We start from the raw sequence: 230,686 nt of genomic DNA, 5'->3' as shown, positions 1-230,686 counted from the left end.
AATGCTGCTCCTTTAACGTCTTACGTTGATTGATAAGTGAACGAAATCTTGAATTTAAGATCCAGGTAGAGGCAATTTTACTGTTATTAATTAAAAAGTCAGTTATTCCATTTTTAATGGGAAGAGGAAGTGGAAATGGTAAATAAAAATGTTCTAAACATTAACCCAGACATTGTTTGTTTTATTATCTCCAGGGCGAGGGAGTTTCACGCAAAAGAAGAGGTTACCTTTAGCGAAAACACACCAGATTCTTCTTATGAATACGATTGGGCACAGGTTTTAGCGGATCATGCCGATGATCTTTGCTATATCGAAGTAAAAAAAGAAATTGAAACACTTGATCCTGATCAGAAAGTCGATCTTCTCGCGTTAATGTATGTAGGAAGGGGGGATTTCGAAGCCAATGAATGGAGCGCTGCTTACCAAGAAGCTAAAGAAAACATAGCTGACAATTTGACTGATTACTTATTTGCTAAACCGTTAATTGCTTATTATTTAGAAAAAGGTCTTGAAGCATTGGGGTATTCGTGCGAGGAATAATTTGCCTAAGAGCCAATTACCTCTTTTACCATCAATGACTATGCGCGTGAGCCTAAGAAAAATATCGATGGGCGCGTTGCCGTAATGGAAACTTATATCCGCTTAGTCCTATCAATTACCTGTAATGAACCTTTCCAATTTCCTATAATAGTTGTATAATATTCGGTTAATTTAATTGTAGGAGTGTGGTATGTCGCTTTCTATTGTGCAACAAGCACTGACTTTTGATGATGTGTTGTTAGTCCCTGCCCACTCGACTGTTTTACCAAAAGAAGTTTCCCTAAAAACTTATCTTACTAGCGAAATTGAATTAAACATCCCTTTGATATCTGCTGCGATGGATACTGTAACAGAAGCCCGTTTGGCAATTGCAATGGCTCAGGACGGTGGAATAGGGATTATTCATAAAAATATGAGTGTCCCAGCCCAAGCTGAAGAAGTACGCAAAGTAAAGAAATTTGAAAGTGGAATGGTGAAGGATCCAATATCAGTGACACCTGATATGAGTGTACGAGAATTATTAGGTGTAATGACTAAGCATAATTTCTCGGGTGTTCCTGTCGTGGATGGCGACCTTTTAGTAGGTATAGTAACCAGTCGAGACATTCGTTTCGAAACCAATTTGTCACTACCTGTTTCTGCGGTGATGACACCTAAAGAACGCTTGGTAACAGTAAAAGAAGGGGCGAGCCGTGAAGAGATTTGCAGTCTTCTCCATAAACACCGTATCGAAAAATTACTTGTCGTTAATAATGCATTTAATCTTCGTGGGTTAATCACGGTAAAAGACATTCAAAAAGCAAAAGAAAACCCATTTGCTTGTAAAGACAGTGCCGAGCAATTGCGTGTTGGAGCAGCAGTTGGCGTGGGAGAAGGCACCGACGAACGTGTGATTGCTTTAGTTGAGGCTGGAGTCGATGTACTAGTCGTCGATACTGCACATGGTCATTCACAAGGGGTACTAAATCGCGTCAGGTGGATAAAAGAGCGATTTCCTGATGTTCAAGTTATCGGCGGTAATATTGCTACAGCAGCAGCGGCTTTAGACTTAGTTGAAGCCGGAGCCGATGCCGTAAAAGTAGGTATCGGTCCTGGATCAATTTGTACAACTCGAATTGTTACAGGAGTTGGCGTCCCTCAACTCACAGCGATTGCCAACGTTGCGCAGGGTGTCAAAGGACGTGTGCCCATCATTGCTGACGGAGGAATACGTTTTTCCGGTGATGTTTGCAAGGCTTTGGCTGCAGGTGCTGATACAGTGATGCTAGGTGGTATGTTTGCCGGAACTGAAGAATCTCCAGGTGAAATCGAACTTTACCAAGGCCGTACATATAAGAGTTATCGAGGAATGGGTTCGATTGGCGCCATGTCTCAAGCCCAGGGTTCAAGTGACCGCTATTTCCAAGACGCAAGTCAAGGTACAGAAAAATTAGTCCCAGAGGGGATCGAGGGAAGAGTTCCTTATAAGGGTCCCGTTCAGACGATTATCCATCAGATGATGGGTGGCCTTCGATCTTGTATGGGCTATACCGGATGCAATACTATTGCAGAACTTCATGAAAAGGCACAATTTGTTCAAGTAACTAATGCTGGAATGCGTGAATCTCATGTACATGATGTAAGTATTACTAAACAAGCGCCTAATTATCAGGTTGATAATTAAGATGAGAGATATCGCCCAAAAACCTATTATTATCCTCGACTTCGGTTCTCAATACTCCCAACTGATTGCAAGACGCGTGCGTGAGATGGGTGTATACTGTGAAATACACCCATATGACATTGAAGCAAGTAGTTTAAAAGCACTTTCTCCTTGTGGTGTTATCTTATCAGGTGGTCCCTCAACGGTAACAGAAGATAGTAATCCTCGTGCACCCGAGTGGTTATTTGAATCCGGATTGCCTTTGCTAGGTATCTGCTATGGGATGCAGACAATGGCCGCTCAATTGGGTGGAGAAGTACAAGCTTCTAATCTACGTGAATATGGGTATGCTGAGTTAAGATTACATGGCCATAGCCAGTTACTGGATAACATCGAAGATAGGACAACCCCTGAAGGCCAAGCGTTACTAGATGTATGGATGAGCCATGGTGACAAAGTAACTCTTCTTCCCCCAGGTTTTAAAATCATTTGTGAAACGCGTAATGCGCCGATAGCAGGTATGGCTAATGAAGAGCGCCATTGGTATGGTCTTCAGTTTCATCCTGAAGTAACGCATACCCTACAGGGATTACGCATCTTGGAGCGCTTTGTTGTTGATATTTGTAAGGCTGAAACAAGCTGGACTCCTGATAACATTATTGAACAGGCAATTAGAAGTATTCGTGAGCAGGTTGGTAATGAACAAGTGCTCTTGGGTCTTTCTGGCGGTGTTGATTCTTCTGTGGTTGCTGCCTTACTTCATCGGGCAATTGGCGATCAATTAATCTGTGTTTTTGTCGACACCGGATTATTGCGCTTGAACGAGGCTGAGCAAGTGTTGGCTATGTTTGGTCAACATATGGGAATGCGCATCATTGCAGTTGACGCCGAAGAGAAATTTTTTAAGGCATTGGCAGGGGTGGATTGCCCAGAAACCAAGCGGAAAATAATTGGCAGAACTTTTATAGAAGTGTTTGATGAAGAAGCGCACCGCATTCCAAATGTAAAATGGCTAGCCCAAGGGACAATTTATCCTGATGTCATTGAGTCCGCCGCTACAAAAACAAAAGGGGCTTCGGCAGTCATTAAATCGCATCATAATGTAGGCGGTTTGCCTGATGAGTTAAATTTAAAATTATTAGAGCCAATTCGCGAGTTATTTAAAGATGAAGTACGGAAAATCGGCTTAGAGCTCGGATTACCCTATGCTATGGTGTATCGTCATCCTTTCCCTGGCCCTGGGCTGGGTGTTCGAATTCTTGGACAAATTAATAAGGAATATGCTGATATATTACGCCAAGCGGATGCAATTTTTATTGATGAGTTACATAAAGCAGATCTATATCATAAGGTAAGCCAGGCTTTTGCTGTGTTTTTGCCCGTAAAAAGTGTCGGGGTCATGGGGGATGGAAGGCGCTATGATTATGTCATTTGCCTTCGTGCAGTAGAAACAATTGACTTTATGACCGCGCATTGGGCTCAGCTGCCTTGGGATTTTCTATCTCAGGTATCTAACCGGATCATCAATGAGGTCGCCGGGGTATCACGCGTTACCTACGATATCTCAGGTAAGCCACCGGCAACGATTGAGTGGGAATGAGTAGACCCATCATTCGTGCATATGGGGTGACTTCTACAAATGAGTGATATTTTTTGGATGGCACAGGCTTATGGGCTGGCATTAAAGGCTAAGGAACAAGGGGAGGTCCCGGTCGGTGCTGTCCTTGTTTCAGATGGAAACAGTCTGATAGGAAGCGGATGGAATCAAGTCGTACAAACCAATGATCCTTGTGCACACGCAGAATTATTAGCTATCCGTACTGCAGCAGCAAAACTCAATAATTATCGCCTATTAAACACCACACTTTATGTAACATTAGAACCTTGTTCGATGTGTGCTGGCGCTTTAGTACACGCCCGTATCGCACGTTTAGTGTTCGCCACACGTGATTTTAAGGCTGGAGCTGCGGGTTCTGTGCATAATTTGCTACGTGGTTATCCTTTCAATCATCAGGTCTATATCGATGAAGGAATTATGCAACATGAATGTGCAGAGTTATTGACGGATTTTTTTAAAAATCGGCGATAAGAACGATAAGATCAATTTAATTCCAATCCAATCGAGTTAACTCAGCAATTAAAGCTTGCTTCAGCGCGTCCTTTTCTTTTTTGTTTAAAGATTGTCCATTAAATGTCGAAATAAAAAACATATCTTCTGCGCGTTCCCCTGCTGTTGCAATCTTTGCATTGTGCAAATGAATACCCTGACTTAAAAATACATGGCTAATGCTTGCTAGTAAACCTGGTCGGTCAGGGGTAACTAAAAATAAACGACTGGAATGCTCTTGGGTATCTTCAAAAGTAATTTGTGGCTTTAATTTGAAATGGGCTTGTGTACGTGATAACCGACGACGTGTAATCGCAGGTAATTGAGTGGTGTTAGCAAGTTGTTCTTCGAGAGCCTTTTGTATATCCGCAGTACGTTGTTTATCAAAAAATGCCTGATGTTGTTCGTCAAGAATAATGTAAGTATCAAGATCATAATTGTTATCACATGTTAAGATAGCAGCTTCTTGAATGGTTGCATAATGATTACTAAGAACGGTTGTAGTGATTATAAATCGTTCATCACGATGGGGCATATAAATGAAAACTTCTGTCCCTCCTTCACTGTGGTGAGGCATGATCATCACGAGCGGGTATTTTTTGCAATGAATAATTGCCTTGGTATGCCTGGCGATGACTTCTGCTGGTTGATGAAGAAAATATTTTTCTTTAAACGTTTTCCATAAACGTTGAATAGTTGAAGGAGGAATCCCTTCGCTTATAAGTATAATTAAGGCTTGTTGTTGTCGGGAGTTAATTAAAGCGGTTTCATCGAGTGAAAGTTTTTCCTGTTGCATGAGTTGAATCGCTGCACGGTACAATTCTTTTAATAAAGAATCTTTCCAGGCATTCCATAGGGTAGGGTTAGTAGCGCAGATATCTGCAACGGTAAGCAAATATAAATAGTCAAGGTAATCAGCGTGTGGTAGCTGACTACAGAAATGCTGTACTGTTTTAGGATCGTAAATATCTTGTCGTTGCGCGGTTTGTGACATGAGCAAATGATTGCGTACCAACCAAATTAATAAATCAGTTTCTTCTTCATTAAGCCTATGTCGAAGAGAAAATTGTTTCGCTTCGTCGGCGCCCAATTCTGAATGATCTCCGCCGCGTCCTTTCGCTATATCATGAAAGAGTGCTGCCAAATATAAAATCGCGCGATTTTTGATTTGAGATATCAATTTAGCTGCTAAAGGAAATTGTTGGGCATACTCCTTTTTTAAAAAGCGAGCAAGATTGCGGATGACAAATAAAGTATGTTGATCGACTGTATAAACGTGAAATAAATCATATTGCATTTGTCCTGTCACAGCTGCAAAGCAGTCAAGATAGCGCCCCAGTACACCGTAACGGTTCATATGATGGAGAGCTTCGTAAGGATCTTCGGTTTTAAAAAGAGAAAGAAAAATTTGCGTGGCGAATCGGGAGGTGCGAAAACGATTGCCGATTAAATAGAGATGTTGGCGAATCAAGCGAATGGTGCTGGCACGGACGCCTTCAATGCTTGGCATTTTGGCAATCCAGAGGAAAATTTCAAGTAAAGCTTGGGGCTTATAAGCAAAAACCCTGTTGTTTTTCACCTCGATGTAATTGTTTGATAACTGGAAATAACGATTAAGAGGAGTTATGCGTTGCTTTTGGTGATGAACGATCGCCTCAGCAAACCATTGTAGAAGCATTTCATTCAATTCTCTGCTTCGCTTAATCACTTTAAAATAAGTTTTCATGAATTGCTCAATAGCAAGTGATTGTGCATTGTCTGCGAAACCGAAGAGGGCTGCTAATTTAATCTGATAATCAAAGAGCAAACGTTCTTCCTGTTTCTGGGCAAGCAGATGCAAAGCAAAACGAACACGCCAAAGAAAATGCTGGCAAGCAATGAGTTCTTCGTATTCTTTATCAGTAATAAAACCACAATTAATCCCGTCAGCTAATTTTTTTATGCCAAAATGGCGTTTACCAATGGATAATAATATTTGCAAATCCCGCAATCCGCCAGGGCCATTTTTGACATTAGGTTCCAAATTATAGGCGGTTTCACCATATTTAGCGTACCGCTGTAACTGTTCTTGGCGCTTAGCAAAAAAATAGTCGTGGCTAGGCCACATATGAAGAGGGTGAGTTTGATAAATTAACTCTTCCATTAAAGCATTGCATCCACAAATTAAGTGGGTGTCTAAGATGCTGGAGATGACACTGAGATCGCTAGCTGCCAACTCAGCACAAGCGCTTACTGTGGTAATCTGATGACTTACTTCTAAGCCAACATCCCAGCAATCTTGAATAAAAGCTTGAGCATGTTGCAATTGAGATTTTGAAATGTCTTCCGGATGCAATAGTAACAAATCGATGTCTGAGTTAAGCTGGAGCTCGCGGCGTCCATAACTACCGAGCGCTAATAAGCAGAATTTATTACCTTGGTGCAGATGATTTTCATGAAATAACTGAAGTAGGACTTCATCAATAAAATGGACAAGTTTATGAGTGAGGGTACTGATATTGGCTTTTTGTTTAAATTCTTCACACAGCTCATCCTTGAACTGATTGATTGATAATTTGAGGTGAATAAGGTTATCGTTCTTCATTACGTAAAGTGAGTATTTCTACCCCATCGTCTGTGACTAAAAGAGTATGCTCCCATTGTGCTGACAAACTATGATCTTTAGTAACGACTGTCCATTTATCGGGAAGTAGTCGAGTGTGATGTTTACCCGCGTTTACCATGGGCTCGATCGTAAAAGTCATACCTGGACGTAAAATTTCTCCTGTGCCAGGAACACCATAATGAAGCACCTGAGGATCCTCATGGAAAATTCGACCAATTCCATGGCCACAATATTCACGAACTACCGAACAGCGATTTTTTTCTGCATAAGTTTGAATCGCATATCCAATATCGCCTAAGCGGACACCGGGTTTGACCATCTCGATTCCAATAAATAGACATTTATGAGCGACGTCAACGACATGCTTAGCTTTAATGGAGGGCTCGCCAATAAAAAACATTTTACTTGTGTCACCATGATAACCGTCTTTAATGACAGTCACGTCAATATTGATAATATCCCCCTCTCTCAGTGCCTTTTTCCCGGGAATACCGTGACAAACCACATGATTTATTGAGGTGCATATTGATTTGGGAAAACCATTGTAATTCAGAGGGGCAGGGATAGCCTGCTGTACATTGACAATATAGTCATGACAGATCGTGTTTAATTCATCAGTTGTAACTCCCTCACGTACATAAGGGCCTATCATTTCTAGCACTTCACCTGCCAATTGGCCGGCAACGCGCATTTTTTCAATTTCTTCAGAGGTTTTAATTGTTACTGCCATTAGTTTGCAATCCCAAAATAAATATTTGCCTGTGAGATTATGCGATAAAAATTAACGCCTGTCTCGAATTTGTTCGGATTTGAACCTATTAATTGTGGCAAAAAGCATTGGATTAATAATAATAGAAATTATAGCACCAACAAGAATTAGATCTTTTGCTTGCTCGGATAGCATCCCTAGCTTATAGCCTAGCTGGGCAAGGATAAAAGAAAATTCTCCAATCTGAGCAAGACTTACTGATATTATCAGCACCGTATGTAGAGGATAATTGAAAAACTTAACAATAAAAAAAGCAATGAATGCTTTCCCAAGAACAATAATGGAAACGGTCATTAAGACAAGAAGCGGTTGGGAAACCAAAATTTCAGGTCGTAATAACATACCCACAGAAATGAAAAACAACACTGCAAAAGCATCTCGCAAAGGGAGTGTCTCTTCGGCTGCGCGACGGCTTAATTTTGATTCACTTAAAAACATCCCTGCAAAAAAGGCGCCTAAAGCTAGAGATACACCAAATAGATTTGCGGCCGTAAAAGCAACAACAAGAGCAATGGCTAAAACAGCTAAACGAAATAATTCATTTGACCCCTTTTTAGCGACACTGGCAAGAATCCGCGGAAGGTAGCGGCGGCCAAAAATGAGCATAAGAGTAAAGAAGGTAACCGCTTTAATGACGGTGAGTCCGACAAGAAGAAGAGGTTTTGAAATAAATTGTTCTGATCCACTAATTTGAGTATCTGTTATCATTGCAAGAGACGGAAGAAAAATAAGAATAATAATGATGGCTAAATCTTCAACAATGAGCCAGCCAACTGCTATTCGACCATTAATGGTTTTGAGGAAATTCCATTCTTCTAAGGAGCGTACTAACACTACTGTACTCGCAACGGATAGTGCTAACCCAAAGATTAATCCAGTGTTTAAAGGCCATCCAATGAAAGAAGAAAAACCAATCCCTAATAAGGTAGCGATAATCATTTGTACAAGTGCTCCCGGAATTGCAATTCTTTTAACAGACTGTAAATCAGATAAGGAAAAATGAAGACCAACACCAAACATCAATAGAATGACCCCAATTTCAGCTAACTCCGTAGTTAAAGCATGATCTGCGATGTAACCAGGGGTTGATGGACCAATGATTACCCCTGCGATAATGTAACCAACAATAGGAGAAATGCGTAATCGATGAGCGAGATACCCAAAGATAAAAGCGAAACCAAAGCCTGCAACTAAGAGGGTGATAAGTGGAGTATAATGCGTCATATTCCCCCAAGGTTCTTGTTCACAACTATCCCCAGTTGGAGTTATTAAACACAGCATCGTGGATTATAGACAGAAAATTAAGTTTTTGCTTTGAGGGAAGGTACATGCTTACTTACGCGCAGCCATTGAAAATTTAGCTGTTTGTCCCGTATTAAGGGCTAATTCGTTGATGATTTTGACCTTTTGTGGTATAAATAGCCCGCTTTTTAAAATACACACACGCTTCGTCACATACGACAGGGTCCCACAAGGGTGCCGTATGGGAAGTGTGGAGGCCTAACCCTGGAGAAATATATGAACGTTAGTATGCGTGAACTGCTTGAAGCGGGTGCTCATTTTGGTCACAGAACCCGTTTTTGGAACCCAAAAATGTCTGAATATATTTTTGGTTCAAGAAATAAAATTCATATCATTAACTTAGAAAAAACACTGCCCATGTTAAATGACGCAGTAAACTACGTTGGACGTTTGGCAGCTAATAAAGCAAAAATCCTATTTGTCGGTACTAAAAGAGCTGCGCAAGATAGTGTTCGTGAACATGCAAAGCGCTGTGGCATGCCTTATGTTGATCACCGTTGGCTAGGCGGTATGTTGACTAACTACAAAACCGTTCGTCAATCAATCTTCCGTTTGAAAGAGTTGAAAGAAATGCGCGAAAAGGGTGCATTTAATTCAATGATTAAAAAAGAAGCCTTAATGCTCACTCGAGAATTGGAAAAACTAGAGCGTGGATTAGGGGGTATAGAAGATATGGGTGGATTACCTGATGCTCTATTCGTTGTTGATGTTGGTTTTGAACATATTGCTGTTGAAGAAGCCCGTCGATTAAAAATTCCCGTTATTGGTATCGTTGATACAAATAACAACCCGGATAATATTGATTACGTTATTCCAGGTAATGATGATTCAATGCGCGCAGTAGATATCTACGTCCGTTGTATCGCTGATGCTATACTAGATGCTAAGCGTGGAAATACTGTTGGTGGTGTTGCTTCTGATGCTGAGTTTGTAGAAATTGCTGCTGAGAAAGAATCAGAAAAGACAGGTGAATAATTTTTAAGGGGTAGGCATCAAGAGTACTCTTGTATAACTAACAAAAAGTTATGCAAGGGGTGCTGTTGCAAATAGATAGCGCACCTACCCCTTTTGCTATGCGGAGGATTTTATATGTCAATTAGTGCTTCATTAGTGATGCAACTTCGGGAGCGTACTGGCGCTGGTATGATGGAATGTAAGAAATTCTTAATTGCTACTAACGGTGATATCGAGTTAGCAATTTCTGAGATGCGTAAAGCAGGGCAAGCAAAAGCAGATAAAAAAGCGGATCGAGTTGCTGCCGAGGGTGTGGTTGTCATCGCGCGTTCCGCAGATGGCCGCACTGCTGTTATGCTCGAAATCAATAGTGAAACCGATTTCGTTGCCCGCGACGAAAGCTTCACTGCTTTTGCAAGCCAAGCTGTCGAAACAGCGTTACAAAATTCAATAGAAGACATTAATGCGCTAGCCAATGCAAAAATTGCTGGAACAAATTCAACCGTGGAGCAAGCTAGACAAGAGTTGATTGCTAAGATCGGAGAAAACATTAAATTACGTCGCTTAGTCCGTATGAGTTGCGATGGTGTTATCGGTTATTATTTACATAGCTCTCGAATTGGTGTGATGGTCGCTCTAAAAAATGGCGATGAGTTACTAGCTAAAGACATTGCTATGCACATTGCTGCGAGCCGCCCAATGGTTGTTAATCGTGAACAAGTCCCTTCTGATGCAATCGAAAACGAACGTGATATTTTCACTGCGCAAGCTCGCGAAAGTGGAAAGCCACAGGACATCATCGACAAAATGATCGAAGGCCGCATTAATAAATTTCTCGATGAGGTCAGTTTGATAGGACAACCTTATGTGAAGGATCCTAATAAAAAAGTTGGCCAATTATTGAAAGAAAAAAATGCTGAAGTACTTTCTTTCATCCGCTATGAAGTGGGTGAAGGTATTGAGAAAAAAGAAGATAATTTCGTTGAAGAAGTAATGGCTCAGGTTCGTGATCAATGATGGACGATAATCATCCAAAATTAAAATACAAACGCATTTTATTAAAGTGCAGCGGTGAAGCGTTGATGGGGAAGTCACAGTTTGGGATAGACCCATCAGTCCTCGATCGCATTGCCAACGATATCGCTGAACTTATCCACATGGGGGTCGAGGTTGGCGTAGTAATTGGTGGTGGCAATTTATTTCGTGGAAAAGCTTTATCTGAGGCAGGTCTAGGTCGCGTAACTGGGGACCATATGGGAATGCTGGCTACGGTTATGAACGCGCTGGCTTTGCGGGATGCTTTAGAACGTATTGATTTACCTGCTCGTATCATGTCTGCCATTCCTATACTTGGTATTGTTGATCCTTATCATAGACGTAAGGCGATTACTCATTTACGTAACGGTCATGTAGTCATTTTTGCCGCAGGTACAGGTAATCCTTTCTTCACTACTGATACAGCCGCTTGTTTAAGAGCCATTGAAGTAGGGGCTGATGTTGTCTTGAAAGCAACAAAGGTTGATGGAATATATTCGGATGATCCGCTTAAGAATTTTAATGCAATTCGCTACGACTATTTAACATATAAACAAGTATTACAAGAAGGATTACAAGTAATGGATGCTACGGCTATTTGTTTATGTCAGGATCATGGCATGCCTTTACAAGTATTTGACCTTGCTGAGCCCAATGCCCTAAAGAAAATTGTTCTAGGTGAACAGGTGGGAACCATAGTAGGAGCAAACCATGATCAATGATATTAAGCAAGATACTGAAAAGCGGATGAAAAAGGCTGTTGAAGCTTTCCGTAATGACTTAGGTAAAGTTCGCACCGGACGGGCCAATGTAGGTCTTTTGGATCATGTAGTAGTTGATTATTACGGAAACCCCACGCCGATTAATCAAATTGCTAATATTACCAGCAGTGATTCACGGACTTTATTAGTAACTCCTTGGGAAAAATCAATGGTTGCAGCCATTGAAAAAGCAATTCTAACGTCTGATCTGGGTTTAAACCCAGCCACAGCGGGTAATGCAATTCGGGTTCCAATGCCCCCTCTCACCGAAGAGCGCAGAAAAGAGCTCATAAAAGTAGTTCGAGGTGAGGGTGAGCATGCACGAGTCGCAATTCGTAATATTCGTCGTGATGCAAATAACCATTTAAAAGAATTGGTTAAAGATAAATCCATTTCTGAAGATGATGAACGCCGGGCAGCTGAGGTTATCCAGAAAATAACCGACAAATACATCGCTGATGTTGATGTCGCATTACAAGAGAAAGAAAAGGATTTAATGGAAATTTAGTGGGAATTTACTTCTACGCTCTCCACTATGCAGCATCAGGTTCATGTATCGGACATGGTACAAGCAGTCTAATTTGAGGTCATATTGTGAGAAAACATGGCTAAAATGCGCTATATAGCTTTCTATAAGTGGATTTTTAGCCCATGTTTTCTCGCAAGATGTGCCAAATATGGGCGAGGATGATCCTTGTTGGTTCGTTTCCGATACCAGAGCTAACCGAAAGACTGGTCTTTCAACTATTTAATCTTCGCTACACATCCCCATTTGCTATCCCACGTTATTTTTTTGCACGTTTTATTCTTCTTAAGCCGATTCAAGAGGGTATCCATAGAATCGCTATTTTGTGCAAGGACGATCATATTAGGCGAGTCTAAAACAGGTAATACGATGGTTGAGCGTTGAAATGATTTTTGGATAAGTTGGAAAATTGGCCATTGTTCATGGCGATTTGCTAAATTCACGGCAAGGATGCCGCCAGGTTTTAGTAACCGTTTACAGTGTAAGAAAAATTCGTCATTATTACAGCTCGTGGGGAAAGCGTTCGCGTCAAATAGGTCCACTAAAAGGTGCTGAAATTGAGTTTGGCATTCGCGTATGAATAAATTTGCTTCTTGATGAATAATAGAAAGATTTTCTAATTGATTAATCATAAAAAATCGGGAGGCGACATCAATCACCTCGTCATCACGCTCAACAATCACGAGCTTGTCTTTACCTAAAAGGGGGGATAAGGCATGTGCTGCTCCACCGCCACCAAGTCCTAGCATACAACAACTCTCTGGCTGTAATGTCACTGCAAAGATCAGTGATTTAATATAACTTAACCCTGGCTTTTGCGGGCAATAGCGATTGATGAGTGTTTGTATCGCCCTGCTATCAAATTGCAACCAGCGAAAAATCGGATTTTGGAAAACACGAATACCTGATGTCGATTGGTAAATGCAATGACCTGCAAAAGTTTTCCACATAGATTATCCATTAATTTCACGTTGAAATGGATATATCGAACCTAGTGAAAATAGTTGGCTAAGCTCGTCTAAGGCTGAAAAACATTCATCGATAAATTGTGGATCAGCCAAATCATTCGGGTGCAACTGATTACGGTAATGACGCATAACCCAATCTTCTAAATTATCCAAAAGAGGCTCGGTGACAAGAACTTCTTGATGCATGGCGCTAAGCTCATCTTGAGTTAAAGGAACTCTCAAACGCAGACATGCAGGCCCGCCGCCATTGCGCATGCTTTGTTTTAGGTCGAGATAATATACCTGAGAGATTGGATTAGACGGATCTGCAATTACTTCTTCAATGAAAAGTTTAACAGAAGGGTGATTTTCACATTCTCCCGGTGCGATTAAACACATTGTTGGCTTATTAACCGGAAGCGTAATAAGCTGAGAGTTAAAAAGATAACTATTTACCGCATCAAAAACGCTGATACGCTGACTGCCTACTTCAATGATTTGTACGAGAAAGTCTGCTTTGTGTTGAATTTCACTTAAAACATCTGCCTGATTAACAAAAGCTTCTTCATGAATAAATAAGACTGATTCGTTAGCCACAGCGATAACATCATTATGGAAGACACCCTGATCAATTACCTTTGGATTTTGCCGAACAAAAATTACTTTATTTGGATTAAGTAAATGAGAGCGAGCAATAGCTTGGGAGGCTTCTAAAGTCTGGCGAGCAGGATATTTATGGAGGGCATCTGCTTGTTGGATCTTAAGCGCTTCCTTGCCATAAACAAACAAGTTAATCCCTGCCGAATTGTGAGAAGCGCATAAACGACTGTGGTTTGCAGCACCTTCGTCACTGGTAGTAAAACTACATGGTAATACCTGATGGTGCATAAAGAACCGCTTATCACTAAATATTTTTCTCAATATTTCATGTGTAAAAGCTGCTTCTTGATGGCGATGTAAATTGGAAATAAGGTTGGCCGCAGTAAAATGAACTCGATTGTCAGCAGTATCAAGACTCGAAGAAACAGTCGCTGCATTGGCTGTCCACATTGCCGAAGCAGAATAGCTAGCGCTCAGAAGAGCTGGGGCTAGATGATATGCTTTTTTAATTTGTTGCGCTGGTGTACCAGTAAACCCTAGCTGATGAAGTAAATGTAAATTAGGCCTTTGGTGAGGGGGTAATAAAGCTTGCTTTAAACCGAGTTGATGCAGCAAGCGCATCTTTGCAATACCCTGCAATGCGGCAGCTTGCGGATTTGAACTGCTAAGCGCGTTAGTGGTTGAGGCGATATTACCCACCGATAAACCCGCATAATTGTGATTAGGGCCTACTAACCCATCTACATTCAATTCATAGACCTGCTGCACCTGCATCGTTATTCCAAGTTAATGCCAGGCAATAATTGTCCTGGCGTTGTTAAAAGAGGCTGCTCTAAGCTTGCAATCGGATAAGCGCAATAATCTGCTGCAAAATAAGCGCTTGGCCGATGATTGCCACTACAGCCAACACCACCAAAAGGAAGACTGCTAACCGCTCCTGTTGTCGGTCTATTCCAATTAATCAACCCGGAACGAATATGCTTATAAAAATGTTGATAATGTTTAGAATTGTCTGACAACAACCCCGCAGCTAACCCATAGCGCGTTTGATTAGCTAAAGCAATGGCTTCATCAAAATCATTATAGCGATAGATCTGCACTAATGGTGCAAAAATCTCATCATCAGGAATATTCGATGCTCTTGTCATGTCAATAATCCCGGGAGAAAGTAACCCTGTATCTTCCGTTAATAAAGTCATGGTTAGCAGTGCATGGCCACCGCCATCTATCAACGCTTCCTGGGCTTTTAAATGGGCTTGAGCATAGTCATTAGTAATGACAGGTCCCATAAAAGGCTCGGGTTTATCATTAAATTTGCCTATGCGAAGGGAATAGCAGCTTTTAATGAATTGCTTTAAAAAGCGCTCTCCTGCTGAATTATTAGGGACAAAAAGACGTCTGGCGCAGGTGCAGCGCTGTCCAGCAGTAATCATTGATGAAAGTATGCTCATATAAACAGCAGCTTGGATATTTTTAACTTCATCAATAATGAGCGGATTATTTCCTCCCATTTCAAGTGCTAAAATCACTTCAGGTTTGTCGCTAAAATGTTGATGGATTTTTTTTCCAGTCTTATAGCTGCCTGTGAAATAAACCGCTTGCACATCTGAAGAGAGAAGCGTTTTACCGCAGTCACCGTCCCCTTGCACACAATTAAGAACACCATTAGGTAGCCCGCTTTCATGCCAGCATTGCACCACGAATTGCGCAACGGCAGGGGCAAATTCACTGGGTTTATAGACAACGGTATTACCAGCCAAAAGAGCTGGAACAATGTGGCCATTACTTAGGTGGGCAGGAAAATTAAAAGCACCAAGTACAGCTGCAACACCATGCGGCTTATAACGCAAACAGGCATTCGCTTCAGGTAGACTGAATTCTTTTTCTGCATTGCGCTCATGGTATGCTTGAATAGATAGATTGACTTTGCTTACAACTGCACTTACTTCTGTTTGAGCCTCCCATAGAGGTTTGCCCGTTTCTAAGGCGATTAAAAAAGCAATCTCTTGGCGTTTTGTTTCAATCTCTTTGGCGAAAGACTGTAAATAATGTGTCCGTGTCTGCAAATCAAGTGAAGACCAGTAAGGTAGGGCTAAATGAGCTGCTTCACAAGCTAAAGCTATTTCTTCCTGGGTGGCTTTGTGTCCTCTCCAAATAATGGAGCCATCAGCAGGATTTTTAGAAATAAAATTTTCACCTTGGCCATTTATCCACTGTCCGTTGATGTAATGATCAGCTGTTTTACTCATCTGTGGATTGTGTTTCATATTGTTTACTCACAGTGGTTGATTGTCGAGTTGCAGTGGAGCCATCCGCAGGCAATCACCTGGTTTAACTTCTAAAAGCTGAGCGGTTTTCTTACTGATAATACAAGAGCTATGTAGTTCATTTATAATCACTTGACTGACTGTGGCACGAAAATCCAATTTAGTGTTAGAGAGAAGAAACCGTTTAGCACTCACTTCATCGCTGAGATTTTTAATCGTCATAATACGGCTTGTGGAGATTGTCTTTATTTGCGTACGAGGTGCCTCTAAGGTAGGTCCAGCATCAAATATATCAATGTAGTTGTTATAGCGAAAACCTTCATGAAGTAAAATACTCATCGCAGGGGCCGTCGATTGGTGCGGCTTGCCAATGACTGCTTGGGCTGTTGGTGCTAATAACTTAACATAGAGTGAGCCTCTGGGCATTAAGTCAGCAATGAATTGTTTATTGGTCGAAAGGGTTAAACGATCGGCTTCTGGAAAAGGCATATGGAAAAAATGGCGGCCTATATTGTCCCAAAAAGGGGAATGACCTGCATCATCAGATATACCGCGCATTTCCGCAATAACTGTAGGAGCAAATCGGGTTGGAAAGTGTGCCATAAATAAAAATCGGGCACGGGAAAGAAGTAAGCCGTTATGGCTGTGTCTGAAAGAAGGCTCTAAAAAAAGTGTGCAAATTTCACTCGATCCTTGGTAATCATTGACTAGATTTAAAATTTCGTAGTCACTACGGATATTTAATGATCGACAAATGCGAGTTCGTTTCGATAATTTATAAGAATAGAATGGGGCATCATGACCTATCGCCGATTCGATTGCAGAGGTTCCTACCACTCTTGCGGATTCTGGCTCTTCCAAAACAAATAAGTAATATTCATTGCTAGGGGAGTTTGCTGCTTTGTGAAAAGATTGACAAGACCAGTCAAGACGATTGTGCAGAAGGCCTTTGTCCTTCGGTAGCGTGGTCATTCCAATACCGCAATGCTCCGCTAATTGATAAATAGCATCTAAATCAGAAGTGCGAGCGCTGCGAAAAAGCATCATGCTTTAAGCTCCTCAAGCCCGCCATCTGCTAAATCCGTAAGCAATAATGTGCTTAACGCTGCGCGTTCTGTCATACTGTCAAGTAAAATAAATTCGTCCATGCTGTGAATATTTCCTCCGCGAACTCCCAGTGTATCAATGACTGGTAAACCATGCTGGGCGAGATTATTTCCATCACAACAACCACCACTATCCTGCCAATCAATTGATAAACCAAGCTCCCGCCCTGCCTTTTGGAGTCGTGCAAATAAACGTTCTGTAGCAGTACAAATCCGTTTAACAGGCCGACCAAATTGACAATGAAGTGTTAGCGAGTAACCTTCCCGTTTCATTTTATTGATAATCTCATCAAGCTGTTGCCTGACCCAGAATTCATCTTCAGGCTTGGTGATGCGAATATCTAATTTTGCAACGGCTTTATCTGGCACCACATTAAGTGCTCCTCCGCCAGCAATTTTGCCGATGTTAATCGTAACCCCATTCTTGCGTTCATTAAGCGCATTAATGGCTGTAATTGCTTCTGCTAAATAGCAGATTGCATTGCGACCTTCGGCAAAGGCACGGCCAACATGAGCAGGCCTCCCTGTAGCAATGAGGGTGGCTTTACCACTGCCTCGACGATTTTTGGCGAATGTTCCATTTGCAGTCATTGCAGGCTCATAGACTAAAGCAGCTTGATATTGGCTGGCTAATTCATCTAAAAGGGCCCTTGATGCTGGAGAGCCAATTTCTTCGTCTGAATTAATCAACACATCCCAGCCAAGATTTTTTTTCGTATGGATTTCTTCAAAACTGATAAGGGCGTGAAGAATCACCAGCAAACCACCCTTCATATCTGCTACTCCAGGTCCATTGAGCTGATTTTCATTGATATAAGTCAGCGTTTGGAAAGGGTGGTTTGCTCCGTAGACTGTATCCATGTGTCCGCTTAGCAGAATTCGACGTTTTAGTTCAGGGCGCTTGCGAATAAGAAGAGTATCGCCGCATTTTTGTATCGTGCTTTCACCATCCATATCCATAATGGTTATTGAAGGAAGTTTTAAAGTTTCGATTTTGTCGCCAAGGGGAGAAAATAAGGTCTGTAAACTTTGACACATCAGAGATAATCCTTGCAAATTATCAGTACCTGAATTGATTTCACACAGATGATGTAGCTGTGTAACCATGGTTTGTTTACGGTTGTTTAAAGAGAGAAGAACTTCCTTTGTCATCAGATTTATCACTTTAATTTACAAGGCAAAAGATGACATTAGCGGAAAATAGGAGGGTGCGCAATATTGCACTGTATTATCGCGCTGAGCGAACCCATTTTTGTTTATGTAATCGAAATTGTATCCATATGAAAAAGTCTCGTCATAAAGCAGACAGTCATATAAGCAGGACATTAAGCAAATTATCCGTTATTATTCTCCACTTTAGATAGCTTTATCCGGGAGAAGCTGTGCATCATCTCATTGAGAATACCCACTCAGAATGGCATCCCATATTGACGAATGCTTTACAACGAGTGGATAGTGATTACTTGCAGTTGTTACTACACAGTTCTGATTGGCTGCCAGGGGCTTCTTTATTATTTTCAGCGTTTAGCCTTCCATTAAGTCAAACAAAATACATTTTGTTCGGTGAGTCCCCTTATCCACGACCAGAATCAGCAAATGGTTACGCATTTTGGGATAGTGCTGTCCATGGTTTGTGGAGCAATACTGGATTTAGCAAAGAAGTGAATCGAGCTACTTCTTTACGAAATTGGCTAAAAATGTTGCTAATTTCTCGTGGTGATCTTATTAATGATTGCTCGCAAAGCGCAATCGCTGTGCTGGACAAGTCAAATTATTGTCGAACTGCTGAGGAGTTTTTTACCAATTTGATTGGAAAGGGATTTTTACTCCTGAATGCTTCGCTTGTCTACGAAGAAGGGAAAGTATCCTTCCATGCACGTCAATGGCGACCTTTTATGCATAGTCTGCTTATGCAGCTAGTTGAGAAAAAGGAGTCACTACAACTCATTCTGTTTGGCAAAATAGCGGAACAAATTCCTGAATCTCATTTTTTTTCTTGCTTAATTGCCGAGCATCCATACAATTTAAGTTTTATCACCAACCAAAAAGTGTTGGAATTTTTCAAACCATTAGATTTGCTTAATTGCCATGGATAAATCGACTATTGATCCCCAAGAAGTTGCCAAATTTGCTCAACATGCCGCGCATTGGTGGGATAAAGAGGGTCCCTTTAAAACTTTGCATGATATTAATCCCGCGCGACTTGAATTTATTGGAAGCCACTTTGACCTTGCGCAACATTCAGTTCTTGATGTAGGTTGCGGCGGGGGTATTTTATGTGAAGGAATGGCAGCCAAGAAAGCCCGGGTTACAGGCTTGGATGTGGAAGCTGAGGCTCTTCAAGCTGCAAAGGCACACGCAATAACAAGTGGATTAGCAATAAATTATGTCTGCTCTCCCGTGGAGGATTATGATGATGGCGTTTTCGATGCTGTTACCTGTATGGAAATGTTAGAACATGTCAGCGATCCGCAACTAGTCATTAATCATTGTGCCCGCTTATTGAAACCTGGAGGCTATCTTTTTTTATCCACGATTAATAGAACTCTGAAAGCCTATGCCACTGTCGTTATTGCAGCAGAATATGTGCTGGGATTACTTCCTAGACAAACCCATGATTTCGGAAAATTTATTAAACCCAGTGAATTATTAGCTATGACGAGAAAAGCCGGACTTGAATTCCGTAGTTTAACGGGGATGGCCTACAATCCCTTGAGCCGCACAGCTATACTCCAGGAATCTGTCGATGTAAATTATTTGATTTCTTGTTTCAAGCCAGAGTAATTACGATTACGAAAGACCTGAGTTAGCAGACGAATGGGGCATAATAGGTTTTATTCATTGGACATACATAAAAAAGCAGCTCAACAATTGTTCTTTTATCATTTCAAAATAAATTTATAAATAGGCAACTTCAGGGACGCTGCCTAATTGCTCTAAACATCTTTAACCATAAAGATTTTTCCTGGTAGGAGGCATTTGATTTAATCCTCAACCCTTTTTTTCGCCATACCGTTGCTGATAGCGTTGATGGGCATATTTCGCTTGTTCCTCAGTGACAATGTCAACTTCGTTGCCAAACAGATCTACACGGGCTGTATTTGCTTTTTGACAATTTAGATAGGCAGGCGATGAACTATAGTAGCTTAAAGCTTCCCGCAGTGCCTTTTTGCTGAAAGGCGGGGTATCCAACCGTTCATAAAAATCAATAATTTCATCAAATATGCCAATTTGTAGGGGTCTTACCTGACTGGCTTTTTTAAAAAAGGCGTTAGGAAAATGTTCCACTAACCAATCAATAATCTGCAGCTTGTCCTTTTTAGCGGTTTCACTCTGCTGAGTCATGCTTTTATACTCCGAAGCAATGGAATGCTGATTAAACTACCACAATTAATGCGTTTATCAAGGGTACTCGTAGATAAGTGTTTTAAAATTTACACCTGAAGCAAAATAAATGCTCATCCTGAGCGTAGCAAATAACCTTCGAATCTTGGCTCATTAATTTACCCTCATGCCTAATTCTTGTGTAAACCAGAATTTTAATTTAGCAATTTAACTTTTTTTTGCCTTAATGTCTTACTGTAGGCCAAGAAATTTCTCAATTTAAAGCGAGAAAATGATGTGAATAACCTGTGTACTATTCTGTTTGATTTGCTAACTTATTGAATTTTATAGATTAAATATTTTAATAAGAAAAGATCATTCCGTCTTGATACTGACATACTGTCTTGCAAAGCAACAACCTTGTTGCTAAATTTGAAACATGGCTTCAACGGACTTGGAGCCCTAACAAAGGGATTTGTAATCATAGGGAAATGATAGTCAGGGACGACGTCAGAACAGGATGTTCTGACGGAAGACTGCAAAAGCCAGGGTAGATCCCTGGCTTTACCTTTTATACAGTGGCAAATCCTGAATGGCTTAAATAGTAACGGTCAGGATAATAAGCAAAGACGACTGAGCCACCTTTTATTGTATTGATTACAGGTTTAGCTAAAGTTTGAGCAATAGAGGGACATCCCCAGCTACGGCCAGCACGACCTGCTTTTCGAATGAAATCGGGTTCTACATACCATGCGCCATGGATCACAACACGTCTGCTGTAGGCGTTGTCATTAAACCCACGTTCTAAACCTTGTAAGTTGAGTGAATAGCCTTTAGAGCCAATATAAGTATCACGGGTTACAAAAGTACCAAGACTTGTTGCCTTGCTGGAAGGTGCATTGGAGAAATGAGTAGGAACATCCATTCCAGAGTTTCTACCGTGAGCCACATAAGTATTATACAAGAGTCGTTCTCTACCAAGGTCAAAAACCCACATGCGCTGTTTATTAGAAGGTAAAGAATAATCAATGACAGTAAGAACCGGTTTTTTTACCGCACCCTTATCCGCTGCTTTTTTATAGGCAGTTAGTGCTAGCTTAAGAACTTTCTTGTTAAGCTGTGGCGCTTTTTGGCTTAAGTGTTGCACGTGTGTGTTAATGTCAAAGTTTCTCGCGGAAGGTAATGTATTATGTGTGAGCCCTGTAGAAAAAAAAGCCGCAGAGATTATGCTTAATAATGTACTCATAGCACTCCTTTTTTCTTGTTAAACGTAGGAAATAACGTCACAAACGATTGGTGATTATATTTACAAGTAAGGCAAATGTAAAATTACAAGAGGAATGATTGCTCACTGGGACAAAATATTATCCAAATTCAGGAGCTTATAAAATTGATATACCTTTATATTAGGGTAAATATTACACAAAAAGTCTGTAAAAAAATCTATCTTGTTTAATTCCCATCGATTTAACAGTATTAAAAAAATGCAATATTATCACAAATAGATCTGTTTTGGCTATCTTTTGACCAAATATTTTGCGATAATAGAGGCGCTTTAATCCTTTTAAGCAGCTAAAATTAGTTCTAATGCATTTCAATTCGAGATGTTCTGAATTATTATCCCTTGATATTTTTTGACCTGTTGGACTGGAGATTACTATGCTCGAGCGATACTCAGCACAATTGCCTCAAGATGCACGCGCACTGATAAATAATGCTTACCGCATTGATGAATTGACAATAGTAACTGAGCTTATAAAACAGGCTGAATTGGATAATGAGCAACTCATTGCTATTCGCAATAAAGCGACAGCCCTAGTGGAGCAAGTTCGATCTGAACGAAAAAAAAGCACAGGTATTGATTCCTTTTTAACAGAGTATTCTTTATCAAGTGATGAGGGTATCGCTTTAATGTGTTTGGCAGAGGCGTTGCTGCGTGTTCCAGATAATCCGACAATCGATAGCTTGATCAAAGATAAGCTGACGGCAGCGGATTGGAAAGCACATCGTGGTCAGAGTGACTCGTTTTTTGTTAATGCCACGACTTGGGCGTTGATGCTTACTGGAAAGGTGCTTACTCCTGAAAAAGCAGATTCAATGTTATCAAAAGCGTTATTTAAACTGCTTAATCGAAGCGGTGAATCTGTGGTGCGTAAAGCAGTGGATAAAGCAATGCGTATTATGAGTAAGCAATTCGTAACAGGGCGGACCATTGAAGAGGCGTTAGTGCGTGCTAAGAAAAAGGAAGCCATAGGCTATCGCTATTCTTATGACATGCTTGGCGAGGCTGCACTTACAACAATAGACGCTAAGCGCTATTTTAATGCTTATAAAGAAGCGATTGAAAAAATAGGGGCAAGTGTTGATAAGGATAGTAATGTTTATCAACGCCCAGGTATCTCAATTAAACTTTCTGCTTTGCATCCGCGCTATCAAGAAACACAAAAGGCAAGGGTAATGGAGGAGCTGCCGCCAAAATTACTTGAACTTGCCCAATTAGCTAAAAAATTTGATATAGCCCTAACCATCGATGCAGAAGAGTCTGAGCGATTGGACTTATCTCTTGATGTCATTGAGCGAGTATTCACTGATGACAGTTTACATGGCTGGCATGGCTTTGGAATGGCAGTACAGTCCTATCAAAAACGCGCGTTTTATTTATTGGATTGGGTTGCTGCACTGGCTAGAAGTAAGCAACGGCGAATGATGGTGCGTTTGATTAAAGGTGCTTATTGGGATAGCGAAATTAAAAAAACGCAAATGCTAGGACTTTCTGAATACCCTGTATTTACACGAAAAGTGTTCACCGATGTTTCATTTCAAGCTTGTGCTAAAAAACTGTTGACGATGACCGATGCAGTTTACCCTCAGTTTGCTACTCATAATGCCTACTCGGTCGCGATGATCCTCAATATCGTGGGCGATTATCGCGATTTTGAGTTTCAATGTTTACATGGTATGGGTAATGAGCTCTATGAACAAATTGTTCCCGCAAATCGTTTAGGCATCCCTTGCCGAATTTATGCACCAGTTGGATCGCATGAAGATTTATTACCTTACCTAGTTCGTCGTTTATTAGAAAACGGGGCTAACTCCTCTTTTGTAAACCGAATCGTTGATGAAAAGGCGCCAATAAGTACTTTGGTTGAGGATCCTGTTAGCAAAGCGACGCATTTGTTAGGTAAAATTAATCAAAATATTCCTTTGCCTGCATCCATCTTTATTCCAGGAAGAAAAAATTCAAGCGGATTTGATTTTTCTGATAGAAAAGCCGTGGCCAAATTGCAGCAAAGTTACACAGAAATGGATCTATCGCATTGGCTTGCTAAACCACTTTTAGCAGGTGGAAAGCAAGGTGGTGAAGTTGATCGTTCGGTGGTATCGCCACAAAAACCAGAACGTCCAATTGGCCGTGTTAGCGATTCAACTCGGCTGGATGTGGATTGGGCTTTATCCCAAGCTGAGCAAGCATTTCCTAAATGGAGTAGCAGGCCAGTTAATGAACGAATAGCGTGTATAGAGCGTTTTGCTAATCTTTTAGAAGAGAATATGCCCGAATTGCTTGCCATGGCTTGTCTTGAGGCTGGCAAAACATGGAATGATGGGGTCGCTGAAATTCGCGAGGCTGTCGATTTCTGCCGTTATTACGCGATGATGGCAGAAAAACTCATGGCCAAACCCATGAAGCTTCATGGGTACACCGGTGAATTAAATGAGCTTAGCCTACACGGACGAGGGGTGATTGCCTGTATAAGCCCTTGGAATTTTCCTTTGGCTATCTTTACAGGACAAGTTGTAGCAGCCCTAGTGACTGGTAACTGCGTGGTTGCTAAACCTGCTGAACAGACGCCTTTGATTGCTTGTTTCGCTGTGCAATTAATGCACAAAGCGGGCATACCGACTGACGTTGTACAATTGCTGCCCGGAAGTGGGGAAACAGTAGGCGCTGCTTTAGTTGCTGATTTGCGTGTGAAGGGAGTTCTATTCACAGGTTCAACACAGACAGCGGCGCTAATCAATAAAACGCTCGCAACGCGGGGTGGTGAAATTATTCCTTTAATCGCTGAGACGGGTGGGCAAAATGCAATGATTGTAGATTCATCTGCTTTGCTTGAGCAAGTTACCGTCGATGCCATCACTTCGGCATTTGGCAGTGCTGGCCAACGGTGCTCAGCTTTACGTGTTTTGTATGTACAGGAAGAAGTTTATCCTCGTATGGTTCACTTACTGAAAGGGGCAATGGCTGAGTTGCAGGTAGGGGATCCTCGTTGGCTATCTACTGATATCGGACCGGTGATTGATAATGATGCATTAGCTGGATTAAAAGCTCATGTTGCGGCGATGCGTCAAAAGTACGAAATCATTTATCAATGTGAGCTTCCGGAGGATTGTGAGTCGGGTTATTTCATGCCACCTACTGCAATCGCTATTGATAACATGTCGGCATTAGCTAAAGAAGTATTCGGACCTGTTCTGCACGTGATCAGCTATAAACGAAAACACCTTGATGAGGTGATTAAGCAGATCAATAACACAGGTTACGGTTTGACGCTGGGTATCCATAGCCGCATTAATCAAACCGTTCAATACATCAAAGAACATGTACATGCCGGTAACTGCTATGTTAATCGTAATATGATTGGTGCGGTCGTGGGTTTACAGCCTTTCGGTGGAGAAGGATTATCAGGTACTGGGCCGAAAGCAGGAGGACCCTATTACTTGCTCCGTCTATGCCATGAGCGGACTTATACAGTTGATACCACTGCGGCAGGTGGAAATGCGAGTCTAATGTCACTGCCTGAAGGATACTGACCGATTTCTGAGATGCCATAACGGGATGGGATTGGGTCGAGTCCAGGTGACTCGACCCACAAATTAATTGTCTATAATAAAAGAATTAATTAATATTTTCAGGAATCCCAACTTCTTAGCATGTTGCGATTAACGAACCGTTTGTTTATACAAGCCTTAGAGCTTTTCTTTAGGAATAAACTATATATTTTCCTACCATTCATTTGTTCGCTATTAAGTTTATTGGGAATAATCTTGATCAGCTATGATGTTCATTGGATCAATGTATCTAATGAATCAGATATTTACACTATAACTCCTCAATATTATTGGTACTTACAAATTGCCATTTTCCTCATTCTCCTGCTGATTATTATTGGCATTAATACGTTGAGCAGTGCAGTGCTTGTTTATATGGCAAGTTTTAATTTAAAAGGAAACACAATTTCCTTGAAAGAAGCATTGCAGCAGTGTTGGTTGCAGCGAAATGCTTTATTATCCTGGGGAATTTTTTTTGTTTGTGCTGGGTTTATTTTATCCTTAATCTCACGTATCGGAAAAGCGGATAGATTCATTTTATCGGCCGCCAGTGCCGGATGGCATGTTCTGGTCTATTTAATAATGCCCTATATTATTCTTGAAAAATTATCACCCAGTGCCGCTTTCGAAAAATCAACTCAGTCATTTGTAAAAACCGCAGTTTTTCAGGTGAATGTTTTATTCTTGTTGGGCTTATATCTCGCCCCTCTAACGATTCCTCTCTATTTAGCCCAAAAAGTAATGCCTTTAGGTTATCAGGAGATCTTCCACGATATTTTATTCTACGGTTTTATTTTTCTAGGGTTGGTGTGGTTAATTTGGGGAAACGCGGTTAATTCGATATTGAAAACAGCCTATTATTTAAAAATAAACGGCCAAAATGACTTATTATTTTTAAAGGATGAAGATGTAGAAAAAATCATTCAACAATAATAAGTCTGAAATCTTGTTCTAAACGCTGTGAGTTATATTCGAAAATCACAAGCACATTTACATATCTTCCCAATAGAGCCTATTATTATAATAATCAAACTGCGTTAACGATTAGCGAGTTGTGTTAATAGGCGTGTAAACGAATAAAGGTCAGATAAAATGAAATCATTTTTTTTGAACTCCTTGGCGTATTTAATCAACATATTAAGAATCTTTATTCTTATTTTTGTTTTCTTGTTACTTATCGCATTTGTTTCGCAGTTTGTTGAAGATATAGCACAGTACCCAACGTTGTTAAAAGTAAATAGAATGGAGCATCTACTGAGTGGGCCATTGATTGACCAAATCAAGATGGCTATGCCACATCGATATCAGGGTACCGATTACAGTAGAATTGTGCTTATTATTCTGATGCTTATTGTAAGCCATTTTTGTGTTATGGCCCGTTCTAGACTGAAAGGATTTGCTCACCGAATTCATGAGAAAGAAACATATCATAAGTGGCGCGATCAGGTGAAGACTGTTGTATCAAAAGAAAAAATGCATGAAATTGATAGTAAATTTGAAGCTCTCAGCACAAGCAAAGCAAGTGATAGGAAAAAAATTCTTAAGGAATTCGCTACATTAAAGAGCAAATTAGATAGCATGGGGCAACAGCTTGCATTTCTTGCGATTGATGTCGTTGACTCAACTGGGATGAAGCGAGACGAGGATAAATATATTGCCGCTTATGATTTCGACTGTTATAACCAACTTGCTCATACTGCCTTGAAAGAAAACGGTGTCGTGAAATATGCCATGACACCTGACGGGATTATGAGTTGTTTTCGTACGGTGGATGATGCTGTTCGGGCAGCACAGACGTTATTGGATAGGCTAAAAATCTTTAATGCAACTGAAAAGAAAATAAAGCGAGATTTTCAGATTCGCTGTGGTATTAATGCTGGTTTCGTCTATTTTGATGAAGAGATGCCTCTTGAGCAAGTCAGTGATCGGGTGATTGATATCGCTGGTCATATGCAAAAATACGCTAAACCCAACTCTATTAATATCGCTGCTTCAGCTATAGAACCATTAAAAAACCGCGGTGGTTTTAGTGAGACGAATGACGTGATTGATGAACAAAAAGTATTTGAATGGATTCCAAGTAAGTAAACGTAGACAAGAGAGAGGAATTGAAGTTATTGTTTTAAGAGAGAATAGCGATAAGGATTGTTATGATGAAAAAAAAGGATAGAATAATTAATGCAGCCATATCTGCATTCCTTGCAATGGTAGCAGCCCAAGTTGTTGCAGCTGATAACAATAGTCAAGATCAGGCGTCCCAGAATACAGAAAAATGCTATGGGGTTGTTAAAGCTGGGATGAATGATTGTGCAACAGCAACTTCTTCTTGTGCCGGTTCTTCCACTAAAGATAATCAAGCTGACGCTTTTGTTTTTGTTCCTAAAGGACTATGCGAAAAACTCGTAGGCGGCAGTTTAACGGCAGGAACAGAAAAAAAATCATAAAATTATCTAACCTTACATGGAGTACTTTATGATTAGGAACCTCACGCGCTTATTTCTGGCAGCATTATTCATTTTACCTGTATCTTGTCTGCATGCTGAACCAGAAACATTAACTCTTGATCCGCAACATAGCTATGTTTTATGGCGAATTGAACACTTAGGTTTCTCTACTCAAGCGGGCAAGTGGTATGTCAATGGCACACTGACTCTTGACAAGGAGAACCCGCAAAATAGTAAAGTAAATGTTACTATTAATCTGGCTGATATTATAACTGGGATACCGAACCTTGATAAACATTTGAAAGGTCCTCTTTTCTTTGATGTCGCAAAATATCCGACGGCTACCTTTGTATCAAAGAAAATAGAGGTGCTCAGTAATAATACAGCCAAAGTTCAGGGTATGTTGACGCTACATGGGGTCACTAAGGCTGTTTCATTAGATGTAACGCTAAATAAAGTGGGCAAAAACCCAATTACCGACAAAAATACAGCCGGTTTTACTGCCTCTACTACGATTAAGCGATCTAACTTTGGCATTAAGACCTTACTTCCACAAGTTGGCGACGAAGTTAAAATTGATATTGGTGCTGAAGCATATAAACCATAAAGGCTTTATTTTGGAAACATGGAGGGGTTTGCATGAAAATTTATGCCAGTAAGGGAGTTTTGTATGTGTTATTGCTATTGGTGCCGATCTTTGGTAGGGCTGCTTCGCCTGCGTGGCAAATCGATCCAAGTCAAAGTACTCTCTCTTTTACTGCAACACAAAATGGGGCACCTGTAACAGGGAAATTTAAGACATTTACAGGTGAAATCGCAGTCGATCCAGCTAATTATCAAACAAGCAATGTCCATATCGTTATTGATATTAATTCAATTAGTACAGATTATAGCGATGTAAGAGATATTTTGTTCACACCAGATTGGTTCAATGTAAAAATGTTTCCTAAAGCCGAGTTTAAATCAACTAGTTTTAATAAAATTGGAAACAATACTTACCAAGCAAACGGTAACCTTACAATTCGTGATAAAACTGTGCCTGTTACGCTTACTTTTACTACAGAACAACCGTCACCGGATACTGGAGTTGTAATGGGAAGCACTGTCTTAAAGCGAAGCGCTTTTGGGGTCGGGCAAGGTGAGTGGGCAGATACTGATCAAGTCAAAGATGATGTTAAGGTTGATTTTAAAGTTGTTGCCAAAAAGAAACCATAAAAATCTGTTTAAAAACAAAAATCTTACTCCAACCTTTCTCTATTCTATAGTTCCGAGAGAGTAGTGTGTGAAATACATTTTAAGAATGCCTACAAACCATGAAACGTCAGAATGGAGTCCTATGCTTCTTTTACAATTTGCAGAATCGAAATTCATTGCCTATGCTTTAAACTCAAGGGAAAAATTCAGAATAACTCAAATAGGGGAGAATAATATGGATAGATCAAGCCTATTTAGGATTATCATAGCTGTTATGTTTTGCTGTTTGGTAGTCGTTGGGTTTGCTCATACAAAGGATGTTTTTGCACAAGCGGCTGTGGCTGATAAATTCGGTAGCATTAATCAACACCATTTGATGCATTAATATTGTTTCGCCACTTAATAGTTGGGGTGACTGAAGTTAACTCAACCACTTCAAAATAATGTGAATTGCATGAGTAAGAGCCTAGGCCCTTACTCAACTTGCGAAGTACTGTTCCTAGCATGCATATCGCCTACCAAGAGATTCTATATGTTTTTTATTTATTGCAATGTACTTAGTTGCTCAAATCTTGATTCATGATCAAAATCTTTAGCTTTTGTTTTATGATAAATGGCTGCACCAATTAAGAGCAGGGCAGCAAACGCAATGATACCCGCAGCTAATGGAGATAAGAAACCTATGCCTACGCTGAGCAGTCCACCAACTACCCCTACGATTAGCTCGGATTTTGCAATTCTATCATAATATCTTTTACGCTCAGGAGCATTGAACAAAGTGGGTTGTTGCTTGTTACTAGAAAAATATGACGTCACATTACTCCATACGTCTCTAACTGCTGGTTTTACTTCTTCCCTAATCGTTCGTACTAATGGCCGGGCTTCTTGTTTTAAATGGTGTAATGTTTCTTGCATTGAAGACCGGAGTCTTGATTTAAATTGCTCAGATTGTTCTAGTTGACGACGTATAAGAACCTCATGCGCATGAGCAAACTGCATGAGCGTGCGTGGATCATTTTCCTCGTCAATTTGATCTTCAAATTGATAATAAAGGGAAATTCCGTCGCCAATTTCCTGATAGGATATGCGCTCTAAAGGTAAACTGGCATCTTCAATGGCAACATAGTTTAAGCGGTATTCAGTGGATTCAAATGGGATTTGCTCTAATTGTTCCTTTAGCGCTTGGCTAGTACCTAAGGTATCCTTTATAAAAATCTTTATAGTACGCATCTCTGTTCCTCGAAATACTTTAATTAAAAACTTATCATAGCGCCGATATGGGGCTAAGATAGCACAATATGGACAGGGTTCTAGAATCTAATTAGAGCTCATTAGGTTTTTTTACGACGTCTAGCAGCTCTAGTATTAGCGCTGCAATTATAATGGTCTTGTTCTAAAAAGCAAACATTTTGAATTAATGAGAATCATTGAATACATTAGAGATTACGACTCTTGCTGATTGCTTCCATGAAGATCAAACGCTTCTGAATCAATGTCATGTTCACGATCAAATACCTCTTCGTGCTTTTTCGCCAAAAACCAAGGGAGAACAACAAAAAGGACTAGTCCGCCTACTAGGAAAGCCTCAAAAAAGAAGAGGTTACCTACAGGAATTTGTGTTGGGGGCACAAAACCAATCAGCATGGCAGTGAGACAACATAAGATACCTATGCCTGCAACCAACCACATCATTTTATTTCCTCCAGGTACGGTGTAGCTGCGATGTTTGTTTGGCTGGCTATAACGCAATTTTATTGCAGCAGAAAACATGAAAACATACACTAATAAAGCCATTTGTGCACTTAGGTCGCTGAGGAGCCAGTAGGCTGCGTTGATGGAATCCAATAAAATAAAAACCGAACTGAGCAAAGTGAATATAATTCCTTGTGCAATTAAAATAGCAACTGGGGCGCCGTGGCGATTTACTTTAGCTAAACGTTCCGGCAATGAACCGTCACGCGCTGCAACCAACAAGCCTTTGGTAGGTCCAATAATCCATGCTGATACCCCGCTTACTCCGCCAAGAATAATCAGGATCGCAATAATTTTAGTCAACCAAGGTATCTGATAGTTATTAAAAAATACGGCATAAGCATCAATCAATCCAGAAACAACACTTAATTCCTTATTAGGAACGACAATGACAATTGCAAGTGAGCCTAATACAAGGGTGGCAAAAATAAGGATAGTGGAATATAGAATGGCTCTTGGATAATCTCTTTGAGGGTTTTTAACTTCCTCAGCATGCACAGCAGACATTTCCATGCCAAGCAATCCAAATAAAACCGCGGCAAAAAGCGATAAATTACCAATCGAACTAAAGTCAGGAATCCAGGCTGAAGGCATATCCGCAGGAAGCGGCTTCCCTTGAAAAAGCCAAAGCGCACCTAAAATGCTCACGAGGACCATTGGTAAAATAGTACCAAAAGTTGCGCCAATGATGCTGACAATACTGGATACTTTCATGCCAAAACAGTTTAGCAAAGTAAAAATCCAGAACAAACCTAGCACAGTAATCAGTAAATAGAATTTATTATTAGCCAGCTGCGGGGCGAAAAGGTAAGACAAAGTGGCTGCAATAAAGGCTAGAATCGTGGGATACCAAACGACATTATAAATCCATTGTAACCAAATAGTGATAAAACCAGCACGCCGCCCAAAAGCTTCACGAACCCAAACATAAAGCCCTCCTGTGTTGGGATAAGCTGTTGCTAATTCGGCTGCTACAAGAGCAACAGGAATAAAAAAAGTAACAGCAGCGATCAAATAATAGGAAACTAATGGTAAACCGAGCTTTGCACTGATGGGTAAGGTGCGCAGGCTATCAACTGCAATGACGTTGATCATGACTAAGGAAAAGACAGACAAGACTTTTTTAGACGGGTGCATGCAAAGTCCTTAATAGAGAATTGTTTACCAATTCTAAAAAAAATAATGATAGATACGCGCAAGCCATGCAGCTACATTGATAAATTGACAAGCGGCAAAATTTAACAGTTTACCTACGTAAAATCAATCTGATTAATGACGTTAATCCGTTTTACCTAAGTAGGTAAATCGTTATGACAAAGTCAAGCAGCCTAAGCTACTTGACTGGATAAAATAAAGAAAAACGTCTTAATCTGAAGCTATAATGGCCATTAAGCATTGTACTCTAAAGCAAATTACGAAGGACGTACTGTAAAATGCCACCGTGACGATAATACTCTAATTCATTTGCTGTATCGATCCGGCAAATGACTTGTACCTTGTCTTCAATACCACTTTGGCGAGTAATTGTTAGTTCAAGTTTTGCACCTGGTTTCAAAGAGTCATCCACGGCAATACTAATCCGCTCGCTACCTTCGAGATTCAACGTTTTGCGTGTTGTACCATCTTGAAATTGCAATGGCAGTATACCCATGCCAATAAGATTGGAGCGATGGATACGCTCAAAACTTTCAGCAATTACAGCCTTAACTCCCAAAAGGTTGGTTCCTTTAGCAGCCCAATCGCGTGAAGAACCTGTTCCGTATTCTTTACCGGCAATCACCACCAATTGCTGATTATCTTTTTGATAGAGCATAGACGCATCATAGATTGACATTACTTTGTCAGTGGGTATGTGACGAGTGACTCCCCCCTCAATATCCGGCGTCATTTCATTGCGAATGCGAATATTAGCAAAGGTTCCTCGCATCATTACCTCATGATTGCCGCGACGCGAACCGTAGGAGTTAAAGTCAGCTTCTGTGACTCCCTTAGATTTTAGGTATAAACCTGCTGGAGAATTGGCTTTAATAGAACCAGCCGGTGAAATATGGTCGGTTGTGATTGAATCACCCAAAAGTGCCAAGATGTAAGCGCGGGTGACTGGCTTGATGGATTCAGGCTTTTTTGGCAGATTTTCAAAATAAGGCGGGTGCTGTATATAAGTTGAATTTTCATTCCAGTTATAGGTTGAGCTGCTGCTAGTTTTTATTCCTTGCCAATGGCTATCGCCACGGAAAACTTCGGCGTACTCTTTGCGGAACATTGCGCCATTGACCTTAGCTACTTCGCTGGCAATTTCAGTATTGCTTGGCCAAATGTCTTTTAGGTAAACCGCTTTACCATCTGCGCCAGTCCCAATAGGGTCTTTTGCTAGGTCAACCCGAACAGTGCCTGCTAAAGCAAAAGCCACAACTAATGGAGGAGAAGCTAGCCAGTTTGCTCGTACTTGAGGATGAACCCTTCCTTCGAAATTTCGGTTGCCCGAAAGCACAGAACACACCACAAGATCATTATCATTAACGGTGTGCGAAACGGGATCAGGTAGCGGTCCTGAGTTACCAATGCATGTTGTACAACCATAGCCTACTAAGTTAAACCCAAGTTGATCAAGATAGGTTTGTAACCCTGCATGTTTTAAATAATCCGTGACCACTTTAGATCCTGGAGCCAATGAGGACTTAACCCAGGGTTTGCGCTTTAGTCCTTTTTCTACAGCTTTTTTTGCAACCAGGCCAGCTGCCATCAATACGCTTGGATTTGACGTGTTAGTGCAACTGGTAATTGCAGCAATCACAACATCACCATGATGCATTTCATAGGATTGATCTTTAACAGGAAAGGCTTTATCCATTTCGCTTTGTTTGCCAGCGCCTTCCATAAACGCAGTGAACTCTTGAGAAAGAGAAGGCAAATTAACTTTGTCTTGAGGACGCTTAGGTCCAGCAAGAGAAGGCTCCACAGTCGATAAATCGAGACTTAACGTATCTGTAAATATAGGATCTTCAGAATCTTTGTCATACCATAAACCTTGTGCCTTGGCATAGGCTTCGACCAACGCGATGGTATGAGGATCACGGCCAGTTAATTCCATGTAATGAAGAGTTTCCTTATCGACAGGGAAAAACCCGCAAGTTGCACCGTATTCAGGTGCCATGTTGGAAATGGTTGCGCGATCGGCAAGAGGCAAATCAGCTAGACCTGGGCCATAGAATTCAACAAATTTACCAACAACCCCTTTTTTACGAAGCATTTGTGTGACGGTTAATACCAAATCTGTTGCCGTAATGCCTTCTCTCATTTTGCCGGTCAATTTAAAGCCAATCACTTCAGGGATTAACATGGAAATCGGTTGTCCTAGCATTGCTGCCTCTGCTTCAATTCCACCCACTCCCCAGCCTAGTACGCCTAGGCCATTAATCATCGTCGTGTGTGAATCAGTACCAACAAGAGTGTCAGGGTAAGCATACCAGGTTCCGTTTTCTTTGCTTGACCAGACCGCCTTGCCTAAATACTCTAAATTAACTTGGTGGCAAATTCCTGTGCCTGGGGGTACAACCTGGAAGTTGGCAAATGCTTTTTGACCCCAACGCAAAAATTCATAGCGCTCAATGTTACGCTTCAATTCAATTTCAGTGTTCACTTGAAGCGCATCAGGGCTCGCAAATTTATCGACCATAACAGAGTGGTCAATGACTAAGTCCACAGGCGAAAGTGGGGAAATTTTTTCGGGATTCCCGCCCATTTTTCCAAGTGCTGCACGCATGGCCGCTAAATCAACTACTGCCGGGACTCCTGTAAAATCTTGCATCAATACCCGTGCTGGACGATAGGCAATTTCATGCTGGGATGTTTTGGTATGAATCCAATCTGCAAGGGCTTTGATGTCTTCAGTAGTTACTGTGTTACCGTCTTCGAAACGTAATAAGTTTTCAAAAAGAACTTTAAGGGAATAGGGCAAGCGATTAATGCCTTGAAAATGCTTCTTCTCTGCTTCCTTGAGGCTAAAATAATGATAGGTCTTATCTTCTACTTGTAATTGGCATTCAGTTGAGAGACTGTTTTGGCCCACTTTCATATACCGACTCCATTGAGTTCAAAACAATTATAATAGCTTAAATGAAGTAAGTTTTCATGGGCCAAAAGAAAGCTTCAATAAATTTTTTTAATATAGGGTAGTTATCCTCTACTGTTCAAATCCTTGCACTTTATGGTGGTGCTCTCCGTCTTCGCTCATTTCATCATTTGCAGGATGTGTCGGAGCATGAGTAGCGACAGCTACAGCAGTATTAAATAACTCCTCTTCTTTTTTGTAAACGAGAGCCTCATTGGGGCGAGTTATACCGAAAGTATAGTAACTGCTCGGTGCTAGAAATGAGATGGATACGCCCAGCGTAATTAAAGCAAGAGGTAAATTGACTGGAATAAGCATAAGGCTTAATACTAATAGTCCAAGGCCTGAATAGAGGAAAGCACGTGATGCGTTATCTGCAAAGGTATAGGAAAGGTCACGAGTCTCACCCACATAGCAGTACAGGCCAGAATTGTGATATCGGCTGAGTGGATCTTCAATTTCTGATGGATTTTCAAAATAATCCTTTAGTGTTTTTGCGAAGGCATAGAAACTATTGATATAGGGTTGCTGATCGCTTTGCTTCATAAATTGACCAATCTGGTTCCGGAACGCAATCTCTCTCTCATCAACTAGGCGGATAAGTGTTTGAACTTGCTTTTCGTCATAGCCTCGATCTTTTGAGTTAATTAATTTCTTTGCTTGCTCCAGTGTTTGTTCTGCTTCCAAGAAACTTTTTTTAGGTAAAAATCTATAGAAAAATCTAGCCATAGTTTGACTCCACATTTTGAAGGATTGGCCAAGACTAACATGGTCAAACTCTACCCAAAAGAATAGGTACTTTGTTTTTACATCTAAGAAATAATTATTAACAAAATATTAAGTTTTAGTGTTTATAAATAAATCGGCTTAGTGCAGGGCAAAAAATAAAATTACCTTGGGTTTATCAGGTGTTGTTGCATAAATACCTCACTTTTCCCCTCTCTCTCACACGAAGTGTGGGAGAGAAGGTAATCAAGTATAGACAGAGAGAAAGTTGTTTTTTCATCAGTTTTATTTTTTTGTCCTGCGCAGAGATAAATTGGTATAATTTTTGCTATTTTTTCTAAATGTCTTAAAAGGAGTTTTGGCGGATGATGGATATAATACAACTCTTGCTCCCGCAACCTATCGCCAGCGAAGAAATGAGTGTGGAAGAGCGAAGGGAATATGGCGAGGAGGGTGGTGCTGTATTTTTAGCTATTATGGATAGCATTTGTGCGGATGAGGTCATGCTTTCTGGGGAACCACGTCCTGATGTAATACAAGAGAATCTAGCCATTGCTACTCCCTTACAAGGCCAAGAGGAGGTATGTTTAATCCCCGATATTAAACAGAATGATGGTGAAATTGATGTAGAAAAAAACACAAATTTACCCTCAGATGAAGCTAATGATCAAACATCTGTTCAAAACTTGCCACAGTTAGCTTGGTTTGATTGTGAATCCTTTCAGCCCCCTTTAAAACAAGAAAATATAAAACTTATCCATACCGATGAAAAAATATTTGATTCGGCCTCACTAATTCTGATCGAGCATGAAGGTATTTTTCTATCTGAAAAAATTGAAGAAAACACGACAGAAATTGAAGAAAACACGACTAAAATTAACGAATCTGATGGGCAGCAAACTGAAAAATTTAATCCACCACTGATACCTTGGTCTATCCAACTTCCTCAAAAAATGATGTCAGACGTTATCTGGTTAGATCATGTTGGTGATTTGTTTGTAGGCGAAACTACAGAATTGAATAAATACTTTAATGCTGAAAAACAAACAAACTCGACAACAGGGCAGGGCGGTTTAACAAAAAACCTTAATCCGGATATTTATGAACGGATAAAAGCCGCTGAGCCTCAGACGATTCCGACTGACGATATAAATTTTATAGCCATAATGAGTCAACCTTTATTGACTAGATCAGATGAAAATAACGATGAATTTCCAGAGCCTGGAGAATTAAACCTAAAGAATGACCATGCGCCCATGGAGGTGAGTCCAACGAGTAATAATACCGCAACAATACATATAGTTCAAAAAACACCCACAACTGACCACTCTACTAGGATGCCAAATACAATGGAGTTAACACAGAATTTAGCTCATCCCGATTGGGGTGATCATTTTAATCAGCAAATTCTTTGGCTTGGTCAACAAAAAATTAAAGCCGCAATCATTAAAATTAATCCCCAAGAGCTAGGGCCTCTTGAAGTAAGTGTGAATGTAAAGAAAGATGATGCTACGGTTAACATCACCCTCCAGCGAGCTCAAATACACGAGGTTATTGAAAATGCGATACCTCGGTTGCGAGAGATGATGGCAGAGCAAGGGTTAAATTTAATTCAAGTCAATATTGAATCAAATCAACAGCGACAGAACTCCCAGCAGTGGCACAATACTTTATTGGAAAATATAGATACGAATGAGGTGGAGGCAAGTGAGGAACCAATCAAGATCATCGAGTCTAGAAATCTGGTCGATTATTTTGCCTGATTTTTTCATAAATGTTCTAGTCCCAATGTTCGGGTAAAAGTAGTATGCGATACCTAACCCCAGTGTTAATAACAACCCATTTTACAACGCAATACAGTCCCGTATTGATTAACAATACAGCGTCTCATGCATTGAGGGCCATACCAATATGATGGGCCGGGAGATCCATACCACCATCCGGGTTTAACTCGATACACACGAAAATAAGCTAATTGGATGTGCTTTGTTGTATTAAGTACAGGAGACTGAATCTGGCTAGCATGCGCACTTGGGGTAGAAATGAGGAGCCCAAGGAGTGAGGCAAAAATGAGTGGAATAAAAATTAAGTGAATTGGTTTTTCTAAGTTATTATCCATGGAATTATCCTTTTTCATCACTATGAAAGAATTATAGACATAAATTTTAATGGGGAAGTTTAGCGATGCTTCATTTTGCAGAAATTAGTTTAAACGAATTTTTAACCCACTATTGGCAAAAAAAGCCCTTCGTTATCCGACAGGCTTTACCGGGCTTTATCAATGCATTGACTCCTGATGAATTGGCAGGCTTATCAATGGAAGATGAGATCGAGAGTAGGATTGTCTTTGAAACACCTGACAATGCACCTTATTGGCATTTAAAACGTGGCCCTTTTTCAGAAAAGGATTTTGCGCAGCTACCCTCAACCCACTGGACTTTGCTTGTGCAAGGTGTGGACCGCTTTATACCGCAGGTCAATGCAATGCTTGAGTATTTTAATTTTATTCCCCAATGGCGTATCGATGATGTGATGATTAGTTATGCTGTGAATCAAGGCAGTGTTGGACCGCATTATGATAATTATGATGTTTTTTTATATCAGGCAAAAGGGCGGCGCAAATGGTCTCTTACCACTAAAAATTGCAACGCGAGTAATTACCTAGCTGAAGTTGAATTGCGCATTATGAAGCAATTTGAAATTGAAGAAGAATATATTCTTGAAGAAGGGGATATGCTTTATCTTCCACCTCATGTGGGTCATTATGGTGTAGCGGTTTCGAAAGATTGCATGACTTATTCCTTTGGTTACCGCAGTTATCAAGGCCAGGAACTATGGGACAGTTTTGCTGAATATTTAGCAGAAAAGGGCGGATCTACTCCTTTATACCAGGATCCACTTTGGGCTGATATTCGTGGTGCTTCAGAATTGCCGAAACAAGCCTGGTTAAATGCAAAAAAATTGATGCTACAAATGTTGGATAACGAAGATGACCTTAGATCCTGGTTTGGTTGCTTTGTTACTCGTTTGGATCAGCAAGCAGAAGCAATGTTGCCATTTCCCCTTAATAAGAAAACTACTCATTTAGATAATTTCATTAACGAATTAAACAACAGGGAGGGACTCATCCGTAACCCTCTTTGTCGTTTTGCGTATCAAGAACAGAATAATGAACCATATATCCATTTATTTATTAATGGGATCCATTGGGAATCAGACAAGGCAGCCAATGATTTGGTTAGATTGGTTGCAAATTCACGTGTACTCACAATTGGAATGCTCGCTCCTTTTATTAACGAGAAGCAAAATCAAATGTTCATATTTAAACTATGGCGCATGCAATGGCTAGAGTTTATTGATTAGGCGCTTTGACTATTCCTCAGTGCAATTTAATTACTTGTTTTACAATAGAAATATATCGCCTAACTGGTATAGATATTGCAAACAATAAGTAACCAATCAACATTGTGATGAGGGATTTTCGATGTTAAAAAAATACCTTTTAAGTCTGACTTTATTAGGATTTAGCTTGATCAATTCCTCTTTTGCGTTTGAAAAAGAAGTTGCAATCACTATCGATGACCTACCCTATGTGGGTTTTGCAAATAATGACTCTGCTAAATTAAAACGAGAAGAGGTTAGAATCTGGAAAATTATGCAGGCGCTTATCGATAATAATGTGCCTGCCACGGGTTTTGTGATTGCTGGAAACATAGAAAATGGCCAATGGGAGCTTTTAGAACAATTGCAGCAAGCGGGTATAGTGATAGGTAACCACACCTATGATCATGCCAATTTAAATGCGATGAGTAGTGATAAATACATCGCTAATGTTGAAAAAGCAGATAAAATTCTCGCACCCCTCATGTCATCGCCAAAATATTTCCGGTATCCCTTTTTGGCTGAGGGTAGAGGTGAGAAAAAGCAGCGAATTCAAGATTTTCTCGCTGCGAATAATTATGTGATTGCACCCGTTACGATTGATAGCAAAGATTTTGTTTTTAATGCCAGACTATACGCCATGTCATCCAAAGTGCGAGCACGAAATTTAAATCGAATTAAGCAAGAGTATTTGGCTTATCTCGCAAGTCAAATTCAGAAAGCGGACAGGATTGCTAAACATAAAAATCGGCCTGTGAAACAAATTTTGCTGATTCACTCCAATTTGCTCAATAGTTACTGTATGGAAGATATTATTGCTATGTTTAAGAAAAATGGTTACCGCTTTATCAGCTTGTCAGAAGCGTTACAACAACCCTTCTCTTCAGAAAGTATTTCGGCAGAGAACAATCCCCTTGACAGTTCAAATCAAAATCTAGGCGTATCAAAAGTAGAGACGATAGATGATTCGCCCCTAAATTCAGATTTTTTATCACCGGAAGAAAGTCAATTAGATCAATGGATGTTTTAATAAGCTAAGATTACAATGTAATAAAAATAATCCTTTTATTATTTCATTATGCTAAACGAGTTTTCTACAAAAGGCAGTTTGAAAATTTTACAAGTCACCGACACTCACCTTTTTGCAAACCATTCCACTTTATTTGGTGCTCAACCTAATAAAAATTTCGATGAAGTGATGAATTTTATTGTTAAAAAAGAACTTCAAGATACGGATTTTATTTTATTAACAGGCGATTTATCACAAGATGAAAGCCCGGAGACTTATCAACATTTATTGGAGTCATTTATAGGCTGCAAAAAACCTGTTTTTTGGCTTCCAGGCAATCATGATAATGAAAAAATAATGAGCGAAGTTTTTAGTCAACATTTCCTTTTTAATCGCATAAAATTTCTTGAATTAAAGCATTGGAATTTGTTGTTTATAAACTCTAAGCTGGAAGGATCTGAAAATGGGTACATCAGCTTCAGCGATTTAAACGATGTCGAACGGAATATTAAAGAAAGTGAAAAAAATGTTGCTTTAATTATGCACCATCATCCTATACCTGTGAATACGCCACTAATTGATCAATATATTTTGAACAATCGTGACGATTTATGGAGAATAATTTCCGATTCTAAAGTGAAATTGATTATTACCGGCCATGTACACGGGGATTATAGTCTCTTTCATCATGGCGTCAAAATTGAATGCTCACCGGCTTCTGCCTTCCAACTTAAAAAAGGTGTAGCCACCCTTCAAATTGAAAATTCAAAGGGTTATAAAATTCATTATCTTGATGGCGATCAACACCGTTCAAAGGCTGTGATATGGAAGTAAAAAATTACCTATTTTTAACAGATTCTAGTAGAGACCGGGCGTAGTGCACGGTATAAAGTTGAAAACCGTCAGTCGGGTTATCACCAGCGCATCCATGGTTGAAATTAGGGCCTGTTGCCAATTGATTTCACGGCTGTAAATTAGGCTAAACAGCTAGGATAAGCTAGGTAATTTTTTTTGTAATTTGGTAATTGTATGGTTGGGCAGCAACAACCAATAGTGTCCTGGGTTTTTCATATGGCCAGCGATAAAAGTTGCTTTTTCACCTGCTCCCCAATAAACATCACCACGCACTAATCCTTTGATTGCACCACCGGTATCTTGGGCGATCATTAAGCGTTGGAATGCTTTCTCTTGGTCTGGGTTTAGATCAGGTCTTGTTGTATTTAACCAGAGCGGGGCTCCTAAAGGGATCCATTTTTTATCGATTGCTAAGGAATAACCTGGTGTTAAAGCAACGCCCTGAGAGCCTAATGCAGCTTCGTCTTTTAAGTAATGAAAAAACACAAAGGACTTATTCTGATTTAAGACCTTGTGCATCTGTTCAGGATTTTGTTCCAGGTAGCGCTTAATATGCTGCATGGAAGCATTATCTTTCGTCATCACACCTTGATCAATGAGGACGCGGGCAATAGAAGTATACGGTGCGCCATTTTCTCCAGCATACCCCAGATGTACTTGTGAGCCGTCATCGAGCTGAACGGTCCCTGAACCTTGAATTTCCAAGAAAAGCCGATCAATATGGCTATTTACCCAAAGGAGCACAGGGGCTTTTTCGGTAATAGCGCCGTTATTGATTTGAGCGCGAGTGTAGTAGGGGAGAATTTGATTACCTGCTATTCGGCCTACGATTCGACGATTTTTAAATGAGGGATCAAATAAGCCTAAATTGATTGTGACAAGATTTGAAGGTAACCCGTAAATAGGAACGTTGTATTCTTTCGATTTCGTGCGGCTACCGTGTAATAAAGCCATGTAGTAACCAGTAAATAGACCACGCACTGGTTGATTATTGTTAAATTCAACTGGAGTGAACCATTGCTGAAAAAATTCTCTTGCAGCGGTTTCTGAAATGGGGTTTATCGCAAGGGCGGCGCGACAGGCAGGCTGCCAATCCTTTGCTTTTAGGGTGATGTGTTCACTACCAACCAATTGCTCTGGATCTTGCTTTAAAAAAGCTTTGCAAGAGATTTGAAATGCGAGCAGTGATTTCTTTACCTTGGCCGTTCTCCAGCCCGGTAATTGCTCAAATGATTTCTGCTTTAATACGATTTCTTTGGGTTTTTCGGGCTTTTGCGGCCAATACCACCACGAAAAGAAGCCTAGTAGTAAGAGCAGAGTAATTCCTGTTAGTAAAATCAATTTTCTTTTCATAACTGGGCAAATTTTACACGAATTGAGATTGTGTGCAACTCTTTTTTTTAATCTTTAGATGTAACTGATTGCTTTCTAAGGAAAAAGTATTTAATTTTAATTTTAGGTAACGTGCAAATAGTAGCTGTCCGGTTTAAAAATCAAAACGCTGTCCTCGAACAACAAAGCCTTTGAAACCATCCTTTTTTGCATTCGGCAGCAGCCCGCAATTATAATCATACAGCCATATTTTTTTTCTAATTTTAGCGTCAAGCATTTTTAATTCGTTGTAATGGGCATGCTGGCCGCTTAATTTCGCTGCGGTTTCACAATCGTGAAAAATAACGTCCGCTTTGTCATAAAAAGGCTGTAAGACATCAGGAGTGAAACGGGTGTCCATCGAAATGAAAATTTTTTTGGAATTTCCGGTGATAAATAACCCATAGCTCGGCAAGATTTCACCATTAGAGATAGAATGGATAGTTTTTACCAATTTGAAATGATAGTTTTCCCAAACGAAGCCATCATGAATGGGTTCAACCTCAAAATAGGCAGATAAGGTTGCTTGTTCGGATTCTATTGAGGACATCCCCCCGCGTAATGCGTTATTCCATAATATATCGATTAAATCAGGGCTAATGTAGAGAGTAATTTTTTTTCCATCAATGAATCGTTTGGAAAACCCTAGCCATTCAAGTCCTCCAATATGATCGCTATGAAGGTGGCTAACATACACAGCATCAACGTCGCTATAAGTATATCCTTGGGCATACAGTGAATGTCTGGCGTCACTTCCGCAATCAAGAAGCAGTTTACTACCCGATTCACTTTCAATCAGCATATTCGATTGAAATCTGTTTTCACCTACACTAAAAGCAGATGACACACCAAGAAATAATAGTTTCATCGAACTATCCTTCAAGCCGTTTGGTCTAATATTCCTCTTTAATTAAGGTATTTTCAAGTTATAGATATAATATAGACCTTATGCACATCAAATAGAATATTGTGGATCCTGTATAAATAATATACTAAAGCATCAAGAGAAGCTAAGATGAATTGGACAATTTGCATAAAATTTATAACACAATGGGTTTTTTTTTGAAATTTTTGTGAATTTCGATGATTGGTTTAAGTGGAGGTATCAGCCTCGACATGATTTAGCCACGTGATTATCTTTTCATGTTGTTCATGGTCAAGTAAGGCCGGGGCATGGCCTGCATCTTCAATCTCTAAAACATCAACTTGCCCATGGGTTCGTTTCATCTTTTTTATGTGTTCAGGAAGGAGTAGTTTTGAATGTCGCCCTCGAATGACCAGCACAGGGCATTTAACATTGTGCCAAAATTCCCAAAGATCAATGTCAAATAGTATCCCTTCAAGTGCTTTATGAGGATGATAAAAAAATTCTTTGACAGCCTGCCATTTTATTCTGAAGTCATGAATACTCGGATCGTACTTACTAATAAAAACACCAGGAGCGCGCTCCATAACACTATTCTCAGTGAATTGATCCCATTGTTCCTCAGTGAGGTTGCCGAATTCAGCATAGATCTTCTTATAATGTTCTTTTGCTTCTTCTTTGCTTGAAAATTCAGGGTCTTTACCCACATATTTTGCCAGTTGCCACAGCGCATGAATTGGAATTTGGGGACTGACGTCATTGAGAATGAGGCGGCGGATAGGAGTATTAGGTAGGGCAGCCATCATAATTCCTATCAGACCACCCATCGAAGTACCAATCCAATCAATCTGTGTTGCACCTGTTCTGCTAATGAGAACATTCATGTCTAAAATATAACGATCAAAATTGTAATTCTGGGGATTTTTAAGCCAACTACTGTCTCCACGGCCAACGACATCAGGGCAAAAAACGTGGTATCCTTGCATGCTTAAATAATTTGCAAGAGCATCAAAATCATGGGCATTTCGCGTTAAGCCATGGACACAAACTACAGCGGAAGCAACTGAGTTTGAATCACCCCATTCTATGTAAGACACTTTATGATAGCCTTCCTTGGTGGCACAAAGTACATAATCTTGCTTCATCTTTTTCCTACTGAGCAAACTAATCTGGATTCCAATATAATAGTCTATATTTTTAAGGGCTGTTGTAGGCGGCTAACCCATAATAGCGAAATGACCCACTTGTGAGAGTGGGCGCTATGTACTGGGGCAGTGATCTTTGTATTAGCGTATTAAACCATAAAGAATAGCGGAAATTGCAATGATACCCATAAGGGTAATAAAAGCATTCGCCAGCGGTTGACGGTATTTTTTCATTACTGGAACTTTCAAGATTGCGTACATGGGCATCAAAAATAGGATGAGCGCAATAATAGGGCCCCCCAGAGTTTCGATCATAGCTAAGATATTCGGATTGATGGTTGCTACTGCCCAGCAGCTGATGATCATAAATCCTTCGATTAATGAATAAAGTCTCAGGCTGCCAGCTTTTTTACCACGACTGCGAAGTGTTTTAACTATTAAGCCATGTAGACCCTCGCTAGCTCCTAAATAATGCCCGAGAAAAGATTTAGAAATGGCGATGAAAGCGATAATTGGGGCAATATACGCGATAGTTGGCGTATGAAAATGGTTTGCCAAGTAGGATAAAATCGAAATATTTTGCTTTTTTGCTAGGGCGAGATCTTGAGGAGATAGGCTAAGAACACAGCTGAAGACGAAAAACATAACCGTAACGACCATCATAATGTGACTGTATTTTAAAATCCATGAGCTTTTTTCGTCTGCTTTATCTCGATAGGCTTGTTTTTGATTCACCGCAAAAGAAGAGATAATCGGCGAGTGGTTGAACGAAAAAACCATAACCGGGATAATTAACCACAAGGTCATTAAAAAGCCATTCCCGCCTGAGGCTTGGCTAAAATTGCTTTGTTGGAAAATCGCATCATTCCAATGCGGAATTAAGTATATCGATAAAATCATGAGGATACTAACGAAGGGATAAACCAATAAACTCATTGATTTCACAATAATGTCTTGCCCGAAACGCACTATTGCCATTAACGCCATAATCAAGATTATAGCTAGCAGCGCCCGTGGAGGTGCTTCCATACCGAGTTGATTAACAATAAAACTTTCGGTTGTATTCGTTATAGCAACACTATACATGAGCAATATGGGGTAAATTGCAAAGAAATAAAGGACTGTTAATATTTTACCTGCAACACTGCCAAAGTGTTCTTCAACAACCTCTGTAATATCGTTGTTTTCAGAGGAACCTGAGAGCACGAATCGACATAATGCCTGATGGGAGAAATAAGTCATTGGGAAGGCAAGGATGGCCATGATGATTAGTGGCCAAATGCCGTGTAAACCAGCATTGATGGGTAGAAACAGCGTGCCTGCGCCAATCGCGGTTCCATAGAGACTTAGCATCCAAACTGTATCTTGTTTGCGCCAGTTTTTTGTAGAAGGTTCAATTACTTCTGAGCCTAATACCGAAATTCCTTCTTGAGACATAAACACATCTCCATCTAAGCAATAAAAATTGGTTTGACCTGCCTGAAGACATAATTTCCATACTATGGCTTTTTTTTAAGCAAAATCGTCAATCATCTTATCCAATGTCACTTAACAAATCAAGCGGTCATTTTGTCCTAGTAATGAACAGATTTGCTAAATAAGCTGAAGACTCTCATCTAAAACATCTTCATAGCCATTGTAATACTCATACCTCTGCAATAGGTAGTTAGCACGTTTCATGAAGCTGCTATCCGAATTAAATTTAATTCTTGAATCATTAATATAGTGATTTATAACACTAATAATGTCATCAACTGTCAGGTGCGGATCATCACAAAGCTGAACAATTTCTCTTCCTTTAGCCATATGGTTTCTGCCAAAGAAAGCAATAAAACCTGTTGTATAGGTCTTATATATTTTTTGAATCTCTTGTTTCGTTAATAAACTATCAGTGCAGAAGCGATGATAATTTTTTGTTGAGCTATTCTCAATGGAAAAAGACGTCGTAATTTGCGTCGTCCAGTGAAGATTATCTTCATTATTAAGTGTGATGATTGGTCTGCCTGGTTTATCACGAAACACGTAATTAGAGTTGGGCTCACCATCAGTAAGGCAATGAAAATTAACGTCAAACGTTTCAGATAAAATGTTTAAATCGGCAAACCTCCCCCAATAATAGTCTTGGGTAATTCGTTTTAGTCCTGCTAAAATGACAGATCCTTCTTCATTCAACCTTCGCTCATTGGGAGATTGACGAAAACTTTCACCATAAACATCCTTAAGAAATGCAATAGTGATGGCCTTCTCGATTAATTCATGGGTTATCTGATTTTTTGATGCATGATTATATATATTTTTAGCAAGGTTTTGTGCTAGATTTCGAACTGCGTGAGAATCGGCTAGTTCGTTATAATCTGGATCACAACTTCTGCGGAACAAAAATGCCCTGACTAGCTCTCTAAATTTGATGTAGACAGCGTTTTGTTGGATATAATAATCAAGTGGATCTTTCTTTTTTTCCTCTTGCAGTAAATTTAATTGGCTGGTATGTACAATTTTTCTTAATGATGACTGCAAGGTTTTTAACAGAATAACGTTCTGATCTTTATAGTTAAAGCTGAGGATTTGCTTTAAATAAGGTCTAATAGAAGGATCGTAAGCACACCACGTTTCAAAAGTATGAGTTACATTTCGCTTACTTTCGTGCTTGATAATATCAATGAGAGCAATGGAGTAAGCATAAAAAGCACAATTTCCATCACTTAGATTATCAACCGATAAAAACATGACTGCATCAGACTGGTTAGATGATTAATTATTCCATAATTAGCTTAAGGAAAAATTAACTGTTAAATTATATTTGGTACTCAAGGTTTTTGATCATGGAGCAAGTAAATTTAGTCCCTACTATCAAATTGTTAGGTGAAGATCCTTCTGTTAGTGAATGTACTATACTTCATTTGCAAGTACTTTCTGAGGAGAAAAAAGCATGTCGCGCTCAACTGTCCGAACGAGCCCAAAAAATACCAGTGATATCGATATGAATCAATTCTATGTTGATGTTATCGATTGCATGCCAAATTTAGTTTATTTATTAGATAAAAATTGCTGTCTTGTAGGATGTAATAGAAACTTCCGTAGTTTACTCGGCACTACTCAAACTGAAGAAATAATAGGTTCACATCCCTATAAGAAACTTGTTTCTCTTGCTGATTGGTCAGAAGAACGAAGTGAGATACTCAAAAAGGATGATATTAATGTATTGCTATCTGGAGAACCTGTGTATGAGGCTACAGAAGCACCTGTTGTCAATAAAAATGGGGATATCGTCTATTACCTTTCTACAAGAATCCCTTTACATAATAAAGATAAAAAAGTCATTGGATTGGTGTGCATCTTAATCGATATCACGGAAACGAAAAAACTTAAAGAGCAACTTGCAAAAATTAAGAAAGAGTTACAGGCTTACAATCGAAAACAAGTTCCTGAAGAGCCGTCTGCTATTTCAGACGATTTAGACGATCTAATTGAAAAAAAACCACCAAAGGTATTGATGGTAGAAGATAATTCAATTGCCCAAAGGGCAACTCAAGCTTTATTAATGCAACTTGATTGCCATGTGGATGTTGCTGAATCAGGCGATAAGGCGGCGATGTTATTTGAACCAGGCAAGTATGATCTTGTGTTCATGGATATTGGTTTAGAAGATACTTCTGGTTATGTCGTTTCAAAAAGGATCAGACAGCTTGAGCGAGGTACAGAATACCATGTGCCTATTATTGCGCTTACAGGTTATCAGGCCGACATTGTTAAATACGATTGCGATGATTACAGTATGGAAGGTGCTCTTACAAAGCCGCTGACTACTGAGCAAGCTAAACAAATTATACAGCATTACATTTATCATATAGATGTACCAGTTCGTGGGCTAAAAAGTATTAAGGGGCAGGTGGAGTAAGGCGGCAATCTTGGAGCAGAGCGGAGTAGTAGTAAGTGTGCCAAGTAAACCTAATTGAAAATTGATGGGTATTATGGTACTACAATCGCTTGTTATACAGGCAGCTGAGGACATATCTTAAAGAGTCGCAAAGAAGCCCGTATTTTTTTTTTCAATTCACTCAGCCTATTGGGTTGCTTAAGAGGGTAGTTATGATTTTGATGGGTGAGGCAATTTTTCAACACCTTAAGGAGCTAAGTTTTGTCCAAGTTCCATTCCCTATTGACCCCTTTGTGCTAAGAAATGCGATTGATTCCTTTTTGAAGTTTTTGGAAGAGCCTGATGAAATCAAAAAACAGATCGATTTTACTATAGCACCTAAACATCGTAGAGGAGATGTTGGGTTTAAGCACCGCGATCCAGCGGATCATGTTTACAATGATTCTAAAGAATTTTTCCATTTTCATCCTGCATTATTTAAAAAATATGAGCAGTTCCTCAGTGAGAATCCAGTAGTTTCAGATTTTGTGACTAAAGCCAAGCCGATTTGGGATTTGGCTTATGAAACCGTCTATGGAATTCTAAAAATTTTTGAAAAACAATTTACTGGAATAGTTGATAAGGTTTTTGCTACTGAAAATGTGCATCTTTTATTACGTTTTTTAAAATATGATTGGCAGGAGTCTGGAAAGTATCTTGCCAAACCACATTTTGATGCAGGATCGTTTACTTTAGCCATTGCAGAAAGTTGCCCTGGATTGAGAATCGGCTCATCACCTGATGATTTAAAAATTGTAGAGCACAAAGAGGGCCATGCTATTTTTATGCTTTCCTCAAATTATAAGCAAGTTATTCCCAGTGACGAATTTTCGCCCGGTTGGCACGACGTGATACAACTTGATGAAACACTCATTGGCAAGCCGTTTGCCAGATGGGCCATCGTTGCTTTCATTGAAGCACATGGGGTAAAAGCTTTACCAAGAACAGAAACCCACAAATGGTATGTAGGATCGGCATGATTCCACCTGCAAAAAAAATCCGCCAGAACAAATTTTCCCGATTATTATCGCTGGATGTTTTTCGCGGTCTAACGATTGCGCTAATGATTTTAGTCAACAGTCCTGGGAATCAAACGGCTTATACATGGCTTGAGCATTCTGCTTGGAATGGATGTACCATAGCGGATTTGGTTTTTCCTTTTTTCATCTTTATTGTTGGCGTCTCATCTGTATTTAGCTTGTCAAAGGCAAGAGAAGTTAATCATATGCCCTTACCGCAGCTGCTTATCAAGATTATAAAGCGTAGTCTCATCATTTTTTTAATTGGGCTTCTTCTAAATGCTTTTCCAAATCATTTTGAAATGTCGACGTTACGGTTTTATGGGGTACTGCAGCGTATTGCAATCTGTTATTTTGTTGCTTCTATTTTATTCCTAACAACAAAAATTGAAATACAAGTATTGATTATTGGAATTCTATTAATTGGTTACTGGTTGATCCTAATTTTAGCTAATGTACCTGGATTTGGTGTTGGCAATCTGACTTTAGAAGGTAATTTCGCAGCGTATGTGGATCGAGTTATTTTCTCTTCGGCCCATCTCTATGGCAAATTTTACGATCCAGAAGGGCTTCTAAGTACCATTCCTGCTATTGCTACAGCCCTTTTGGGAAATATATCGGGAGCTTGGCTGCTTTCAAAATATGATCATTGGCAAAAGCTTAAAGGCTTAATTACGTTTGGTATCATGGCGTTAATTGTAGGATGGCTGTGGAGTATCTGGTTTCCCATTAATAAAATACTATGGTCAAGCTCCTATGTGTTGTGGACAGGAGGCTGGGCTCTCATTGTGTTAGCGTTTTGCTATTGGTTAATCGAAATTCAAAAGTGGAAATCGTGGTCTAAGCCCTTTGAAATTTTTGGTGCGAATGCCTTGGCAGTTTATTTTTTGCATGTTTTCTTCTTAAAATTACAGATAGTAATAATGATACATTGTGCAAATGGTGTATCTGAAAATTTAAAATTATTCGTGACTAATAGGCTTTTTGGTTGGGCATCGCCAGAAAATGCTTCCTTATTTTATGCGCTAAGCTACACACTCTTTTGGTTGTTGATTCTCTCTATCCTTTACCGTAAGAAGATCTTTATTAAGATATAAGAGCCCCATTTGAGGATTTTGTAGTGCTTAGAGCAGCAACGCCTCATTCATAAAATATTGCACTATAATTAGGTTGTGCTACCAACCTTTTTCGTTTGAGTCATAGGGGCAACAGGAGGCAATTATGGGCTTGAGAAGAGAATATGAAGAAGATCCTCATTCTTTTTCTGAGTATTATGAAGAAGACGAAGAGAATCCTGAGGAACTAAGTCATAAAAGGCAAGTTCGAAAATTACTGGAGGAAAAACTTGAACGTAAACGATTGAAAGAAGAATTCGATGAATTAGATGGAGAATTTGATTGGGATGAACTCGATCGTTAAGTTCAGATAGCGCCTTAGTCCCCTCGCTTAATTTTTATTTTGTAACCGATAATTTGCTGCAAGGAGAGTATTTTGCAGCAAGGTAGCAATAGTCATTGGGCCAACCCCGCCTGGTACTGGCGTTATCCACGAAACAATTTCTTTAGCTCGTTCAAAGTCTATATCGCCCCGAAGTTGTCCATTTGGCAAGCGATGCATCCCAACATCAATAATAATTTGTTTCTCGTTTAACCAATTCACGTCAATGACGTCCTGAATCCCGGTAGCAATGACGATGATGTCGGCAATCTGGACATATTTCTCCAGATCCGTAGTAAACCGATGACAAACGCTGACAGTGGATGCAGCTAGTAGAAATTCCATAGCCATAGGCCGGCCAACAATATTCGAAGCACCGATTACTAATGTATTAACCCCCACAAGTGGAATTTGATAATAAGACAGCAAGTGAATAATCCCATAGGGAGTACAGGGTCTTAGGAGTGGGTTCCGCTGTACCAGCCGCCCTATGTTATAAGGGTGAAATCCATCCACATCTTTTGTTGGATTGATGCATTCGATCACCTTATTGGGGTCTATCACATCAGGTAGAGGTAATTGAACTAAAATACCATCGATGTCTTCTGCATGGTTTAATTGGCTAATTAATTCAAGCAGTTCTTTTTCAGAAGTATTTTCTGGCAAGTCGTAAGCATGAGAATTGAAACCCACTTCAAGACAAGCTTTGCGTTTGTTGGCTACATAGATATTAGACGCTGGATCATCTCCTACTAAAATCACTGCTAAACCAGGAGCCTTATGACCTTTCGATATTCTTTCCGCAACAGCGAGCTTGACCCCTTCTTTCAGGTAAGTTGCTGCTTTTCTGCCATCTAAGAGTAATGCTGTCATTTTACACATAAAGAGAAATTCTAAGTGCAAATTATGGAATAGTGCGGTTCGTTATGCAATGAAATTTACACGGATCTTTCTCAGTAATCAGAATCTCCATGATTGACAACCCACTGCATTTGAAAGTTTATCTTCAATCGAGCGCCTACTTACTGTTGTTTGAAATTGCCTTGGAAATACGCTATAGCCTAGACAAAAAGATTCTAGTGTTATACATTGGCCATTTTCCAGCTGGAAATGCGAAAATGCGTATTGCCTTAGGGGTTGAATACGATGGTAGCCAGTATCATGGCTGGCAAGCGCAGACTGGCCTGCATACAGTTCAGCAAGTATTAGAGCAGGCTTTAATGAAAGTAGCGGATTGTGAAATCAGCATCGTTTGCGCCGGTCGAACTGATACAGGTGTTCATGCAACAAACCAAATTATTCATTTTGATTGTGAAAAAGAGCGAACCATCCGCTCTTGGATTCATGGTGCTAATTCGTTTTTGCCAAAAGACGTCTGTGTGAAATGGGGACGGGAAATGCCCGATCATTTTCACGCGCGTTATTCGGCTTTGTCCCGGCGCTATAGGTACATTATCTATAATTCCCCCATTCGGCCAGCACTTTTGCGAAGTAGTGTGACCTGGCAATATCGTCAGCTTGACCATCGGTCAATGCAAGAAGCCAGTCAATTCTTATTAGGGGAAAACGATTATACTTCTTTTCGCTCTGTGGAGTGTCAATCGAATACACCAATGAGGAATGTACATCAGCTGAGGGTGACCCGGACGGGTGATCTCATTATGATTGATATCACCGCTAATGCTTTTTTACATCACATGGTGAGGAATATTGCTGGTGTTCTAATGGCTGTTGGTTCTGGAAAAAAACCTGCTGATTGGGTGAAAGATGTTTTACATGCTAAGGATAGGCGATTGGGCGCGGAAACAGCGCCGCCTTATGGTTTATACTTAGTAGGAGTGACGTATCCTGACGAATTTGGTGTAATACAAGCTAATCCAGGGCCTCTATTTCTGTGGGAGCGCTAATTGAATAATGCTCGAGTGCGAATAAAAATGTGCGGCATGACCCGCGAAGAAGACATCGCCCATGCTGCGGAGTTAGGGGTTGATGCAATTGGTTTAATTTTCTATCCCAAAAGCCCTCGTTGTGTTTCGATTACCCAGGCAAAAAAAATTCTGCGCAATGTACCTTTGTTTGTTGATGTTGTTGCCGTTTTGGTTAATCCTTCTTCACTGCTGGTGGACGAAATTCTCAATGAGCTACCCATTGTTTGGTTGCAATTCCATGGTGAAGAATCGCCTGAATTTTGTGGCCAATTTAAAAAACCCTACATAAAAGCAATGCAAGTTAGCACTGCTGCATCGATTTATAAATACTGTTCAGACTATCACCAAGCTTCGGCTATCCTTTTAGATACCCCGTCAGAGAGCAGTTATGGGGGCACAGGTAAAACTTTTGATTGGGGGCTCATTCCGAGTAACTTGGATAAACCCTTTATCTTATCCGGAGGTTTGGATGCAACCAATGTCAATTTAGCTGTAAATAAAAGTCTACCTTACGCTGTAGATGTATGCAGTGGTATTGAATCATCTTATGGGATTAAAGATCACGAAAAAATGAAACAGTTTGTAAGTGCGTTACGGGGGAAAAATGAGTGAGAAAGAGCTTCCTGATGAGCATGGGCATTTTGGACCTTACGGAGGGATATTTGTAGCAGATACGCTAATGTATGCTTTAGAAGAGCTAAAGAAAGCTTATCAGCATTATCGATTCGATCCAGAATTTTTAGCTGAATTTAACAAGGAACTGTCGGATTATGTTGGTCGGCCATCGCCACTATACCACGCTGAGCACCTTTCTGCCAAAATTGGAGGGGCACAAATTTTTTTAAAGCGGGAAGACCTTAATCATACTGGTGCACACAAAATCAATAATACCGTTGGGCAAGCCTTACTTGCAAAGCGAATGGGAAAGGTGAGGGTTATTGCGGAGACAGGAGCAGGACAGCACGGCGTTGCCACAGCAACAGTTGCCGCAAAATATGGTTTAGAATGTGTCGTTTACATGGGATCTGAGGATATTAAGCGCCAAGCTTCTAATGTTTACCGGATGAAACTCTTAGGTGCTGAGGTTGTTCCTGTTACTGCAGGTTCTAAGACATTAAAAGATGCTCTAAATGAAGCAATGCGCGATTGGGTCGCTAACATTGACAATACGTTTTATATTATAGGCACGGTAGCAGGCCCTCACCCTTATCCTCAAATGGTTAGGGATTTCCAATCGGTCATTGGCCGTGAGTCAAGAGCGCAGATTTTGGAAAAAACAGGGCAGCTTCCTGATGCTCTAGTGGCTTGCGTAGGCGGTGGATCGAATGCCATTGGATTGTTTTATCCTTTTTTAAAAGACAAGTCAGTTGCCATTTATGGTGTGGAAGCCGCCGGTAAGGGGATTGAATCAGGTCAGCATTCTGCTTCTTTGATCGCTGGAAAGCCAGGAATTTTACATGGAAACCGTACCTATTTGCTCTGTGATTCATACGGCCAAATCAAGGATACTCACTCTATTTCTGCAGGACTTGATTACCCTGGGGTAGGACCTGAGCACGCTTATCTCAAAGATACGGGTAGGGTAAAATACGTGCCTATCAATGATGAAGAAGCACTGCATGCGTTTCGTACATTAACACGAGTCGAGGGTATAATTCCTGCGTTAGAATCCAGCCATGCCATTGCTTACGCAATGAAACTCGCTAAAACCATGAAGACATCGCAACGAATCATTGTTAACTTATCCGGTCGTGGTGATAAAGATATGCATACCATTGCGAGTATCGATAACTTATCCGTGTAATTTGAAAGGGTACTCTATGAATCGAATTGATAAAACTTTAGCTCAATTGCAGGCTAAAGGTAAAAAGATGCTAAGCCCCTATATTACAGCTGGCGATCCACATCCAGAAATGACTGTCTCATTGATGCATGAGCTTGTGAAAGCAGGAGCAGATATTCTTGAGATAGGTATTCCTTTTTCGGATCCAATGGCTGAAGGTGTTGTTATTCAAGCGGCTATGGAACGGGCATTAGCCTATAATGTGACTTGTGAAAATGTATTCATGATGGTCAAAAAATTTCGTGAACGAGACCAAGAAACCCCTATCATATTAATGGGTTATTTAAACCCCGTAGAGCAGTATGGTTATGAAGCTTTCGCTAAGCGTGCTAAACAAGTTGGGGTTGATGGAACAATATTGGTTGATTTGCCTCCTGAAGAAAGTGATGCAATTACTCCTATTTGGCAGACTTATGATTTATACAGTATCTATTTATGTTCACCTACGACGTCTGACGAACGAATGGCTTTGATTAACCAGCATGGAGGTGGTTATCTCTATTTCGTATCATTAAAGGGTGTGACGGGTTCAAGTGATTTTAATTTAAATAAGGTTAAAGAATTGTATTGCCATCGAAAATCGCAAACGAAATTACCTTTGATGGTCGGTTTTGGGATAAAAACACCGGAAATGGCAGCTGAAGTAGCTCAGTTTGCCGATGGTGTCATTGTCGGTGCAGCTATAATTAGCCGTATTTTTGAAGCGTATAAGGCTTCAGCGAATGCAGTTGCTGCGGGCGCGTCTCTCCTACACGATATGCGGTTGGCGATGGATAAGTAACGGAAAAAATTATGATAGAAAGCAGTGAAAAGACGAGTGAAAAAAGAACGAATTTTATACGCCAATTAGTTGCAGAAGAATTAGCAAGTGGCAAACACAAAGAGGTTATTACACGATTTCCACCTGAACCTAATGGTTATTTACATGTTGGGCACGCTAAATCAATTTGTTTGAATTTTGGTATAGCTGAAGAGTTTGGTGGCCGTTGCTATTTACGGTTTGACGACACGAACCCGATCAAAGAAGAAGAGGAATATGTCAATGCCATCATTGAGGATGTCCGATGGTTAGGTTTTGAATGGTGTGCGATGACCCATTCTTCGGATTATTATCAAGAGCTCTACGACTATGCTGTTGATTTAATTAAGCAGGGTAAAGCCTATGTTGATAGTTTAAGCATGGAAGAAATTCGTGCTTATAGAGGGACATTGCAAGAGCCGGGGCGTGAAAGTCCTTATCGCAACCGTTCTGTTGAGGAAAATCTTGATTTATTTGCTCGGATGAAAGCAGGTGAATTTGCTGATGGAGCCCATGTATTGCGTGCGCGTATTGACATGCAATCCGGTAATGTGAACATGCGTGATCCAGTCCTTTACCGTATTCGCCATGCTCATCATCAGCGTACTGGTGATGCTTGGTGTATTTATCCGATGTATGATTACGCACATCCACTTTCTGATGCACTCGAGAAAATAACGCATTCCCTTTGCACTTTGGAATTTCAGGACCATCGCCCATTATATGATTGGTTTATTGACAATTTAGTGGTTCCGGCAAAACCAATTCAAACTGAATTTGCTCGCCTTAACTTATCTCATACCGTCACTTCTAAGCGGAAATTAAGACAGCTTGTTGAAGAAAAAATTGTTGAGGGTTGGGATGATCCTCGATTACCGACTTTACGGGGTATGCGCAAAAGAGGGTATCCGCCAGCTGCCATTAGGCAATTCTGTGAAATTATAGGTATCTCACGCAGCGATTCAATCATTGATATGTCAGTACTTGAGGAGTGTGTTCGTGCTGAGTTAAATAAAACCGCAAAACGAGCAATGTGCGTTCTTGATCCTTTAAAAGTTGTCATTGAAAACTACCCGCAAGATAAGGTGGAAAATTTAACTGCACAGTTCCATCCCCAGGATCCCGCTGCTGGTCATCGCACCATCCCGTTTTGCCGAGAAATTTACATCGATCAAAGCGATTTTATGGAGAATCCACCCAAAAATTATTTTCGCTTATCTCCTGGAACCGAGGTACGTTTAAGGTATGGTTACGTAATCCGTTGTAACGAGGTTATTCATGATGCACAAGGGAAAATAATTGAGCTTCGCTGCACTTATGATCAAGATACTTTAGGCAAAAACCCACCTGACCGAAAAGTTAAAGGGGTTATTCATTGGGTTTCTTGTGAACATGCTTTTCCTGTCAAAATCTATCAATACGATCGTCTGTTTAATGATGCTAATCCTGCTCGTGAAAAAGATTTTCTTCAGTTTTTAAATCCAGATTCATTGGAAGTTCGACAAGGATTTTGTGAGCCTTCGCTTTTAACCCAACCTTTGCATGAGGTGTTTCAATTTGAACGTCTTGGCTATTATGCGGTTAATCAAGTTGATGGTGGTGGGGTGAAGGCTTTTCACCGTGTAGTCGATCTTAAAGATACCTGGGGCAAAATCAGTTAAGGGGCAGGCATGTTAAATCTTTATAATTCATTAACACGAACAAAAGAGCTGTTTAAGCCACTCAAACCAGGTAAAATTGGCATGTATGTTTGTGGCATAACCGTATATGACCGCTGCCATTTAGGGCATGCCCGCTCCATGGTTTGTTTTGATGTTATTGTGCGCTTTCTGCGTTCCCAAGGGTATGAAGTGACTTACGTTCGTAACATCACGGATATAGATGACAAAATTATTGTTCGAGCTAACGAGCGCGGTGTGAGCATTGATGAATTGACGGCTCAGTACATTAACGCTATGCATGACGATGCCCGAGCATTAAATATTTTGCCTCCTAATATAGAGCCGAGAGCAACTAATCATATTGATTCAATCATTCAATTAATTAAACAATTAATTGACAAGGGCTATGCTTATGTTAGTGATAATGGGGATGTGTGTTACCAGGTTGAACAATTTGCTGATTACGGTAAGCTCTCACATAAAGATGTCGATGGTTTAATCGCGGGAGCGCGTATTGATGTGGTAAAAGAGAAACGTTCCCCGCTTGATTTCGTTTTGTGGAAAAAAGCTAAACCAGGGGAGCCGTGTTGGCCTTCATTATGGGGGGATGGGCGACCAGGTTGGCATATTGAATGTTCGGCGATGGCAATGCATGAGCTTGGTGAGCAATTCGATATTCATGGAGGTGGTTTGGATTTACAGTTTCCCCATCATGAAAATGAGATAGCTCAAAGTGAGGCAGCAAGTGGCCGAACTTTTGCAAATTATTGGCTGCATGTAGGTATGTTGCAGGTCAATAATGAAAAAATGGCGAAATCACTTGGTAACTTTTACACGATTGAAGATGTATTGAAGCAGCATCATCCTGAAGTCGTGCGCTATTTTTTGTTGAGCAGCCATTATCGAAGCCCTTTGAATTATTCGGAAGAAAACTTGCAAAATGCAAACAAAGCATTAACTCGTCTTTACCAATCAATAAAAGACTTCAATAATATTGAAGAAAATGGCGAATTAGCTGCGGATTGGATTGAGCAATTCAATGAGGCAATGAATGACGATTTTAATACCCCTGTTGCTTTATCTATTTTGTTTCAATTAAGCCATGAAGTTAATAAGACTAATTCGCTTTTGTTGGCTTCAACGCTAAAGCATGCGGCATCTATTTTGGGTTTACTAGTGACTCCCCCCGAAGAATTCCTTCAAGCAGGTCTTGAGGATGATGAAAAGACTCAAGTTGAAAATCTAATCCAGGAACGGCTGCACGCTAGAGCAAACCGTGACTGGACGCGAGCTGATGAGATTAGAAATAAGTTGTTAAAGCAGGGAATTGAGTTAGAAGATAGTCCAACAGGAACAACTTGGAGAAGACGTAAAGAATAAACTACCCCGAGAAGAGCCTCACAAGCCTAGACGGTGAAGCTCTTCTTATCAAGATGGGATGCAGGAGGAGTTACGTTGGGTTGAAACTGAGCGGTAACAGTGGGGGGTAAATTGTTTGAAGGGAAGAAACGATGCCTGTCATTGGTAGTGCATACTCCCTCACCAATGCTTGTTCTTAAACGGCCTTGATTACTGCCAAATTGCTGACATAAGCGGTTTAAATCATCATCAGAGGATATTTTTGTCTGCCTGACTTGCCCTGAACTTAATAATTTAATTTGCATGCATAAATTCTGAAAAACGGTGTCTGATTGTTGGTCTAAATAATCCCGAAATCGCGGGAAGTTTAAAATGGATTTTAGTAGTCCAGTGTGAACAGCTCGATCAGAAACTTTAGCAAGTTCAAAAACGGCAACAATACGTGATTGACTCTTAACAAAATCAAAAATCACCGGGGTATTCAATAAGCTGACCAAATCCGTATTACGATTGACAATAAAAATGAGCTGACTAATAGTGAATCCAGCTTGAAGAAGGCAAGTGAGTGGGGTTGTTAAGAACATAGTTGCTGGTGAGGAAGGTTGTTCATACATGCCTAATATGGGGCATATCAATTGTTATAGAGCCTGTAATTTTTTATACCCACCCTCATGGCTTAAGACAGAAATGATTTGATCTAGGGTAAACCCTGCCTCAACTAGGCAAGAGAGTGGCGTTGCATGACCAGTCGTGTTTGGTTCAGGGTTATATAGCCGAAGTAATGCTCTTAGATTTCTATAACCATTATCATCGTTTAAAATAGAAATAATACCGGAAGGAGTAAATCCTGTCTGAATCAATACCAAAAAAGGAATTGTACAAGAGCTACTTGCATCCCACATGGGTTGTAATAATTCCTGTAAGGCTTTGAGACTTTTAGAACCGCGATAATGGGTTAATACAGAGACGATTTGGTCGTGAGAGAATCTAGCGCTGATAAGGTTAGAAAGTGGGGTGATAAGATTACCCGCATGATCACGCAAGGGTTGTTGCCTTTCATCTAAATAAGGCAATAGTAAATCGAGTAGGATGTCGATGTTTGCGATTTCATTTTCGTAGTTTAGTATGGATGTTAATTGCCCTGGAGTAAAGCCAGCTTGGATAAGTACGGATAAAGATGTAAGTGGGTTACCCGTGTTATCCAGCATAGGTTGATGGCTTTGCTGATCAAGGATGGGCTCTAATAAGTATTGTAAGAGCTGGCTTTTTTCGAAAGAAAAATTTACAGATAGGGATGAGGTTTGTTCTCGTGTAAATCCAAGGCTTAAAAGTTGATTGGTTAACATAGAGAGGTCAATTATAAAAGAAAAAGCCGATAATTATACAAATATACTTAACTAATTCAAAATGTTGTTTACGTCCTCGTCAAGCGCAGGCGCCATCACCGTTAAACAATTAAGTGCTGGGAGTAGGTGTATTGTAATAGCTCCATTGGCAACGTAAAAAAAGTTCGACTTCATAGGAAAACCTTATTTATATGAACTAGGATTTTGAAAGGAATAAATAATATAAAATGAATCAATAGGGCTCTCGTCCATTTAAATCCAATAATTCGAGTAATAAAGCATGGCGGGCAAAAAATTTAAAGAGGGGGTAAGTTCTGTGGAAATTTGTTTTTTTTGCTGTGAAATGGCTTGAGCCAAGTAAATATTAGCAGTTTTCAGTTCTCCTCTCTGTTTTGCCGCTTCAGCTTGAATTTCAAGCTTTGCGATTTGACAAGTTTGCTTAATATAAGGATCCGTTAATCCATTTGTGTACCGGATCAAAGTGTCAAGTCGATTCAATTGTGATTTTATTGGTTTTGCTTGATGAATAGCCAGAAAACTGGCTGCATGTAAGGCACCACATTCGGAATAGGCAGTCCAGTAGAGGTCAGCATTAGGTTTAGCAATTGGTAAAATTTCAATCATAGGCATCTTCCAATTTTTACTAATAAGAACTTGCCTTGCCCACATGCGGTAATACCATTCCTTATATTCTAATCCAGGATCATTTTCAGAGATTTTCGCCATTTGCTTAACTAGGTGACTTGCCACTCGGTAACGTTTTTTTTTCAGGTAACCTTCATGCAACCATTCCAATGAGTGATATTTGTTCTCTGCATCGCATGCGTAGATTGGGTATTTATGTAAAGTTTTGCATAAGTTATCGGATGCGGTTATTGAAGCTTGGTTGGCTAAAATATAATCATCCCAGAGCTTTAACCGACGATAAATATGGGCAGCCATATGGGTAACATGAGAAGATGAGTTCATCAGGTTCAATGCAATTTTAGCTGCCGGGAGTCCTTTTTGAGCAATTATAAGGTTAGGATTATCGTGATAATGTAAATAATAATGAATAACACCTGGATGATTAGGGTATTTTTTAAATAGATGTTCAGTGAGTTTTCTTCCTTCTTCGATGTATTTTTCACTTTCCTTGTGTTTTGGGAAATCGGAAGCTATGCCAAGCAATGATAATGCATAAAACGAAGCCACATCAGCATCGCTAGGGAATTGCTGGTGTAGGCGTTTCATTTCGAGCATATATGCGCGGTCTCTCTGATATAAGCTAGCATTGCTAAACAATCGCTGTGCTGCTCTTAAATAACCTTGTTCCTTTGGTGTGATTGGATATTGTGTTTTATGAGCAGCATACCGTTTCAGGGTATTTTGTGCGGAAGTTAAATTTTCTGAATTCCAAATAGGATGCTTATAAGCTAGTGCCTCCCCCCAATAACTCATTGCAAAATCAGGATCCAGCTGTTGTGCTTGCTTAAATTGACTTATAGCAAGATCGTACATAAACGCGTGCAAAAAAGCGGTGCCCAGCAAAAAATGTTCTTTTGCTGCAGGATTTTTGCTTGTGACCGAAAAATTAACCTTTCCTAAGGTGATCGATTGCCTTAGATGTTTAATATTTTTGTTTTCGTCGAAATTGTTTGCGTAGGTAGGGGTGATTAAAAGGGTAATTATTAATAAACAGAAGCGCATTCTTATCCTTTCTATTGTGAATCAGGTTGCATGAATGTTTATGAAAAAGACCAAATTATATACAATAAAGCGCACATAACCAATATTTGATTTCATTATGAATAAAATTTTTTGAGTAACTCCATGATTTAAAAAAAGTATTACAAGTTGAGCATAATTTATGCATATATTTGGTTGTAAAAATCAGAAATTGGACTAAGGTTAAATTAATAAGGCAAGTAATCCAGAAAGGAGCCAATAAATGGACCCTCTCGGCGAATTAGAAGACTCTCTGGCATACATGTTTGAGTTGCAAGCAAAAAATACTGGTGGTTACATCGACCCTTTGGCAAATAAATTAAGAAGGGCTCTGGACGTTTATTCGGAAGATCGCTCTTCAACCTCATTAAAAGCTTTGATCGTTGCTATTAGAAATGCATTTCCAATCATAGAAAAATACTCCGTTGATTCTTATAAAGTTAGGCAAAAAATAGAAGGCATCGCAGCAATGCAAGGGGAGTCGATAAATTGGAACTCGTCGAAACAGCCCAATCGTTATCCGTTCTTCCTTCCATCCGCAACAGTAAAAGACACAAAATCCGATTTCATCCCCTGGCTCTCTTCTCGAATTGGTAAAGATTTCAATAGCCTCGATGGTGAAAACCAAGTTCAAGTTCTTCTTAATCTAAAATCAGAAAAAGAATTCACTATGAAATTAAGATTGCATTTATATGCTAATCCTAATTTTCTTGCTGATTTGGCAATGAAATCACCCCAAGCTTTTTTTAAATTAATGGGAAGTAGTCTTGGTTTTCAATTGGAAAAATATCAAATTGCCAAAGCAATTAATCACCATGGGCAAACAATGATTGATGACTCATTGGAACCTGTGGAGCAAGCCATGCAATTGGTAAATTCGCTCAATGAAAAATTATCCTCTTTGCATTCAATTGAAAGATTACTTGAAGATCCTAAAGCTAAGGCAGTCTTGGATAAGTCAGATTTATTTCAACTTTATCAGAGCGATGAATGCAGGGATCGGCAGGGTTTTGGAACTCCTGCCGTTTAATGCTTAGATTTGGTTTGAAGGCATATGCCAATATTGACTGTTATTAGCCTCCCGTGCCCTATCTATAAATGGATGCAAGCATTCAGCAAATTTATTTTCTGGGTATTTTCTCATATAGCGTTGGGCAATTTCAAAACGAGTTGTATCACAGGAGGCTCCATTTAATGCCCTGATCGCGTAAGTACTTTCATCGCTTGAAAAAAGGCCATTTAATCCTAAGAGTCCAGATAATCCACAGCATCTTGACGATTTATAACGATTATATTCATCGATAGCAAGCTTCACTTGCTCCAGGGTTAAAACCGGTTTGCATACCTCATTATTATAAATTGAATCTCGAATATCCTTTGTGCGCTTGGTTGGCGTCGTCTGAGTGTATTTATGATCGGGCTGTTCGTTTATTTTCCTAGGGCCTTGAATAGTGTAATTAGGATAATAATCCAGGCGAATATTATTAAGAGCCCGCATTTCCTCATCCCGTGGTGCTTGCTCAGAGAGTAGTTCATAAAATACTTCGGCTAATCGCTGTGCTTGTTTCTTAGCATCGAAAAAAAATAATTTTATTCGGAGATTGTAACCCGTTTTGCTTTGTTGCCCGTGTTCGTCGTTTTTAACAAATAGACCATCCGCAACCATGTTAGTAACGATATCGGGAACAAATATTTGCTGTGCTGGATTTAATGACAAGTAAAATTGTCGTGCTGTACTTTCAAAGCCAAGTGCGAGTTTAGTAGGAACTTTTCGAAGGAATTGTGGCGTTTCAATTGCTTGGCCTGGTGCTAGAACATAGATTTTAGCGTGTTGAGGAAGATTGATTAGACCTTTGTCACCAAGATAAGTGACGATTACGTCTTTATTCCTTTTTTTTTCGATATCGACCCATTGTTTTATCGTAGATCGAAGGTTAGCAGGTATGTTTTTCTGTGCAATGGGAATATAAAGATAGTAAGGCATGAGATATCTTTTGATAAAAGAGATTAAATAAAGGCCTCAAAGTATAAAAAAAATAAGCACAAATGTAAATATTTTGCGCTTATTGGTTTTATTAGGATCGGCTTGTGTGACGCTATTTCGCTAAAGTAGCGTTAATTACTCATTCGGTAGACGACTTGTTCGGTATCTCTTGATTCGGCGCTAATTCGCCTAGCTGCTTGTTCAAAAGCAAAAATGCATTCTTTTTTCACTTTTACATAGTCATCCGCAGGAAGATTTTTAGATAAAGCATCGAATAATAAATTGACAGTTTCCTCTATGGAACAACCATGAATATTGATAAGTGAACCATGTGAACGGAATTGATGCATTAATAAATAGAGAGAATCTTCGCTTTCAATGTATGCACCATCAATAAACGGTGTTAGTAGATCTTTATAACGGACTGATAATCTCTCTATGGCTAGATGAAATTTGTTTTCCCATGTGAAATTTAGAGGAAGTTCGTTTGGTTTAACTAAGCGGTCTTGATAAATTTCAGCAGATTTAATTAATAATTGAACAGCTAGACGAATCGCGGGGTTTATATTCTTTGCTCTAAATTCCTCACTGTTCTCTAGTAATTTTTTTGCAGCGATTAACATAATTTGCCCCAATTTCTCAAGGGTAAGCGATTTTTTATCTTTTGCAGCAATCTCTTCATCTCTATTGAAATCAAGGATACTAAAATAGGCGCTCTCCCAGATAGATAAAATTCGCATGCATTCCTTACTGTCCCGTGCGGGATTAAGTGGAGTTGTCCAAAATGTAAACGAAGAGATTGGGCTCGCAATAGAGCTGGCCATTGGTGGCTTTGTTATCGCAGCATCTGGGATTCTTGAAGGGGTTGGCTCAGAAAAAATAGAATATAGATTGCCACCAGCTGAGGGACTTTGGGTTTGTTCAACAATAGACATTGGAGCAGTAAAAATAGGAAGCGGGGTATCAAGTGGCGCAATAGACGGAGCCTGTAACGAATCGACTTCTAGCGAACTGATTGCCTCCACATCGGGAAAATTATGAACTGATCTTCCGCTAGAAATTTCTCTCTCTTGCTGAGTCTCTTCTCCAAATCGTTTATCTAAAGTTTGGAAGAGGGTTGTTATACTTTGGGCTGCTTCTCTTTCCCTTTGCGACACTTGTCGAACTGAAGGCGTGGTTTGTATTTGTTGATCGAGATCCAAACTAAAGGATTCACTTGGTAATTGAATTGATCTGTCTCCACTGGATAGCGATCGAGGTAATGATTTTTCATCAAGATCCAAGGGTTGTTTAACTTCCGACTGTTCTAATACCCTTCTTCTCTTTTTCGGAAAACTGCTTTTCTCTGATGAGCCAGTCTCTTTAGTAGAAGATTTTCTCGCCCCCTTTTTCTTCGAGAGACGAGATACTTCGCCAGATAACCTCTCGATTTCTTCAAGATCGAAATTAACCGCATCTACAAGTGCATCAGCTTGGAATAGCGCCCTATATTGTGGGTATCGATACTGTTCTTGTAATTGAAATTTAAATGCTTCGAATATTTTTTTTAAGCTTTGAAGCGAGTGTAAAGTCGCTTCTCGGCTAGAGGTTTGTTGTTTGAGATAAAATAATTTTATCTGTGCAATTTGAAATTTAATTTTATGCTTATAAAACTCAGAGCGAGTAAAATCATCACCCAGTTGTGCTGTTAGGTGATGTGGAGGAATTTTTCTAATATGGTGGCTAATTAATCTATAGCAGTCATTAGCTTGTTGCATGTAATTTAAAACCGAGTCCTGATCGAGGTCTTTCCTTTTTTTATACGCGTAACTAATGAAACTGTCTGCGACTATAAAAAGGGTCCGAGCATAATCAGATAGAGTATAATCAGGTGCCCGGCTAAGATCTTTGCTTAACTGTGTTCTATCAATTTGTTCAAATAAAGTAATGTTATTCTCTAAAAAGCTTAAATCATTATTTTCTGAGTATTTTTTGTAATTTTTTTGTAGTGTGGACTGTATTTTTGCTAATGTGGTCATAAAAATCCCAAATGAATATTGAATTACCCGATGAAAAATAAATATTTTTTATAATTCTGAATTAAAATGATTAAATTTTTGCCCATTATGCCTTCTTTATATTTTTGAATAAAGTGAATTTTGGAATAGCCAGTATGTTTTATTAAAACACGAAAAGGTTTGTCATAGTGCAAACGAGGTTGACTCTTCAAAATCTAACCACAGTCGTAAACCTACTAACGGTAGCTAGTGCTGGCTTGTCACTCGAAGAATTTCAGCAAGTGAAGTATCCCCTGCCAGTACACGTTTAAATCCATCTTGACGTATAGTAGGGTGGGTAGGGCGGAGATAATTATCTATAGTCTGCAAGCTCTCATTTCGATGGATCATACCCCTTAATGTTTCATCAATTGGTATCAACTCATAAATACCTGTACGGCCTCGATAACCTAAATGGTTACACTGGTCGCAACCTCTAGGTTCTCTCACATTGCTAGTATCTTCCTCCGTACTGATCCCCATTAATTCACGTTCATCTTCGCGTAATTCGTGTGGTGTTTTGCAGTGAACACAGAGTTTTCTTACTAGGCGCTGGGCAATTAAACCAACAATGCTTGAGGACAGTAAAAAGGATTCGACTCCCATATCATGAAGACGGGTCAAAGCACCCAAAGCACTGTTAGTGTGCAAAGTAGATAGTACCAAATGGCCAGTAAGGCTAGCCTGGACAGCAATTTCAGCTGTTTCTAAATCGCGAATTTCACCTATCATCACCACATCCGGATCTTGGCGCAAAATAGCACGAAGGCCTTTAGCAAATGTCATCTGTACTTTAGTATTCACTTGCGTTTGACCAATTCCAGGTAAATCGTATTCAATAGGATCTTCAATGGTTAAGATATTTCGGGTTACTTGATTAAGCTCGGTAAGCATTGCATATAATGATGTCGTTTTGCCTGATCCTGTAGGTCCTGTGACTAAAATAATACCATGAGGTTGGGCAATCATTTTACGTATGGCTTTCAACGTGGTTTTAGGCATGCCTAAAAGGCTCAAATCCAGCTGAGCGGCTTGTTTATCCAAAATTCTTAGAACAATACGTTCGCCATGATTAGAAGGGAGAGTTGAGACGCGCACATCGATATTATGACCACCAATACGCAGTGCAATGCGTCCATCTTGTGGAATTCTTTTTTCAGCGATATCCAATTTTGCCATGACTTTTACGCGCGAGATAACTAAAGGTGCAATGGCTCGTTGAATTTCTAAAACTTCATGCAATACCCCATCAATGCGATTACGTACTAGGACGCGGTTTTCATAGGTTTCAATATGGATATCTGAGGCTTTTTGCTTAATGGCTTGAGTAAATAATGCATTAAGCAGGCGAATAATAGGGGCATCATCCTGGTTATCTAATAGATCCTCGCTCATGGGCAATTGATCGGCAAGAAGGGAAAGATCCATATCTTCTTCCATGCCTTCTGCTGCATCAAGGATAGAAGACTGAGACTGATAAAGTTGGGCTAGGTGTTGTTGAAATTCAGTCTCATTTACTTCTTTAAAATTTAACTTATCCTGTAGTAAGCGTTTGACCTCTGCCAAAATGGACAGAGAAGGGTTAGGGAGATGGTAAACAGCAAGCCCTTCAGTATCAGGCACAGCGATAACCCCTTGATTTTTAGCAAAGGAATAAGGAAGACGCTTTAATTTATCTTGGTTTTCCATACTCGTTTATTTTGTCATTGATATCGATGGTTTTTGTTTAATAACATGACGCTTAATAACATGGCGACTAAAAGGCTTTGGTAATTTAGCTTGGCTTAATGGCGGCAAAATCATGTCTTTATTTTCGCTGTTGTAGGGTTGTTCCCGAAGCCACTTCAGCTCATATTGGCGAATATCATTGTATTTACCGTTGGTAATTTCTATAGCATCACGTTCGCTTCTTAATATTATAGGACGTATAAAGACCATTAGTACACGTTTCTCATGATTATTGATATTGTGTTGAAAGACACGACCCATGCCTGGAATATCACCTAAGATTGGAATTTTATTATTGTCGTTGCCAAGACTATTTTGAATCAGTCCACCAAGCACTACAATATCCCCACTTTCTATATGAACTGAGGTAACAATACTGCTAATATCAAATGTTGGGTTTGTACTGTTCGGTGTTGAAGCGGGATCAATCGTATCATTACCCTGATCAATTTGCAGTTGAATCCCTCTCCCTCGAGTAATCTGTGGCCTTACATACAAGTGAAGGGCGACATTGACGCGATCAAAGGTGACATAGGGGCTTGCGGTGGTTGTTCCTCCAGCATTATTAGGATAAGTTGTTGAAGCTACAGAGACTTGTTTACCAATAAGAATTTTTGCTTGCCTGTTATCAAGCACAACCACAGAGGGAGTGGATAAAATATTTGCCTTGTGTTGTTGTGCCAATGCAAAAATTTCTGCTTGAAAATCATCAATTGTTGTTTTTCCATTGATGATTGCAAAACCTGGCCTAAAATCACTTGCTTTCCCTGTTTGCTGATTTGAACCCCATTCTATTCCCAAACTTTTGACATCGGTTTCATTCACTTCTGCCACCAGCGCTTCAATGAGTAATTGCGCTGGGCGGATATCCAATTGGTTAATGACTGATCTTAAGATGCGAATCAGGCTTGCTGGAGCATTAATGATGATGGAATTGGTATTAGGTTCAGCAATAATTTGCACCGTCGGTTTTGTAGAGCCCTCATTCTGCGTATTTGCACCGCTGGTGTTGGGAGCTGCAGCCGATGCATTTGCACTTGGAGGGGATGTTTGAGAGGATCCGGTTGGCGAGACATTGTTATAGTTGCCGCCACTCCCCGAAGAAACTAGGCTGGATGCAGGATTAGTGCTATCCAATTCAGGCCGGGTTATTGTGCCGATGGTCGTTCCTACATTGCCACTAAAATTGGCTTGTGCAATTCCTGCTAGAATGGGAACTAAATCTTCAGCACGTAAATAATTCAAATAAACGACTTGCGTATTGCTGTCATAGCCATGTAAATTTTCCCGATCAAGACGGTTAATTAACAAGCGCAATTTGAGGCGTTCTGTTCGACTTCCACTTAATATGATGGCATTACTCCGATCATCAACAGCGATCATCGTTTGAACATGACTTGCGCCAACTCCTGGCTGGGCTTTCATTAAATCTTTTAATGTGTTTGCAACATCCATTGCTAATGCATGTTTCAGATGTACCATATCAATTCCATTTACAGAAGGTGTATCCACTTGTTTGATAATTCTTACAAGCTGCTTGATATTGCTGGCGCGACCAGACAAGATAAGCATATTGGATGGGCCGTAAGCTGAAACGCTACTCCACTGTGGCATCAATGGGCGTAGTACAGGAACGAGTTGCTCGGAAGGTACGTAGTGAACGGGAACAACGGCAACCATCATTTCATCACCTTGTGGCGGACTTCCCATCTGTAAAGGGACAGGAGAAATTGTTTTCGCATCGATATTAGGAACAATCTTAATCACATCACCACTAGGTACAGCAGCGTAGCCAGAGACTTGCAGCATGGATAAAAAAACTTGGTAGAGCTCTTTGTCCGACATCGGTGTGCTTGAGGTAATTGAAATCTTCCCTTGGACACGAGGGTCAATGACAAAATTCTTGCCGGTGATTCTGGAAACTTCGCCAATAACTGCTCGTATGTCTGCACCTTTCAGGTTCCATAGTTTTTTTTCTTTATCTTGTGGTTTTTCTTTTAAGACCGTTTCTTTCACTTCCGCTTTTTGAGTTTCTGGCTGAACAGGTGATTTGGCTTGGATGCTTGCTGAAGTTTCATTTTTAGGCATTGATTTTGGTGAAGTGGCCGTATTTTGGGCCTCTAAGGCCAATTTCTTTTGTAAATCGATAGCGGTCTTATAGTTATCCATTGGACCGATACTTACAAAGTAATTGTCTTGATTAGCAGGATGATCGATTGTTATTGGTTGTTTGATAGATGAGGATAGCTTAAATTTCAATTGTAAGGCGTTATTCTCATGAGGAAAAGCACCAACATAGAGCATGTAAGCCGGTTTGCCATCCACCATAACTCGTTTAAGGGTTACATCAGTGGCATAATTATTTGTTAGAAAAAATAATATTAGTAGAAAAAACGCAACTTTTCGCATTAAACAACCATTAATTATTCACCCAAATTAAGACATACCGCATCACATAGGCCTTTATTCTCAAGATTGGTATAGTTCTTATTCGGAACTTCCATGGATACAACATCATAACTAAATTTCTAAAGATACCCTAGCGTTTTAAGTAAATCTGTGGTGGAAAAAAATATTTTGCAAGTGACGAGTTGATAAAGAGCAGCGAAATAGTCCCAATTAATCCTAAGATTTGAGTTCAAAAAGGTCATAATCACCCAGATAATGTTTTCTTAATGTGCATAATGTATGATTAATAATCATAAGAGAGTAAAAGCAAACATTCGACTATGCCAGATAAAACAATCAGTTTTTTCTTTTTAGGGACTGCATGCCATCGGAGTGCTTATCAAGACGTTCTGACGAATTTTTATGATGCTGCTTCGAAACACACAGTCTCTCGATTATTCGATGGGGTTGGCTCTTCTCCTGTTAGTTTATCAGATGTTGCAGAATCCCACCCTACACCAGGACGGTATGTATATGATCCTGAAAACGACAAAAAAATTCCTTTGAATGAAAAAATAACAAAAGGCATTAACGACCTTATGCAACGCTTACAAGGCCAACTGGCCGGCGAGGGAATGGACGAATTGCTATTTGAAGCAATTCTCTTTTTAGAAAAGCAGATAAGGGATAATGGTGGTGAGATGCCTGACACCATTAATTTGCACGGTTATAGCCGAGGGGCGGATGCCTGTATGCGGTTAGCTAACTTACTTGACAGTATGTATCCCGACGTTAAAGTAAATATGTTTCTAATTGACCATGTCCCGGGTCCAGGCCGTGCTGATGATCCAAGCTCCTATACCATTCCTCGAAATGTGAGGAAGTTTGAATCAGTACTCATGTTACATGAGTACACTCCTGGTTTCATGCCGCAGGATAAAAATAGATATGTGATAACTAATCCCGAAGAGACCAAAGTATCGATAAAAGTCTATCCAGGCTGGCATGGTAAGGCAATGTATCTTACCCCAGATGAAAAAACTAACCACGTTCCAAGGCTCCTGCATGACGATTTCTTTCGCTTTAGCAAAGAAACTGGAAGTTTACCTAAAAATGCTAAAATTCCCAATTATAAAATAATGCACACATGGACTAATTATGATGAAAGCCCAGCACATATTTTAGAGCCCCAAGAACGGTTTAAAGAATATGAAGGAATGCTGGAGAATTGGAATTCTTATTCTGCCGGGAATTGGTCACTACTAAATACAAGAAACATTTTAATGGATCTTAGACAATATACCCAGAACAAAGACCTTTTTGTGAACCAGGAACATGGCGAACTGTTCATGAAAGGTTATCCAGCATTATACGATTGGTTTTTTGATGGTAACGATAATAAAGAAATTACTGAGCTTAAGGTAAAAGGAGAACTTGAGGAGCTATCGAAAGAGTTCCCTTTTTTCTATAAGAGATTATGTAAGGTTTGTGGAATCCACGGCGACAAACTACCAGCCCCTGGCAGAGCAGCACCGTATTTTCATCCTCCGCTGGGAAATCCATTAGTTGGAAATAACGACTATTACAGTTTCTTGCAGCACTCTGTGCTATCCATTATTAATTACACATTTCATCATAAGAATGAAAACTGCCTAGAAACCAGAATAGCTACTAAAGTTTTGCGAAATGGTTTAGAAAAAGCTAAAGCTAATCGATCTCCAGCGGAATCGACAAAAATTATAGAAAATACAATCTTGTACGCCAGTAAATATTTAAGTGAATCTAAGCCAGAAAGCTACATGGCACAACAGCTAAAAAAATTAGCTTCCGGAGTTTTCTTTTTTGAAGATGTTGATAGACTTCTTCAATTGCATTGCCAAAAAAATAGAGAGCTTCACTACACCCAAAAGCATTACCTTCAGGAGATTCGTAAAAAGCTTGATGCAATTAATTCCGATCCTAATTTTAGTCATTTACAAAAGTTGAGAGAGGCGAAAGCCATTACCAAGAAGGTAGTTAAGGATATGCGCCAAATGGAACAAGATGAATCAGTCATCGTCCATAAAGAGATGTCATTAGGATTGTTTTTTTATTCTGATAAAACGCTAACTACAGCAGATTTAGTTTTAGCGATCAATAAATTAAATGCCCCAGGATTTGGTGAGCTTAGTATTGCTCAGAGGATGGCCAGACGTTTTCATGCTTATAATGAACGCAATATATTATGGGAGCGTGTAGAAAAGATCTTATCTGCAGTTATGCCTATCAAATTGCCTCCATTTGTTTCTCCAATAAAACGAGAATTGTCAATTAACTTACTTAATAAACTGAACCAACTGGAGGAAGAAGGGAATGGTGATGATGTAAGCAAGTTATCTGAAATTATCGCTGAGGGAGAAAGAAGCATTCAGAAACATTACTCTGAAACGAGAAAGTTGGCTAAGGGTGATTTCGATAAAATTCTTGAAAAATGCCGTGGCTATGTTTGGTCAGAAGTAACAATAGGTCCGGTATTAAATGCTTTGAGGTAGTCTAATTTGGTCTTATATATGAGAATTGATGGTGGCTACGGGTGGACTCGAACCACCGACCTCAGCATTATGAGTGCCGCGCTCTAACCGGCTGAGCTACGTAGCCACAAGAGGTGGTGATTTTGGCGTTTAATCGCATCTGTGTCAATACTAATAGACTAATTATTTTTTATCTAACGTAATGATTATTTCGAGGAATATTTCTTAATAGTCGAAGCAATTGTTAGGGCGTATAGATCGTGGCTTCGCAGGCTTTAAAAGGGTAGGGTGTAATGAAATAAAAACCCGTGATGCGCTACGAGAGATATGGTTTAAATTCAATAGGGGCAAGTGCCCCTATTGAAATCTAACTTTAAACGATTAATAAGTACAGAGCTCCAGGACCTCGTAGCACTTGTACTAGCAATTGCTGCTTTTGTTGCAATGCAATGGATTGTAAGTCTTTCACATTAACCGTTGGTTGTTTATTAGCTGAGATAATAATGTCGCCTGGTCGTAATCCTGCTCGCCAGCCAGCACTATTTTCTGAAGCACCAACAACTTGAATCCCTGTTATGTGACCATGAAGTGGTGAATCTTGCTCAAAATTCTTAAGGGCAAGTCCATAGAGGAAAGGGTTGCTCGCTTGAAGTTTTTGTTCATGCTTCTTAATGTCAGTAACAAAAGCTTTCAGTACAATTTCCTTGTTATCGCGCTGCAGGGTAATTTTCGCCTCACTGCCAACACGTAAAAGACCGATCGTAGTTTTGACCTGTGTTGCTTCAGTTATTTTGGTGTCATTAATTTGTGTAATGATATCCCCTGGTCGTAGCCCTGCCTTTTCTGCAGGTGAGTCTTGGTTAACCTGAGAGACCAGAGCTCCTTTGAGATCTTCTGAATAACCCATCGCTTGTGCTAACTCTGGGGTAAGGTGTTGTACAAAAATACCCATTAGGCCACGATGGATTGACCCAAATTTAATTAATTGCTGAGCAACATCTTTTGCCATATTAATAGGGATTGCAAAACCAATGCCGATATTGCCACCATAAGGAGAAATAATTGCAGTATTAATACCAATTAACTCACCTGCGGCATTAACTAAAGCACCACCAGAGTTTCCTGGGTTAATTGCGGCATCCGTTTGAATGAAATTTTCTACCCCTTCAATATTTAAATCACTGCGCTTAGTGGCACTGATAATCCCAAAAGTTGCAGTTTGGCTATTGCCGAAACTATTAAGTCCAAAAGGATTTCCAATTGCGACAACAAAATCACCTACTTCGGCTTTATCTGAATCCCCAATGGGGAGGCTTTTGAGATTTTTTGCATCAATCTTTAGGACAGCTATATCTGTTTCACTGTCGCCGCCAATAAGTTTGGCTTTTAATCGTCGGCCATCGTGAAGCGTCACGGTAATGAGAGTGGCGTTACGAATCACATGATCATTGGTAATGATGATGCCGTTTTGTGGATCGACAATTACTCCTGAGCCAATACTTTGGAATTTTCTGGGTTTCTCAGGGACGTATTGAGGCGATTGTTGTGGTGACTGTTGTGGAGATTGATCTTGAGCATCTGCTTCTTCATCATCGGAGTTACCAGTGGTTACAGGTAATATCCCTTGCACTGCAACGTTGACAATTGCTGGCATCGCATTTTTAAGAACTGGGGCAAGCGTCGGTGTAAGTGCTGCATTCTCCATTGGTACTGCTGAAGCTGCGAGAGGCAGCATGCACAGTATTATGATTTTAATTAAGGTCTGAATTTTAAAAGCCATATCATTTATCCTGATTGATTTCACTTAAGCCAAATGAGAGTTGCCATTCTACCTGTTTGTGCCTCTCGGCGGTAGGAATAGAAGTCTTTTTTTTGCTCAAAAGTGCAAATTTTTGATTGAAATACAGCTAAAACGCCCAAAGAGTTAAGTACCCTCTCTGCTAACTGCGGCAAATTAGCAAGCCATTTTTCTCCATTACGCTGAAATGCATTGGATGCAAATGAATAGCGACTTTGATATGCCTCCAGTACATCTCCGCCAACTTCATAACAAGATTGACAAATCGCAGGACCAATCCATGCCATGAGTTGCTTAGGAGAACTATGCATTTTTTGCAGCGTATTCTCAATTACGCCGTTGACTAAACCGCGCCAGCCTGAGTGTATGGCAGCGATTTCTGAACCCTGTTGATTACACAACAGAATGGGCAAGCAATCAGCAGTCATGATTGCTAGTGTGAAGCCTGTGGAGCGAGTAATGGCAGCATCTGCGGTTCGATTTGACTCTTCTTCCACAACAACACAAAGATTAGAGTGGATTTGTTCTAACCACTCAGGTTCTTTAGGGAGCTTTAGAGAGGCAGTGAGTTTTTTACGGTTGGCATAGACATCTGCCTCATTATCTCCGACGTGAAGGCCTAGATTGTTCGAGTCGTAGGGAGGTTGACTAGATCCAGATGTTCGCATGGTCGTTAAGGCACTGACATTAGAAGGTGCAGGCCAATTAGCATATAAATTAGGCAAAATGTTCATCCAATGCATTTATCAGTTGTTGAAAATCATCCGGCAAATCGGCAGTGAATGTCAATGCCTCTTCAGTTTCCGGATGGATGAATGATAATTGGCAAGCGTGCAAGGCCTGCCGGTGAAATTGGTTAAATAATTTTCTTAATTCCTCAGTAGAATGCGATGGGAAACGCATTCTTCCCCCATACAGCGGATCACCAACGACCGGATGATTAATATAAGCCATATGAACTCGTATTTGGTGCGTGCGGCCGGTCATCAGTTCAACATCAAGTAAAGTAAAATCCTGATAGTGTTTGCGAATGGAATATAAAGTAATTGCTTCTCTTCCCTCGCCACATACAGCCATTTTTAAACGATTTCGAGGATGCCTACCATAAAAGGTATGGATTTCCCCCCCTGAAATAAGATGTCCTTGGACAAGGGTTAAATAATTGCGTTTTATCTCTCGCGCTTGCATTTGACGAATTAGATGGGTGTGTGCAACTAGAGTTTTGGCAACGATCAATAACCCTGTTGTATCTTTATCCAGTCTGTGAACGATTCCTGCTCTAGGCAAATGCTGTAAAGCGGGACAATGATGCAAGAGTGCATTAACTAAGGTGTGCTCACGATTACCCGCACCTGGATGCACGACAATACCCGCTGCTTTATTAACAACTAAAATCTCTTTATCTTCATAAACGATATGTAAGGGGATATCTTCAGGAAGGTATGAATCTTTCGATTCAAACTCAGTAAAATCGACGGCCATTTCAATTTGTTCGCCACCGATAACTTTGTCCTTAGGTTTGGCTTGGGAGTGATTTAAAGTAATGAAACCTTCCTTAAGCCACGTGCTCAACTGTGAACGGGAATAATCCGGCAGCAATTGCGCAAGTACAACATCAAGCCGTTGGCCATGGTACTCGCGCGGAATAATCATTTGTTTAGAAATAGTATCAATCATATCAAGCGGGTGTTAACCTGTCCTCCGTTAATCTCCCTCTTAGAGAGTTAGGCAATGATTCATTGATGTGAACGTCGACGAATTGGCCTATGAGGTGATTAGGGCCATCAAAATTAACAACACGATTACATTCAGTTCGACCTGATAATTGTAGCGGATCTTTCTTAGAGCTGCCTGTTACAAGAATCCGTTGAGTGCTGCCGACCATCGATTGACTGTAGCGCGATGCTTGTAAAAGCAGCCTATTCTGGAGAATTTGTAACCTGTGTTTTTTAATTTCCATCGGCGTTTCATCAGGTAAATTGGCAGCAGGAGTGCCTGGACGAGGGCTATAGATGAAACTAAATGAAGTATCAAATCCAATTTCATGCACCAAATCCATTGTATCTTGGAAGTCTTGGTCGGTTTCACCGGGAAATCCGACAATAATATCAGTTGATAGGCGAATATCAGGGCGCACTTTGCGCAATTTACGAATTTTTGATTTAAATTCCATTGCGGTATAACCTCGCTTCATCATCGCCAGGATTTTGTCTGATCCACTTTGCACTGGTAGATGTAGATGGTTTGCAAGTTTAGGAACTTCAGCAAACGCGTTAATAAGATTATCAGAGAAGGCAAGCGGATGTGAGGTAGTAAAGCGAATTCGTCCTATGGTGTCAATCGCAGCAAGATAGTGAATTAGCAAGGCTAAATCGGCAATTTCGCCATTATCCATGACCCCTCGATAGTCATTAACGTTTTGTCCCAGAAGGTTAATTTCTCGTACACCCTGCGCTGCCAATTGATAGCATTCCGCTAAGACATCATCAAAAGGCCGGCTGATTTCTTCACCACGAGTGTAAGGAACAACACAATAACTGCAGTATTTGCTACAACCTTCCATAATAGATACAAAAGCAACAGGCCCTTCAGCGCGTGGGGCAGGCAAATGATCAAATTTTTCTATTTCGGGGAAGCTAATATCCACTACCGGTTTTTTAGTGGCTAAGCGTTCATCGATTAACGCGGGTAACCGGTGAAGGGTTTGGGGACCGAAAACAAGATCAACAAAAGGTGCGCGCTTAATAATGTCTGCACCTTCCTGGCTAGCAACACACCCTCCTACCCCGATAACGACATTCGGATTCGCTTTCTTAAATTCGCGCCATTGACCTAGCTGTGAAAACACCTTTTCTTGCGCTTTCTCACGAATTGAGCAGGTGTTTAAAAGAATCACGTCAGCTTCTTCGACGTTATCTGTTTTTTCTAAGCCGTGCGATTGAAGCAACACTTCAGCCATTTTTGACGAATCATATTCATTCATCTGGCAGCCATTGGTTTTGATAAAAAGTTTTTTCGCCATAATTTTATCTACTTAAAAAATCAATTATTGTTATCTTGAACGCTTTGACAGTGTGTTTCTCTGATGCGAGGCAAAATTAATAAGGAAATAAAAATTCCAAGAGGAAGCAGAGCGAGTGCGATATAATAAGCTTCCAAGGGATATATCCGTACCTTATCAACAATTTCACCTTGCCACATGGTATCTAAAATAAAGCCAATAATTGGTTGGGCAAGCGCAATACCAACCATATTCATCATATTCATAAAGCTTAATCCTGTCGCAACATAACGTTTGCTGCACAATTCTTTAGCAACTGCGAAAGCAGGGAGAAAAGCTGAAGAGAATATGCCAAAGAAGAAGAGCAAGGCTTGCATAATCCAACTATGCTTGATTGGAGCGTAAATAAATAACAGGCTTGTGAGTAGGGCGCCAATGGCTGCAATATACATTGGCGGTTTTCTAAGGCCGATACGATTAGAAAAGACTCCCCACAAAGGACTACCAATCGCCCAACCAACAAATACTAACGAAATGTAGTTTGCTGCTGTTGGTTTAGCAAGGTGCATTTTAAACATCAAAAAAGGGACTCCCCACAAACCACAAAAAACAGGGGTCGCCATGTACATCAATCCACCATAAACGGCAACTAGCCAGAGTTGTTTATTTTTGATTAAAGTAAGCAGGCTACTTAACAGAGGCTCCTCTTCGATATGGTGGGTAGAGTGGGTGTTAGTGGGAGCATCTTTAGCAATGAGCAAGATGAGAAAGGCAAGAAATAGACCGATTATTCCCATAATTATCATACTTTGTCGCCAGCCTACACTATCAACTAATACGGCTAAAGGCCCTTCACCCCCAATGGCGCCTAACATTCCAATAGTAACCATCATTCCGGTTAAGAGTGCAAAACGTTGCGCAGGAAACCAGTTTGCAGCCAGTTTCATTGATCCCACAGCAGCAAAAGCCGAACCAAAGCCAATCATTAAGCGGGCAATGCAGGCCATGAAAAAGCTATTGGTAAGGCCGAATGCGATCGTGCTCACGGCACAAATTGCTGTTGCAAGAGTTAGCAAACGGTGCGGACCAAAACGGTCCATTAATACACCGCCAGGTAATTGCATTGCAGCATAGGAGTAAAAGTAAATGCCCGATAAAATACCTAATGTCCGGCTTGTGACAGTAAAATCTCGCATAAGTTCTGTGCTCATCACCGAAGGGGAAACTTGGAGCAAACATTCATAAAAATAGAAAAGGCAACCCAACCCCCAGACTATCCATGGAACAATCATTTGAGTAGTGGATTGAGTTTCTACCGAAGGTTGCTCGCTGCTGTAAGTCATTGACTTTAATGCTCCCTATCTATTGATCAGACTGTTATAAAATGAATAGGCAAAATTGAAATTTTAACAGGGTGACTACTATTTGTCTATTCTGTGGTCAAAGAGATGCAGTTCTCTATAGTAAGCAAATATTAACAGGGGTTGTTCCAACATTAATAGCAGCCAGTCTAAGGCTTATTTAGTTAGCCAATAAGCATTGTAACCTAATAAAAACTGCTCGAATTGAAAAGGACTTTACGCCATCTCGATGTTTCGTATTGATTAGGCAGTTTCGGGTTAGGTCTAAGGTTGCCCTGGTTATTTATCGATTGCCCATTAGAGCAAGAAAATAATGAAAATCATTTTAATTTCATGGCTATGGGTTAACCTTCCATAAGCTGTAACAATTCTGTCTATATAGATAAACAAGCACCTTTCAAAATTTTTAAGTAAGAATATACGCTATTAAAAACAAGGAGGAAATAAGAGAGGGTGATTGTTTCTAAAAATTTCTCTGGCGGTCGGATAGCATACAGCGACTTGGGTGGTTCACGACGGTCGAAGTGGTTAGGAACTAGACGATTTTGTATTAAAGGCTTACAAATTATTATTGGGCTACACTTATTGATGCCAACTGTGTAAATTAACAAAAACACTTTAATACTTAACAATTGAGTGTATCATATTTCTCAGTATAAATAATTACACCCAAAGTTTGTTCGACTTTGACGCCTGGAAGCAAAATTGATTTCCTTGTATTGGGGAGGCGATATGATTGTTGAGATTTTATCTAGAATACAATTTGCTTTTAGTATTGGATTTCATATTCTTTTTCCTACTTTGAACCTCGGATTAGCTGTTTTTTTAGTCATTATGGAAGCTGCATGGCTAAAAACGCAAAATCCCGCTTACCTAGCAATTTGTAAATTTTGGACCAAAATTTTCGCACTTACTTTTGGAATGGGAGTGGTTTCAGGGATCGTGCTAGCTTATCAGATTGGCACTAATTTTGGCCCGTTTATAGCTCAGTTTGGAAATGTACTTGGGGCTCTATTCGCCTATGAAACATTAACGGCCTTCTTTCTCGAGGCAGGATTTTTGGGTGTTATGCTTTTTGGGTGGAAACGTGTACCGCCTAGTCTGCATTTTACTGCCACGCTTCTCGTAACAATTGGAACAACAGTCTCCGCTTTTTGGATTATGGCTGCTAACTCTTGGATGCAAACGCCTTATGGCTATGAAATTGTGAACGGGAAATATGTCGTTGCTAATTGGTGGGATGCGGTGATAAATCCTTCCTTTATTCCCCGTTTTCTGCACATGATGATGGCATCGTATACTACGACTTGCTTTGTTGTAGCTGGTGTTGCTTGTTATTTTTTACTTACTAAAAAACATCAAGTTGTTGCTAAAAAATGTTTATCGTTTGCAATGTGGGCTGCTTTAATTGTCGTACCTCTGCAGATTTTTCTTGGGGATGTTGTAGGGCTTGTTGTTCATGAGTATCAACCCCTTAAAACAGCTGCAATGGAGGCAAATTGGACCACACAAAAAGGTGCGCCTTTGGTGCTTTTAGGATGGCCTTCTCAAGAACAACAAAAAAATGAATTTGCGATCACTATTCCAAAGTTCGCCAGTTTAATCAATACCCATAAATGGGATGGTGAATTACTTGGTTTAAATGCTGTCAATAAAGAAGACCAGCCTATAGTTGCACCTGTTTTCTTCACCTTTAGAATAATGGTTGGAATTGGGTTGTTAATGTTGGCTACCGCTTTGTTTGCTTTATTACTGCGTATCAGGAAAACCCTTTATTCCTCAAATGTGTTCCACAAATGGTGCTTATTTATTGTTCCCTTGGGGTTTATAGCAAGTATTTGCGGATGGCTAACAGCTGAAATCGGGCGACAGCCTTGGGTTGTGTACAACCTCTTGAAAACAAAGGATTCAGTCTCCGCAATTGGCATGGAAGAGGTGATTATTTCATTTGTGTTGCTTATTTTGGCTTACGGTGTAGTGTTTAGCTTTTATCTTTACTATCTTTTTAAGACCATTCGTCTCGGCCCTCTAGCGCTCGATAGTCACGATATCGAACACCATTCCTTCCAATACATGACTGATCAGGGAGAACACTAATGCTGCCTTTCATATTTGCTTGTTTGATAGCGTTTATTGTGATCATGTATGTAATTTTAGACGGATTTGATTTAGGTATTGGTATTTTATTTCCTTTTACAGGCAGTGAACGAGAGCGCGATCGGATGATGAACTCTGTCGCACCGGTATGGGATGGTAATGAAACTTGGTTGGTTTTTGGTGGAGCGATGCTCTATGGTGCTTTCCCCATGGTTTACGGCTTATTACTGCCTATACTCTATATGCCTCTTATGCTTATGTTGATAGCACTTATTTTTCGGGGTGTTAGCTTTGAATTTAGGTTTAAAGCGGAAACCTCAAAGACACTTTGGAATTGGTTATTTTCCATAAGTTCAGTTGCTGCAACTTTTTTTCAGGGAGTTGTTTTGGGTTGTTTTGTCAAAGGGTTTGCGATTGATAAAGCTTCCCTCACCATTAATGAAACAAATTGGCTAACACCATTCAGTTTCCTTACAGGTTTAGCATTGGTTTGTGGTTATGGCTTGCTTGGTGCTACCTGGATGATCTTTAAATCGGAGGGCCGGCTACAACGTAAAATGGTTCATCATGCCAAAGGTTTGCTTGTTTTGGTTAGTTTATTTCTAGTTTTTGTAAGTATTTGGACCCCTTTGCACAGCCAAGTGATTTTTAATCGTTGGTACAGTTTCCCTAATGTCTTACTCCTCTCTCCTTTACCCATTATTACCGCCATCATGGTAGTTTTAACCTGGAAAAGTTTAGCTAAGGGAGACGAGCTGAAACCTTTTATTTTCAGTATTGTGATTTTCTTATGTTCTTACGCAGGGATTGCTATTAGCGTATATCCTTATCTGATTCCACATCAAGTTACACTTTGGGAAGCTGCTGCGCCCAACTCTACTTTAATCTTTATATTGATTGGAGTAGCAATCATGTTACCTATATTACTTGCTTATACCTCTTATGCTTATTACGTCTTTCGGGGAAAGACAGGGGAGGGTTACCACTAATCTTCACGCATTGATGGTCAATACACACTCGGCTCTGATGACAGACCCTAGTTTAATGAAGGTATTTTGTGGTATATAGCGTTTTTAAAATACGATTTCTTTTTCTTTTTTATTGGTAGGATATTAAGCTTATGCAAACCGGAGCGGTTTTCTATACAATTTTCTTAATCTTTGCGGGGGCAGCTATATTTTCCACTCTGGTACTCTTCACCAAACAATCCCTGTTGGTTGCCTATATTCTTTTAGGTGCTGCCCTGGGTCCCTGGGGGTTACAGCTTGTTTCTGATCTTACTGTGGTACAACAAGTAGGTGATATTGGCATTGTATTCTTGTTGTTTTTACTTGGCTTGCATCTGCAGCCGCAAAATTTAGTACACATGTTAAGGAAAGTCACTTGGATTGCAGTCGTAAGCTCTGTGTTATTTGCAATTATTGCCTACTTAATTGGGCGTTGGTTTGGATTAAATGTGACTGAGTCCTGGATTTTAGGGGCTGCGATGATGTTTTCCAGCACTATTATTGGACTTAAACTGTTGCCAACCACTATTTTACATCACCAACATACGGGTGAAGTAATGATAAGCGTGCTCCTGATGCAGGACGTTATCGCAATCATAGTCCTCATTTTGATTAATGGTGCTCAGCAAAGTAATGGCTTTTCATGGAATGATCTTATTTTAGTTGGCATTGCTCTTCCTGCCCTAACTCTGTTTGCTTTCGCAGTTGAGCGCTACATATTGGTAAAATTACTTGCCCGTTTTGATAGGACACAAGAATATGTGTTCCTGCTTTCCATCGGCTGGTGTTTAGGAATGTCCTTTTTAGCTCAAAAAGTTGGCCTATCCGAGGATATAGGCGCTTTCGTAGCGGGTGTTGCTTTGGCTGCTAGTCCCATTTCTCTTTATATTGCCGAAAGTCTAAAGCCGTTGCGTGATTTTTTCTTAGTGATGTTTTTCTTTTCAATTGGCGCAACTTTTAATTTTGGTTTTGCTGCTCAAGTCGTTATCCCTGCCTGCATATTGTCCTTTTTAATGTTGCTTGCGAAACCACTATTATTTAGATTTCTACTTGTTAGAGCGGGAGAAAAAAAACCAGTTGCCAAAGAAGTCGGTGTTCGTTTAGGCCAAGCCAGCGAATTTTCCCTTTTAGTGGCAAGCATTGCTGTAAGTACTAAATTGATTTCTGAGGTCGCATCCAATTTGATACAAGCGACAACCATTTTGACTTTTATCGTTTCATCTTATCTAGTTGTGTTAAAGTATCCGACACCAATTGCCTTATCTGACAAAATGCGGAAGGATTAGAAATGAAACTGCTTGTTATTATTCTTAGCTTGTTGAGCGAACGGTATTTGGTCCATGCGGTTTCGCATATGCGATTTAATTGGTTTTCTGCTTACTTCAATGCTATTTTCAAGCGCCTTCCTCAAACTAAAAACCCTTTAAATCAAGTAATTACCTTACTGATTATTGTATTACCTATATTGATAGCATGTGCTTTACTTTTTTTTATCTTTAATCGCATCCTCTTCGGTTTCCTCGGTTTTTTGTTAAGTTTGGTAATTTTCTATTATTCCCTCGGCCCGGAGAATCCTTTTTATCCTGTAAGAGAAGATACCGATTCTGAAAATAGTGAGTTTGTAGTAGGTCATTATTTTGCAAAGGTTAATGGTCAATTGTTCGCGGTAGTCTTTTGGTATATAGTCTTCGGTGCACTAGGTGCTCTTGCTTATCGATTAATCTCTTTGTGCCGTACACAAGATATAACTGCCCAATTAGCCACGCGCTTAACTGATCTACTTGATTGGATTCCCGCAAGGATTACTGTGTTTCTTTATCTACTAGTTGGAAATTTTCAAAGGGGTATCCATTTTTTCAGTCAAAATTTCCTATCATCCCCGAAAAACAACGATTCATTTTTGCGTGAAGGTGGATTACTTGCTGCACGCGCTGCAGAAACCGAGCCTGTACAGCTGCCATATGCTGAAAGTCTGGTGGAGCATGCAATGATTGTTTATTTAGTTTTCCTTGCGCTTTTTACTCTAGGTGCGTGGTTATAATACGATACTATCCCGGGCTTGCGGCTTATCCGGGATGTTTCCGTTTTTGCTCCCGATGCCCCTAGAAACAACAACGAATGTTGATTATAGTAGACGATGGTAAACCGCCCTTATTTTTATGAGCACAACCATGATAAATTTCATTGCTCGCAGTATAATATGCCTTAGTTGCTTGTTTTTTGTGACAGCTTGCATTCATCGAATGCCAAATACACCCTGTACAACTACATGCGAAAGTAGATATCAAACTTGCATTAAGGTTTGTCGGAATGATTGCCCACAATGCTCAGCGGCAGCAGCTCAAATAAGGGATAAAAATTATAATCACTATATTCATGAGCAGTACATAAAAGGAAGAATGATTGCGCTTCAGTTGAATTCCTTCCGCGATCCACTACAATGCCGCAAAGTAACTTGTAGTTGTCGAGAAGATTATCAAGTTTGCACGCAATCATGCGGTGGCGGTGATGGTGGCTCAATAAAGAAATATTTGCAGCATGCACCACTTTGTAGTTAAGAGTTGTCTTTTCGAAATGAATTTAAAAGCAAACTCACCAGAATGTTTAGAGGAACAGATTAATGACATATGAAAATAGTAACGATATTGATCCAGTAGAAACTCGTGAATGGCTGGATGCTCTGCAGTCTGTTTTAATCAGCGATGGGAATGAACGTGCAGCTTTTCTAATTCAAGAACTCATTAATAAAGCAAATACTGAGGGTGTTCAGCTCAAAAGCGCTATAAATACTCCTTATCGGAATACCATCAAACCCCATGAAGAAAAGCAATTGCCTCCTGATGAAGGGATAGGAAGACGAATCAATGCATTACTTCGCTGGAATGCAGTAGCAATGGTTTTGCGGGCCGGAAAATATGCTCCTGAGCTCGGTGGGCATATCGCAACTTACGCATCGTCTTTGACCCTTTACGAAGTAGGGTTTAATCATTTTTTCAAAGGTCCTAATGGTCCCCATGGCGGCGATTTAATTTACATTCAAGGCCATTCCGCACCTGGCATTTACGCACGAGCTTTCCTTGAAGGCCGTCTGTCTGAGCAACAATTAGATAAATTTAGACAAGAGGTTGAAGTGGATGGGTTATCTTCTTATCCACATCCTTGGTTGATGGGTGATTTTTGGCAATTCCCTACCGTATCAATGGGTTTAGGTCCGCTTCAGGCTATCTATCAAGCCCGTTTTCTAAAATACCTCGAAAACCGTGGTTTAATTCAATCTGAAGGGCGCAAGGTGTGGGCATTTCTTGGGGATGGTGAAATGGATGAACCCGAATCAGTAGGCGCTTTATCCATTGCTGCGCGTGAAAAATTAGATAATTTGATTTTTGTAGTGAATTGTAATCTACAAAGGCTCGATGGTCCTGTACGTGGTAACGGCAAAATCATTCAAGAATTAGAGGGATTATTCCGAGGTGCAGGCTGGAATGTGATAAAAGTGATCTGGGGTGGACGTTGGGATTCTCTATTTGCACGCGACCAAAATGGTTTGATGCAAAAACGCATGGAAGAGTGTGTTGATGGTGATTATCAAGCTTATAAAGCCAATGATGGCGCTTATGTGCGTGAACATTTCTTTGGCCAATACCCTGAGTTGAAGAAAATGGTTGAAAACATGTCAGATGAAGAAATTTGGCGTTTAAACCGTGGTGGCCATGACCCTCAAAAAGTCTATGCTGCTTATGCCCAAGCCGTTGAACATAAAGGTAGGCCAACAGTTATACTTGCAAAAACGATTAAAGGTTATGGCATGGGAGCTGCGGGTGAAGGGCAAAATATCACTCATCAGCAAAAGAAAATGACAATTGAGCAATTGCGTGCTTTCCGAGATAGATTCAGCATTCCAATAAGTGATGCTCAAATTACTGATATCCCTTTCTACCGCCCAGATGAAGACAGTCCTGAGATCCGTTATCTTCATAAACAGCGTGAAGGGTTAGGCGGTTATCTACCAACCCGTAATACTGAATTTGCTCCGCTAAAAGTACCTGATTTATCCGCTTTTTCTGCAATCACTCAAAGTACTGGCGATCGCGAAATTTCCACCACGATGGCTTTCGTTCGCATTCTTTCAGTGTTGCTTAAAGATAAAGAGATTGGCTCCAGAATAGTGCCAATTGTTCCTGACGAATGTCGTACTTTTGGTATGGAGGGTTTATTCCGCCAGATTGGCATTTATTCTCCAGTTGGGCAGCTTTATACTCCCGTAGATCATGAACAAGTGATGTACTATCGTGAAGCAAAAGATGGGCAAATTCTTGAAGAAGGAATTAACGAAGCAGGAGCCTTTTGTTCTTGGATGGCCGCTGCTACTTCTTACAGCTCCAATAAACTGGTAATGATTCCTTTCTACATTTATTACTCGATGTTCGGATTCCAGCGCATTGGTGATTTAGCCTGGGCTGCGGGTGATATGCAAGCACGTGGATTTTTACTGGGTGGAACAGCAGGCCGAACTACTTTGGCAGGGGAAGGCTTACAGCATCAGGACGGACATAGTCACCTCATGGCTTCAACAATCCCTAATTGTAAATCGTACGATCCGGCCTATGCCTATGAGCTTGCGGTCATTATTCAAGATGGGCTTCACCGGATGTATGAAAAACAAGAAAACATGTTTTATTACATAACAGTAATGAATGAAAACTATACTCATCCTGACATGCCAAAAGGTGTCGAAGAAGGCATTATCAAAGGGATGTACCTTCTCCAAGAAAATAAAAAGAAATCGAAGAAACATGTTCAGCTTTTAGGTAGCGGAACTATATTGCGTGAAGTTATCGCTGCTGCAAAATTGCTCCAAGAAGATTATGGTGTGACTGCTGATATATGGAGTGTTACAAGTTTTACAGAATTGAGACGCGATGGTTTAGCTGTCGAGCGTTACAACCGCATGCATCCTGATAGCAAGCCACGCCAAGCTTATGTGTCCAAGTTACTTGATGATCGCCAAGATCCAATAATCGCAGCAACTGATTACATGCGATTGTATGCAGATCAAATTAGGCCTTTTGTTTCAGCACCGTTTACTGCTTTGGGTACAGATGGCTACGGACGCAGTGACACACGTAAGCAATTGCGCCATTTCTTCGAGGTGGATGCTAAATTCATCGCTCTAGCCGCTATAGAAGCACTAGTGCGACAAGGTGAGATGCCTAAATCAAAGCTCATCGACGCGATGAAGCGATATAACATCGACAGTGAGAAACAGGATCCAGCGACTCACTAATTAACTAAACGCTGCAAGCAAGTCTTGCAGCTCACCTGTTTGCTGAGGATAAATATGGCTGATGAGATTGAAATTAAAATTCCCGATATTGGTGGTGCAACTGACGTTGATGTCATTGAAATCATGGTAAGGCCGGGAGATGAAATAAAAAAAGACACTGCATTAATAACACTTGAATCAGATAAAGCAAGCATGGAGATTCCTTCACCACAAGCCGGTAAAGTAAGTCGTGTAAAGGTTAAAGTAGGGGACAAAGTTTCTGAAGGTGATGTTATTCTTACTTTAACTGTGGGTGGTCAAGGTGAGTCTCGAGAGCCTGTTGTTGCTGATTCAACTGAAAAGGAAACTGAGCAAAAGGTTGAAACACCTACCAAGGTTGAAAAGGTTAATATAGCCTCGCAAGATCTTGAGATTCGCGTACCTGATATTGGTGATGCCAAAGATGTTGACGTCATCGATGTGATGATCAGCGTTGGGCAAAGAGTTGAAAAAGATCAATCCCTTATTACCCTGGAAGGTGATAAAGCGACAATGGATATTCCTTCCCCAACTGCAGGCGTAGTCGAACAGGTCTCAGTTAAAGTCGGCGACAAAGTTTCGCAAGGCAGCCTTATTTTAATTTTAAACTCTGAAGAATCCGTTGAAGTTGAGTCTACTAAGCCAACTCAAGCAGGGGCTAAACCGAAAGAAGCAGAAAAAGAAGGGCAGCAAGAAAAAGCTACAGCTCGCCCTACCGAATCATTTGAGAGAACTACTAATGTTAGTGTTTCTGCTGGACCTGCAGTTCGTCGATTAGCGCGTGAATTTGGTGTGGATTTATCGGAAGTAAAAGGTACCGGACGTAAAGCCAGAATCACTAAAGAAGATGTTCAGCTTTATGTAAAAAACAAATTGAGCGAAAAACAAATGGGTGGTTTTTCGGTACCGAGCGCTCCCGTTGTTGATTTTAGCAAATTTGGTGAAATTGAGGTTAAACCATTAAATAAAATCAAGCGGCTAACTGGGGTGAATGTCCATCGCTCTTGGATAACAATTCCCCATGTTACTCAATTTGATGAAGCTGATATCACTGATTTAGAAGCGTTTAGAAAATCTGAGGCTGAAAACGCCAAACAAGCTGGTTATAAACTAACGATCCTTGCATTTGTAACGAAGGTTGTGGCAAAGGCCTTAGCTGTATATCCACAATTTAATGCTTCTTTAGATGCTGCGGGTGAAAATCTGATCTATAAACACTATTATCACATTGGTATAGCAGTTGAAACACCGAACGGTCTGGTTGTTCCTGTTATCAAGAATGTTGATCAATTATCAGTGAGTGAGATAGCAGTTGAGATGGCTCGATTAAGTGCAAAAGCTCGAGATAAAGGATTGATGCCGGCTGACATGAATGGCGGATGCTTTACGATATCAAGCTTGGGTGGAATTGGAGGCACAGCATTCACCCCGATTGTTAATAGCCCAGAAGTTGCCATACTGGGGCTTTCTCGTTCGAGCATAAAGCCTGTTTATGAAAAAGGTGAATTTAAGCCCCGTCTGATGTTACCGTTATCGCTTTCTTATGATCATCGAGTTATCGATGGAGCAGAGGCTGCTCGGTTTACGCGATTTATTAGTGAAGCGCTTAGCGATATACGACGGGTATTATTGTAAAGAGGATGAAATGACTGATTTAAATATAAAAACTCAAGTGGTTGTATTAGGTAGCGGTCCTGGTGGATATTCTGCTGCATTTCGTGCCGCAGATTTAGGTATGAAAGTCGTTTTAGTTGAGCGCTATGATACCTTGGGAGGGGTTTGCCTAAACGTGGGTTGTATTCCATCCAAGGCCTTGTTACACATCGCGAAAGTGATTGATGAAGCCCATGAAATGACAGAGCAAGGGGTCAGTTTTGGAAAACCCAAACTGGATAGTAAAAAAATTGTTGCCTGGAAAAATTCAGTGGTTAATAAACTGACAGGTGGTTTGAAGCTGCTTGCTAAACAACGAAAAGTAGAGGTTGTTACAGGTGTTGCCAAACTCTCAGGCACTCATCAGGTGACAATTCAAGGAAAAGACGGAAAAACGACTATTGATTTCGAAAACGCAATCATTGCGGTAGGCAGTGAATCAATTAATCTCCCCTTTATTCCCGAAGATCCACGCATTTTCAGTTCAACGGGTGCTTTAGAGTTAGCCGATATCAAAGGTAATTTGCTTGTTTTGGGTGGCGGAATCATAGGACTAGAGATGGCGACTGTTTACTCAGCCATGGGGGTTGAAGTGACTGTTGTTGAATTTATGGATCAATTGATTCCTGGAGCCGATACTGATTTAGTTAATGTTTTACAGAAGAGGATGGCGAAAAAAGGCGTCAAATTCTTGTTGAAGACAAAAGTAACCGCAATGGAAGCAAAAAAGGATGCCATCTACGTTTCTATGGAAGGTCAACATGCTACTGATAAGCCATTGAGCTTCCAGCAGGTGCTTGTCGCTGTTGGTAGAAAACCAAATGGTGGGACAATTGATGCAGATAAAGCCGGTATTAATGTGGATGAGCGTGGCTTTATTAAAGTAGATAAACAAATGCGGACTAACGTACCTCATATCTATGCAATTGGTGACGTAGCAAGTCAGCCCATGCTTGCACATAAAGCAATACCTGAAGGAAGGCTTGCAGCAGAAGTGATAGCGGGCAAAAAACATTATTTCGAACCTAAGTGTATTCCCAGCGTTGCTTATACTGATCCTGAAATTGCTTGGACAGGAGTTACAGAAAAAGAAGCAAAGGAGAAGGGAATTGAGTTTGAAAAAGCGGTTTTCCCATGGATAGCAAGTGGCCGGGCGCTAAGTGTTGGACGCGAAGAAGGCATGACTAAGCTATTATTTGATCCAAAATCTAAGCGTATTCTTGGAGCAGGAATTGTAGGCGTAAATGCTGGAGACTTGATTACTGAAGCATCTTTGGCTATTGAAATGGAATGTGATGTGGAAGACATTGCATTAACTGTTCACCCACATCCAACGCTTTCTGAACCAATCGGTTTGGCTGCAGAAATCTTTGAGGGTACGATCACAGACCTTTATATGCCAAAGAAGAAAAAGGAATAATTTTTTATTTGTGCGCTAATCTCTTAATAAAGACTAGCGCACAAGTTGTGCTCAACTGATATTTTGTTTGCTTTATCAATTGAAAAGTATGAAGGCTTTTTGTATGTCAAACATAATGTGTGACAAAATTGGAAGTTACTAGTTTACTGGTGCTAGGTTAAGCTGAGTCTTTAGTATTAAACAGGAGTCTTTTGAGCTTGATTTAGATAGAACAGTTTTGTGCATAGATGAGATTAATATGATGCCTAAAATACGCCCAATGCAGCAGAGTGATATTGAAAGTGTCTATAAAATTGAAAAATCATCACATCTTGCTCCATGGGGAGAAGATATCTTAAGTGATTGCGTATTGGTGGGCTATGATTGCCGTGTAATAGAGTTGCCTATAAATAACACCGAACAAATTGTTGGATATATTATATGCCGATATAGTTTTAATATTTGTCATATCCTTAATTTATGTATTTCTACCCCTTATCAAGGAAAAGGTTACGGACGATTGCTTCTAAAGTCGGTGCTCGATTCTCTCAAGGCTAATTCTGCAATAAGTTCAGTTGTACTAGAAGTTCGCCCTAGTAATACTGCCGCTATCGCATTATATGAAAAATTTGGTTTTCTACAAGATTCAATAAAAAAAGGCTATTATAACGATAGTCATGGGCTAGAAGATGCTATTTTATTGAAAAAATTATTGTAGAATTTTCAAACCACATCCAGGACCATTAATGAGTTGGTAAGTGCTGATTAGCACAATGGCTAATTTGTCCAAATTTTGCATTGTTCAGCAACCACTTTAGGATAGGAATTATGCTGCTTTAACAATTGCCTGAGCAAAACGACGTCATTGTTCTTATTACTTATCTCTTGGGCAATCTCCGAAATATAATCCATTGAATTTAATTGATTTGCATACGGTTCAATTTTTTTGATTGTCTCTAAAATTTCATCTTTAATTAGACGTCGTGTTGAAGCAAAGGGGTCAATGATCTGCCCATCAAAGCCATAGCGGCTTGCTTGAAAGCGATTATAGTTATAAACATAGTATAATTCACGTTCAATTTTATCTGGTTTTTCTTCTATTAAATGCAGAGATAAGGCTTGGAGGTAGGCGGCGATAGCTACTGCTTTTCTTAAAGTTAGCGGAGTATCACATACCCTTATTTCTACTGTTCCAAACTCCGGTTTAGGACGAATATCCCAATAAAAATCTTTCATTGATTCAACGATTCCTAGGCCTTTTAATTTATAAAAATAAGTCGAAAATTCTTTCCAGTTTGTTAGATACGGCATGACGCCACTTAATGGAAATGCATTAAAAACAGTTGAGCGGGATGAATAGAAGCCTGTGTCTATTCCCTGATAAAACGGAGACGAAGCACAGATAGCAATGAAATGAGGTACATAACGAGCTAGGGCATGGGTTAGATAAATTGCATCTTCACGATGGGCGCAACCGATGTGGATATGTTCACCAAAGACTGTTGAACGCTTGGATAAGTAGCGGTAATGCCGCGATAAATTTTTATAACGCTTAGTAGGAAATATCTTTTGCAATGACCATCGATGAAAAGGGTGGGTTCCACCACCGCAAAAAAGGACGTTCACACGACTAGCAAGATTTAATAGCTCAGCTTGTAGGATATATAACTCTTCCAGTAAATCATTCACTGAATGATGAATAGAAGAATTAATTTCAATCATTGATTGTGTTATTTCGGGTTTTATTTGTTTTTGGTAGGGGTGCTCCCTGATACTTCTGATAAGATCTTTTGATCTTGAGGCAAGAGCATAACTATGGGAGTCAATGATTTGTAGTTCCAATTCTATCCCCAGCGATACTGCGGATGAACGCCTAAACGCTAAGGTTCTCATAGTGAATGTCCGTGCCAATGTTCTTAGATGCCTAATCTAAGATTAGTTCATTTTTGCTAAAAACTCTTGGAGATGAGGTTTATCAGCCTCCGATTGTAAGTAATTACGTAAATTTTGAATGGATAGCTGGTAACCCTCTTGGTTTAGTAGTCCCCGCATAAGTTCAAAACGTAAGTAAACACAGTAAGTATTTAAAACATCAGTCTCACAATAGTTGCGGATACTTTTAAGATTACCTGAGCAAAATTGTTCCCAAACTTTTGCACCGCTCATACCCATTTTTCCAGGGAAGCCTAACATCGATGCTATTTCATCTAAAGGTGCAAAAGCTTTATTTTGATAGGCAGCTAAAATGTCCATGAGATCAAGATGGCGATAGTGGAAGCGATTTAAGTAGTTATTCCAGCGGAATGATTGGTGGTTATCGCCCGTTTCCCAATAAGTGGGGGCAGAGACACCGTGGAGAAGGGCTCGATAATGAAGGACAGGTAAATCAAAGCCACAGCCATTCCAGCTGACTAAAGTAGGTGCGTATTTATCAATACCAGAAAAAAATCGCTGAATAAGATCCTTTTCATCAGAATATTCATCCCCTAAAGACCATACTTTAAGATTGGGACCTTGGCTTAGCACCAAAGAAATAGCAACAATTTTTTGCAAATAGTGAGGTAAAAAATCATTCCCTGTTTTTACCCGTCTTAAAGCGAAAAGGGCATTTGCTGTTTCTTCGTCAGATAAACTATGAAGATCATATAAATTTCGCCCAGCTTCCACGTCAGGGATGGTTTCGATGTCAAAGACTAAAATACTCATTTTATAAGCCGGGCTTTTATTATCTTTAGGGAAATTATCATAGACAAACTCGTTTGTGAATTGGTTATATCAGTCAAGGTGGGGCAAAACCACCCACAAAATGGTTAAATTTAAGTCAAATCATAAAAAATAATGGCTATAAAAATAATTATCTACAAAAATATTTAATTTTGTTAGCTTTTTTGTTACTAATACGTCACTTCTTTTAAAGATGAATAACAATAAAAATGAATTTTAAGACGTTTTTGCTTATTGTATTTTCTTTTTTACTTACTTCCTGTGTGAGTAAGCCTCCATCGGATGTGAATAATATTTGCAGGATTTTTCACCAATACCCTCAATGGTATCGTGATGCCAAAGATGTTGAGCGACGATGGCGAATATCAATTCCGGTGCAAATGGCCATTATTCATCAGGAATCAAAATTTGATGGCCGGGCAAGACCCCCGCACACTAAACTTTTATGGGTTATTCCTTTTAAAAGGCCATCTACTGCTTATGGGTATACCCAGGCACTTCGAACGACTTGGCGTCAGTATAAAAAAGCCGAAGGCGGCGGAGGGATGTTTGCATCGCGCGACGTGTTTTCTGACGCAGTCGATTTCATCGGTTGGTATGCTAATCAAGCTAATCGCATTGCTCATATTCCAAGAAATGATCCGTACCGCTTGTATTTGGCATATCATGAAGGGATAGGAGGGTATCAGCGTAAAACATATTTAAAAAAACCCTGGCTAATTCAAGTTGCACGTAAGGTAAAAGCGCGATCTCAAATTTATCAGGCGCAATTAAATCAATGTAGAAGATAAAAGCCAATTAGGCTGTGGTGAGAACAAATATTTTTGCTTACCGAGGTTCAGAATGCGGTATAATAGTGTGTAAGGATTTTGAAAGATACTATAAACGGTAGAGAAGGATTAATTTAAGTAGGAGTTTATTGATGCGATTGATATTATTAGGTGGTCCTGGTGCAGGGAAAGGAACTCAGGCGCTTAAATTAATTGACTATTTTAATATACCGCAAATTTCTACAGGCGATATGCTTCGTTCTGCAATAGCAGCTGGGACTGAACTCGGTAAAAGTGCCAAAAAAATAATGGATGCGGGACAATTGGTTTCTGATGAAATTATTATTGCGTTGGTTAAAGAGCGCTTACAGCGACCTGATTGTCAAAGAGGTTTTCTATTTGATGGTTTTCCTCGCACTATTCCTCAAGCAGATGCGTTAAAAGAGGCTCATATCAAACTTGATCACGTAATTGAAATTGCAGTTCCAGATGAAGAAATTATAAGTCGTATTAGTGGGCGGAGAGTCCATGTTGCTTCTGGGCGTGTCTACCACCTTAAATTCAATCCACCTAAAAAAGATGGGGTGGACGATCTTACGGATGAACCACTAATACAACGCGATGATGACAAAGAAGAGACAATCAAACGCCGCTTAGACGTATATCATCAGCAAACAGAACCACTCGTTAATTACTACAAACATTGGGAACAAGAAGACAAAAATGCACCACGGTTTCATCGTGTAAACGGCATAGGTAGTGTTGACGCGATTTTTGATCGGATCTTGTCCTGCCTATCAACTTCAAGGAGCACTCATGTCGACTTACACTCTTGAATTTGGTCAATTTGATGAATTGCTCAAAAAGGACGAAATTGTTTTTATTGATTTTTGGGCAGAATGGTGTGCGCCGTGCAAACAATTTGGGATAGTCTATGAACGTGTTGCTGAGCAAAATCCTACAATAAAATTTGCTAAGGTGAACATTGAGAAAGAAGTAGAGTTTGCTGATCAACTGCAAATTCGTTCTATACCTCACTTGATGATTTTTAAGCAAGGCATCCTCATCTATTCAGAATCGGGTGCCATGCCAGAATCCATGTTGAAAGACTTAGTGCGACAAGCAATCGAAGTGGATGTAAGCGAGATACGTGCAGAAATAGATAAAAAGAACAAATAATCCATCTTATAAATACTCTGCCAAAAGCTGCTTCTCTTCCGAATTAAAATCCAAACCAAGCTTGGTGCGGCGCCAGAGGATATCATCGCAATTTTTAGCCCATTCTTCACGACATAAAAAATCGACTTCAATTTGATACAGTCCGTGATTAAAGTCTTGCCCTAAATCAGACATTTTGCTGCATCCTTCTAGAAGTAACTCAGTTCGGGTTCCATAACTTGCTAAATATCGTTCCTTGAGTGATTCATCGAGCCAAAAATATTTTTCACGCGCATGATGCACATATTCTTTATAAGACCAGTTATTTAGTGTTGAGCCTGGTAGAGGTTTAAATGCCGATTTCGAATCATTTAAATTAGGAAAAACAGAGTGAAGTTGGTTTACAGCATCTAAAGAGGCTTGTCTATAAGTCGTAATTTTACCTCCGTAAATAGTGACCACTGGAGCAGGGAATTCAGTGTAGCCGCAAATATAGTCACGGCTTAAGGAACTCAGTTTTTCACTATCTGAGGCAATAAGGGGACGCACTCCGCTCCACGTATTAATGATGTCATTTTTCACTAGGTGGCAATTGAAATAGCTATTCACAATTTTACATAAATAGTCAATTTCTTCGCTGGAAATAGTAACATCATCTAAAGAACCATTGAATGCAACATCAGTTGTACCGATCATTGTGTAACCGTGATAGGGGACAATGAAGACAATTCGTTGATCATCATTTTGTAACAGATAAGCATGATTGCCTTCATAGAGCTTATGTACAACTATGTGACTTCCTTTTACCAATGACATCTTTAGTTGATTAGGAATGTGAAGAATTTCGTTAATTGACTCAACCCAAGGACCTGCTGCGTTAATCACTGATTTCGCTTTAATGACTTGTTGCTGGCTTTTTTTAGGTTGGATAGCGAGATGCCAAAGTTTATTTGATACTCTTGCTTCTTTTAATTGGGTGTCTCTTAAAATGAGAGCCCCTTCATCCTTTGCTTGCAAAGCGTTGGCAATCGTTAAACGGGCGTCATCAGTTGCACAATCGTAAAATAAAAAGCCTTTATTGTATGAATCGATTAACGGGGAAAAATATGCCGCTTGTGTTATGCGACGAATCAATTTAGCGTGCGGAAGTTCGTTTTTGCGACTTAAATTATCATAAAAAAACAACCCTGTCCTTAATAACCAAGTTGGCCGCATATTACGTTGATAGGGTAAAACAAAAGAAAGCGGGGTAACAAGATGGGGAGCTAAGCTTAGGAGGAGTTGTCTTTCATTTAGCGCTTTTTTTACTAATGCGAAATCGTAATATTCTAAGTAACGTAATCCTCCATGAATGAGCTTGCTGCTTGAAGATGACGTTTTAGAGGCAAGATCATCTTTCTCAAGAAGAACGACGGAAAGCCCCCGTAGAGCAGCATCTGCTGCAGCACCGCAGCCATTGATACCTCCTCCGATAATTGCTACATCGAAAACTTGATCCATGTTCTTGTCTCCGCAAAAAGCGTATAAAATGGAATATCGGCTGCCTGTATAAATTATTAATGGCAGAGCTTCACCCCAAAACATATGGGTTTTAGGGGCAATCTCAACATTGTTAACCTAATTATAATAGGGAAATCGAACACAATGACATACCTTCTTGCTATTGATCAGGGAACAAGCAGTACGCGTGCTATGTTATATACTTCAACGGGAAAATTAGTGTTATCCAGGCAATATCCTCTTACCCAATATTACCCAAAACCAGGATGGGTCGAGCATGATCCTGAGGAAATCTGGAAAAAAACTTTACAGGCAATGAAGGATGTTCTTGAGCAAATCGATAAAAATAAAGTTTTAGCGTGTGGCATAACTAATCAACGGGAAACAACACTCATTTGGGATAAGCAAACTGGTCAATGCCTAGCCCCTGCTATTGTTTGGCAGGATAGACGTACTCATGATTTTTGCGAATCGCTCTCGGATGAAGCGGAAGGCATACAAAAGAAAACGGGTTTATTGCCCGATCCTTATTTTTCAGGGAGCAAATTGCATTGGTTATTAAAAAACATACCAGGTGCAAAAGAGCTTGCAGTCAAAAATCGACTTGCATTTGGCACAGTTGATTCTTTTTTAATCTGGCGATTAACCAAAAATAATGCTCACCTAACGGATATCACGAATGCTTCACGGACTTTATTATTTAATATTGTTGAGCAGGAATGGGACGAAGAGTTGTTAAAACTTTTTGCGGTACCCGATGCAATTTTACCTCGTGTTTATGCCTGTGATGCTGATTTCGGTTTAATTGATAATAAATATTTTGGAGTGAGCATCCCTATTACAGGAGTTGCTGGTGATCAGCAGGCCGCACTTATCGGACAACGGTGTCTAAGTGTCGGCATGATCAAAGCGACTTTTGGTACAGGGGGGTTTTTATTAATGAACACAGGCTGCGAACCAATCCTATCAAACCATAAGTTGCTAACTACAATCGCTTACCGCATGAAAGGGCAGACACATTATGGTTTAGAGGGTAGTCTATATCAAGCTGGAACTACAGTAAAATGGTTACGTGATGAGTTAAAACTGATTAAATCCGCATCAGACACCGAGGTTTTAGCTAAAAGTTTATCAGGAAATGACGGAGTTTATTTAGTACCCTCTTTTACTGGTTTGGGTGCGCCACATTGGATCACAACTCCTGGAGCGATGATTGTTGGCTTAGCGCGCACCAGTAATCGGGCCCATTTTGCTCGTGCAGCTTTGGAGAGTGTGTGTTACCAAACACGAGAAATCATTACCTGCATGCGAGAGAGTAGTGAAATGGACTTATTACTCTTACGGGTCGATGGGGGTATGGCAGCAAACTCATGGTTTTTGCAATTCTTATCCTCACAATGCAAATTAGCCGTACAAAAGCCACAAGATATTGAAACAACAGCACAAGGTGCAGCTTTAATTGCTGCTATTGGTTGTGGCCTCATTGGATCTTTAGATACTTTACAAGAGTCATGGATTTATGAGCAGGAATTTATTCCAGAAACGAATGAACAAGTTGAAGAGGATTTTTCGGGATGGAAGAGGGCCTTACGGATGGTGAAAGCGGGATAATGTTTATTCAATGCTCATATTATAAGGGTTTAAGTTCCTGCGAATTTGCATTTTGGAGTAAAGATGAATTTAGTTGAAGTAGATACATGAAAAATACAGGTGATAGTAGACAATGTAACCGATAGCCTTTCGAGTGTGCCCGCTAATGTGATCATGGAATGAATTATCTCGAACAACATGGGATGGATGAGTTATCAGGAGAATGTCTTTGTTGCGGAGCACATGGACTTTCTCTTCTATTAACCGCAACAAATGGAACGATGAAACATTCGATTCTGTTTGATGCGGGACCTGAAGGTGAAGTTCTGATGATGCACGATTGTTATTGGATAACATGTTCTATTTGAGTGGGAAATTCCTCGAGTAACTTGTTATGGAAAGGGATTTCCAGAACACGTTAAGCAACTCCCCAATCAAGAGTGGATTCCAGATCCTTTGATTATGGATGAACGTTTTCTTGCAGTGCACGTGCGTAACAAGGTTTGGTGGTTTTTTCTGCTTGTTCTCATGCCGGCATAATTAATGTCTTACATGAGGCTAAAAATTTATTTTCAAATACCTCTCTATGCAGTAATGGGCAGCTTTCATTTATCTGGCCGTTCGGTTGAAAAGATCTTTTACGATACCGTGCATGACATGCAGCAATTTGATCTTAAAATGATAATCCCTGACCATTGTACTGGCTGGCGAGCAGTGAATGCTTTAGGGAATACCTTTGGGGATAATATCGTAGTCCCATCTGCTGTCGGGCGTTTGTATCAGTTTAAATTATCGATTTTTGTGGTTCCCGCGGATAACCGCGGGAGGTTAATGAGAAGTTTTATGATACTTCAGGGATTTTACGAAGCTTATTGATTACAAAAATTATTGGACATCTCTTTGCTTCTCTCCAGTATAAAGCTGACGAGGCCTGCCGATTTTAGACTTTCCGGCGACCATCTCCATCCAATGAGACATCCATCCTACAGTTCTAGCTAAGGCAAAGATGACAGTGTACATATTCGTAGGGATGCCAATCGCGCTTAGCGTAATCCCAGAATAAAAATCGACATTAGGATAAAGTTTTTTCTCAACGAAATATTCATCCTCTAATGCAATTCGCTCAAGTTCCATTGCCAATTTAAATAAGGGAGCATCATGGGCGCCAACTGCTGTTAAGACATCATGGCAGGTTTTACGCATCACTTTTGCACGTGGATCATAGCTCTTATAAACCCGATGTCCAAAGCCCATTAAACGGAAAGGATCATCCTTATCCTTCGCACGCTTGATGTAGTGATTAATGTGTTTAACGTCGCCGATTTCTTTAAGCATATTCAAGCATGCTTCATTAGCACCGCCATGAGCAGGTCCCCATAATGCGCCAATACCTGCTGAGATGCACGCAAAAGGATTGGCACCAGTAGAACCGGCCAAACGAACAGTGGAGGTTGAAGCATTTTGTTCGTGATCAGCATGCAAAGTAAAAATAGTATCCATTGCGTTGACAATTACTGGATTTGGCGTCGTTTCTTCGGATGGCACACCAAACATCATATGCAGAAAATTTTCTGCATATGACATTTTATTTTGTGGATACATGTAGGGTTGCCCAATCGAATACTTATAACTCATTGCAGCAAGTGTAGGCATTTTGGCAATTAAGCGGATTGCCGAAATATAGCGATCTTGCTGATTACTTAAATCCATTGTCTCATGATAAAAAGCAGACAAAGCACCGACAATACCAACCATAATAGCCATAGGATGGGCATCACGGCGAAAGCCATTTAAGAAATTGTACATCTGCTGATGCACCATTGTATGGTTATTAATTAAGTTAACGAAGTCTTTCTTCTCTTTTTCACTAGGCAACTCGCCGTTAAGGAGAAGGTAGCTGACATCAAGAAAATCTTTTTTTTCGGCTAATTGCTCAATTGGATAACCTCTGTAAAGCAGTATGCCCTTATCCCCATCAATGAAAGTGATTTTAGATTCGCAAGACGCAGTGGAGACGAAACCCGGATCAAAAGTGAACATTCCTGCTTCACCCAACTTATTAATGTCGATAACATCGTTACCAAGTGTTGGGCTATAAATGGGGAGTTCTATTGGATCATGGCCGTCTATATTCAGTCGTGCAATTTTTTTTGTCATCGCGTCTCCTCTAATCATGAGCTTGACAGCTACTTTGCTTGCATTCAATGGGCAGAACTATATAAAAATGCCCTCTCGCAGTCAATTTATCTCTACGCCAGAAATCTTTGGTTAACTTTAGATAATTATGATCCAGTTTACTGACTTTTGATAGGAATCAGAAAAATAAAATTAGCGAACAAATAAATGGAGTGCGGATAAAACTAAATGAGGTAGGGATTTTGTAGTTCGGAGGTCAGAGAGGCTATCAATCTGATTCAATTAAATTGGCCGTTGTGGTATAATTTAAGATTGATTTTAATTATAAACATTGAATGAGGACGCCTCCCCACTATGGTTTATTTAGCCAAAGAAGTCATACCCGTTAATATCGAAGACGAACTAAAACAATCTTATTTAGATTATGCGATGAGCGTGATTGTTGGTCGTGCCTTACCCGATGTGCGCGATGGTTTAAAGCCGGTACACCGACGCGTTCTTTTTGCGATGAGTGAATTGGGTAATGATTGGAATAAACCTTATAAAAAATCTGCCCGGGTAGTGGGGGATGTCATCGGTAAATATCATCCACATGGTGATACGGCGGTCTACGATACAATTGTAAGGATGGCACAGCCGTTTTCGATGCGTTACATGTTAGTGGACGGCCAGGGTAACTTTGGTTCTGTTGATGGCGATCTTGCCGCGGCCATGCGTTATACCGAAATCAGAATGTCTAAGGTGGCTCACGCTTTACTTGCTGATTTGGATAAAGAAACGGTGGATTTTAGTCCAAACTATGATGAGACCGAGTTTGCTCCGGTTGTCCTGCCTTCCCGTATTCCCAATCTGCTAGTCAACGGCTCTTCAGGCATTGCAGTAGGAATGGCAACGAATATTCCGCCGCATAACATGACTGAAGTGATTGATGCTTGTATCGCATTAGTCGCTAATCCAGAGTTGTCTGTCGATGAGTTGATGGCATATGTACCTGGCCCTGATTTCCCAACAGCAGCCATTATTAACGGAAAAGCAGGAATAGTACAGGCTTATCGTACAGGCCGCGGTCGCATTTTAGTTCGTGCAAGAACAGAGATTGAAACAGATAGTCAATCAGGGCGTCAAGCCATCATTATCACTGAACTCCCTTATCAAGTTAACAAGGCTCGATTGGTAGAAAAAATTGCCGAGCTTGTGCGCGAAAAACGTATTGAAGGTATTTCTGGGTTGCGTGATGAATCAGATAAGCAAGGGATGCGTGTTGTGATCGAGCTTAAACGAGGGGAAGTTGCCGAGGTTATTCTTAATAACCTTTATGCTCATACCCAGATGCAAAATGTATTTGGCATCAATATGGTTGCCTTAGTCGATGGACAGCCCCGTACGCTTAACTTGAAAGAGGTTCTTGATTATTTTATTAAGCATCGGCGTGAAGTTGTTACCCGACGCACTATTTTTGAATTAAAGAAAGCACGTAACCGTGCTCACTTATTGGAAGGGCTTGGAGTTGCTCTTGCTAATATTGATGAGATGATTGACCTCATTAAAAAATCACCCACGCCTCAAGATGCTAAAGAAGCTCTCTTAGCGCGCTTATGGCAGCCCGGACTAGTCAGAAACATGCTGAAAAATGCAGGAAGCGATGCTTGTCGTCCCGATGATTTGTCGAGCGAATATGGACTAACTGACGCAGGCTACCGACTATCGCCAGATCAAGCACAAGCTATTCTTGAGTTGAGGCTTCATCGCTTAACCGCACTTGAGCAGGATAAAATCATTTCAGAATTCGAGGAATTGTTAGGGATTATTAAAGAATTGCTTGAGATACTTGCGTCGCCAGAGCGATTGATGCAGGTTATTCGAGATGAAATGCTTGAGGTTAGAGCTCAGTTCGGCGATTCGCGCCGCACGGAGATTATTGCTTCACAGGAAGATTTAACTATCGAAGATTTAATTACCGAAGAAGATGTTGTTGTTACCTTATCGCATCAAGGTTACGTCAAATACCAGCCTCTTTCAGCGTATCAAGCCCAGCGGCGTGGGGGTAAGGGCAAATCGGCAACTAATGTAAAAGATGAAGATTTTGTTGAACGATTAATTATCGCAAACACGCACGATACGTTGCTGTGTTTTTCCAATTTTGGCAAATTATACTGGCTTAAAGCTTACCAACTTCCATTGGCAAGCCGAATTTCACGAGGTAAACCAATCGTTAATATTCTTCCCCTTGCAGAAAATGAAGCTATCAATGCGATGTTACCTGTCCGAGAATATCAAGAAGGCTTTTTTGTCTTCATGGCAACAAAACACGGTACAGTCAAAAAAGTGCCACTTGAAGCGTTTAGTCGTCCGCGCTCTAGTGGAATAATTGCCATCGATCTCGATGAGGATGACCGATTAGTTGGTGTGGACATCACCGACGGAACAAAAGACATCATGCTGTTCACTGATGCTGGTAAAGTAATCCGTTTTGATGAGAGCCTTGTTCGGCCAATGGGAAGGACCGCAAGGGGAGTACGAGGCATTCGCTTAGGTGAAGATCAATCAGTAATTTCGCTTGTAGTCGCCAAGCCCCAAGGCACTATTTTAACCGCAACCGAAAATGGTTATGGTAAGCGCACTAATATAGAAGAGTACAGAGTATCAGGACGTGGTGGTCAAGGGGTTATTTCTATCCAAGTCAATGAGCGTAATGGAAAAGTGGTTCGTGCGCTCCAAGTTGATGATAATGATGAAGCAATGCTTATTACCGACAGAGGTACTTTAGTCCGTTTCAAAGTTGATGAAATATCCATTATTGGCCGCAATACCCAAGGTGTCCGCCTTATTAATGTAAATCAAGGCGAATACGTTGTAGGAATGCAACGCATAGAAGAGATTAGCGGGTCTCATGATGAAAATGATGATGAGATAGAAATAGAAGAAGACAACGATGAGTAGAGGTTATAATTTTGGCGCAGGCCCAGCAATGTTGCCTGAGTCAATTTTAAAAGAAGTGCAAGAAGAGTTATTGGATTGGCACAATCTCGGTATGTCAGTGATGGAAATCGGTCATCGAACTCCGGAGTTCACTGCTTTGATGGAGCAAACTGAGCATGAGTTGAGGGCTCTATTGATGATCCCTGACAGCTATCACGTGCTTTTTTTAAGTGGTGCTGCTCGTACCCAGTTTGGTATGATTCCGTTGAATTTTCTTGCACCGACCGAACAGGCCGGGTATCTCGTCACTGGACTTTGGTCTTACATGGCCTATCAAGAAGCTTGTCGATTAAGGCAGGCTTATTGTGTTGCAACTGGGGAAAAAAACGGATTTATAAGTATTCCTGCATTAGATGAGTGGCAATTGAGAGAAGATACAAGATACTTATACTTCACACCCAACGAAACGGTTAACGGAGTACGGTTCAGGGAAATACCAAAAATTCATGATACTCCGCTCGTTGCAGATATGACATCTTGTTTATTAAGCGAACCAATCAATGTTGAAGATTATGGTTTAATTTTTGCGGGCGCACAAAAAAACATTGCTATCGCCGGTCTAACCATCATTATTGTCAGCGATGAATTCCTAGGCACAATCAAAAATACCGAACTTCCAACCATGCTCGATTACCGTACTTTTAGTTCTACGAAGTCAGCTTATGCAACCCCCCCAACTTTTAACTGTTATTTAGCCCATAAAATGTTTCAATGGATAAAAAAACAAGGAGGAGTCGAGGCGCTTTATAGAGTGAATTGCCAAAAAGCATCAAAACTATATGACTACATTGATTCGTCGCATTTTTATAAATGCACAATTGCCAAAGAAGCGCGCTCCTTAGTGAATGTTTGCTTTACGCTTAAAGATCCGAAACTCGAAAATACATTCATTGAGAGCGCTAAATCGCGAGGTTTATTGGCATTAAAAGGCCATCGTTCAGTGGGTGGGTTGCGTGCAAGCCTATACAATGCAATGCCTATAGAAGGGGTTGATCGTTTAATCGAGTTCATGGATGATTTTACTAAGGAATATAAATAATGCTCAATTTTGTAAGCAGTCCGGTAAAGGCCATTCGCGGTGAGATAACGGTTCCCGGAGATAAATCAATATCGCATAGGGCGATTATTTTGGGCTCGATTGCAAAAGGCACGACAACTATAAGCGGTTTTCTGGAAGGTGAAGATTGTCTCGCAACACTAAGGGCTTTTACGGCTATGGGTGTGAAGATTGAAAGACAAGCAAATCAACGTGTCGTGATTCATGGAGTCGGCAAACATGGTTTGAATGAGCCTAAAGAGGTGATCGATTGTGGTAATTCTGGTACCAGTATGCGGCTACTCGCGGGACTCCTTGCAGCTCAACCGTTCGACAGTGAGCTGAATGGCGATGCAAGTCTACAGAAGCGGCCGATGGAACGAGTGAGCCGTCCTCTGATGCAAATGGGCGCTGAAATCACAACCACAGAAGGCCGTCCTCCTCTGCATATTCGTGGCGGCCACGTTCTGCATGGCATTACTTATGAAATGCCAGAAGCAAGTGCACAAGTTAAATCCTGCTTATTGCTTGCTGGAATGTATGCCCAGGGAGAAACTAGGGTTATAGAGCCCGGATTTACTCGTGATCATACCGAAAGAATGCTAACAACATTCTCTTACCCGATTCAAAAGGCGGAGAATACGATTATTATTAACTCCGAAAGCGAATGTTTGGGTACTGATATTACTGTTCCTGGGGATATATCATCAGCTGCTTTTTTTATTGTAGCTGCAACGCTGATACCAGGATCAGAACTATTGATTAGAAATGTAGGTATTAATCCTACACGAACAGGCATAATTCAAATTTTAACCCGCATGGGAGCAAATATTACCCTTCGCAACAAACGCCTCTGTGGAGAAGAATTGGTTGCTGATCTTGTCGTTAAATCCGCAACCCTTGAGGGGATCGATATACCAACTGCCCTTGTTCCATTGGCTATTGACGAATTTCCAGTCATTTTCATTGCGGCGGCATGTGCAAAAGGACAAACTCTTTTACATGGTGCGAAAGAATTACGCTGCAAGGAGAGTGATCGTATTGGTGCAATGGTTGCTGGATTGCAGCAATTAGGCATTGAATCCCAAGCATTTGAAGATGGGTTATATATTAATGGTGGGAAATTGAATGGTGGCGAGGTAAATAGCTATCACGATCATCGCATTGCTATGGCTTTTGCTATAGCAGGTGCTGTAGCTAAGAGTCCAGTTACTATAAAAGATTGTGTTAATGTCGCAACTTCATTTCCAACATTTGTTGATACAGCCAATAAGATTAAATTGGCGATAAAGGAAATAAACAATGAAGTCTGATAGAAATGTTCCTGTGATCACAATTGATGGTCCAAGCGGAACTGGAAAGGGAACGATCTGTCATATGCTTGCAAATCATTTAGATTGGCATGTGCTTGATAGTGGAAGTTTGTATCGTGTTCTTGCCTTTGCAGCAAGAAATAAAGGAATTGATTTTAAGGATACTCCTGCTATGGTGGAGCTTGCCCATGGTTTGAATTTACGTTTTGATACAAATCCACATCATAAAAGTCAGGTTATTCTTGATAATAAAGATGTCTTTGATAATTTAAGAACAGAGCAATGTGGGCAAGATGCATCTAAAATAGCTGTTGTTCCTGAAATAAGGGAAGCATTGCTTGCACGTCAACGTGCTTTTGCGAAACCGCCTGGACTGGTAACAGATGGTCGAGATATGGGCACTGTGATTTTTCCTGATGCTGTGCTTAAGGTTTATTTATACGCTACACCTGAAGAAAGAGCATCAAGACGATATTTTCAGTTGAAAGAAAAGGGAATTGATGTTAGCCTCGCCGAAGTTGTTGATGAATTGGCTAAACGTGACGCAAGAGATACTGAGCGATTACATGCGCCTTTAAAACCTGCAGAGGATGCGGTTTTGATTGATACAACTGGATTATCTATTGTACAGGTGTTCGATCATGTATTAAAATTAGTGGATGAACACTTGTTTCGTAGTTAAGAAGGATTGGACATCACTTCCCTAGAACAAGCTTCAGCATTAATGTGAAAATATGCCATAAGCGTATTTAAAGCAATTAGTGCATTGAGGCTATTTTGTTATAGTGGGAATGAATCGATCTTCTTAGAGCCATACCTTCATAAGGTGGGTGTTTATTGGGGGGGAAAATAAGTTGGATCTTGTTTTTCCATAATTTTACTAAAGAGTTTATTAATATGTCTGAAAGTTTCAAAGAATTATTTGAGCAAAGTATCGCTGGCGCGCAGTTCTATCCAGGTGCAATTATCACGGCAAAGGTGATTGGGATAGATGAGGATTATGTTACCCTGAATGCTGGCCTAAAGTCCGAAGGTATCGTCGCTGTTGAGGAGTTCCAGGACAAAAATGGCGAACTAGAAGTGCATGTGGGTGACACAGTCGAGGTTGCTCTCGATTCTGTAGAAGATGGCTATGGCGAAACATTGCTATCCAGGGAAAAAGCTAAGCGTCAAGAAGCATGGCGTAAATTGTCTAAATGTCACGAAAATAATGAGACAGTAACCGGCTTAATTTCTGGTAAAGTCAAAGGCGGCTTCACAGTGGAAATCGGCTCTATCCGCGCATTCTTGCCTGGTTCTTTAGTGGACGTCAGGCCAGTGCGTGATCCATCTTACCTAGAAGGTAAAGAGCTTGAATTTAAAGTTATTAAAATGGATTTGAAACGAAACAACATCGTTGTTTCCCGCCGTGCAGTAGTCGAAGAAGAGAGCAGTGCCGATCGACAAGCTTTACTTGAGTCCTTACATGATGGCCAAGTGCTTCACGGTATTGTTAAAAACCTTACCGACTATGGTGCATTTATTGATTTAGGCGGTATTGACGGTTTGCTCCATATTACTGATATTTCTTGGAAACGAGTTAAACACCCAAGTGAAGTACTGACTGTTGGTCAAGATGTTAAGGTTAAAGTACTAAGCTTTGATAGCGAACGCAATCGTGTTTCTTTAGGCATGAAACAACTCGGCAATGATCCTTGGGTAGATTTAGTCGAGCGTTATCCGGTTGGTAAAAAACTACAAGGTAAGGTTACCAATATTACTGATTATGGTTGCTTTGTTGAAATTGAGGAAGGTGTAGAAGGCCTAGTTCACATGTCTGAAATGGATTGGACCAACAAAAACGTGCATCCAAGCAAGGTCGTATCAATGGGGGATGTCGTTGATGTGATGGTTCTTGAAATTGATGAAGAACGTCGCCGTATTTCCCTTGGAATGAAACAATGCGTAGGTAATCCTTGGCATCAATTCGCTCAAACACACAGCAAAGGTCAAAAAGTACATGGAAAAATCCGCTCTATCACTGATTTCGGAATTTTCATTGGCCTAGATGGTGATATTGATGGTTTGGTTCACTTGTCAGATATTTCTTGGAATGTTCCTGGTGAAGAAGCTGTTAAGCAATTTAAGAAAGGTCAAGAGTTGGAAGCAGTTATTCTCGCCATTGACCCAGAGCGTGAGCGTATTTCTTTAGGCTTGAAGCAACTCGAAGGAGACGCATTTACAAGCTATGTTGAAGAGCATGCAAAAGGTTCTGTAGTTAAAGGTAAAGTGACTGCAGTTGATGCCAAGACAGTGACTGTTGAACTAGCCTCTGATGTCATTGGCACAATTCGTGCGGGCGAACTCTCTGAGGATCGCGTTGATGATGCTTCAACTCTCTTTAAAGAAGGTGATGAGGTTGAGGCGAAAATTATCAATGTGGATAAGAAAAATCGCACCATATCCCTTTCTATTAAAGCAAAAGATGCTCAAGACCAAGCTGAGGCGATTAAAAAATATTCGCGCAGTGGTGAAGTCGCTTCCACAACCTTGGGTGATCTATTGAAAGAAAAAATGGCAAGTAAAGAAGGTGAGTAACCACTTCAGCCAAGATGAAAAGCGTAGGAAACTACGCTTTTTTTTTCGTTTCAATTATTCCTGAACTTATGCTTTCAGAGGTGAAATAATGCGCCTATTTATGATGTTAATTTATTTAATTCTAATCGTACTGGGTGTAAGCTTTGCTGCCTTGAATGCTTCTTCGGTGCAAGTTAATTTTTATTTTAAGACAGTTAGCATGCCTGTGTCTGTATTAATGATCATAATGCTTGGTGTCGGACTATTATTAGGCTTTTTGTTTTTTCTATATCGTTATTGGCGGCTCAAAGTCGATTATTTAAAAATTAGAAACCAATTGCGAATGACTGAAAAAGAAATTAAAAACTTAAGGTCGATACCTCTTAAGGATCAACATTAACATAATTGACCTATATGGATTGAAAATTTATTATCTGTCTGTTTGATATTCGAAGCGAACGCTTTAGGCTTCTTGTAGTCAGTAAGCTTAGAGGTAGGAGTTGCAACTCGGATTCTAAAGATTGAATCCTAGGCTACAGTTGCTTCACATGCCTTGTCTAGGTATGCGAATCCTCACTGAGTGAAGATCTTGGTATTTATGGGATCCTTATGGACTGAGGAGACAAAAGTATGGTTTCGATAGCCCTGTGGTGAGATTTCGGTGCAAGGCTTTGCGTTTCCACTGTCTGTAAGATCCAGGCGTAGACAGGAATCAAAAGAAATATTAAAGATGGAGAGCTTTAATGATCGATTTATGGCCATTACTGTTACCTGCTGCCGCTTGGTCTGGTTGGTGGGTAGCAAGCCGTAACTATTTAGATAAACAGAAGAAATTTGATAATCGTTTATCTCGTGAATATGTTGTTGGCCTAAATTATCTTCTAAACGAACAACCTGACAAGGCAGTTGACGTATTTATAAAGTTGTTAGAAGTCGATAGCGATACTGTTGAAACTCATCTTGCGCTAGGGTCTTTATTCCGCCGTCGTGGGGAAGTAGACCGAGCTATAAGGATTCACCAAAATTTGATTGCTAGGCCCCAGTTAAGTCTGAGGGAACGAAAGGAAGCTTTAATGGCTCTGGGTCAAGACTACATGAGCGCAGGTGTATTTGATAGGGCTGAGCGTATCTTTTTAGAGGTAGTTGAACTTGGCGGCAGTAGTGAAACTTGCAGTCTGCAAGGTTTGCTTGCAATTTATCAACAAGAAAAAGCTTGGGAAAAAGCGTTAGAGGTATTGAAAAAGTTAGAACTATCAGCTGGGCAGAGCATGCATACTCAAGCAGCACACTATTATTGTGAAATTGCCAGTCATGCTTTAAAAAATAATGCTCTCGATAAAGCGCAAAATGCGACTAAGCAGGCGTTGCAGATTGATAAAATGTCAGTACGTGCTAGCCTTATGCAGGCGACACTTGATATGCAACATGGGCGATACAAGCAAGCCATCCGCTCATTAAAACGCGTACCACAACAAGATCCTGAATTTCTTAGCGAAATTATTGAACCCTTGGTGAAGTGTTATCGAGAGCTCGATGAGATGCAGGAATGTGTTGAGTACTTACAGCAAACTTTGGTTGAACATCCGAGGGCATCAACCATTTTTGTGATCGCCGAATTTTTACGACGCGAAAAAAGCATGGATCTAGCAATTGATTTTGTATCAGAAAAATTGAGTACCCATCCATCAATTAGAGGATTAAATCGTCTTATTTTTTGGCATCTTGAAACGGCTCATGGCAAAGTGAAAGATAAATTACAGATGTTGTATGACATTACTAGCAAGTTTCTGGATAATAAACCGATTTATCGATGCGGGCACTGTGGTTTTGGAGGTAAACATTTGCATTGGCATTGCCCAAGTTGTAAACAGTGGGGTAGAATGAAGCCTGTTCATGGATTGGAAGGGGACTAGATTGCGGCTGTTAAGTTAAACGAAGTGCCATTCTCGCGAAGGCAGGAATCTACCGGGCTCGACTAAGAGATTGATCTAAACCTTCATAGACGATGATTTTATGCATAGATGAGCTTAACTTAGTAGCAGTGGGGAATTAGGTTACTGGTAGAATCAAACTATTACTACGGCTTTAGGCCTTTATTCGTTATGTTGAGAAAATTATGCAATTTATTGATCTTAAAAAACAATATAAGTTAATTGAACAAGATATTTTACGCAGCATTCAAACAGTATTAGAACATGGCCAATATATTATGGGGCCTGAAATAAGCAAACTTGAACAACAACTTGCTGAATTCTTAGGTGTAAAGCATGTGATTGTGAATTCAAGTGGGACTGACGCATTATTAATGGCTCTTTTAGCGCTAGATATCCAACCTGGTGATGAGGTTATTACAAGTCCTTTTAGTTTTTTTGCCTCAGCTGAGGTGATTGCGCTGTGTCAAGCTAAGCCTGTCTTTGTCGACATTGATCCTGTTACGTATAATATTGATCCTGCAAAAATTGAGGCTAAAATCTCTGCCAGGACAAAAGCCATCATGCCAGTAAGCCTTTATGGCCAATGTGCGGATATGGAGCCTATCAATCGTATTGCCCAAAAATATGGTTTACCGGTTATAGAAGATGCAGCTCAAAGTTTTGGTGCTACCTATCATGGTGTTTATTCAGGTGCGCTGTCCACAATTGGTTGTACTAGCTTTTTCCCCTCGAAACCCTTAGGTGGATATGGAGATTCTGGAGCCTGTTTTACAAATGATGATGTTCTGGCAGAAAAATTGTTCGAAATCCGCAATCATGGACAAAATGTGCGCTATTGCCATAGCCGTATAGGAATTAATGGTCGTATGGATACAATTCAAGCAGCCATTTTGCTTGAGAAACTAAAATTGTTTCCTGATGAAATTGTTATGCGTCAAAGAGTTGCGCAGCGATACGAGGAGTTACTCTCTCCCTTCGTAAAGACACCAACGATCATGCCAGGCAACGTCAGTGTTTATGCGCAGTACACCATTGAAGTTCCAAACCGCGATAATTTTCAAAAAAATATGCAAGTGTTAGGTATTCCCACTGCAATTCATTATCCTGTGGCGATGCACCAACAGCAAGCACTTAAGTATATCGGTTATCAAATTGGTGATTTCCCTTGCGCAGAAAAAGCGAGTAAGCATGTAGTGAGCCTACCCATGCACCCATATATGACTTTGGAAGATCAACAAACGGTAGCGAATGCTGTACAAAAATCGCTTTCTAACGAGTTGGTGGAGGCTTAAGTTGAGTTTAAAGCTTATTGTAGCGCTTGATTTTGATAATCAAAATGATGCGTTCGCTTTAGTTGATAAATTAAATCCGGATCAATGTGCGTTAAAAATTGGTAATGAAATGTTCACTTTGTTTGGCACCGATTTTGTTCGCAATTTGATAAAGAAAGGTTTTAAGATTTTCCTTGATTTAAAATTTCATGATATTCCCAATACTGTAGCGCAAGCTTGTAAAGCTTGCGCTGAGCTAGAAGTATGGATGATTAATGTTCATGCTTCGGGTGGTTTGAGGATGATGCAAGCCGCAAAAAATGCAATCGAACCTTATGGCGCTAGTCGACCATTATTAATCGCTGTAACCGTTTTAACCAGTTTTGGAGCGGAGGATTTACCGGAAATCGGATTAAGCTCCTCTGTTGAGGCGCAAGTAGATAGGCTGGCAAAATTAGCCCATGATGCAGAATTGGATGGTGTTGTTTGTTCTGCTTATGAAGTCCCCATGATAAAAAAATCCTATGGCTATTCTTTTCTTACGGTTACACCAGGGATTAGGCTTCCGGGTGATGAAGTGAACGATCAAACACGAGTGATGACGCCTGTTAAAGCTTTAGAATTAGGTAGTGATTTTTTAGTAGTTGGGCGCTCTATCACCGCAGCGCCTAATCCAGAAAAAATTGTGCAAGACTTACTATTGAATTTGCACTAAATGAGCCTCGGACAATGAAAGGGAATTATCTACAGTCCCAATCAAATGGGCCAGAAGAGTTAGCTCGATATTACCTGCAGACCATGGGGATTGAGACCTGGGTAATGCGCAAACCTAGCCCATCTTGTGAAAATCATCTTAGAATACTAGCTCAAGAAGTTGCTGGTTGCAGTCGTTGCCCTCTGCATAAAACCCGTACGCAAACGGTCTTCTCTCGCGGCAATCCAAAAGCAAAGCTAATGATCATTGGGGAAGCCCCTGGATTTTATGAAGATCAACAAGGTTTGCCCTTTGTAGGTAAAGCAGGCAACTTATTAAATCAAATGCTACAAAGTGTCGGGATGAATGAAAATGATGTTTACATTGCGAATGTTTTGAAGTGTAGACCACCGAATAATCGTGATCCTGCTATCGAAGAAATTGAACAATGCAGTTCTTACCTTGCCCAACAGATCGATTATATATCGCCTACACTAATTCTTGCGTTAGGACGATTTGCGGGGCAGTTCTTGTTAAAAAAACAACTACCTTTAAATAAGCTCCGAAAGGCGCTTCATCGGTATAATGGCATTCCTTTCATGGTAAGCTATCATCCAGCTTACTTATTACGCAATCCAATCGACAAAAGAAAGGCTTTTGAGGATTTAACAAAGCTCAAACAAATTTTAATGGAAGAAAATGTTTAAAAATAATGGGTTAACCCTTATTGAAATGCTAGTGAGTTTGATGATAATCAGTCTATCATTTGCTCTATGTTTGCCCTTAGGCTTTTCAGTATTTGAGAATAATAAATTACAAGTTCTTGAACGCGAAATAAGCACTGCTGTTCGTTACACGAGAAATATGGCACTGCTGCACCACATACCCCTTATTCTCACACCTTTGCCAAATTCAGTGGATTGGTCTGAGGGAATGATACTGTTTGTCGATAATAAGAACCATCATTACACCGAACAAGACAAAATTATTCACCAATGGGCTTGGCTAAAAAAAGGAATTAAGGTTAGTTGGGAAGGTTTTTATTCTAAAAAATACTTATTATTTGCTTCAGAATTAAACCATTCAGCAAGTAGCGGCCACTTTACTCTACAAAACAGTGAGGGGGAAATAGTAAAATTAGTTATTAATCGTTTGGGGCGAATTGTTAACCAGAATTAATCATAGGAAATGTTAACATGTTAAAACTTTTTGCAGTTTTATTGGGTGGCCGAGCAGAAGGGTGCAATACTGAATTGCATGATGTTGTGTTTGTCGTTGGAGCCTCGCTAGAAGAAACTTACCCAAAACTGGTAAATAAATGGTTTGGTGTTCATAAAAGGCTGCATATTGATGCGGTGATTGAACTCAAATACATAGATGGTCACGAAATACTCATTGATAAGAAAAGCCCTAGTTCCTCAAAGATAAATAAAACGCTTTTCTTTGTGAATTTTGGAGGTTATAAACCAAATTATTTTGGCGAATTGCATGAAGTTAAATTTTATGTCGAATCGACTAAAACTGCGGCTCTTGCTAGGGCAAAGCAAGATCTAGGGTTATCCTTACTTGAATCTCATTGTGATGACAATATTCCAATTGATGATATCATGGAGGTTGAGGTTTCGGATAACTATTTTGTTTATTTGCAACCTAGCGAAACTCCTTCCGAAATTAAGATTACTCCAGGTTATTTCCGGTTGGATACTCCGGAGATTATTGAAAAAGCAAGAAATAAAGGCATGACTGTATAATTAGCCATTCTTCATCTAGTATTTAATTATAGGTATTAGGTAAAACCTATTTATGGATGGATCCTATTTAGGAATTGGCTATGAAAGCAATTTATTATGCCAAATTTGCGTGCGCAATGTCTCTTGCTATTGTCTCGCTTGCTTACGACTATAGTGATAATGATGTTGCTAGTTGGGCGCAGCAAACCCTAATGGCAACACTTTCAGCTAGTTATCTTGAGAAGCCTTCTGATATTGAGGCTTTACGTATAAATTATACTCAGGCCGCGTGGGATCCTATGGTTAATTTTTTTCATGAAAAACTGAATTTAATTTATTCCGAACACCTTACATTGCACCCAATGCCATTAACTAGCCCAGTAATAGTAGCCTCTGGCAACTTTGCTGGTTTTCAAGGTTGGAGAGTAGAACAAGCTTTCAATGTTCCTGAGTTCCGGATCAATATCCAGTTTTCCCTTTTGATTCTCAATGCAAAAGCGGATAAGGAGCCTCCGTTTGTTATTCAAAGCCTTAGTATGCGGGTAGAACATTACTAAGTTGACTAAATTATAATTGGCCGAAATAGGTATTGTATAAATTTAAAAATGTTGAATCTTTTTCCATTTGTTGTAATTGTTGATTGATGCGTTGGATTAAAGGCGCATTTGCAGGTAATGCAATCATTGCCAAACCTTCTCCTAATGTATTGGCGGGATCTAAAGCCACTAACTCCCCGTTACTATTACGTGCCCAATATGACGCAGCTGATTTATGGATGTAAGCACCTGCAATATCGCCACCATTTAAAGAAGTGATTAAATCTTCTATATCATCAAACTGTATAATCTCAAATAATCCGTTAAAATTAGTGATTAAATAATTATAAAATGTATCAGCATTATCTTCTTTCCCTCGAATCACCCCTACCTTTTTCCCCTTTAAATCTTGAATGGATTTGATATTGCCGTTTGAAACTAAGAATTGCCCTTTGCTAACCAAGTAAGGTAGGCTATAGGTATACTTTGAAGATTCATTTGATGAAATAGAAATAAGACCGATAGCTATGTCAATTTTCCCGTTATCTAACGCAGGATATAATTGATTCGAGTCCATTGGCACGAGGATGCACGTCTCGTGTAACCGCTGACAAATTTTTTGGATCAGGTCGTTGTCAAATCCGCCGCCGCCAGAATTTGCGAAAGGAGGGTAGAAAAGAAGGGTACCCACTCGGATGTTGGCATAAAGTGGGGAGGCATTAAAGAAAATACATAAAAGCAAGATTAACAAGCGAAGAATAAGCTTCATTTCTAGTAGGCCTTTACTATAATTCCTTGTAATTAATTGTAGACATTGATTTGATAATTAGTCTAAACAAAGAATGTTATAAGATTGTTTCTAATTAGTACTTTTGCAAAGACAGATGTATACTAATCCAGCTTAAATCAGTTTTTTTATTTTAAATTATGTCTATTGATATTGCGCATTTATTGCAAGCCCACCATAACCCGCCTGACAATCTATTACCTTGGCTGACTCATCAGGCATCATTAACTGATAAACTGCAGGCTTTGAGCGGGGATGCTGAACTCGTGGTGCTTAAGCAATATTGGACAGCCCCGAATTGGTGGGATAAACATACCTTGGGAATATCCGAAAAACCGATTTTGCACAGGGAAATACTAATGTCTTCTCATCAAATACCTTGTTGGTATGCTCGCACTATTGTTCCTGAGCACACCTACCAAGCAAGTCATCGTTTTTTTAACCGGTTAACCCAAGAGTCTTTAGGTGTAATCATTTTTAATGAACCCAGAATTAAACGTGTCCAGTTGGTAAACTACCAAATTACTTCGCAATGCATAGAGTATCATTGGCTTAACCCTTTTTTAGTGCTAAAGAAGGAAGAGCAATTTTGGGCAAGATTATCTATTTTTAATACTGATGTCATGTTTAATTTCTATCTAATAGAAATTCTACTTCCAGGGCTTATGAGGGTAAGTGCGTGAATTGGGTTGGTTTTCTTAAGTTAATGCGGCTTCATAAACCGGTAGGTATTTTACTTTTATGGTGGCCAACAGCTTGGGCTTTATGGATTGCCTATGAGGGTAAGCCGGCTCCTTTCGTTACTCTTCTTTTTTTTCTTGGAACAATTTTAATGCGTTCGGCTGGATGTGTAATAAATGATATAGCCGATCGTCATGTTGATGCACATGTAAAACGCACTCAGTCACGCCCTTTGGTTTCAGGAGAGATAGGATTGATTGAAGCACTTATCTTGCTTGTTTTTCTTTTATTTTGTGCATTTCTAGTGCTCATCCAACTTCCTAAAGTGTGTTTTTATTATGCTCTTGCAGCAGTTTTTGTAACTATTTTATATCCATTTTGTAAGCGATTCATTCAAGGACCTCAATTTGTTTTAGGGGTCGCTTTTTCAATGGGGATTCCCATGGTTTTCGCGGTTGTAGATGTACCTAATAGTGCCATGCTGTATTTATTGTCGATTAATTTTTTATGGATAATCGCGTATGATACCCAATATGCCATGGTCGATCGTGATGATGATTTGCGCATAGGAGTTAAATCCACGGCAATTTTATTCGCTCATTATGACAAAATAATCATCGGTATTTTCCAATTCTTACTTCATATTCTTTGGTTGGGGCTTGCATTTCAACTTGATTTTTCATTCTTTTTTTATAGTTGCTGGGCTATTGGAGCCGGTATTTTAATATACCAGCAAAAATTAATTGCTAAACGGCAGAGAGAAGAATGCTTCCATGCTTTCCTTTCAAATAACTGGTATGGTCTCATTATGTGGCTGGGGGTACTACTAGCAACTCGATCCTGAAGGAAATGAGGTGATTTCATGAGATTAATAATTCGTCCAATAAGCTGCTAGCTCCAATGCGAAACCAGGATTGATCGAGTTCTCGTCCCAGCATTTGTTTGGCTAATGTCATATAAGTAAATGCTTGCTCTGGTTTTTTTAATCCACCAGAGATTTTTAATCCGCAGTTTGTTTTACTCTCCTTTATCGCTTGAAGGATAGCAAATGCCGCTGAAATTGTTGCCCCTTGAGCAATTTTGCCTGTGGAAGTTTTTAGAAAATCACAACCTGCGCCAATCACTTCCTTGCTGAGCCGGTAAATACACTCCAAAGAGGGTAATGCACCTGTTTCTAGAATAACTTTAAAAGTAATACCTGCATGTTTACAGCGTGCGTAGGCTTGTTGGCATTGGGACAAAGCAAATTCCTTTTCACCCTCTAAATAAATTTGGTGAGGGAACACATAATCAATTTCATCCACTAACTTAGCTGATAAAAGGGCATCGATAGAAGCAAGAACCTGTTGGGTTGGTTGATCACCTTCAGGAAAATTAATGACAGTAGCTAACTTGACGCCTGACGAGGGTGTCATTTTTGTTAAATGTTGTGGATAGACACAAATCGCTGCAACATGATAGAGACGCGCTTTTTGATCGAGGGCTGATAGAGCATAGTCACTTGCTGCCTCGTCAAGCAAGGTGAGATCAATGAGCGGGATCACCTCTTTGTTTATAGGTGAGCACAATTTTAATGCTTCTTTTAGCTCAGCGAAAACCGACAAATATTCTTCTTCGAGGCTCATGTTAAGCTCGCAATAAATTGTTTAAGCAATTGGCCTAGTTTTTCAGCAGCATTTGCAGCCATTTGCACCACTGCCTCGTGACTATGGCTAGTAGCCGATAGTCCAGTCGCATAATTAGTAATGATTGCAATCACGGCTACTTTCATACCGCAATGATTTGCAACTAAAACCTCAGGAACGGTCGACATGCCAACAGCATCAGCACCTAGAATGCGAAATGCACGTATTTCTGCTGCCGTTTCATAATTTGGTCCTAGCACTGCGATATAAACACCCTGATGTAGCTTAATTTTCTCATTTTGGGCAATTTTCAATAATTTATCCCTTATTTGCAGATCATAAGCATTATCCAGAGGGATAAAACGTGGGCCAAACTCATCGTCATTTGGACCAACTAAAGGATTACCAGGTTGAAGATTAATATGATCAGTGATTAACATTAGTTCACCAGGACCTACCTCCTCACGAAGAGACCCGGAAGCATTTGTGGCAAAAAAATAATCGCAACCCAATAAGCGTAAGCAGCGCACATAAGTTTTCACTGTTTCATGGTTGGCTCCTTCATAACTGTGCGCTCGGCCTTGTAAACAGGCAACGCCAACACCGTGGATATAGCCTATAACCAATTTTCCACCATGCCCAACTACCGTCGTCTTTGGAAAACCAGGCAGTTCATCATAGCTAATGCATACAGCATCCTCTAACTGCTCAGCAAAACTTCCTAATCCTGAGCCCAGCACAATCCCTAGAGTTGGTTTAAAATTTGGCAATAATTGATTGATCTTTTCTGCTGCTAACTGCGCAGCGCATTTATTCATTTTTGTCATCTCTATTCCAGGTTAAGGCTTAAAATTAAAGGCGAGGGGTAATAGTTCAGTAATTGTCATTGATTTTATGACGCTCTGATGGTTACAAAGATAAATCATTGTCTCATTAGTTGAGAATTCAGCAATTCGTTGGCGACATGCACCACACGGTGAGCATATATTGTCTGCCCCATTTAATAAAACTAAACTTTTTATTTTTTGTTTGTTAGCAGTAATCATTTGACAAATGGCAGCGGCTTCGGCGCAAATGGTTAAACCATAAGATGCGTTTTCAACATTAACACCAGTATAAAATTGATTATCATCGGTGCATAAACAAGCCGCTACTTGATAATGAGAATAGGGGGCATAGGCATTAGGTAATACGTCTCTTGCTTTGCGAATCATCGTCTCAATTCTGTCGGCCATACATTACTCCAAAATTGGTTCCAAACTATACTAAATTATATGCTTGAGTTACAAGTCATAGATTGACTATTGTATAGAATAGCAATTATTGAGTTGGGTGTTGGGCACAGTGTTGCAGGTTCTTTGCCGTCAAGCCTTGAATCAAATCTATTTATGTACGTAGGGATTGTGACTTTGGATTCGTAGGGTACGCTTTTACCTACAACTCGGGCTGCTCCGTTGTCCGAGTTGCAAAGCGAAGGGGCACAGCTAAATAGCTGCCAGGGTTTCAGTATATCTAAGCTCTGGATGTAGTGCAGCCTCGGTACCACATTCCAAGCCTTGCCTTGGAGCAAAATGGACTGGGCTTAAGTTACTTCGATAAGGTGAATGTGTAGCACTTTGAGCCTTTTTTTCTTCTTTTGCTTTTCTAAGCTGCTCAGCTTTTAAAAATTTTTCATAGCGGACTCTTAATTTTCCTGTGTTTTCGGCAAGTGTTTTAGCTTGCTCAATTTCTTCACCACTTTTGACCGGAGTTCTGATTAATTGAGGTACAACGGCTGGAGAAGAGTAGTCGCTTTCTCGATCGCAAAAGGTCACCACTTTTGATGCATTAGTTTCTCCGTTGAGTCCATAGCTTAACAACCTTAAGAAAAATTGTAAGATTGGAAAGTACCAACTGCTCTTATGTTGAAATAAGAACGACTCAACTTTGGCTTCTCTGTTTATTTTCCGTAAAAGATCTTGTGCCGAGGTGTTCAGCGTCTCCATTTCCAGTAATTCGCAGCTTCGCATTACTAACCCATATTTCTGCTGCTGGCCAAAGTGATTGATTAAATTAATTTCTGGACTGAATTTTTTCTTGGTTTTTTCAGGAAATTTACTTGTGTAAAACTTTGCCATATGGTCGAGTAAATCTTCGCTTAAATAATTGGGATTTTCGGTGACAAGCTCCTCAAGTGCTGTGAAAATACAATTACTGAGATCCCGTTGAGGAAATTTAGCCATGACTTGCGAAATATGTTTCAAGTAAGCGGGTTTTGTTTTAATCATTGGGTGGCTAACATAATCTTTTATCAGTTTAACAAGAGCTCCTTGCTTCCCTGAATAATTGATTAAGTAAGCGCTGATCAAAGGCATTTGTGTCATTGAGTCATTGACTTCCCAAGCTTGGTTGCTTAGTTCTTTCCAATCAATGATCGCGTGATGTTCTTTTAGTTGATCAAGAGCCCGTTTGTTTTCGATATGCTGATTATCAAACCAACCAATTATTATTGAATAAATGTCATTGATTTTTTCCTTAAGCTCTTTCGGTAGGTAATCTTTCGCTGCAATTGCATTGAGTAAAGAGCGGTCTAATGTTTGGGTGGCAATCGTCGGATCTAAACGATCATTTTGATAAAATAAGCTAGTTAGTCCGAAATTAGCACAGCGAAACACTAATTCAGAAAGAAGTTCTTTTCCCACACCAAGATTCTTATCAGCGTTAGCGTGTTGATGAAAATGTCGCTTGACAAAAATGGTCATTTGTTCGAGCTCATTTTGAGACCATGCCATTTTGGAGGAAAAACGAAGTTCCTGAGGATGAAAAAGTTGTTCGCGCTGTTTTGCAAAAATAAGAATCAGCAGTCGATGTTGAGCAGTTTGTGTCAAATTGCCCTGCTTATTCAATTCGTTGATAGCGGGTAAACAATGGTGCTTAAAAAAACAGGATGTAAGTAGGGTGCTAAGTTCTGAATCGATGTCTTGAATATTTGTTAAACTTGTTGCATTCAAGAAATATTGCCAAATGACTGATGCGCATGCTTGACAGCTGATTAATTTAGTTAATATAGAATCATATTCTTGCTCAGCTAAAGTTTTTTGCACAAAAGTATATTCACCAAGATGAGCTAACGCCCTGATTAATAAATCAGGTTGGCTAGTCTTGTGTGCATAGAGTCCAAATAATTGAAATCCTTGGCTAAACCAAGGGTGCTCTTTATGATTAATTAAATAATGGGCCAATAATAAACTTGTATCATGTCGTGCAAAAAAATCAAAAACTAATTTTTGCTTCCTTTGGTCAGTCAATAGCTCATGACGCTGAATTGGATCCGCAAGAATAAGTTCAAAAAATTGCTCAGCATTTTCTTGTAACTTAATATGAGCTAATAATGTAAAAAATGAATCGGGATGACTACTTTGTGCTAGCCTGTGTAAGCTTTCTTTTGGAACTGCTCTCGAAGTACTTATCAGTTGTCTTTGAATCTGCTCCGTTATCCAGGCATGCTTATTGGGGTTTGCTTTCTCATATAAATCATCGACAGCATTTTCAGTGAGAACGTCGCTCATTAATAAATACAGTGTTTCCGGCGACTCTTCTAATTGCTCTGTAGGTACGGTAGCTAATAGCAAAGCTGAAGTTTGTTTTTGAAATAAATTCTCGTGCTGAATTTGCCCTGTTGTCGTAAGTGTGCCGATTACCCGTCGTTGGCTATCAAAAAAACGTGTTCCTGCAATAATGCCTTGTTGTCCGAGTAAAGGGTGCGGTGGAACCCCCAAGGTCATGGCGTAATTTGCTTCATTAATAAAGCCAATTTTCTGACGTTTCTCATTGTAAAGAAAAACTTGTTGCTTGCGGGCCAACTCTGTTTGTTCAAAATTTTTATGAGGTAAATACGTTTTTAACCACGTCACAAGTTTGCTTTTATCTTGTTCAAGATCACCTTTATTTTGAGAAACGTTACTCACAATATAATCCGCAATTTTAAATAACAAATCTGACCGCACTCCTGCTATACGGTTGTTATAATGGGTAGATAATACCTCTAATGCTGCTTTCGCTATTTCCGGGCAAGATTCTTGTAATTCATGACAATTGTCTTCAAGTTGATTAAATAGTGCACGAATGCAATCGTCAGCACGAAACTCTAAGATGTTTTGTAATCTCTTTAGGTGGTGATCCTTTCTTATCGGGTCAGCTAAAATTTCATTTCGAAGTTTTTCCATACTTGCTTTATCGTCGTCAGAAAATTTCATTTTTCCTTTTAGAAATTGACTAAGTCTATCGTATTCATCTTGTTTTAAGATCATTGAGTAATACCGATAACGATCGCTAAGTGTTTGTAGTATTTTGGCAGCGGTATCAGTTGAACATGAGGTTAAGGCGGCCACAAAACGAGGATTGACAAGTAATCTTTGGATCCAAATTGCATTCAAGGTATAATCGGTTAAGCATTTACCAGACTCAGCAAGAATTTCTTTCGCTATTGCGACGAGTTTGTCATCCCCAAGTACCCCTAAATCCTGTTGGCCTAAACGTTCTTTTATTAAATTTAAAGAGTTCTCGTTAGATTGCGAGTAAATGCATAAATTATTCAGTAAGCTCCGACACGCCTCATCGGATAACCTATTTTCTTGATTTCCGGCTGTTTTATCTTCGCCGTTTAAACCCAATAGGCACTGCTCAAGAATTAATTCCAGCATTTCGGATGGCATTTGACTGACTGTCTCTGCTACTATTGATGATTTCGTGTGTTTAAATAAACTATGAAGTTTTAAAATGAAAAGACGATGCTCCAATGATCTCGGTGTAGCGGTTAGCATTGGGATGTGAGATGAAATCAGCGCGATGATTGCCTTTGGGCCAGGGTTTGCTATATTTGCTTCAAGCATTTCATCAAATGAAGCAGCACGTGCGTAAGCTTCTTTAGCTTGAAGTTTCCCTCCTGCCATGTTTTCCAGATAAATGCCTGCTTTAAGCGCTTTAAATGAGATTGCTCGATTTGCATAGGAATCAATGGCAGTCAAATTATGGTGTATCCAATTTGAAACGTCAGAGATTTTTAAAGGAGCATCAATTTTTAATAGCTCTAATTGGATATTGTTTCTTTTTGCAGTGATCACGTAATGAATTACAGCCTTGAATTCATGCAATTGTGCTAAAGAGCAAAGCTCAGCTGTTTTTTGCAAAACGGCCTCATCATTGTTATAAAGGCTGAGCAACAAACTGTCCAAGGTAGCTGGTGGTGAAATTAATGCTATCTGCAGATCGAGCAGAACTGTCATCACCTCGTTTCTCAAGGAAAGTAAATAGTCAATTTGTTTATCAACTTCAAGCCAGTCATGTGGTTGAGTTGTTCCTGTTAGTTGACTCATGTTCTGATATAATGTTTCGCTGGAAATTTCAGATCCACAGCTAAAAATCCAATCAAAAAGTTGTGGTAAAAGCTGGTTGCAATGAGGATTCCGTAAAATACCTGCAAGAACATGTTGGCTTATGCGATTTAAAAGCAGGTTAGTTTCTTCAATGGTGCTTAGATTTAAGTTAGAGCTGGATTCGCTTTGTTTAATTTTGATAGCTCTATGATAGTCAGCAATCCGTTGCTCTAAATCATCGAAACCTTGGCATAATGAACTAATTTTACTACTTAACGATGTTAATTCTTCTGAGCTAATAAAGCGGTTTAATTCGGCAGGCAGTGAGTGAAAATCTGATTTAAGGCCGGATTTGTTTTCACTAAACTGAGTTTGTATTTGTCCCAAGATAAGGTTTAATTTTGATAAAGAATTCTCAAGTCTGGAATCCCATGATGAATTCTTTTGATCAAGATGGATTTCAAATAGATAGGACGAAATTTCATTAAGGCAATTGGCTAAATTGGTTATTGACTCATGCAGGGAGAGGTATTTATCTTCAGTTAACGAACTACAAAATTGCAAGGCTCTAGCATGAAACTTGTCAATTTGTACAATTAGTGGAGCCAAATCAAGACGTTTGCTTTTACTTTCCAATCGGTAAAACCATAAAGTTAAAGCCTCATTTCCTGGTTCAAATGCACCGACTAAAAGTAAAGAAGCAGCAGTAACTTTAGGAAGGAGATTTTTTTGTATGGTCCGAATCATTGAACTGGCATTCTCTGGTGAAGCCACAGCGAGTACTTCGGATAAAGCCCGATGATGTTCAGGTTGTAAAAGTAATTCTGAACTGCAAGCGTATTCACTCATTAACTCAGATAATAAACTATTCGGTAACAGATCTGTTGTATTAACGGCATTTAAGACTAGTCTACTTAGACTCGATTTTAAATTAGGAGCCGTTTTGCCAATGATTTGACGGATAAACGCTTTAAGACGTGGGGTTGTTGCTAGGTTTAAAATGTACTGAAAATTAAGAGAATGCGGTAAGCCAAAAGGGTCTTGATCTATCAATTGGAGTTCATGCTTTAACTGCATAAACAAAGGGTCCAAAGCCATTTGCGCAGGAGGCGTATTGTTGAGTAGTTCTTCGAGAGTGAGTGCTATAAGTATTGGGCAAATTCGCTGATTAGTGAATTGAACCAAAGATCTCCGACTAATGGTAGCAAACTCTTTCAGTGTTTCTACAGGAAAATCAGATAAATTGGCTTTTTGCAAATGAATATTTGCAATACTCTCGAGTACAGTTGGATCATGCGGGACTAATTGTCTAATCAATTGGTAATTTTGTTGATAGTCAATTCTTCTTAAGTTTTTGTAAACTCCAGGGTAAATCAAAGCACGTGATAAAACTAAACTGAGCTGAGTCTTTTCTTGATGAGAAAGGGTAAGTGATGAAAGGAGTACAATACGCTCTTTAGTCGGTAAAGAGAAAAGTAAGATAATCAGATGAAGTTGAATTGCGTTTTGCTGAAGGGGAGTGCTGCTTTGGAGGGTTTGCAAGTTGTTTTTTATGTAAATTTTAATTGCATTTTCTAATGTTGAGTCATTCTTGATATGCTCTGAATTAGTCTGCCTTTTTTGGATCAAAAATAATCGGGCTATTTCGGTAAGAAAATAAATATAGCTATCATTAAATTGGCTACAATAGGCTTGCAGAGAGGCTGGTTTTCCCTCTCTTAGCATGTTTTCTAGTCCCTCATAGGTATTTATTGGTTGGGGGGCTTGATTAAGTGCATCAGCAAAGGCGTACACCGTGGTGAGTTTTAAATTTAAAGTGAGTGATTTTAAAGTATCTAAGTGATTATTGTCTAAAGCCTCATCAACAGCAGTGCGTCCTTCACTGTCCTTTAAATTGGTTGGAAGACCGTATTTGAGGAAAAGTTCTACAAGGGTTGTGTGTCCTTGGGATGCAGCATGATGTAAAAGGGTTTTATTTCCCATCCAGCGAGATTGAAGAATGCTTTGATCAGCTTTTATGTAGGCTTCTATCTTTTCAACAGGCAGCTCCGACAATTTTGTCTTGGTAAGATTTAAAAGAGGTAGCGCGCGAAAAAGATCAGTGATCGCTTTAAACCCTTTTGCTTGAGCCAGATCTTGCAAGGAAGTGGTCGCGGAATCATTGAGTTGGCCTGGTTGTTCAAGGTAGCAGGCGACAACCTCGACTCTTTTTTCGGCTACTGCCGTGTGCATTATCGACATGGGCTGTAGTAGGGACACTTCAGTTAATAACGGTCGCAGCTGCTCATTTGTATACAACATCCCTATCAGAAAAGTATCGACACCGGACTGATCATTACGAACAAAAGCAGATTCGATAGGAGTTCTGTTATATTCGTCTCTTTTTGATAACATGTATTTTATGTCGACGTCGCTGAGATTATTTCCTAAGATTTTTAAGAATTCTGAAACAATCGTTTTTGACTGTGAATTGAAGATGATGTGGAGTAAGTTAGTACTTTTGCTATAGTTGAGAAAATTTTGACTTGATCCTTGGATTAATTTGAGCAAATCATTCCGTTCATAACCGTCAAGTAATTTTAACAAAGCAAGTGCTAATTCATCGGATGGTTTTTGTTTAAATAATGCGATAAACCCGTCAGGAAGTAATAGAGGGAGGAGTCTTTTTTTATCTATTTTAGATAGCGCTTCAATAAGGGAAATGACAGACTGCTGATCGGTTGAATTAGTCAACTTTAAAAAATTAATGATGTTAGGTGTCGTAGAATTGGGGCTGCAAAATAATAAATTGATGATTTCATCTTCTCGAAGAGTTCTCAAATTTTCTGTAATTTTTCGTCTTGAACTATCAGGAGCACAATTCAGTAAGGTATACAATAATGATTCATCCCCAGCTTTAGTTTCATGGGAAAGCAAGCGTACAAATTCAGTATTTTGAACCTTCAATAATAATTCGGTTAACTTCTCGCATAATCCTGTTGGTGCATATTTGTACACAAGAGCAATGATATGATTTTCTTCTAAATCCTGTTGGGTTGGAATTGTGTTACGGTCGTTAGTGAAATGATTGGTAAATAATTCGGAGGGATTATCTTTATCCTCAACAAGATGGTCTAGAAGTAGGTGCTTAATTTTATGATTAGCTAATTGTTGAACTTTAATTTTCAATCCTTCGGTTAACATTCCCATCGCTTCTTTCCTTTTAAAAATCCTAAGTAGAATTAGCTAAATTTATCCATCGGCTGGCCTATTTTAACCAATTGTATGATAAGGGCAAATTAATCTTAATCGAATAAGCGAAGTGTGTGCTCAGTGGGCGATGTAGGTTCTGGTTTCCTGTGTTTTTTGGAATGTTCAGGAGTTAAAATTGGCGATGGGTAGTTATTAAGCTCAATTCTCTGCAGCCCAGGTTGATTCTCTGAATTTTGACCTAATTCATTGGACAAAAATAGTTTATAGCTGGCATTGACTGAATCCATTTGATAATCAAAAAAAGTATATTCTGCCCAATATTTGAAGGCAACTGTGCCTAAACAAATACTAAATAAAGAGGCTAACAAAATGGTTGCGATGGTGGCAATAGGATAAAAAGCAATAATCGTGGTTGCTACAGCTGTGATTATTGCCATTGAGGTTATTAGCGATGCGTAAATTAAATAAATATGTTGGCGTTCGTTCGAATAATCTTCTTCGTCCGGCGGATTTTGCTTTTTATGATATTCACTAATTAACCAAAAAACGTTACTGATGACAAAAAGCCAGCTTGCAGGAACCGCGATGATAGGAAAAACAAAAGTGATAATACTGCAAATTACTGCTAGGGTGCCAAGAGCTGCAGCTATTCTATGCTGATTCTTAAATTGAGCAAAACCATACCATTCTCTCCTTAAACGGGGATGATCAGGGTAAAGGTGGCTAGCTGCTAACCAAAGCACATAAGCGATAAGATAGAAGAATAATGAAGAAATTTTAGCAAAAGCAGAGATGACAAAAGGTGCAAACCGAAGTTGAGAGATGGCGAAACCGAAAAAGAAAAAAGTACTACTGGCTTTATCGAGATTTTTTGCGTAGTTAGGCACATCAAATTACCTAATGTTATTGGGTGAGTAATGGTAATTAGATTTTGTGAAGAAGTTCAAGTAGTTATTATAAATTGGATAGCATTAAGTATATTGTTGATTAACCAAAATTGGCAAACTAATCCTGACCAATAATCCACCATTTTGACGATTCAATGCGTGAATTTCTCCATGATGTAATTTAATGGCTTGTTGAGCTATGGATAAGCCAAGACCATAGCCACCGGTTTTCTTCTCTCTTGAGGTATCAACACGGTAGAACGGGCTGAAAATTTTGGTTAACTGATCGTCCGGAACACCCGGTCCATTATCTTTGATGTCAATGTAAATTTCGGTATTCGATTCTGCAGAATGTAAAGTGACATCTATATGTGGATCAGGCGCAGAATAACGCAACGCATTACGGATGATATTTTCTATAGCCCGATGAATTAAACGTTCATCAAGAAACAATTCGCTGTTTTGTGATTGACGCAATACGACGACCGGTTTTCCTTTACTTACTTCGAAATTAGCATCTGCAATGATGTGTTTAAGTAAATCGGGTAAATTAACCAGAGTTTTATTAAGCGGTACTAATAACTTATCAAGTCTAGCGAACTCGAGTATTTCCCCAATTAAAGTATTTAAGCGTAAACACTCCATTTCCATACGAGAAAACTCCGCTTCAGCAGCGTGATTGACCTTGTTTCTTCCTAACTCAATCGCGATTTGTAGTCGAGCTAATGGAGAGCGTAGTTCATGTGAGATGTCTTGCAGAAGTCGTTCTCTGGAATTCATTATTCCTTCAAGTTGTTCTGCCATGCGATCAAATTCGCCACTCAACTCAGCAATTTCGTCATGCCGATGGCCTTTAAAATGTCCAACCCGGGTATTTAATTTACCTGTAGCTATTGATTTGGCAGCTAATCGTAATGAGCGAAGTGGTTTTGTAAGATAAATTGACAAGAAATAACAAATAAGTCCACTGATAATAATTGCGATAAGTAAGCGTATTGTCAGACCAGCCCAAGGAATTTCAACAAAATGAGCTAGAGGTTTTTCACTAACGGCCACAAGGCGATAAGCTCTACCTGAAGTCGAAAGAATTTCGTGGCTTACGATAATATCACCAAATTTTAATAAGCCATCGTCTAATTCTTCTAAGTTTGCTGCAATTTGTTTTACAACGTCTGGTGGTTTAGGGTCACCTATAATTTCGCCAGTGCTGGTGAGTAAATATAAATTCATCTGGCGAGAGTCACCCATTTGAGAGAGCCATTTTTCTAAGGCTTCATGACGTCCTGATTCAAAAGTTGCGACAGCAGCGGTAGCATAACTATCCATGAAAACGCGCTCACGAGCAGGGATTGATGACTTTTGCGCGATCTCACTTGTTACCCAAGCTGTGGTAATAATAATGAGAATGGTGGCCAGCCAGAAGGAGAGGAAAATTTTCCAATACAAACTACGCATTAAACATGTACCCAAAGCCTCGAACAGTTTTTATTATAGGTTCGCCTTCCTCATTATCACCTAGTTTATTTCTTAAAATAGAAATATGCACATCAATGCTGCGATCATAGGCAGTATATTTTCTGCCTAATGCGTATTCTGTTAATTCTTCCTTAGAAAAAGCTTGGCCGGGTGACTTGATAAGCATTTCAAGAATATTAAATTCAGCATTGGTTAGCTCTAAAACTTCACCATGTTGGGTAGCGATTCGTTTAGAACAATCCACAAGAATTCCTTGATGTTCAATAATAGGGCGCTGAGCTGGTATTTTTTGTGTGCGGCGGAGAATTGCACGCAGCCTTGCTACCAACTCACGTGGATTGCATGGTTTAGGTAAATAATCATCAGCACCAATTTCAAGACCAACAATACGGTCAATGTCGTCGCCACGAGCTGTTAACATAAGCACAGGCGTTTCCAAATGCTCACGAATTGCTTTTAAGACTTCAAAACCATTTAACTTAGGGAGCATGACATCAAGAATAATTGCATCAAAGGGTTGATTGAGTGCCTTTTTGACGGCATTTTCACCATCATGCACACAAACAACCTCAAAACCTTCAGGTTCCAGATATTGGACCAAAAGATCGGTTAGTTCGGTATCGTCATCTACAATTAAGATGTGGTTGCTCATTACTTCACTTTCCTCAATTTTATTCGCTATTGTTGGCGCTTATCGTAGCAAGCCAGAAGCTTAATTCTGCGCGCATCCGCGTTAATCACTTTAAATTCGAATTGGTCAATTGTAATCACTTCACCACGTTTAGGTAAGTAACCAAAGTTGGTCATCACAATACCACCAATCGTGTCATAGTTCTCATCACTGAAATGAGCATGCAATTGCTCATTAAACTCTTCAATAGGTGTATGCGCTTTAACGATATAATAATTGTCACTATGAGCCTTAATATAAGCTTCTTCGTCAATATCGAATTCATCTTCAATGTCACCAACTATTTGCTCAATGATATCTTCAATAGTAACAAATCCGCTCACTGTACCGTATTCATCGACAACGATGGCCATATGATTACGGTTATTGCGAAATTCACTTAGTAATAAATCTAACCGCTTGCTTTCGGGAACAAATGTAGCTTGGCGAATAATATCTTGTAAATCAAATTCAGGATTTTGCTCTGCTTGAAAGCGTAGCAAATCTTTTGCATGTAAAATGCCAATAACTTCTTCTCCATGCGTACTAATTACAGGGAAACGAGAGTGCCCCGTTCTAGTTACAAGCTCAATAACTTCTTTAAGTTCGGCATCTTGGGAAATGGAAATCATTTGCTTCTTAGGAAGCATAATATCTCTGACTCGCATTTGAGTGAATTGAATGACACCTTCGATCATCCCCAAAGTTTCTGAGTCTATTAATGAGCGACTGTGTGCGTCGCGCAATAACCCTATTAATTCCTCTTTATTCTGGGGCTCAACTTGTAAAAATTGTCTCAAACGCGTAAGTAATGAACCGCTTTCTTCCTCTTTACTCAATGTTGTCACCCTCAATTTGGTAAGGATTAGCAAAACCTAGATGGGCAAGTAGCTTTATCTCAAGTGCTTGCATGATTTCAGCATCACTATCCTTAATATGATCATAGCCTAATAAATGTAAAACCCCATGAATAACAATATGGGCCCAATGTTCATTAACCGGTTTACCCAGTTCCTGACTCTCGCGTTGCAAAACTGATGGGCATATAATCACATCGCCCAGTAAAGGGAAATCAAGCTCGATGTCATCAGGGATAGCACTGGGAAAAGCAAGCACATTGGTTGTTTTATTCTGTTGCCTATAAGTATGGTTTAAGTGGGTCATTTCTTCTTCATCGACTAAACGCAAAGTCAATTCTGCTGTTTCTTTATGTTCGGCTAAGGTAAGTTCTGCCCATTGAATGAGTAATTCATCTGCGACTGGAATAGAATGCGCACAGGCATGCTGTAAATCAATATGATAATTCATTATTCTTATCCTTATTCTTTATCCTTTTTGGCTTCGTCATAACAATCAATAATTTGAGAAACCAGAGGATGCCTTACGACTTCACGGCTTGTAAATGTATGGATGCTAATCTCACTGATGTTAGAGAGTAGGCGAATGGCGTGGGCTAATCCTGAATCGGTTCCTTTAGGTAAATCTGTTTGCGTCATATCACCTGTAATTACTGTTTTAGAGCCAAAACCCATACGTGTTAAAAACATTTTCATCTGGGTGATAGTGGTATTTTGGGCTTCATCGAGAATGATAAAGGCTTCATTTAAGGTTCTACCGCGCATAAACGCTAAAGGTAAGACTTCGATAACATCAGTTTGGATAAGTTTTTGGGTTTCTTTAAAGCCAATCATTTCATATAAAGCATCATAAATGGGACGCAAATAAGGCAGAACCTTTTCAACGAGGTCTCCAGGTAAAAAGCCTAATTTTTCTCCCGCTTCAACTGCGGGGCGAACAAAGACAAGTCGTTGGACTTCGCCTTTCTCAAAACATTCAATTGCCTTAGAAACTGCAAGATAAGTCTTACCAGTACCGGCGGGACCAACGGCAAAGACAATATCATGCTCATTAATGCTTGTTAGATAGTCAGCTTGTTTTTTATTACGAGGCAAAATGGTTTTTCGAGACAGTTTGATGGGTGACATGGTGATTTGAGAATCCTCATCTTGTTCAAATAATAATGAATTAATTAATTCAACCTGAATCGGCTTATCAGCGAATTGATGAAGTTGTTTAATGATTTGCTTTGCTTTGTTGAGGCGAATATTTGAATTACCAAATAAACTAATTTCTTCATGGCCAATCTTGATAGTTATATTAAAAAAACTCTCTAAAAATCTGATATTTTCATGAAAAGCACCACATAGATTTGCTAGTTGATGCGAACTCAGGTTAGGAAAAGCAATTTTTTCGTTATGCAGTGTACTGCTCAAAGCGATATTAAAAAAATAAGTTCTCTATGAGTGAAGGATAGTTCAAAAACTAGTTTTTTAGCAAGTATTGCGTTTATTGCAGGCAATTCGATTAACATCTTGGTATAAAGTTTATGCCTATTGTATTTGAATTACTGGCTTAAATTTAGCTTAGATGAAATGGTTCTAATTAATTGGTGTAATTGGATTTATTAATCCTTAATCGGTTGATTACAAAATCAATTTAATTGAGTGAGGAGGAAATTCTTGAAGCATCTTCCGCCTCGTTAAAATCTTGTGGGGATGTTTCATTTGAGAGCATTAATTGAATGATTGGAGCTAATACAGCTTGTACGTTTGTTTCTCGACAAGGTTTTTCGATTTCGGGGAGTCTTCTTCCATATACTTCATCAAAACGCTGTAACATATCTGGATCATTCGACCATAAAACAACCCTTGCTTTTATCCCTTTTTCTTTTAAGCTCTCAGCGATATCAGGTCCATCAATAGCAAAGCTTTGTAAGGTGTGAGGAAGAGAACGCAATCGGCCATCAAGAATAACTAAATCATACGCACTTGATGGAGCAAGTAGAAAATTAACAGCTTCTATACCATGGGTAAATGTTGTTACTTTACAAGGAAATAGCTTTTCCAAAATTTGTTTCATCTTATTTCGGTTGATAACATTATCCTCAACCAAAACGATATGAAGCTTCGTAGACATGGGAAATGCTCGAAAAACCACCCTTATACTTAATTATAGCAAGAAGGAATTGAGGCAAGCTGTGTTATTGAGGATAAATTATAAAAAATAAATATTTGATTCTGCCCTTACTTTTTTTAAAGATAAGACTATGGAGAGTTAACAAGAATAAGTGATATCATTCAATTAATTATGAGAAAGGGACATAATCAATGTTATCTTGGTATATTCAAAAAATTTTAGATTCTAGATTTCTCATTTTACTTCTTCTGCTTTGCTCCCAAGTATCTTATTCCTATCAAACTCAGGCCTTAACTCTAACCGGCTCAAATCTGACCATTAATGATATTGTAAAGATTGCAAGGCAAGGCTGGATGGTTAGAATTGACGAAGCTGCTGCAAGAAGAGTTGAAAATTCACATCAATTATTGCTTTTGGCAACAGAAAAAAATTTACCTGTATACGGCTTAAATCGTGGTGTTGGTTTAAACAAAGATAAGACGATATTTCATGGGAGTATTCTTACATCTGAGGCAAGAAAATTGTCTGAGCAATTTAACTTAAAAAACCTTCATGCAACAAGTGCCTCTGTCGGCCCTATCGCGCCAATTGATTCTGTTCGAGCTGCTATGTTAATAAGGTTAAATACCCTTTTGTTGGGACATGCAGGCGTTCAGCCAGCTGTCGTTGATATGTTTGTTGATTTTCTAAACAAAGGCATTACTCCCATGTTTCCTTCTGGGGGAACGATAGGGGAAGGGGATATTACACTTCTTGCTCAAATAGGGCTTGCGATGATTGGAGAAGGGGAAGTCTTTTATCAAAATAGAAAAATGCCGGCAAGTGAGGCATTAAAATTGGCTGGTTTACAACCCTTAAATCTATACGCAAAAGACGCGCTTGCACTATTTAGTTCAAACGCCTATGCAGCAGGAATCGGAGCATTAACTGTTTTTGATTTAAAAAAATTGCTGGACAAATATGATTTACTCACTGCATTAAGCTTAGAAGGGTTAAATGGAAACATTGCTCCCTTTATGGAGCCAGTTCAGAAACTTCGCCCTTATTCTGGGCAACAAAAGTCGGCAAAAAATGTTCTTAAAAATTTGGCTGGCTCCTATCTCTTCTCACTTTCGCAATCTAGGGCGCTCCAGGATCCATTGAGTTTTCGCACAGAAAGCCAGGTAAATGGTGCTGCCCGCGATGTTTTGGAGGTATTAGAAAAAAATCTCAATTTACAAATCAATTCTTCCGACGATAATCCAGCGGTTATCCTGGATATCATTCCCGATAGCAATGCGTCTCCACAAGAAAAAATTTACTATATTAGCGGTAATCAGTTGACTGGAGCAGTAATCCCTACTGCAAATTTCGATCCGATTCCTTGGGTGCTAAATTTTGAAGAATTGAATATTGCTTTAAGTCATCTTTCTGCCAGCTCTACCCAAAGAACAATTAAATTAAGTTCCCCGCGGTTTACTCATCTGTCCCGCTTTCTCTCGCCTAATAACACCACTATTGCCTTTGGAGCAATTCAAAAACCACTTATTTACTTGAATGATAGTATTCAAGAACTTGGGAAGTCGATTCAAGCAGTAAATTATCCAGTAGCTGGCGAAATAGAAGATGTGGCTACAAATTCATTACTCGCTATTGAAAAAACGAAGCAAATTATCAACAATCTTTACGGGGTCATGGGTATCGAATTAATGCATGCAAGCCAGGCAGTAGACCTACGAAAAATTACCGATCCTCAATTAAAATTAGGTGTGGGCACCTCAAAATTATTCTTAGACTTCCGAAAGCAGGTACCTTTTTTAAACGAAGATCGGACTTTAACCCCTGACATTGAAAAAGCGTCTAAGTTTATTCATAATTACGAACCGTTAACACCCACTCATGCGACTATTGTTAGTTAGAAGTGTTGATTTGATTTTAGATTTATTTAAAAGATAAGTGACTTTTATCCTGCAACATAGTAAGTTACCTGGTCTTATTTTCTTTTTGGGGTTATTCTAATTTGATATACTTAATTAAATATTAGTTAATCTCTAACATAATTCATACCCTGCCCGCTTATGATTGATTTACACTGCCATAGCAATTTTTCTGATGGAATACTCTCTCCTAAAGCGTTAGTGTCAAAAGCGCTGGAAGCTAACATTACGACTTTGGCATTAACCGATCACGATACCATAGATGGAGTAAAGGTCATTCAACAAGCCGCATCAGGGTACCCCATTAAAATAATAAACGGGATAGAATTTAGCACGCGCTGGAAAAAATATGATATCCATATTCTAGGTCTAAATTTTGATGTCGATAATGAGCATATTCAAGCGTTAATCAAGCAACAGAATGGATGCCGAATAGCTCGGGCACAGCAGATTGCTGAAAGAATGCGGGCATGTGGAATTGAGGATGCATACGATAAGGCATGTGCGATTGCAGGTCATAATCGAATTGCCCGTCCTCATTTTGCTCAGATTTTTGTCGAAGAGGGATTGGTGAGGGATTTACAGACAGCATTTGACCGATTTTTAGCAAGAGGAAAGCCTGCTTTTGTTCCGACACCTTGGATTTCTATTCCCGAAGCAGTAGAAGGCATCCTAAAAGCAAAAGGAAGTGCTGTTATTGCCCACCCCTTAAAATATTCTCTCACCCGTACAAAACTGCGGGAATTAATTGGTGAGTTTAAAGAAGCAGGCGGTATAGGAATGGAAGTTGTTTCAGGCGATATGACGCTTGCGCAAGTGCAGGAAATAGCTGAACTTTGTTTACGCTATCAGTTGTATGCTTCCACTGGCTCAGATTACCATGGTGAGACTTTGTCGCGTATTTCACTTGGAAGACAGAGGCAATTACCGTTAAACTGTAGGCCAATTTGGCACCAATGGATTATGTAACAGGGGACACTAATGAGCCAATTTTTTGCAATTCATCCAGATAACCCGCAAGCACGATTATTGAGGCAGGCAGCAGCGATTATTGAAGAGGGTGGATTAATAGTGTACCCCACTGACTCCGGATATGCATTGGGTTGCAAATTGGGAAATAAAGCGGCTTTAGAAAGGATTAGGCGTCTGCGTCAATTGGATAAAAATCATAATATGACCCTAGTGTGTCGAGATTTATCACAACTAGGTACTTATGCGAAAGTTTCAAATGCTATCTTTCGTTTGTTAAAAGCGTTTACCCCAGGATCGTATACCTTTATTTTAAACGCAACACATGAAGTTCCAAGATTAATGTTACATCCAAAACGTAGGACTTTGGGCTTGCGCGTCCCGGAAAATAACATTACCTTGTCTTTGCTTGAATGCCTCGAGGCCCCTCTAATGAGTACAACACTCATTTTACCTGGAGCTTCTGCACCACTGAGTGAGCCTGAGGCAATTAGGGATTTATTGGGGAATCAAATTGATTTAATCATTGATGGTGGAAATTGTGGTCATCAACCAACGACAGTGGTTGATTTGACAGGTGATTACCCTGTCATTTTGCGTGAAGGAAAAGGGGATCCAGAACCATTCAGGTAATAATGTACAGGTTCTAGTACCCGATATTACTAGTTGATTAATGTTACAAACAAAGTGAAGGATTTAGATGTCAGCTTTATTCAGTGCTAATAAACGAGTTGTATCAGGAATGCGCGCCAGCGGCCGTCTCCATTTAGGACATTACCATGGTGTTTTAAAAAATTGGCTTAAACTACAACATCAATACGATTGTTATTTTTTTGTAGCAGATTGGCATGGTTTGACAACCCGCTATGATGAGCCTGGCTTTATTGAGTCTATTTTATGGGATATGGTAGTTGATTGGCTTGCTTGTGGCTTAAATCCCAGTTTGTCGAAAATTTTTATTCAATCATGGGTGCCGGAGCATGCTGAATTGCATCTTTTATTATCCATGATCACACCATTAGGGTGGCTTGAGCGGGTTCCTAGTTTTAAGGATCAACAAGAGAAATTACACGATAAAGATCTATCAACTTATGGTTTTTTAGGCTATCCGTTGCTTCAAAGCGCCGATGTGCTCTTGTATAAGGCAGATTATGTGCCTGTTGGCGAAGATCAGGTCGCACATATCGAGTTAACTCGCGAAATAGCTAGACGTTTTAACTTTATCTATGGTCGAGAACCAAATTTTGAGTCGCTTGCGTTGGAAGCTATCAAAAAGATGGGAAAGAAAAATGGTTCTCTTTATACTCAGTTGCGTAAAGCGTTTCAACAAGAAGGCTGCCTGGAGTCATTAAATACGGCTAAGGCTTTGCTTGCTAATCAAAGCAATTTGTCAATTGGTGATAAAGAGCGCTTATTAGGATATTTGGATGGTTCAGGGAAAATTATATTACCCGAACCACACCCAATGCTTACCGAAACATCAAAAATGCCGGGTACGGACGGGCAAAAGATGTCGAAATCCTACAATAATACAATTCAATTGCGAGAAGAACCTGAACAGGTCGAAAGGAAAATTTTAACTATGCCCACTGATCCTGCACGTGTTAAACGTACAGATCCGGGAGAACCTGACATGTGTCCAGTTTGGCAGTTGCATAAAGTTTATTCGCCAGACGATGTAAAAGAGTGGGTACAGACTGGTTGCCGTACAGCTGGTATTGGTTGTATAGACTGCAAAAGACCGATTATTGAGGCAATTAATCATGAATTACAACCGATTCAAGCCGCTGCAAAGGAATATGAAGCTGATCTTGCTTCGGTAAAGCGTATCATTGCAGAGGGTTCGGAGGCTGCCAGAGAGGAAGCGAATAAAAATCTTAATACAGTTCGTGAAGTAATGGGTTTGGATTACTAATGAATGTTGATGTATTAACACCAACGATCCCTGTATTAGCAATTGTCGATGGCAAACCAGTAACCGAAGTACCGCCTGATTTATTTATTCCTCCAGATGCATTGGAAATCTTATTGGAGTCATTTTCTGGGCCATTGGACTTATTGTTATACCTTATCCGCCGCCAGAACATCGATATCCTAGATATTCCAATTGCCCATATCACTCAGCAATACATGCAATACATCCACATGATGGAAGAGCGTCGTATGGAGTTGGCTGCCGATTATTTAGTGATGGCGGCTATGCTTGCAGAAATAAAGTCGCGCTTATTATTGCCAGTTAATCCTAGCCAGACAGAGGAAGCGGAAGAAGATCCTCGTTTGGAGTTAGTGAGGAAATTACAAGTTTATGAGCAGTTTAAAAACGCAGCTCTAGAACTTGATAATTTACCACGCTGCGACCGGGACGTATTCCGATTTTCTTTGCCCTGTGAAAATATGGAAAGGACAGTGATGCATCCTGATGTCGAGATAGATAGTTTAGTTGAAGCAATGCGCGAATTAATTAAGCGACAAAGTCATTTGGTAAACCACCAAATTTCTCGGGAACCTTTGTCTGTAAGGGAGCGTATGTCTTTGGTACTCGATCGATTAAATCGTGATAAGACGGTGATTTTTACCCAATTGTTTAATCGAGTGGAAGGAAGAATGGGGCTTGCAGTAACGTTATTAGCAATATTGGAGCTTGCTAGACAATCACTGCTAGTCATTATCCAAGCTAATCCATACACTGCTATTCACGTACAGGTTGTGAATTATGAATGAAAGTGAACTTAAACCAATCCTAGAAGCTTTACTAATGAATTCAAACCAGCCTTTATCCTTAGAAGAGATGCAAGGGGTGTTTGATGAATGGCAACGGCCCAGCCGAGATCAACTCCTTGCAGCCTTAAATCAGTTAGCAAAGGAGTATGAAACCAGAGCAATTGAACTAAAATGCTTGGCAAGCGGTTATTGTTTGCAGACCAAAATAGAATACAGCGTATGGATTAGCCGATTATATGCTGAAAAACCAGCCAAATATTCTCGAGCGCTGTTGGAGACATTGGCTATTGTTGCTTATCGCCAGCCTGTTACTCGTGCCGATATTGAAGATATACGTGGTGTTGCGGTAAGCAGTTCAATTTTGAAAACCCTTTTGGAACGAGAATGGATTCGAGTTGCGGGACATCGAGATGTTCCTGGAAAACCAGCAGTTTATGTGACGACTAAGATTTTTCTTGATTATTTCAATTTATCAAGCCTGAGTGATTTACCTGCTTTGGATACTATCACCGATCCATTGGCTACAGTGGCCAAGCAACCTATTGAAGAGTGTGTAGAATAATGAATAGTGAACGATTACAGAAAATATTAAGCCAAGCAGGACTAGGTTCAAGAAGAGAGATGGAGCGATGGATAGAGCAAGGTGCAGTTCAAGTTAATGGCACAATTGCAAAATTAGGCGATTGCGCTGGAGCTAATGATAAAATCAGTGTACATGGACGTTTGATAGTTAATCCTCTTAAAAAACAGAATAAAATTCGAATTCTAATTTATCATAAACCTGTTGGAGAAATCTCTAGTCGTTACGATCCCAAACACAACAGAACAGTTTTTGACAAATTGCCGCCTTTAAAGCACGGACGATGGGTGCAAGTAGGACGCTTAGATATTAACACTTCAGGATTGTTGATTTTTACCAATGATGGAGAGTTAGCTAATCGCTTAATGCATCCTAAATTTGGTTTGGAAAGAGAATATGCAGTGCGAGTCCATGGGCAAGTAAGCACCGATACGATTAATGCAATGCTGAAGGGTGTAGAGTTAGAAGATGGTTTTGCACAGTTTAAGCGTATTGAATTTAGGGGCGGTGAAGGGACTAACGCTTGGTATCATGTCACGCTTGCAGAGGGGCGAAATCGTGAAGTGCGCCGGTTATGGCAATCTCAAGGCGTTGAGGTGAGTCGTCTTATTCGTATTCGGTATGGACAAATAACTTTGCCACGTTTCTTAGCTAGGGGAAACTGGAAGGAGTTATCGAGTAAGGATGTAGAACAATTTTTAGCATCTTTAAATAAAAATTAGAACCATTTTAGTCTGAGCGCAACTCATTTATACTTTAGCGAATAATTTTAGTGGTAAAAAAGAATGTGGTATGAAAAATTAATTGAAGCATTTATTAGTAAAATTAATGTTAACGATCAAGAAAATGCAAAAAAATTCCTTGATTTTTTGTTTGCCCAATTAAAAGAAATAGTATTTGAATCAAACGCAGATACTCATTTTCAAATAGAGATGATGCTTGGTGTTATTTCTAATCTTTTCTTGAAATTGAATAATGCTCCTGAGGGAACTATTACTTTAAATTACTTCGCAAAATTTATAATTGGACTTGTGGTGATTTATGCAAAACATGGAAATGAAAATGCTGATTTTTGGAGCGTTCATTTTATCCCGTTTCTTATCAAATCAAAAAAATTAGGATTAACTGAATTAAGTGAACTAATCACGTCATATGAACAAGCCTTGGTAGCTGGAAAAAGAGTATTCGTTTTTGCAAAGAATTCCAAGCGGTTACCTTTCAGGGCGCAAGCACAAACTCTAACGATCAACGCTGTTGAAAAATGGGTATTATCCGAGTTGAAATATGAGATTAGTATTAATATTCCAAGGGAAATGATTTCTGCTTTTAAAACAATGCATTCTGGTTTACTTAGTGATTTTTTAGGAGAATCTTCATTTCTTTTAGGTAGAAGTGTTGAGTTCGATGCGTTTATAGATTCCTTGTACAAAGAAATCTATGAACCATTTGGGGGGCTAGCTCAATTATCTGAGGCTGAACAGCAATTTTTTTCCAATTTGCAGGCGCTCATTAATCTAGTTCATGAATTTGAGCCTACAAATGAGAAAATACAACATCTAATTTTTAGATTACAAATAGCTAGTTATGCTTACATGCTTCATAGGGACAGTTCTTCTTATTCCCGTTTTGCAAACTCCTGTCTCAATGAAATTAGGAAGATGACTGTTGCATGTGGAGAAAACTACCCTAACTTAAAATTAACTCTAGAAAGATTATACTACTTTCTTAAAGCAGTAGGATTACTTTATATTCAATTTGAAACTGATGATGCTTTGTTTGTGGAAGAAATTGCAGTTGTTGTTCAATTAGAGGGGCTTAAAAAGGATTTAACATTTATTGGAGAAATGAGTTATAAAACAGCAGAACGAGTACTATTGGCTATTGTTGATGCAGCTGCCGGTTATATGCAAAATAGAAACACTGCAAATTTAAAACTTTTAAGAAAATCCTGTGCTGAAATTATTGAGCAAGGGCGTTCTGTACTAGAGAAGGAGCCTCAAGGGAAGTTATTTTTAGCAAGAGTAGAATTTGTACTTCTTTCCTTGGAACTTATCAATCAACTTTCTAATAAAAAGCAAGAAGCAAGCGATAGCAATAACCGCTCTCAGACATACGGTGAACGAGAATATAAATTTCATTCCCGATTTGAAACCTTTTCCAATTTAGTAAAACAATTTTTTGATAAGGCTTCTATAGACGATCGCTTTACCTTATATGCACGTATAGCAGAAATTATTGAATCGGTGATCAGCACAGCAACACTGGTATATTTTCAAAATCGAACTGATGATAATTACCAGGTATTAAAATGGCTGTCAGCTAATTTAGAGTCAGATTATGGCTTAATGCTTTTTAAATTAGCGCCAAAACTGAGCGCCTTAGATTCATCCCTTCCCTATGAGGAGCTACACAAGTCTTTGATAAAACTTAATCTTGCTCTAGTTAAATTGGAAGAATCACGGATGGATTATTATCGGAAGGGAGGCAAACATACCTCGTTCCCATTTGTCCAAATACCTGAGCAAGAATCTACTTCTCGTGACCGATCGTTTTCATTTTAGAATCATTGATTGGTCCTGATGATGCACTTAATTCCCTTTTAGAAGTTAATGAAATGGAATTACCTTGCTTGGTCGATTTTGTTCCCCTAGAGAATAGCGCGTACAATTCCTCCATCAGCACGTAATGCTGCACCATTCGTAGCTGAGGACAACGGACTGCATAGGTACGTAACTAAAGCAGCTATTTCTTCAGGTGCTGCAAAGCGTTTCAATAAAGAGGTTGGTCGAACCGATGTAAATATTTCTTGTTCAACTTGTTTGGCAGTTTTGTTTTGTTCCTTTGCAAGATTTTCAATGAAAGTAATGACACCCTCAGTTTTTGTAGGCCCCGGAAGTACGCAATTGACAGTGATATTTGTTCCCGCTGTTGTTTCAGCAATTCCGCGGGCGAGTGCCACTTGAGCCGTTTTTGTCACACCGTAGTGAATCATTTCAGTCGGAATCTGCACGCCTGACTCGCTGGAAATAAATACAATTCGCCCCCAATCATTTTTCAGCATGGAAGGAAGATAATGTCTGCTAAGACGTATCCCGCTCATGACGTTACTATTGAATAAGCGTAGCCAATCGTCATCACTGATATCGTTAAATTGCTTTACTTCATAAATACCAAAATTGTTAACCAGGATATCAACAGAAGGAATATTGTTAATCAGTTTCGAACTATCTTGGGGGACACTTAAGTCAGCAGGGGCAGCAATTAGTTTTGCTGAGGGAAAAAATGACTTAATTTGCTCAATTGCTTCCATTACCCGTTTTGTGGTACGACCATTAATAGCTACAGTTGCTCCTTCTTCTGCAAGCATTTTAGCAATAGCAAAACCAATACCTGCAGTCGAGCCTGTCACTAAAGCTGTTTTATTGCGTAATTTAAAGTCCATAACCCTATCCCTTGTTATTAAAATGTAATCCTAAATAGTTTAGTTGCAAAGCGAGATATTTAAAAAACCAATGATAGACGTAAACCCTATGATTTTAAAAATTATCAATAATAATTTGCTTTGTTGTTCCAATATTCTACTCTTTGTATTAAGGGAATTATTTGGAGGGTAAGCATGCGACTACTAATTATCGCTGCTTGTCTTTTTATTAATTCAGCATTTGCTGATGTGATCATCGGGTTTACCGCGTACGATAACGGTGATTACACAACGGCCTATCCACATTTGGCTCAAGCTGCAAGAGAAGGCAATAGTGAGGCAATGTATTTACTTGGGCGCATGTATCAATATGGTTATGGCGTAAATAAAGATGAGGTCAAAGCAGGTGAATGGTATAGGAAATCTGCTGAACAAAATAATGCGCTGGCTCAATTAAGTTTAGGTTATCTTTACGATAATGGATTAGGCGTAAAGCGAGATTTAAAGGAGGCATTTTCGTGGTATATGAAAGCGGCTTTACAAGGAAATTCAATTGCCCAACGGAATATTGGTTTGATGTATGCAGTTGGTGACGGTGTGGAAGCAAGTGATGCAAAAGCTTTCGAATGGTTTAAAAAATCGGCTGAGCAGGGTTATGCCAGAGCTCAAGTTAATCTTGCCTACTTATATATGATGGGCACAGGCACGAAAAAAGATGTCGATAAGGCGCTTTATTGGTATCAAAAAGCAGCCGATCAGGGTGATCCGAAGGCTCAATATAGCCTTGGGCTTTTATACACCGGAAAATATGGTATTCCCCCGGATCAGGGTTCAGCTACTTACTGGTTTTCAAGCGCTGCTAATCAAGGGCATAAAAACGCACAAGCTTATTTAGCCTATCAATACCTTAATGGCTTAGGTGTTAAAGCTGACCCCAAAAAAGCAGCCTATTGGTACCAAGCCTCGGCAGAGCAGGGTAACACTGAAGCACAAGCACAATTCGGACAGCTCTTACTGACAGGCAATGGGGTAGATAAAGATTATGAGCAAGCCGCGTATTGGTTTGGTAAATCAGCTGAGAAAGGTAATTCAATGGCTCAAGGGAAATTGGGCTATCTATACATGGCGGGTCTTGGTGTATCCAAAGATCTTCCTAAAGCCTACGCTTGGTTAAAAATAGCAGCGGCAAATAAAAACCAGCAAGCTGCAAAAGAGCTTGCTGAATTAGAGCCGACTCTGTCGTCTGAAGATAGAGTGCGAGGTGATTTGTTATTCAAAGAATTAAGTGCTAAACAGCCCACCACCGAGCCCGATGAAGAAGATGATGAATAAGCAAAAATAAATCCCAATGGAATGAGGGGCTTAGATTATCCAAATGCATTAAAACTCTCGCTAATGATACTGACATTGAATCGACCCTTCTTGTCTTTGCTGCGTTTAAGGAGGGAGTACACCGTAAGATTTAAGTCCCCCGCCGAAACTTGCGCAATACTCATGAAATATTGGCTTGTAATAGTGATTTGTTCCTCGCGGATGTTGAGTTTTTGTAAGAGGGGATTAATCTGTCTTAAATTGGTAATTCCCTTTTTCCCTCGAATCGAAATTAATTCATTGGCTTGAGCTGGCGTTAAGCCATACCCTAAAGACATTAGAACGGGGTGTGAGGCTGTATTGATGTTAACCGGGGTGATTTCTGGAAGTGCTGTAATTAAATTTAACAAACTACTGTAAAGTTTTGCATTGACTCCTTTCAACAACCGGAATTCAGAGACACTTCTCATGAATTGATGTGCCGGATAATGAGCAGGTTTCTGTTTCAAATAAAAAAGGTCTATTTCATTATCTTGGCCTGGTTGATAAGGTGCAAGCCAATTATTCAAAATTAAACGTAATTCCTCGCGTTGTTGCTGATTTAATTTGGTTGCGTTTTTTAAAAAGTTAAGAAAAGGAAGCTGATTTTTTTGCTCGGAAACATTGTTTAAATTAAATCGGGATTGCAGATCATATAAACTTCCCTTGATTAAAATATCAGGATAGATGGATTTCAATTTCGCTGGAAAAATAAGAAGTTTACCAAATGGACCGCTAACAGTGAACTGATTTTGGGAGTTGGCTAGTTCACTCATTGCCCAAAAAGAGACCGCTTGTGATGCAAGATAGAGTTTATCACTTTCAATAGTGAGTCGTGTGCGGTAAATATCTAGCTGTAAACGGGTGCTCATGGCAGTTGCAGCAATGGCAACTAAAGTCATTATAAATAGTGCAGAAATTAGCGCACTGCCATTTCTGCGTTTTGGATGAAGTCGGTTATTTTTCCGCATACAGACCCTCAGGAATAATGAAGAGACGACTTAGGTTGCCCCAATTCCTTAAAGTTAAGTCCAAACGAATAGCTTTGGGTAATGGTTCAGCCCGCTGATTTTGTTGCAACGCATTAGCTTGCCACTCAGATAGAACTTGTAAATTTGCGTTTAAATAGGCGAATCGACAATGTGTTAGATTATCCATTAATACTTTATCTTGGTAACCTTTTCTGTCGACAGGATCAAGGCTTATCCAGCTTCGTCGGACAAACTGGTTGTTACGGCAAAAATAAGCAATGCGCTGAAGGACACTGCGCTTTTCTTCGCTATTTGGATTAACAATTCCGCTGCGTGATAATTCAAGATATTGTGGTTCGCCCACAAAAGCTGGATAAAGGTGCATATCGCTACCGCTATGTATGTCGCGATGTATGACCTGTTCGGTATCGCGTTCGATGAGTGTAAGGGCAAGTTGAAGTGCATTTAATTGCTCGGCCTGCTCATTGACGCGAGCCCTTGTATTAAATGCATAATACAAGGCAGAAGAGGTCATTGCCGCAAGGATAGCGAACACTGCAAGGGCAATTAAAATTTCAATGAGAGTAAAGCCTCTATTCCTCATGGTTTATACCAAAATGCAATGAGCGGATCGCGAAATGGACCGGCCTGATTTCTGCTGACCGTAATCGTGATTTGTTGAACGGATTTTATTGGTGTTGGGTTCGTTTTGGCTCGCCAATACCAGCGCTGGCCCAACATTGAAGTCACTTGGGTAATTTCTTGGTTGCCGGGTTGCAATAACCCTAATTGGATCATCGATACACCTTGCATAGCGGCCCAGTGGCTAATTGTTTTTTCCTTAATGCGTTGAGTATGGGAAACATTCTGAGCTGTTGCTTTCAACAGAGCGGTCAGCGCGATGGCGATGACTGATAAGGCAAGCAAAACCTCGATTAGAGTAAATCCATTTTGGCTTTGTTGGTTAATTGGGAGCATCATAACTGTTTTGGTTGTTGAATGATAATTTGACCATTGTTTTTGCCAAATAAGGTAATAATGTTGTGGTTTTTGGGCGTGCCGAAATCAACAGCGAATTCGTTCATATCCCCTGATGGCGTGATTATGATGTCAGGGTTTTTTAGTTTGTTTTTGGCGCTCCCTTGTTTAAGTGTTACGATAATATTGTTTGGGAAGCTGCGCCAGTGAAAAAAGTTGTTTGTGGGTATTAACTCCCAAGTCCTTCCAAAACGATAAGTACCATAACCGTCTTTGGATATATTAATTCCTAGTGTATTCGTTTCGAGTACGGCTTGCTGTTGCACCAGCTTAACATAAGATGAAAATTGTTCTGCTGTTACGACAGCACGTCGATTGGCTCCGAAGTCACCAAATGCAAGCATGGCAAAACCTAGGGTGATGCTAATAATAACCACCACCACTAAAATTTCAATTAGCGTAAATCCGCGCTCAGCGGGCATCCCAATTGCCTATCTGAGCAGTGATTCCAGTCCCGCCAGGTTGACCAGATGCCCCGTAAGTAAATACATCCACATCACTGTGCTCACCTGGGTTAAGGTATAAATAGTCACGTCCCCAAGGATCTTTCGGTAGGGATTTAAGGTATTGCTTCCAATCGCGCGGAGTAGGATTTGATGTAGGTTTTTCAACCAATGCAATCAATCCTTGATCAGTTGTGGGGTACATGCCGTTATCGAGCTTATATAAATCGAGGGCATTTTGAATGGCTAAAATATCTTGTTTTGCCTTTACCACTCTCGCTTCATCGGGACGGTTGATGATTTTGGGAACGACGATTGACGCAAGAATACCTAATATCACTACGACAACCATAATTTCGATTAAAGAAAAACCGCTTTGTTTGCTCATTCAAAACTCCGGACGGGAAATAATTTAAACTGATTCGACCCAGGGCGGATTATCCCTAAGTAGAATATACTGGTGTTATGTTAAAATTTGTCGCTAAATTATACCCTAAAACTGCCGATACTAGGATTGATTTACAAAAAATTACAAAAAAATGGAGAACAAAATAATGAAGCGACTTAAGTTTGTCCTCTTAACATTTCTTTTCATTTCTTTTTTTAGTTTAGTTTCTACCGCCAGTTTCTCAGGGGCAGACTTAGTTCAAAACCAAAATGTGTCCAATGTTTTAGTCGGTGATTCGATAACAGCTGCTTGGCCTTGGCAAAATTTGCTCGCAAAAAAAGATATCGTGAATCGTGGAGTAAGTGGTGATACCTCAGCACTTATTTTACAAAGGATGGATGGTATACTTTCAGTAAGACCTAAAAAGGCCTTTTTAATGTTTGGCATTAACGATTTCGGCAGAGGAGCTGATACCGAACAAGTTTTTAACAATTATAAAAAAATCATCGAAATATTACAAAATGCAAAAATTAAAGTGATTGTTTCTTCAACAATTAAATGCAGTACAAATCAATTTTACCTACAACCTCAGGTAATTAATAAAAAAGTTGATGCCTTAAATGTAAAATTGAAGGATTTTTGCCAAAAAAATGGAATAACATTTGTCGATATCAATGAAAGATTATCTGACCCTAATGGTGGATTAAATGAGAAATATACGGTCGATGGAGTACATTTAAATTATGCTGCTTATCAAGAGTGGGCAAAATTACTGTCTCCTCTGATTAATTCAAATTAATTGAAAATTGTTAGGGATTATTTCGGGTTAGGTAGTTTTTCTTTAATAAACTCAAGTGCATTAGCGAGAATACTTCACCCAACTAACTGTTCCATTGAAAAAATGGGTAATAAAGTAGCTAGTACGATAAATAAAACCACGGCTCCCATAAATAAGATAATGAGAGGTTCAAGAAGGGTTAATGCGGTATCGATAAGCCGTTTCACTTCGTTATCAAGATGGGATGCTGCTTTTTCCATCATCGCAGCAATTTGCCCGCTTTTTTCACCACTGGCAATTAAATGAGTCGCCATTGGACTTAAGAAACCTGTTTCTTTCAACGACTGGCTGATTGAGCCGCCTTCTCGTACACGGATCGTAGCGAGATCAAACGCATTTCGCATCACTAAGTTGGTGATTAGGCTTGCTGAAACGCGCATGGTTTCAAGGACGTTTACTCCTGCAGCAAATAAAATTCCGAAAGTATGTATATAGCGGGCAACATTAACAGACCTTACCAAATAAGATGATACGGGAAGCTTCAACAAGATCTTATGCCAAGCCGTGTGTATTTTGATATTGGAGAGACTCTTTTTAAAACTTACAAGAAGGATAATAATTCCTAAGAGAGCGATCAAACCGTAGGATTTAATCCATTGGCTAAGATTGATCAGCACCTTGGTCATGTTAGGCAATTCCTGTCCGCTACTGCTAAAAACTTCTATAATCTTGGGTACAACAAAAGCTAAGAGGAAACTGATGATTCCGGTTGAAACAATGACCATCAATAATGGATAAATGAGTGCTTGCTGTACTTTTTGACGGGTTTGTTGTTGGTTTTCAGTGTAGTCAGCAAGTTTCTCCAAAACCATATCCAAGCGCCCTGTTTGCTCACCTGCACCCACAGTTGCACGATAAAGTTCCGGAAATGCATTAGGAAATTCGCCCATTGCTTGTGCTAAGCCGTAACCTTCCAAAACTTTTGAGCGAACACCGATGATAAGTCCACGTACCTTATCTTTCTCTGTTTGTTCGCTGACACCGCGGAGAGATTCTTCCACAGGGATGCCAGCGGCTAACAATGTGGCTAACTGCCGCGTTAGTAGTGAGAGATCTTGTGCAGATATTTTGTCTTTACTGCGTGATTGTTGCTGCTTAGCTAAAGCACGAATTTGGGTGGGAACAAGGCCTTGTTCACGTAAGAATTGTCGTGCCTGACGTTCGGAGTCAGCCTCGATAACGCCTTTCTTGGTTGAGCCTGATTTATTTAGCGCTTGATAATGGTAGGCGCCCATAAGAATTACTTTCAGTTTTAATGGGAATTAGTTTAATCTATAGGGCTAAATAAGTCACTTAGGCCAGCTTAATTAGTGGGTAATCTTGGAGAGTATTATGAGCAACACAGCAGCATTACACGAGAGAATAAAAAAAGAGGATATTAAATTTATCGATCTTCGCTTTACGGATACAAAAGGGAAAGAACAACATATAACCATCCCGGTATCTGCATTAGATGATGATATGATCGAAAATGGGAAAATGTTCGACGGCTCATCAATTAAAGGCTGGCAAAAAATACATAAATCTGATTTAGCTCTCATTCCCGATTTAGACACTGTAAACGTTGATCCCTTCTACCAAGATAATACCCTGATTATTCGCTGTAATGTTGTTGATCCTCAGACTATGCTGGGTTACGACCGTGATCCTCGCTCCATTGCCCATCGTGCAGAAGCTTATATGAAATCAACCGGTATAGCTGATCAAGCTTTATTTGGTCCTGAGCCAGAGTTTTTCATTTTTGACGATGTGCGCTCAGAAATTGGAATGCGCCGTGCTTTTTATGAACTGGATTCCGCTGAAGGACATTGGAATTTAGGGAAGGTTATGGAAGGTGGAAATATTGGCCATAGGCCAAGTATAAAGGGAGGTTATTTCCCGGTTCCTCCTGTTGATTCATCGCAGGATATACGCTCGGCAATATGCCTTACTTTGGAAGAAATGGGTATGGTTGTTGAGGCGCATCATCACGAGGTTGCGACAGCAAATCAGTGCGAAGTTGCTACCCGGTTTAATACACTCACTAAAAAGGCGGATGAATTGCAGATTTTAAAATACGTCGTCCATAATGTCGCTCACAACTATGGTAAGACTGCGACGTTTATGCCTAAGCCTTTGGTAGGGGATAACGGTAACGGTATGCATTGCCATCAATCGCTAATAAAGGATGGTGTTAATTTATTTACCGGTGATCAGTATGCGGGTTTATCTGAAACAGCACTTTACTATATAGGCGGTATTATCAGACATGCTCGTGCATTAAATGCATTCACCAATCCTGCCACTAATAGTTATAAACGCTTAGTACCTGGTTTTGAAGCCCCCGTGTTATTGGCTTACTCAGCACGTAATCGTTCCGCCGCAATTCGGATTCCTCATACGAGCAATCCGAAAGGGCGTCGAATTGAAGTTCGGTTCCCTGATCCGATGGCAAACCCTTATCTTGCTTTTTCAGCCATGATGATGGCGGGACTTGATGGCATTCAAAAGAAAATTCATCCAGGTCAACCTATGGATAAAGATTTATACGATTTGCCCCCTGAAGAGCTAGTTGATGTGCCTACTGTTTGTAACTCCTTGGAACAAGCGATGCAGCATTTGAAAGAAGATCATGAATTTTTGCTACAAGGCGATGTGTTCAGTAAAGATTTTCTGCAAAGTTATATTGAATTAAAAGAAGAAGAGATTCAAATGTTAAGAACTCTTCCACATCCGTTTGAGTTTGAATTGTATTACAGCCTTTAATTTTATTCCTACTTTATTTGTACCACCTGCGCTCCCCAGCGTAGGTGGCTAATTACACTCCAATTCTGTATCCGTATTAAAATTCGTGAATAAATAAGATTGTTCCACAGCAACCTAATGGTTCAAAGCTAGTAAGTAGTCATTTTTGTCTTAATGTTTCCTTCATGTAATACATTTATAATTTACTCAATATGATCGCAAATTATCCGTTATGGTAATAGAGTATGAGTAGAACTGTTGCCGAATTATTACAAATCCAATTTAATTTTCCGTTATCGTCCAAACCTATTCGGAAAATTGCCCTGCGTGGCGGAGGAGCTAAGGGTGTTGTATATCCTGGGGCAATTGAAGCATTACACGAAGAGGGGATTTTGGATAACGTAGACACCATCGGTGGTTCCTCTGCTGGTGCTTTAACTGCGGCTATGATTGCTATTGGCATGACTCCAGAGGAAATTAAATTAGAAGTTAACAAAACCGATTTTAATCAATACAAAGATTACCATATTAGTGGTTTATTTGCTAAAAGAGGGCTTTGTAAGGGGGAAGCTCTCTTAAACGACATACAAAGAGTTATAAAAACCTACTTACCAGATAAAATTAAATCAGCAGAATCCGTTTTAGCGCTTGGAATTATGAATGTGTTGACAAAGATTGAGAAAGATCTTGAAACGCGCATCAAAACGATAGAGGATTCTACCCCCTTATGGGAAATGTTACTTGATGGAAATGAGGATTGTTCTAAGAAAAAAGAGGAAACGGATAAAGAAAGAGAACTTATCAGGGGAGTTCTGGAGCAATTACAACGTCTAAGAGAGACTCCTTATCCAGATAATTTTACTAAATTTAAAGAAATTTCAAAGTATTTTTTTGATAACTATAAATTTTTTAAACGATACGCGCGTTCGGATTTTTTTTTCATAAGAAAACTTCTTATTCAATATGAGAATATCGAAGAAATAGATATCAACTCGGTCAGATTTATTGATCTATTTTCCTTAAACGAAGTGTTGGGCAATGAAGTCAAGCACCTAGTTATTACCGGAACAAATATTGATACAGGAAAATTAGAATTATTCTCATACGAGACTACTCCTAATATGCCAATCAGCGTTGCTGCAAGAATCTCTGCTTCGTATCCTATCGTTTTTCAGGCAGTAGAATATAACGGCCATAGATATATAGATGGTGGGGTATTGGACAATTTACCTGTAAGACAATTAGCAAAGCAAAAAAAAGATATTCCTCTATTAAAAAGAGAACAGGAGAGAATTGCTGAGACAATCGCTTTTGAGCTTAATCCACAAAAGACAGATCAAGGAATTTTGGCCACAGTAACCGGGTTTTTTACCACTATAAAAAATTTCGTGAAGTACTTAGCATGTGCCAAAATTGATGTGGCTACGAGTAATGAGGAATTAAAACAAGCTCTCATGGATGATATTTCAAGGAATCGTATTGATCTTCCTGTTGATATATCCACTTTGGATTTTAAGTTAGATCCAAATAAAAAGAAATTGTTACAAGATCAGGCAAAAAGTACAACGAAACAGCGTATCAAAGAAATCTTAGATGAAAGAAAGGAAAAATCGATAAATTGTGATTTCTTAAGGTATTTGCTAGAAGCATCTTTTGATGATATTGAAAAAAACTTTCCTCCATTTATTGACTCACTCTCTGACGAAGGTGAGCGAGAGAAAGTTAAAGCACTCAAATATTGGGTAGGAAACTTCCGAAAACAAGAAGAATATTTATTGAGCACTTTAGTGACCGGGATTAAAGGTGTAAATGCCGCAATAGTGCATGAGTTGACAAGTACTCAAAGACAGTTCCATATTGACGAATTTGTGATTGCTCTTGATCAACTTATTCTACAGAAAACTTACCTTGATAGTGAATTAGTTACTTTTAACGAGTCGCATAAAGCTTTCCTTTATCAAAAAGTAAAAGATATCTTTAGCTCAGAACTTGAAGAGCTTGTCGATCACATTCTCCAGAACCCATCACTAAAGCAAGAGATTATTGAAAGACTTCGACAAAGTCCTGCTCAAAAAGAGCATGCCCAATTCTTCGATCGCCTACACTTTGATCTCATTAAAAAGAGGGCAATACAAACTCTTGTACAAGCCAAAGCAAAACCATTTCAATTTGCAAGTAATGTGGAGCTAATTCAGAAAACAATTGTAAACTTAAGATTAGCTTCAACAGAAGAAGAAGTTAAATCTGCCTTAGAGGAAGTAAGGGATAATTACCAAAGCCGTAATGTGATTTCCCTAGTACAAGGACCTAATACCCGATTTAAAGGACTTTCTCATACTACAACCTCAGGCTTGATGGATGAATACATTAAGCAAATTGAAGATTTAAAAGAGTATCCATTATCTCAGGAGGTTAGTAACTCTGCGGAACCTAAAGCTTTGTCATGAGCTAACGCAAAGTGCAACAAAATGCAGGAGTGTGTGTTTAAATAGTAATGTAATTCAATAAAGTGAATGAAGGTTTTGATATGTCTACTTCGTATACCACAATTTTTCGTAATCAACTCAATGCGATTCGAAAGCCGAATCAATCGCATCAACAGGTACTTGATCCGGTAAGTTTAGAAGACAAAATTTTAGGAAACACAGAGCTTGTTACCGATCCTAACGATACACCAAGCGAAATCAGAAGAAGTCTGGAATTTGATGGCCCAATTGATACAGAAATCGAAGCAAAAGTGAAAGGCAGGAAACACGAAGAGGAAGTTCAAGAGAATGAAACCTCACCAGGTTTTCGCCCATAAGTTATTCGAGAGTGTTCATCTAACTGTGTCACCTCATTGATTATCTAAGTCTCAGGTTCATACGGTCTTCAAAATAAATATGAAGCTGAGACGCGATAAGCGCCCAATTGTGCATGGGCTGACTCCATTTTTCCAGTACTTTTTGGCAGGCACAATAAATAAGCTTTATCAGTGCGTTTTCACTAGTGAAAGCGCCTTTGTTTTTGGTGTACTTGCGAATTTGGCGATGGAACCCCTCTACGATGTTCGTGGTGTAAATGATACGTCTTAGCTCTTCGGGGTATTTGAAGTATTGAGACAAAGCCTCCCAGTTATTATTCCATGACTTCATAACTGCTGGGTATTTCTTGCCCCATTTCTCCTCTAGTTCAAGCAAATGATGCTCAGCTAAATCTTTGCTAGAGGCCTTATACACAAGCTTTAAATCAGCCATGAATGCCTTTTGGTCTTTACTAACAACATACTTCAGGGAGTTTCGTATTTGGTGAACTACACATAGTTGGATTTCTGTTTTAGGAAAGACTTCAGCAATAGCTTCGGGAAAACCCTTAAGTCCATCGATACTCGCAATAAGAATATCTTCTACCCCTCGTGCTTTAAGGTCATTTAAGACACCAAGCCAAAACCGCGCGCCTTCAGTTTCTGACAAATAAAGCCCTAAAATATCTTTCTTGCCCTCAGGAGTAACGGCAAGGACCGTGTAAAATGCCTTACTTGTGACTTTGCCCTCAACACGTACTTTAAAATGCATCGCGTCTAAAAAGGCAATAGGATATATAGACTCTAAAGACCTATTGCGCCATTCGGTAATCATAGGCAACAATTTATCCGTGATGAGGCTTATTTTAGCTGAGGATACGTCTAGACCATACATTTCAGCCAGGTGCTCACTAATGGCTTCATAGCTCATACCTAGGGCATATAAGGCCAGCACTTTATTATCTAATGACTCATTCAATACTGTTTGGCGCTTCTTAACAATTTCAGGCTCAAAAAGTCCTTCTCTGTCCCGTGGAGTGTCTAATTCAAAAATACCAGTTGTAGATTTCATTAACTTGGATGTTTTGCCATTGCGACGATTGGTTAGGCCTGAATCATGACAATCAGAAATGTGAGCCTCCATTTCACCTTCTAAGGCTGCTTCAAGAAGCTCTTTGATCAGAGGAGTTAAGATACCGTCTTTACCAGTAAGGGACTGGCCAGACTTTAATTGCGTTAAGGCTTCAGACTTAAAATCATTGAAATCAAAATTGGATAAATCTATCTTTTTATTCTTACTCATGGGCACCTCTTTTAAGTGTTGAAATTATAACAAGTTAAAAGAGATGACACAGTTATTTAAACACTACCAGTTATTCTGCTCACCCCCTAATAAGTTATTGAGCCTATTGCTACACTTTATATGCAAGATTGATTTGCAGATTAACGAATAAATCGGTACTTTATAACTCAAGATTCCTCTGTATTATTGGCTAGTGCCGGAGAATTTATGAAGTTAAGATCCCATAATCTATTAACATGGGTGCCTCATTTATTTCTGTTTTATAAAGAAAAAGTTTTTCGCAAGCTAATGCCAATCATGGTTATACTAACGATCTATGCCATATTGATTGCCTATTTTTTTCAGCACGCCACACGCTATAATCTCGGCCAATTTCATTTAATTTTTAGCTTTATTCTCACAATCATCATTGGTTTTAGAGTGAACACTAGTTATTCGCGCTGGTGGGAAGGTCGAATTCTCTGGGGCTCAATCGTCAATAACTGCCGAAATTTAGCTTTAAAATTTGAGATATTTACGGGTCTTCATGTTCATCCGAATTTTTATCAATTATTAAAAAAATTACCTATTATCGTTAAAGCTAATTTACGTAAGGAAATTAAGGAAGTTGAAATGGAATTACAATTATTGGGTATTGAGGATACTAGCTCTCAACATCCTGTACTATTAGTGATTCAGCGGATGTATTTTATCCTCAATCAACTGCGCGGCGAAGAAAAGCTTCGATTTGAGCAATACTTAGCTTTAGATACCCACTTAGCCAATTTGATTGATATGGTAGGTGGCTGTGAACGAATTGCAAACACCCACGTGCCGCCGGCATTTGCTTTTTTTGTTAAACAAGCCTTGCTCTTTTATGCCTTAATGTTTCCATTTGGTTGGGTAGATACTTTTGGCTTTTTAATCATCCCGATGATGGTGATGATTGTTTATATTTTGTTGGGTTTAGAAATCCTATCGGAAGAATTGGAGGAACCGTTCGGTAAAGACGATAACGATTTACCCCTTAATATTATTTCTAAAAACATAAGCCGCAATATTGAACAAATCGCGTTAACTGGACGCGAGTTTTTCAAGTCAGATATTCAAGGTAACAACCCTTGAAATTTTCAAGTTCCACCCGCATATACATCCTGTATTTATTAAAGTAAGGAACCTAGTTGATGCAAGCGTCAGTCTAGGCCACAAGCTGGTTTTATTTAATGATAATTTTGAGTATGGGAGATTTATAAATGGCGGCAAAGCAGCAAACTATGGGATTTCAAACTGAAGTGAAACAAATGCTTCATCTTGTTGTTCATTCGCTCTACTCGAACAAAGAAATCTTTTTAAGGGAGCTTATTTCGAACGCTTCTGACGCTTTGGATAAACTTCGATTTTTAGCTCTTGCTGATGCCTCTTTGTATGAGAACGATCCCGATCTTCGCATTACTGTGGAATTTAATGAAAAATTAAAAACTATCACGATTAAAGATAATGGTATTGGCTTAAGCTGGGACGAAGCGGTCGAAAACTTAGGTACTATTGCCAAATCAGGCACTAAAGAATTCTTAAGTCACTTAACAGGTGAAACTGCAAAAGATTCCCATTTGATTGGTCAATTTGGTGTTGGTTTCTATTCTTCATTTATTGTCGCAGACAAAGTGACGCTAAAAAGCCGCCGTGCAGGCTTAAAACCAGAGGAAGGAATCATTTGGGAGTCTAAAGGCGAGGGTGAATTTAGTATTGGACAAGAAAAGAGAACTGATCGTGGTACAGAAGTTATTTTACATCTCAAAAATGACTATGACGAATTTTTAAGTGATTGGCGTCTACGTCAAATTATTACTAAATATTCTGATCATATTTGCTGGCCGATTGTGATGAAAAAAATGGACAGTGAGAAAACGGATGATTATGAAACAGTAAATAAAGCCACTGCACTATGGACTCTATCAAAATCAGATATTTCAGATGAGGAATATAAAGAGTTGTATAAACATATTTCTCATGATTACCAAGATCCTCTTATCTGGTCACATAACCATGTGGAAGGTAAGCAAGATTATATCAGTTTACTTTACATTCCCACTCATGCCCCTTTTGATTTGTGGCAGCAGGAAACGAAACACGGTTTAAAGTTATATGTTAAACGAGTGTTTATCATGGATGACGCTGCGCAATTTTTACCCCGCTATTTGCGTTTTGTAAAAGGGATTGTGGATGCCAATGATTTGCCTTTAAATATTTCTAGGGAAATTCTGCAAGAGAATAAACTTGTTGATTCAATTAAATCGGCTTGTACTAAACGTGTTTTATCCATGTTAGATAAATTAAGCACTCAAGATCCAGAGGCTTATCAACGATTCTGGGAAGAATTTGGTTTAGTGCTTAAAGAAGGGCCGATTGAGGATTTTACCAATAAGGAAACTATCGCTAAGTTGTTACGCTTCGCAACCACAATAAGTGACTCTGAAAAGCAAACAGTGAAACTCATGGACTATGTAGCGCGTATGAAAGAAGGCCAAGACAAGATCTACTACATCACTGCTTCTAGCTATAATGCAGCTAAAAATAGCCCTCATCTCGAAATTTATAGAAAAAAAGGTATCGAGGTCCTACTGCTTAGTGACCGCGTCGACGAGTGGTTAGTGGGTTATTTGGGCGAGTTCGAAGGTAAAAAATTACAGTCCATAACGAAAGGTAAATTTGATTTAGAGATCGAAGAAAATGAAAAGATAAAAGAAGAAGAGAAAAATCTAGAACCCATGTTGAAACAGATTAAAGAAATCTTGGGTGATAAAGTAAAAGAAGTGCAATTTACTCATCGATTAACGACATCTCCTGCTTGTGTAGTCGCTGATGAAGGGGATATGGGTATGGAGATGCAGCGTATCTTACAAGCAGCCGGTCAAAAAATACCGCCCAGTAAACCAATTCTTGAGCTTAATCCAGATCACACATTAATTAAACGTCTGCATGATATCAGCGATGAGAGCCTTTTTGGTGAATGGGTTACAATGTTATTTGAACAAGCTGTCCTTGCTGAGGGCGGTCAATTAGATAATCCGGCTGATTTTGTCAATCGGATAAATAAATTACTTCTTGAAGCCTAAAGCTACGTTTCAAGAGTTAGAGAGGATGGCGGCTTGTAGCTGCCTGCCTCCCTTCCTACTCTATATCAGGAAAGGGCCATATTATTACCTCTGAAAGCATGGCAAAAACCACTGGAAAAAGAGAGTTATTAAATTTTTTTGCAATTAAACAATAGCTCAGGTTCCTATGTTGGATTTAACACAAAAGTTATATTGAAGCATAGATTGCAAAAAAAAAGGCTATGATGTGCGACTTAGATACCTATATAAGTAGCTCTTTGCCATCTGAAAGATGAGCCAAATATGGCTTTTTTGCATGGGAACTAATCTATTTAATTAATTTATAAATAAGAAAGGCCCACATAATGGGCCTTTTAAAGTCTTATAAATACACTCAGTACTTTATCCTGCTAGATTGTATTAGCTGGTTTAGGAAGTAAAGAGGATCATTTATAAAGAGGGTTTATTCGTCGGTTAAACGAAAATATTTCGTACCGAAATAGCGTTGTAATTTTTTCCTGATTGTACCGCGGCTGATTCCAAGCAGTTTAGCTGCTTGTAGCTGATTGCCCCGTTTCTTTTCCATAACGGCTTGCAAAAGTGGCGGCTCAACTTCAGAAAGAATCATGTCATAGAGATCATCGATGGCTTTGCCTTTATTTTCAGCAAGAAATCGTGTTACCAAACCATAAACTAAATCTTGAAGACCTTGATCTTGTTTTGTAGTTTGAGTAGCTATTTGTGTTTCAATGACATTCATCATAACTTCCTTATTTTAGTTAAATCATTCTATCCCAATACTTTCATTTGAGAATGAAAGCAAAATTAATTGTACATGAAGGTTAATTGATAATCTACTATTCTTAAGGAATTCTTAAGGAATTCTTAAGTCAAGAAGAATCTTTCTCTGCGCGGGGCTTTTTATCAGCGAGTTTCAATTCGGAATTGACCAATTCCGCAATGGTACAATCGGCCTGGCCTGTAGATAGCGATAATTTAAGTTGTCTAAGGCGCCTTTGCATGCGTTCACTCATTTCTTGATCGGTCAACAGCTCAAACAAAGAACGGGTTAATTCTGTGACATTACAATCATACTGTAACAACTCTGGCACTATCATTTCATTTTGTAAGAGATTACATAAACCCAAATACTTTACTTTAATGACTTTCATTGCTGCAATAAAGCTAAGTAATGAACCCTTATAAATAATGCACATGGGTTTTTCAAGGAGGGCGCACTCAAGAGAGGCGGTTCCAGAAGCAACAACAGCACAGTCACTGCAGGCCACAACCTCGCTTGCATGACCAAGTGTAAATGAGATTCCGATTTTCGATTTAGAAAAATAGTTCTTAACGATAGAAGGTTCGAGGGTACCCGCGATTGGAATAACAAAGTGTAGATCCGATAGTTTTTCGTTTAGTTTTTCGGCCGCTGCTAACAATATTGGCATATGCCTTTCAATCTCGTTGCGCCTGCTTCCTGGTAACATCGCAATTAAACGTTTGTCTGTAGGAAGCTCAAATTTAGTTCTTGCACTTGCTGCATCATCGCATGTTGGTATTTTTTCAACAAGAGGGTGGCCTACAAACGATACGGGAATATTTGCTCTTTGATAAATTGCTTTTTCAAATGGAAGGATAACCGCCATCCGATCGACATAGGCGCGAATGAGTTCAATACGGTTTGCTTTCCAAGCCCAAATTTGCGGGCTTATATAATATAAGATACGAATGCCAAGTTCTTTTGCAAATTTTACAAGCCGTAAATTGAAGCCAGGGAAATCAACTAAGATGAGCAGATCAGGTTTGTTATTGCTTAGGTGAATTTTGATGGCATTAAATGCTTTTTTGATGATAAGCAAATTACGGAGTACTTCAGTGAGGCCGGTTGTGCCATATCTCGCTAAATCGCTAATGAGATGAACACCGGCTTCTTGCATATGTCGTCCACCAATACCGCTGATTTCAAGCGATTTGTGTACAGTTTTTAATTGATGTACAAGGGAAGCAGCGTGGATATCACCTGATTCTTCTCCAGCAATAATCACAAGCCGTTTAGTCTCGGGCATAATTTAAAGTCAAATGGTTATCAATTAATGCCGAAATTTTTGCTGCTGTGGCCAATGCGTCTCTTCCTTCCTCTCCGGTAACTAGGGGTATTGTATCCTTCTCTATGCAATCTAAGAAGGCCTTTATCTCTTCGAGTAATGCGTCACCTTTATCAAATACAGACTGATGCCTGGTAATTTCAGGTATACCTGGAAACATTTCGCCTTCCCCTTTTTGAAATACAGCGAATTGTTTATTTTGATAATCAATCGAAATATATGAATTAGGCTGAAAAATTCGTGTTTTGCGCTCTGTTTTGAAGCTAACACGACTGGCCGTTACATTCGCAACACAATGATTTGCAAAGGTAATTCTGGCATTGGCAATATCAATTGATTTGGATAGAACAGGTGCACCTTGTGCATCAATATTAACAATTGGGTAATTAACAATTGCTTGGATCAGATCAATGTCATGAATCATCAAGTCGAGAACTACATTAACATCAGTGCCTCTTGGGTTAAAAGGGGCTAATCGGTGTGATTCAATAAATAATGGCTGTTCGAGGTATTCATCGAGTGCTAAGCGAGCGGCATTAAACCGTTCTAAATGACCCACCTGTAATTTCACTCGATGCTGTTTGGCCAGAGCAATCAGCTCGTTTGCCTGTTCGACAGTTTCTGTAATGGGTTTCTCAATAAGAACATGGATGCCTTGGGTTAAACATTCTTTAGCGATTTCGTAGTGCCTATTCGTCGTAGAGACAATGCTAACGGCATCAATTTTGCCAAACAAGTCTTTATAATCGATATAAGCAGGAACATTAAGCTCACGTGATACAGTTTCACAAGCATCTGGATTAATGTCACAAATTGCTACTAAGTTAGCATTAGGTAGCATTTTATATTTTTGAGCATGAAAGCGCCCTAAGTAACCGACGCCAATTACGGCACAATTTAATATACTCATAATACAACGATGATAATAATTTGTGCGCATGATCTCATTTTCTTAATGATAAATCAATTTTAAATGGTTATGATTAGCTGTTTGTTGATTTTCAGGAGATAAGCAATGGCGGGGTGTATTGCCGGAGTTGATGAAGTAGGGCGAGGGCCTTTAGCAGGTCCACTTATCACCGCAGCAGTAATTCTTAATAAGCCAATTGAAGGTGTGATGGATTCAAAAAAGTTAACTGCTGCCAAACGGAAAAAATTAGTTGATAAGATTAAAAATGAAGCACTCTGTTTTTCTTACGGCAGAGCCGAGGTGGAAGAAATCGATCGATTAAATATTCATCATGCTACTCTCCTAGCGATGAAGAGGGCAATCGAGGCCTTAACTATTCAACCGGATGAAGTGATTGTCGATGGTATGTTCATTCCAACAATAGCCATCCCATGCAAGGCAATTATCAATGGTGATAATATTGAAAATGCAATTAGTGCTGCCTCAATTCTAGCAAAAGTCCTTCGCGATGAGGAAATGGAAGCAATGGATTTAATTTATCCAGGTTACGGTTTTGCGCTACATAAAGGTTATGCAACTGCCATGCATCGTGCTGCATTAAAAGAAAAGGGGCCTTGTGCCATTCATCGTAAGAATTTTTCATCCGTAGCTGCAGTTTTGCATTCTGTAGAATTGATATGAGTTATTTTGGGCTTTGAGGCCCAAAATAACTGTATCTTTCCAGTGAAAGGGAGCAGTGCAAATATGGCATAACTAAATTGAATTTGGAGAGAATCGTTTAACTTCAAAAGTCAGTAATTTAAAGTAGTCATATGACATATAGAATTCACCATAGTTACCAGCCCAAGCTCCCCAAGAGTTGCGTAGTATCAACAAGCCCTTGTGTTTTTTTCCCTTGTTATCGAAAGCTACAGCATTATCATCATAGCCTGTAATTATCATTTCATGCGCTGATTTCACATTTTTTATACCGTCAATGATTTCTTGGGTTAATACCCAAGTGTCTTTGTCAATCCAAGTCTTGTATTTACCTACCGCGCCAACTGTTCCTAAATCCGTACGTGGCAACCTTACTGCAAAAACTAATCTATCTCCTGAATTAAGGGCTTGTTTGACTTCATTTAATGTTTTACTAGAATCAAGTCGATAATAGCTATTTGACCAATTCGCCAAATGACCAAAAATCAATTCACTCATTGAAGCGAATTTATCTGGTTCTATATATGATTTTGGGGTTTTACCATTAAGAGGGTATTCCTTCAAAACACCACAGCCAAATTTTCGCTGCTTTTCCTTATTAATAATCCCATATTGGCTAATTTGGCTGATTACAGAACTTGCGTTGCTCCCATCCCAGCCACTTGAACTGTAGCCATGGTTTTCTAAATAATTACCTAATTGTAAGTGACAAAGCTGGCTAACATAGTCGCCTTTACCAATTAATGCATCCAATGCGCCTGTTACAGCAAAAGTAACGCATGTTCCATGACGACCTTGATCAAGTACCGGAACTTTGTTCATACCGAGTTGAATGGCATTAGGTAGAGTCGATTCTTGAGAAGAGGAATCTAATGAAAATTGATTTCTGTGTAGAGATGCTTCTCTGGCTCTCATTTCAAGCAATGCTTTTTCTTCATCAGAAAGTTCTATTCGTAATAATTGAATTTCCTTTTCATTTTCTTTGGATTGTACAGCTTTGTTCGTTGATAACTTGATAATGTGTTTTATTGAGCCTGTGATTGTAACTTCTTCTGAATAGCCGTTCGAAATAGCCAATAGGGTTATAATAAGGGCTCTAATCGTAATTAATTTTAATTCCATAGATTGTGGTGCCAGAAATCGAAGTGGCAAATTATTATTCATAAAGAAAATAATGTCAACACTTTGAATTATGATTTAATAATTGTTCTTAAGCCACATGAAGGAAACCTATTATGTTAGCGGCCATAGGATAAATTATTAAATAAAATGCGGTGTGAGCTAATTGACATCAAAACACCAAAGCCGGTGAGAAAAGTCACCATTGCGGTTCCACCATAGCTGACTAGAGGCAAAGGAATACCAACGACAGGCAAAATACCCATCACCATACCTATATTGACGAAAGCAGAAAGAAAGAAAGTCATTGCCAAACTTGCAGCTAGGAGACGAGTAAAACTGGTTTGCGCATGCCTTGCTATATGAAGACCACGAAGTGAAATCAAAATCACTAATGCAATAAGAATACAGCTGCCGACGAAACCAAACTCTTCCCCGCTCACTGCAAAAATAAAGTCAGTTGCATGCTCCGGTAAAAAATTAAGATGAGATTGACTTCCTTCAAGCCAGCCCTTTCCAAAAACACCACCGGAACCAATCGCAATTTTGGATTGAATAATATGATAACCCGATCCAAGAGGATCTTGTTCTGGATTAAGTAAAGTATAAATTCGCTGTTTTTGATAATCGTGCATCACGTGCCAAACTAAGGGGATGCTTGCACCGATAGCCATACCCATAAATAATAAAATACGCATTCTTATTCCGGCCAAAAAAATAACGCATAAGCCAGAGGCAATCACCATAATAGCAGTACCTAAATCAGGTTGTTTAGCAATTAAAATACCCGGGATAAAAATCATTAACGCGGCAACCAATAGCGATTTGATTCTGATAGGGAAGGGTTGGCGATCAAAATACCAAGCGGCCATCATAGGAATGGCTAATTTCATGATTTCTGAGGGTTGAAATCGAAATAGTCCTAAATCTAACCAACGCTGCGCTCCTTTACCAATCTTACCTATAAGCATCACCGCAATTAGCAAGGCTAAACCTATCCCATAAATCCATGGTGTCCATGCTTTATATTTGTGAGGAGGAATTGCAGCAAAAACCATCATGATACTTAAAGCAAACACTAATCTAACTGATTGCCGAAATACCATGCTTAAATTTTGATTTGAAGCACTGAATAGAATTAGCATCCCCATAGCAATCAAGGCTAAAAGTAAACACAACAAAGGAAAATCAACATGGATTGATTTTGCAGTTAGTCTATAAACTGGTCGATTGTGACGTGTTTTCATGACTTAGTTTCACTTTTCTTCAGTTCAAAATAAGCATCCATGACCTTTCGTGCCACATTAGATGCTGCTAGATCATTTTCTACCATTACTGCCACTGCAATTTCTGGTTTTTCTACAGGAGCAAAGGCAATAATGAGCGAATGGTCTCTTAAGTATTCAGGAATATCCTCGTATTTGGCTTTACGGACTTTTTCATATTGCTTACCGCCAAATACTTGGGCTGTGCCAGTTTTGGCTGCAACCGAGTAGGGCGCATTTCGACCAAAACGATAACCTGTCCCTTCATTATTAGTAATCACAGACTGCATGGCTTCTGCGATGATTGTCCAATAATTTTCATCTTTAAGTTTTATGGGATACTCTTCAAGGACTTTATATTCATGGATCTCTCCCTTATCACTTTGAATGGATTTATGCAGGAGATGAGGTCTAAAACGTCTACCTTTCTGACTTAGTGAGGCTGTTGCATTGGCTAGCTGGAGTGGGGACACAAGCGTAAAGCCTTGCCCGATTGAGGTTATAACCGTATCACCAGGGTACCAAGATTGGCCTTTAGCTTGTCTTTTCCAATGTTTATTAGGGACAAGTCCAGGGGCCTCTTCGTGCAAATCGACATGAGTTAATTGACCAAATCCAAATTGAATTAACATATCCTCGATTGCTGTAATACCCATTTTGTGACCCAAGTGATAAAAATAAGTGTCACAAGAGACAGTGATCGCTCGTTTTAAATTAATAAAACCATGTCCCGTTTTTTTCCAATCTCGGTAGGGGTGGCTAACGCCTGGCAGCCTAAACCAACCGGGATCATGAATGCTGTAGGTGGTATCGACAACACCTTTCTCTAGACCAGCTAACCCCATAAAGGGCTTGATTGTTGACGCTGGGGGGTATAAACCTCGAACTGCTCGATTATAAAGCGGCCGATCGCGTGCAGTAGCTAATTTCTTATAATCATCAGCACTAATTCCATTGACAAATAGGTTTGGATCAAAACTGGGCGCGCTAACCATTGCCAAAATATCCCCGCCTTGGGTGCTCAACGCAACAACTGCCCCACGTTTATCTTTCATGGCTTGGTACGCGACTTGTTGCAATCGTGTATCAATAGTCAGATAAAGTTTTTCCCCCGATATTGGGTTTTGCTTGTTGAGAACTCTGATAGTTCGACCACTCACATCGGTTTCGATCAATTGATAACCGACTTCACCATGTAAGATATTCTCATAAAATTTTTCAATTCCTGATTTTCCAATAAAATTGGTTGCCTGATAATTGGTTGGATCGACCTGACGCAACTCCTGCACATTGATCCGGCCCACATAACCAAGGATATGTGCCATCATTTCACCAAAAGGATAATAGCGCATTAACCTCGCTTTGATACTAACCCCTGGAAAACGATACTGGTTACTTGCAAAAACAGCGACTTCTTCTTGACTTAATTTAAGTTTGAAAGGGATAGGAACAAACGAACGATTCTGTTTGCGAGCATGATTAAAGTTATCGATATCTTCATCGGTAATCGATGGAAGGAGAATCCGTAACTGTTCCAAGGTTTTCGGTATATCTTTAACGCGTTCAGGAATAATTTCTAGAACATAGACAGGAATATTTTCTGCAAGAACAACCCCATTTTTATCAAGAATAATACCTCGAGGCGGAGCAATTGGAATAACACTCATTTGATTTTTTAAAGAAAGTGTTTCATAGCGCTTAAATTCGGATATTTGCAAATAGGTTAGGCGTAAAATCAGTGTTAATGATAAGATAATTATCAATAAGACTAGTAAATTTAATCGAGAGGTATGCAATCGCAATTCTGCCCGATCATTTTTTACTGAATTGTTAAATCGCATTTTCTGCAAATAAGATAAAAGTACACATCTTAGCTTAAAACTTCACTTGTGATAAGGGTGCTTATGTATAATCGACCAGGCTCTGTAAAGTGTTTCTAAGAGAATGATACGAACCAGTGGATGGGGTAAGGTCAATTTCGATAACGACCATCTCTCATCTGCTCTTCCTAGTACTGATGGAAGCAAACCTTCTGGCCCACCAATAAGAAAACATAGATGGCTACTGATTTGCTGTAGTTGCTCTAATTTCGAGGCCAGCTTTTCGCTACTAAATGATTCTCCACTAATATCCAGGGCAATCACACGTGCATTTGGAGGTATTGTATGGGTTATTAAGGCAGCTTCTTTTTCTAAAATCCGTGTTAAATCACTGGCTTTTCCTCGCTTTGCAAGTGGAATTTCAATTAAATTGAAATTTACAAATTCTTGTAAACGTTTAGTAAACTCAGAAACTGCGCTATTTACCCAGGTAGGCATTTTATTGCCACAAGCAATTAGCGTAATTTTAAGCATAATTAGTCATTAGATGGGTTAGTTTGCCATAGTCCTTCTAAATTATAAAAGGCACGGCTTTCTGGCTGCATAATATGTAAAACAAAATCTCCAAAATCAATCAAAACCCATTCACCATTTTCAAGACCGGATTGACTTAACGGTGAAAGTCCTGCTGCTTCCATCCGTTCAATGACAAATTCTGCAACTGCTTTAACGTGACGGGATGAACGGCCGCTACAAATAATCATATAATCTGTAACCGAAGTTTGCTGTTTTACGTCAATCACAGTGATGTCAATCGCTTGTATATCATCTAACGCTTGTTGTAATTGGTTTAAAATTGATTGTTGCTCAGTCATAAATTCGAAAATCTTATTCAAAAGCGTCGAATAATAGCAGTAAAAATAGAACTCTCAAAGAATTATAAAATAGCCAATAGATAAACTATTTTCGCAGATACCTTTAATTGGTTCGATCTTTCATGTTTTTGCAAAGACGTTTTTTTACTCATTACACCCGCCGAACTCAAAATAGGTTGCTGTTTATGCCTTGATATAAGGATCTTCAACTCATTTGCTAATGATCTCTTTAAGGTCTTTTTGGGATAAAACTGGACAATATGGAGTAATATGATAGGATCTTTCGCTTTTTTATTTTCAATAGGATTTTCAGTGAAATTTACTTTATGTCGAAAGACTATTAATTCTCAGAACTTTGATGAGCAACTTGAACTTTTTATACTCGATCCTAATCCGGGTACTATTGATGTTGACGATATGGATACGGATATTGAAAGTCAAAGGCGCTGTCTTATGGCATTTCGTAAAATTGCAAATGAACGTAAGTATGAAACCTCGCTTTCCATTGAATTAAGTTCACCTCTTAAATTTTTAGAGACTATTCTTAAAGAGATTGAGGGGCGTGCTTGTATTAGGCAACTGAACCTTGAAGGCACGCCTGATATGTTGAATCTTGCTGTAATAAGTAAGGCTTTAACCCAACCCTATTGTCCTATTGAAGCACTGAGTTTTGTTATAGGGCCTCATGAACATTTTCTACCTTTAGCTCAGGCTTTACAATTGAATAGAACGATTTCAAATCTAAAAATTAACTATAGTATGTCGTTTTACGGATTGAAGATGTTAGAGCCGATTTTTCAAGCATTAACGTGTATTCCATTGACTGGAGCTGAAAATCCTGCCAACTCTTCAGTGCAAACCCTCCATTTAGTGGGATTTGATATACCTAAGACAGAGGCCGAAGCTTTAAATAGGATGCTTGAGAAAAATCAATCGATTACAAAGCTAAGTTTTACCGACTCAGATTTTAGTGATTTTTTTAGATTACAGGCAGGTTTGGTTAACAACAAGCGATTGTCAGTCCTTTCATTAAAACGCTGCATGGTCTCCTCTGGTGACCTTGTAAAAATTGTTTCTTACTTACCACCTCATTTAGAAGTCCTTAATCTTTCTAATCTAAGGGGATTTGTTAGTGAAAAAGATCTTATCAAAGATCTCATTAACCTTATCAAAGAATGTAAAAAGAGGAAGTTATCTTTTACATATCATTTTTAATGGTAATAATTTGTGGAATGAGTTTGGATGCCGAGAAGAGCTAAAAGAGTTATTACTCTCTTCAGGGGATGAATTTAATGTTTCCCTCGAGTGTGATGACCTCAAAGAGATCCTGGTGTACAAGCAAAATCAATACGCCACTTTCTTCGAAGTATTAGCTAAGGCGTATGATGCTGGGGATAGTCAAATCCAACCGCCAACACCAATAAGCGGAAATGTGTTTAATTAAATTTTTATGGTTCAAAGGTAATTGACAGTAGCTGTTTCTACTTTGTCCTTTATGCCGAGAAATTGAATCAGAGGATTACACGTCTAAATTTGCTGTGTACTACACTTTAGAAGGGTATTTGTTAATACAACGGAGATTTCCATGGAAACAGTTTTGGGGTGTACTATTGAATTACACGACAATCCTGTGAAAAAAAGAATTGCTTTGGTTTTGCAAGGTGGGGGAGCATTAGGGGCTTTTCAAGCGGGGGTTTATGAAGGACTAGAAAAGGCAAATTATATTCCCAATTGGATAACAGGAACTTCAATTGGAGCAATCAATGCAGCGATTATTGCAGGAAATGAGCCTCAAAATCGCTTACCTCGGTTGAAGCAATTTTGGCATGCAGTAATTCACGATGAAATATTTGATTTCGGGCTTGACCTCCCTGATTCTATTCGGAAATTTGTCACGAACTGGCAGTTTCATCAAGTAGCGATGTCTGGAATCTCCGTTTTTTTCAAACCAAGGTTTTTTACGATGTATGACATGTTTTATGGTCCTTGGAATAGTTTCTATGACACCGAACCTTTGCAAAATTTTCTTAAGGATCTAATCGATTTTGATTATTTGGCCAAAGGTGAAATACGTCTAAGTTTAGGGGCGACGAATATTAATACAGGAAAAATCCGTTATTTTGATTCTAAACTAGAAAGAATTGAACCAAAGCATATTATGGCAAGCGGTGCATTACCCCCCGCATTTCCTCCAATTGAAATTGATGGCGAATATTATTGGGATGGAGGTGTATATTCGAACACACCGCTTTCTGTGGTTCTAGACGATTTGCCTCGAACGAATACCCTTTGTTTTATGGTGGATTTATGGAGTGCTAAAGGTGAGCTCCCTAACTGCATTGACGACGTAAAAAAAAGGAATCTTGAAATCATTTACAGCAGTCGTTCAGATGAGCAAAAGCTAATCTATGAAGATAAGCACAATCTAAGACGAGCAATTAAAGCACTGTATGAGCAACTACCTGAAGAAAAGCAATTATTACCCGAAAATCTCGATTTAGTCTCTTTAGGGTGTTCTACCGATTTTGATATCGTTCAGCTTGAATACCAACAAAAACCCTGGGAATCATCAACGAAGGACGCTGATTTTTCTGCTTATTCCATTCATGAGCGGTGGAATCAAGGCCTAGAACAATCCACAAGAGTATTAAAAAGTAAAAAATTCCTCAAGCCACATCCGCCGCATGTGGGCGTTGTTATTTATCGTGCGCTCGAGGAATGATTGTGCAAATGGGATAGATAGAAAGGTCGGTTAATTGATTAATTCTCCTCTTTCTTTTCTTGCAAATTAGCTAAATATTTGTCGAGTGGAGTAAAAGAAACAAAGAAAGAGAGCAAAGCTGCACCTATACCGGTAACCAGTGACTCTTTCCAGGATGTACCGCCATGACTTATAAAATCAGCAATTGTAGTTCCAATAAAAGCAATAGCTGCTACTCCGTAGCGGGAAGTTTGGAACTTAACTAAATCTCCATACGAGGCCAATAAACTAATTACCCCTGTACCTAGTCCTGTACAAATTGCAATTTCCCAATGATGCCAGGAGATTACGTATAAATTTCCCTTAGTCATAGCAAGAAGGCAAGCCGTGGTAGATTGAGTTATATGGCGAATAACGATTGTAGAGCGCACTTTTATGTCTGAAAGAAATTTTGACATATTCTCCATCCTTGAGCGTTAGTTTGCTAACAGTATAGTCAAGATTGAGAGGAGCAGGATGGTTCATTTGATCCAACCTGCTTCACCAAGACAGTCATTAGCTTTAATTGCACTTAATTAAATGATTCGTTGCTGCAACAGTATGGCGTGATAAGAGGGCTTTTATCACTCTGAACAAAATAAAACAGATTAGCGTTGCAATAAACAAAATATTTAAAAGGGTAGAAAATGTTTGCGCATAATGGGCCTTAAGTTCAAGGATTGATAACGCTTCTCCCTTCACAGAGGTAAGTGAGGCGAGTTTCCCTGATAAGAACCCTCCTATACCTAATGAAACGAAAAAGATACCCATCATAGTGCTTACTTTTTTACGGCTGGCAAGTACTGTTATCGCTGATAAGCCGACAGGGGATAATAGCAATTCGGCAACAGAAATGAGCAAATAAGCAGGGATGAAAAATAAAGGTGATAACAAAGTTGCTCCAGTAGAGTTAGAGCAAACAACGGAAATTAAGGCGTAGGCCGCAGTCATGAAAAGCATCGCTAACAAAAATTTCTTTCCGGTACGGATACCGCTTTGTACTAAAGTAAGCTGAGCTTTACTACGTGAAAGTAGGTAACCAAAAACAATCATTCCGACACTTTGGATGCTCACATAATAAGGCGGGGGGAAAGAAATGCCAAATAATTTAGGTTCTACGACACGTGAAATGAATAAGGTTAAAGACATAAACATCTGGAAATAAAAAGCCCAGAACATCACAGAAATAATACACAATAATCCAATGACGGCTGTTTGCCTAGCTTGATTAGAAGATTCACGCTTAATCGAATAAAACAAGTAGATTAATGACAAGAGGACGACAGCGCCGAAAGCGGCATCGGCAAAAATAGGGAAATTCAGGATAGAAAAGGAGATTAACCATAATACGGATATCATGCCTACTGCCTTGATGAATTTCTCTAAGCGTAATTCATGAGGATGATAGTCAGCAATTTTGTAACGATAGGCTCCAAAAGCAAATACGGCGAAGGAAATCACCATACCAAAAGCAGCGCTAACAAAAGAAATTGACCAACCAAAATTATCTTTTAGCATGCTTGGTAAAGTTGTGCCTAAAATGATACCAGTGGTGATACCCATATAGAAAATAGTAAAACCGCTTTCGCGTTTCGAGGAGCCGACATCGTATTCGTTGCCTAAAAGTGACGAAATATTTGGCTTTAACAACCCAGTACCTACAGCGACACCACCTAATGCAGCAATCAATATAGCCTTAGAAGAAAGGAATGTAAGGACTAAGTAGCTGAAAAATAGGAAGACTGCTCCTGCTAGTATGGCTCTTTTCTGACCAATTAAGTGATCAGCAATCCAACCTCCAATAACAGGTGAAAGATAGGTTAATGCGGTAAAGGATCCGACTAGGGCATAAACTTGATCATCAGGCCACTTAAAGTGGAGTGCAAGGTAGAGGGCAAGTAAAGATTGAACAACATAAAATCCATATCTTTCCCACATTTCAGTGGCAAAAAAAACCCGTAATGACGGTGGGTGTGAGGCCAATTTGTCTAATTCGTTTTGCACAGTAATTTCTTAAATAGCACCTGGGTTTACATAGTTTATCATATTGTTTTTATGTTTAACATACTGTTGGGTATTAAAGCAGGCAATTATGTCTTTCGCGTGTATAAATCATTAGTGTATGATAACTGTCTCAGATCCAGGATGGAGAAAGGATGATAATTGTAAATTCAAATCACCGTCAAATCAAAGCGAATTGTGGCACTAAGCTGGAAGCTAAAAATTGGCTTACTGAAGCAGCCTTACGTATGCTCTGTAATAACTTAGACCCAGAAGTTGCAGAAAATCCTGACGCTTTGATTGTCTATGGTGGACTCGGCCGAGCAGCTCGCAATTGGCAATCCTTCGATAAAATCGTGGAAGTGCTTAAAAAGCTCAATAGCGATCAAACGTTACTTATCCAATCAGGAAAACCAGTTGGCGTGTTTAATACTCATGAAGATGCGCCACGGGTGTTGATCGCAAATTCTAATTTGGTGCCTCACTGGGCCAATTGGGAACATTTCAATGAGCTCGATAAAAAAGGTTTAATGATGTATGGTCAAATGACTGCCGGAAGCTGGGTTTATATTGGTTCTCAAGGAATCATCCAAGGTACTTACGAGACTTTTTCGGCTTGTGCCAGAAAGCATTTTAATGGAGATTTGTCTGGACGATGGGTGCTTACAGCAGGACTTGGGGGCATGGGTGGTGCACAGCCCCTTGCAGCAACAATGGCTGGTGCGAGCATACTTGCTGTTGAATGCGATCCCAGCCATATAGAGAAGCGTTTAAAGACCCGTTATCTTGATAAATCCACGGATAACCTTGAACAAGCATTATCATGGATCCAAGAATCCTTAAAGGAAAAATCGCCCTTATCAGTCGGGCTTCTAGGCAATGCTGCAGATATTTATCCTGAGTTATTGCGACGCAATATCCTACCTTCTTTAGTTACCGATCAAACAAGTGCCCATGACCCGCTGAATGGCTATCTACCTAAAGGATGGTCTTTAGAAAAAGCCGAAAATTTGAGAAAAACAGCGCCGGAAGAAGTCATTGTTGCTGCAAAAAAATCCATTGCCGAGCAAGTCAGGGCAATGCTTGCATTCCAGCAAAAAGGCATTCCTGTTTTTGATTACGGCAATAACATTCGACAAATGGCTTTTGATGGTGGAGTTAAGGAGGCATTTACCATTCCGGGATTTGTCTCAGAATATATACGGCCTCTATTTTGTGAAGGAATCGGACCATTTCGTTGGGTAGCTCTGTCAGGTGATCCCCAGGATATTTATGCCACAGACCAGCGAGTTAAGGAATTGATGCCATATGATAACCATTTGCACCAGTGGCTTGATATGGCACGTGAAAAAATTACCTTTCAAGGTCTACCTGCAAGGATCTGTTGGGTGGGTTTAAAAGATAGATCTCGTTTAGCTTTGGCGTTTAATGAAATGGTCAAATCAGGTGAAGTCAAAGCCCCCATTGTTATCGGCAGGGATCACCTCGACTCTGGCTCCGTGGCAAGTCCAAACCGCGAAACAGAAGGTATGTTAGATGGCAGTGATGCTGTGTCAGATTGGCCTTTGTTAAATGCATTATTGAATTGCGCAAGTGGGGCGACTTGGGTCAGTATTCATCATGGTGGTGGAGTTGGAATGGGTTTTTCTCAACATGCAGGAATAGTCATTGTAGCTGATGGCACCGATACAGCTGCAGCACGGCTTAGCCGAGTTCTTCATAATGATCCTGCAACAGGTGTAATGAGGCACGCAGATGCTGGTTATGAGTTGGCCAAACAATGCGCCAGAGAAAACAATTTATGGTTGCCCATGGAAGAAATTGGGGAGCCTGCACCATGAGAGAGTCATTTACATTACTACCTGGGCAGTTGAATTTGCAAACGCTCAAAACAATACTCAAAGAGAATAAATGTTGTGTATTAGATGAGAGTGCCATACCGGTGATTGAAGCTTCTTGCAGTATCGTCCGTCAGGTGATTGCGGATAAAAGAACGGTTTATGGGATTAATACAGGATTTGGCTCGCTTGCAAACTTAAGGATTTCCGATGATCATTTAAAACAATTGCAACGTAATATTGTGCTTTCGCATGCTTGCGGAGCGGGGGAACTTCTTTCGGATGAAATTGTTGCCCTGACATTGTTGCTGAAAATTAATAGCCTAGCACAAGGCTATTCCGGTGTGAGAAAAGAGTTAATTGATGCGCTAATCGTGCTTTTTAACAAACGGATTTATCCTTGTATACCTGCTAAAGGCTCAGTTGGTGCTTCTGGTGATCTAGTGCCTTTAGCCCATCTTTCACTGCCTCTGCTGGGAGAGGGTGAAGTCCGTTATGATGGGAAAATACTAAGTGCTGAAGAGGGATTAAAAATTGCTGGGCTAAAGCCTTTAGAATTAGCACCCAAAGAAGGGCTAGCATTGTTAAATGGATTGCAACCTTCAGCAGCAATTTGTATGAGCGCTTTTTTTTATGCTGAACTCTTGTTTGATGCTGCTGTTTTAGCAGGGAGCTTATCGGTTGATGCTGCTTGTGGAAGCGATATTCCTTTTGATGATCGTATTCATCTAGCGCGTGGTTATCAGGCTCAACGGGATGTTGCGGCCATGTATCGCGAATTACTCGCGGATAGCCCCATTCGTGAATCTCATCGCCATTGCGATCGAGTGCAAGATCCATATTCTTTGAGATGCCAACCGCAAATTATGGGCGCTGTGCTACATCAAATGCGGTTTGTGGGGGAAACCCTTCAAGTTGAGGCAAATTCTATTTCAGATAATCCTTTAGTATTTATTGATCAGGAAGATATTCTTTCTGGCGGCAATTTCCATGGTGAAATGATTGCAATGGCCGCTGATAACCTTGCTTTAGCTTTGGCTGAGTTAGGTGCTAATTCAGAGCGGCGGATTGCATTGCTAATCGATAAGCATTTCAGTAGGTTACCTCCATTTTTAGTAAATGAGGGTGGTTTAAATTCTGGGTTTATGATTCCCCATGTTACGGCGGCAAGCTGTGCGAGTGATAATAAGGCGCTTGCCCATCCCCATAGTGTCGATAGCCTTCCCACTTCAGCAAATCAAGAAGACCACGTATCGATGGCCACAAATGCTGCAAAACGTCTGCATGCTATGGTGGATAATACTGCAACCATAATTGCTATTGAAATGCTAGCTGCTTGCCAGGGTTTAGAGTTTCATAAACCACTGGCTACCTCGCCAAAGCTAGAAGTCGTTTATGCAAAAGTCAGGACATTTGTTGATCCTTATACAACTGATCGGTATTTCGCTCCTGACATAGCGATAATCAAACAAAAAATTCTTGAAGGTGATTTTGCATTAACCTAAATCGAGGGGGAAGAGTGACTAAAGTTTTATTCATCACAGGAGCAAGTAGGGGCATCGGTAGAGCCATAGCGCTTAAGTTTGCACATGAAAAAGCATGTATCACAATAGCTGCTAAGACCGACATGCCTCATCCAAGTCTTGAAGGAACTATACATACTGTTGCTCGAGAAATAGAGGAACTTGGCGGCCAAGCATTGCCATTAGTTGTTGATGTGCGTGATGAAGGGCAGATCCATCATGCCGTTGAAAAAACGATTGAACGATTCGGCCAATTGGATATTTTGGTAAACAATGCTAGCGCCATCAGTTTAACAGATACTTTATCTACACCAATGAAGCGTTATGATCTTATGCAAGCGGTTAACGTCCGTGCAACATTTGCTTGTTCACAAGCGGCAATTCCCCATCTTAAAAATTCAAAGAACCCTCATATACTTACTTTGTCCCCACCATTATCAATAGATCCAACATGGTTTGCTCCGCATCTTGCTTATACAATCAGCAAATATGGAATGAGCATGTGCACTTTAGGGTTGGCCGCAGAACTTAAGCAATATGGGATTGCTGCAAACTCCCTATGGCCTAGAACAACCATCGCAACAGATGCTATTCGAGTTCACTTTCCCGATGCCATTTACAAAGCTAGCCGGAAGCCAGAAATTGTTGCAGATGCTGCGCATTGGATATTATCTCAACCCTCTAAAATGACGAGTGGGAATTTTTTTATTGATGAAGAAGTGTTAAGGAAAGCTGGTGTTACTGATTTTTCCGTGTATGCTATCGATCCAACCATAAAGCCTTATGATGATTTATTTTTATGAGTGTTGAAATTTACACTGACGGAGCTTGCAAAGGCAATCCTGGTCCAGGCGGGTGGGGAGCGTTGCTTCGCTATAATGGCCATGAAAAAACGCTTTATGGTAGTGAAGCTCAAACAACTAATAATCGCATGGAGTTGACTGCTGCGATAAAAGCGTTGTCTGCATTAAAACGCCCTTGTGTTGTTAATTTGTTTACCGACTCACAATATTTGCGTCTAGGAATGACTGAATGGCTAGCACAGTGGAAAAAAAAAGGTTGGCGTAATTCTAAAAAAGAACCTGTAAAAAACGCTGATTTATGGCAGCAGCTTGATGAATTAGCGTCCAAACACACCATTATTTGGCACTGGATAAAAGGGCATGCAGGGCACCCTGAAAACGAGCAGGCAGATGCTTTAGCAAATCGTGCTATTGAAGAGCTTTTAGGTTCGTCATAATGCGATACTGATTAAAAACAATCATAATTAACACAAAGGGTCAACCATTGACATCTACCACGATATTAAGCCAATATCCAGTCTGGTAGCTTCAGGGCGATTTTTTAAAAATATCTCCCCTTTATAATATAAATTTTCCTTTATTTTTTTAATGATGAGACAAATCGTTTTAGACACAGAAACAACTGGTATTGGCCCGGAATTAGGTCATCGAATTATTGAAATTGGTTGCGTGGAATTAGTTGATAGAAGGCTTACGAATAACCATTTTCATGTATATCTTAATCCTCAACGTCTAGTTGACGAAGGGGCTTTCCGTGTCCATGGGATCAGCACTGAGTTTTTGCAAGATAAGCCTCTATTCAAAGAGATTGCTAATGAGCTGATTGAGTTCATTGATGGGGCCGAGTTAATCATTCACAATGCCCCTTTTGATATCGGCTTCTTGGATGCTGAATTAAAGCTTATAAACGCCAGTTTCGAAATCAGAACCCGCTGTTCTGTTATTGATACTTTAGTACTAGCTAAAGAAAAACACCCTGGGCAACGAAATAACCTAGATGCGCTCTGCAAACGCTATGAAATTGACAATTCAAATCGCACGCTACATGGCGCATTGCTTGATGCAGAGATTTTAGCTTCTGTTTATTTAGCAATGACTGGCGGGCAAGCCGATCTATTTGATGATGCAGCTGAGCTCATTACCCAATCCGAAATTATCATTCATCAACCTACAGAGCAATTAGTCAGCGGCTCACCTATTCTTGAAGCTAACCCAGAGGAATTGCGACGTCATGAGGAATTTATTCAGTTTTTAACAAAAAAATCTGGGAATAACCTTTGGGAGTCTGAATAAAAATTTGAAATGTACAATTTTTGTCCTATAGTTAGATTCAGGAATAGTTCAACTTCAGGATAAAATCATGGAACGGATAAGACCTCGTAAGTTGTTGTATTTTGCTGTTGGATTTAGCTTTTTTTTCTCCATTTCAGAACATACCGCTTTTGCTGCGTCCTCTGATTTTAGCTCACCTAAGATGGTTCTTGCATCGAATACTTTCATTTTCAATCCGCGCACCTTGACTTGGAAAGCAGTGAAAGACGGCAAGGTTATTCGATCTGGAAAAGCAATTGGCGGTAGCAAATACTGTCGCGATATTGGTCGTTCTTGCAGAACACCCACAGGAACTTATTCTATTCTCAGCAAAGGCGGTCCAGGATGCCGTTCTAGTCGTTATCCTGTTGGGAAAGGCGGCGCAAAAATGCCTTACTGCATGTTTTTCACTACGAATTATGCAGTTCATGGGTCTTATGAAATGCCAAACTACAATGCAAGTCACGGTTGTATCCGCGTCTACCCTGACGCAGCACGTTGGTTAAATCATAATTTCTTGAATATTGGCTCTACTGTGATTGTAAAACCTTATTGATAGTTCGCTCCCATTGTCTTGTTTGGGCAATGGGAGATAAACAGGCTTTATGCCTCTTCGCCATCGATAAATTCATCGTCATCGCCCATGCTAAAGGATGAACCACAACCACATGTGGTTTTTGCATTGGGATTGCGGATAACAAATTGCGCACCCTGAAGATTTTCCACGTAGTCGATCTCTGCTTCGCTAAGGTACTGATAGCTCATTGAGTCCACTAATAATTTGACAGATGATTTCCCATCTGAACAGGCTTGTTCAATGACGGTATCGTCCTCTTGGATTTTCTCATCAAAGGTAAATCCATATTGAAAACCAGAACAGCCACCGCCAGTGACAAAAACACGGAGATTCAAATTGGGATTTTCTTCTTCTGCGATCAATGAAGCAACTTTATCAGCTGCACTCACAGAAAAAAAGATGCTGGACGAGGATGGCGACGCATTAATTGCACTCATAAAAACTCCGAGTTGAATCGTAGTAAAGGGATATATATTGTTATTGTATAACATTAAAGTAGAGGCGCCAAATAGGTGCCCTGCATCAACTATCGAATAATATGTTCTATTATAGCACCGCCTAAACACTGATTTTTATCGTAGAAAACAATGTATTGTCCAGGAGTAACTGCTCGTTGCAAATTAGAGAACATCACACAGTGTTGATTTTGATTTTCAGGCGAAACGATACAAGCTTGTTCGGGTTGTCGATATCGTGTTTTAGCATAGCAAGTGAGGGGTAAGATATCTTTGTAATCTGCCAACCAATGTATAGGCCCACAAAGAAGACCTTGGGAATAAAGCATGGGATGGCTATTGCCCTGAGCAACAATTAATGTATTAGTTTTTAGATCTTTATCCACGACATACCAAGGTGCTTCACTTGAATCCTGTCTTCCTCCGATTCCAAGGCCTTGGCGTTGTCCCAAAGTATAGTACATCAACCCATCATGACGACCTAAATACTCGCCCTCGCTGCTTTTAATATCCCCTGGTTTAGCTAAAATAAACTCCTTTAAAAACGTTTTAAACCGCTTTTCACCAATAAAACAAATACCCGTGGAGTCTTTCTTATCGTGGGTAACTAAACCTAGTTTTTTTGCAAATTCCCTTACTTGTGCTTTGGGATATTCACCAATGGGAAACAATGTTTTTTTTAGTGCGGCTGGATCAACCGCATGTAAAAAGTAAGTTTGATCTTTGTCTCTGTCTTTGGCTTTAAATAATTCTCCACCCTGTACCTTTGCATAATGTCCTGTAGCAATATAATCGGCACCCAAACTTAAGGCATGGTTTAAAAAGGCATTGAATTTAATTTCTTTATTACAGAGAACATCAGGGTTAGGTGTGCGTCCTTGTTCATATTCAGTAAGAAAATGAGCAAATACGCGATCCCAGTATTCCTTTGAGAAATTCACAGTATGTAAAGGAATACCTAATTGCAGGCAAACGGCTTGGGCATCAGCTAAATCGAGAGCAGCTGCACAATAACCTTCGGTGTCATCCTGTTCCCAATTCTTCATAAACAGGCCTTCAACATGATATCCTTCTTCACGAAGAAGCCAGGCAGCTACCGATGAATCGACGCCTCCAGACATACCAACAATAACTTTAGCTTTCATAAAATAGCATTGTGTATAAAAAAGGGTCTATTTTACGTTATAATATATGAATTTGAAATCGATATTAAAAGTAATTTTATGCTAATTAATTTAAAAAACTATGCAATAAAAGAGGGGACTCATACGGTAGTAGTTGAGTTGAGTGATAGATTACCCGCCCGAATTCAAACGCGTTGTTCCGTCAACTGTCAATTTGACGTCAAAGCTTGCGATGATTATTATCTGCTGACGCTTAATGTGGATGGTGTGCTAAACTTAACCTGTCAACGCTGTTTAGATGAATTTTCCCATCATTATCATAATCAAACTGAATTAGCTATTTGCCGCACTGATGAAATGGCTGAAAAAATGATGGAAAAATATGAGAGTATAGTCGCCAAAAACAATCATGTTGATCTTGCAGAATTAATCACTGATGAATTACATCTTTATGCACCTGAATTTCATCTCTCAACTAATGAATGCAATAGTGCAGCATCTAAATTCATCACATTAGAGCAAGAATAATATAGAAATTATTGCGTAACACTTGGATTACCGACAAAAAATCGGTAATATTCCGCCCCAGCAAATGCAAATTGTGTAGGAGTAATACAATGGCTGTACAACAGAATAAGAAATCACGCTCCAAGCGTGATATGCGTCGTTCACACGATGCCTTAACCAAACCAACTTTATCAGTTGATCCAACTACTGGAGAAACTCACCGTCGTCATCATATTACCGAAGATGGTTATTACCGTGGTCGAAAAGTCCTAGACACTGATAACGTTTACGAAGAACAAGAGTAATTGGCTTGAAAAATATCACCATTGCTATAGATGCGATGGGCGGGGATCATGGCTTAAAAATTGTGATTCCTGCTTGTGTACGTGCCGCTCGACACAACCCTGATTTAAAGTTGTTGTTGGTTGGTGATCAAAATCAGGTAAATGCCCATCTGAAAAAACTTGGGGTAGCCCAAAATAATCAATTTTCCGTCGTGCACGCTTCGGAAGTTGTTGCTATGGATGAGTTACCGTCTCATGCGATGCGGAATAAGAAAGATTCCTCCATGCGGGTGGCTATCAACTTAGTCAAAGAAGGGCGCGCTCAGGCTTGTGTAAGTGCTGGCAATACGGGTGCGCTTATGGCGACAGCTCGTTTCGTTTTAAAAACGTTGCCGGGAATTGATCGGCCTGCGATCATTGCTGAATTACCAACTGCACGCGGAAGAACACGCGTCATCGATTTAGGCGCTAATGTTGACTCTTGTGCCGAGCATCTTTTTCAATTTGCTGTGATGGGCTCTGCCCTAATTCAAGCAGTGGATAAAAAACCAAAACCTAAAATTGGCCTGCTTAATATCGGCGTTGAAGAAATCAAGGGTAATGACCAAGTTAAACGCACAGCACATATGCTTGCTGAATGCAGTTTGATGAATTATGTGGGTTATGTTGAAGGGGATCATTTCTACTCCGGAGACGTGGATCTTGTTGTATGTGATGGTTTCGTAGGCAATGTTGCTCTAAAAGCAAGCGAAGGCTTGGCTAAATTAATGCTTTCCCTGCTTAAAGAATCGTTTTCACGAAATTTTCTTACCAAGTTTGCTGGCCTTCTTGCCTTACCTGCCTTAGGGCACCTAAAGAAACGTATGGACCCAGCCCGTTACAACGGCGCAAGCCTTTTAGGACTTAACGGCATTGTGGTTAAAAGTCATGGTGGTGCAGGTGAACTTGCTTTTCAATACGCGATTGAAGAGGCAATGCTAGAAGTCAAAAATAATGTGGTCGACTTGGTACGAGAACAAATAACCGATTTTATCAATCAAGGTTTGTTACTATGAAAAATGCCGTTATTAATGGAACTGGTAGTTACTTACCTGAACGTATTGTTACCAATAAGGATTTAGAGTCAAGCCTGGATACTAGTCACGAGTGGATTTTATCGCGAACAGGCATTAGTAGTAGACGTATAGCTTCGGAGCATGAAACGACTTCGTACATGGCTTGCCAAGCTGCAGCAAGAGCGATCGAAGCTTCAGACATTGTTGCAGATGATCTTGATTTAATTTTGGTCGCTACTTGTACCCCGAATCACATGTTCCCAAGCATGGCATGCCATGTGCAAAAATCGCTTAATATAACCAAACCTATACCAGCCTTTGATATCAGCGCAGCGTGCAGTGGTTTTGTATATACGATGGATGTAGCTAGGCAATACATCAATACCGGTAGTGCGAAACATGTCTTGGTTATTGGTAGTGAAAGTATGTCGCGGGCGCTAGACTGGACTGACCGATCTACTTGCGTATTATTTGGTGATGGGGCTGGCGCAGTTGTGCTAAGTGCGAGTGATAAGCCTGGTATTCTGGCCAGTACGCTGCATGCCATGCATGATCAGGAAGGTTATTTAACTTACCCTAATTATACTAATTTGGATCAAAGAGCATTTATCGGCATGAGAGGCAATGAGGTTTTCAAACTTGCAGTCAACATCATGGGGGATGTTGTCGATGAAATTCTTCAGTCTTGTCACTTGCAAAAATCAGATATTAATTGGCTCATTCCACACCAAGCTAATCTTCGCATCATTCAGGCAATAGCGAAAAAATTAAATCTGCCCATGTCACAAGTAATTGTGACAATAGAGCATCAAGGAAATACTTCCGCAGCATCAATACCGTTAGCTTTAGATTATTCTATACGCGAAAACCGAATTAAACGAGGCGATTTATTACTGATGGAATCTTTTGGTGCCGGAATGACTTGGGGCGCGATGGTTATACGATACTAGATGGGATTCAATTCACTAGCTAGCAGAAATGCATTGATGTTCTACCGGCGCAGCAAAGTACAACACGGACGCTGAGAAATAGAGAAAATCAAGTCGCATTTCAGGAAGATAATGGAACTGTCCTCATTCTAGTTCGTTGTTAGTTGGAGCTTAATATAATATGTTCAAATTAGCTTATGTATTCCCAGGCCAAGGTTCTCAGCATGTAGGTATGCTGTCTGAGTTGGCTGAACGATATTCCTTTATTACTGACTGCTTTAAACAAGTTTCTGATGAGCTTGGCTATGATTTATGGCAATTAGTACAACAAGGGCCTGAATCACAGTTGAATCAAACAGAATACACTCAAGTGGCTATGCTCACTGCGGACGTAGCAGTTTTTACACTTTTACAAAAACAAGGTGTAGCGCGCGCCCACATGATGGCGGGGCATAGTTTGGGTGAGTACGCAGCTTTAGTTTGCGCCAATGCAATAAGTTTGGCGGATGCTGCACAATTGGTTGCAAAACGCGGCCAACTCATGCAAAGCACTGTTCCTTTAGGTCAAGGAGCTATGGCTGCAATCGTTGGCTTAACTGATGAGCAAGTTCAATCAGTCTGTGCTCAAGCAAGTACATCTGAATCCCAAGTTACCCCGGCAAATTACAATGCTCTAGGGCAGGTGGTTATTGCTGGACATAGTTCAGCAGTAGAGCGAGCAGTTAGGCTTGCTGAAGAGATGGAAGCGCGCTTAGCTAAGATCATACCTGTCAGCGTCCCTTGTCATTGTCCATTATTAGTTGAAGCAGCTGCCGCTTTTGAAGAGTATCTTGCTAAAGCAAATTTTACGACTCCGGAAGGAGCTGTTATTTCAAATGTGGATCTAAGCATTTACCGCTCAGTTGACCAAATACGTTCTCTTCTTAAAGAACAACTTTATCGACCCGTACGCTGGGTTGAAACGATTCAATTAATGAAAAAGAACGACATCGACCATGTTGTTGAGTGTGGTCCTGGAAAAGTATTAAGTGGTTTAATCAAGCGTATTGAACGTGGTTTGCTAACCATGAGTGTTAATGACAATGCCAGCCTAGAGCAAGCATTAGACCAATTCAATATTAAAGAAACATCTTATTAAGGATTGCTGATGACAAATTTACAAGGTAAAACAGCATTAGTTACTGGTGCAAGCAGAGGAATTGGTAAAGCAGTCGCACTAACTCTTGCAAAGAAGGGCGCTTTTGTTATTGGAACTGCCACATCCTCACAAGGTGCCGAGGCAATTTCAACTATGTTTGCCGAAGAAAAAATTAATGGAGAAGGTGTTGTATTGGATGTAACAAGCAAAGAGGGTGTGGAAAATTTGATGACCCAGCTTTCTGACCAGGATAAACTCCCCTCTATCTTAGTTAATAATGCCGGCATTACCTGTGATAATCTATTATTGAGAATGGATGATGAGGAGTGGTATAAGGTTATTGAAACAAACTTAAATGCTATATTCAGGTTATCCAAAGCTTGTCTTAAGCCGATGTTTCGTGCACGTTGGGGACGAATCATCAGCATTGGTTCAGTAGTAGGTTCCAGTGGTAATTCTGGTCAAACGAACTACACAGCAGCTAAAGCGGGTGTAGTAGGTTTTACAAAATCTCTTGCTCAAGAAATAGGCAGTCGTGGTATTACTGTAAATGTTGTTGCGCCTGGTTTTATCGACACTGATATGACTCTTGCACTTCCTGATGTAGTAAAAGAAGAGATGCTAAAACGCATCCCAATGAAAAAATTAGGACGCCCTGAAGATATTGCTGAAGCAGTGGCTTTTTTAGCTTCTGATAGTGCAAATTATATAACCGGTGAGACCATTCATGTGAATGGCGGCATGTATATGGATTGAAATTGCTTGCGTTCTTTGAATAATTGAATAAACTAGCCTGCATAAAAATTTTTTTAATCTAAGAGGAAATACAAGTTATGAGTACAGTTGAAGAACGAGTTCGTAAAATTGTTTCAGAACAATTGGGCGTCAATGAGAATGAATTGAGAAACGATGCATCCTTCGTTGATGACTTAGGTGCAGACTCACTGGATACTGTTGAATTGGTAATGGCTTTAGAAGAAGAGTTCGAAACAGAAATTCCTGATGAAAAAGCTGAGAAAATTACTACTATTCAAGAAGCAATTGATTATATTGAATCAAACCTTAACAAAGAAGAAGCTTAATCCTTCTTCAAGGAGCTCTCGTTGACTAAGCGGCGTGTTGTAGTAACCGGCATGGGGATGGTTACCCCAGTCGGTTTAAATGTTGAACAAACCTGGCAAAATATTTTAGCTGGGAAAAGTGGTGTCGGCATGGTTGAAGATTTCGATACAACTGAATACCCAACTAAGATTTGGGCGAAAGTTAAGAACTTCAACGTAGAAGACTACGTGCCGCTTAAAGAGGCTCGAAAAATGGATCCATTCACCCAATACGGTATGGCTGCTGCTGATGAAGCAATAGCTGATTCCGGATTGGTTATCGATGATCGCCTGTCATGTCGTGCAGGAGTAGCTGTAGGTGCAGGAATTGGCGGGATCCTAACAATTACTAATAATCAAGATAAATTGATAAGTGGCGGTCCAAGAAAGGTGTCACCTTTTTTTATTCCTGCTGGAATCATCAACATGGTTGCAGGACAAATATCAATTAAGCATCGTCTTAAAGGGCCCAATATTTCTGTCGTAACTGCATGTACAACAGGTACTCATAATATAGGCTTAGCTGGACGTATGATTGCTTACGGCGATGCTGATGTGATGATCTGTGGCGGTGCTGAGATGACTTCCACACCACTGTGCTTAGCTGGTTTTTCTGCGGTACGCTCTTTATCTAAACGAAACGAGGCGCCAGAGAAAGCATCACGCCCTTGGGATAAAGATCGCGATGGCTTCGTGATGGGAGAAGGCGCAGGAATATTGGTACTTGAAGAATATGAACACGCAAAAGCTCGGGGAGCAACAATTTACGCAGAACTAGTCGGTTTTGGCATGTCAGGTGATGCATACCATATCACTGCTCCCGATGAAGACGCAGACGGGGCGTCTCGATCAATGGCTGCTGCAATTGAAGATGCTGGTATCACTCCTACTCAAGTTGATTATATCAATGCTCATGGCACTTCAACCTATCTAAATGATAAGAATGAAACAATGGCCATCAAGCGTGTGTTCAAAGACCATGCTTATGAATTAGCTGTGAGCTCTACTAAATCGATGACAGGACACTTGCTTGGCGCTGCAGGTGCAGTCGAAGCAATTTTTAGTGTTTTAGCGATCAAAGATCAAATCGCTCCACCGACTATTAATTTAGATAATCCCGATGAAGGTTGCGACTTAAACTATGTTCCCCATCACCTACAAAAACGCCGAATTGATTATGTTTTAAGCAATTCTCTTGGGTTTGGAGGAACTAATGGAAGCTTGCTATTTAAGCGAGTTTAGATGGAAGGACGCCGTTTTAAGTCAGCTTTGTTCTTCTGTCTGGCAATGGGACTAATTGTATTATCGGCAATTGGTTATAAATTCTATTCTATCTTCCTAAAGCCAATGATCGATAAAACAAGTGCTCCCATCACGATCATTGTTGATCGGAATACTTCGGCATCTGATTTTGTGCGGATGCTTGAATCCAAACAACTTGTAAGCTCTCACCGATTATTTCTTTCATTGATCCGTTTTAAAGGGCTTGCACATCGCTTAAAAGCTGGAATTTATCAAATCACACCCGGCGAATCAGCGCTTCATTTCCTTTATAAAGTTGAGGCTGGGGAAGTTCTAGTGGAGTCCTTTCGCATTATTGAAGGGACTAACTTAAATCAAGTGAGCATAAATCTACAAAATGCACCTTATCTCGAATACAAGCCCAGTGATTGGTTACCCATAATAGGCACTCATTCAAGTGCTGAAGGATTATTGCTGGCAGATACCTATAACTATAATGCAGGTAGTGAAGCTAAATTTTTATTGAGGCTTGCAAACCAAAAACTGCAGCAATATTTAAGCGAGAGCTGGCAAAATAGAAGCCCCAACTTGCCCTATCAGACTCCATACGAATTGCTCATCGCCGCTTCAATATTAGAAAAAGAAGCCTCCATACCTGCTGAGAAAAAAATCATTTCAGGTGTGATCGTAAATCGAATTAAAAAGAACATGCCTCTGCAAATGGATCCTACTGTTATCTATGCGCTGGGTAAAAATTATACTGGTAAATTAACTCATGAGGATATGAGTGTAAATTCACCCTATAATACCTATCTTCACCGCGGCCTACCCCCAACGCCTATTGCAATGGTTGGCAAAGAAGCAATTGATGCAGCAGCCCATCCTTTAGTGACCAATTATCTCTATTATGTGGCAAAGGGCGATGGATCTCACTATTTTTCAGAGACTTACGAAGAGCAAAAAAAGGCCATTGAGCAATATCAAAAATAAGGGGGGCACTATGACACAGCGAGGACGGTTTATTGTGGTCGAAGGGCTCGAAGGAGCGGGAAAATCCACAGCCATAGATGCAATTAAACAATATTTGCACAATTTGGTGCCTGATCTGGTGATAACACGCGAGCCAGGCGGAACTAGGATAGGTGAAGTAATTCGTCATCTTATTAAAGAGAAAATTGATGAAGAAACACTTGATCCGAGAAGTGAATTATTATTGCTTTATGCAGCCAGGGTTCAACTCGTTGAACAAATTATTCTTCCAGCATTAAATAATGGAAGCTGGGTATTAGCTGATCGATTTGAACTATCTACTTTTGCTTACCAAGGTGGGGGTAGGGGAATCGATCAAGATATGATTCGCAAACTATCTGCCTTTTGTTTGCAAGGATTTAAGCCTGATCTTGTTTTTTATTTAGATATTGATCCTGAACAAGGATTGAGCAGAGTAAAAACCCGTGGTACATTTGACCGGATTGAACAAGAATCATTGGAATTTTTCACCCAAATTCGTAATACATATGTGCAGATGATCAAAACGATGGATAATGTCATTTTGATTGATGCTGGTCAGCCGATAGAAATCGTACAAAAATTGATACAAACACAGCTTAAATCTTTAATTTTAAATCATGCAATCAATAAAAGCATCTGAATTGTCCAGTTCATTGTGGGAGCGTTTTCAATCAATCAGTGCCAAGCAACGCATACCACATGCATTACTTTTAGTGGGCATGCAATCTAAAACAATCATTGAGTTTGCATACAAGATAGCTGCAGCGCTCCTTTGCTTTAATGAACAGAAACCCTGTGGATTTTGTAAATCTTGTCGCTTGCTGCAAATAAAAGAACATCCAGATCTATGCTTTCTCGAGCCGGATAAAGCTGGAGGAAACATTAAGATCGATCAGATTCGCGACTTGCATGATCTTGCCTTTACTTCTGCGCAATTAGCAGGAAAGCGAGTGATAATCATTAGTCCTGCAGAAAAAATGAACATTGCGGCAGCAAATGCATTACTGAAATTACTTGAAGAACCACCTGAAGCAGTAAATTTTATTTTGATTGCTGAACAAATAAGTACGTTGCCAGCCACAATAATTAGTCGTTGTCAACAATGGCGATTTTCCTCCACCGAATATATAAAAGCGGATTATTTAACAACAGGTGAAGAATATAGTGCTGAAACAGAAAGAGGGATTCTATTTAGCCAGCTCCCAACAATCATTGCTGATTTGAATAACTTGATGATAAATAAACTGTCTGTTTGTACTCTGGCTGAGAAGTGGCTAGCTCACGATTTTAGCAGTTTAATGTGGTTGATTTATTTGATACATGCTCAACTCATTGATTACAAATTTAATGGTAATCGAAGCCAAAGAAGTTGGACGCAAGGGCTCAATGAATTAGCACAACACTTTAAAATAACTCATTTATTTAAGCAACTTGATCAAGTAAATGAAATCAGGAAGAAAATACACCAAAATATCGCTTTCAATCAAAATTTAATGCTGGAAAGTTTATTATTAGCTTATAAAAATATTGATCATTACAGAATATATTAACGGTTCATCCTTTTTCAAATACTTCATCTCAAGACCTAACGAATACGCTACATGACTATGGTTTATTCAGGATAAAATTAAGAGATATATTTTTCTCCCCAATTAACGATTCCTAGAATCGCGGAGTCCGCTCCCCCTTACAAGTTGCGGGAGGAGGAATCAGAAGAGGGTCGTTATTTTATCTACTGTCAGATTTGAGCTATCAAAGCTTATGCCCTGTCATTACATAATCACTTAATAATCCGCTAATAAATTAAGAGTAGACTATATAGTATACATATTATCTTTTAATCACCCATTATGTTCAAAGATATTCATCAATACCTATTAGAGACGAAAGCACAATTAACTAAAGAACATGCCAATACCTCTCTTCAAACATTAAAAGATGCGGCTTCGCAGGCCTATAAGGACTTTGAAAAATTGGCTAAGGATTTTAATAAAGGAGTCTATAGCAATCCGGAATTGATTAAACTCCAAATTAACTATCTACTCTTGCAAGAATTATACTGTAGAAAACTGTTACCAAATGACGAACACAACGTAAAAGAATGGTTTAAATTGGAGAATGCTTACCAAAAACTTGAACATATGCTTCGCGAAGGAAGACATCAAACCTTAAGGATTGAGCAGGGAAAAACAGACCCGAAGAAAATAAGTTCTGAAATGTCTGCTTTAGACTCATATATACAGCAGAAAGGCCTACAAGGTAATGTAAGCGAGACAGAATTTTACGCTAATGCGGGCAGCACAGAAAGAGAGTTTTTAGAGGTAATGCTTGAAGTTAAAAAACAGCATATTCAAGTTTCCTTGGACGAATCTGAGTTTTCCAACCAATATTACACTGATAGAAGCAATAATCTAGAAACTCAACTAAGAGGCAAGCTTAAAACACTAAATGAAGAAATTGACGGCTTACAAGCGCTAAAGGAAGAAAAGAAGAGGCAAACACCATTAAGCATCTTGGAAAAATGGGGGCTTGAAGATCATTATAAACAAGCTAACCCTTTCAAACTATTAGTTTTGTGGTTTAATAATAAGTTTTTATCCTCAGAGCCAATCCAAAGTTTGGCTTTAGCGCATGATAAAGCTAATTCCGACTTGGATTTGAGTTTATCCATGACGTCAAACAGGATTTCTAATTTAGAAACTGAATTAGGGCAGCTCCGAAAAGTTTATGGTCAATCCAACGGACAAATTACCCTTGCTGAAAATAGACATAAGACTGCATTAAAATTAATTACGCCAGAGCATGAAGAAAATGTACAACAGTTGGAAAGCGATATTTCCCAGCGAATGCAATAAATTTAACCAGATGTTAGAAGATCAACAAACTTTCCATGGGCTTTTTGATTTCTTGGATTCTATTGCTATGCTAAAATCAAGCTAAGTTACAAACCTACTACCCAAATCATGCTCGTCGATTCACATTGCCATCTTAATTTTATTGATTTAACTGATTTTGCTAATGACATTGGCAATGTTCTTACGCGTGCTAGCGAAAGTGGAGTTGAACATTTTTTGTGCGTTTGCGTTGAGCTCGATGATTTTCCTACACTTTGTCAATTGGCCGATAATTATCCAAATATAAGTATTTCAGTAGGCTTACACCCAAACACAGAGGTAACTGTTGAACCCACAAAGTCTACGCTCGTAAATTTAGCAAAGCATCCGGCTTGCATTGCAATAGGTGAGACAGGGCTCGATTACTATCGTACAGAAGTTGGCGACGCCCAAGAGCATCAGCGTCAACGTTTCCGTACCCATATCCAAACAGCGCTTATGGTTGCAAAGCCTTTGATTATTCACACCCGGCAAGCTGCAGAAGATACCTTAAAACTTATGGAAGAGGAAAAAGCCAAAGAGATAGGTGGAGTGATGCATTGCTTTGCAGAAGATTGGAGTGTGGCTAAGCGCGCACTCGATATGAACTTCTACATTTCTCTGTCAGGTATTGTTTCATTCAAAAATGCAACTGCTTTACATGAAGTGGCAAAAAAAATTCCCAGCGATAGATTATTAATCGAAACTGACTCCCCGTATTTGGCTCCTGTACCTTTTCGTGGCAAACAAAACCACCCAGCACTTGTTAAATATGTCGCAATTGCCTTGAGTGAGCTTCGTCAGGTCAGTTATGAAGAAATTGCACGACAAACAACTGAAAATTTTTATCGTTGCTTTAAGCTTACCCAAGCTAAGGTTCGAGTTGGGTAAACACAGCTCAACAACTAATTAATCCAATCTAGTTTTCAATAATAAATAAGCTAAAAAACCAGCATATTAAAGAACAAGTAAATAAACTTAGGGCTAGAAAATGGGGCCGATAAACAATTAATCCCGCAAGAACCCCTGCCACGATAGCGGCAACGGACATCCTTACTGTATTGATTATTGCTGTGGCAGTCGCTGCTTCTTGATGATAATTCGATAAAGCTAGGGAAAAAGTAGGCGGATTAGTAATGCTTATCCCTAAACAAATGATCAACACTGGAGCCAAGGTTATTAAACTTAAACCAAAGATATGGAAAAGAATCAGCATCATGAAAGCGCCCAGAATCATCAACAGACTGCCCGCATGTATATTCCACGGCAGGGATTTTTTTTCTCTTAATTTAATTCCTATGTAGTTACCCGGTATTAACATTGAACCATTAATGCCGAAGGATATCGAAAAAATGAAAGGCGAGTAATTCAAATTATCAATAATTAAGTAGGCAGCACTAACAATCACAATCATTACGCAGGAATAAGACGCTGTAATGATAAAAATGCCGATCCATAATCGTCGATGGCTTAAAATTTTTTTATAGCTGGCGAGTGAGGTACGGAAAAGAAAACTTCCCTCTGAGCATTGCCAATGGGGAGATTCCCTTAAAGTATATTTTGCACTTATAAGAAGGAAGACAGCAAGAATTGCCATTAATATAAAAGTTGCTTGCCAACCGTATTGAGTAAAGATAACTGATCCGATAAGAGGTGCAAAAATAGGTGAAACGGAAACAATCATTGAAATATGAGAGATGACTCTTGCACGCTCCGTACTGTCATCCTGATCGCGTGAAGAAGAAAAAGCAACGACATTTGCACAACAAACTGCAAAACCTTGAAATATTCTTGCAATAATTAACATTTCAATATTTCTGGAAAAAATACAGCCAATTGTAGAAAAAAGGAAAATAAATAAGCTCAATTTTAATGTGCGACGCCGTCCAAAATGATCGATTAATGGCCCCCATATTAACTGAGAGAGTCCAAAAACGAGAAAAAATAGACTTAAAGTTAACTGACCTAAAGCCTGACTTGTATTAAAATACACCGTTATGGCAGGTAAAGCCGGTTGATATAAATCAAAGGTAATTAAAGAAAACGTAGATAAAATCCCTAAATACCAAAATGGGGTTGAATTGGGCATGGATACTCTATTTCGTTACGATACGTACTAATTGTTTCTTGAGCTATGTTGTGCCTATAGTTTAAGCAGTTCACAAGATAGTTCAAGTGCAAATGAATGAGATACCGTCATCTTAAACAAAAAGAAAAATAGGCCAAAATGAACCTAACAAATAAGAAACTATTTATCGGATTAATGTCGGGTACCAGTATGGATGGCATTGATGCTGCTCTTGTCGATCTTTCCTCGAATTCATATATTGCGGGAATTACCCGTCCCTATAGCGTAGAAGCAAAGCAATACCTGAATGCTGTTCTAAACGGAGAGGAAACCTCATTAAAAGCATATAGTCAGCTTAATACCTTGTTAGGAAGAGAATTTGCTAATGCCGCTATTGAATTATTGAATAAAGTACAAGTGCCACGGAATGCGATACAAGCCATTGGAAGTCATGGACAAACGCTTTGTCATGATGCTACTGCAAAAATCCCCTATACAGTGCAATTAGGTTGCCCCCATACGATTGCGGAATTAACTGGAATAACTGTTATTGCTGATTTTAGAACCCGTGATTTAGTGGTTGGAGGGCAAGGTGCTCCATTTGCCCCAATTTATCATCAAGCGTTATTTAAAGGATTTAATTTTCCTCTCGCCATAGTAAATGTTGGCGGCATTGCCAATGTCACTTATCTTGCCGATGAAGACACGGTAAGGGGTTATGATTTAGGGCCTGGTAACTGTTTAATGGATATCTGGATAAAAAGAAATCTTGGCCAAGAGTATGATGAAAATGGTGTTTGGGCATCGACAGGGAAAATAATCGAACCCTTATTAGAAAAAATGCTAGCGGATCCATATTTTCAGCGAGAACAACCCAAAAGTATCGGTAAAGAATATTTTTCTTTAGCATGGCTCGAGAGTCATTTAGACCCTCATTATTCGATAAACGATGTGCAAGCAACCTTATTAATGTTGACAGCTACCGCGATAGCGCAGGGCATAAAAATGGAAGCAAAAGCACCTTGTCAGCTGTTAATTTGTGGTGGTGGGGCACATAATTCAGCTTTGCTTGCTGCCTTGGGCCATTTACTTCCAGAACTGAAAATACACAGCACGGATTCAATTCACATCAATCCTGATTTTATCGAGGCCACGATGTGTGCTTGGCTTGCAGAAAAAACCTTAAATAGAATTCCACTAGATTTAAGTCAGATTACTGGAGCAAAGCGAAGTACAATATTAGGCGCAATCTATCCTGGGGGCATTGACAAATCAAATTAGCTTAGGGTGTAATGATATCTTTCAACAAGTTAAGATATTGCCTTGGACACACAAAACACAACCACTCAAATGCCTAGTAAATTTAGCGCTTATGTTGTTTTTTTATTATCCGCTACTTTTTATTTGTATGAGTTTGTATTGCAAGTAGCCCCCAGCGTCATGGCTGACTCAATGATGAAAACCTTTCAAGTAAGTGCAGCTGGATTTGGCATTATATCGGCATTTTATTTTTATGCTTATGCACCAATGCAGCTCCCTGCAGGGTTGCTTTTTGATCGCTATGGCCCACGTAAATTAATGACTTGTGCTTTAATTTTATGTGCAATTGGCTCATTTTTCTTTGCATCGACAAATAGTTTATTTACAGCAGCTTTAGGTCGTTTGCTTATTGGTATTGCATCAGCTTTTTCGTTTATTGGCGTTTTAGTATTGGTATCACGCTGGTTTCCACCGCATCAATTTGCTTTTCTTGCTGGTGTTGCGCAACTCATGAGTTCGGTGGGAGCCATGTTTGGAGAAATGCCGTTAGCTGCATTAATAGAGGTAGTGGGGTGGCGTTATGCGAGTTTTATTCTTGCTGTTATTGGCTTGTGTTTAGCAGCGCTTATTTGGTTTGTCATACGAGATTATCCACATCAACCGACGCAATCTGCGCCACAGCGTCACTTTAAAGAAGAATGGCGGCGTCTTCTAAGTGTTTGTCACCGCTCATACACGTGGATAATAGGGGCATATGCTTTTACGATTTGGACTCCGATAGCTGTTTTTGCAGCATTATGGGGAGTTCCTTACTTACAGCAAAAATATCAAGTAAGCGTTCTTGTGGCATCGGGACTCTGTTCCATGATCTGGTTGGGTATCGGAGTTGGAAGCCCCTTACTTGGCTGGGTTAGTGACCGATTTTACAGCCGCCGCTTAGCTTTAAGCATCAGCTCAATTTTTGGATTAGGGGCAACGCTAATTTTACTGTATATGCCCAATGTTTCTATTAATTGGATGTATCTGGTGTTATTTATGTTTGGCTTCGGTGCTGGAGGCCAAACAGTCAGTTTTGCTGTAGTCAAGGATAATAATCCAGCTGAGCTGGTAGGAACGGCCTCAGGTTTTAATAACCTTTCAGTATTAGTGGGAGGTGCTATATTCCAGCCACTCGTAGGTATTTTTCTTAAACACAGTTCTGGATGGAGTATGGTCAACGATGTGCCAGTTTACACAGTTCAAAGCTATAATTACGCACTTTTTGTATTACCTTGTTGTTATTTTATTAGTCTAATTATCGCTATGTTTATTCTTAAAGAATCTCACCCAGGAAGCAACGAGGCTTCAAACAAAAAATGGAATCCAATTAGATTTAAAAGCAGTTTAGTCTAGGAGATAAATTAATTTAACCTAAGATAGGTGAATAATTGCAATGATGCTTTTTTTCGGAAAAACTGTTTCGGCACATCTTGAAAGAAAATTGGGTAAAAAAAACATTGTTTGCAGCGCTTACTATTCGTTTTCCCTTTTTTCTCAAGCTTGTGCCTAACCTCTGTTTGTTCGATCTTCATTTAAGATAGGAGATTACTACTAATTGAAAAAGTTATGAGCGAAGTACTCTATCTCACAGTCAAATCATATGCAAAGGGATTTTTATGAGCCATGCGACTAAAAAAATCAAACATCAGACATCTCTATATTTGGTTGGAAGCATCGTCTTTTTTATCTTATTTATCTTTTTAGCTATTATTGTTAAGTGGAATGGTTCAAATCTCTATTTAAATGTGTATTTGCATCAAGTCATTGGGAATAAATTTCATACCCTTCTCTTAAGTTATATTGCCATTATAATTTCTCTTTTTGGTGATAAGTTTGTTATTATTCCAACGATTATAATAACGAGCTTTTTTTTGTTTTTTAAACAACAAAAACGGTTGGCAGTACATTTATTTTCACTCATTGTTTTGGCTGCCGTTTTAGCATATTCTTTAAAAAATACTTTGGTGGTACCTCGTCCTGGAATGTTTGCCTATGACCCGAATAAATTTGCTTTTCCTAGCTTTCATATGGTCTTATTTTCTTCATATTTAATTTTTTTATCCACTCTTGTCCCTAAAATGAAATGCTTTAACTGGCTAAAAATAGTCATCATCGCTGTACTCCTTGTCTTGGAGTCTTTGTCACGTCTTTTACTTGGTGTACATTGGTTAACGGATGTTATAGGTGGTATTTTACTCGGTACAGCATGTGGTTTAATAGGGGCCTATAGTTTTTATCTTAAACCCACGCCAGGTCTAAACCTTCGCTTACTGTTTAAAACACTGAGTTTAGTTTTTTGTTTCATTAGTATTTTTTATTCATCATTTTTTTGGACTGCACTAATGCACAAGTATCACATTCACACTCTACGATAAAAAAACAAAAAAATCACTTATTAGCAGAGAGCAGACAATAAAATGAAAATTCCGATATGGAAGCTTTAAAAGATAGAAAAATCTTTGTGTATGAGGCAAAGTCTAAGCACAATTTGCATGGTGGTAAACAAAAAAACTTTCTAACTATCCTTTCCAAAATTCAGACTAGGTAGCAATTTATGTCAGTGGTTTGCTTGCAGTGCTTGGGCCACTGCCATTATATTCTCGATATTCAGCCTTATTTTTTTAGAACTTAGTCGATCTTTAATTTCAGTCCAAATGGCTTCAGAGCGAATTGACTCTAAAAAATCATGTCCAAGCCAAGTGAGATGAATTAAATGAAAATTATGTGGTGAACCCCCAGGAGTTTTATGAATTTTACCACGTAGCAGTCCTGCTTCTTCTAATATTTCTAAATGATAAGAAACTTCATTATGCTCATTGAGCGGAAAACTGTCTAAAGTTAATAAAGCATTTGGTTCTAGGGCTTCTACTTTTAAAAGAATATCCCTGATCATATCCCAATTACGTTTCATAAAAACTCTAACTCATATTGTGTTTAATACATAGTAGTATAAATGAAAAAGAATGCTTTTATCTTTTAATCCACTTCGTAATCGGCTTATTCTCACACGAGCTTCGAAAAAAAAATTGATGTTTCTTTTTCGGCGGCGTAATTTTTAAACCGCAGTACAATTTTATTAATGAAGTAAAATTTTGCAACTAGAGTAGGCTATGTTTAGTGAAATACTTAAAAATGAATATTATCGAGCGATGTTGGATAAAAACTTAGAGTATGACGGAATATTTTATGTAGGCGTAAAGACAACCGGTGTTTTTTGCCGATCAATTTGTCCAGCAAGAAAGCCTAAATTTGAAAATTGTGAATTTTTTGAGACAGCACAACAAGCCCTTCTTGCTTCGTTTAGACCCTGCAAGCGCTGCCAACCGCTTTCTCATCCAAGCCAAGTTTCACAACTAGTTAAACAACTCGTAGAAGCAATTGAAAAAAACCCAGAGAAACGCTGGAAAAATGAAGATTTCCAGCAATTTTCAGCACATGCAGCTACTGCGCGGCGTCAATTTAAAAAAAGATTTGGAATGACTTTTGTGGAATATGCACGAGCAAGACGAATAGGTTTAGCAATGAATAAAATTAGAAATGGTATGTCAGTGATTGAAGCACAGATTGAAACGGGATATGGCTCAGGAAGCGGTTTTAGAGATGCATTTAGTCAGATTATGGGCGTTGCTCCTGCCAAATCGGGTAACAGTGCTCTCCTGAAAGCAGCATGGCTGGATACCATGTTAGGCCCAATGATCGCTATTGCAAGTGAAACCGAATTATATTTACTTGAATTTGTCGATCGCCGGGGATTGGAGCTAGAGGTTGAGCGGTTACGTAAAAAAACAAGTTGTGCAATCATTCCTGGACTATCTAAACCATTGATGTCAATCGATAGTGAATTAAAATCCTATTTTCAAGGAACCTTACAACAATTTAAAACACCGATAAAAACCCTCGGCTCTCCTTTCCAGGAACAAGTATGGGATGCTCTCAATGAAATACCCTATGGAGAAACACAGTCTTATTCAAATCTCGCCAACTCTGTAGGAAAGCCGAAAGCCTATCGTGCTGTCGCTAAAGCAAACGGTGCAAATCAGCTCTGCCTTATCATCCCTTGTCATCGTGTTATTAACCATAATGGTGACCTAGGTGGGTATGGAGGAGGGCTTACAAGAAAAAAATGGCTAATCGAGCATGAAAACAAATTCAAAAACAAGGCAATTTAGTTCGTCTACACTAATAATAGTGTGATTTATTTTTTAAACAAATGATTAATTCCAGCGAAGTTTTAAATAGTGGGAATATCGAAATGGATTTCGCTGGTCCAATTATTTTGTACATGATTGATCAAAATGGCTATGGTGATGTTAGTCTTGCCATCAAAATAGCTAAGTTTTTAATTAAAAAATACCCCCATGCAACGCTACATATTATAGGTGAAGGAAGTTCATTTAAAAAAATAGCGGAAATCGATTCTGATTTTTGGACTAACAAACTTTATTCGAACATCAATTTTATCGATAGGGGTAGTACCTGGCAATTGTCTCAAGATTTCTATAATGAAGCCTGGTTAGAAATTGAAACCGCCATTTTTGATAATTCGTTAGCCTATAGCAAACCCAGCACGCCGCATCCTCAAATTTTCATCGGAGAGTATGGTTTATATGAGAAATCGCCATACAATCCTCCAATTATTTGTCTTAGTGGAAATATCGGTAAGGATTATCCAGGTATATTGATTGAGCCAGATTTAAAACAATTTTCCTGCCTTAAGCCATCTGAAAAAGGTAAATTGAGAAGAAAAATAATTACAGATATGAACGATCCTTTACTGCAATCACAGATTTTAGCCGGACGAGATGGAAGTGAGCTTGAATTTATTAACCAAAATAGTTTCGCCTATTCTTATTATAATTTTCCAATTAGTTATAAACGGGCCGCAGTCGTGTATGCTGCGAGTAATGACAAACAACATGCTAACTATTTTGTCAGTGCTTCAGATAAAAATAATAAAGATAAAGTTATTTTTGAAATGCTAAGTGACGATTCGTTTAGAGAAGAACTAGCAAAACTCGGGTACTCCAAAATTTCATTTTATACCGGAGATTCCGAAGTTCCCACAGATACTGTTTTACTTAATAAACTTAATCCTGATGCCAGGGAGTTTAGAGTATTTCATCGGAAAAGATTTTCGCATGATTTAGCACTCAATCTTATGCGTTTATCCGATATGTGCGGTGTAGCAGGGGATCAATCCTTAACAGAAGCCATTTCATTAGGCGCAATTCCTATTCCTGAAGAATGGCATAGTCAAATCAACATTATTGACCAAATTGCAACAAATTATTACAATAAAACAGTTATGGCTGCAGTGTATAACCATACATGGAGAAAGCAAAGGGAAAGTGATATTGTTTTATGGGTAAAAGCAGGAAAAATAATACATGGCAACCGACAAGAGGTAGCAACAGTAATTAGTAAAATTCAAGAAGAAGCAAATTTATATAACGCTTTAGAATATCAATTAAATTTGGAATTTTCGAAAGAGCTACAAACTAAGATATCTGAATATAATAGATTATTTATCAAAGAGTTATCAAAATATACAAATTCACTGAAGAATGAAAAATACACGGCATTTCTCATAGCGACTGAAATAGCTCGTTACTACGCTAAATATAAACCTTTTGAACCTCTTTTACTGAGTAAAATTCTGCACACAATCGAAACCCATGTTGGGGAAAAATTTTCGCATATTGAGCCCATAAAAAATTTAACCGTGGGGGGAAATTATTCGCGCTTAATAAGAGACAGCAAATCAAACAGCTTCCTAAAGAGCTTTACCCACATTCCATCTGGCAATACACAATTAGTTAGCAAGCTAAAAAAATTGTATCAAACATTTTTTGCAGGTAATGATTCAAAACGGTCAGACGAAACGAATATCCCTATGATTTAACAACCGTAAATAACATCTATGCTAGTATTTATTTAAACATTTAGCCGAACATGCCTATGGACACGCAAAGAGGTTTAGCTGTAACCACAAATTCAGCTGAAGTTATTGACTGTATTAATCATTTTCATCAACAAATTTTGGGCTATGGGCAATCAGCCGCAGAGATTATCAATGCTGCAAAACAATTCCCTGACAATTTGCTTATTCAGATTTATGCCGCAGCATTTTATTTGTATGCCCAAGAAAATCAGGCGACAAGTATTGCTTCAACCTATCTCGTCAAAGCAGAAAAACAACTAAGATCGGCAAATTTGCGTGAAAAATTACTGTACCAAGCAATAACTGCATGGCTTAAGTTGGATTATGAAGCCGCTCTCAGTATCTTTACTGCTATTGCCAAGCTTTTTCCACGCGATACTTTAGCAGTAAAATTTGCAGAATGGCTTTTTTATTGCAGCGGGCAGGCTTTTCAAGGGAAATGGTTCTTGAGCTTATGTGAGTCTGTAGCTCAGGTGAATCAAGATGAATCTCATTTTTTAGCGACCCACTCCTTTGCACTTGAGCTATGCAGAAAAAGGCCAGAAGCTAAGGCGATGGCTGAAAAAGCTATTGCAATGAATGAAAACACGCCTTGGGCTCACCATACCTTGGCTCACGTATTACTTTTAGAGAATGCAATAGCAGAAGGAATAACTTCCCTAAACCAATTTAAAGCAAGTTGGGATAATATCTTATCCTTATTAAAAAGCCATAACACTTGGCATTTGGCGTTGTTTTATTTAGCAAATCGTAATGAGGAAGCAACAATTCAGTTATTTAATGGAATCTTCGGGACTTTACCAGAGTCATGTGGTGAGCAAATTGATGCAATTTCGCTATTGTGGCGTATGGATATAGCTGGTTTGCCACAAATGCAAATCCTTCGCTCTATAATTCCTTATCTTGGTATTCATCCCTATGAGCAATACACAGGATTTAATAATATTCATTTTATTTATTGCCTGGCAAAAGCAGGGGAGAACAGGCAGGTTAATCAATCACTCGAATCAATTACAAAATATTGTCATTCCCTTCCTACGGGGTTAACAAAAAAATTATGGTGTGAAGTTAATCTCCCTCTCTGCAAAGCAGTCGGCGCTTTTGCACAAGAAGACTATGGAGCTTCCTGCAAATTAATGGAGCCAATAATCGATCGATGCTTTCAAGTCGGGGGAAGTGACGCCCAAGATGAGTTATTCCTTCAAACGTATGTCATGAGTTTGTCACGCAATAAACAAAAAGATAAAGCAAAAGCATTTTTTGATAACCATTTATCTTATTATAAAAATACTGCTTTAGCAGACTATTGGTTTTCGTAAAAGCAATGTAATATTACTTGTGAGGATTCCTTAACTGCAGGAGCAAATGATGAAATCACGAGTATTAATTTCTTTATTTACAGTGGGTCTTTTAACTGCTTTCACGATCCATGCCTCAACTACCACCAGTCTCCTTCTTAAAGGTAAAGAAGCAAAACGTTTGTATAATTACTTGACAGGTTCATCGGTTCAGCAAGAGGGAGCTGCTGGTCATTTATATCGACGTGGAACAAGTATACTTTGTCGGTATACTGATGTTGACATGACCAAAAATGGAAAAAAAGTTCCCAAACATGCTTCATGCCGTTATGCATGCACAGTGAATTTTGATCACAATGGACATGCATCGCCAGGACAAAATGCTTAACATCGATAGCATTCTGCCTTAACTATGTTCAAATAAATACTCATGGCATATTTCTTGCCTTTAAAGTGTTTGCAAATGATATGCGTAACTAATATTACTCAATAAGGTCAAATAATGATCATACAGGATGTAACAATAATACCAAAACTTAATGATAATTTTGCCAGGATGTTAACTCCCGAGGCATTGGCTTTTTTTAAGACACTTGAGGTTGAGTTTGGACCACGCCGCAAAGAGCTTCTTAAGTTAAGGCAAGAAAAACAAAAACAATTTGATCAAGGACTCTATCCTAATTTCCTTAAAGAAACGGAGCATGTACGCGCCGGAAATTGGCAAGCTGCAGAAATCCCTTATGATTTACTCGACAGGCGTGTCGAGATTACTGGCCCTGTCGATCGCAAAATGATTATCAATGCGTTAAACAGCGGTGCAAAGGTGTTCATGGCTGATTTTGAAGATTCTAATTCGCCAACTTGGGATAATTGTATCCAAGGTCAACTTAATCTGTGTGATGCAGTTGATAAAACAATTGCTTTTCGAAATCCAGAAAACGATAAAGAATATAAACTTAACCCGATAACGGCAACATTAATGGTTAGACCGCGGGGCTGGCATCTTGATGAAGCGCATGTTCTGATTAACAATCAACCAGTATCAGCATCAATTTTTGATTTCAGCCTATTTTTTTATCACAACGCAAGAAAACTAATAGCGCAGGGCAGCGGGCCTTATTTTTATCTACCAAAAATAGAATCCCATTTAGAAGCCAGACTATGGAATGACATATTTTGCCGTGCCCAGCAACTGCTTAATATTTCACGCGGTACGATTAGAGCAACGGTATTAATCGAAACTATCAGTGCCGCATTTGAAATGGATGAGATTTTGTATGAATTAAAAGAGCATTCAGCCGGTTTAAATTGTGGACGTTGGGATTATATTTTTAGTTTTATTAAAAAATTCAGAAATCATTCCGAATTTGTTTTGCCTGATCGTCAGGAAGTCACAATGACTACTCATTTCCTTCAATCCTATGTTCATTTACTTATCGCAACCTGCCATCGAAGAGGTGTCCATGCAATGGGTGGAATGGCTGCACAAATTCCCATTAAAGGAGATGAAAAAGCAAACGATGAGGCTATGGAGAAGGTTCTTGCTGATAAAAAACGTGAAGCCAGTGCTGGCCACGATGGAACTTGGGTTGCGCATCCAGGATTAATTCCGATTGCGCTTAAAGCATTCGAGGAGTTAATGCCAGATGCAAATCAAATTCACAAACATCAGCCCATCCCTAACGTCACTCAAAGTGATTTACTAAAGGTTCCAGAAGGGAAAGTTACAGAGCAAGGTATAAGAAACAATATCAGCGTAGGTATTCAATACCTGTATTCTTGGCTTAAGGGAAATGGCTGTGTTCCTATCAATAATCTAATGGAAGACGCAGCAACTGCCGAAATTTGCCGCTCGCAATTATGGCAATGGCTAAAGTTTGCCGTCCGTCTGTCTGATGGACGAAAATTTGACAAAGATTTGTTCGATATTTTGGCAGCAGATGAGTTAGAAAAGATTAAAACTAAAATAACAAAAAAAGGATTGACGGACCCAGAACTAGGAAATGCATTTAAATTATTTGTTGGGATGATAACAAAAGATAATTTTGATGAGTTTCTAACCCTACCTGCATACCCAATGTTAGTTAACAACCAAAGGAAGGAATACCATGAACATGAACCAGCAAGAACAAATTAATCAGTTAAATAAAGATTGGAAATCGAATCTTCGCTGGGCAGGAATTCAGCGTCCTTACAGTACCGAAGAAGTTGTTAAACTAAGGCCATCCGTGAAAATAGAATATAGCTTAGCAAAATATGGTGCTGAAAAGTTATGGTCTATGTTACAAGAGAATACGCCTGTTACCGCTTTAGGTTGCCTTACAGGGAACCAGGCTGTCCAAGCTGTGCAAGCTGGTCTTAAAGCAATCTATTGTTCAGGATGGCAGGTTGCCGGAGATAACAACTCAGCAGGGCAGATGTATCCTGATCAAAGTTTATATCCTGTAGATTCAGTGCCTAAATTAGTTGAGTCAATCAACAATGCTTTAGTACGTACTGACGAAATTCATAGCCTTGATGGGGATCGTTCAACAAAATGGTATGCTCCCATCATTGCTGATGCTGAAGCCGGTTTTGGTGGTAATTTAAATGCTTTTGAATTAATGAAGCACATGATTAGAGCAGGGGCATCAGCAGTTCATTTTGAAGACCAGCTTTCGTCGGCTAAAAAATGTGGACATATGGGAGGCAAGGTTTTGATCCCAACTTCTGAGGCCATCCAAAAGTTGATCGCTGCTCGACTAGCTGCTGATATTTGTGCCGTCCCAACACTCATTATAGCGCGTACAGATGCCGATTCCGCTACATTAATAACTAGTGACTTTGATGAAAACGATCGTGTTTTTTTGACGGGTAAACGTTCTTCTGAAGGATTTTATTATGTAAAAAACGGTATTGAGCAAGCAATTAGTCGAGGTTTAGCTTATGCACCGTATGCGGATATGATTTGGTGTGAAACCTCAAAACCAAATATCCAACAAGCACGTCAATTTGCGGAGGCTATCCGTCAAAAATTTCCTAAAAAAATACTTTGCTACAATTGCTCACCTTCTTTCAATTGGCAGGCAAATTTAAAAGAGCAAGATCTTAGGACGTTTAGAGAACAACTTTTTGAGATGGGATATAAATATCAGTTTATTACCCTAGCAGGTTGGCATAGTCTGAATTTAGGTATGTTTGAAATTGCTAAAGCATATAAAGAAGAGGGAATGTTCGCATACTCACGCATGCAGCAAAAGGAGATGTCTCAAGAGGCCTTTGGTTTTAGAGCCACTAAACATCAGGCTTTTGTTGGTACAGGTTATTTTGATGCTGTGCAGAATACTATTATGCAAGGGGAAACTTCTACCACTGCCTTAGGTGGAAGCACAGAGCGTGAACAATTTGGTAAGAATTAAGTAATTAATATTATCAAGTTCAAAACGCAACGAGGCAATTTCTGAGTAGGTTGTGTTATTTGGCATAGATAGAACCAAATATCGAGCCGCACTAACCTACTCAATTATTCACTTCCAAAGGAGTTTAGCTATGGATAAAAAAAACACACCTAAATTAAATGTGGATGGCGACAAAATAAAAAAAGAAGCTGAAGAAAGCCTGGAGCACGCTGATGCGCTATATAAACATGTAAAAGAAAAGGCTAATGAATTTTACGAGGAAAGTAAAAAAACGGTCTGTCATGCGCAAGATAGCGTAAAAGAATGCACAGATAATCTTGTACAACACGTGAAAGAAAAACCGCTCACTTCATTACTGATCGCAGGTTGTATAGGCTTTATTATATCGTCTTTACTTAAAAAATAATGAAATTTTTTGAACACTTTAAAGGGCTTATTTCGAGTAAAACGGATTATGCTAAAGGAATATATGCTCTATTTAAGTTGGAAGCTAAACTAGCTGGATTAAACTTTTTACCCTTTCTTTTTGGCTTGATTGTTCTTTTAGCTCTAACAATTACAATTTGGCTAACACTAATGGTCTTGATCGGTTATGTAATAATCCATCTAACTAAACAACCTTTAACTGCTATGATTACAATATTATTGCTCAATTTGGCTTTAACCTTTTATTTCATCAATGATGTTAAGCAACGCTTAAAGCAAATGAGTTTTGCACGTACAAGAGATTGCCTTAGAACGCCTGAAGAAGGGGATGAAAGTGAATCAGAGGAAAGAGCTCTTGAAATCCATAGCCGAACTAGAGGCGAAGGTTAAGTTAGCTAAAAAAAATGAAACTAAGCACAGGTATTATTTTGCACAACTTATTGCCAAAAACCAGTATTTTTTAGTTGCAATGCTTCTTCCTGCTTTTCTCGGTGGCTGGCAAAGTGGCAAGCTAGCTCGAAAAGGTAGTCGATTCAAACAATTGAGTAAATACGGTTTTCTTACTTTTTTTAATTTGATCAAAAATTACAATAAATTAATTTGAAATGATTAATTATCAATATGTTAGAGGAAATAGCTCAAATCTCCACGCTTATATTGACTAAGGTTATAATTTGAGCACAAATTTTCTCACAAAATGTTATACTCAACAATTGATTAAAGAGGCTAACTATTATTTTACATTCATCAACGGGCTTTAAACCCAACTAAAACTGGAGATTCTGGATCGCTTTCCGCTGCAAGCTCTCTTAAATTATCGAGTTCTTTTGTCACGTTTGTGGAAAGATCTTGCACATAACGATATCTTCCTTTCGCTTGGTTGCCGTTACAGGGATCAAGGTACTCCTGGCAATACAAATGGATAGTTTCCAAGGCCTTAATTCTATCGGTAATGCCGCAGTCTGGCTTCAATTGTTTATAATCCATAATTGCATTTTTAATTTTTTTTGCCTGATCTGAGGTTTGTAACCCTTTAAAACCAAGATCCCAAAGAAGAATATGACCATGGTAGCTTTTTGTTACTGGTAAACTATTTTCTTGCTCTTTTCCATTTGGCCTGACATAGGCAAAATCACGACCATAAGCAACAGTTTCTCTTAAACTTTCAAAGCCAGAGTAATTCTTGATGATATGTTCATCCAATTTAACTGCAAGCTTCTTAATCGTATTGTTCACTGGATTGGTCTGCTGTGAATCGCAAAGAGTTACAATTTTTTCTAAAGCTAAGATTTTAGCTTGAGCCTCTAGGGCATACCGGTTTTTATCTACACTGGTTTGGACTTCTTCAAGGTTGATATAAGCTTCTAGTGCTTCCAACAGTGGCTCATCGTCGACCTTGGATAAAAGAGTCCTTAATTCTTCATAATTTTCTCGATATTCTTTGCTTCGGGAAAGTCTTTGTTTTCCTTGATTTAAGAGTGTGATTTTTTCTTTTGTATCCATTACCTTAGTTACTGCCTCACCATCTGAGGCAGCCAAAATACTTCTCATTTTTTGCCATGAGGTGGCCGTGACTGTATTTTTTAATTGTCCTTTCGCTGTGAATACCGAACCCACTTCGAGCATGTCGCTTGCTACTTCTTTCGTTTCTACAGTATCTGGAAAAATATTACTAACAACATTATTCCAAACATCACTCACCGTGTTGATTATTGATTTTGCCTTTAGGGAGCGAAATGAATTGGCTAGCTTTGCAAAAATAAGACCGCCAGCAAGATTTAAGGGAGAAAGTAGAACATCCGCAACAAACCATTTAACATCACTCGGATTAGGCCCACGTCCGTATCCAATTGCTTCATGGGCCATTTTTATTGCTGAAATAACAGTGGAAGTATAAGAAACAAAACTAATAGAACCTAAAATTCCTGCAGGGACAAGTAGCGGCGGAAAGGCAAACCCCATTATACCTAATATCGCTGCAGGAATGGCTGTAGCTAGCCCTATAAAAGAGGTTGTGGTTGCTACATCCTGAGCAATTGCATCTGTGATAGTCATTTTTTTTGCACCTTCATAATGGATATCAAGAAGGCGCTTTGAAAGAATTTCGAGTTGCTGTACTTTTTCTTTGGTATGTGGATCAGAGTTAGCTTTATCACGCAAGGCATAGCATTGCAACGTGATGTCTTTATGCGCTTGCAAGCACTCATAGCGGGTTTGCATATTAAGCAGGGAGGAGGTATCTAAAACTTTACGAAATTCGGCTCTAATTAAAGCAAAATCTTTCTCACTTTCCTCGGGACAATCAATGCTATCCAGCGTTTGATGAATCGCTTTTAATAAAGAGCGCTCTTTTAAAGTAGTAAGGTATTTTGTGTATTTTTTCTCAAAAGCCTTAATTTCTTCTTCTTGTTCAGGATGATCCTTTTTGGCTTTTGCAATTAACTGGGTTATCTCTTCTGAAGCTGACTTTTTATCTACAGTGGTGGTTATTTCAGTTTCAAAAAAGCGGGCACCAGACCATAATTCTGGATAATTTAGGATAGAATAATGTTCATTTTCTAATTGAGGATCAATACACACAGGAACATTCTTCTTCACCCAAGCCAAATGCTCTTGTTGAATTGATTCATCAATACTATCTAAACCACTCAGTGTGATAGTAGGCCAGAAAGGCAGCGCCATTTTTAAGGCCTCATATTAAGATCTACAAATTAATTATAGATTGAAAAGCTTAAGATAAGATTACTTAAACTTTTGATAGAGGAAAGATACTACAAAAATTATTTAAATAAATCGGCTAGTTGCTGGCGAAATTGCGGTCCGTAAAATACACCGCCAACAGGTACTTTTTGATCTAACGCTGCTGATACTTTATGTATCCATTCGGGGCCAAATCCGCCACATAGTTCAATCATCTGATAATCGTCTTTAACAAGTTCCTTTGCAATCTCAATAACTTGTTCTTTTTTACCCATGTCTATACCCACAGCTTTAAATCGGTAGCCATCCTTTTCAGTAAGAATCGTATTTGTTTCAGAAGAAAAACCTGGAGTTAAAAAAATAAAAGCAAATGATCTAAATTTCATCTATCGATACTCTTTGGTTAATTAAAATAGATTAACGTTCTAATAATAAAACAATTTTTCCAAAGAAAGGAAGATCTCATTGTACCAAGAAGCGTATGAGCTACACAATTTCATGACCTTCCAATGGTTCTTGTTGATAGATATTATAAGCAATGAGAAAAGCTGTTATCAGGTAGATAATATTAATTCCAACGTAGCAAATCATTGTGCCCATTAAACCAAGCCAAGAAATGAAAATGATGCAAGCGGCAATTTGTGCCAACAGAATATAAATTGTAAACTGTGCTCCAATTTTGCTTCCTTCACTCGAGTATTGAATCATGAGTGTTAAAGGCATAGATACAGCATAACAAATTAAATTAATTAATGAGATGTAGATATAAGGTAATACCTCAATAAAATTTGATTTAAATAAATATAAAATTTGTTCGGCGAAAATACCGATAACAGTCACAATTAAACAAGCAATTGCCAGGCAAATATAAATGTATTTTTTTGTAGTGTTTAGTAGACATTCTCTCCCCTGAGCAAAAGAAGCTGAAATTTCAGGTTTTATTAAAATATTGATAGGGCTTAATGCTGCAAATCCTAAAGAAATAATTGTAATTACGGCAGAAAATAAACCAACAATATAGGTATCTTTCTTTAACCATTCAGTAAGTAATAATGGTGTTACTGTAAAAGCATATCGATCGAGATTTTGTATGGTATAGCCAACTATTTTATTCTTCCAAGCAGTTGTTTTAATCTTAATATCATCCCTATGACCAACATGAAGCTTTAATTTTGTTTTCTGGTGAATTATGATAAATAATATCCCGATAACTATATAACTAAGAATAATAATTATCAGCATTATATGCGCAAAATACTGAGAATTATTGTGAAATAAAATGTCATTGAAATAGAGGTAAGTAAATACAGTAAATAGAAAGTAGAGGATGGTTTGTAACATATTTAAGATAACAGCCGTTCGCATGAAGCCTACCGCACGAAACAGTTGGATATAAATGTTATAAATTGAAACAACGATAGCGCCCCAAAGAAATAAGGTTATAAGATGACTAATATTAAATTGTTGGATATCTTCAAGTGAATAGCCGAGTGCAATAATTGCTGAACTTAAAAGAAGGCTACCAACAAAAAACGATAAGTAGATCGGTTGAAGAAAGTTTCTAATTGATATAGCCAGCGCGTGAATTTCGAGATGCTTTTTTTTGACATAGTATTTGGGTATAAAATGGGCAACGATAGAATCCAGTCCCATCGTCATTAATGTACCAATTAAAAATAGGGCGTTTACCGCAACGGTAAAGTCTCCAAAGGCCGATGTCCCAGCATGTCTTGCCACCATTAAGTTGATCAGAAATAGCATGAACTGATCGGCTATTAGCAGGAACAAATTAAATGCAAAGATCATTTGTTCTCTAAAATACTTGAGTTACGTTTAATATAGCAAAGATGGGAATGATAAGTTTAAATTGTATCCTTTAAACTTATCAACTTGAATATTCCTAAACTATGCTAGTCAGTTCTTCGCACGGGTTGGTATACTCTTAGTGATTAAAATTAATAAGATTAAGGATCTTTGATAATGGCTAAAAACAATTTTTTTAAACGAGAATGGAAAATTTTTAAAAAATTTTATAACCAATCTCCGGAAAATCGAATAGGTTTTTTTAACTTTTTGGCCTTTATTGTTATACCTATCATAGGGATGACAATCTTATATATCGTAGTTCGTGTTTTCTGGATAAAGTAAATTTAATTTCAGAGTAGATGTAAACCATAATTCCCATTATTAATCTAGTCCTGATGATAAATGTTAAATTAGTGTAGCATCGCTTTAGTTTAAAAACGGATCTATCGGAGTTTATTCAATAAATAAGATTGCTTTAAATTGTTTATTATTATCTGCAATGAACCCGAAACAAGTTAAATGCTAATCTAATCCCTGATTTATCTAAATTATGATTGGCAATTAAAATGCCAATTGTTCTTATAATACTCTTCGACCCGTAAATAATGGTTTCTTTTTACGGATATTCCTCCCCAAAAAATATAGCATAAACAAAATTTAAAGCGGATTATCTATGTTAAAGGAGTCCTAGCTGATTTCGGGGACTGGGAGGTCCCGGAATCTCTCATGAGATAGCGCGACCATCGATCATCTTCTGCTCGATGCACACATTGACAACAAATCTTATTTTACCTATACAATTTAAAATTAATTCATTATTGAAAAATACTATGGATCCACGAACTGTTGTAATTACTCATATAAAGATGCTCCATGGAGCGCCGAAAGAAGATATGTATAAGCATACAGATTCAATGTTTACTGATTCATCTCAAGTCCTAAAAACCAAAATAGCTGCTTCACAATTCGCGGTCGCGCAAGAGATTCTTAAGCACCCTCAAGCGGTTGTCGTTCAGGAAGGGCTTGATCATGAGCGCTCTTATGGAAACGATGAAATTGGTGAAGAAGAACTTAGTCTCTTTAGCAAGGAGACTTTTGACAATGATTTTGCAAAATTAACTTCTCAGCAAAGGGAAGTGTTGGTGAAACATCATGCTGCACCTATTCTATGTTCTCTCGGATTAATACCCAAAGTTTATCCCTCCATAGACCCTGATACATGGTCCCAACTTCATGAGGACATAGAGGCAGCAAAGAATAATATGGAGCAGCTTAAAGAAACTGAACAAAAATGGAGACCTCTGCGGGAAGCACAAGCGGTTGATCACTGTATCAAAGCAGCTCAAGATGCGGGAATGAATGATGTCTTATTAGTCTTTGGTGGCGGGCATGACTTTAGTAGAATAAAAACCGAAACCCCTACTATATACACAGCACCTATCGATTGCATCTCACCTATTTCTGAGGAAGAGGCTAGGCAATTAGCAAAGCCACAGCGTGTGGCTACCGAAAGCAGTAATGTCAATGTACTTCAAATAAATCAGTTTAAGAAGAATTTGAGTGATCTAAAAAAATTATTAGAATCTCCTGACGAAAAGGATGATGAGAAACCACCCCACCCGTAATTACAGAAAGAAGCAGGGGCAAGTCTTTTGATAATTCGGAGCTCCCAATCTGGGTTCTGACCATGGACTGCCAGCCTCGCTCGTGCCTCTCGCTTCCTTGGCTGCATCAAATCTCATCTAAGGCTCCATCTCTTTATTTTAGGGTATCTTAGGAAACGTTCGTTAATTCACCATGAAAAATTGATCATTATGTTCGTTCAGCAACGCTCGCTTTGAAAAGCAATTTTTTGCAACTATTTCCAAACAATTATCTCCTGACGCAATAAGAATCTTTTGCATGATGCGGATACCGATGATGTTAAAACAGAGTCGTTTAAAATCCGATCCATCTGGTGTTAAATTAAAACACGTTAAATTCAGTAATGGGTTTAATCGGTTTATATTCATTATCTAATACAGGCCAGCTTTCTTCATAAGGATTAACAAGGACTTTCTGGGCTTTCATGCTAACGCTCCATAATAGTTGCCAAATATAAAGTATTTAATCAACGTTATGAGCGTTCTGAACGATTGATTTATTTTGTCTGATTATCACAATAATCAGACTTATTTGGGATTGTTTTACCCGTATGGGTTTTAAGCTCTGTTCCTTGGTCATTGGTCTGATTATTGGAGTAATCAGCATTATCAGTGGAATCACAATCAAGAACCTCATAATCATTATCGACAAAATGGTGTGCAGCATTAGTTGCGCTTATATTATTAATATTATCTTTTATTTTTATATTTATATTATTATTAGATTCGGTTTTTCCACCGGGTGGAAAATCCACCTTCTGGGTTTTACCCTTTCTGGATTCACTAGAAGGTGGATTTTCCGCCTCCTGGTAATTAACAAGAATAATCTCCCATCTCATAATTTGACCTGTGGTCTCATTTCGAACAGCCGATTTTTTTATTAGTCCTTTTTCCCTCAAGTCGGCTAAACGTTTTTTAATAAAATCAAAGCCTTTATTAAAACGCGATTGAAGTTCTTTGTTATTAATTTCCCAGTTATCTGGTTTTGATGCGAGATAACAATAAATTCCGAGTGAAGCGGGATCGTCAATAATATCCATAGTTTGATTAATTATAGTTGTAAAGGATAAACCTGATTGCCTCAAAAATTGGGGCGTATTTTTTTTAATTGTCATTTAAAAAATCCTTCCTTACGGCATAAAACTTAAGTGAAAAAAATAGAGAAATACCAAAGGTAAAAATTTTGGCGCATGTGGATTGAATCGGTTTAATGGATGAAGTTTGAATAAATTTGAAAAACAATGAAAATAAAGATTTGAAATATGAATGTGTTATAGTTATATTTTGATTTACTACACATTCATTGTATAATGCGTTTGCGTTAATCATAAAAGCTTCCTTGGATTTTTGGTTAATGCGTTGTCGCCAAACATGAAAGCCTCCTTTGGAGTTTTTGCGTTTGCCGTGTGCGTTATGCATAAAAGCCCTTACTAGGTTTGAATGTGTGGCGCCTGTTATGTGAGGATTCGCGTAACACATCCTAAGTTAATAAACGCTTTGAATGAGTGATCTTGCCGGATGTGCATTCAAGCGGTGGTTTCTTTATAGAGGGGCTGGGATGCCTCTACTCTACTCAGAAAATTCTAGTAGCTGACTTGATTTTAAACATTCAAGGAACTGCGAGCTAGAAATGAGATCAATATACCTCTCCATCTCCAGCTAAGCAAGATTGATTTGTAATAGAATTGAATTATGAATCGCTTTGGGGCTTTGCATGACGTTCGTTTGCTTTAAAACGACCATTCGTCTTTTTTTCAATTAATAATTGCGTTGCATAGGGAATATACCCCTTCTTTCTCCAACCCTGATAAGTATTGAACCCGAATTTAAGATCGCGAGTTAATGCTGTCCATGATTTATAATATGCGTATAGTTCATCAAGTAACATAAAAAGATTGCCTTATGAAACTAACTTTGATAATTAACTAGTAAAGTTAATATTGATAGTTAATTCAATTAATAAATTCGTAATATTATTTTTAGGTAATAAAAACCTTTTTTTTGAATTTGTCAATTTTTTATTTCTTATCATGTAGTTTTTGTAAACAAAGATAAGATTAATAATACAAAGTGCAAAAAATAAACTTTTTATTAAAATTTTGCAAAGAACATGTAAGAACGATGAGGAATAAAATCTATGTATGATCAAAGAACTTGGATAACAACTGCCGAAGCCGCAAAGCTTCTAAAATGTACGCAACGTGCAATCGTTAAAATGATTACAGCAGGCAAACTCTCGGCAACACTTGAAAATAAGAAGTATTTTATCGAAAAGGCAGAGTTTTTTAGAGTGTTCCCATGGACATTGCCAGACCAAGAACGCGAAGGAAAAATAGAGAATTTTGACGAGAAAATTACAACAAAGCTACTCGAAGAAAAAAATAATTATCTGTTAGATATGATTAAAGAGAAAACCAAACAAATTGAGTTTTTAAAAGACCAATTGAACAATTTTTCGGAAGAGAAATCGAAAATGCTTGATGCTATCAATAGTCATGCACGGTTACTAGAACACAAAGAAAAGGTCGAAACGTCCTCTCAAGAGCAAAAAATCAAAAAATCAAAATGGTCAAAGTTGTTTTCTAAAAAAGATTAGCCTTCCTTTTTGTTTATAAAGTTATCAATTGATTCAATAAGCTGTTGCGCAATTACATTGATATTATCGGGGGTAAGAGGTTGATTATAGTAATCACTAAGATTACCTTTAATCACTGATGATAGTATATCCTTGTTTATCTTGATGTTATTTTGATCCGTCATGTTTGTATTTTTTATAAGCTTCTTGTTTTTCAAGTGTAAGACATAAGATCTAAGAGCTCAACGACTATTAACTAGCTTCGCTGAATAATACATAGTTTAAAAGACAACTTTTTTAATTAAAAAATTGATGTTATGTAGGAAATGTAAAATATGCAAGTCCAAAAACATTTTATATTTTCAGACGAGGTTCACCAAAGGATTAAGCCACATTATTGAAAATTGGCTTCTACCATTGAAAGTGAAGTAAATTTTTAGATACGTTTCGCGGGCATAGCTTCACGTGACTTCATTACTTATGCGGCGCCATACTTTAGCTTGGTTAATAAAGTTAAAGGAAAAAACATGCTGCAAAAACCCCTTTTAGTTTTTGGCTATGAAGAACTACCTATTAAACCGTTACCTTCACGCTCTTCATTGGCTCGTTGGGAATCTAAAGGTCTCTTCCCTAAACGAGTGCGTATTTCACCAAACCATGTTGGATGGAGAAGTGACGAGATATATCAGTGGTTAGAAGAGCGTTCAAATGAAAGATAGGAGACAAATGATGAGTGGAAGTAATAGAAGGCCACCGTTAGAGCCGATGGCCTCTAAAAATAACAAAGACTTGTTATGGAAGTTTACTGCTCAAAGCAGTAGAGATAATTCTAATAAAAAAATGTTAAAATAAACGATAATGTAATTAAGAAAACCCACCAAGGCTATGTTCAATGAGCATCCTCAAACCGGTGGGTTACTTTTTTATAAGCTGGAAAAATGAAGTTTAACAAGCCTTTCCTCTCTTTTACAGACTTATCCCCAATTTCTGGGGATAAAGGTGTTTATAATTTAGGATGGATCATTTTTATTTATAAATAGCAGTCCATTATGAATTATCTTCGTCCATATGGATTGTTAGTCGCATAAGTACTAGAGGAACTTCCATCAGAGTTGAATGTTATCGAGCCACCATTTCCTGCAGAAAAGGTACTAGAACTTTGCCCATTGGAATTAAATGTCGTAGAGCTTCTACCATAGGGATTATTATTATCGACCGTGCTAGAAATACTTCCATTGGAATTAAAAGTTGTGGAATTTGCCATTGCCAAGGAACTTGCTGCCAAACATGCTATAAATATTGTTTTTTTCATTATGAATCTCATTAAATATTTAACGTCCCTACACTTTTATTTTTATTATTTCCTGAAAATGTTTTTAAAGTAATCTAACCGAATAGGTGAGATGCCTTTATAATCGCGCCAACAATACTGACATATAAACCAAAAAATAAAATTAACGTCCATTTAAAATGCGAATCGGTTTTATCATCGAGTTTATCGAAACGCTTTTCAAAACGCTCCAAAGTTTTATTGATGTCACTAATTGTATGTTCAAGCAATGCCAATCTTGTGTCATCACTATAACTTGATTCTTGCTTTGTCTTTTTAGTCATCATGATTACCTCTTTCTAATACATTATTCTTTACTCAAGCGATAATTCATGGTCATGATACACCTTAAAACCAATGATAAGCCTTTCCTATTGCAGTTACTAGAACAGCTATTACGCCGCCGTAAAGACCAAGAAGCATGTTTATTGTAGTGCGATAATGAGAGTCTATTTTAGAATTTATAGAAGAATTTTGACCATCTATTTTAGAATTTATGGAAGAACTTTGAGAATCTATTTTAGAATTCATAGCTCCCCACTGCGAGTCAATTTTTTCTTCAAGTCGATCAAACCGCTTTTCAAAACGCTCTAATGTCTTATTGATATCATTAATAGTATGCTCAAGGAGAGCCAACCTAGTGTCTCCACTATAGCTGACTTCTGTGCTGCCCTTTTTATTTGTCATGGCCATATACCCTCACTTTACAGCTTAATTAAATTATATGACTTTTTCAGTAAACCGCTGCTCTATACTTCTTATTTTTCCTTTTAACAACCAATCTAACATCGTTTTCTCTCAATGTTTTCTAATCTTTTTTCCATTGCTTCCCTATCTAAATCAATAGGCATGTTAGCGCCAGTTATTTCGTTGATCTTTAACTGTTGCGTAACTGGAATAAAATTTTGCTTTTTCCATCTTGTGAATGCAGCAGTATGAGCCCCTATTTTTTTGCAAAGCTCATATCCACTTCTAAAATGTTTTAAAGCCTCATCAATAGTCATATTCAATACGTATTAGTTAATATTCGTGAAGTATATAAACATTAGCTATTCTGGTAAAGCAATAAATAAATTAGCTAGCAATTGACAGCTAACTAAGGTTTGCTATTATTACCTCATCAACTAACAATTCCCTATCTTCTTTATTAGCCTGTAAAGATGCTTTAGCATATTCGTGAGCATTATTTTCATTCTGCTGTTGGATTTCTAATTCTTTACCACGCATTACTAATTCTTTCTCTTGTACTGAAAGAAACCTTTCAAGTAATGCAGGATTAGGATGTTTATTATTGTTATTGTCGTTCATTTTGTTTACTTATAAAGAGGAATTTTGTAATGAACCAGTATTTTTCCAAAATGTTTGCTTCCTAATTTTGGTGGAATTATTTCAGAATGAGAAATATTTGATTTTTCCTTATTATCTAAATTCATTGATGGCCTTCTATTCAAAAGATGATTTTTTAATTTGAAACGAAAGTCATAATTAAATCCACTTTACCGCATGGGCAATAAGCCCTAGAACCCCTGCAAAAGCCGTAATAGTCCAAAAAAGATTATGTTTAATCTCTTTATGAACGTCTTTAAATTCTTGTCGAATACTCTTGAATTCATCATCAACTTTATCAAATTCATCATCAACTTTATCAAATTTATCATCAACTTTATCAAATCTACTTTCCATTTTAGAATCAAGAGATTTAATTGAATCCTTAAGATCACGTAATGATTCATAGATATAACCGATAGACTGCTCAAGTAATGCTATTCGTGTTTCTTCATTGACTGCATCATAATTTTTTTTAGACATCATAATTTCTCGCTCACAATATAGATATTTTTATTATAGTTCTTTACTTCTTAATCGGTCTCCTATCTGGACCAAACTCATCGGCTTTTAATTCGCCATTAGTTATTTTTTCTAATCTTAATTGTTGCGCTTGGGGGATCCATCCTTGTTTTTTCCAACGTGTAAAATTTTGAGGAGATACTCCTAGAGCCTTACATACTCCATAGGCACTTCCATATTTTTTTATTGATTCGTCTATTGTCATTTCATTTTTATGTTCGTTTTTATAGACGAAATATACATATATTTAATAAATACAACAATAGCAAATAAAAATTTAATAAACATATATTGACATGTAACATATGCTTATTATTTAATATCCTCATCAACTAACAGTGAGGTGTAAAAATGACTGTGATGATACGAAATGAAAGAAAATTTTATGTAAGTCAATACAATCCTTACAGCAGCGAATGGGCTGCTGTTTGTGAGAATTACGATGCAGAGTTCATTGATGATTCTTGGGTTTCTTCATATGCGATTGGGATAGGAAATACTCCAGACGAAGCAATTGACGATTTATTAAATCAAGAAAGTAATTAATTAAATTTAAAGTCAAGGTGTAAAAATGACTAACAAATATAAATACGATAACATGTGCATAAGTGTCAAAGGATTGACGTTCATGAATCATAAAATAAATATTTTTAATTATGCAGAAGAGCTTGTTGCTCACTACGCAAAATACAGATATGACCAATATGAATTGAGCTTATCTGATCTTCCCGAATCAAGCCTAAATGAATTAGCAAGACTTTATATTGAACATACAAATAGAGAAGTTAATGAGTGCATCAATGGCGATGATTTCTCAATAAATAACGATTTTACATGCGCTTTGCTCGCAATGCTTCAAGACGATTCACAAGAAAATCGTGAACGTTTCGCAGAAGTAACACGGAAAAATATTCTTACTTATTACAAAGAATCCTTACAAAAAGTTCTTGATGAAGCTTGTCAATTTTATCTCAACAACATGATGAATGAGCAAGGTTTATACGCTCGTTATGATCTGGAAAATGGCGATCTAATTTGGAGTAGATAATGAAATATGACTTTGTTACAGCCAAGGAAAGGCTAAATTTTAAAAAATATCGGATTTTCAAATTGTTTAAAAGATAAATACCTCATGCGTATAGCGCTGTGCGCATCGGGAATTTATTTAGCAGATCTTAAATGATCACATTATTTGAAACTTAGGAGTACTATCATGGCTTTACGAGCAAAAAAACCCGAAGCAATACAAAAACGTTTAAAAGCGTTATTTTACGGATCTGCCGGCGTTGGTAAAACAACCGCAGCAATCCAATTTCCAAAACCTTATCTTATTGACACAGAGAAAGGTGCTGAAAACGATCAATACACAAGGTTGCTTCAAAAATCAGGCGGCGTGGTGTTTCAAACTAATGATTTTTCAGAACTCATGACCGAAGTCAAAGCACTTCTTACAGAAAAACACGAATACAAAACATTAATCATTGACCCGCTAACTACTTTATATAATGATTTGCTCGATAAATCAGCATTAAAAAATGGCACAGAGTTTGGTAGACATTATTCAGATGCCAATAAACAAATAAAACATTTGCTCAATTTGCTTCTTCGTCTTGATATGAACGTAATCATAACAAGTCATGCTAAAAATGAGTATGGGCAAAATATGGCGGTTTTAGGACAAACTTTTGATTGCTACAAAAAATTAGATTATCTCTTTGACTTAGTTTTTGAAATTCAAAAACGCGGTAAAGATAGGATCGGAATAATTAAAAAATCACGTATAGAAGCTTTTCCAGATGGAGAACAATTTCCATTTTCTTATAATGAAATTGCTAAGCGTTATGGCAAAGAAGTGCTAGAACGTGATGCTATAGCGCAAAAATTAGCAGATAAAGAACAAATTATCGAAGTTAAGCGCTTAATTGATTTACTTAAAGTGCCTGAAGAGAAATATCAGAAATGGCTTGATAAAGCTAATGCTGAAACATTTGACGAAATGCCGTTTGATGCCATGGAAAAAGTGATTGATTATTTACAAGAGCTTATTAAAGGAGAAGCTGCATGAGATTTACGCCAAAAACAGAAGAGGAATTGCAATTAATGACGTTATTAGAGCCTGGAATTTATCAATTCCAGGTTTCAACAGCTACTAACGAAATGTCAAAAAGTGGCAATGAAATGATTAAATTAACGCTTAACATTTGGGATAAAGACGGAAGACTGCATTTTATCTATGATTATTTACTTGAGGCGATGGGATATAAGTTAAGACATTTTTGCGAAACAACAGGACTTATTGATAAATATGATCACGGAGAAATAAATGTAACTGATTGTATCAATCGTCAGGGCTATGTTGAATTAGCAATTCAAGAAGGGAAATTGAAAGACAATGGCGAACGCTACCCAAGTCGAAATTCAGTCAAAGATTATATTAAAAAATCAAAGGTCGAATCGGCTAATGATTTAAATGATGATATACCATTTTAAATAAATTTATTATTTTATTACTTAGGAAATAAAAATGAAATCATACAATCATGAATGGGTAATTGTAAGAACTTATAGTGCTGGAGTATTTTTTGGTCAAATTGAATCAAGAGATGGACAAGAAGTTGTTTTGAAAAATGCAAGAAGATTGTGGTATTGGGACGGAGCAGCATCATTAAGTCAATTGGCCATGGAGGGTGTTAAAAGACCTCAAAATTGCAAGTTTCCTTGCGCTGTAGATCGTATCGAATTGCTAGAAGCTATAGAAATAATAAATACAACTGTACAGGCAAAAAAATCAATTGATGAAGTGCCCATTTGGAAAGTAAATTTATGATGAAAAAAAATAATAATTTAATTAATTTCTATGGCTCGGGCTCGATCTCGAGCGATGGCTCGGGTGATGGCTCGGGCTTTGGCTCGGAAGATGGCTTTGGCTGGGGCTATGGCTCTGGCGATGGCTTTGGCTCGGAAGATGGCTTTGGCTTGGGTTTTGGCTGGGACGATGGCTTTGGCTTGAGCTTTGGCTGGGACGATGGCTTTGGCTCGGGCTTTGGCTGGGACGATGGCTTTGGCTCGGGCTTTGGCTGGGACGATGGCTTTGGCTCGGGCTTTGGCTCTGGCGATGGCTTTGGCTCGGGTGATGGCTCGGGCTATGGCTAAGACTCGGTCAATGTCCATAATGATATTGATAGTCATGGTTTTGGATATGGTTAATTATTCAAAACAATACCACTTTATTTGTTCAATGGCTTCATCAATAGAATAACAAACGGCAGCATAATAATTTTGCTGCCTCATGTCATTCATAAATGAACGTTGATGACAGCTTAATTTTCCATTTTTGCTTTTAAGTTCAATCCAAGCTCCATGGAATCCATGGCGAGGCATTGCAATAAATAAATCAAAAACACCCCGTTTTAATCCTAAGTCTTTTAAAAGTTTTCCGAAATACCATGTGCGCTTTCCTTCGTTCGGAAAATGCATAATTAAATTTTTAATTGAAGGATGTAGGTTGATCCATTGGATGACTGTTTTATGAATATGTTCTTCTGAAATATCACCTGATTTAAGAACTTTACTCATTCGCTCTTTTTAACCACCCTTTTTCAAATTTTTTTAATTGAGGTTTATTTTTAATAATCAATTCATAAACATGTACTGCTTGTTTTCTTATATTATTAAGCAAAAGTTCGTCTTTATTATCAATATGTAATGAGTTTACTGCATAAATCGTTTTTTGGCCTAAAATCCCATCTTCTTTTAAATTAAAACCATAAGCGCAAGCATTAATTGCTCGTTGTAAAATAATGGTTGATTCGTAAGTTCCAAGATTCACGCATAAATCAAACAACTTAATAGCTATTTTTTGGCTATTTATATCATCATAATGATTGCTATCCCATTTGTATTTATAATATTTATAGGCATCTTCAATAGTCAAATTTTTGACATCTTTTGGCACCCTTAATGATTTATGGCAAGATTCTAATTCTTTTTGTGTAATGCCATAATTTGTTGCACCGCCTGGATCGTCTAAATCATCACTATAACCGCCTTCATTTTTTAAGACATAATGAAATGCATAATCAAAATTATTTACTGTCATGCAACAACCGGCGCTATTAAACTAATATGATTATTCGCTGTGGAAACTGCAAGGATTACTAATCCTTCCGTGACTTTAACTAATGCCATTAATTCATCTGTATAATTTAAAGTTGTTTCATTATCTAAATAGCCTTGAGTCATCACAGTTGCTAAAGAATCATCCGTTTTAATATAAATCCAACAAGGTCTAATATTGCCAATGTTCCAATATTCACCTGATGCATTAACAGAAATAATTGCCATATAATTTCCTTAAGAATATTCCCAAACTATAATTAAACCATCTGCACCATTACCGCCATTTTGACTGGTACTTGTTGCTAGTCCACCTAACGCACCACCACCACCTGACCCGTAACTTTGTCCAGCCGTACCATTTGCTGTTGTATTTCCTTGACTTGTAGACCCCCGTCCATACATCGAACTACCGCCAGCCCCGGCTGCCGTTACGCCTGTAATATTAAAACCATTACCACCTGCCCCACCTGTTATATTAATATCACCACCGGAAGCACTGCCGCCCTGTCGTCCAAATGTAATACCAGTAGAACTTGTAGATATACCGCCTGCTAAATTTCCGCCAACACCGCCATTGGCTGTCATAACATCAAATGTTGTATTTCCCCCGTTTGTGCCATTATTAGCTCCAACACCGCCAGCACCTCCCGTACCGACTGTATAAGTATAACTAGCAGCCGCTGAGGAATAATATTTGCGACAATAACCGCCACCGCCGCCACCACTAGCTACAGCTATCGTTGTAGAACCTGCAGTTATTCCACCACCACCGCCACCGCCGCCCACACATTCAACAACTATTGATGTTACATTGGCAGGTTTAGTATAAGTTGCTGCTGTTCCTGTAGTAAAAATTTGGACGCTTCTTAGGCCTCCAGTATGGGTGCAATTAGTTAAATTGCCGCTGGTTGGTGTTCCGAGTAATGGTGTAACTAAATTTGCGCTTGTTGAACCTACAAAAGAACCAGTTCCTGTTTGACCTGACAAACTAGTATTAACTGCGTTATTAGTTGCCATAATATTAAAATCCTTATGCTATTGTAAGTCCTGAAGATTGAGGAGCTGATGCTACAGTCCATTCTGTATTTGCTGTAGTGCAAATCATATAAAATGAATCTTTGGCATTGGTTGAAGCTACAGAGCCGCCAGATGTTGTTGTTGAACTGCCTACTACGATAGTCTGACCTACGCCACACTGAACCTTCCAGCCACCTGCGCCTTTACCAATAATGTCTATTTCATCACCTACAGCGCTTGTGGCTGGTAAAGTTAAAGTAACAAGACCTGCATTATTTGCAATATACCCGTTGTTTGAAAGCATGGCCTGTGAAGTTCCAGTAACTGTTGTCCAGCTAAAACCAGCCAGCCCTGTCGCTGAAATAGTTATAGAACCAGCCCCGTTTGAAATTGAAATATTAGAGCCAGCCGTTAAAGTTGTTCTAGATGGAGGGTTGCCTGTATTACCTACCCATAACTCACCATTGGTCAAAGGCGTGCTATTTTCAGTGCCGCCATTTGCTTGAGTTAATGGATTGGTTAATGTTAATGCATTAAAAGTTGGCGAGCTTGTCGTAGCAATATCCTGCGGAGTACTTAAAGTTACTGCCCCTGTGGATGATGAAGCAATAACTTGGTTTGCTGTGCCTGTAATCGATGCTACGCCGCCTCCTGATGCAGAAAGAGCAGCATACCAAGACGATGCACTTGTTCCAGAATTTAAAATACAAGTTATTAATGCACGTTGGCCTGACGCTAATGTCGTAATTGTATTTAAACCTGATGATTGTATAGTTACTGTTCCAGTTGATTCGTTAACTATAGACCAAGTTATTCCCTGTGCTAATGTACTTGTAACCGGCATAACAACCGTTTGGTTTAATGTGCCAGTAAAAAATTGCCAGTAGTTACTTTCAATGGTTAATGTTGTTGTTCCGTTAGCGGTTGCTGTTGTTGTATATCCGCTATTGACGTTTGCGCGTGTCCATACTGCGGTAGATGAAGTTCCAGATGTCGTGCAAATCCACAATAGATCGTTTAATGTATCCCAACAAAATTGATACGTAGTGCCAGCCAAAGAACCGTTTGGATTTCCCGAATTAAATAGAATAATATTCGATTGAAATAAGTTATAAACTTGCTGCAATGATTCTTGAACAGATAAACCAAGATTAGATGGACTTACATACCCTTGAACTGCGCAAATAATATCCGACATTGTAGCGTTTGATACGGTGGGTAGTTCCGTGAACATTTCTTCAGTTGTTGCGGCCATTTAAAAAATCCTTTTTTACAGACAGCGTTAAATCAATTAAGCGATACTGCTACTAAAAAATGCGACTTCAATATCACAAGTTGTATTAGGAGTAAGAAAGCTAATCGTATCCCCTGCATATACAGTACGTTTATATTCAATAGTTCCAGCAATTAGTTCAGATTTAGAAGATGTTAATGTTCCACCTGCGGGAACTGCTGCAGTATCAGTTCGTGAACACCACACCCATCCGTTTGGCTGGACACGAACGTACATAATCCAAATAGGAAAATTAGAAGGTACTGTTACTGATTCAGCTGTATTAGCTGCTAAAGTTGCTGTGAAAATATCCGTAGGAAATTGAGGGGCGTAAGCATTATACCCTTGCAAATCTCGGCCAAAAATTAGATCTACCGACATAAACACATCCTTATGTTTAAAATTATGTTCTATTATATCAAAGTTTTATAAACATGTTATAAAAAGTGCCGGATTGTGTGATATTAAAAGGAGTTTGTGAGCCTGTTCTAGTGACTGATCCCGTAGTCAAAGTAGAAATCACTCCAGGAGGTGCCGATAAGTTTGCTGTGCCACCTGCCGCAATACTATTGATATAACCAGTTCCAGGTGATAACGGATCGTGCGTATGATCTACTAATTCATTTAATAATTGAGTATGAGCATGCTCGCCAATCGAAACGCCAGTAGTATTTGTTCTGACTTCAAAAGTTCCTGATGGTGCTGAATAAGCAACAACTGGAGTGCCTGCTAAGGCATTCGCATAGGTTGTCGCAATATTAAATGTTAGCGCAGGTATATTTAAATTAGTTACATAATAAACTGCATTAGCAACAATACCTGTCGGTAAAGAACCAGTTAAAGCTACAAAAGTAATTGGTTGACCAACGAAAAAAAATGTACCATTTGTTGCGTTGACAACCATTTTGCCACCGGAATTAGTAAAGGTAATCCCTTGGGTGTACGAGCCGCCAATAATTGCTGAAATGGGTACTGTACCCATTAATACATTGCCCATAGCTTGAGTTAAAGCTAATTGCTTATTGGCGTTAAAATCAGCTATTGCTGTTGATCCGTAATTTGTTGCGGCTCCTGCACTCGAATAAATCTGAGCTATAGCATTAAAATTAGATCCCGTATCATAAGGTTGAGCAAAAGACCAAAGCATATTATAAAGCTGCCATACATCAGGATTTTGTCTTGTTGTTGCATTTGATGACGCATTACCAATCGTTCCATTGTTCATTGGCAACCACCCCAAACACCATTTATTTGTTGAATTGTAAAAAGGGTTAAAACTGATTCTTATATCGCCAGTTCTTGGGCTGCTTATAATTGAATTAACATAATCATATGTTTGGAATTCATTTGCTGGAATAGTTGTAGAAGTTAAATATATAGAAGGCTTCGTGAAATTGATATCACATACTAAATTCAGAGGCATTTGAATTTGAATATAAAATGCATCGTCTTGACCATTTCCAAGTGTTAAACCCACAATGTCTGGAAAAACATCAGTAATAGTATATGAACTCCATTCGGGATTCAAAGTTATTGTACCTATACTAACCGTAGCAGGTGATGATGTTCCAGTACCTGTAAAAGTTAATAACCTTATATCAATAACATTTTGACCTGCTGCAGTACCTCCAGCATTTTGAGCTTGTATAGAAAAAGTAAAAGGTTGATTGGCCAAATTTTGCAAATGCAATGCAATTGGAAATTGATAGTATTTGTAATTTTCTCCTGTACCTGCCGAAGTGCATTGATGATTAATATAATATTCCGGTGTTACATAATTACTAATAACTGTTGTAGTTGAAGCCAAAAAAGGCATAAATGTTAGATTATCATTTGCAGTTTTATTGCTTTTAAAAAATTGAACATCAGGCATGCTAAACCCATCATGTTGGCTTGGTGATACAACAAGATTGGTAACTGTATTTAAATTCACACTAGTGAAAGAAAAATTAGGATAATTAGGCTGAATATTTCGCCAGAATCCATTGTTTACGATTAAATTATTAACACCAGCACTTGTAGCATTATTTCTAATGTTACCTAAAAATGGAAAATTAGCTCTAGTGATTTGGTTAGTTTGAGCATGATTAACGATGGTTATATAGTAAGGATCTTTTTTTGTTTCATCAGTTTCGTCATAAGGATAAAAAAAAGGAATAGTATCAACCCCGTTGATATCACAAATTGTGCCTGCACCGCTTAAAGTTAAAGGGTTTGGAAGTGGCACATAAGTGTAATTTCCAGGCTTTCCTGATTGGTAATACCAATTTTTTAAGGTAGTACGGTTATTATCATGATAACAAGTGATAGTTCCTGCTGCCATCGGTGTACCGTCTTTATCAACCAAATAATCTTGTAGCATGGGTGCTGCTATTAGCAAAGCCGTGTTTATATTTGCTGACATGATAATCCTTTATTTAAATAATTTAGATAAACCATAAAGACCAGCGCCACCTAAAATTGTTCCGGTCGCTGAACCTATTGCATATTGACCAGCTTTAGATGTAGCTAATTTTCTAATTAATTCACGCTGCTGTATTTCTGGATGAGAATATCTGCCAATTTTAGCTTTGAATTTTTTTTCTTGAGCGATTGCTTTAGCAAAGTCACGTGGGGTCAGCTCATCTTTTAATAATTTTTGAACTGATTTACTTTTTAAATAGGGCACAAATTCAGATTTATATCCATGTCGAGCATTAATATAATTCAAAGCTAAATCAGGATTACCACTTCTATTTAATTGCGTAATGATATGCTTTCTTAATGCTTCACTTATCTCTTTTGCTTCTTCTTTAGCCTTCCTTTCTATGGAGTCTGCTGGCCTTCCTATTGAGTACACAAATTTACCCAAATCACTTTGAACCTCATGAGCTGCTTCAAGAGAAGGTTTTTTATTGTATTGTTTTAAAGCATATACTAATTTGCTATTGCCGCCTTTTTGCAATAATTCTTTATCAAATTTGATAGGATTATAATTGCCTGCATATCCCCTATTTTCAGCTTCTTGAATGATATGATTAAATTGATTGGAATATTTTTTTTCAGTATTTTTCATTGAATTAATAACATTTGAAGCAATATTTTTAGAACGCAATTGAGAAATTTTTTCTATTGCTTGACCTGCTATTGGTAATGCTGCGCCTGTTGCGGCTCCTAAAAGGCGATCACCTTCGTCCGATTCACCCAATAATGCGCCACTAATAGCACCTTGAAGCGACTTACCACTTAATCCGGCTTTTGTTCCTATTCCTGTGGTTTTACCTATTAAACCAGCACCAGAAGAATATAAAGGAATTTGGCTGCTAATTTCTCCAGCACCAAAAGCCAATCTTGATAGCAATGAATTATCTATATATTGGCCTAAATTAGGGTGTGGAATTTCATAGCCTAAAGGGTTGGCAACTACATTACCCAATGATGCTCCAATGTCTCCAACACCTTGCAATAAACCGCCGGCAAAAGCAGGAAGTCGTGTTCCTTCAATAAAATTATTGAATTTTTCAGCAACATTTCCAGCTTTCTCGATCAAACTTGGCTGTTTTTGGCCTATTATTTGCAATAGCTCTTCATCGCTATATTGTGAAAAATCTTTTTTAGCCATTTAATTTTCTCGCAGTAAGTCGCCTTCGATATTCTTGCTTAGCTTCATCAAAAGTGATTGGAGGTTTATGTTTAATCAAACCCTTAATAACTGGCTCAAATTTATCTAATGGAGTCGCTTTTGCCGCAAGTTCGGAGGCTTTTAAAGTTGACATGCCTTGTTCAACTAACTGAGCTTGTAATTTAGCCCTTTCTTTTAAAGCGCTATTGATCAAGAGCTGTGCTCTTAATTTTCCTATAAGAACATCTGGAAAGTCTTGGGGGTTTGGTTTAATTGAGTTAACGAGATTTTGATCGCGACCTGTCCACGCCCCTTTAAGAGAAGACGCTATCTGCAATGTAATTTCTCCTGATGCTGTTTGCAATACTCCTAACAGTTGTTTTTGAGCAGGCGTACCAAACCATTCAGATAATGGTTTTTGAATTTTACCTGTAACATTTCTAAACTCTGGATTATTTTCAACAGAATTTTTTAATTCATTTAAAGCCAAATCTTGATTTCCTAATGTGTTAAAGGCATTTACTGAGTTTTGATAAAATTCAGACCTTGCTTTACCTAATCCCGATTGAAATGCTTTTTCTTCCGCCGTTAATCCTTGTATGCCTGTATCAAATATTCCAAATGGAGAAATTGCCATTTGTTTACCATTAACATCAACAATTTTTGGCATTCCTAAACCTAATGCTTGCTGAGCAATTGCCGCTTGAGCATAGCCTGGGGCATTTGAATTAATTGATGGCCTGTTAACTTCATTTGACTGAGGTGCTTCAGAAAATGCGGGCATTCCTTGGCCTTGATACATCTTTATTGGTTGAGATGGACTATTTAAAATATTCCCAGAACCACCACCTAATAATTGCTCTCGAATCATTTGCAATAAACGCGCTTTATCAGCAGTTGCTTTTAGCTGCTCAATTTGGGCTTTCTTAAATTCAGGCAAAAATTGATTCTCAATTTGAGCCCCACGTTTTTGCTCTCCTAATAAACCCGCATGAGCTCCTCGCAACCCAATCTCGGATTTAATATTAGGCTCATACCACTTATTAAATAGCTTGGCTTTTTGCAACTCTTCTTCAAGTGTAGGCTGTAAATATCGTGCTTTAGAAGCTTCTGTGTAACCACCTAAAATGTTTTTTATTACATTATTAAGAGGCTGCTCCATTGGCCTTTCTGGTTGATAACCATAAAATGTAAAAGCCATTATTCACCTCCTAATAATCCGCCGATTTTGTCACTAATGGTTTTAAAAGGAATAAATGCAGACAATGTCCCTAATCCTTGTCCTATAGCATTCCATTTTGCATTCTGTCTTGCAGCGTTTAATTGATTTAGATTTTGTTGTCCTGCATAAGATAATTGACCTTGTTGGGCTAGTGTTTGGGCAATCATATCGGCTATGTTAGTCCCTGATTGCAAACCTCCAGTGTAAAACCCCTGTTCACCGCCAAGCCCTTGATTATATAAAGGCAGCGCTCTATCTATCCAATTGTAATAGTCTTGATTAGCTAAATTAATTGCAAGTTCCATAGCTCGTTGTTCATGCTCAGGACTGCCATACATTCCTTCGGCAGCCGCTTTATGACCTGCGCCTTGCAAAGCTTGCTGTAAAGCAAATTTAAATCCAGGGGACTCATGAAAAGACGCCCCAATCTCATTAACTTTACCACCAGGATTTTGCAACAATGCACCGTATTCTCCTCTAAGAGTCGGAATTGCATTAATACCTTCTGAATAATAAGGCGCCATAAAAGGCACTGTTGCAGATGGTATTTGCGTTAAATAAGGCATTGCGTTAGTTGCCGGATTGGTATAAGCCATGATGATTTGTCCTTAAATCGCTGTCCAGACAGCACCTCCTGTGCTGCCAGATGTCGTGCAAATGTATAATGCATGACCTGTTAAATCATAATAAAACCAAGATACTTGTCCTGCTTGAGCTCCATTCGGATTACCAGAACCCAAAACCAAATAACTTAAAATATTCCACTGTGCTGCCACTATATTCGGCGGATTCGCATTGTCATATGTTATAACAAATTGCTTCGAGACACGATTGGTTGTATCAAAAACTGTCTTGCCACTTATATCAGGTATATTTTGTGGTAATGGAGAACCAATCAAGGGAGTATAAATAGTCTGGATATTGGCTATATTCGTTGCACTTAATCGCGGAAATAAAATACCTTCATTTGAAAAATTTTCTTGAAGCGCTTGAAACAATGAAGATAAACCAAGACTCCACAATGGGCTGAAATCCCCGTCTTTATTGATAACGGGAACTTCTCTTGGCAGGTCTGGAAATATTGCTTGTAATTGTAAGGGTTCTGCTGCCATTATGTCCTCGTATTAACTATTCCATCCGTGGCTACAAAACGCCCCATTCCCCAAAATTTAAATTGCGGGACAAAATCATTCGCAATGCCTGCTTGCCACCACATTAAACGATTTTTTCTCACTCCAATGGGCGGCAAATAGTAAGCCCATTCATTACCGAATGTGGCGCCACCATCTGTGGAAATAGACAAATCAACATGCGGTAACGAAAGATTTGATGTACCCGTATTGGCTTCTTGTTGGGCTATAAATGGCACTGAGGTTGCCAAATTGGTTTGTTGGGTCACAATGTATTTATTATCTTGTGTTTTTAATAATTGCGCATCTTGCGTAGCCAATCCTTGGAAATCACCTTGTGTCCCTAATATTTTTTTATCTTGGGTTATTAATAAAATGTTACCTAATGATTGTTGCTGATAATCAGTCTCGCCACTTTCAATAGTAAAGCCAATATCATTAATAATTTGATAGTCTTGTTCAGGGGTTCTTATGTTTTTGCATGTCCTAATACGGGGAATTTCGTGTGTTGTTAAATTACCTAAGGAATCAACATCATCATAAGTAGTAATAGAGGTATCAAAAGCAAACAGATTTCCATTGTTTTTTGTTACAAAATAATACTGATTGTTAAAAAATGCCACTTCTGCAGCGATAAAATAATTTAAGTTTTGATCGCAAGCATGATAAAACTTATCTGTCATAAAGTCATAAAATAATGATAAATTATCTGAATAAAAATTGATGTGATAAAACAAATGACCGTCTTGACGATATAAAAAAGCCTGAGAATCCTCAGGGTTTTGTAAGGTTGAAAACAAATAATCAATGCCATCCGTTGTAATCTTTCGAGGCATCCCCCCATCAGAATACATGATGATCGGCCCTGACTTTTCATTTTTTGCAAGCCATACAACAAACTCATCCATGTAAGCTACCGTTGCAGGCTGTAAGCAACCATAATCAATATTAAATTGATTGTTGCGTTGATAAGGAAAAAGCTGGGCGCCAGTATCAAACCATGCCTCAGTTACGATTGAACCCATTACAAAAATCATGTTTCCTTTTGATGGGAAGCGTACCACGGCTTGCGTATTATCCGGTTTTGTTTGCAATAGACCCACACTTGAGGAAGTAGATGGCCATGATGTCCCATCGTTGCTAGATGATAAACGCCAAGTATTATTAACAGGAGCACCATTGTAAGTATCATCAGAAGCAGCCAATATAAAGTACGTATCATGAAAGGTTAGGTAACCTGGCACAAAATCAAGGGGTATCGATTGAAATGATGGGGTTAGAGTAGGATCGTAAATATAAAACGCCGTTCCATCAGAAAATCCGATTTGTGGCTTATTGTTTTCGGCAATGTAAACCACGCCTGTTTGAGTCTGTAACGTGCCAATACGAATAACCTGATCATAAATCACTTTTTCTTTTTTTTGTGAATAAACAATGTTCACTAAAAATACATGAGCGCCAATCACAATTACTAACCTATTAAATTTAGTACTAGTAAAAACCGCGCGCCCTTCCTTACCATTTAAAAATTCAGCAGATGAAATGGCTCTTTTATAACCTGCATAAGGCACCATAAAACTATCAGAAACAAACATGTTGTAGGTTTTTTCAATACTGATTTTTGGATAACGTCCAAACGTACTTGAACCCACAATATTCAAAGGAAATTGTCTAAAATTTTGACCCCTAACAATCACTTAATAAATCCCTTTTATTAAAAGCCCTAACAAAGTAATATTAAGCGTAAACACAAGCCCCATTATGTAACGAACATTGCGCTTCAATTCTTTTAAATCATCTTGAATAGACAAAATGCTTAATTCAGCATGTGTTAGCCTAGTATCATAAGAAACAAAATTTTTATTTATGTTTTCTTTCATATTAACCGTCCTTGGTTAATTGTTTATTCTTGATGTTTATGTTCTTCTAAATATTGTATTGCTATAATAAGTCACGGACGCCAGCCCATACCAATATTTACATCTCCCCAATTATATCCTGGCTCTCTATTAGCATTTAGAATCGTAAGCTTCTTCATTGACATATCAGGCGGACTTATATACATTAACTTTCGCTTGTAACTTGCTAAAATCTTTTCTGATTCAGGGTTAAATAAAACACCATATTCGCTGCACATATATTGAGCAAGTGCATATCTTAAGTATTCAAGATAGGCAGCGTCATAGCCTTGTATGCCGTTATTAATAAATGTATAAGTTGTATAGTTCGGTATGTTATAGGGGTTAGTGAATGTCTCAGTTACATTTTGTAAATCGGTGTTTAAATCAACATCAACTAAGAAAATCTTAACTTTCATCTTTATTGGGTAAGCCTGGTCAGGAATAAAGTACATCCCAAAGGTTCCACCGCCAACACCCCTGTCAAAGTTCCATGAGAAAGGTAAGGTATAGATATTATCAACGCGAGACGAACCAAAATAATTAGTTCGACTTGTTGTTACCATTGGATAACGGACAACACCGATATTAAAAGTAGAAGTTTCTATGTCAGCCACATTAGGCAAAAAATAAAACTCTTGTGTCGGTGTCGCATTAAAAGTAATGTATTGCCAATATGGAATTAAATCAGTCTCAATCTGCTTAAAATTAAGCAAATCATTGAGCATTTGAAGACCGTCATAGATTTGATCGCCCGTAGGAACTTGTAAGTTTCTTGCTACAATTCCAGATAAAAACCAGGAGCGACTAATAAGTTGTTGCGCTGTATAAGCCATATTATCGCTCCCTTTAAAGAGACAAATTACACTAAAGCAGGGTATGCAGTATTAGAAACCCCTGTCCATGAAGCCACAGCTACAGTTACAGCATCAGAACCAGATGTAACTGCATAATCAATTTCAGGTTTTGAAGCCCCAACTCCTGCAATAACTTGAACATATTGAGTTTGTGCAACTCCTGCGGCAGCGCCAGTAATAGTTACCAAATTACCCGTAGCACTTGAGCCAGTTGGTCTAAACTGCACTGTGTCGCCAGCAGCAGCGGGGGTAAAAGTTACAAAAAGCCAACAAATAACGTTAGGCAATGTTGTTGTAGGAACTGCTGAACTTGTTGTTAAGTCAATTGCTGTAAAAGATGTTGCTGTACCACCAGTTAATACAGTGATTGCAGGGCTATTAATATAAGTTAATGCGTTAACCATATTCTGTGGTTTGCTTGTTGCATAAACGAAATGTTTAGAACCATCAGTTTTTGCAAAACCTAACAACCTAAATGAATCATAGCCCTGAGGCATAATAGGACTTGCATTTGAAGTCAATGACAAAAGCCCCGCTACTTGGTTATAACCACTTGAGTCACCAATTAAATAAATAGCATATTGGGTACTTGCTGCAATACTTCCAGTATCTAATCCATTCGCTCCATTAACCTCTGAATTAATCAAAATCGGTTGTTGGTAATTTTGAAATAAAATTGCAGGATTAATAACATTGTTAGAATCAGGCCAAGAAACGGGCATATCAATCACATCATTACCATCTCTTGCTTGTCCAGGCGCAATTGCAATTACTGTCGTAGATGCATAAGAGATATTAAGCCCTGAGATATACAAATGAGGTAATTGATAGATTGGATCGTTTTGTATTTGTGGTTGCGAAAAAGTTGCCATTTTTAAATTCCTTAATAAGTTAGTAGTAATTCCCTCATTCGAGGGAATTAGCCGATTAACCTTGCGATAACGGTACGATAAACCGCATCGAATATTCAGGAACGATCACGGAGCCATGTGTTTCATCATAAATCATTCCCGTCTCGTTTTGACCGAACAAAGAACCATAAGTGAGTCGCAATGAAACACCAGTATCCTCATCATATTCATTTGCAGTATCGTAAGGGCTTTGCTCTGGCAACTGCGGCATTGCAAGATAAAATGCGTCACCACCTAAAATCCCGCCACAACGATGCGATGGCAATCCTAAAATTTGCATGCCCGCTTGAATCGGATTATTTAGGTTTTGATTCTGACCACCTGCCCAGTTCAGCGCCGGAGTAATATTGATAGTTACAACACCAGCAGCGTTAGCAGCAGCGTTAGCAGTCGCTCTAAATTGAACAGGGTTAGCACTTGGAAAGTGACCAATATAAGTTAAATAACGCATGTTATCAAAACCGACAACCCCATCTTGGAAACTAAATAAATCACCAGCAAATACCGCATTTGCATCACTTGCAGTAGCACCACTTACAGTAATTTGCGTCACGTTTTGGCCTGTTGGGTCGTTAGTAGAAACAACAGTTAAAACTTGCTGATTCACCCCAGTATTACCTGAAACATGAATAGGCATTAAGTTTGACTGGTAATAACTAACAAGCGGAGTTCCAAAGTCACCGACTTCCCAGGACATCGCGATTTCATCGTTACGATGTGGAACAAATTGGTTAAGACCATTACCAACAATTGAAGGCACTACCGTATCAGGGAGATAAACTTTAATGCCTTCTGCAACAGAGCCGTAGTTTTTGAAAAACATAATGGCTTGTGCAAGTTGTTGGTAGGAAGTTAACGCCGTTGTTCCGTTACCATAATAACGATATGGTCCGGAAAACGTGTTAAGAGTATTGTCTAATTGACTTCTAACAGCAGATGCCCAGTTAAGTGCGACATTGCCTTCAACTTTGGTCGCTAATTCAGCAATAGCTGATTTACCAAACACACGCATGTAATCTTCTTCACCTTTTTCTAAATTAAAGATGCGTTGTTGGCTTGTTACACTAAAGCTGGTGTTGTTGGCTTGGTCACATACCAAAGTTTGTACCTGCTGAACCGCTGGCTGGAATGAAGCAACTAGACCAGCGACTGTACTAAAACGTGGAGGCTTATCAAAAGTAATTGAGGAACCTAAGTTAGCCTGAATTTTGTCAAAATCTATAAATTTGGTATTTGCTGTAGCTACATGACAGCATAAGTTTTGCAATAAAGCCAAACCTGAGCGTTGATAGGTTTGTACCTGTTGTAAAATGTTATTGGGGAAAACAGCCATTGGTATCTCCTAACTAAATATCAAGTTAGGATTCAGGTGATTAGCCTGGATATTTGCGTTTATAATCTCTCACTGACAAAGGCAATCCTGAATCCATTCCGGTGTTAGAAGGTCTTTGTTGTGATAATGGTGTATTGGCATGTTTT

Annotated in this window: 220 protein-coding genes, 1 tRNA gene and 1 pseudogene (2 of these 222 cut by a window edge); 122 read left to right on the top strand and 100 right to left on the bottom strand. The window is 39.1% G+C overall.

Translation table 11 applies throughout. The features are described from left to right. The 5 genes from LMI_RS08855 to tadA form a co-directional block, all read left to right on the top strand. Window positions 1–33: the 3' portion of a hypothetical protein gene (locus LMI_RS08855; protein ID WP_045099482.1), read on the top strand. Its footprint begins 609 nt before the window's first position; the window shows 33 of its 642 coding nt (coding positions 610–642); its start codon lies off the left edge, out of view; its stop codon occupies window positions 31–33. Window positions 34–135: 102 nt separating this feature from the next. After that, window positions 136–540: a DUF3775 domain-containing protein gene (locus LMI_RS08850; RefSeq protein WP_045099481.1), complete on the top strand. Its 405-nt coding sequence runs from the start codon at window positions 136–138 to the stop codon at window positions 538–540. 190 nt (window positions 541–730) lie between these two features. Beyond that, window positions 731–2,203, top strand: a complete 1,473-nt coding sequence (gene guaB, locus LMI_RS08845) for an IMP dehydrogenase (protein WP_045099480.1) — start codon at window positions 731–733, stop codon at window positions 2,201–2,203. Window position 2,204: 1 nt separating this feature from the next. After that, complete coding sequence (gene guaA, locus LMI_RS08840) at window positions 2,205–3,782, top strand: glutamine-hydrolyzing GMP synthase (protein ID WP_045099479.1); 1,578 nt, start codon at window positions 2,205–2,207, stop codon at window positions 3,780–3,782. A 39-nt stretch (window positions 3,783–3,821) separates the two neighbouring features. Further along, complete coding sequence (tadA, locus tag LMI_RS08835) at window positions 3,822–4,271, top strand: tRNA adenosine(34) deaminase TadA (RefSeq protein WP_045099478.1); 450 nt, start codon at window positions 3,822–3,824, stop codon at window positions 4,269–4,271. Between the two features lie 16 nt (window positions 4,272–4,287). Here tadA and glnD read toward each other — a convergent pair whose 3' ends face one another. Genes glnD through LMI_RS08820 form a run of 3 tightly spaced genes read right to left on the bottom strand, consistent with a single transcriptional unit; the run spans window position 4,288 to window position 8,887 of the window. Further along, complete coding sequence (gene glnD / locus LMI_RS08830; protein ID WP_045099477.1) at window positions 4,288–6,873, bottom strand: [protein-PII] uridylyltransferase; 2,586 nt, start codon at window positions 6,871–6,873, stop codon at window positions 4,288–4,290. Then, entirely contained in the window at window positions 6,860–7,624 is a 765-nt protein-coding gene (gene map, locus LMI_RS08825) for a type I methionyl aminopeptidase (protein ID WP_045099476.1), read from the bottom strand. Before map ends, glnD begins: the two co-directional genes overlap by 14 nt. A 51-nt stretch (window positions 7,625–7,675) precedes the next feature. Further along, entirely contained in the window at window positions 7,676–8,887 is a 1,212-nt protein-coding gene (locus LMI_RS08820; RefSeq protein WP_052679504.1) for a cation:proton antiporter domain-containing protein, read from the bottom strand. A 294-nt stretch (window positions 8,888–9,181) separates the two neighbouring features. Here LMI_RS08820 and rpsB point away from each other — a divergent pair, with 294 nt between their 5' ends. The 4 genes from rpsB to frr all read left to right on the top strand — a co-directional run bounded on the left by rpsB (window position 9,182) and on the right by frr (window position 12,223). Beyond that, on the top strand, window positions 9,182–9,940 hold the full coding sequence (gene rpsB / locus LMI_RS08815; RefSeq protein WP_045099475.1) for a 30S ribosomal protein S2: 759 nt from the start codon (window positions 9,182–9,184) through the stop codon (window positions 9,938–9,940). Between the two features lie 114 nt (window positions 9,941–10,054). Next, on the top strand, window positions 10,055–10,936 hold the full coding sequence (gene tsf / locus LMI_RS08810) for a translation elongation factor Ts (protein WP_045099474.1): 882 nt from the start codon (window positions 10,055–10,057) through the stop codon (window positions 10,934–10,936). Then, window positions 10,933–11,676 (top strand): UMP kinase, encoded by a 744-nt coding sequence (pyrH, locus tag LMI_RS08805; protein ID WP_045099473.1) that lies wholly within the window; start codon window positions 10,933–10,935, stop codon window positions 11,674–11,676. The genes tsf and pyrH overlap by 4 nt, the downstream gene beginning before the upstream one ends. Beyond that, window positions 11,666–12,223 carry a ribosome recycling factor gene (frr, locus tag LMI_RS08800; RefSeq protein WP_045099472.1) on the top strand — a complete coding sequence of 186 codons (558 nt, stop codon included), beginning with the start codon at window positions 11,666–11,668 and terminating at the stop codon, window positions 12,221–12,223. The genes pyrH and frr overlap by 11 nt, the downstream gene beginning before the upstream one ends. A 236-nt stretch (window positions 12,224–12,459) precedes the next feature. Here the strand turns inward: frr and LMI_RS08795 are convergent, their stop codons facing one another. Genes LMI_RS08795 through LMI_RS08775 form a run of 5 tightly spaced genes read right to left on the bottom strand, consistent with a single transcriptional unit; the run spans window position 12,460 to window position 18,313 of the window. Then, window positions 12,460–13,191, bottom strand: coding sequence for a spermidine synthase (locus tag LMI_RS08795; protein ID WP_045099471.1), 732 nt, complete (start codon window positions 13,189–13,191; stop codon window positions 12,460–12,462). A 3-nt stretch (window positions 13,192–13,194) separates the two neighbouring features. Continuing rightward, window positions 13,195–14,562, bottom strand: coding sequence for an N-succinylarginine dihydrolase (gene astB / locus LMI_RS08790; RefSeq protein ID WP_045099470.1), 1,368 nt, complete (start codon window positions 14,560–14,562; stop codon window positions 13,195–13,197). A gap of 2 nt (window positions 14,563–14,564) precedes the next feature. Next, a complete protein-coding gene (astD, locus tag LMI_RS08785) occupies window positions 14,565–16,055 on the bottom strand; it encodes a succinylglutamate-semialdehyde dehydrogenase (protein WP_045099469.1) in 1,491 nt (496 codons plus the stop codon). A 9-nt stretch (window positions 16,056–16,064) separates the two neighbouring features. Then, window positions 16,065–17,102 (bottom strand): arginine N-succinyltransferase, encoded by a 1,038-nt coding sequence (locus LMI_RS08780; protein WP_045099468.1) that lies wholly within the window; start codon window positions 17,100–17,102, stop codon window positions 16,065–16,067. Next, the gene (locus LMI_RS08775) at window positions 17,099–18,313 is read right to left on the bottom strand and encodes a hydrolase (RefSeq protein WP_074454223.1); all 1,215 of its coding nucleotides are present in this window, start codon (window positions 18,311–18,313) and stop codon (window positions 17,099–17,101) included. The genes LMI_RS08780 and LMI_RS08775 overlap by 4 nt, the downstream gene beginning before the upstream one ends. A 230-nt stretch (window positions 18,314–18,543) precedes the next feature. Between LMI_RS08775 and LMI_RS08770 the strand changes: the two genes are divergently transcribed. Then, complete coding sequence (locus LMI_RS08770; protein ID WP_045099467.1) at window positions 18,544–19,257, top strand: uracil-DNA glycosylase family protein; 714 nt, start codon at window positions 18,544–18,546, stop codon at window positions 19,255–19,257. Continuing rightward, the gene (gene ubiG, locus LMI_RS08765) at window positions 19,250–19,945 is read left to right on the top strand and encodes a bifunctional 2-polyprenyl-6-hydroxyphenol methylase/3-demethylubiquinol 3-O-methyltransferase UbiG (RefSeq protein WP_102010550.1); all 696 of its coding nucleotides are present in this window, start codon (window positions 19,250–19,252) and stop codon (window positions 19,943–19,945) included. The genes LMI_RS08770 and ubiG overlap by 8 nt, the downstream gene beginning before the upstream one ends. A 207-nt stretch (window positions 19,946–20,152) precedes the next feature. Here the strand turns inward: ubiG and LMI_RS08760 are convergent, their stop codons facing one another. Both LMI_RS08760 and LMI_RS08755 read right to left on the bottom strand, forming a co-directional pair. After that, on the bottom strand, window positions 20,153–20,506 hold the full coding sequence (locus tag LMI_RS08760; protein WP_045099465.1) for a ProQ/FINO family protein: 354 nt from the start codon (window positions 20,504–20,506) through the stop codon (window positions 20,153–20,155). 550 nt (window positions 20,507–21,056) lie between these two features. Beyond that, window positions 21,057–21,731 (bottom strand): murein L,D-transpeptidase catalytic domain family protein, encoded by a 675-nt coding sequence (locus LMI_RS08755; RefSeq protein ID WP_045099464.1) that lies wholly within the window; start codon window positions 21,729–21,731, stop codon window positions 21,057–21,059. A gap of 413 nt (window positions 21,732–22,144) precedes the next feature. On the opposite strand from LMI_RS08755, the gene putA reads away from it, so the two are divergent. The 7 genes from putA to LMI_RS15340 all read left to right on the top strand — a co-directional run bounded on the left by putA (window position 22,145) and on the right by LMI_RS15340 (window position 29,338). After that, window positions 22,145–25,297, top strand: coding sequence for a bifunctional proline dehydrogenase/L-glutamate gamma-semialdehyde dehydrogenase PutA (gene putA, locus LMI_RS08750; protein WP_045099463.1), 3,153 nt, complete (start codon window positions 22,145–22,147; stop codon window positions 25,295–25,297). 234 nt (window positions 25,298–25,531) lie between these two features. Beyond that, window positions 25,532–26,248 carry a hypothetical protein gene (locus LMI_RS08745; protein WP_143000997.1) on the top strand — a complete coding sequence of 239 codons (717 nt, stop codon included), beginning with the start codon at window positions 25,532–25,534 and terminating at the stop codon, window positions 26,246–26,248. Between the two features lie 159 nt (window positions 26,249–26,407). After that, a complete protein-coding gene (locus LMI_RS14910) occupies window positions 26,408–27,403 on the top strand; it encodes an adenylate/guanylate cyclase domain-containing protein (protein ID WP_052679503.1) in 996 nt (331 codons plus the stop codon). Between the two features lie 65 nt (window positions 27,404–27,468). After that, window positions 27,469–27,759: a BufA1 family periplasmic bufferin-type metallophore gene (locus tag LMI_RS08735; protein ID WP_045099461.1), complete on the top strand. Its 291-nt coding sequence runs from the start codon at window positions 27,469–27,471 to the stop codon at window positions 27,757–27,759. Window positions 27,760–27,790: 31 nt separating this feature from the next. Continuing rightward, window positions 27,791–28,366 carry a YceI family protein gene (locus LMI_RS08730; protein WP_052679618.1) on the top strand — a complete coding sequence of 192 codons (576 nt, stop codon included), beginning with the start codon at window positions 27,791–27,793 and terminating at the stop codon, window positions 28,364–28,366. 32 nt (window positions 28,367–28,398) lie between these two features. Next, window positions 28,399–28,974, top strand: a complete 576-nt coding sequence (locus LMI_RS08725) for a YceI family protein (RefSeq protein ID WP_045099459.1) — start codon at window positions 28,399–28,401, stop codon at window positions 28,972–28,974. 214 nt (window positions 28,975–29,188) lie between these two features. Then, window positions 29,189–29,338, top strand: coding sequence for a hypothetical protein (locus LMI_RS15340; RefSeq protein ID WP_153280302.1), 150 nt, complete (start codon window positions 29,189–29,191; stop codon window positions 29,336–29,338). Between the two features lie 158 nt (window positions 29,339–29,496). Here LMI_RS15340 and LMI_RS08715 read toward each other — a convergent pair whose 3' ends face one another. The 4 genes from LMI_RS08715 to LMI_RS08700 all read right to left on the bottom strand — a co-directional run bounded on the left by LMI_RS08715 (window position 29,497) and on the right by LMI_RS08700 (window position 35,545). Next, on the bottom strand, window positions 29,497–30,183 hold the full coding sequence (locus LMI_RS08715; RefSeq protein ID WP_045099457.1) for a hypothetical protein: 687 nt from the start codon (window positions 30,181–30,183) through the stop codon (window positions 29,497–29,499). A gap of 213 nt (window positions 30,184–30,396) precedes the next feature. Continuing rightward, window positions 30,397–31,842 carry an APC family permease gene (locus tag LMI_RS08710; RefSeq protein WP_082050728.1) on the bottom strand — a complete coding sequence of 482 codons (1,446 nt, stop codon included), beginning with the start codon at window positions 31,840–31,842 and terminating at the stop codon, window positions 30,397–30,399. Window positions 31,843–32,107: 265 nt separating this feature from the next. Next, a complete protein-coding gene (gene acnA / locus LMI_RS08705) occupies window positions 32,108–34,780 on the bottom strand; it encodes an aconitate hydratase AcnA (RefSeq protein ID WP_045099456.1) in 2,673 nt (890 codons plus the stop codon). 108 nt (window positions 34,781–34,888) lie between these two features. Further along, the gene (locus tag LMI_RS08700) at window positions 34,889–35,545 is read right to left on the bottom strand and encodes a hypothetical protein (protein WP_045099455.1); all 657 of its coding nucleotides are present in this window, start codon (window positions 35,543–35,545) and stop codon (window positions 34,889–34,891) included. A 362-nt stretch (window positions 35,546–35,907) separates the two neighbouring features. Here LMI_RS08700 and LMI_RS08695 point away from each other — a divergent pair, with 362 nt between their 5' ends. After that, window positions 35,908–37,305, top strand: coding sequence for a flagellar hook-length control protein FliK (locus tag LMI_RS08695; RefSeq protein ID WP_045099454.1), 1,398 nt, complete (start codon window positions 35,908–35,910; stop codon window positions 37,303–37,305). 65 nt (window positions 37,306–37,370) lie between these two features. Here the strand turns inward: LMI_RS08695 and LMI_RS08690 are convergent, their stop codons facing one another. Further along, complete coding sequence (locus LMI_RS08690; protein ID WP_045099453.1) at window positions 37,371–37,661, bottom strand: hypothetical protein; 291 nt, start codon at window positions 37,659–37,661, stop codon at window positions 37,371–37,373. 65 nt (window positions 37,662–37,726) lie between these two features. On the opposite strand from LMI_RS08690, the gene LMI_RS08685 reads away from it, so the two are divergent. From LMI_RS08685 to LMI_RS08675, 3 genes are all read left to right on the top strand, one after another. Then, window positions 37,727–38,905, top strand: coding sequence for a JmjC domain-containing protein (locus LMI_RS08685; protein WP_045099452.1), 1,179 nt, complete (start codon window positions 37,727–37,729; stop codon window positions 38,903–38,905). A 121-nt stretch (window positions 38,906–39,026) separates the two neighbouring features. Beyond that, a complete protein-coding gene (locus LMI_RS08680; protein WP_045099451.1) occupies window positions 39,027–39,953 on the top strand; it encodes a polysaccharide deacetylase family protein in 927 nt (308 codons plus the stop codon). A 48-nt stretch (window positions 39,954–40,001) separates the two neighbouring features. Next, entirely contained in the window at window positions 40,002–40,766 is a 765-nt protein-coding gene (locus tag LMI_RS08675) for a metallophosphoesterase (protein WP_045099450.1), read from the top strand. A gap of 153 nt (window positions 40,767–40,919) precedes the next feature. Here the strand turns inward: LMI_RS08675 and mltA are convergent, their stop codons facing one another. The 5 genes from mltA to LMI_RS08650 form a co-directional block, all read right to left on the bottom strand. After that, window positions 40,920–42,140: a murein transglycosylase A gene (gene mltA, locus LMI_RS08670; RefSeq protein ID WP_045099449.1), complete on the bottom strand. Its 1,221-nt coding sequence runs from the start codon at window positions 42,138–42,140 to the stop codon at window positions 40,920–40,922. A 133-nt stretch (window positions 42,141–42,273) separates the two neighbouring features. After that, complete coding sequence (locus LMI_RS08665) at window positions 42,274–43,026, bottom strand: MBL fold metallo-hydrolase (protein WP_045099448.1); 753 nt, start codon at window positions 43,024–43,026, stop codon at window positions 42,274–42,276. A gap of 224 nt (window positions 43,027–43,250) precedes the next feature. Further along, entirely contained in the window at window positions 43,251–44,168 is a 918-nt protein-coding gene (locus tag LMI_RS08660) for an alpha/beta fold hydrolase (RefSeq protein WP_045099447.1), read from the bottom strand. Between the two features lie 141 nt (window positions 44,169–44,309). Continuing rightward, window positions 44,310–45,605 (bottom strand): serine/threonine transporter, encoded by a 1,296-nt coding sequence (locus tag LMI_RS08655; protein WP_045099446.1) that lies wholly within the window; start codon window positions 45,603–45,605, stop codon window positions 44,310–44,312. A 156-nt stretch (window positions 45,606–45,761) separates the two neighbouring features. Beyond that, window positions 45,762–46,895, bottom strand: coding sequence for a hypothetical protein (locus tag LMI_RS08650; protein ID WP_045099445.1), 1,134 nt, complete (start codon window positions 46,893–46,895; stop codon window positions 45,762–45,764). 202 nt (window positions 46,896–47,097) lie between these two features. On the opposite strand from LMI_RS08650, the gene LMI_RS08645 reads away from it, so the two are divergent. From LMI_RS08645 to LMI_RS08630, 4 genes are all read left to right on the top strand, one after another. Then, a complete protein-coding gene (locus LMI_RS08645) occupies window positions 47,098–48,066 on the top strand; it encodes a response regulator (RefSeq protein WP_045099444.1) in 969 nt (322 codons plus the stop codon). Between the two features lie 191 nt (window positions 48,067–48,257). Next, the gene (locus tag LMI_RS08640) at window positions 48,258–49,064 is read left to right on the top strand and encodes a hypothetical protein (RefSeq protein ID WP_045099443.1); all 807 of its coding nucleotides are present in this window, start codon (window positions 48,258–48,260) and stop codon (window positions 49,062–49,064) included. Beyond that, window positions 49,061–50,200, top strand: coding sequence for an acyltransferase family protein (locus LMI_RS08635; RefSeq protein ID WP_045099442.1), 1,140 nt, complete (start codon window positions 49,061–49,063; stop codon window positions 50,198–50,200). Before LMI_RS08640 ends, LMI_RS08635 begins: the two co-directional genes overlap by 4 nt. Before the next feature lie 124 nt (window positions 50,201–50,324). After that, a complete protein-coding gene (locus tag LMI_RS08630) occupies window positions 50,325–50,522 on the top strand; it encodes a hypothetical protein (protein ID WP_045099441.1) in 198 nt (65 codons plus the stop codon). A 27-nt stretch (window positions 50,523–50,549) separates the two neighbouring features. Here LMI_RS08630 and folD read toward each other — a convergent pair whose 3' ends face one another. Beyond that, window positions 50,550–51,413: a bifunctional methylenetetrahydrofolate dehydrogenase/methenyltetrahydrofolate cyclohydrolase FolD gene (gene folD / locus LMI_RS08625; protein ID WP_045099440.1), complete on the bottom strand. Its 864-nt coding sequence runs from the start codon at window positions 51,411–51,413 to the stop codon at window positions 50,550–50,552. A gap of 245 nt (window positions 51,414–51,658) precedes the next feature. Here folD and truA point away from each other — a divergent pair, with 245 nt between their 5' ends. The 6 genes from truA to cysS are packed head-to-tail and all read left to right on the top strand — an operon-like array spanning window position 51,659 to window position 58,151. Continuing rightward, window positions 51,659–52,447: a tRNA pseudouridine(38-40) synthase TruA gene (gene truA / locus LMI_RS08620; protein ID WP_045100664.1), complete on the top strand. Its 789-nt coding sequence runs from the start codon at window positions 51,659–51,661 to the stop codon at window positions 52,445–52,447. Continuing rightward, window positions 52,448–53,080, top strand: a complete 633-nt coding sequence (locus LMI_RS08615; protein ID WP_045099439.1) for a phosphoribosylanthranilate isomerase — start codon at window positions 52,448–52,450, stop codon at window positions 53,078–53,080. Continuing rightward, window positions 53,073–54,272 carry a tryptophan synthase subunit beta gene (gene trpB / locus LMI_RS08610; protein ID WP_045099438.1) on the top strand — a complete coding sequence of 400 codons (1,200 nt, stop codon included), beginning with the start codon at window positions 53,073–53,075 and terminating at the stop codon, window positions 54,270–54,272. The genes LMI_RS08615 and trpB overlap by 8 nt, the downstream gene beginning before the upstream one ends. A gap of 16 nt (window positions 54,273–54,288) precedes the next feature. Further along, the gene (trpA, locus tag LMI_RS08605) at window positions 54,289–55,092 is read left to right on the top strand and encodes a tryptophan synthase subunit alpha (protein WP_045099437.1); all 804 of its coding nucleotides are present in this window, start codon (window positions 54,289–54,291) and stop codon (window positions 55,090–55,092) included. Window positions 55,093–55,103: 11 nt separating this feature from the next. Beyond that, a complete protein-coding gene (locus LMI_RS08600; RefSeq protein ID WP_045099436.1) occupies window positions 55,104–56,771 on the top strand; it encodes a glutamine--tRNA ligase/YqeY domain fusion protein in 1,668 nt (555 codons plus the stop codon). 9 nt (window positions 56,772–56,780) lie between these two features. Then, window positions 56,781–58,151 (top strand): cysteine--tRNA ligase, encoded by a 1,371-nt coding sequence (gene cysS, locus LMI_RS08595; protein WP_045099435.1) that lies wholly within the window; start codon window positions 56,781–56,783, stop codon window positions 58,149–58,151. Between the two features lie 26 nt (window positions 58,152–58,177). Here cysS and LMI_RS08590 read toward each other — a convergent pair whose 3' ends face one another. The 3 genes from LMI_RS08590 to LMI_RS08580 all read right to left on the bottom strand — a co-directional run bounded on the left by LMI_RS08590 (window position 58,178) and on the right by LMI_RS08580 (window position 61,165). Further along, complete coding sequence (locus LMI_RS08590) at window positions 58,178–58,714, bottom strand: hypothetical protein (RefSeq protein WP_144405777.1); 537 nt, start codon at window positions 58,712–58,714, stop codon at window positions 58,178–58,180. A 54-nt stretch (window positions 58,715–58,768) separates the two neighbouring features. Beyond that, window positions 58,769–59,476 (bottom strand): hypothetical protein, encoded by a 708-nt coding sequence (locus LMI_RS08585; protein ID WP_045099433.1) that lies wholly within the window; start codon window positions 59,474–59,476, stop codon window positions 58,769–58,771. A gap of 252 nt (window positions 59,477–59,728) precedes the next feature. Continuing rightward, window positions 59,729–61,165, bottom strand: a complete 1,437-nt coding sequence (locus tag LMI_RS08580) for a hypothetical protein (RefSeq protein ID WP_045099432.1) — start codon at window positions 61,163–61,165, stop codon at window positions 59,729–59,731. Between the two features lie 241 nt (window positions 61,166–61,406). Between LMI_RS08580 and LMI_RS08575 the strand changes: the two genes are divergently transcribed. Then, window positions 61,407–62,213 (top strand): hypothetical protein, encoded by an 807-nt coding sequence (locus LMI_RS08575; RefSeq protein WP_045099431.1) that lies wholly within the window; start codon window positions 61,407–61,409, stop codon window positions 62,211–62,213. A 3-nt stretch (window positions 62,214–62,216) separates the two neighbouring features. On the opposite strand, the gene LMI_RS08570 is transcribed toward LMI_RS08575, so the two are convergent. The 4 genes from LMI_RS08570 to lspD all read right to left on the bottom strand — a co-directional run bounded on the left by LMI_RS08570 (window position 62,217) and on the right by lspD (window position 69,340). Then, entirely contained in the window at window positions 62,217–63,167 is a 951-nt protein-coding gene (locus LMI_RS08570) for a hypothetical protein (protein ID WP_045099430.1), read from the bottom strand. Between the two features lie 131 nt (window positions 63,168–63,298). Beyond that, window positions 63,299–65,185 carry a hypothetical protein gene (locus tag LMI_RS08565; RefSeq protein WP_045099429.1) on the bottom strand — a complete coding sequence of 629 codons (1,887 nt, stop codon included), beginning with the start codon at window positions 65,183–65,185 and terminating at the stop codon, window positions 63,299–63,301. A 225-nt stretch (window positions 65,186–65,410) separates the two neighbouring features. Next, entirely contained in the window at window positions 65,411–66,892 is a 1,482-nt protein-coding gene (lspE, locus tag LMI_RS08560; RefSeq protein ID WP_045099428.1) for a GspE family T2SS ATPase variant LspE, read from the bottom strand. A 6-nt stretch (window positions 66,893–66,898) separates the two neighbouring features. Continuing rightward, a complete protein-coding gene (gene lspD / locus LMI_RS08555; protein WP_045099427.1) occupies window positions 66,899–69,340 on the bottom strand; it encodes a GspD family T2SS secretin variant LspD in 2,442 nt (813 codons plus the stop codon). Window positions 69,341–69,660: 320 nt separating this feature from the next. Between lspD and LMI_RS08550 the strand changes: the two genes are divergently transcribed. Continuing rightward, window positions 69,661–71,850, top strand: coding sequence for a DUF5621 domain-containing protein (locus LMI_RS08550; protein WP_045099426.1), 2,190 nt, complete (start codon window positions 69,661–69,663; stop codon window positions 71,848–71,850). A gap of 29 nt (window positions 71,851–71,879) precedes the next feature. On the opposite strand, the gene LMI_RS08545 is transcribed toward LMI_RS08550, so the two are convergent. The 6 genes from LMI_RS08545 to LMI_RS08520 all read right to left on the bottom strand — a co-directional run bounded on the left by LMI_RS08545 (window position 71,880) and on the right by LMI_RS08520 (window position 77,971). After that, window positions 71,880–71,956 (bottom strand) — tRNA-Met (locus LMI_RS08545). 246 nt (window positions 71,957–72,202) lie between these two features. Then, window positions 72,203–73,609, bottom strand: a complete 1,407-nt coding sequence (locus LMI_RS08540; protein ID WP_045099425.1) for a Do family serine endopeptidase — start codon at window positions 73,607–73,609, stop codon at window positions 72,203–72,205. Between the two features lie 20 nt (window positions 73,610–73,629). After that, window positions 73,630–74,352, bottom strand: coding sequence for a peptidoglycan editing factor PgeF (gene pgeF, locus LMI_RS08535; protein ID WP_045100663.1), 723 nt, complete (start codon window positions 74,350–74,352; stop codon window positions 73,630–73,632). Further along, entirely contained in the window at window positions 74,345–75,304 is a 960-nt protein-coding gene (gene rluD / locus LMI_RS08530) for a 23S rRNA pseudouridine(1911/1915/1917) synthase RluD (protein ID WP_045099424.1), read from the bottom strand. Before rluD ends, pgeF begins: the two co-directional genes overlap by 8 nt. A gap of 1 nt (window position 75,305) precedes the next feature. Next, a complete protein-coding gene (gene miaB, locus LMI_RS08525) occupies window positions 75,306–76,649 on the bottom strand; it encodes a tRNA (N6-isopentenyl adenosine(37)-C2)-methylthiotransferase MiaB (RefSeq protein WP_045099423.1) in 1,344 nt (447 codons plus the stop codon). A 20-nt stretch (window positions 76,650–76,669) separates the two neighbouring features. Beyond that, on the bottom strand, window positions 76,670–77,971 hold the full coding sequence (locus LMI_RS08520; protein WP_045099422.1) for an MFS transporter: 1,302 nt from the start codon (window positions 77,969–77,971) through the stop codon (window positions 76,670–76,672). A gap of 750 nt (window positions 77,972–78,721) precedes the next feature. Here LMI_RS08520 and LMI_RS08515 point away from each other — a divergent pair. From LMI_RS08515 to rimI, 8 genes are all read left to right on the top strand, one after another. Further along, complete coding sequence (locus tag LMI_RS08515; RefSeq protein WP_045099421.1) at window positions 78,722–80,086, top strand: cytochrome ubiquinol oxidase subunit I; 1,365 nt, start codon at window positions 78,722–78,724, stop codon at window positions 80,084–80,086. Beyond that, window positions 80,086–81,075: a cytochrome d ubiquinol oxidase subunit II gene (gene cydB, locus LMI_RS08510; RefSeq protein ID WP_045099420.1), complete on the top strand. Its 990-nt coding sequence runs from the start codon at window positions 80,086–80,088 to the stop codon at window positions 81,073–81,075. The genes LMI_RS08515 and cydB overlap by 1 nt, the downstream gene beginning before the upstream one ends. Before the next feature lie 131 nt (window positions 81,076–81,206). Beyond that, window positions 81,207–82,379 (top strand): cation:proton antiporter, encoded by a 1,173-nt coding sequence (locus LMI_RS08505; RefSeq protein WP_045099419.1) that lies wholly within the window; start codon window positions 81,207–81,209, stop codon window positions 82,377–82,379. A 2-nt stretch (window positions 82,380–82,381) separates the two neighbouring features. After that, on the top strand, window positions 82,382–83,134 hold the full coding sequence (locus LMI_RS08500; RefSeq protein ID WP_045099418.1) for a CobD/CbiB family protein: 753 nt from the start codon (window positions 82,382–82,384) through the stop codon (window positions 83,132–83,134). 579 nt (window positions 83,135–83,713) lie between these two features. After that, the gene (gene aceE, locus LMI_RS08495; RefSeq protein ID WP_045099417.1) at window positions 83,714–86,377 is read left to right on the top strand and encodes a pyruvate dehydrogenase (acetyl-transferring), homodimeric type; all 2,664 of its coding nucleotides are present in this window, start codon (window positions 83,714–83,716) and stop codon (window positions 86,375–86,377) included. Window positions 86,378–86,431: 54 nt separating this feature from the next. Then, a complete protein-coding gene (aceF, locus tag LMI_RS08490) occupies window positions 86,432–88,030 on the top strand; it encodes a dihydrolipoyllysine-residue acetyltransferase (RefSeq protein ID WP_045099416.1) in 1,599 nt (532 codons plus the stop codon). A 10-nt stretch (window positions 88,031–88,040) separates the two neighbouring features. Next, window positions 88,041–89,468 (top strand): dihydrolipoyl dehydrogenase, encoded by a 1,428-nt coding sequence (gene lpdA, locus LMI_RS08485; protein ID WP_045099415.1) that lies wholly within the window; start codon window positions 88,041–88,043, stop codon window positions 89,466–89,468. Window positions 89,469–89,706: 238 nt separating this feature from the next. Continuing rightward, the gene (gene rimI, locus LMI_RS08480) at window positions 89,707–90,165 is read left to right on the top strand and encodes a ribosomal protein S18-alanine N-acetyltransferase (protein ID WP_045099414.1); all 459 of its coding nucleotides are present in this window, start codon (window positions 89,707–89,709) and stop codon (window positions 90,163–90,165) included. Between the two features lie 59 nt (window positions 90,166–90,224). On the opposite strand, the gene LMI_RS08475 is transcribed toward rimI, so the two are convergent. Both LMI_RS08475 and LMI_RS08470 read right to left on the bottom strand, forming a co-directional pair. After that, window positions 90,225–91,340: a YbdK family carboxylate-amine ligase gene (locus LMI_RS08475; RefSeq protein WP_045099413.1), complete on the bottom strand. Its 1,116-nt coding sequence runs from the start codon at window positions 91,338–91,340 to the stop codon at window positions 90,225–90,227. 42 nt (window positions 91,341–91,382) lie between these two features. Continuing rightward, window positions 91,383–92,180, bottom strand: a pseudogene (locus LMI_RS08470) (3'-5' exonuclease); the annotation flags it as partial. 200 nt (window positions 92,181–92,380) lie between these two features. Here LMI_RS08470 and LMI_RS08465 point away from each other — a divergent pair. From LMI_RS08465 to LMI_RS08455, 3 genes are all read left to right on the top strand, one after another. Further along, entirely contained in the window at window positions 92,381–92,962 is a 582-nt protein-coding gene (locus tag LMI_RS08465) for a transglycosylase SLT domain-containing protein (protein ID WP_045099411.1), read from the top strand. Between the two features lie 131 nt (window positions 92,963–93,093). Next, on the top strand, window positions 93,094–93,777 hold the full coding sequence (gene adk / locus LMI_RS08460; protein ID WP_045099410.1) for an adenylate kinase: 684 nt from the start codon (window positions 93,094–93,096) through the stop codon (window positions 93,775–93,777). Further along, window positions 93,758–94,120 carry a thioredoxin family protein gene (locus LMI_RS08455; protein ID WP_045099409.1) on the top strand — a complete coding sequence of 121 codons (363 nt, stop codon included), beginning with the start codon at window positions 93,758–93,760 and terminating at the stop codon, window positions 94,118–94,120. Before adk ends, LMI_RS08455 begins: the two co-directional genes overlap by 20 nt. A 6-nt stretch (window positions 94,121–94,126) precedes the next feature. Here the strand turns inward: LMI_RS08455 and glpD are convergent, their stop codons facing one another. Continuing rightward, the gene (gene glpD, locus LMI_RS08450) at window positions 94,127–95,599 is read right to left on the bottom strand and encodes a glycerol-3-phosphate dehydrogenase (protein WP_045099408.1); all 1,473 of its coding nucleotides are present in this window, start codon (window positions 95,597–95,599) and stop codon (window positions 94,127–94,129) included. Window positions 95,600–95,743: 144 nt separating this feature from the next. Between glpD and glpK the strand changes: the two genes are divergently transcribed. The 3 genes from glpK (at window position 95,744) to LMI_RS15500 (ending at window position 98,065) form a co-directional block, all read left to right on the top strand. Continuing rightward, on the top strand, window positions 95,744–97,210 hold the full coding sequence (glpK, locus tag LMI_RS08445) for a glycerol kinase GlpK (RefSeq protein ID WP_045099407.1): 1,467 nt from the start codon (window positions 95,744–95,746) through the stop codon (window positions 97,208–97,210). 158 nt (window positions 97,211–97,368) lie between these two features. Next, entirely contained in the window at window positions 97,369–97,557 is a 189-nt protein-coding gene (locus tag LMI_RS15505; RefSeq protein ID WP_175576393.1) for a hypothetical protein, read from the top strand. Between the two features lie 175 nt (window positions 97,558–97,732). Continuing rightward, a complete protein-coding gene (locus LMI_RS15500; RefSeq protein ID WP_045099406.1) occupies window positions 97,733–98,065 on the top strand; it encodes an MBL fold metallo-hydrolase in 333 nt (110 codons plus the stop codon). A gap of 9 nt (window positions 98,066–98,074) precedes the next feature. Here the strand turns inward: LMI_RS15500 and gltA are convergent, their stop codons facing one another. After that, the gene (gltA, locus tag LMI_RS08435; RefSeq protein WP_045099405.1) at window positions 98,075–99,346 is read right to left on the bottom strand and encodes a citrate synthase; all 1,272 of its coding nucleotides are present in this window, start codon (window positions 99,344–99,346) and stop codon (window positions 98,075–98,077) included. A 333-nt stretch (window positions 99,347–99,679) separates the two neighbouring features. On the opposite strand from gltA, the gene gyrA reads away from it, so the two are divergent. The 13 genes from gyrA to LMI_RS08370 all read left to right on the top strand — a co-directional run bounded on the left by gyrA (window position 99,680) and on the right by LMI_RS08370 (window position 113,395). After that, complete coding sequence (gyrA, locus tag LMI_RS08430) at window positions 99,680–102,265, top strand: DNA gyrase subunit A (protein WP_045099404.1); 2,586 nt, start codon at window positions 99,680–99,682, stop codon at window positions 102,263–102,265. Further along, a complete protein-coding gene (serC, locus tag LMI_RS08425) occupies window positions 102,258–103,343 on the top strand; it encodes a 3-phosphoserine/phosphohydroxythreonine transaminase (protein WP_045099403.1) in 1,086 nt (361 codons plus the stop codon). Before gyrA ends, serC begins: the two co-directional genes overlap by 8 nt. Further along, the gene (aroA, locus tag LMI_RS08420) at window positions 103,343–104,653 is read left to right on the top strand and encodes a 3-phosphoshikimate 1-carboxyvinyltransferase (RefSeq protein WP_045099402.1); all 1,311 of its coding nucleotides are present in this window, start codon (window positions 103,343–103,345) and stop codon (window positions 104,651–104,653) included. Before serC ends, aroA begins: the two co-directional genes overlap by 1 nt. Further along, a complete protein-coding gene (gene cmk / locus LMI_RS08415) occupies window positions 104,643–105,335 on the top strand; it encodes a (d)CMP kinase (RefSeq protein WP_045099401.1) in 693 nt (230 codons plus the stop codon). Before aroA ends, cmk begins: the two co-directional genes overlap by 11 nt. Window positions 105,336–105,550: 215 nt before the next feature. Next, on the top strand, window positions 105,551–107,230 hold the full coding sequence (rpsA, locus tag LMI_RS08410; RefSeq protein ID WP_045099400.1) for a 30S ribosomal protein S1: 1,680 nt from the start codon (window positions 105,551–105,553) through the stop codon (window positions 107,228–107,230). 100 nt (window positions 107,231–107,330) lie between these two features. Then, window positions 107,331–107,609: a lipopolysaccharide assembly protein LapA domain-containing protein gene (locus tag LMI_RS08405; RefSeq protein WP_231852116.1), complete on the top strand. Its 279-nt coding sequence runs from the start codon at window positions 107,331–107,333 to the stop codon at window positions 107,607–107,609. Window positions 107,610–107,952: 343 nt separating this feature from the next. Further along, a complete protein-coding gene (gene lapB / locus LMI_RS08400; protein ID WP_045099398.1) occupies window positions 107,953–109,122 on the top strand; it encodes a lipopolysaccharide assembly protein LapB in 1,170 nt (389 codons plus the stop codon). Window positions 109,123–109,325: 203 nt separating this feature from the next. Beyond that, window positions 109,326–110,435, top strand: a complete 1,110-nt coding sequence (locus LMI_RS08395; RefSeq protein ID WP_045099397.1) for a DegT/DnrJ/EryC1/StrS family aminotransferase — start codon at window positions 109,326–109,328, stop codon at window positions 110,433–110,435. 1 nt (window position 110,436) lies between these two features. Continuing rightward, the gene (pyrF, locus tag LMI_RS08390; RefSeq protein ID WP_045099396.1) at window positions 110,437–111,129 is read left to right on the top strand and encodes an orotidine-5'-phosphate decarboxylase; all 693 of its coding nucleotides are present in this window, start codon (window positions 110,437–110,439) and stop codon (window positions 111,127–111,129) included. 83 nt (window positions 111,130–111,212) lie between these two features. Continuing rightward, a complete protein-coding gene (locus LMI_RS08385) occupies window positions 111,213–111,815 on the top strand; it encodes a uracil-DNA glycosylase (protein WP_082050783.1) in 603 nt (200 codons plus the stop codon). Then, window positions 111,808–112,287, top strand: a complete 480-nt coding sequence (locus LMI_RS08380) for a prepilin-type N-terminal cleavage/methylation domain-containing protein (protein ID WP_045099394.1) — start codon at window positions 111,808–111,810, stop codon at window positions 112,285–112,287. The genes LMI_RS08385 and LMI_RS08380 overlap by 8 nt, the downstream gene beginning before the upstream one ends. Window positions 112,288–112,304: 17 nt before the next feature. Further along, complete coding sequence (locus LMI_RS08375) at window positions 112,305–112,859, top strand: DUF1543 domain-containing protein (RefSeq protein WP_045099393.1); 555 nt, start codon at window positions 112,305–112,307, stop codon at window positions 112,857–112,859. Between the two features lie 80 nt (window positions 112,860–112,939). After that, a complete protein-coding gene (locus LMI_RS08370) occupies window positions 112,940–113,395 on the top strand; it encodes a hypothetical protein (RefSeq protein ID WP_052679502.1) in 456 nt (151 codons plus the stop codon). Between the two features lie 10 nt (window positions 113,396–113,405). On the opposite strand, the gene LMI_RS08365 is transcribed toward LMI_RS08370, so the two are convergent. Beyond that, window positions 113,406–114,143 (bottom strand): transporter substrate-binding domain-containing protein, encoded by a 738-nt coding sequence (locus LMI_RS08365; protein ID WP_045099392.1) that lies wholly within the window; start codon window positions 114,141–114,143, stop codon window positions 113,406–113,408. A 158-nt stretch (window positions 114,144–114,301) separates the two neighbouring features. Between LMI_RS08365 and LMI_RS08360 the strand changes: the two genes are divergently transcribed. Continuing rightward, window positions 114,302–114,844: a chorismate--pyruvate lyase family protein gene (locus LMI_RS08360; RefSeq protein WP_045099391.1), complete on the top strand. Its 543-nt coding sequence runs from the start codon at window positions 114,302–114,304 to the stop codon at window positions 114,842–114,844. Beyond that, a complete protein-coding gene (ubiA, locus tag LMI_RS08355) occupies window positions 114,841–115,686 on the top strand; it encodes a 4-hydroxybenzoate octaprenyltransferase (RefSeq protein WP_074454222.1) in 846 nt (281 codons plus the stop codon). The genes LMI_RS08360 and ubiA overlap by 4 nt, the downstream gene beginning before the upstream one ends. A gap of 16 nt (window positions 115,687–115,702) precedes the next feature. On the opposite strand, the gene deoC is transcribed toward ubiA, so the two are convergent. The 11 genes from deoC to LMI_RS08300 form a co-directional block, all read right to left on the bottom strand. Then, window positions 115,703–116,467 (bottom strand): 2-deoxyribose-5-phosphate aldolase, encoded by a 765-nt coding sequence (gene deoC, locus LMI_RS08350; protein ID WP_045099390.1) that lies wholly within the window; start codon window positions 116,465–116,467, stop codon window positions 115,703–115,705. Next, window positions 116,464–117,294: a purine-nucleoside phosphorylase gene (locus LMI_RS08345; RefSeq protein WP_045099389.1), complete on the bottom strand. Its 831-nt coding sequence runs from the start codon at window positions 117,292–117,294 to the stop codon at window positions 116,464–116,466. Before LMI_RS08345 ends, deoC begins: the two co-directional genes overlap by 4 nt. A 12-nt stretch (window positions 117,295–117,306) precedes the next feature. Next, window positions 117,307–117,702: a cytidine deaminase gene (gene cdd, locus LMI_RS08340; protein ID WP_045099388.1), complete on the bottom strand. Its 396-nt coding sequence runs from the start codon at window positions 117,700–117,702 to the stop codon at window positions 117,307–117,309. 249 nt (window positions 117,703–117,951) lie between these two features. Further along, window positions 117,952–125,010 carry an ankyrin repeat domain-containing protein gene (locus LMI_RS08335; RefSeq protein ID WP_045099387.1) on the bottom strand — a complete coding sequence of 2,353 codons (7,059 nt, stop codon included), beginning with the start codon at window positions 125,008–125,010 and terminating at the stop codon, window positions 117,952–117,954. Between the two features lie 95 nt (window positions 125,011–125,105). Beyond that, entirely contained in the window at window positions 125,106–125,900 is a 795-nt protein-coding gene (locus LMI_RS08330; RefSeq protein ID WP_052679501.1) for a hypothetical protein, read from the bottom strand. A gap of 84 nt (window positions 125,901–125,984) precedes the next feature. Then, on the bottom strand, window positions 125,985–127,355 hold the full coding sequence (cpxA, locus tag LMI_RS08325; RefSeq protein WP_045099386.1) for a two-component system sensor histidine kinase CpxA: 1,371 nt from the start codon (window positions 127,353–127,355) through the stop codon (window positions 125,985–125,987). Next, window positions 127,348–128,028, bottom strand: coding sequence for a two-component system response regulator CpxR (cpxR, locus tag LMI_RS08320; protein ID WP_045099385.1), 681 nt, complete (start codon window positions 128,026–128,028; stop codon window positions 127,348–127,350). Before cpxR ends, cpxA begins: the two co-directional genes overlap by 8 nt. A gap of 26 nt (window positions 128,029–128,054) precedes the next feature. Continuing rightward, window positions 128,055–128,885, bottom strand: a complete 831-nt coding sequence (locus LMI_RS08315) for a CorC family transporter (protein ID WP_045099384.1) — start codon at window positions 128,883–128,885, stop codon at window positions 128,055–128,057. After that, complete coding sequence (gene ybeY, locus LMI_RS08310) at window positions 128,878–129,354, bottom strand: rRNA maturation RNase YbeY (protein WP_045099383.1); 477 nt, start codon at window positions 129,352–129,354, stop codon at window positions 128,878–128,880. The genes LMI_RS08315 and ybeY overlap by 8 nt, the downstream gene beginning before the upstream one ends. Window positions 129,355–129,365: 11 nt before the next feature. Continuing rightward, the gene (locus tag LMI_RS08305) at window positions 129,366–130,319 is read right to left on the bottom strand and encodes a PhoH family protein (RefSeq protein ID WP_045099382.1); all 954 of its coding nucleotides are present in this window, start codon (window positions 130,317–130,319) and stop codon (window positions 129,366–129,368) included. Between the two features lie 223 nt (window positions 130,320–130,542). Continuing rightward, window positions 130,543–131,022, bottom strand: a complete 480-nt coding sequence (locus LMI_RS08300) for a response regulator (RefSeq protein WP_058393248.1) — start codon at window positions 131,020–131,022, stop codon at window positions 130,543–130,545. Between the two features lie 191 nt (window positions 131,023–131,213). Here LMI_RS08300 and LMI_RS08295 point away from each other — a divergent pair, with 191 nt between their 5' ends. The 8 genes from LMI_RS08295 to LMI_RS08260 all read left to right on the top strand — a co-directional run bounded on the left by LMI_RS08295 (window position 131,214) and on the right by LMI_RS08260 (window position 139,769). Further along, the gene (locus tag LMI_RS08295; RefSeq protein ID WP_052679500.1) at window positions 131,214–132,920 is read left to right on the top strand and encodes an HAL/PAL/TAL family ammonia-lyase; all 1,707 of its coding nucleotides are present in this window, start codon (window positions 131,214–131,216) and stop codon (window positions 132,918–132,920) included. 159 nt (window positions 132,921–133,079) lie between these two features. Further along, window positions 133,080–133,907 (top strand): PHP domain-containing protein, encoded by an 828-nt coding sequence (locus tag LMI_RS08290; RefSeq protein ID WP_045099380.1) that lies wholly within the window; start codon window positions 133,080–133,082, stop codon window positions 133,905–133,907. A 12-nt stretch (window positions 133,908–133,919) separates the two neighbouring features. Continuing rightward, window positions 133,920–134,540, top strand: coding sequence for an L-threonylcarbamoyladenylate synthase (locus LMI_RS08285; protein ID WP_045099379.1), 621 nt, complete (start codon window positions 133,920–133,922; stop codon window positions 134,538–134,540). 67 nt (window positions 134,541–134,607) lie between these two features. After that, entirely contained in the window at window positions 134,608–135,822 is a 1,215-nt protein-coding gene (locus LMI_RS08280) for a tryptophan--tRNA ligase (RefSeq protein ID WP_045099378.1), read from the top strand. Next, window positions 135,822–136,628, top strand: coding sequence for a segregation and condensation protein A (locus tag LMI_RS08275; protein ID WP_045099377.1), 807 nt, complete (start codon window positions 135,822–135,824; stop codon window positions 136,626–136,628). The genes LMI_RS08280 and LMI_RS08275 overlap by 1 nt, the downstream gene beginning before the upstream one ends. Continuing rightward, on the top strand, window positions 136,621–137,190 hold the full coding sequence (scpB, locus tag LMI_RS08270; RefSeq protein WP_045099376.1) for an SMC-Scp complex subunit ScpB: 570 nt from the start codon (window positions 136,621–136,623) through the stop codon (window positions 137,188–137,190). Before LMI_RS08275 ends, scpB begins: the two co-directional genes overlap by 8 nt. Continuing rightward, window positions 137,190–137,930 carry a 23S rRNA pseudouridine(2605) synthase RluB gene (gene rluB / locus LMI_RS08265; RefSeq protein WP_045099375.1) on the top strand — a complete coding sequence of 247 codons (741 nt, stop codon included), beginning with the start codon at window positions 137,190–137,192 and terminating at the stop codon, window positions 137,928–137,930. The genes scpB and rluB overlap by 1 nt, the downstream gene beginning before the upstream one ends. Before the next feature lie 63 nt (window positions 137,931–137,993). Then, window positions 137,994–139,769 (top strand): hypothetical protein, encoded by a 1,776-nt coding sequence (locus tag LMI_RS08260; protein WP_045099374.1) that lies wholly within the window; start codon window positions 137,994–137,996, stop codon window positions 139,767–139,769. 86 nt (window positions 139,770–139,855) lie between these two features. Here the strand turns inward: LMI_RS08260 and LMI_RS08255 are convergent, their stop codons facing one another. Next, entirely contained in the window at window positions 139,856–140,650 is a 795-nt protein-coding gene (locus LMI_RS08255) for an SDR family NAD(P)-dependent oxidoreductase (protein ID WP_045099373.1), read from the bottom strand. Between the two features lie 174 nt (window positions 140,651–140,824). On the opposite strand from LMI_RS08255, the gene LMI_RS08250 reads away from it, so the two are divergent. Further along, window positions 140,825–141,961: an SEL1-like repeat protein gene (locus LMI_RS08250; protein WP_045099372.1), complete on the top strand. Its 1,137-nt coding sequence runs from the start codon at window positions 140,825–140,827 to the stop codon at window positions 141,959–141,961. Window positions 141,962–141,996: 35 nt separating this feature from the next. Here LMI_RS08250 and gspK read toward each other — a convergent pair whose 3' ends face one another. The 5 genes from gspK to lspG are packed head-to-tail and all read right to left on the bottom strand — an operon-like array spanning window position 141,997 to window position 144,819. Further along, entirely contained in the window at window positions 141,997–142,950 is a 954-nt protein-coding gene (gspK, locus tag LMI_RS08245) for a type II secretion system minor pseudopilin GspK (RefSeq protein WP_045099371.1), read from the bottom strand. Then, on the bottom strand, window positions 142,937–143,554 hold the full coding sequence (gene lspJ / locus LMI_RS08240; RefSeq protein ID WP_045099370.1) for a GspJ family T2SS minor pseudopilin variant LspJ: 618 nt from the start codon (window positions 143,552–143,554) through the stop codon (window positions 142,937–142,939). Before lspJ ends, gspK begins: the two co-directional genes overlap by 14 nt. After that, a complete protein-coding gene (gene lspI / locus LMI_RS08235; RefSeq protein WP_269450634.1) occupies window positions 143,551–143,931 on the bottom strand; it encodes a GspI family T2SS minor pseudopilin variant LspI in 381 nt (126 codons plus the stop codon). The genes lspJ and lspI overlap by 4 nt, the downstream gene beginning before the upstream one ends. Beyond that, window positions 143,928–144,410, bottom strand: coding sequence for a type II secretion system minor pseudopilin GspH (gspH, locus tag LMI_RS08230; protein ID WP_045099369.1), 483 nt, complete (start codon window positions 144,408–144,410; stop codon window positions 143,928–143,930). Before gspH ends, lspI begins: the two co-directional genes overlap by 4 nt. Next, window positions 144,400–144,819 carry a GspG family T2SS major pseudopilin variant LspG gene (gene lspG / locus LMI_RS08225; protein WP_045099368.1) on the bottom strand — a complete coding sequence of 140 codons (420 nt, stop codon included), beginning with the start codon at window positions 144,817–144,819 and terminating at the stop codon, window positions 144,400–144,402. Before lspG ends, gspH begins: the two co-directional genes overlap by 11 nt. A 151-nt stretch (window positions 144,820–144,970) precedes the next feature. Here lspG and LMI_RS08220 point away from each other — a divergent pair, with 151 nt between their 5' ends. Further along, window positions 144,971–145,618 carry a GDSL-type esterase/lipase family protein gene (locus LMI_RS08220; protein WP_082050726.1) on the top strand — a complete coding sequence of 216 codons (648 nt, stop codon included), beginning with the start codon at window positions 144,971–144,973 and terminating at the stop codon, window positions 145,616–145,618. Between the two features lie 74 nt (window positions 145,619–145,692). Here the strand turns inward: LMI_RS08220 and lspF are convergent, their stop codons facing one another. Further along, window positions 145,693–146,892: a GspF family T2SS innner membrane protein variant LspF gene (lspF, locus tag LMI_RS08215; RefSeq protein ID WP_045099367.1), complete on the bottom strand. Its 1,200-nt coding sequence runs from the start codon at window positions 146,890–146,892 to the stop codon at window positions 145,693–145,695. 97 nt (window positions 146,893–146,989) lie between these two features. On the opposite strand from lspF, the gene glnA reads away from it, so the two are divergent. The 3 genes from glnA to LMI_RS08200 all read left to right on the top strand — a co-directional run bounded on the left by glnA (window position 146,990) and on the right by LMI_RS08200 (window position 151,184). Next, window positions 146,990–148,402 (top strand): type I glutamate--ammonia ligase, encoded by a 1,413-nt coding sequence (glnA, locus tag LMI_RS08210; RefSeq protein ID WP_045099366.1) that lies wholly within the window; start codon window positions 146,990–146,992, stop codon window positions 148,400–148,402. A gap of 224 nt (window positions 148,403–148,626) precedes the next feature. Further along, the gene (locus LMI_RS08205; protein ID WP_045099365.1) at window positions 148,627–150,828 is read left to right on the top strand and encodes a patatin-like phospholipase family protein; all 2,202 of its coding nucleotides are present in this window, start codon (window positions 148,627–148,629) and stop codon (window positions 150,826–150,828) included. A gap of 80 nt (window positions 150,829–150,908) precedes the next feature. After that, window positions 150,909–151,184, top strand: coding sequence for a hypothetical protein (locus LMI_RS08200; protein ID WP_143000996.1), 276 nt, complete (start codon window positions 150,909–150,911; stop codon window positions 151,182–151,184). A gap of 40 nt (window positions 151,185–151,224) precedes the next feature. Here the strand turns inward: LMI_RS08200 and LMI_RS08195 are convergent, their stop codons facing one another. After that, a complete protein-coding gene (locus LMI_RS08195) occupies window positions 151,225–152,466 on the bottom strand; it encodes an IS256 family transposase (protein WP_045098241.1) in 1,242 nt (413 codons plus the stop codon). A 207-nt stretch (window positions 152,467–152,673) separates the two neighbouring features. Between LMI_RS08195 and LMI_RS08190 the strand changes: the two genes are divergently transcribed. Beyond that, the gene (locus tag LMI_RS08190; protein ID WP_045099363.1) at window positions 152,674–153,570 is read left to right on the top strand and encodes a bestrophin family protein; all 897 of its coding nucleotides are present in this window, start codon (window positions 152,674–152,676) and stop codon (window positions 153,568–153,570) included. A 128-nt stretch (window positions 153,571–153,698) separates the two neighbouring features. Then, complete coding sequence (gene htpG / locus LMI_RS08185) at window positions 153,699–155,561, top strand: molecular chaperone HtpG (RefSeq protein ID WP_045099362.1); 1,863 nt, start codon at window positions 153,699–153,701, stop codon at window positions 155,559–155,561. A gap of 442 nt (window positions 155,562–156,003) precedes the next feature. Here the strand turns inward: htpG and LMI_RS08180 are convergent, their stop codons facing one another. The 3 genes from LMI_RS08180 to LMI_RS08170 form a co-directional block, all read right to left on the bottom strand. Then, window positions 156,004–156,300 carry a helix-turn-helix domain-containing protein gene (locus tag LMI_RS08180; RefSeq protein WP_045099361.1) on the bottom strand — a complete coding sequence of 99 codons (297 nt, stop codon included), beginning with the start codon at window positions 156,298–156,300 and terminating at the stop codon, window positions 156,004–156,006. A 130-nt stretch (window positions 156,301–156,430) separates the two neighbouring features. Continuing rightward, window positions 156,431–157,609, bottom strand: a complete 1,179-nt coding sequence (gene lpxB / locus LMI_RS08175) for a lipid-A-disaccharide synthase (RefSeq protein WP_045099360.1) — start codon at window positions 157,607–157,609, stop codon at window positions 156,431–156,433. Beyond that, on the bottom strand, window positions 157,596–158,558 hold the full coding sequence (locus tag LMI_RS08170) for a Gfo/Idh/MocA family protein (protein ID WP_045100656.1): 963 nt from the start codon (window positions 158,556–158,558) through the stop codon (window positions 157,596–157,598). Before LMI_RS08170 ends, lpxB begins: the two co-directional genes overlap by 14 nt. Window positions 158,559–158,663: 105 nt before the next feature. On the opposite strand from LMI_RS08170, the gene rnhB reads away from it, so the two are divergent. Further along, the gene (gene rnhB, locus LMI_RS08165; protein WP_045099359.1) at window positions 158,664–159,239 is read left to right on the top strand and encodes a ribonuclease HII; all 576 of its coding nucleotides are present in this window, start codon (window positions 158,664–158,666) and stop codon (window positions 159,237–159,239) included. A 72-nt stretch (window positions 159,240–159,311) separates the two neighbouring features. Here the strand turns inward: rnhB and LMI_RS08160 are convergent, their stop codons facing one another. From LMI_RS08160 to rsfS, 5 genes are all read right to left on the bottom strand, one after another. Continuing rightward, window positions 159,312–160,379, bottom strand: a complete 1,068-nt coding sequence (locus LMI_RS08160; protein ID WP_045099358.1) for a C1 family peptidase — start codon at window positions 160,377–160,379, stop codon at window positions 159,312–159,314. Between the two features lie 116 nt (window positions 160,380–160,495). Then, window positions 160,496–161,623 carry a rod shape-determining protein RodA gene (gene rodA, locus LMI_RS08155; protein WP_045099357.1) on the bottom strand — a complete coding sequence of 376 codons (1,128 nt, stop codon included), beginning with the start codon at window positions 161,621–161,623 and terminating at the stop codon, window positions 160,496–160,498. Further along, complete coding sequence (gene mrdA, locus LMI_RS08150) at window positions 161,620–163,482, bottom strand: penicillin-binding protein 2 (RefSeq protein ID WP_045099356.1); 1,863 nt, start codon at window positions 163,480–163,482, stop codon at window positions 161,620–161,622. Before mrdA ends, rodA begins: the two co-directional genes overlap by 4 nt. A 42-nt stretch (window positions 163,483–163,524) precedes the next feature. Beyond that, window positions 163,525–163,995 (bottom strand): 23S rRNA (pseudouridine(1915)-N(3))-methyltransferase RlmH, encoded by a 471-nt coding sequence (gene rlmH, locus LMI_RS08145; RefSeq protein WP_045099355.1) that lies wholly within the window; start codon window positions 163,993–163,995, stop codon window positions 163,525–163,527. Window positions 163,996–163,997: 2 nt separating this feature from the next. Beyond that, entirely contained in the window at window positions 163,998–164,336 is a 339-nt protein-coding gene (gene rsfS / locus LMI_RS08140) for a ribosome silencing factor (RefSeq protein WP_045099354.1), read from the bottom strand. Window positions 164,337–164,648: 312 nt separating this feature from the next. On the opposite strand from rsfS, the gene LMI_RS08135 reads away from it, so the two are divergent. The 3 genes from LMI_RS08135 (at window position 164,649) to LMI_RS08125 (ending at window position 167,058) form a co-directional block, all read left to right on the top strand. Then, window positions 164,649–165,551 carry a leucine-rich repeat domain-containing protein gene (locus LMI_RS08135; protein ID WP_143001040.1) on the top strand — a complete coding sequence of 301 codons (903 nt, stop codon included), beginning with the start codon at window positions 164,649–164,651 and terminating at the stop codon, window positions 165,549–165,551. A gap of 10 nt (window positions 165,552–165,561) precedes the next feature. After that, complete coding sequence (locus LMI_RS08130; RefSeq protein ID WP_045099352.1) at window positions 165,562–165,780, top strand: hypothetical protein; 219 nt, start codon at window positions 165,562–165,564, stop codon at window positions 165,778–165,780. A gap of 141 nt (window positions 165,781–165,921) precedes the next feature. Beyond that, window positions 165,922–167,058, top strand: a complete 1,137-nt coding sequence (locus LMI_RS08125) for a patatin-like phospholipase family protein (protein ID WP_045099351.1) — start codon at window positions 165,922–165,924, stop codon at window positions 167,056–167,058. A gap of 38 nt (window positions 167,059–167,096) precedes the next feature. Here the strand turns inward: LMI_RS08125 and LMI_RS08120 are convergent, their stop codons facing one another. Together LMI_RS08120 and LMI_RS08115 are read right to left on the bottom strand one after the other, a co-directional pair. After that, a complete protein-coding gene (locus LMI_RS08120; protein WP_045099350.1) occupies window positions 167,097–167,495 on the bottom strand; it encodes a hypothetical protein in 399 nt (132 codons plus the stop codon). Between the two features lie 103 nt (window positions 167,496–167,598). Beyond that, the gene (locus LMI_RS08115; protein ID WP_102010587.1) at window positions 167,599–169,059 is read right to left on the bottom strand and encodes a peptide MFS transporter; all 1,461 of its coding nucleotides are present in this window, start codon (window positions 169,057–169,059) and stop codon (window positions 167,599–167,601) included. Window positions 169,060–169,232: 173 nt separating this feature from the next. Between LMI_RS08115 and hutU the strand changes: the two genes are divergently transcribed. The 6 genes from hutU (at window position 169,233) to LMI_RS08085 (ending at window position 175,108) form a co-directional block, all read left to right on the top strand. After that, a complete protein-coding gene (hutU, locus tag LMI_RS08110) occupies window positions 169,233–170,918 on the top strand; it encodes a urocanate hydratase (RefSeq protein WP_045099348.1) in 1,686 nt (561 codons plus the stop codon). After that, complete coding sequence (hutH, locus tag LMI_RS08105) at window positions 170,915–172,420, top strand: histidine ammonia-lyase (RefSeq protein WP_045099347.1); 1,506 nt, start codon at window positions 170,915–170,917, stop codon at window positions 172,418–172,420. Before hutU ends, hutH begins: the two co-directional genes overlap by 4 nt. 14 nt (window positions 172,421–172,434) lie before the next feature. After that, complete coding sequence (locus tag LMI_RS08100) at window positions 172,435–173,241, top strand: SDR family oxidoreductase (RefSeq protein ID WP_045099346.1); 807 nt, start codon at window positions 172,435–172,437, stop codon at window positions 173,239–173,241. Then, entirely contained in the window at window positions 173,238–173,678 is a 441-nt protein-coding gene (gene rnhA, locus LMI_RS08095) for a ribonuclease HI (RefSeq protein WP_045099345.1), read from the top strand. The genes LMI_RS08100 and rnhA overlap by 4 nt, the downstream gene beginning before the upstream one ends. A gap of 154 nt (window positions 173,679–173,832) precedes the next feature. After that, window positions 173,833–174,534, top strand: coding sequence for a DNA polymerase III subunit epsilon (dnaQ, locus tag LMI_RS08090; RefSeq protein WP_045099344.1), 702 nt, complete (start codon window positions 173,833–173,835; stop codon window positions 174,532–174,534). Between the two features lie 67 nt (window positions 174,535–174,601). Then, window positions 174,602–175,108 (top strand): L,D-transpeptidase, encoded by a 507-nt coding sequence (locus LMI_RS08085; protein WP_052679498.1) that lies wholly within the window; start codon window positions 174,602–174,604, stop codon window positions 175,106–175,108. A gap of 47 nt (window positions 175,109–175,155) precedes the next feature. On the opposite strand, the gene erpA is transcribed toward LMI_RS08085, so the two are convergent. Together erpA and mnmA are read right to left on the bottom strand one after the other, a co-directional pair. Further along, window positions 175,156–175,566 carry an iron-sulfur cluster insertion protein ErpA gene (gene erpA / locus LMI_RS08080; RefSeq protein ID WP_045099343.1) on the bottom strand — a complete coding sequence of 137 codons (411 nt, stop codon included), beginning with the start codon at window positions 175,564–175,566 and terminating at the stop codon, window positions 175,156–175,158. A gap of 89 nt (window positions 175,567–175,655) precedes the next feature. Next, window positions 175,656–176,729 (bottom strand): tRNA 2-thiouridine(34) synthase MnmA, encoded by a 1,074-nt coding sequence (mnmA, locus tag LMI_RS08075; RefSeq protein WP_045099342.1) that lies wholly within the window; start codon window positions 176,727–176,729, stop codon window positions 175,656–175,658. 78 nt (window positions 176,730–176,807) lie between these two features. Here mnmA and LMI_RS08070 point away from each other — a divergent pair, with 78 nt between their 5' ends. The 13 genes from LMI_RS08070 to LMI_RS08010 all read left to right on the top strand — a co-directional run bounded on the left by LMI_RS08070 (window position 176,808) and on the right by LMI_RS08010 (window position 187,738). Then, window positions 176,808–177,236 (top strand): YceD family protein, encoded by a 429-nt coding sequence (locus LMI_RS08070; protein WP_045099341.1) that lies wholly within the window; start codon window positions 176,808–176,810, stop codon window positions 177,234–177,236. An 89-nt stretch (window positions 177,237–177,325) separates the two neighbouring features. Beyond that, entirely contained in the window at window positions 177,326–177,520 is a 195-nt protein-coding gene (gene rpmF, locus LMI_RS08065; protein ID WP_045099340.1) for a 50S ribosomal protein L32, read from the top strand. A 5-nt stretch (window positions 177,521–177,525) separates the two neighbouring features. Beyond that, window positions 177,526–178,554 (top strand): phosphate acyltransferase PlsX, encoded by a 1,029-nt coding sequence (plsX, locus tag LMI_RS08060; RefSeq protein WP_045099339.1) that lies wholly within the window; start codon window positions 177,526–177,528, stop codon window positions 178,552–178,554. Beyond that, window positions 178,551–179,504, top strand: coding sequence for a beta-ketoacyl-ACP synthase III (locus LMI_RS08055; RefSeq protein WP_045099338.1), 954 nt, complete (start codon window positions 178,551–178,553; stop codon window positions 179,502–179,504). The genes plsX and LMI_RS08055 overlap by 4 nt, the downstream gene beginning before the upstream one ends. Before the next feature lie 160 nt (window positions 179,505–179,664). Further along, window positions 179,665–180,621: an ACP S-malonyltransferase gene (gene fabD / locus LMI_RS08050; RefSeq protein ID WP_045099337.1), complete on the top strand. Its 957-nt coding sequence runs from the start codon at window positions 179,665–179,667 to the stop codon at window positions 180,619–180,621. 9 nt (window positions 180,622–180,630) lie between these two features. Continuing rightward, window positions 180,631–181,377, top strand: coding sequence for a 3-oxoacyl-ACP reductase FabG (gene fabG, locus LMI_RS08045; RefSeq protein WP_045099336.1), 747 nt, complete (start codon window positions 180,631–180,633; stop codon window positions 181,375–181,377). A gap of 77 nt (window positions 181,378–181,454) precedes the next feature. Beyond that, window positions 181,455–181,703, top strand: coding sequence for an acyl carrier protein (gene acpP, locus LMI_RS08040; protein WP_045099335.1), 249 nt, complete (start codon window positions 181,455–181,457; stop codon window positions 181,701–181,703). 21 nt (window positions 181,704–181,724) lie between these two features. Further along, complete coding sequence (gene fabF, locus LMI_RS08035) at window positions 181,725–182,963, top strand: beta-ketoacyl-ACP synthase II (RefSeq protein ID WP_045099334.1); 1,239 nt, start codon at window positions 181,725–181,727, stop codon at window positions 182,961–182,963. Beyond that, window positions 182,964–183,953: an endolytic transglycosylase MltG gene (gene mltG / locus LMI_RS08030; RefSeq protein WP_045099333.1), complete on the top strand. Its 990-nt coding sequence runs from the start codon at window positions 182,964–182,966 to the stop codon at window positions 183,951–183,953. Between the two features lie 10 nt (window positions 183,954–183,963). Beyond that, window positions 183,964–184,614 carry a dTMP kinase gene (gene tmk, locus LMI_RS08025; RefSeq protein ID WP_045099332.1) on the top strand — a complete coding sequence of 217 codons (651 nt, stop codon included), beginning with the start codon at window positions 183,964–183,966 and terminating at the stop codon, window positions 184,612–184,614. Beyond that, window positions 184,592–185,524: a DNA polymerase III subunit delta' C-terminal domain-containing protein gene (locus tag LMI_RS14905; RefSeq protein WP_052679497.1), complete on the top strand. Its 933-nt coding sequence runs from the start codon at window positions 184,592–184,594 to the stop codon at window positions 185,522–185,524. Before tmk ends, LMI_RS14905 begins: the two co-directional genes overlap by 23 nt. A 300-nt stretch (window positions 185,525–185,824) precedes the next feature. Then, the gene (locus LMI_RS08015; RefSeq protein ID WP_045099331.1) at window positions 185,825–186,829 is read left to right on the top strand and encodes a hypothetical protein; all 1,005 of its coding nucleotides are present in this window, start codon (window positions 185,825–185,827) and stop codon (window positions 186,827–186,829) included. Between the two features lie 108 nt (window positions 186,830–186,937). Continuing rightward, window positions 186,938–187,738, top strand: coding sequence for a TatD family hydrolase (locus LMI_RS08010; RefSeq protein WP_045099330.1), 801 nt, complete (start codon window positions 186,938–186,940; stop codon window positions 187,736–187,738). A 28-nt stretch (window positions 187,739–187,766) separates the two neighbouring features. On the opposite strand, the gene LMI_RS08005 is transcribed toward LMI_RS08010, so the two are convergent. Beyond that, window positions 187,767–188,936 carry a multidrug effflux MFS transporter gene (locus LMI_RS08005; protein WP_045099329.1) on the bottom strand — a complete coding sequence of 390 codons (1,170 nt, stop codon included), beginning with the start codon at window positions 188,934–188,936 and terminating at the stop codon, window positions 187,767–187,769. 138 nt (window positions 188,937–189,074) lie between these two features. On the opposite strand from LMI_RS08005, the gene LMI_RS08000 reads away from it, so the two are divergent. The 3 genes from LMI_RS08000 to LMI_RS07990 all read left to right on the top strand — a co-directional run bounded on the left by LMI_RS08000 (window position 189,075) and on the right by LMI_RS07990 (window position 192,589). Beyond that, complete coding sequence (locus LMI_RS08000; RefSeq protein WP_045099328.1) at window positions 189,075–190,196, top strand: anhydro-N-acetylmuramic acid kinase; 1,122 nt, start codon at window positions 189,075–189,077, stop codon at window positions 190,194–190,196. Window positions 190,197–190,265: 69 nt separating this feature from the next. Further along, window positions 190,266–191,567: an MFS transporter gene (locus LMI_RS07995; RefSeq protein ID WP_045099327.1), complete on the top strand. Its 1,302-nt coding sequence runs from the start codon at window positions 190,266–190,268 to the stop codon at window positions 191,565–191,567. Window positions 191,568–191,830: 263 nt separating this feature from the next. Further along, on the top strand, window positions 191,831–192,589 hold the full coding sequence (locus tag LMI_RS07990) for a phosphatase PAP2 family protein (protein ID WP_045099326.1): 759 nt from the start codon (window positions 191,831–191,833) through the stop codon (window positions 192,587–192,589). 182 nt (window positions 192,590–192,771) lie between these two features. Here the strand turns inward: LMI_RS07990 and LMI_RS07985 are convergent, their stop codons facing one another. Then, entirely contained in the window at window positions 192,772–193,125 is a 354-nt protein-coding gene (locus LMI_RS07985) for a DUF2513 domain-containing protein (protein ID WP_045099325.1), read from the bottom strand. A 199-nt stretch (window positions 193,126–193,324) separates the two neighbouring features. On the opposite strand from LMI_RS07985, the gene LMI_RS07980 reads away from it, so the two are divergent. From LMI_RS07980 to LMI_RS07940, 9 genes are all read left to right on the top strand, one after another. Further along, complete coding sequence (locus LMI_RS07980; RefSeq protein ID WP_045099324.1) at window positions 193,325–194,383, top strand: bifunctional transcriptional activator/DNA repair enzyme AdaA; 1,059 nt, start codon at window positions 193,325–193,327, stop codon at window positions 194,381–194,383. Window positions 194,384–194,466: 83 nt separating this feature from the next. Next, window positions 194,467–196,116, top strand: coding sequence for a glycosyltransferase family protein (locus LMI_RS07975; RefSeq protein ID WP_052679496.1), 1,650 nt, complete (start codon window positions 194,467–194,469; stop codon window positions 196,114–196,116). 56 nt (window positions 196,117–196,172) lie between these two features. Further along, on the top strand, window positions 196,173–197,474 hold the full coding sequence (locus LMI_RS07970; RefSeq protein WP_045100653.1) for a tetratricopeptide repeat protein: 1,302 nt from the start codon (window positions 196,173–196,175) through the stop codon (window positions 197,472–197,474). 46 nt (window positions 197,475–197,520) lie between these two features. Further along, window positions 197,521–197,841 carry a hypothetical protein gene (locus tag LMI_RS07965; RefSeq protein ID WP_231852111.1) on the top strand — a complete coding sequence of 107 codons (321 nt, stop codon included), beginning with the start codon at window positions 197,521–197,523 and terminating at the stop codon, window positions 197,839–197,841. A 114-nt stretch (window positions 197,842–197,955) separates the two neighbouring features. Then, window positions 197,956–199,590, top strand: a complete 1,635-nt coding sequence (gene aceB, locus LMI_RS07960) for a malate synthase A (RefSeq protein WP_045099322.1) — start codon at window positions 197,956–197,958, stop codon at window positions 199,588–199,590. Then, complete coding sequence (gene aceA / locus LMI_RS07955) at window positions 199,562–200,851, top strand: isocitrate lyase (protein WP_197540456.1); 1,290 nt, start codon at window positions 199,562–199,564, stop codon at window positions 200,849–200,851. The genes aceB and aceA overlap by 29 nt, the downstream gene beginning before the upstream one ends. Window positions 200,852–200,981: 130 nt before the next feature. Further along, entirely contained in the window at window positions 200,982–201,257 is a 276-nt protein-coding gene (locus tag LMI_RS07950; protein WP_052679495.1) for a hypothetical protein, read from the top strand. Next, on the top strand, window positions 201,257–201,667 hold the full coding sequence (locus LMI_RS07945; protein WP_045099321.1) for a hypothetical protein: 411 nt from the start codon (window positions 201,257–201,259) through the stop codon (window positions 201,665–201,667). Before LMI_RS07950 ends, LMI_RS07945 begins: the two co-directional genes overlap by 1 nt. Then, entirely contained in the window at window positions 201,633–201,881 is a 249-nt protein-coding gene (locus LMI_RS07940) for a hypothetical protein (RefSeq protein WP_045099320.1), read from the top strand. The genes LMI_RS07945 and LMI_RS07940 overlap by 35 nt, the downstream gene beginning before the upstream one ends. A gap of 143 nt (window positions 201,882–202,024) precedes the next feature. On the opposite strand, the gene LMI_RS07935 is transcribed toward LMI_RS07940, so the two are convergent. The 3 genes from LMI_RS07935 to LMI_RS07925 form a co-directional block, all read right to left on the bottom strand. Further along, a complete protein-coding gene (locus tag LMI_RS07935) occupies window positions 202,025–203,959 on the bottom strand; it encodes a hypothetical protein (protein WP_052679494.1) in 1,935 nt (644 codons plus the stop codon). Between the two features lie 98 nt (window positions 203,960–204,057). After that, window positions 204,058–204,363, bottom strand: a complete 306-nt coding sequence (locus LMI_RS07930; RefSeq protein WP_045099319.1) for a DUF6506 family protein — start codon at window positions 204,361–204,363, stop codon at window positions 204,058–204,060. A 100-nt stretch (window positions 204,364–204,463) separates the two neighbouring features. Beyond that, the gene (locus tag LMI_RS07925; protein ID WP_045099318.1) at window positions 204,464–205,783 is read right to left on the bottom strand and encodes a lipopolysaccharide biosynthesis protein; all 1,320 of its coding nucleotides are present in this window, start codon (window positions 205,781–205,783) and stop codon (window positions 204,464–204,466) included. Window positions 205,784–206,676: 893 nt separating this feature from the next. Between LMI_RS07925 and LMI_RS07920 the strand changes: the two genes are divergently transcribed. Further along, on the top strand, window positions 206,677–207,408 hold the full coding sequence (locus LMI_RS07920) for a hypothetical protein (RefSeq protein WP_156875417.1): 732 nt from the start codon (window positions 206,677–206,679) through the stop codon (window positions 207,406–207,408). A gap of 515 nt (window positions 207,409–207,923) precedes the next feature. Here LMI_RS07920 and LMI_RS07915 read toward each other — a convergent pair. Together LMI_RS07915 and LMI_RS07905 are read right to left on the bottom strand one after the other, a co-directional pair. After that, the gene (locus LMI_RS07915; RefSeq protein ID WP_045099316.1) at window positions 207,924–208,541 is read right to left on the bottom strand and encodes a hypothetical protein; all 618 of its coding nucleotides are present in this window, start codon (window positions 208,539–208,541) and stop codon (window positions 207,924–207,926) included. A 575-nt stretch (window positions 208,542–209,116) separates the two neighbouring features. Beyond that, the gene (locus LMI_RS07905) at window positions 209,117–209,314 is read right to left on the bottom strand and encodes a hypothetical protein (RefSeq protein ID WP_045099314.1); all 198 of its coding nucleotides are present in this window, start codon (window positions 209,312–209,314) and stop codon (window positions 209,117–209,119) included. Between the two features lie 249 nt (window positions 209,315–209,563). Between LMI_RS07905 and LMI_RS07900 the strand changes: the two genes are divergently transcribed. Both LMI_RS07900 and LMI_RS07895 read left to right on the top strand, forming a co-directional pair. Next, window positions 209,564–210,022: a helix-turn-helix domain-containing protein gene (locus tag LMI_RS07900; protein ID WP_045099313.1), complete on the top strand. Its 459-nt coding sequence runs from the start codon at window positions 209,564–209,566 to the stop codon at window positions 210,020–210,022. Window positions 210,023–210,528: 506 nt separating this feature from the next. Continuing rightward, complete coding sequence (locus LMI_RS07895) at window positions 210,529–210,720, top strand: helix-turn-helix transcriptional regulator (protein ID WP_045099312.1); 192 nt, start codon at window positions 210,529–210,531, stop codon at window positions 210,718–210,720. A 667-nt stretch (window positions 210,721–211,387) separates the two neighbouring features. On the opposite strand, the gene LMI_RS07890 is transcribed toward LMI_RS07895, so the two are convergent. The 6 genes from LMI_RS07890 to LMI_RS07865 all read right to left on the bottom strand — a co-directional run bounded on the left by LMI_RS07890 (window position 211,388) and on the right by LMI_RS07865 (window position 213,384). Continuing rightward, a complete protein-coding gene (locus LMI_RS07890) occupies window positions 211,388–211,618 on the bottom strand; it encodes a hypothetical protein (protein ID WP_045099311.1) in 231 nt (76 codons plus the stop codon). Window positions 211,619–211,679: 61 nt separating this feature from the next. After that, entirely contained in the window at window positions 211,680–212,018 is a 339-nt protein-coding gene (locus LMI_RS07885; protein ID WP_143001038.1) for a SlyX family protein, read from the bottom strand. Between the two features lie 95 nt (window positions 212,019–212,113). Further along, a complete protein-coding gene (locus LMI_RS07880; RefSeq protein WP_045099309.1) occupies window positions 212,114–212,335 on the bottom strand; it encodes a hypothetical protein in 222 nt (73 codons plus the stop codon). An 88-nt stretch (window positions 212,336–212,423) separates the two neighbouring features. Continuing rightward, a complete protein-coding gene (locus tag LMI_RS07875; RefSeq protein WP_045099308.1) occupies window positions 212,424–212,639 on the bottom strand; it encodes a hypothetical protein in 216 nt (71 codons plus the stop codon). A 177-nt stretch (window positions 212,640–212,816) separates the two neighbouring features. Beyond that, window positions 212,817–213,143: a hypothetical protein gene (locus LMI_RS07870; RefSeq protein WP_058393258.1), complete on the bottom strand. Its 327-nt coding sequence runs from the start codon at window positions 213,141–213,143 to the stop codon at window positions 212,817–212,819. A gap of 40 nt (window positions 213,144–213,183) precedes the next feature. Beyond that, a complete protein-coding gene (locus tag LMI_RS07865; RefSeq protein WP_045099306.1) occupies window positions 213,184–213,384 on the bottom strand; it encodes a Cro/CI family transcriptional regulator in 201 nt (66 codons plus the stop codon). A gap of 146 nt (window positions 213,385–213,530) precedes the next feature. Here LMI_RS07865 and LMI_RS07860 point away from each other — a divergent pair, with 146 nt between their 5' ends. From LMI_RS07860 to LMI_RS15335, 6 genes are all read left to right on the top strand, one after another. Beyond that, window positions 213,531–213,725, top strand: coding sequence for a hypothetical protein (locus LMI_RS07860; protein WP_045099305.1), 195 nt, complete (start codon window positions 213,531–213,533; stop codon window positions 213,723–213,725). An 82-nt stretch (window positions 213,726–213,807) separates the two neighbouring features. Further along, the gene (locus tag LMI_RS07855; protein WP_045099304.1) at window positions 213,808–214,227 is read left to right on the top strand and encodes a hypothetical protein; all 420 of its coding nucleotides are present in this window, start codon (window positions 213,808–213,810) and stop codon (window positions 214,225–214,227) included. A gap of 165 nt (window positions 214,228–214,392) precedes the next feature. Further along, the gene (locus LMI_RS07850) at window positions 214,393–215,244 is read left to right on the top strand and encodes an AAA family ATPase (RefSeq protein WP_045099303.1); all 852 of its coding nucleotides are present in this window, start codon (window positions 214,393–214,395) and stop codon (window positions 215,242–215,244) included. Next, window positions 215,241–215,669: a DUF669 domain-containing protein gene (locus LMI_RS07845; protein ID WP_045099302.1), complete on the top strand. Its 429-nt coding sequence runs from the start codon at window positions 215,241–215,243 to the stop codon at window positions 215,667–215,669. The genes LMI_RS07850 and LMI_RS07845 overlap by 4 nt, the downstream gene beginning before the upstream one ends. 34 nt (window positions 215,670–215,703) lie before the next feature. Then, entirely contained in the window at window positions 215,704–216,006 is a 303-nt protein-coding gene (locus LMI_RS07840; RefSeq protein ID WP_045099301.1) for a DUF6948 domain-containing protein, read from the top strand. Beyond that, window positions 216,003–216,332, top strand: a complete 330-nt coding sequence (locus LMI_RS15335; protein ID WP_045099300.1) for a hypothetical protein — start codon at window positions 216,003–216,005, stop codon at window positions 216,330–216,332. The genes LMI_RS07840 and LMI_RS15335 overlap by 4 nt, the downstream gene beginning before the upstream one ends. Before the next feature lie 54 nt (window positions 216,333–216,386). Here LMI_RS15335 and LMI_RS07830 read toward each other — a convergent pair whose 3' ends face one another. The 17 genes from LMI_RS07830 to LMI_RS07750 all read right to left on the bottom strand — a co-directional run. Next, window positions 216,387–216,755, bottom strand: a complete 369-nt coding sequence (locus LMI_RS07830) for a VRR-NUC domain-containing protein (RefSeq protein WP_052679493.1) — start codon at window positions 216,753–216,755, stop codon at window positions 216,387–216,389. After that, window positions 216,748–217,278: a glycoside hydrolase family 108 protein gene (locus LMI_RS14900; RefSeq protein ID WP_052679492.1), complete on the bottom strand. Its 531-nt coding sequence runs from the start codon at window positions 217,276–217,278 to the stop codon at window positions 216,748–216,750. The genes LMI_RS07830 and LMI_RS14900 overlap by 8 nt, the downstream gene beginning before the upstream one ends. After that, on the bottom strand, window positions 217,275–217,523 hold the full coding sequence (locus tag LMI_RS07820) for a hypothetical protein (RefSeq protein ID WP_045099299.1): 249 nt from the start codon (window positions 217,521–217,523) through the stop codon (window positions 217,275–217,277). Before LMI_RS07820 ends, LMI_RS14900 begins: the two co-directional genes overlap by 4 nt. Window positions 217,524–217,532: 9 nt before the next feature. Further along, window positions 217,533–218,315, bottom strand: coding sequence for a glycine-rich domain-containing protein (locus LMI_RS14895; protein WP_052679491.1), 783 nt, complete (start codon window positions 218,313–218,315; stop codon window positions 217,533–217,535). A gap of 13 nt (window positions 218,316–218,328) precedes the next feature. Continuing rightward, on the bottom strand, window positions 218,329–219,570 hold the full coding sequence (locus LMI_RS07810; RefSeq protein ID WP_045099298.1) for a hypothetical protein: 1,242 nt from the start codon (window positions 219,568–219,570) through the stop codon (window positions 218,329–218,331). Window positions 219,571–219,606: 36 nt separating this feature from the next. Continuing rightward, window positions 219,607–219,969 (bottom strand): hypothetical protein, encoded by a 363-nt coding sequence (locus LMI_RS07805; protein WP_045099297.1) that lies wholly within the window; start codon window positions 219,967–219,969, stop codon window positions 219,607–219,609. 37 nt (window positions 219,970–220,006) lie between these two features. Beyond that, on the bottom strand, window positions 220,007–221,992 hold the full coding sequence (locus LMI_RS07800) for a hypothetical protein (protein ID WP_045099296.1): 1,986 nt from the start codon (window positions 221,990–221,992) through the stop codon (window positions 220,007–220,009). 9 nt (window positions 221,993–222,001) lie between these two features. After that, entirely contained in the window at window positions 222,002–223,189 is a 1,188-nt protein-coding gene (locus LMI_RS07795; protein WP_045099295.1) for a hypothetical protein, read from the bottom strand. Further along, on the bottom strand, window positions 223,182–224,390 hold the full coding sequence (locus LMI_RS07790) for a hypothetical protein (protein ID WP_045099294.1): 1,209 nt from the start codon (window positions 224,388–224,390) through the stop codon (window positions 223,182–223,184). Before LMI_RS07790 ends, LMI_RS07795 begins: the two co-directional genes overlap by 8 nt. After that, window positions 224,390–225,007 carry a hypothetical protein gene (locus LMI_RS07785; protein WP_045099293.1) on the bottom strand — a complete coding sequence of 206 codons (618 nt, stop codon included), beginning with the start codon at window positions 225,005–225,007 and terminating at the stop codon, window positions 224,390–224,392. Before LMI_RS07785 ends, LMI_RS07790 begins: the two co-directional genes overlap by 1 nt. A 12-nt stretch (window positions 225,008–225,019) precedes the next feature. Next, entirely contained in the window at window positions 225,020–225,523 is a 504-nt protein-coding gene (locus LMI_RS07780; RefSeq protein ID WP_045099292.1) for a hypothetical protein, read from the bottom strand. Further along, window positions 225,523–227,238: a packaged DNA stabilization protein gene (locus tag LMI_RS07775; RefSeq protein WP_045099291.1), complete on the bottom strand. Its 1,716-nt coding sequence runs from the start codon at window positions 227,236–227,238 to the stop codon at window positions 225,523–225,525. The genes LMI_RS07780 and LMI_RS07775 overlap by 1 nt, the downstream gene beginning before the upstream one ends. Continuing rightward, window positions 227,239–227,421, bottom strand: coding sequence for a hypothetical protein (locus LMI_RS07770; protein WP_045099290.1), 183 nt, complete (start codon window positions 227,419–227,421; stop codon window positions 227,239–227,241). Window positions 227,422–227,492: 71 nt separating this feature from the next. Further along, window positions 227,493–228,275, bottom strand: a complete 783-nt coding sequence (locus LMI_RS07765) for a hypothetical protein (RefSeq protein WP_045099289.1) — start codon at window positions 228,273–228,275, stop codon at window positions 227,493–227,495. Between the two features lie 26 nt (window positions 228,276–228,301). Next, entirely contained in the window at window positions 228,302–229,168 is an 867-nt protein-coding gene (locus tag LMI_RS07760; protein WP_045099288.1) for a hypothetical protein, read from the bottom strand. A gap of 55 nt (window positions 229,169–229,223) precedes the next feature. Continuing rightward, a complete protein-coding gene (locus LMI_RS07755) occupies window positions 229,224–230,540 on the bottom strand; it encodes a major capsid protein (protein WP_045099287.1) in 1,317 nt (438 codons plus the stop codon). A 40-nt stretch (window positions 230,541–230,580) separates the two neighbouring features. Continuing rightward, window positions 230,581–230,686 carry the 3' portion of a hypothetical protein gene (locus LMI_RS07750; protein ID WP_045099286.1) on the bottom strand. The gene runs 590 nt beyond the window's last position, so the window shows 106 of its 696 coding nt (coding positions 591–696); its start codon lies off the right edge, out of view; the stop codon is at window positions 230,581–230,583.

The sequence above is a fragment of the Legionella micdadei genome, from assembly GCF_000953635.1.
Lineage (GTDB): Bacteria > Pseudomonadota > Gammaproteobacteria > Legionellales > Legionellaceae > Tatlockia > Tatlockia micdadei.
Note: the sequence above shows the minus strand (reverse complement) of the source record. Positions and strands in the feature narration are given on the sequence as shown.

Coding starts and splice junctions, on each gene's coding strand:
- LMI_RS08850 (WP_045099481.1), top strand. CDS start 136: ATGGTAAATAAAAATGTTCTAAACATTAACCCAGACATTGTTTGTTTT.
- guaB (WP_045099480.1), top strand. CDS start 731: ATGTCGCTTTCTATTGTGCAACAAGCACTGACTTTTGATGATGTGTTG.
- guaA (WP_045099479.1), top strand. CDS start 2,205: ATGAGAGATATCGCCCAAAAACCTATTATTATCCTCGACTTCGGTTCT.
- tadA (WP_045099478.1), top strand. CDS start 3,822: ATGAGTGATATTTTTTGGATGGCACAGGCTTATGGGCTGGCATTAAAG.
- glnD (WP_045099477.1), bottom strand. CDS start 6,873: ATGAAGAACGATAACCTTATTCACCTCAAATTATCAATCAATCAGTTC.
- map (WP_045099476.1), bottom strand. CDS start 7,624: ATGGCAGTAACAATTAAAACCTCTGAAGAAATTGAAAAAATGCGCGTT.
- LMI_RS08820 (WP_052679504.1), bottom strand. CDS start 8,887: ATGACGCATTATACTCCACTTATCACCCTCTTAGTTGCAGGCTTTGGT.
- rpsB (WP_045099475.1), top strand. CDS start 9,182: ATGAACGTTAGTATGCGTGAACTGCTTGAAGCGGGTGCTCATTTTGGT.
- tsf (WP_045099474.1), top strand. CDS start 10,055: ATGTCAATTAGTGCTTCATTAGTGATGCAACTTCGGGAGCGTACTGGC.
- pyrH (WP_045099473.1), top strand. CDS start 10,933: ATGATGGACGATAATCATCCAAAATTAAAATACAAACGCATTTTATTA.
- frr (WP_045099472.1), top strand. CDS start 11,666: ATGATCAATGATATTAAGCAAGATACTGAAAAGCGGATGAAAAAGGCT.
- LMI_RS08795 (WP_045099471.1), bottom strand. CDS start 13,191: ATGTGGAAAACTTTTGCAGGTCATTGCATTTACCAATCGACATCAGGT.
- astB (WP_045099470.1), bottom strand. CDS start 14,562: ATGCAGGTGCAGCAGGTCTATGAATTGAATGTAGATGGGTTAGTAGGC.
- astD (WP_045099469.1), bottom strand. CDS start 16,055: ATGAAACACAATCCACAGATGAGTAAAACAGCTGATCATTACATCAAC.
- LMI_RS08780 (WP_045099468.1), bottom strand. CDS start 17,102: ATGATGCTTTTTCGCAGCGCTCGCACTTCTGATTTAGATGCTATTTAT.
- LMI_RS08775 (WP_074454223.1), bottom strand. CDS start 18,313: ATGACAAAGGAAGTTCTTCTCTCTTTAAACAACCGTAAACAAACCATG.
- ubiG (WP_102010550.1), top strand. CDS start 19,250: ATGGATAAATCGACTATTGATCCCCAAGAAGTTGCCAAATTTGCTCAA.
- LMI_RS08760 (WP_045099465.1), bottom strand. CDS start 20,506: ATGACTCAGCAGAGTGAAACCGCTAAAAAGGACAAGCTGCAGATTATT.
- LMI_RS08755 (WP_045099464.1), bottom strand. CDS start 21,731: ATGAGTACATTATTAAGCATAATCTCTGCGGCTTTTTTTTCTACAGGG.
- putA (WP_045099463.1), top strand. CDS start 22,145: ATGCTCGAGCGATACTCAGCACAATTGCCTCAAGATGCACGCGCACTG.
- LMI_RS14910 (WP_052679503.1), top strand. CDS start 26,408: ATGAAATCATTTTTTTTGAACTCCTTGGCGTATTTAATCAACATATTA.
- LMI_RS08735 (WP_045099461.1), top strand. CDS start 27,469: ATGAAAAAAAAGGATAGAATAATTAATGCAGCCATATCTGCATTCCTT.
- LMI_RS08725 (WP_045099459.1), top strand. CDS start 28,399: ATGAAAATTTATGCCAGTAAGGGAGTTTTGTATGTGTTATTGCTATTG.
- LMI_RS15340 (WP_153280302.1), top strand. CDS start 29,189: ATGGATAGATCAAGCCTATTTAGGATTATCATAGCTGTTATGTTTTGC.
- LMI_RS08715 (WP_045099457.1), bottom strand. CDS start 30,183: ATGCGTACTATAAAGATTTTTATAAAGGATACCTTAGGTACTAGCCAA.
- LMI_RS08710 (WP_082050728.1), bottom strand. CDS start 31,842: ATGCACCCGTCTAAAAAAGTCTTGTCTGTCTTTTCCTTAGTCATGATC.
- acnA (WP_045099456.1), bottom strand. CDS start 34,780: ATGAAAGTGGGCCAAAACAGTCTCTCAACTGAATGCCAATTACAAGTA.
- LMI_RS08700 (WP_045099455.1), bottom strand. CDS start 35,545: ATGGCTAGATTTTTCTATAGATTTTTACCTAAAAAAAGTTTCTTGGAA.
- LMI_RS08695 (WP_045099454.1), top strand. CDS start 35,908: ATGATGGATATAATACAACTCTTGCTCCCGCAACCTATCGCCAGCGAA.
- LMI_RS08690 (WP_045099453.1), bottom strand. CDS start 37,661: ATGGATAATAACTTAGAAAAACCAATTCACTTAATTTTTATTCCACTC.
- LMI_RS08685 (WP_045099452.1), top strand. CDS start 37,727: ATGCTTCATTTTGCAGAAATTAGTTTAAACGAATTTTTAACCCACTAT.
- LMI_RS08680 (WP_045099451.1), top strand. CDS start 39,027: ATGTTAAAAAAATACCTTTTAAGTCTGACTTTATTAGGATTTAGCTTG.
- LMI_RS08675 (WP_045099450.1), top strand. CDS start 40,002: ATGCTAAACGAGTTTTCTACAAAAGGCAGTTTGAAAATTTTACAAGTC.
- mltA (WP_045099449.1), bottom strand. CDS start 42,140: ATGAAAAGAAAATTGATTTTACTAACAGGAATTACTCTGCTCTTACTA.
- LMI_RS08665 (WP_045099448.1), bottom strand. CDS start 43,026: ATGAAACTATTATTTCTTGGTGTGTCATCTGCTTTTAGTGTAGGTGAA.
- LMI_RS08660 (WP_045099447.1), bottom strand. CDS start 44,168: ATGAAGCAAGATTATGTACTTTGTGCCACCAAGGAAGGCTATCATAAA.
- LMI_RS08655 (WP_045099446.1), bottom strand. CDS start 45,605: ATGTCTCAAGAAGGAATTTCGGTATTAGGCTCAGAAGTAATTGAACCT.
- LMI_RS08650 (WP_045099445.1), bottom strand. CDS start 46,895: ATGTTTTTATCGGTTGATAATCTAAGTGATGGAAATTGTGCTTTTTAT.
- LMI_RS08645 (WP_045099444.1), top strand. CDS start 47,098: ATGTCGCGCTCAACTGTCCGAACGAGCCCAAAAAATACCAGTGATATC.
- LMI_RS08640 (WP_045099443.1), top strand. CDS start 48,258: ATGATTTTGATGGGTGAGGCAATTTTTCAACACCTTAAGGAGCTAAGT.
- LMI_RS08635 (WP_045099442.1), top strand. CDS start 49,061: ATGATTCCACCTGCAAAAAAAATCCGCCAGAACAAATTTTCCCGATTA.
- LMI_RS08630 (WP_045099441.1), top strand. CDS start 50,325: ATGGGCTTGAGAAGAGAATATGAAGAAGATCCTCATTCTTTTTCTGAG.
- folD (WP_045099440.1), bottom strand. CDS start 51,413: ATGACAGCATTACTCTTAGATGGCAGAAAAGCAGCAACTTACCTGAAA.
- truA (WP_045100664.1), top strand. CDS start 51,659: ATGCGTATTGCCTTAGGGGTTGAATACGATGGTAGCCAGTATCATGGC.
- trpB (WP_045099438.1), top strand. CDS start 53,073: ATGAGTGAGAAAGAGCTTCCTGATGAGCATGGGCATTTTGGACCTTAC.
- trpA (WP_045099437.1), top strand. CDS start 54,289: ATGAATCGAATTGATAAAACTTTAGCTCAATTGCAGGCTAAAGGTAAA.
- LMI_RS08600 (WP_045099436.1), top strand. CDS start 55,104: ATGATAGAAAGCAGTGAAAAGACGAGTGAAAAAAGAACGAATTTTATA.
- cysS (WP_045099435.1), top strand. CDS start 56,781: ATGTTAAATCTTTATAATTCATTAACACGAACAAAAGAGCTGTTTAAG.
- LMI_RS08590 (WP_144405777.1), bottom strand. CDS start 58,714: ATGTTCTTAACAACCCCACTCACTTGCCTTCTTCAAGCTGGATTCACT.
- LMI_RS08585 (WP_045099433.1), bottom strand. CDS start 59,476: ATGTTAACCAATCAACTTTTAAGCCTTGGATTTACACGAGAACAAACC.
- LMI_RS08580 (WP_045099432.1), bottom strand. CDS start 61,165: ATGCGCTTCTGTTTATTAATAATTACCCTTTTAATCACCCCTACCTAC.
- LMI_RS08575 (WP_045099431.1), top strand. CDS start 61,407: ATGGACCCTCTCGGCGAATTAGAAGACTCTCTGGCATACATGTTTGAG.
- LMI_RS08570 (WP_045099430.1), bottom strand. CDS start 63,167: ATGCCTTACTATCTTTATATTCCCATTGCACAGAAAAACATACCTGCT.
- LMI_RS08565 (WP_045099429.1), bottom strand. CDS start 65,185: ATGACCACATTAGCAAAAATACAGTCCACACTACAAAAAAATTACAAA.
- lspE (WP_045099428.1), bottom strand. CDS start 66,892: ATGGAAAACCAAGATAAATTAAAGCGTCTTCCTTATTCCTTTGCTAAA.
- lspD (WP_045099427.1), bottom strand. CDS start 69,340: ATGCGAAAAGTTGCGTTTTTTCTACTAATATTATTTTTTCTAACAAAT.
- LMI_RS08550 (WP_045099426.1), top strand. CDS start 69,661: ATGCCAGATAAAACAATCAGTTTTTTCTTTTTAGGGACTGCATGCCAT.
- LMI_RS08540 (WP_045099425.1), bottom strand. CDS start 73,609: ATGGCTTTTAAAATTCAGACCTTAATTAAAATCATAATACTGTGCATG.
- rluD (WP_045099424.1), bottom strand. CDS start 75,304: ATGATTGATACTATTTCTAAACAAATGATTATTCCGCGCGAGTACCAT.
- miaB (WP_045099423.1), bottom strand. CDS start 76,649: ATGGCGAAAAAACTTTTTATCAAAACCAATGGCTGCCAGATGAATGAA.
- LMI_RS08520 (WP_045099422.1), bottom strand. CDS start 77,971: ATGACTTACAGCAGCGAGCAACCTTCGGTAGAAACTCAATCCACTACT.
- LMI_RS08515 (WP_045099421.1), top strand. CDS start 78,722: ATGATTGTTGAGATTTTATCTAGAATACAATTTGCTTTTAGTATTGGA.
- cydB (WP_045099420.1), top strand. CDS start 80,086: ATGCTGCCTTTCATATTTGCTTGTTTGATAGCGTTTATTGTGATCATG.
- LMI_RS08505 (WP_045099419.1), top strand. CDS start 81,207: ATGCAAACCGGAGCGGTTTTCTATACAATTTTCTTAATCTTTGCGGGG.
- LMI_RS08500 (WP_045099418.1), top strand. CDS start 82,382: ATGAAACTGCTTGTTATTATTCTTAGCTTGTTGAGCGAACGGTATTTG.
- aceE (WP_045099417.1), top strand. CDS start 83,714: ATGACATATGAAAATAGTAACGATATTGATCCAGTAGAAACTCGTGAA.
- aceF (WP_045099416.1), top strand. CDS start 86,432: ATGGCTGATGAGATTGAAATTAAAATTCCCGATATTGGTGGTGCAACT.
- lpdA (WP_045099415.1), top strand. CDS start 88,041: ATGACTGATTTAAATATAAAAACTCAAGTGGTTGTATTAGGTAGCGGT.
- rimI (WP_045099414.1), top strand. CDS start 89,707: ATGATGCCTAAAATACGCCCAATGCAGCAGAGTGATATTGAAAGTGTC.
- LMI_RS08475 (WP_045099413.1), bottom strand. CDS start 91,340: ATGAGAACCTTAGCGTTTAGGCGTTCATCCGCAGTATCGCTGGGGATA.
- LMI_RS08465 (WP_045099411.1), top strand. CDS start 92,381: ATGAATTTTAAGACGTTTTTGCTTATTGTATTTTCTTTTTTACTTACT.
- adk (WP_045099410.1), top strand. CDS start 93,094: ATGCGATTGATATTATTAGGTGGTCCTGGTGCAGGGAAAGGAACTCAG.
- LMI_RS08455 (WP_045099409.1), top strand. CDS start 93,758: ATGTCGACTTACACTCTTGAATTTGGTCAATTTGATGAATTGCTCAAA.
- glpD (WP_045099408.1), bottom strand. CDS start 95,599: ATGGATCAAGTTTTCGATGTAGCAATTATCGGAGGAGGTATCAATGGC.
- glpK (WP_045099407.1), top strand. CDS start 95,744: ATGACATACCTTCTTGCTATTGATCAGGGAACAAGCAGTACGCGTGCT.
- LMI_RS15505 (WP_175576393.1), top strand. CDS start 97,369: ATGAATTATCTCGAACAACATGGGATGGATGAGTTATCAGGAGAATGT.
- LMI_RS15500 (WP_045099406.1), top strand. CDS start 97,733: ATGTCTTACATGAGGCTAAAAATTTATTTTCAAATACCTCTCTATGCA.
- gltA (WP_045099405.1), bottom strand. CDS start 99,346: ATGACAAAAAAAATTGCACGACTGAATATAGACGGCCATGATCCAATA.
- gyrA (WP_045099404.1), top strand. CDS start 99,680: ATGGTTTATTTAGCCAAAGAAGTCATACCCGTTAATATCGAAGACGAA.
- serC (WP_045099403.1), top strand. CDS start 102,258: ATGAGTAGAGGTTATAATTTTGGCGCAGGCCCAGCAATGTTGCCTGAG.
- aroA (WP_045099402.1), top strand. CDS start 103,343: ATGCTCAATTTTGTAAGCAGTCCGGTAAAGGCCATTCGCGGTGAGATA.
- cmk (WP_045099401.1), top strand. CDS start 104,643: ATGAAGTCTGATAGAAATGTTCCTGTGATCACAATTGATGGTCCAAGC.
- rpsA (WP_045099400.1), top strand. CDS start 105,551: ATGTCTGAAAGTTTCAAAGAATTATTTGAGCAAAGTATCGCTGGCGCG.
- LMI_RS08405 (WP_231852116.1), top strand. CDS start 107,331: ATGATGTTAATTTATTTAATTCTAATCGTACTGGGTGTAAGCTTTGCT.
- lapB (WP_045099398.1), top strand. CDS start 107,953: ATGATCGATTTATGGCCATTACTGTTACCTGCTGCCGCTTGGTCTGGT.
- LMI_RS08395 (WP_045099397.1), top strand. CDS start 109,326: ATGCAATTTATTGATCTTAAAAAACAATATAAGTTAATTGAACAAGAT.
- LMI_RS08385 (WP_082050783.1), top strand. CDS start 111,213: ATGGGGATTGAGACCTGGGTAATGCGCAAACCTAGCCCATCTTGTGAA.
- LMI_RS08380 (WP_045099394.1), top strand. CDS start 111,808: ATGTTTAAAAATAATGGGTTAACCCTTATTGAAATGCTAGTGAGTTTG.
- LMI_RS08375 (WP_045099393.1), top strand. CDS start 112,305: ATGTTAAAACTTTTTGCAGTTTTATTGGGTGGCCGAGCAGAAGGGTGC.
- LMI_RS08370 (WP_052679502.1), top strand. CDS start 112,940: ATGAAAGCAATTTATTATGCCAAATTTGCGTGCGCAATGTCTCTTGCT.
- LMI_RS08365 (WP_045099392.1), bottom strand. CDS start 114,143: ATGAAGCTTATTCTTCGCTTGTTAATCTTGCTTTTATGTATTTTCTTT.
- LMI_RS08360 (WP_045099391.1), top strand. CDS start 114,302: ATGTCTATTGATATTGCGCATTTATTGCAAGCCCACCATAACCCGCCT.
- deoC (WP_045099390.1), bottom strand. CDS start 116,467: ATGAGCCTCGAAGAAGAATATTTGTCGGTTTTCGCTGAGCTAAAAGAA.
- LMI_RS08345 (WP_045099389.1), bottom strand. CDS start 117,294: ATGACAAAAATGAATAAATGCGCTGCGCAGTTAGCAGCAGAAAAGATC.
- cdd (WP_045099388.1), bottom strand. CDS start 117,702: ATGGCCGACAGAATTGAGACGATGATTCGCAAAGCAAGAGACGTATTA.
- LMI_RS08335 (WP_045099387.1), bottom strand. CDS start 125,010: ATGGGAATGTTAACCGAAGGATTGAAAATTAAAGTTCAACAATTAGCT.
- cpxA (WP_045099386.1), bottom strand. CDS start 127,355: ATGCGTAGTTTGTATTGGAAAATTTTCCTCTCCTTCTGGCTGGCCACC.
- cpxR (WP_045099385.1), bottom strand. CDS start 128,028: ATGAGCAACCACATCTTAATTGTAGATGACGATACCGAACTAACCGAT.
- ybeY (WP_045099383.1), bottom strand. CDS start 129,354: ATGAATTATCATATTGATTTACAGCATGCCTGTGCGCATTCTATTCCA.
- LMI_RS08300 (WP_058393248.1), bottom strand. CDS start 131,022: ATGTCTACGAAGCTTCATATCGTTTTGGTTGAGGATAATGTTATCAAC.
- LMI_RS08295 (WP_052679500.1), top strand. CDS start 131,214: ATGTTATCTTGGTATATTCAAAAAATTTTAGATTCTAGATTTCTCATT.
- LMI_RS08290 (WP_045099380.1), top strand. CDS start 133,080: ATGATTGATTTACACTGCCATAGCAATTTTTCTGATGGAATACTCTCT.
- LMI_RS08285 (WP_045099379.1), top strand. CDS start 133,920: ATGAGCCAATTTTTTGCAATTCATCCAGATAACCCGCAAGCACGATTA.
- LMI_RS08280 (WP_045099378.1), top strand. CDS start 134,608: ATGTCAGCTTTATTCAGTGCTAATAAACGAGTTGTATCAGGAATGCGC.
- LMI_RS08275 (WP_045099377.1), top strand. CDS start 135,822: ATGAATGTTGATGTATTAACACCAACGATCCCTGTATTAGCAATTGTC.
- scpB (WP_045099376.1), top strand. CDS start 136,621: ATGAATGAAAGTGAACTTAAACCAATCCTAGAAGCTTTACTAATGAAT.
- rluB (WP_045099375.1), top strand. CDS start 137,190: ATGAATAGTGAACGATTACAGAAAATATTAAGCCAAGCAGGACTAGGT.
- LMI_RS08260 (WP_045099374.1), top strand. CDS start 137,994: ATGTGGTATGAAAAATTAATTGAAGCATTTATTAGTAAAATTAATGTT.
- LMI_RS08255 (WP_045099373.1), bottom strand. CDS start 140,650: ATGGACTTTAAATTACGCAATAAAACAGCTTTAGTGACAGGCTCGACT.
- LMI_RS08250 (WP_045099372.1), top strand. CDS start 140,825: ATGCGACTACTAATTATCGCTGCTTGTCTTTTTATTAATTCAGCATTT.
- gspK (WP_045099371.1), bottom strand. CDS start 142,950: ATGCGGAAAAATAACCGACTTCATCCAAAACGCAGAAATGGCAGTGCG.
- lspJ (WP_045099370.1), bottom strand. CDS start 143,554: ATGAGGAATAGAGGCTTTACTCTCATTGAAATTTTAATTGCCCTTGCA.
- lspI (WP_269450634.1), bottom strand. CDS start 143,931: ATGATGCTCCCAATTAACCAACAAAGCCAAAATGGATTTACTCTAATC.
- gspH (WP_045099369.1), bottom strand. CDS start 144,410: ATGCCCGCTGAGCGCGGATTTACGCTAATTGAAATTTTAGTGGTGGTG.
- lspG (WP_045099368.1), bottom strand. CDS start 144,819: ATGAGCAAACAAAGCGGTTTTTCTTTAATCGAAATTATGGTTGTCGTA.
- LMI_RS08220 (WP_082050726.1), top strand. CDS start 144,971: ATGGAGAACAAAATAATGAAGCGACTTAAGTTTGTCCTCTTAACATTT.
- lspF (WP_045099367.1), bottom strand. CDS start 146,892: ATGGGCGCCTACCATTATCAAGCGCTAAATAAATCAGGCTCAACCAAG.
- glnA (WP_045099366.1), top strand. CDS start 146,990: ATGAGCAACACAGCAGCATTACACGAGAGAATAAAAAAAGAGGATATT.
- LMI_RS08205 (WP_045099365.1), top strand. CDS start 148,627: ATGAGTAGAACTGTTGCCGAATTATTACAAATCCAATTTAATTTTCCG.
- LMI_RS08200 (WP_143000996.1), top strand. CDS start 150,909: ATGTCTACTTCGTATACCACAATTTTTCGTAATCAACTCAATGCGATT.
- LMI_RS08195 (WP_045098241.1), bottom strand. CDS start 152,466: ATGAGTAAGAATAAAAAGATAGATTTATCCAATTTTGATTTCAATGAT.
- LMI_RS08190 (WP_045099363.1), top strand. CDS start 152,674: ATGAAGTTAAGATCCCATAATCTATTAACATGGGTGCCTCATTTATTT.
- htpG (WP_045099362.1), top strand. CDS start 153,699: ATGGCGGCAAAGCAGCAAACTATGGGATTTCAAACTGAAGTGAAACAA.
- LMI_RS08180 (WP_045099361.1), bottom strand. CDS start 156,300: ATGAATGTCATTGAAACACAAATAGCTACTCAAACTACAAAACAAGAT.
- lpxB (WP_045099360.1), bottom strand. CDS start 157,609: ATGCCCGAGACTAAACGGCTTGTGATTATTGCTGGAGAAGAATCAGGT.
- LMI_RS08170 (WP_045100656.1), bottom strand. CDS start 158,558: ATGAGTATATTAAATTGTGCCGTAATTGGCGTCGGTTACTTAGGGCGC.
- rnhB (WP_045099359.1), top strand. CDS start 158,664: ATGGCGGGGTGTATTGCCGGAGTTGATGAAGTAGGGCGAGGGCCTTTA.
- LMI_RS08160 (WP_045099358.1), bottom strand. CDS start 160,379: ATGGAATTAAAATTAATTACGATTAGAGCCCTTATTATAACCCTATTG.
- rodA (WP_045099357.1), bottom strand. CDS start 161,623: ATGAAAACACGTCACAATCGACCAGTTTATAGACTAACTGCAAAATCA.
- mrdA (WP_045099356.1), bottom strand. CDS start 163,482: ATGCGATTTAACAATTCAGTAAAAAATGATCGGGCAGAATTGCGATTG.
- rlmH (WP_045099355.1), bottom strand. CDS start 163,995: ATGCTTAAAATTACGCTAATTGCTTGTGGCAATAAAATGCCTACCTGG.
- rsfS (WP_045099354.1), bottom strand. CDS start 164,336: ATGACTGAGCAACAATCAATTTTAAACCAATTACAACAAGCGTTAGAT.
- LMI_RS08125 (WP_045099351.1), top strand. CDS start 165,922: ATGGAAACAGTTTTGGGGTGTACTATTGAATTACACGACAATCCTGTG.
- LMI_RS08120 (WP_045099350.1), bottom strand. CDS start 167,495: ATGTCAAAATTTCTTTCAGACATAAAAGTGCGCTCTACAATCGTTATT.
- hutU (WP_045099348.1), top strand. CDS start 169,233: ATGATAATTGTAAATTCAAATCACCGTCAAATCAAAGCGAATTGTGGC.
- hutH (WP_045099347.1), top strand. CDS start 170,915: ATGAGAGAGTCATTTACATTACTACCTGGGCAGTTGAATTTGCAAACG.
- rnhA (WP_045099345.1), top strand. CDS start 173,238: ATGAGTGTTGAAATTTACACTGACGGAGCTTGCAAAGGCAATCCTGGT.
- dnaQ (WP_045099344.1), top strand. CDS start 173,833: ATGAGACAAATCGTTTTAGACACAGAAACAACTGGTATTGGCCCGGAA.
- LMI_RS08085 (WP_052679498.1), top strand. CDS start 174,602: ATGGAACGGATAAGACCTCGTAAGTTGTTGTATTTTGCTGTTGGATTT.
- erpA (WP_045099343.1), bottom strand. CDS start 175,566: ATGAGTGCAATTAATGCGTCGCCATCCTCGTCCAGCATCTTTTTTTCT.
- mnmA (WP_045099342.1), bottom strand. CDS start 176,729: ATGAAAGCTAAAGTTATTGTTGGTATGTCTGGAGGCGTCGATTCATCG.
- LMI_RS08070 (WP_045099341.1), top strand. CDS start 176,808: ATGCTAATTAATTTAAAAAACTATGCAATAAAAGAGGGGACTCATACG.
- rpmF (WP_045099340.1), top strand. CDS start 177,326: ATGGCTGTACAACAGAATAAGAAATCACGCTCCAAGCGTGATATGCGT.
- LMI_RS08055 (WP_045099338.1), top strand. CDS start 178,551: ATGAAAAATGCCGTTATTAATGGAACTGGTAGTTACTTACCTGAACGT.
- fabD (WP_045099337.1), top strand. CDS start 179,665: ATGTTCAAATTAGCTTATGTATTCCCAGGCCAAGGTTCTCAGCATGTA.
- fabG (WP_045099336.1), top strand. CDS start 180,631: ATGACAAATTTACAAGGTAAAACAGCATTAGTTACTGGTGCAAGCAGA.
- acpP (WP_045099335.1), top strand. CDS start 181,455: ATGAGTACAGTTGAAGAACGAGTTCGTAAAATTGTTTCAGAACAATTG.
- mltG (WP_045099333.1), top strand. CDS start 182,964: ATGGAAGGACGCCGTTTTAAGTCAGCTTTGTTCTTCTGTCTGGCAATG.
- tmk (WP_045099332.1), top strand. CDS start 183,964: ATGACACAGCGAGGACGGTTTATTGTGGTCGAAGGGCTCGAAGGAGCG.
- LMI_RS14905 (WP_052679497.1), top strand. CDS start 184,592: ATGCAATCAATAAAAGCATCTGAATTGTCCAGTTCATTGTGGGAGCGT.
- LMI_RS08015 (WP_045099331.1), top strand. CDS start 185,825: ATGTTCAAAGATATTCATCAATACCTATTAGAGACGAAAGCACAATTA.
- LMI_RS08010 (WP_045099330.1), top strand. CDS start 186,938: ATGCTCGTCGATTCACATTGCCATCTTAATTTTATTGATTTAACTGAT.
- LMI_RS08005 (WP_045099329.1), bottom strand. CDS start 188,936: ATGCCCAATTCAACCCCATTTTGGTATTTAGGGATTTTATCTACGTTT.
- LMI_RS08000 (WP_045099328.1), top strand. CDS start 189,075: ATGAACCTAACAAATAAGAAACTATTTATCGGATTAATGTCGGGTACC.
- LMI_RS07995 (WP_045099327.1), top strand. CDS start 190,266: ATGCCTAGTAAATTTAGCGCTTATGTTGTTTTTTTATTATCCGCTACT.
- LMI_RS07990 (WP_045099326.1), top strand. CDS start 191,831: ATGAGCCATGCGACTAAAAAAATCAAACATCAGACATCTCTATATTTG.
- LMI_RS07985 (WP_045099325.1), bottom strand. CDS start 193,125: ATGAAACGTAATTGGGATATGATCAGGGATATTCTTTTAAAAGTAGAA.
- LMI_RS07980 (WP_045099324.1), top strand. CDS start 193,325: ATGTTTAGTGAAATACTTAAAAATGAATATTATCGAGCGATGTTGGAT.
- LMI_RS07975 (WP_052679496.1), top strand. CDS start 194,467: ATGGATTTCGCTGGTCCAATTATTTTGTACATGATTGATCAAAATGGC.
- LMI_RS07970 (WP_045100653.1), top strand. CDS start 196,173: ATGGACACGCAAAGAGGTTTAGCTGTAACCACAAATTCAGCTGAAGTT.
- LMI_RS07965 (WP_231852111.1), top strand. CDS start 197,521: ATGATGAAATCACGAGTATTAATTTCTTTATTTACAGTGGGTCTTTTA.
- aceB (WP_045099322.1), top strand. CDS start 197,956: ATGATCATACAGGATGTAACAATAATACCAAAACTTAATGATAATTTT.
- aceA (WP_197540456.1), top strand. CDS start 199,562: ATGAACATGAACCAGCAAGAACAAATTAATCAGTTAAATAAAGATTGG.
- LMI_RS07950 (WP_052679495.1), top strand. CDS start 200,982: ATGGATAAAAAAAACACACCTAAATTAAATGTGGATGGCGACAAAATA.
- LMI_RS07945 (WP_045099321.1), top strand. CDS start 201,257: ATGAAATTTTTTGAACACTTTAAAGGGCTTATTTCGAGTAAAACGGAT.
- LMI_RS07935 (WP_052679494.1), bottom strand. CDS start 203,959: ATGGCGCTGCCTTTCTGGCCTACTATCACACTGAGTGGTTTAGATAGT.
- LMI_RS07930 (WP_045099319.1), bottom strand. CDS start 204,363: ATGAAATTTAGATCATTTGCTTTTATTTTTTTAACTCCAGGTTTTTCT.
- LMI_RS07925 (WP_045099318.1), bottom strand. CDS start 205,783: ATGATCTTTGCATTTAATTTGTTCCTGCTAATAGCCGATCAGTTCATG.
- LMI_RS07920 (WP_156875417.1), top strand. CDS start 206,677: ATGTATAAGCATACAGATTCAATGTTTACTGATTCATCTCAAGTCCTA.
- LMI_RS07915 (WP_045099316.1), bottom strand. CDS start 208,541: ATGACAATTAAAAAAAATACGCCCCAATTTTTGAGGCAATCAGGTTTA.
- LMI_RS07905 (WP_045099314.1), bottom strand. CDS start 209,314: ATGTTACTTGATGAACTATACGCATATTATAAATCATGGACAGCATTA.
- LMI_RS07900 (WP_045099313.1), top strand. CDS start 209,564: ATGTATGATCAAAGAACTTGGATAACAACTGCCGAAGCCGCAAAGCTT.
- LMI_RS07895 (WP_045099312.1), top strand. CDS start 210,529: ATGCTGCAAAAACCCCTTTTAGTTTTTGGCTATGAAGAACTACCTATT.
- LMI_RS07890 (WP_045099311.1), bottom strand. CDS start 211,618: ATGATGACTAAAAAGACAAAGCAAGAATCAAGTTATAGTGATGACACA.
- LMI_RS07885 (WP_143001038.1), bottom strand. CDS start 212,018: ATGACAAATAAAAAGGGCAGCACAGAAGTCAGCTATAGTGGAGACACT.
- LMI_RS07880 (WP_045099309.1), bottom strand. CDS start 212,335: ATGACTATTGATGAGGCTTTAAAACATTTTAGAAGTGGATATGAGCTT.
- LMI_RS07875 (WP_045099308.1), bottom strand. CDS start 212,639: ATGAACGACAATAACAATAATAAACATCCTAATCCTGCATTACTTGAA.
- LMI_RS07870 (WP_058393258.1), bottom strand. CDS start 213,143: ATGATGTCTAAAAAAAATTATGATGCAGTCAATGAAGAAACACGAATA.
- LMI_RS07865 (WP_045099306.1), bottom strand. CDS start 213,384: ATGACAATAGACGAATCAATAAAAAAATATGGAAGTGCCTATGGAGTA.
- LMI_RS07860 (WP_045099305.1), top strand. CDS start 213,531: ATGACTGTGATGATACGAAATGAAAGAAAATTTTATGTAAGTCAATAC.
- LMI_RS07855 (WP_045099304.1), top strand. CDS start 213,808: ATGAATCATAAAATAAATATTTTTAATTATGCAGAAGAGCTTGTTGCT.
- LMI_RS07850 (WP_045099303.1), top strand. CDS start 214,393: ATGGCTTTACGAGCAAAAAAACCCGAAGCAATACAAAAACGTTTAAAA.
- LMI_RS07845 (WP_045099302.1), top strand. CDS start 215,241: ATGAGATTTACGCCAAAAACAGAAGAGGAATTGCAATTAATGACGTTA.
- LMI_RS07840 (WP_045099301.1), top strand. CDS start 215,704: ATGAAATCATACAATCATGAATGGGTAATTGTAAGAACTTATAGTGCT.
- LMI_RS15335 (WP_045099300.1), top strand. CDS start 216,003: ATGATGAAAAAAAATAATAATTTAATTAATTTCTATGGCTCGGGCTCG.
- LMI_RS07830 (WP_052679493.1), bottom strand. CDS start 216,755: ATGAGTAAAGTTCTTAAATCAGGTGATATTTCAGAAGAACATATTCAT.
- LMI_RS14900 (WP_052679492.1), bottom strand. CDS start 217,278: ATGACAGTAAATAATTTTGATTATGCATTTCATTATGTCTTAAAAAAT.
- LMI_RS07820 (WP_045099299.1), bottom strand. CDS start 217,523: ATGGCAATTATTTCTGTTAATGCATCAGGTGAATATTGGAACATTGGC.
- LMI_RS14895 (WP_052679491.1), bottom strand. CDS start 218,315: ATGGCAACTAATAACGCAGTTAATACTAGTTTGTCAGGTCAAACAGGA.
- LMI_RS07810 (WP_045099298.1), bottom strand. CDS start 219,570: ATGGCCGCAACAACTGAAGAAATGTTCACGGAACTACCCACCGTATCA.
- LMI_RS07805 (WP_045099297.1), bottom strand. CDS start 219,969: ATGTCGGTAGATCTAATTTTTGGCCGAGATTTGCAAGGGTATAATGCT.
- LMI_RS07800 (WP_045099296.1), bottom strand. CDS start 221,992: ATGTCAGCAAATATAAACACGGCTTTGCTAATAGCAGCACCCATGCTA.
- LMI_RS07795 (WP_045099295.1), bottom strand. CDS start 223,189: ATGGCTAAAAAAGATTTTTCACAATATAGCGATGAAGAGCTATTGCAA.
- LMI_RS07790 (WP_045099294.1), bottom strand. CDS start 224,390: ATGGCTTTTACATTTTATGGTTATCAACCAGAAAGGCCAATGGAGCAG.
- LMI_RS07785 (WP_045099293.1), bottom strand. CDS start 225,007: ATGGCTTATACCAATCCGGCAACTAACGCAATGCCTTATTTAACGCAA.
- LMI_RS07780 (WP_045099292.1), bottom strand. CDS start 225,523: ATGGCAGCAGAACCCTTACAATTACAAGCAATATTTCCAGACCTGCCA.
- LMI_RS07770 (WP_045099290.1), bottom strand. CDS start 227,421: ATGAAAGAAAACATAAATAAAAATTTTGTTTCTTATGATACTAGGCTA.
- LMI_RS07765 (WP_045099289.1), bottom strand. CDS start 228,275: ATGGCTTATACAGCGCAACAACTTATTAGTCGCTCCTGGTTTTTATCT.
- LMI_RS07760 (WP_045099288.1), bottom strand. CDS start 229,168: ATGGCAACTTTTTCGCAACCACAAATACAAAACGATCCAATCTATCAA.
- LMI_RS07755 (WP_045099287.1), bottom strand. CDS start 230,540: ATGGCTGTTTTCCCCAATAACATTTTACAACAGGTACAAACCTATCAA.